Source organism: Halorussus rarus, assembly GCF_003369835.1.
Classification (GTDB): domain Archaea; phylum Halobacteriota; class Halobacteria; order Halobacteriales; family Haladaptataceae; genus Halorussus; species Halorussus rarus.
This window is the reverse complement of record NZ_QPMJ01000001.1, coordinates 548311-769606: the sequence shown is the minus strand read 5'-3', so window position 1 is coordinate 769606 and position 221296 is coordinate 548311. Positions and strand designations below refer to the sequence as shown.

Annotated in this window: 228 protein-coding genes, 3 tRNA genes, 1 other RNA gene and 2 pseudogenes (2 of these 234 running past the window's edge); 109 read left to right on the top strand and 125 right to left on the bottom strand. The window is 69.2% G+C overall.

The window, feature by feature from the left end; genetic code table 11:
* The 3 genes from DVR07_RS21965 to DVR07_RS03940 form a co-directional block, all read right to left on the bottom strand.
* Positions 1–764 carry the 5' portion of a DUF7319 domain-containing protein gene (locus tag DVR07_RS21965; protein ID WP_205254478.1) on the bottom strand. Its footprint begins 241 nt before the window's first position, so the window shows 764 of its 1005 coding nt (coding positions 1–764); it begins with the start codon at positions 762–764; its stop codon lies off the left edge, out of view.
* Between the two features lie 63 nt (positions 765–827).
* Positions 828–1493 (bottom strand): DUF7504 family protein, encoded by a 666-nt coding sequence (locus tag DVR07_RS03945; RefSeq protein WP_115795467.1) that lies wholly within the window; start codon positions 1491–1493, stop codon positions 828–830.
* The gene (locus tag DVR07_RS03940; RefSeq protein ID WP_115795466.1) at positions 1490–2434 is read right to left on the bottom strand and encodes a GAF domain-containing protein; all 945 of its coding nucleotides are present in this window, start codon (positions 2432–2434) and stop codon (positions 1490–1492) included. Before DVR07_RS03940 ends, DVR07_RS03945 begins: the two co-directional genes overlap by 4 nt.
* Before the next feature lie 135 nt (positions 2435–2569).
* On the opposite strand from DVR07_RS03940, the gene DVR07_RS03935 reads away from it, so the two are divergent.
* On the top strand, positions 2570–3055 hold the full coding sequence (locus DVR07_RS03935; protein WP_115795465.1) for a DUF7321 family protein: 486 nt from the start codon (positions 2570–2572) through the stop codon (positions 3053–3055).
* A 49-nt stretch (positions 3056–3104) separates the two neighbouring features.
* On the opposite strand, the gene nth is transcribed toward DVR07_RS03935, so the two are convergent.
* A complete protein-coding gene (gene nth, locus DVR07_RS03930) occupies positions 3105–3794 on the bottom strand; it encodes an endonuclease III (RefSeq protein WP_115795464.1) in 690 nt (229 codons plus the stop codon).
* Between the two features lie 167 nt (positions 3795–3961).
* Between nth and mvaD the strand changes: the two genes are divergently transcribed.
* Entirely contained in the window at positions 3962–4945 is a 984-nt protein-coding gene (gene mvaD, locus DVR07_RS03925) for a phosphomevalonate decarboxylase MvaD (protein ID WP_115795463.1), read from the top strand.
* Between the two features lie 86 nt (positions 4946–5031).
* Positions 5032–6237, top strand: a complete 1206-nt coding sequence (locus DVR07_RS03920) for an NAD(P)/FAD-dependent oxidoreductase (RefSeq protein ID WP_115795462.1) — start codon at positions 5032–5034, stop codon at positions 6235–6237.
* Between the two features lie 13 nt (positions 6238–6250).
* Here DVR07_RS03920 and DVR07_RS03915 read toward each other — a convergent pair whose 3' ends face one another.
* Positions 6251–6625, bottom strand: coding sequence for a hypothetical protein (locus DVR07_RS03915; RefSeq protein ID WP_193570010.1), 375 nt, complete (start codon positions 6623–6625; stop codon positions 6251–6253).
* 165 nt (positions 6626–6790) lie between these two features.
* Between DVR07_RS03915 and DVR07_RS03910 the strand changes: the two genes are divergently transcribed.
* The 3 genes from DVR07_RS03910 to DVR07_RS03900 all read left to right on the top strand — a co-directional run bounded on the left by DVR07_RS03910 (position 6791) and on the right by DVR07_RS03900 (position 8079).
* Positions 6791–7012, top strand: a complete 222-nt coding sequence (locus DVR07_RS03910; protein WP_115795461.1) for a hypothetical protein — start codon at positions 6791–6793, stop codon at positions 7010–7012.
* Between the two features lie 34 nt (positions 7013–7046).
* The gene (locus DVR07_RS03905; protein WP_115795460.1) at positions 7047–7397 is read left to right on the top strand and encodes a hypothetical protein; all 351 of its coding nucleotides are present in this window, start codon (positions 7047–7049) and stop codon (positions 7395–7397) included.
* 151 nt (positions 7398–7548) lie between these two features.
* Positions 7549–8079 carry a type II toxin-antitoxin system RatA family toxin gene (locus tag DVR07_RS03900; RefSeq protein ID WP_115795459.1) on the top strand — a complete coding sequence of 177 codons (531 nt, stop codon included), beginning with the start codon at positions 7549–7551 and terminating at the stop codon, positions 8077–8079.
* Between the two features lie 97 nt (positions 8080–8176).
* Here the strand turns inward: DVR07_RS03900 and DVR07_RS03895 are convergent, their stop codons facing one another.
* Both DVR07_RS03895 and DVR07_RS03890 read right to left on the bottom strand, forming a co-directional pair.
* Positions 8177–8743: a plastocyanin/azurin family copper-binding protein gene (locus DVR07_RS03895; protein ID WP_115795458.1), complete on the bottom strand. Its 567-nt coding sequence runs from the start codon at positions 8741–8743 to the stop codon at positions 8177–8179.
* Positions 8744–8986: 243 nt separating this feature from the next.
* Positions 8987–10051, bottom strand: coding sequence for a M42 family metallopeptidase (locus DVR07_RS03890; RefSeq protein ID WP_115795457.1), 1065 nt, complete (start codon positions 10049–10051; stop codon positions 8987–8989).
* A 289-nt stretch (positions 10052–10340) separates the two neighbouring features.
* Between DVR07_RS03890 and DVR07_RS03885 the strand changes: the two genes are divergently transcribed.
* Positions 10341–11336 carry a glycosyltransferase family 2 protein gene (locus DVR07_RS03885; protein ID WP_115795456.1) on the top strand — a complete coding sequence of 332 codons (996 nt, stop codon included), beginning with the start codon at positions 10341–10343 and terminating at the stop codon, positions 11334–11336.
* Between the two features lie 65 nt (positions 11337–11401).
* On the opposite strand, the gene DVR07_RS03880 is transcribed toward DVR07_RS03885, so the two are convergent.
* Positions 11402–12508: a DUF354 domain-containing protein gene (locus tag DVR07_RS03880; RefSeq protein ID WP_115795455.1), complete on the bottom strand. Its 1107-nt coding sequence runs from the start codon at positions 12506–12508 to the stop codon at positions 11402–11404.
* Between the two features lie 259 nt (positions 12509–12767).
* Positions 12768–14267: a hypothetical protein gene (locus DVR07_RS03875; protein WP_115795454.1), complete on the bottom strand. Its 1500-nt coding sequence runs from the start codon at positions 14265–14267 to the stop codon at positions 12768–12770.
* Positions 14268–14662: 395 nt separating this feature from the next.
* Here DVR07_RS03875 and DVR07_RS03870 point away from each other — a divergent pair, with 395 nt between their 5' ends.
* Positions 14663–14926: an MTH865 family protein gene (locus DVR07_RS03870; RefSeq protein WP_115795453.1), complete on the top strand. Its 264-nt coding sequence runs from the start codon at positions 14663–14665 to the stop codon at positions 14924–14926.
* Here DVR07_RS03870 and DVR07_RS03865 read toward each other — a convergent pair whose 3' ends face one another.
* Positions 14927–15190 (bottom strand): hypothetical protein, encoded by a 264-nt coding sequence (locus DVR07_RS03865; protein WP_115795452.1) that lies wholly within the window; start codon positions 15188–15190, stop codon positions 14927–14929.
* A 100-nt stretch (positions 15191–15290) separates the two neighbouring features.
* Here DVR07_RS03865 and DVR07_RS03860 point away from each other — a divergent pair, with 100 nt between their 5' ends.
* The 7 genes from DVR07_RS03860 to DVR07_RS03830 all read left to right on the top strand — a co-directional run bounded on the left by DVR07_RS03860 (position 15291) and on the right by DVR07_RS03830 (position 20824).
* Positions 15291–16673 carry a hypothetical protein gene (locus tag DVR07_RS03860; protein ID WP_115795451.1) on the top strand — a complete coding sequence of 461 codons (1383 nt, stop codon included), beginning with the start codon at positions 15291–15293 and terminating at the stop codon, positions 16671–16673.
* Between the two features lie 4 nt (positions 16674–16677).
* The gene (locus DVR07_RS03855) at positions 16678–17043 is read left to right on the top strand and encodes a DUF7410 domain-containing protein (protein ID WP_240147431.1); all 366 of its coding nucleotides are present in this window, start codon (positions 16678–16680) and stop codon (positions 17041–17043) included.
* A 24-nt stretch (positions 17044–17067) separates the two neighbouring features.
* On the top strand, positions 17068–17427 hold the full coding sequence (locus DVR07_RS03850) for a DUF7541 family protein (RefSeq protein WP_115795450.1): 360 nt from the start codon (positions 17068–17070) through the stop codon (positions 17425–17427).
* A 133-nt stretch (positions 17428–17560) separates the two neighbouring features.
* Positions 17561–17788, top strand: coding sequence for a DUF6684 family protein (locus DVR07_RS03845; RefSeq protein WP_115795449.1), 228 nt, complete (start codon positions 17561–17563; stop codon positions 17786–17788).
* Between the two features lie 188 nt (positions 17789–17976).
* Positions 17977–19758 carry a cytochrome c oxidase subunit I gene (locus DVR07_RS03840; RefSeq protein ID WP_368280868.1) on the top strand — a complete coding sequence of 594 codons (1782 nt, stop codon included), beginning with the start codon at positions 17977–17979 and terminating at the stop codon, positions 19756–19758.
* A 289-nt stretch (positions 19759–20047) separates the two neighbouring features.
* Positions 20048–20320 carry a DUF7520 family protein gene (locus tag DVR07_RS03835; RefSeq protein ID WP_240318845.1) on the top strand — a complete coding sequence of 91 codons (273 nt, stop codon included), beginning with the start codon at positions 20048–20050 and terminating at the stop codon, positions 20318–20320.
* A 105-nt stretch (positions 20321–20425) separates the two neighbouring features.
* Complete coding sequence (locus DVR07_RS03830; protein WP_115795447.1) at positions 20426–20824, top strand: universal stress protein; 399 nt, start codon at positions 20426–20428, stop codon at positions 20822–20824.
* 135 nt (positions 20825–20959) lie between these two features.
* On the opposite strand, the gene DVR07_RS03825 is transcribed toward DVR07_RS03830, so the two are convergent.
* The 9 genes from DVR07_RS03825 to DVR07_RS03785 all read right to left on the bottom strand — a co-directional run bounded on the left by DVR07_RS03825 (position 20960) and on the right by DVR07_RS03785 (position 31168).
* Positions 20960–21688: a thioredoxin domain-containing protein gene (locus DVR07_RS03825; protein WP_115795446.1), complete on the bottom strand. Its 729-nt coding sequence runs from the start codon at positions 21686–21688 to the stop codon at positions 20960–20962.
* Positions 21654–22400, bottom strand: coding sequence for an ABC transporter ATP-binding protein (locus DVR07_RS03820; RefSeq protein ID WP_115795445.1), 747 nt, complete (start codon positions 22398–22400; stop codon positions 21654–21656). The genes DVR07_RS03825 and DVR07_RS03820 overlap by 35 nt, the downstream gene beginning before the upstream one ends.
* A complete protein-coding gene (locus tag DVR07_RS03815; protein WP_115795444.1) occupies positions 22397–23155 on the bottom strand; it encodes an ABC transporter ATP-binding protein in 759 nt (252 codons plus the stop codon). The genes DVR07_RS03820 and DVR07_RS03815 overlap by 4 nt, the downstream gene beginning before the upstream one ends.
* Positions 23156–24340 carry a branched-chain amino acid ABC transporter permease gene (locus tag DVR07_RS03810; RefSeq protein ID WP_115795443.1) on the bottom strand — a complete coding sequence of 395 codons (1185 nt, stop codon included), beginning with the start codon at positions 24338–24340 and terminating at the stop codon, positions 23156–23158.
* Positions 24337–25272 (bottom strand): branched-chain amino acid ABC transporter permease, encoded by a 936-nt coding sequence (locus tag DVR07_RS03805; protein ID WP_115795442.1) that lies wholly within the window; start codon positions 25270–25272, stop codon positions 24337–24339. The genes DVR07_RS03810 and DVR07_RS03805 overlap by 4 nt, the downstream gene beginning before the upstream one ends.
* Positions 25273–25392: 120 nt before the next feature.
* On the bottom strand, positions 25393–26739 hold the full coding sequence (locus DVR07_RS03800) for a substrate-binding protein (protein WP_115795441.1): 1347 nt from the start codon (positions 26737–26739) through the stop codon (positions 25393–25395).
* A 137-nt stretch (positions 26740–26876) separates the two neighbouring features.
* Entirely contained in the window at positions 26877–28202 is a 1326-nt protein-coding gene (locus DVR07_RS03795) for a substrate-binding protein (RefSeq protein ID WP_115795440.1), read from the bottom strand.
* 209 nt (positions 28203–28411) lie between these two features.
* A complete protein-coding gene (locus tag DVR07_RS03790) occupies positions 28412–29089 on the bottom strand; it encodes a haloacid dehalogenase type II (RefSeq protein WP_115795439.1) in 678 nt (225 codons plus the stop codon).
* Positions 29090–29548: 459 nt separating this feature from the next.
* Positions 29549–31168 (bottom strand): long-chain-fatty-acid--CoA ligase, encoded by a 1620-nt coding sequence (locus tag DVR07_RS03785; protein ID WP_115795438.1) that lies wholly within the window; start codon positions 31166–31168, stop codon positions 29549–29551.
* Positions 31169–31339: 171 nt separating this feature from the next.
* Between DVR07_RS03785 and DVR07_RS03780 the strand changes: the two genes are divergently transcribed.
* Positions 31340–31639 (top strand): hypothetical protein, encoded by a 300-nt coding sequence (locus tag DVR07_RS03780; protein WP_115795437.1) that lies wholly within the window; start codon positions 31340–31342, stop codon positions 31637–31639.
* A gap of 39 nt (positions 31640–31678) precedes the next feature.
* On the opposite strand, the gene acs is transcribed toward DVR07_RS03780, so the two are convergent.
* The 18 genes from acs to DVR07_RS03690 form a co-directional block, all read right to left on the bottom strand.
* Entirely contained in the window at positions 31679–33670 is a 1992-nt protein-coding gene (acs, locus tag DVR07_RS03775) for an acetate--CoA ligase (RefSeq protein WP_115795436.1), read from the bottom strand.
* Between the two features lie 302 nt (positions 33671–33972).
* Complete coding sequence (locus DVR07_RS03770; RefSeq protein WP_115795435.1) at positions 33973–35673, bottom strand: acyl-CoA mutase large subunit family protein; 1701 nt, start codon at positions 35671–35673, stop codon at positions 33973–33975.
* Between the two features lie 167 nt (positions 35674–35840).
* Complete coding sequence (locus DVR07_RS03765) at positions 35841–36683, bottom strand: CBS pair associated ParBc domain-containing protein (RefSeq protein ID WP_115795434.1); 843 nt, start codon at positions 36681–36683, stop codon at positions 35841–35843.
* A gap of 133 nt (positions 36684–36816) precedes the next feature.
* Positions 36817–38304, bottom strand: coding sequence for a DHH family phosphoesterase (locus DVR07_RS03760; RefSeq protein ID WP_115795433.1), 1488 nt, complete (start codon positions 38302–38304; stop codon positions 36817–36819).
* Between the two features lie 158 nt (positions 38305–38462).
* Positions 38463–39956: an NADH-quinone oxidoreductase subunit N gene (locus DVR07_RS03755; protein WP_115795432.1), complete on the bottom strand. Its 1494-nt coding sequence runs from the start codon at positions 39954–39956 to the stop codon at positions 38463–38465.
* The gene (locus DVR07_RS03750; protein WP_115795431.1) at positions 39957–41486 is read right to left on the bottom strand and encodes a complex I subunit 4 family protein; all 1530 of its coding nucleotides are present in this window, start codon (positions 41484–41486) and stop codon (positions 39957–39959) included.
* Entirely contained in the window at positions 41487–43538 is a 2052-nt protein-coding gene (gene nuoL / locus DVR07_RS03745; RefSeq protein WP_115795430.1) for an NADH-quinone oxidoreductase subunit L, read from the bottom strand. It abuts the gene before it with no gap.
* Between the two features lie 4 nt (positions 43539–43542).
* Positions 43543–43845, bottom strand: a complete 303-nt coding sequence (gene nuoK / locus DVR07_RS03740) for an NADH-quinone oxidoreductase subunit NuoK (protein ID WP_115795429.1) — start codon at positions 43843–43845, stop codon at positions 43543–43545.
* Positions 43845–44309: an NADH-quinone oxidoreductase subunit J family protein gene (locus DVR07_RS03735; RefSeq protein WP_193570009.1), complete on the bottom strand. Its 465-nt coding sequence runs from the start codon at positions 44307–44309 to the stop codon at positions 43845–43847. The genes nuoK and DVR07_RS03735 overlap by 1 nt, the downstream gene beginning before the upstream one ends.
* Positions 44306–44572 (bottom strand): NADH-quinone oxidoreductase subunit J, encoded by a 267-nt coding sequence (locus DVR07_RS03730; protein ID WP_115795428.1) that lies wholly within the window; start codon positions 44570–44572, stop codon positions 44306–44308. The genes DVR07_RS03735 and DVR07_RS03730 overlap by 4 nt, the downstream gene beginning before the upstream one ends.
* Before the next feature lie 52 nt (positions 44573–44624).
* Positions 44625–45086 (bottom strand): NuoI/complex I 23 kDa subunit family protein, encoded by a 462-nt coding sequence (locus tag DVR07_RS03725; protein WP_115795427.1) that lies wholly within the window; start codon positions 45084–45086, stop codon positions 44625–44627.
* Positions 45086–46177 (bottom strand): complex I subunit 1/NuoH family protein, encoded by a 1092-nt coding sequence (locus DVR07_RS03720; protein WP_115795426.1) that lies wholly within the window; start codon positions 46175–46177, stop codon positions 45086–45088. Before DVR07_RS03720 ends, DVR07_RS03725 begins: the two co-directional genes overlap by 1 nt.
* Complete coding sequence (locus DVR07_RS03715; RefSeq protein WP_115795425.1) at positions 46177–47844, bottom strand: NADH-quinone oxidoreductase subunit D; 1668 nt, start codon at positions 47842–47844, stop codon at positions 46177–46179. The genes DVR07_RS03720 and DVR07_RS03715 overlap by 1 nt, the downstream gene beginning before the upstream one ends.
* Entirely contained in the window at positions 47841–48545 is a 705-nt protein-coding gene (locus DVR07_RS03710) for an NADH-quinone oxidoreductase subunit B (protein WP_115795424.1), read from the bottom strand. Before DVR07_RS03710 ends, DVR07_RS03715 begins: the two co-directional genes overlap by 4 nt.
* Positions 48542–48955 carry an NADH-quinone oxidoreductase subunit A gene (locus tag DVR07_RS03705; protein ID WP_115795423.1) on the bottom strand — a complete coding sequence of 138 codons (414 nt, stop codon included), beginning with the start codon at positions 48953–48955 and terminating at the stop codon, positions 48542–48544. The genes DVR07_RS03710 and DVR07_RS03705 overlap by 4 nt, the downstream gene beginning before the upstream one ends.
* 303 nt (positions 48956–49258) lie before the next feature.
* Positions 49259–49894 carry a 5-(carboxyamino)imidazole ribonucleotide mutase gene (gene purE, locus DVR07_RS03700; protein ID WP_115795422.1) on the bottom strand — a complete coding sequence of 212 codons (636 nt, stop codon included), beginning with the start codon at positions 49892–49894 and terminating at the stop codon, positions 49259–49261.
* Positions 49891–51060: a 5-(carboxyamino)imidazole ribonucleotide synthase gene (locus DVR07_RS03695; RefSeq protein ID WP_115795421.1), complete on the bottom strand. Its 1170-nt coding sequence runs from the start codon at positions 51058–51060 to the stop codon at positions 49891–49893. The genes purE and DVR07_RS03695 overlap by 4 nt, the downstream gene beginning before the upstream one ends.
* 149 nt (positions 51061–51209) lie before the next feature.
* Positions 51210–53075 carry a flippase activity-associated protein Agl23 gene (locus DVR07_RS03690; protein WP_115795420.1) on the bottom strand — a complete coding sequence of 622 codons (1866 nt, stop codon included), beginning with the start codon at positions 53073–53075 and terminating at the stop codon, positions 51210–51212.
* Between the two features lie 80 nt (positions 53076–53155).
* Between DVR07_RS03690 and ribH the strand changes: the two genes are divergently transcribed.
* The 3 genes from ribH (at position 53156) to DVR07_RS03675 (ending at position 55705) form a co-directional block, all read left to right on the top strand.
* Positions 53156–53557, top strand: coding sequence for a 6,7-dimethyl-8-ribityllumazine synthase (gene ribH, locus DVR07_RS03685; protein WP_115795419.1), 402 nt, complete (start codon positions 53156–53158; stop codon positions 53555–53557).
* A 2-nt stretch (positions 53558–53559) separates the two neighbouring features.
* The gene (locus tag DVR07_RS03680) at positions 53560–54702 is read left to right on the top strand and encodes a pyridoxal phosphate-dependent aminotransferase (protein ID WP_205254476.1); all 1143 of its coding nucleotides are present in this window, start codon (positions 53560–53562) and stop codon (positions 54700–54702) included.
* 106 nt (positions 54703–54808) lie between these two features.
* Positions 54809–55705 (top strand): universal stress protein, encoded by an 897-nt coding sequence (locus tag DVR07_RS03675; protein WP_115795417.1) that lies wholly within the window; start codon positions 54809–54811, stop codon positions 55703–55705.
* Positions 55706–56038: 333 nt separating this feature from the next.
* Here DVR07_RS03675 and DVR07_RS03670 read toward each other — a convergent pair whose 3' ends face one another.
* On the bottom strand, positions 56039–56860 hold the full coding sequence (locus tag DVR07_RS03670; RefSeq protein WP_115795416.1) for a nucleoside phosphorylase: 822 nt from the start codon (positions 56858–56860) through the stop codon (positions 56039–56041).
* 105 nt (positions 56861–56965) lie between these two features.
* Between DVR07_RS03670 and DVR07_RS03665 the strand changes: the two genes are divergently transcribed.
* Entirely contained in the window at positions 56966–57439 is a 474-nt protein-coding gene (locus DVR07_RS03665) for a hypothetical protein (RefSeq protein WP_115795415.1), read from the top strand.
* A 14-nt stretch (positions 57440–57453) separates the two neighbouring features.
* On the opposite strand, the gene cdd is transcribed toward DVR07_RS03665, so the two are convergent.
* From cdd to DVR07_RS03620, 9 genes are all read right to left on the bottom strand, one after another.
* The gene (cdd, locus tag DVR07_RS03660; RefSeq protein ID WP_115795414.1) at positions 57454–57840 is read right to left on the bottom strand and encodes a cytidine deaminase; all 387 of its coding nucleotides are present in this window, start codon (positions 57838–57840) and stop codon (positions 57454–57456) included.
* Between the two features lie 259 nt (positions 57841–58099).
* A complete protein-coding gene (locus tag DVR07_RS03655; RefSeq protein WP_115795413.1) occupies positions 58100–59134 on the bottom strand; it encodes an ABC transporter permease in 1035 nt (344 codons plus the stop codon).
* Entirely contained in the window at positions 59131–60513 is a 1383-nt protein-coding gene (locus tag DVR07_RS03650; protein WP_115795412.1) for an ABC transporter permease, read from the bottom strand. Before DVR07_RS03650 ends, DVR07_RS03655 begins: the two co-directional genes overlap by 4 nt.
* Positions 60510–62066 carry an ABC transporter ATP-binding protein gene (locus DVR07_RS03645; RefSeq protein WP_115795411.1) on the bottom strand — a complete coding sequence of 519 codons (1557 nt, stop codon included), beginning with the start codon at positions 62064–62066 and terminating at the stop codon, positions 60510–60512. The genes DVR07_RS03650 and DVR07_RS03645 overlap by 4 nt, the downstream gene beginning before the upstream one ends.
* Positions 62067–62227: 161 nt before the next feature.
* Positions 62228–63304, bottom strand: a complete 1077-nt coding sequence (locus tag DVR07_RS03640) for a BMP family lipoprotein (protein ID WP_115795410.1) — start codon at positions 63302–63304, stop codon at positions 62228–62230.
* Positions 63305–63398: 94 nt separating this feature from the next.
* On the bottom strand, positions 63399–64544 hold the full coding sequence (locus DVR07_RS03635) for a BMP family lipoprotein (RefSeq protein WP_115795409.1): 1146 nt from the start codon (positions 64542–64544) through the stop codon (positions 63399–63401).
* Positions 64545–64696: 152 nt separating this feature from the next.
* Complete coding sequence (locus tag DVR07_RS03630) at positions 64697–66058, bottom strand: phosphomannomutase (RefSeq protein WP_115795408.1); 1362 nt, start codon at positions 66056–66058, stop codon at positions 64697–64699.
* Between the two features lie 355 nt (positions 66059–66413).
* On the bottom strand, positions 66414–66887 hold the full coding sequence (locus DVR07_RS03625) for a DUF5793 family protein (protein WP_115795407.1): 474 nt from the start codon (positions 66885–66887) through the stop codon (positions 66414–66416).
* A gap of 135 nt (positions 66888–67022) precedes the next feature.
* A complete protein-coding gene (locus tag DVR07_RS03620) occupies positions 67023–67523 on the bottom strand; it encodes a DUF7549 family protein (RefSeq protein WP_115795406.1) in 501 nt (166 codons plus the stop codon).
* 375 nt (positions 67524–67898) lie between these two features.
* Between DVR07_RS03620 and DVR07_RS03615 the strand changes: the two genes are divergently transcribed.
* Both DVR07_RS03615 and DVR07_RS03610 read left to right on the top strand, forming a co-directional pair.
* Positions 67899–68897, top strand: a complete 999-nt coding sequence (locus DVR07_RS03615; RefSeq protein WP_115795405.1) for an ornithine cyclodeaminase family protein — start codon at positions 67899–67901, stop codon at positions 68895–68897.
* A 379-nt stretch (positions 68898–69276) separates the two neighbouring features.
* Complete coding sequence (locus tag DVR07_RS03610) at positions 69277–69600, top strand: hypothetical protein (protein ID WP_115795404.1); 324 nt, start codon at positions 69277–69279, stop codon at positions 69598–69600.
* 45 nt (positions 69601–69645) lie between these two features.
* Here DVR07_RS03610 and DVR07_RS03605 read toward each other — a convergent pair whose 3' ends face one another.
* Complete coding sequence (locus tag DVR07_RS03605) at positions 69646–70722, bottom strand: presenilin family intramembrane aspartyl protease PSH (RefSeq protein WP_115795403.1); 1077 nt, start codon at positions 70720–70722, stop codon at positions 69646–69648.
* Positions 70723–70840: 118 nt separating this feature from the next.
* Here DVR07_RS03605 and DVR07_RS03600 point away from each other — a divergent pair, with 118 nt between their 5' ends.
* Positions 70841–71158: a hypothetical protein gene (locus tag DVR07_RS03600; RefSeq protein WP_115795402.1), complete on the top strand. Its 318-nt coding sequence runs from the start codon at positions 70841–70843 to the stop codon at positions 71156–71158.
* Positions 71159–71213: 55 nt separating this feature from the next.
* On the opposite strand, the gene DVR07_RS03595 is transcribed toward DVR07_RS03600, so the two are convergent.
* The 3 genes from DVR07_RS03595 to DVR07_RS03585 all read right to left on the bottom strand — a co-directional run bounded on the left by DVR07_RS03595 (position 71214) and on the right by DVR07_RS03585 (position 72979).
* A complete protein-coding gene (locus DVR07_RS03595; RefSeq protein ID WP_115795401.1) occupies positions 71214–71441 on the bottom strand; it encodes an H/ACA ribonucleoprotein complex subunit GAR1 in 228 nt (75 codons plus the stop codon).
* Between the two features lie 5 nt (positions 71442–71446).
* Positions 71447–71728 (bottom strand): signal recognition particle subunit SRP19, encoded by a 282-nt coding sequence (gene srp19 / locus DVR07_RS03590; protein ID WP_115795400.1) that lies wholly within the window; start codon positions 71726–71728, stop codon positions 71447–71449.
* A gap of 66 nt (positions 71729–71794) precedes the next feature.
* The gene (locus DVR07_RS03585) at positions 71795–72979 is read right to left on the bottom strand and encodes a PGF-CTERM-anchored ABC transporter substrate-binding protein (protein ID WP_115795399.1); all 1185 of its coding nucleotides are present in this window, start codon (positions 72977–72979) and stop codon (positions 71795–71797) included.
* A gap of 61 nt (positions 72980–73040) precedes the next feature.
* On the opposite strand from DVR07_RS03585, the gene btuC reads away from it, so the two are divergent.
* The 3 genes from btuC to DVR07_RS03570 all read left to right on the top strand — a co-directional run bounded on the left by btuC (position 73041) and on the right by DVR07_RS03570 (position 76644).
* Entirely contained in the window at positions 73041–74141 is a 1101-nt protein-coding gene (gene btuC, locus DVR07_RS03580) for a vitamin B12 ABC transporter permease BtuC (RefSeq protein WP_115795398.1), read from the top strand.
* A gap of 340 nt (positions 74142–74481) precedes the next feature.
* Positions 74482–75822: an ATP-binding cassette domain-containing protein gene (locus DVR07_RS03575; RefSeq protein ID WP_115795397.1), complete on the top strand. Its 1341-nt coding sequence runs from the start codon at positions 74482–74484 to the stop codon at positions 75820–75822.
* A gap of 102 nt (positions 75823–75924) precedes the next feature.
* On the top strand, positions 75925–76644 hold the full coding sequence (locus DVR07_RS03570; RefSeq protein ID WP_115795396.1) for a class I SAM-dependent methyltransferase: 720 nt from the start codon (positions 75925–75927) through the stop codon (positions 76642–76644).
* A gap of 28 nt (positions 76645–76672) precedes the next feature.
* Here the strand turns inward: DVR07_RS03570 and DVR07_RS03565 are convergent, their stop codons facing one another.
* Positions 76673–76981, bottom strand: coding sequence for a hypothetical protein (locus DVR07_RS03565; RefSeq protein WP_115795395.1), 309 nt, complete (start codon positions 76979–76981; stop codon positions 76673–76675).
* 163 nt (positions 76982–77144) lie between these two features.
* Here DVR07_RS03565 and DVR07_RS03560 point away from each other — a divergent pair, with 163 nt between their 5' ends.
* Genes DVR07_RS03560 through cruF form a run of 3 tightly spaced genes read left to right on the top strand, consistent with a single transcriptional unit; the run spans position 77145 to position 80371 of the window.
* Positions 77145–78638, top strand: a complete 1494-nt coding sequence (locus tag DVR07_RS03560) for a phytoene desaturase family protein (RefSeq protein WP_115795394.1) — start codon at positions 77145–77147, stop codon at positions 78636–78638.
* Positions 78639–78642: 4 nt separating this feature from the next.
* Positions 78643–79515 carry a prenyltransferase gene (locus DVR07_RS03555; protein ID WP_115795393.1) on the top strand — a complete coding sequence of 291 codons (873 nt, stop codon included), beginning with the start codon at positions 78643–78645 and terminating at the stop codon, positions 79513–79515.
* 31 nt (positions 79516–79546) lie between these two features.
* Positions 79547–80371, top strand: coding sequence for a bisanhydrobacterioruberin hydratase (gene cruF, locus DVR07_RS03550; RefSeq protein ID WP_115795392.1), 825 nt, complete (start codon positions 79547–79549; stop codon positions 80369–80371).
* 53 nt (positions 80372–80424) lie between these two features.
* Here the strand turns inward: cruF and DVR07_RS03545 are convergent, their stop codons facing one another.
* Positions 80425–81381, bottom strand: a complete 957-nt coding sequence (locus DVR07_RS03545) for a phytoene/squalene synthase family protein (protein ID WP_115795391.1) — start codon at positions 81379–81381, stop codon at positions 80425–80427.
* Positions 81382–81571: 190 nt separating this feature from the next.
* Here DVR07_RS03545 and DVR07_RS03540 point away from each other — a divergent pair, with 190 nt between their 5' ends.
* From DVR07_RS03540 to DVR07_RS03530, 3 genes are all read left to right on the top strand, one after another.
* Entirely contained in the window at positions 81572–81901 is a 330-nt protein-coding gene (locus DVR07_RS03540) for a hypothetical protein (protein ID WP_115795390.1), read from the top strand.
* A 140-nt stretch (positions 81902–82041) separates the two neighbouring features.
* A complete protein-coding gene (locus tag DVR07_RS03535; protein WP_115795389.1) occupies positions 82042–82713 on the top strand; it encodes a hypothetical protein in 672 nt (223 codons plus the stop codon).
* Between the two features lie 131 nt (positions 82714–82844).
* On the top strand, positions 82845–83933 hold the full coding sequence (locus DVR07_RS03530) for a saccharopine dehydrogenase family protein (RefSeq protein ID WP_115795388.1): 1089 nt from the start codon (positions 82845–82847) through the stop codon (positions 83931–83933).
* 30 nt (positions 83934–83963) lie between these two features.
* On the opposite strand, the gene DVR07_RS03525 is transcribed toward DVR07_RS03530, so the two are convergent.
* Positions 83964–84038: transfer RNA gene (locus tag DVR07_RS03525), tRNA-Thr, on the bottom strand.
* A gap of 118 nt (positions 84039–84156) precedes the next feature.
* A complete protein-coding gene (locus DVR07_RS03520; RefSeq protein WP_115795387.1) occupies positions 84157–85137 on the bottom strand; it encodes a class I SAM-dependent methyltransferase in 981 nt (326 codons plus the stop codon).
* 143 nt (positions 85138–85280) lie between these two features.
* Here DVR07_RS03520 and dph5 point away from each other — a divergent pair, with 143 nt between their 5' ends.
* Complete coding sequence (dph5, locus tag DVR07_RS03515; RefSeq protein WP_115795386.1) at positions 85281–86054, top strand: diphthine synthase; 774 nt, start codon at positions 85281–85283, stop codon at positions 86052–86054.
* Between the two features lie 33 nt (positions 86055–86087).
* Here the strand turns inward: dph5 and artA are convergent, their stop codons facing one another.
* The 6 genes from artA to DVR07_RS03485 form a co-directional block, all read right to left on the bottom strand.
* Complete coding sequence (gene artA, locus DVR07_RS03510; RefSeq protein WP_115795385.1) at positions 86088–87014, bottom strand: archaeosortase A; 927 nt, start codon at positions 87012–87014, stop codon at positions 86088–86090.
* Positions 87015–87198: 184 nt separating this feature from the next.
* Positions 87199–89559: a BGTF surface domain-containing protein gene (locus DVR07_RS03505; RefSeq protein ID WP_162829415.1), complete on the bottom strand. Its 2361-nt coding sequence runs from the start codon at positions 89557–89559 to the stop codon at positions 87199–87201.
* Positions 89560–90205: 646 nt separating this feature from the next.
* Positions 90206–92386 (bottom strand): DUF7827 domain-containing protein, encoded by a 2181-nt coding sequence (locus DVR07_RS03500; protein WP_115795383.1) that lies wholly within the window; start codon positions 92384–92386, stop codon positions 90206–90208.
* Between the two features lie 629 nt (positions 92387–93015).
* Positions 93016–93777 (bottom strand): VOC family protein, encoded by a 762-nt coding sequence (locus DVR07_RS03495; RefSeq protein WP_115795382.1) that lies wholly within the window; start codon positions 93775–93777, stop codon positions 93016–93018.
* A gap of 227 nt (positions 93778–94004) precedes the next feature.
* Positions 94005–94430 (bottom strand): TIGR04206 family protein, encoded by a 426-nt coding sequence (locus tag DVR07_RS03490; RefSeq protein ID WP_115795381.1) that lies wholly within the window; start codon positions 94428–94430, stop codon positions 94005–94007.
* A gap of 4 nt (positions 94431–94434) precedes the next feature.
* Positions 94435–95544: an OBG GTPase family GTP-binding protein gene (locus DVR07_RS03485; RefSeq protein WP_115795380.1), complete on the bottom strand. Its 1110-nt coding sequence runs from the start codon at positions 95542–95544 to the stop codon at positions 94435–94437.
* Positions 95545–95771: 227 nt separating this feature from the next.
* Here DVR07_RS03485 and DVR07_RS03480 point away from each other — a divergent pair, with 227 nt between their 5' ends.
* Together DVR07_RS03480 and DVR07_RS03475 are read left to right on the top strand one after the other, a co-directional pair.
* A complete protein-coding gene (locus DVR07_RS03480) occupies positions 95772–96035 on the top strand; it encodes a VNG_1110C family protein (protein ID WP_115795379.1) in 264 nt (87 codons plus the stop codon).
* 116 nt (positions 96036–96151) lie between these two features.
* Positions 96152–96643: a 50S ribosomal protein L11 gene (locus DVR07_RS03475; RefSeq protein ID WP_115795378.1), complete on the top strand. Its 492-nt coding sequence runs from the start codon at positions 96152–96154 to the stop codon at positions 96641–96643.
* Between the two features lie 373 nt (positions 96644–97016).
* On the opposite strand, the gene DVR07_RS03470 is transcribed toward DVR07_RS03475, so the two are convergent.
* The gene (locus DVR07_RS03470) at positions 97017–97406 is read right to left on the bottom strand and encodes a DUF7344 domain-containing protein (RefSeq protein WP_115795377.1); all 390 of its coding nucleotides are present in this window, start codon (positions 97404–97406) and stop codon (positions 97017–97019) included.
* Between the two features lie 210 nt (positions 97407–97616).
* Here DVR07_RS03470 and coaBC point away from each other — a divergent pair, with 210 nt between their 5' ends.
* Positions 97617–98771 carry a bifunctional phosphopantothenoylcysteine decarboxylase/phosphopantothenate--cysteine ligase CoaBC gene (gene coaBC, locus DVR07_RS03465; protein WP_115795376.1) on the top strand — a complete coding sequence of 385 codons (1155 nt, stop codon included), beginning with the start codon at positions 97617–97619 and terminating at the stop codon, positions 98769–98771.
* A 1-nt stretch (position 98772) separates the two neighbouring features.
* Here the strand turns inward: coaBC and mnhG are convergent, their stop codons facing one another.
* From mnhG to mbhE, 7 genes are read right to left on the bottom strand one after another with little or no spacing between them, the layout of a single operon-like run.
* Positions 98773–99117, bottom strand: a complete 345-nt coding sequence (mnhG, locus tag DVR07_RS03460; RefSeq protein ID WP_115795375.1) for a monovalent cation/H(+) antiporter subunit G — start codon at positions 99115–99117, stop codon at positions 98773–98775.
* Positions 99118–99119: 2 nt separating this feature from the next.
* Positions 99120–99401, bottom strand: a complete 282-nt coding sequence (locus DVR07_RS03455; protein ID WP_115795374.1) for a monovalent cation/H+ antiporter complex subunit F — start codon at positions 99399–99401, stop codon at positions 99120–99122.
* Positions 99391–100056, bottom strand: a complete 666-nt coding sequence (locus DVR07_RS03450) for a Na+/H+ antiporter subunit E (RefSeq protein WP_115795373.1) — start codon at positions 100054–100056, stop codon at positions 99391–99393. Before DVR07_RS03450 ends, DVR07_RS03455 begins: the two co-directional genes overlap by 11 nt.
* Complete coding sequence (locus tag DVR07_RS03445) at positions 100056–101678, bottom strand: complex I subunit 5 family protein (RefSeq protein ID WP_115795372.1); 1623 nt, start codon at positions 101676–101678, stop codon at positions 100056–100058. Before DVR07_RS03445 ends, DVR07_RS03450 begins: the two co-directional genes overlap by 1 nt.
* On the bottom strand, positions 101675–102031 hold the full coding sequence (locus tag DVR07_RS03440) for a sodium:proton antiporter (RefSeq protein ID WP_115795371.1): 357 nt from the start codon (positions 102029–102031) through the stop codon (positions 101675–101677). Before DVR07_RS03440 ends, DVR07_RS03445 begins: the two co-directional genes overlap by 4 nt.
* Complete coding sequence (locus DVR07_RS03435) at positions 102028–102492, bottom strand: MnhB domain-containing protein (RefSeq protein WP_115795370.1); 465 nt, start codon at positions 102490–102492, stop codon at positions 102028–102030. The genes DVR07_RS03440 and DVR07_RS03435 overlap by 4 nt, the downstream gene beginning before the upstream one ends.
* Entirely contained in the window at positions 102489–104879 is a 2391-nt protein-coding gene (gene mbhE / locus DVR07_RS03430; RefSeq protein WP_115795369.1) for a hydrogen gas-evolving membrane-bound hydrogenase subunit E, read from the bottom strand. Before mbhE ends, DVR07_RS03435 begins: the two co-directional genes overlap by 4 nt.
* A 226-nt stretch (positions 104880–105105) precedes the next feature.
* Here mbhE and hpt point away from each other — a divergent pair, with 226 nt between their 5' ends.
* Positions 105106–105672: a hypoxanthine/guanine phosphoribosyltransferase gene (gene hpt, locus DVR07_RS03425; RefSeq protein ID WP_115795368.1), complete on the top strand. Its 567-nt coding sequence runs from the start codon at positions 105106–105108 to the stop codon at positions 105670–105672.
* Between the two features lie 91 nt (positions 105673–105763).
* Here hpt and DVR07_RS03420 read toward each other — a convergent pair whose 3' ends face one another.
* From DVR07_RS03420 to DVR07_RS03410, 3 genes are all read right to left on the bottom strand, one after another.
* A complete protein-coding gene (locus tag DVR07_RS03420; RefSeq protein ID WP_193570007.1) occupies positions 105764–106054 on the bottom strand; it encodes a hypothetical protein in 291 nt (96 codons plus the stop codon).
* Positions 106055–106514: 460 nt separating this feature from the next.
* A tRNA-Arg gene (locus DVR07_RS03415) sits at positions 106515–106587 on the bottom strand.
* Positions 106588–106600: 13 nt separating this feature from the next.
* Entirely contained in the window at positions 106601–106873 is a 273-nt protein-coding gene (locus DVR07_RS03410) for a Sec-independent protein translocase subunit TatA/TatB (protein ID WP_193570006.1), read from the bottom strand.
* A gap of 198 nt (positions 106874–107071) precedes the next feature.
* Between DVR07_RS03410 and DVR07_RS03405 the strand changes: the two genes are divergently transcribed.
* Both DVR07_RS03405 and DVR07_RS03400 read left to right on the top strand, forming a co-directional pair.
* Positions 107072–107560 (top strand): redoxin domain-containing protein, encoded by a 489-nt coding sequence (locus tag DVR07_RS03405; RefSeq protein WP_115795367.1) that lies wholly within the window; start codon positions 107072–107074, stop codon positions 107558–107560.
* Between the two features lie 122 nt (positions 107561–107682).
* Complete coding sequence (locus DVR07_RS03400; protein ID WP_115795366.1) at positions 107683–108513, top strand: HD domain-containing protein; 831 nt, start codon at positions 107683–107685, stop codon at positions 108511–108513.
* Here DVR07_RS03400 and DVR07_RS03395 read toward each other — a convergent pair.
* The 3 genes from DVR07_RS03395 to DVR07_RS03385 all read right to left on the bottom strand — a co-directional run bounded on the left by DVR07_RS03395 (position 108510) and on the right by DVR07_RS03385 (position 111763).
* Entirely contained in the window at positions 108510–109502 is a 993-nt protein-coding gene (locus DVR07_RS03395) for a PAS domain-containing sensor histidine kinase (RefSeq protein WP_115795365.1), read from the bottom strand. The two genes, DVR07_RS03400 and DVR07_RS03395, sit on opposite strands and share 4 nt — an antisense overlap.
* A 61-nt stretch (positions 109503–109563) precedes the next feature.
* The gene (locus tag DVR07_RS03390; RefSeq protein ID WP_115795364.1) at positions 109564–110667 is read right to left on the bottom strand and encodes a glycosyltransferase; all 1104 of its coding nucleotides are present in this window, start codon (positions 110665–110667) and stop codon (positions 109564–109566) included.
* A gap of 88 nt (positions 110668–110755) precedes the next feature.
* Positions 110756–111763: a glycosyltransferase family 4 protein gene (locus DVR07_RS03385; RefSeq protein WP_115795363.1), complete on the bottom strand. Its 1008-nt coding sequence runs from the start codon at positions 111761–111763 to the stop codon at positions 110756–110758.
* 291 nt (positions 111764–112054) lie between these two features.
* Between DVR07_RS03385 and DVR07_RS03380 the strand changes: the two genes are divergently transcribed.
* Positions 112055–112330, top strand: coding sequence for a ribonuclease P protein component 4 (locus DVR07_RS03380; RefSeq protein ID WP_115795362.1), 276 nt, complete (start codon positions 112055–112057; stop codon positions 112328–112330).
* Between the two features lie 53 nt (positions 112331–112383).
* Here the strand turns inward: DVR07_RS03380 and DVR07_RS03375 are convergent, their stop codons facing one another.
* Complete coding sequence (locus tag DVR07_RS03375) at positions 112384–113283, bottom strand: bile acid:sodium symporter family protein (RefSeq protein ID WP_115795361.1); 900 nt, start codon at positions 113281–113283, stop codon at positions 112384–112386.
* A 144-nt stretch (positions 113284–113427) separates the two neighbouring features.
* Here DVR07_RS03375 and DVR07_RS03370 point away from each other — a divergent pair, with 144 nt between their 5' ends.
* From DVR07_RS03370 to DVR07_RS03360, 3 genes are all read left to right on the top strand, one after another.
* The gene (locus DVR07_RS03370; protein ID WP_115795360.1) at positions 113428–113673 is read left to right on the top strand and encodes a YhbY family RNA-binding protein; all 246 of its coding nucleotides are present in this window, start codon (positions 113428–113430) and stop codon (positions 113671–113673) included.
* A 76-nt stretch (positions 113674–113749) separates the two neighbouring features.
* Positions 113750–114631 carry a mechanosensitive ion channel family protein gene (locus DVR07_RS03365; RefSeq protein ID WP_115795359.1) on the top strand — a complete coding sequence of 294 codons (882 nt, stop codon included), beginning with the start codon at positions 113750–113752 and terminating at the stop codon, positions 114629–114631.
* Between the two features lie 245 nt (positions 114632–114876).
* Entirely contained in the window at positions 114877–116178 is a 1302-nt protein-coding gene (locus DVR07_RS03360) for a hypothetical protein (protein WP_115795358.1), read from the top strand.
* Between the two features lie 80 nt (positions 116179–116258).
* Here DVR07_RS03360 and ffs read toward each other — a convergent pair.
* The 3 genes from ffs to DVR07_RS03345 form a co-directional block, all read right to left on the bottom strand.
* Positions 116259–116573, bottom strand: an RNA gene (gene ffs / locus DVR07_RS03355) — signal recognition particle sRNA.
* A gap of 92 nt (positions 116574–116665) precedes the next feature.
* Positions 116666–117163 (bottom strand): DUF5658 family protein, encoded by a 498-nt coding sequence (locus DVR07_RS22290; RefSeq protein ID WP_240318844.1) that lies wholly within the window; start codon positions 117161–117163, stop codon positions 116666–116668.
* A gap of 133 nt (positions 117164–117296) precedes the next feature.
* Positions 117297–117731, bottom strand: coding sequence for a DUF7548 family protein (locus DVR07_RS03345; RefSeq protein WP_115795357.1), 435 nt, complete (start codon positions 117729–117731; stop codon positions 117297–117299).
* Positions 117732–117812: 81 nt separating this feature from the next.
* Between DVR07_RS03345 and DVR07_RS03340 the strand changes: the two genes are divergently transcribed.
* From DVR07_RS03340 to DVR07_RS21960, 4 genes are all read left to right on the top strand, one after another.
* Positions 117813–118097: a DUF5798 family protein gene (locus tag DVR07_RS03340; RefSeq protein ID WP_115795356.1), complete on the top strand. Its 285-nt coding sequence runs from the start codon at positions 117813–117815 to the stop codon at positions 118095–118097.
* Positions 118098–118220: 123 nt separating this feature from the next.
* Positions 118221–119201 carry a PLP-dependent cysteine synthase family protein gene (locus DVR07_RS03335; RefSeq protein WP_115795355.1) on the top strand — a complete coding sequence of 327 codons (981 nt, stop codon included), beginning with the start codon at positions 118221–118223 and terminating at the stop codon, positions 119199–119201.
* 296 nt (positions 119202–119497) lie between these two features.
* Positions 119498–119749: a hypothetical protein gene (locus DVR07_RS03330; protein ID WP_115795354.1), complete on the top strand. Its 252-nt coding sequence runs from the start codon at positions 119498–119500 to the stop codon at positions 119747–119749.
* Positions 119742–119897: a hypothetical protein gene (locus DVR07_RS21960; protein ID WP_165881724.1), complete on the top strand. Its 156-nt coding sequence runs from the start codon at positions 119742–119744 to the stop codon at positions 119895–119897. Before DVR07_RS03330 ends, DVR07_RS21960 begins: the two co-directional genes overlap by 8 nt.
* 92 nt (positions 119898–119989) lie before the next feature.
* Here the strand turns inward: DVR07_RS21960 and DVR07_RS03325 are convergent, their stop codons facing one another.
* The 4 genes from DVR07_RS03325 to DVR07_RS03310 all read right to left on the bottom strand — a co-directional run bounded on the left by DVR07_RS03325 (position 119990) and on the right by DVR07_RS03310 (position 126395).
* On the bottom strand, positions 119990–123844 hold the full coding sequence (locus DVR07_RS03325) for a PKD domain-containing protein (RefSeq protein WP_162829414.1): 3855 nt from the start codon (positions 123842–123844) through the stop codon (positions 119990–119992).
* Between the two features lie 148 nt (positions 123845–123992).
* Positions 123993–125108, bottom strand: a complete 1116-nt coding sequence (locus DVR07_RS03320; RefSeq protein ID WP_240147429.1) for a DHH family phosphoesterase — start codon at positions 125106–125108, stop codon at positions 123993–123995.
* Positions 125109–125263: 155 nt separating this feature from the next.
* Positions 125264–125932 (bottom strand): HAD family hydrolase, encoded by a 669-nt coding sequence (locus DVR07_RS03315; protein ID WP_115795352.1) that lies wholly within the window; start codon positions 125930–125932, stop codon positions 125264–125266.
* Positions 125933–125984: 52 nt separating this feature from the next.
* A complete protein-coding gene (locus DVR07_RS03310; protein ID WP_115795351.1) occupies positions 125985–126395 on the bottom strand; it encodes a CoA-binding protein in 411 nt (136 codons plus the stop codon).
* A gap of 124 nt (positions 126396–126519) precedes the next feature.
* Between DVR07_RS03310 and DVR07_RS03305 the strand changes: the two are divergent.
* Positions 126520–127104 (top strand): annotated as a pseudogene (locus DVR07_RS03305) (SdpI family protein); the annotation flags it as partial.
* Positions 127105–127202: 98 nt separating this feature from the next.
* Here the strand turns inward: DVR07_RS03305 and DVR07_RS22580 are convergent.
* Both DVR07_RS22580 and DVR07_RS03295 read right to left on the bottom strand, forming a co-directional pair.
* Positions 127203–127619 (bottom strand): DUF3054 domain-containing protein, encoded by a 417-nt coding sequence (locus DVR07_RS22580; protein WP_115796289.1) that lies wholly within the window; start codon positions 127617–127619, stop codon positions 127203–127205.
* A 120-nt stretch (positions 127620–127739) separates the two neighbouring features.
* Entirely contained in the window at positions 127740–128387 is a 648-nt protein-coding gene (locus DVR07_RS03295; RefSeq protein ID WP_115795350.1) for a helix-turn-helix domain-containing protein, read from the bottom strand.
* A 118-nt stretch (positions 128388–128505) separates the two neighbouring features.
* Here DVR07_RS03295 and DVR07_RS03290 point away from each other — a divergent pair, with 118 nt between their 5' ends.
* Complete coding sequence (locus DVR07_RS03290; protein ID WP_205410969.1) at positions 128506–129792, top strand: hypothetical protein; 1287 nt, start codon at positions 128506–128508, stop codon at positions 129790–129792.
* A 42-nt stretch (positions 129793–129834) separates the two neighbouring features.
* Here DVR07_RS03290 and DVR07_RS03285 read toward each other — a convergent pair whose 3' ends face one another.
* The gene (locus tag DVR07_RS03285) at positions 129835–130416 is read right to left on the bottom strand and encodes a class I SAM-dependent methyltransferase (RefSeq protein ID WP_115795349.1); all 582 of its coding nucleotides are present in this window, start codon (positions 130414–130416) and stop codon (positions 129835–129837) included.
* A gap of 131 nt (positions 130417–130547) precedes the next feature.
* On the opposite strand from DVR07_RS03285, the gene DVR07_RS03280 reads away from it, so the two are divergent.
* Together DVR07_RS03280 and DVR07_RS03275 are read left to right on the top strand one after the other, a co-directional pair.
* The gene (locus DVR07_RS03280) at positions 130548–131210 is read left to right on the top strand and encodes a GNAT family N-acetyltransferase (RefSeq protein WP_115795348.1); all 663 of its coding nucleotides are present in this window, start codon (positions 130548–130550) and stop codon (positions 131208–131210) included.
* Between the two features lie 40 nt (positions 131211–131250).
* The gene (locus DVR07_RS03275; RefSeq protein ID WP_115795347.1) at positions 131251–132801 is read left to right on the top strand and encodes an FAD-dependent oxidoreductase; all 1551 of its coding nucleotides are present in this window, start codon (positions 131251–131253) and stop codon (positions 132799–132801) included.
* Between the two features lie 24 nt (positions 132802–132825).
* Here the strand turns inward: DVR07_RS03275 and DVR07_RS21305 are convergent, their stop codons facing one another.
* Entirely contained in the window at positions 132826–133365 is a 540-nt protein-coding gene (locus tag DVR07_RS21305; protein ID WP_162829413.1) for a hypothetical protein, read from the bottom strand.
* 138 nt (positions 133366–133503) lie between these two features.
* Between DVR07_RS21305 and fen the strand changes: the two genes are divergently transcribed.
* The 4 genes from fen (at position 133504) to rad50 (ending at position 139136) form a co-directional block, all read left to right on the top strand.
* Positions 133504–134487 (top strand): flap endonuclease-1, encoded by a 984-nt coding sequence (gene fen / locus DVR07_RS03270; protein ID WP_115795346.1) that lies wholly within the window; start codon positions 133504–133506, stop codon positions 134485–134487.
* An 89-nt stretch (positions 134488–134576) separates the two neighbouring features.
* On the top strand, positions 134577–134906 hold the full coding sequence (locus DVR07_RS03265; protein ID WP_115795345.1) for a hypothetical protein: 330 nt from the start codon (positions 134577–134579) through the stop codon (positions 134904–134906).
* Positions 134907–135084: 178 nt separating this feature from the next.
* On the top strand, positions 135085–136473 hold the full coding sequence (gene mre11, locus DVR07_RS03260; protein ID WP_115795344.1) for a DNA double-strand break repair protein Mre11: 1389 nt from the start codon (positions 135085–135087) through the stop codon (positions 136471–136473).
* Positions 136470–139136, top strand: coding sequence for a DNA double-strand break repair ATPase Rad50 (gene rad50, locus DVR07_RS03255; RefSeq protein ID WP_115795343.1), 2667 nt, complete (start codon positions 136470–136472; stop codon positions 139134–139136). The genes mre11 and rad50 overlap by 4 nt, the downstream gene beginning before the upstream one ends.
* Positions 139137–139167: 31 nt before the next feature.
* Here rad50 and DVR07_RS03250 read toward each other — a convergent pair whose 3' ends face one another.
* The 3 genes from DVR07_RS03250 to DVR07_RS03240 form a co-directional block, all read right to left on the bottom strand.
* Entirely contained in the window at positions 139168–139593 is a 426-nt protein-coding gene (locus DVR07_RS03250; RefSeq protein ID WP_115795342.1) for a DUF7346 family protein, read from the bottom strand.
* Positions 139594–139736: 143 nt separating this feature from the next.
* Entirely contained in the window at positions 139737–140147 is a 411-nt protein-coding gene (locus DVR07_RS03245; RefSeq protein WP_193570005.1) for a DUF7322 domain-containing protein, read from the bottom strand.
* Positions 140148–140188: 41 nt separating this feature from the next.
* The gene (locus DVR07_RS03240) at positions 140189–140374 is read right to left on the bottom strand and encodes a DUF7331 family protein (protein ID WP_115795341.1); all 186 of its coding nucleotides are present in this window, start codon (positions 140372–140374) and stop codon (positions 140189–140191) included.
* 138 nt (positions 140375–140512) lie between these two features.
* Between DVR07_RS03240 and DVR07_RS03235 the strand changes: the two genes are divergently transcribed.
* From DVR07_RS03235 to DVR07_RS03205, 7 genes are all read left to right on the top strand, one after another.
* A complete protein-coding gene (locus tag DVR07_RS03235) occupies positions 140513–143245 on the top strand; it encodes a DNA-directed DNA polymerase (RefSeq protein ID WP_115795340.1) in 2733 nt (910 codons plus the stop codon).
* A 203-nt stretch (positions 143246–143448) separates the two neighbouring features.
* A complete protein-coding gene (locus tag DVR07_RS03230; protein ID WP_115795339.1) occupies positions 143449–144360 on the top strand; it encodes an ABC transporter ATP-binding protein in 912 nt (303 codons plus the stop codon).
* Positions 144361–144369: 9 nt separating this feature from the next.
* Positions 144370–145800 (top strand): Fe-S cluster assembly protein SufB, encoded by a 1431-nt coding sequence (sufB, locus tag DVR07_RS03225; protein WP_115795338.1) that lies wholly within the window; start codon positions 144370–144372, stop codon positions 145798–145800.
* A complete protein-coding gene (gene sufD, locus DVR07_RS03220; protein ID WP_115795337.1) occupies positions 145797–147059 on the top strand; it encodes a Fe-S cluster assembly protein SufD in 1263 nt (420 codons plus the stop codon). The genes sufB and sufD overlap by 4 nt, the downstream gene beginning before the upstream one ends.
* Before the next feature lie 131 nt (positions 147060–147190).
* Complete coding sequence (locus tag DVR07_RS03215; protein WP_115795336.1) at positions 147191–147682, top strand: ferritin-like domain-containing protein; 492 nt, start codon at positions 147191–147193, stop codon at positions 147680–147682.
* Positions 147679–148110, top strand: a complete 432-nt coding sequence (locus DVR07_RS03210) for a metal-dependent transcriptional regulator (protein WP_115795335.1) — start codon at positions 147679–147681, stop codon at positions 148108–148110. The genes DVR07_RS03215 and DVR07_RS03210 overlap by 4 nt, the downstream gene beginning before the upstream one ends.
* 224 nt (positions 148111–148334) lie before the next feature.
* Positions 148335–148438, top strand: a tRNA-Gln gene (locus tag DVR07_RS03205).
* An 87-nt stretch (positions 148439–148525) separates the two neighbouring features.
* Here the strand turns inward: DVR07_RS03205 and DVR07_RS03200 are convergent.
* A complete protein-coding gene (locus DVR07_RS03200; RefSeq protein WP_115795334.1) occupies positions 148526–149260 on the bottom strand; it encodes a helix-turn-helix domain-containing protein in 735 nt (244 codons plus the stop codon).
* Between the two features lie 89 nt (positions 149261–149349).
* On the opposite strand from DVR07_RS03200, the gene DVR07_RS03195 reads away from it, so the two are divergent.
* The 3 genes from DVR07_RS03195 to DVR07_RS03185 all read left to right on the top strand — a co-directional run bounded on the left by DVR07_RS03195 (position 149350) and on the right by DVR07_RS03185 (position 153285).
* Positions 149350–150648 (top strand): MFS transporter, encoded by a 1299-nt coding sequence (locus DVR07_RS03195; protein WP_115795333.1) that lies wholly within the window; start codon positions 149350–149352, stop codon positions 150646–150648.
* Between the two features lie 77 nt (positions 150649–150725).
* Complete coding sequence (locus DVR07_RS03190; protein WP_115795332.1) at positions 150726–151985, top strand: FAD-dependent monooxygenase; 1260 nt, start codon at positions 150726–150728, stop codon at positions 151983–151985.
* Between the two features lie 94 nt (positions 151986–152079).
* Positions 152080–153285 (top strand): hypothetical protein, encoded by a 1206-nt coding sequence (locus DVR07_RS03185; RefSeq protein WP_205254473.1) that lies wholly within the window; start codon positions 152080–152082, stop codon positions 153283–153285.
* Between the two features lie 102 nt (positions 153286–153387).
* Here DVR07_RS03185 and DVR07_RS03180 read toward each other — a convergent pair whose 3' ends face one another.
* Complete coding sequence (locus tag DVR07_RS03180; RefSeq protein WP_115795331.1) at positions 153388–154641, bottom strand: outer membrane protein assembly factor BamB family protein; 1254 nt, start codon at positions 154639–154641, stop codon at positions 153388–153390.
* Positions 154642–154743: 102 nt separating this feature from the next.
* Between DVR07_RS03180 and DVR07_RS03175 the strand changes: the two genes are divergently transcribed.
* From DVR07_RS03175 to DVR07_RS03155, 5 genes are all read left to right on the top strand, one after another.
* Positions 154744–156153 (top strand): hypothetical protein, encoded by a 1410-nt coding sequence (locus DVR07_RS03175; protein ID WP_240147428.1) that lies wholly within the window; start codon positions 154744–154746, stop codon positions 156151–156153.
* Positions 156154–156269: 116 nt separating this feature from the next.
* Complete coding sequence (locus DVR07_RS03170; protein WP_115795330.1) at positions 156270–156479, top strand: hypothetical protein; 210 nt, start codon at positions 156270–156272, stop codon at positions 156477–156479.
* Between the two features lie 250 nt (positions 156480–156729).
* Positions 156730–157023 (top strand): hypothetical protein, encoded by a 294-nt coding sequence (locus DVR07_RS03165; protein ID WP_115795329.1) that lies wholly within the window; start codon positions 156730–156732, stop codon positions 157021–157023.
* A 32-nt stretch (positions 157024–157055) separates the two neighbouring features.
* Positions 157056–157781, top strand: a complete 726-nt coding sequence (locus DVR07_RS03160; RefSeq protein ID WP_115795328.1) for an alanyl-tRNA editing protein — start codon at positions 157056–157058, stop codon at positions 157779–157781.
* A gap of 255 nt (positions 157782–158036) precedes the next feature.
* Complete coding sequence (locus DVR07_RS03155; protein WP_115795327.1) at positions 158037–158747, top strand: HD domain-containing protein; 711 nt, start codon at positions 158037–158039, stop codon at positions 158745–158747.
* Between the two features lie 119 nt (positions 158748–158866).
* On the opposite strand, the gene DVR07_RS03150 is transcribed toward DVR07_RS03155, so the two are convergent.
* Together DVR07_RS03150 and DVR07_RS03145 are read right to left on the bottom strand one after the other, a co-directional pair.
* Entirely contained in the window at positions 158867–159559 is a 693-nt protein-coding gene (locus tag DVR07_RS03150; protein WP_115795326.1) for a LysE family translocator, read from the bottom strand.
* A 56-nt stretch (positions 159560–159615) separates the two neighbouring features.
* Positions 159616–160359, bottom strand: a complete 744-nt coding sequence (locus DVR07_RS03145; protein WP_115795325.1) for a metal-dependent transcriptional regulator — start codon at positions 160357–160359, stop codon at positions 159616–159618.
* A 208-nt stretch (positions 160360–160567) separates the two neighbouring features.
* Between DVR07_RS03145 and DVR07_RS21955 the strand changes: the two genes are divergently transcribed.
* Both DVR07_RS21955 and DVR07_RS22470 read left to right on the top strand, forming a co-directional pair.
* A complete protein-coding gene (locus DVR07_RS21955; protein ID WP_165881723.1) occupies positions 160568–160738 on the top strand; it encodes a hypothetical protein in 171 nt (56 codons plus the stop codon).
* A 131-nt stretch (positions 160739–160869) separates the two neighbouring features.
* A complete protein-coding gene (locus tag DVR07_RS22470; RefSeq protein WP_255457445.1) occupies positions 160870–160995 on the top strand; it encodes a hypothetical protein in 126 nt (41 codons plus the stop codon).
* 101 nt (positions 160996–161096) lie between these two features.
* Here DVR07_RS22470 and DVR07_RS03140 read toward each other — a convergent pair whose 3' ends face one another.
* Entirely contained in the window at positions 161097–162290 is a 1194-nt protein-coding gene (locus tag DVR07_RS03140; protein WP_115795324.1) for a threonine synthase, read from the bottom strand.
* A gap of 143 nt (positions 162291–162433) precedes the next feature.
* Between DVR07_RS03140 and DVR07_RS03135 the strand changes: the two genes are divergently transcribed.
* On the top strand, positions 162434–163327 hold the full coding sequence (locus DVR07_RS03135; RefSeq protein WP_115795323.1) for an ArsR/SmtB family transcription factor: 894 nt from the start codon (positions 162434–162436) through the stop codon (positions 163325–163327).
* A gap of 34 nt (positions 163328–163361) precedes the next feature.
* Here DVR07_RS03135 and DVR07_RS03130 read toward each other — a convergent pair whose 3' ends face one another.
* Both DVR07_RS03130 and DVR07_RS22465 read right to left on the bottom strand, forming a co-directional pair.
* Positions 163362–164003, bottom strand: a complete 642-nt coding sequence (locus tag DVR07_RS03130; protein WP_115795322.1) for a cupin domain-containing protein — start codon at positions 164001–164003, stop codon at positions 163362–163364.
* 126 nt (positions 164004–164129) lie between these two features.
* Positions 164130–164258 (bottom strand): hypothetical protein, encoded by a 129-nt coding sequence (locus DVR07_RS22465; protein ID WP_255457444.1) that lies wholly within the window; start codon positions 164256–164258, stop codon positions 164130–164132.
* 187 nt (positions 164259–164445) lie between these two features.
* Between DVR07_RS22465 and DVR07_RS03125 the strand changes: the two genes are divergently transcribed.
* Positions 164446–165729 carry an MFS transporter gene (locus tag DVR07_RS03125; RefSeq protein WP_115795321.1) on the top strand — a complete coding sequence of 428 codons (1284 nt, stop codon included), beginning with the start codon at positions 164446–164448 and terminating at the stop codon, positions 165727–165729.
* A 2-nt stretch (positions 165730–165731) separates the two neighbouring features.
* On the opposite strand, the gene DVR07_RS03120 is transcribed toward DVR07_RS03125, so the two are convergent.
* Positions 165732–166508, bottom strand: a complete 777-nt coding sequence (locus tag DVR07_RS03120) for an enoyl-CoA hydratase/isomerase family protein (protein ID WP_115795320.1) — start codon at positions 166506–166508, stop codon at positions 165732–165734.
* Between the two features lie 421 nt (positions 166509–166929).
* On the opposite strand from DVR07_RS03120, the gene DVR07_RS03115 reads away from it, so the two are divergent.
* Positions 166930–167430, top strand: a complete 501-nt coding sequence (locus DVR07_RS03115) for a DUF5797 family protein (protein WP_115795319.1) — start codon at positions 166930–166932, stop codon at positions 167428–167430.
* 37 nt (positions 167431–167467) lie between these two features.
* On the opposite strand, the gene DVR07_RS03110 is transcribed toward DVR07_RS03115, so the two are convergent.
* Both DVR07_RS03110 and DVR07_RS03105 read right to left on the bottom strand, forming a co-directional pair.
* Positions 167468–168565 carry a DUF5787 family protein gene (locus DVR07_RS03110; RefSeq protein ID WP_115795318.1) on the bottom strand — a complete coding sequence of 366 codons (1098 nt, stop codon included), beginning with the start codon at positions 168563–168565 and terminating at the stop codon, positions 167468–167470.
* A gap of 176 nt (positions 168566–168741) precedes the next feature.
* Positions 168742–169179 (bottom strand): bis(5'-nucleosyl)-tetraphosphatase, encoded by a 438-nt coding sequence (locus tag DVR07_RS03105; protein WP_115795317.1) that lies wholly within the window; start codon positions 169177–169179, stop codon positions 168742–168744.
* Positions 169180–169350: 171 nt separating this feature from the next.
* Here DVR07_RS03105 and DVR07_RS03100 point away from each other — a divergent pair, with 171 nt between their 5' ends.
* Complete coding sequence (locus DVR07_RS03100; protein ID WP_115795316.1) at positions 169351–169677, top strand: uS10/mL48 family ribosomal protein; 327 nt, start codon at positions 169351–169353, stop codon at positions 169675–169677.
* Between the two features lie 104 nt (positions 169678–169781).
* Here DVR07_RS03100 and DVR07_RS03095 read toward each other — a convergent pair whose 3' ends face one another.
* Together DVR07_RS03095 and DVR07_RS03090 are read right to left on the bottom strand one after the other, a co-directional pair.
* The gene (locus DVR07_RS03095) at positions 169782–170048 is read right to left on the bottom strand and encodes a DUF7513 family protein (RefSeq protein WP_115795315.1); all 267 of its coding nucleotides are present in this window, start codon (positions 170046–170048) and stop codon (positions 169782–169784) included.
* Entirely contained in the window at positions 170045–171628 is a 1584-nt protein-coding gene (locus DVR07_RS03090; protein WP_115796286.1) for a Na+/H+ antiporter NhaC family protein, read from the bottom strand. Before DVR07_RS03090 ends, DVR07_RS03095 begins: the two co-directional genes overlap by 4 nt.
* A gap of 104 nt (positions 171629–171732) precedes the next feature.
* Between DVR07_RS03090 and DVR07_RS03085 the strand changes: the two genes are divergently transcribed.
* From DVR07_RS03085 to DVR07_RS03060, 6 genes are all read left to right on the top strand, one after another.
* Positions 171733–173019 carry an amidohydrolase gene (locus DVR07_RS03085; RefSeq protein ID WP_115795314.1) on the top strand — a complete coding sequence of 429 codons (1287 nt, stop codon included), beginning with the start codon at positions 171733–171735 and terminating at the stop codon, positions 173017–173019.
* 39 nt (positions 173020–173058) lie between these two features.
* Entirely contained in the window at positions 173059–173646 is a 588-nt protein-coding gene (locus DVR07_RS03080; RefSeq protein ID WP_115795313.1) for a plastocyanin/azurin family copper-binding protein, read from the top strand.
* Positions 173647–173754: 108 nt separating this feature from the next.
* Positions 173755–174066: a HalOD1 output domain-containing protein gene (locus tag DVR07_RS03075; protein ID WP_162829412.1), complete on the top strand. Its 312-nt coding sequence runs from the start codon at positions 173755–173757 to the stop codon at positions 174064–174066.
* A gap of 136 nt (positions 174067–174202) precedes the next feature.
* The gene (locus tag DVR07_RS03070) at positions 174203–174496 is read left to right on the top strand and encodes a DUF5789 family protein (RefSeq protein ID WP_115795312.1); all 294 of its coding nucleotides are present in this window, start codon (positions 174203–174205) and stop codon (positions 174494–174496) included.
* A 94-nt stretch (positions 174497–174590) separates the two neighbouring features.
* A complete protein-coding gene (locus DVR07_RS03065) occupies positions 174591–175178 on the top strand; it encodes a CPBP family intramembrane glutamic endopeptidase (protein ID WP_115796284.1) in 588 nt (195 codons plus the stop codon).
* Between the two features lie 84 nt (positions 175179–175262).
* Entirely contained in the window at positions 175263–175715 is a 453-nt protein-coding gene (locus tag DVR07_RS03060) for a DUF302 domain-containing protein (protein ID WP_115795311.1), read from the top strand.
* 17 nt (positions 175716–175732) lie between these two features.
* Here the strand turns inward: DVR07_RS03060 and DVR07_RS03055 are convergent, their stop codons facing one another.
* From DVR07_RS03055 to DVR07_RS03030, 6 genes are all read right to left on the bottom strand, one after another.
* On the bottom strand, positions 175733–175954 hold the full coding sequence (locus DVR07_RS03055) for a preprotein translocase subunit TatA (RefSeq protein ID WP_115795310.1): 222 nt from the start codon (positions 175952–175954) through the stop codon (positions 175733–175735).
* Between the two features lie 56 nt (positions 175955–176010).
* Entirely contained in the window at positions 176011–177324 is a 1314-nt protein-coding gene (nreA, locus tag DVR07_RS03050) for a DNA repair protein NreA (protein ID WP_115795309.1), read from the bottom strand.
* 77 nt (positions 177325–177401) lie between these two features.
* Positions 177402–179135, bottom strand: a complete 1734-nt coding sequence (locus DVR07_RS03045) for a type II secretion system protein (RefSeq protein WP_240318842.1) — start codon at positions 179133–179135, stop codon at positions 177402–177404.
* Positions 179132–181099 carry an ATPase, T2SS/T4P/T4SS family gene (locus DVR07_RS03040; RefSeq protein ID WP_115795308.1) on the bottom strand — a complete coding sequence of 656 codons (1968 nt, stop codon included), beginning with the start codon at positions 181097–181099 and terminating at the stop codon, positions 179132–179134. Before DVR07_RS03040 ends, DVR07_RS03045 begins: the two co-directional genes overlap by 4 nt.
* Before the next feature lie 283 nt (positions 181100–181382).
* On the bottom strand, positions 181383–181877 hold the full coding sequence (locus DVR07_RS03035; RefSeq protein WP_115795307.1) for a DUF7311 family protein: 495 nt from the start codon (positions 181875–181877) through the stop codon (positions 181383–181385).
* Positions 181877–182479 carry a DUF7310 family coiled-coil domain-containing protein gene (locus DVR07_RS03030; protein WP_115795306.1) on the bottom strand — a complete coding sequence of 201 codons (603 nt, stop codon included), beginning with the start codon at positions 182477–182479 and terminating at the stop codon, positions 181877–181879. The genes DVR07_RS03035 and DVR07_RS03030 overlap by 1 nt, the downstream gene beginning before the upstream one ends.
* A 154-nt stretch (positions 182480–182633) precedes the next feature.
* Between DVR07_RS03030 and DVR07_RS03025 the strand changes: the two genes are divergently transcribed.
* Positions 182634–183713, top strand: coding sequence for a tubulin/FtsZ family protein (locus DVR07_RS03025; RefSeq protein WP_115795305.1), 1080 nt, complete (start codon positions 182634–182636; stop codon positions 183711–183713).
* 109 nt (positions 183714–183822) lie between these two features.
* On the opposite strand, the gene DVR07_RS03020 is transcribed toward DVR07_RS03025, so the two are convergent.
* Positions 183823–184788 carry a transcription initiation factor IIB gene (locus DVR07_RS03020; RefSeq protein WP_115795304.1) on the bottom strand — a complete coding sequence of 322 codons (966 nt, stop codon included), beginning with the start codon at positions 184786–184788 and terminating at the stop codon, positions 183823–183825.
* Between the two features lie 204 nt (positions 184789–184992).
* Here DVR07_RS03020 and rnhA point away from each other — a divergent pair, with 204 nt between their 5' ends.
* The gene (rnhA, locus tag DVR07_RS03015; protein WP_115795303.1) at positions 184993–185586 is read left to right on the top strand and encodes a ribonuclease HI; all 594 of its coding nucleotides are present in this window, start codon (positions 184993–184995) and stop codon (positions 185584–185586) included.
* Complete coding sequence (locus tag DVR07_RS03010) at positions 185579–186232, top strand: DUF7108 family protein (protein ID WP_115795302.1); 654 nt, start codon at positions 185579–185581, stop codon at positions 186230–186232. The genes rnhA and DVR07_RS03010 overlap by 8 nt, the downstream gene beginning before the upstream one ends.
* A gap of 17 nt (positions 186233–186249) precedes the next feature.
* On the opposite strand, the gene DVR07_RS03005 is transcribed toward DVR07_RS03010, so the two are convergent.
* Entirely contained in the window at positions 186250–186606 is a 357-nt protein-coding gene (locus DVR07_RS03005) for a PadR family transcriptional regulator (protein WP_115795301.1), read from the bottom strand.
* A 269-nt stretch (positions 186607–186875) separates the two neighbouring features.
* Here DVR07_RS03005 and DVR07_RS03000 point away from each other — a divergent pair, with 269 nt between their 5' ends.
* The 7 genes from DVR07_RS03000 to DVR07_RS02970 all read left to right on the top strand — a co-directional run bounded on the left by DVR07_RS03000 (position 186876) and on the right by DVR07_RS02970 (position 195072).
* Positions 186876–187409, top strand: a complete 534-nt coding sequence (locus DVR07_RS03000) for an inorganic diphosphatase (RefSeq protein ID WP_115795300.1) — start codon at positions 186876–186878, stop codon at positions 187407–187409.
* A gap of 173 nt (positions 187410–187582) precedes the next feature.
* Positions 187583–188701, top strand: a complete 1119-nt coding sequence (locus tag DVR07_RS02995; RefSeq protein WP_115795299.1) for a DHH family phosphoesterase — start codon at positions 187583–187585, stop codon at positions 188699–188701.
* 127 nt (positions 188702–188828) lie between these two features.
* Positions 188829–190172 carry an alkaline phosphatase family protein gene (locus tag DVR07_RS02990; RefSeq protein WP_115795298.1) on the top strand — a complete coding sequence of 448 codons (1344 nt, stop codon included), beginning with the start codon at positions 188829–188831 and terminating at the stop codon, positions 190170–190172.
* Positions 190173–190531: 359 nt separating this feature from the next.
* Positions 190532–190996: a DUF7283 family protein gene (locus tag DVR07_RS02985; protein WP_115795297.1), complete on the top strand. Its 465-nt coding sequence runs from the start codon at positions 190532–190534 to the stop codon at positions 190994–190996.
* Complete coding sequence (locus tag DVR07_RS02980; protein ID WP_115795296.1) at positions 190977–191390, top strand: DUF7285 family protein; 414 nt, start codon at positions 190977–190979, stop codon at positions 191388–191390. Before DVR07_RS02985 ends, DVR07_RS02980 begins: the two co-directional genes overlap by 20 nt.
* Positions 191387–191938 carry a DUF7284 family protein gene (locus DVR07_RS02975; protein ID WP_162829411.1) on the top strand — a complete coding sequence of 184 codons (552 nt, stop codon included), beginning with the start codon at positions 191387–191389 and terminating at the stop codon, positions 191936–191938. Before DVR07_RS02980 ends, DVR07_RS02975 begins: the two co-directional genes overlap by 4 nt.
* Entirely contained in the window at positions 191935–195072 is a 3138-nt protein-coding gene (locus DVR07_RS02970) for a DUF7286 family protein (RefSeq protein WP_162829410.1), read from the top strand. Before DVR07_RS02975 ends, DVR07_RS02970 begins: the two co-directional genes overlap by 4 nt.
* 329 nt (positions 195073–195401) lie before the next feature.
* Here the strand turns inward: DVR07_RS02970 and DVR07_RS02965 are convergent, their stop codons facing one another.
* The 4 genes from DVR07_RS02965 to DVR07_RS02950 form a co-directional block, all read right to left on the bottom strand.
* Positions 195402–195836: a DUF5791 family protein gene (locus DVR07_RS02965; protein WP_115795293.1), complete on the bottom strand. Its 435-nt coding sequence runs from the start codon at positions 195834–195836 to the stop codon at positions 195402–195404.
* Positions 195837–195917: 81 nt separating this feature from the next.
* On the bottom strand, positions 195918–197063 hold the full coding sequence (locus DVR07_RS02960) for an ArsA family ATPase (protein WP_115795292.1): 1146 nt from the start codon (positions 197061–197063) through the stop codon (positions 195918–195920).
* 87 nt (positions 197064–197150) lie between these two features.
* Positions 197151–198254: a glycosyl transferase family 2 gene (locus DVR07_RS02955; protein ID WP_115795291.1), complete on the bottom strand. Its 1104-nt coding sequence runs from the start codon at positions 198252–198254 to the stop codon at positions 197151–197153.
* A gap of 110 nt (positions 198255–198364) precedes the next feature.
* On the bottom strand, positions 198365–199561 hold the full coding sequence (locus DVR07_RS02950; protein WP_115795290.1) for an MFS transporter: 1197 nt from the start codon (positions 199559–199561) through the stop codon (positions 198365–198367).
* A 93-nt stretch (positions 199562–199654) separates the two neighbouring features.
* Between DVR07_RS02950 and DVR07_RS02945 the strand changes: the two genes are divergently transcribed.
* On the top strand, positions 199655–199972 hold the full coding sequence (locus tag DVR07_RS02945) for a hypothetical protein (RefSeq protein WP_115795289.1): 318 nt from the start codon (positions 199655–199657) through the stop codon (positions 199970–199972).
* Between the two features lie 71 nt (positions 199973–200043).
* Here the strand turns inward: DVR07_RS02945 and DVR07_RS02940 are convergent, their stop codons facing one another.
* From DVR07_RS02940 to DVR07_RS02910, 7 genes are all read right to left on the bottom strand, one after another.
* Positions 200044–201132 carry an aldo/keto reductase gene (locus DVR07_RS02940; RefSeq protein WP_115795288.1) on the bottom strand — a complete coding sequence of 363 codons (1089 nt, stop codon included), beginning with the start codon at positions 201130–201132 and terminating at the stop codon, positions 200044–200046.
* Between the two features lie 86 nt (positions 201133–201218).
* Positions 201219–202409 carry a DHH family phosphoesterase gene (locus DVR07_RS02935; RefSeq protein ID WP_115795287.1) on the bottom strand — a complete coding sequence of 397 codons (1191 nt, stop codon included), beginning with the start codon at positions 202407–202409 and terminating at the stop codon, positions 201219–201221.
* A gap of 61 nt (positions 202410–202470) precedes the next feature.
* Positions 202471–203367 carry an SDR family oxidoreductase gene (locus tag DVR07_RS02930; RefSeq protein ID WP_115795286.1) on the bottom strand — a complete coding sequence of 299 codons (897 nt, stop codon included), beginning with the start codon at positions 203365–203367 and terminating at the stop codon, positions 202471–202473.
* 341 nt (positions 203368–203708) lie between these two features.
* Positions 203709–204542, bottom strand: a complete 834-nt coding sequence (locus DVR07_RS02925) for an SDR family oxidoreductase (protein WP_115795285.1) — start codon at positions 204540–204542, stop codon at positions 203709–203711.
* Between the two features lie 337 nt (positions 204543–204879).
* The gene (locus tag DVR07_RS02920) at positions 204880–205713 is read right to left on the bottom strand and encodes an endonuclease V (RefSeq protein WP_115795284.1); all 834 of its coding nucleotides are present in this window, start codon (positions 205711–205713) and stop codon (positions 204880–204882) included.
* A 24-nt stretch (positions 205714–205737) separates the two neighbouring features.
* The gene (locus DVR07_RS02915) at positions 205738–206676 is read right to left on the bottom strand and encodes a rhomboid family intramembrane serine protease (RefSeq protein ID WP_115795283.1); all 939 of its coding nucleotides are present in this window, start codon (positions 206674–206676) and stop codon (positions 205738–205740) included.
* 213 nt (positions 206677–206889) lie between these two features.
* On the bottom strand, positions 206890–207582 hold the full coding sequence (locus tag DVR07_RS02910) for a class I SAM-dependent methyltransferase (protein ID WP_115795282.1): 693 nt from the start codon (positions 207580–207582) through the stop codon (positions 206890–206892).
* A 152-nt stretch (positions 207583–207734) separates the two neighbouring features.
* On the opposite strand from DVR07_RS02910, the gene DVR07_RS02905 reads away from it, so the two are divergent.
* From DVR07_RS02905 to DVR07_RS02885, 5 genes are all read left to right on the top strand, one after another.
* On the top strand, positions 207735–207938 hold the full coding sequence (locus DVR07_RS02905) for a hypothetical protein (protein WP_115795281.1): 204 nt from the start codon (positions 207735–207737) through the stop codon (positions 207936–207938).
* Between the two features lie 83 nt (positions 207939–208021).
* Positions 208022–208459: a DUF5788 family protein gene (locus tag DVR07_RS02900; protein WP_115795280.1), complete on the top strand. Its 438-nt coding sequence runs from the start codon at positions 208022–208024 to the stop codon at positions 208457–208459.
* 20 nt (positions 208460–208479) lie between these two features.
* Positions 208480–210267, top strand: coding sequence for a helix-hairpin-helix domain-containing protein (locus DVR07_RS02895; RefSeq protein WP_115795279.1), 1788 nt, complete (start codon positions 208480–208482; stop codon positions 210265–210267).
* Position 210268: 1 nt separating this feature from the next.
* On the top strand, positions 210269–210781 hold the full coding sequence (locus DVR07_RS02890) for a Mut7-C RNAse domain-containing protein (RefSeq protein ID WP_115795278.1): 513 nt from the start codon (positions 210269–210271) through the stop codon (positions 210779–210781).
* A 94-nt stretch (positions 210782–210875) separates the two neighbouring features.
* Entirely contained in the window at positions 210876–211658 is a 783-nt protein-coding gene (locus DVR07_RS02885; RefSeq protein WP_162829409.1) for an SAM-dependent methyltransferase, read from the top strand.
* Positions 211659–211691: 33 nt separating this feature from the next.
* On the opposite strand, the gene DVR07_RS02880 is transcribed toward DVR07_RS02885, so the two are convergent.
* Positions 211692–212615, bottom strand: a complete 924-nt coding sequence (locus DVR07_RS02880) for a DUF7139 domain-containing protein (protein ID WP_115795276.1) — start codon at positions 212613–212615, stop codon at positions 211692–211694.
* A gap of 214 nt (positions 212616–212829) precedes the next feature.
* Between DVR07_RS02880 and DVR07_RS02875 the strand changes: the two genes are divergently transcribed.
* A complete protein-coding gene (locus DVR07_RS02875; protein ID WP_115795275.1) occupies positions 212830–213258 on the top strand; it encodes a hypothetical protein in 429 nt (142 codons plus the stop codon).
* Positions 213259–213371: 113 nt separating this feature from the next.
* On the opposite strand, the gene DVR07_RS02870 is transcribed toward DVR07_RS02875, so the two are convergent.
* Entirely contained in the window at positions 213372–213662 is a 291-nt protein-coding gene (locus tag DVR07_RS02870; protein WP_115795274.1) for a GNAT family N-acetyltransferase, read from the bottom strand.
* A 203-nt stretch (positions 213663–213865) separates the two neighbouring features.
* Between DVR07_RS02870 and DVR07_RS02865 the strand changes: the two genes are divergently transcribed.
* Together DVR07_RS02865 and DVR07_RS02860 are read left to right on the top strand one after the other, a co-directional pair.
* Positions 213866–215161: an MFS transporter gene (locus DVR07_RS02865; protein ID WP_115795273.1), complete on the top strand. Its 1296-nt coding sequence runs from the start codon at positions 213866–213868 to the stop codon at positions 215159–215161.
* A gap of 104 nt (positions 215162–215265) precedes the next feature.
* Positions 215266–216023: pseudogene (locus DVR07_RS02860) on the top strand (NAD-dependent epimerase/dehydratase family protein).
* Positions 216024–216093: 70 nt separating this feature from the next.
* Here DVR07_RS02860 and DVR07_RS02855 read toward each other — a convergent pair.
* Positions 216094–216363 (bottom strand): HAH_0734 family protein, encoded by a 270-nt coding sequence (locus tag DVR07_RS02855; RefSeq protein ID WP_115795272.1) that lies wholly within the window; start codon positions 216361–216363, stop codon positions 216094–216096.
* Positions 216364–216601: 238 nt separating this feature from the next.
* Here DVR07_RS02855 and DVR07_RS02850 point away from each other — a divergent pair, with 238 nt between their 5' ends.
* The 5 genes from DVR07_RS02850 to DVR07_RS02830 are packed head-to-tail and all read left to right on the top strand — an operon-like array spanning position 216602 to position 218866.
* Positions 216602–216883, top strand: coding sequence for a 50S ribosomal protein L44e (locus DVR07_RS02850; RefSeq protein WP_115795271.1), 282 nt, complete (start codon positions 216602–216604; stop codon positions 216881–216883).
* Between the two features lie 4 nt (positions 216884–216887).
* Positions 216888–217106, top strand: coding sequence for a 30S ribosomal protein S27e (locus DVR07_RS02845; protein WP_115795270.1), 219 nt, complete (start codon positions 216888–216890; stop codon positions 217104–217106).
* Positions 217103–217906 carry a translation initiation factor IF-2 subunit alpha gene (locus DVR07_RS02840; protein ID WP_115795269.1) on the top strand — a complete coding sequence of 268 codons (804 nt, stop codon included), beginning with the start codon at positions 217103–217105 and terminating at the stop codon, positions 217904–217906. The genes DVR07_RS02845 and DVR07_RS02840 overlap by 4 nt, the downstream gene beginning before the upstream one ends.
* A gap of 13 nt (positions 217907–217919) precedes the next feature.
* A complete protein-coding gene (locus tag DVR07_RS02835; protein ID WP_115795268.1) occupies positions 217920–218102 on the top strand; it encodes an RNA-protein complex protein Nop10 in 183 nt (60 codons plus the stop codon).
* Positions 218103–218107: 5 nt separating this feature from the next.
* Positions 218108–218866, top strand: coding sequence for a proteasome assembly chaperone family protein (locus DVR07_RS02830; protein ID WP_115795267.1), 759 nt, complete (start codon positions 218108–218110; stop codon positions 218864–218866).
* Between the two features lie 15 nt (positions 218867–218881).
* Here the strand turns inward: DVR07_RS02830 and DVR07_RS02825 are convergent, their stop codons facing one another.
* Positions 218882–219418: a DUF7344 domain-containing protein gene (locus DVR07_RS02825; protein WP_115795266.1), complete on the bottom strand. Its 537-nt coding sequence runs from the start codon at positions 219416–219418 to the stop codon at positions 218882–218884.
* A gap of 136 nt (positions 219419–219554) precedes the next feature.
* On the opposite strand from DVR07_RS02825, the gene DVR07_RS02820 reads away from it, so the two are divergent.
* From DVR07_RS02820 to DVR07_RS02815, 3 genes are all read left to right on the top strand, one after another.
* Entirely contained in the window at positions 219555–220130 is a 576-nt protein-coding gene (locus DVR07_RS02820; protein ID WP_115795265.1) for a J domain-containing protein, read from the top strand.
* Positions 220131–220256: 126 nt separating this feature from the next.
* The gene (locus DVR07_RS22455; protein WP_255457440.1) at positions 220257–220385 is read left to right on the top strand and encodes a hypothetical protein; all 129 of its coding nucleotides are present in this window, start codon (positions 220257–220259) and stop codon (positions 220383–220385) included.
* Positions 220386–220890: 505 nt separating this feature from the next.
* Positions 220891–221296, top strand: the 5' end (the start) of a protein-coding gene (locus DVR07_RS02815; RefSeq protein ID WP_162829408.1) for a hypothetical protein. Its footprint extends 785 nt past the window's final position; the window shows 406 of its 1191 coding nt (coding positions 1–406); the start codon lies at positions 220891–220893; the stop codon falls past the right edge of the window.

The following is a 221296-nucleotide window of genomic DNA, read 5'->3' as shown; positions in this document are numbered from 1 at the left end:
GCGACCAGCAGGAAGACGAACACGCCGAAGACGAAGAAGCCGACCGCGGCCACCGCGGCCACGAGCGGGAGACCCATCGCGATCCACGCCGCGAACAGCGCGACCCCGGCGAGCACGTGGACCCCGGCGACGACCTGCATCAGCTGGTTGCCGAGTTGACCCGAGCCCTCGGGCACCTCGGCGGGGTCGGGGAGCACGTCGCCCTCGGGCACCTCGGGCACCTCGTAGCTCTCCATCGACGACAGCGCGACCGAGGGCTTCACGTCCCGGAGTACGGTGCCGCTGCCCTCGACGCTGCCGTCGGGGTAGACCACGGCGTACCCCTCGTCGGAGTACGCGAGCAGTTGTGGCTCGCCCTCCTGCTCGATGCGTTCGACCACCGCGAACACGTCCCGGTCGGCGACCCGGCTCTTGAGGTCGGCCTCGACCCTGTCGAGGAGGGCGTCGCCGGTGATCCACGAGTCGTGGTCGAACGCGACCTCCCACTCCTCGTAGCTCATCTCGGCCATGTCCCGCGGGCCGAAGTCCTCGAAGTCGTACTTCTCCTCGACTTCCTCCGGGGAGGGCCGGTCGCGCTCCGCGTCGGCGTCGGTCGGCGATCCGCCGCGGCCGCCGTCGTCGGGCGACTCCGGGGCCGGTCGCTCTGGCGCGTCCCCGTCTCGCGTCTCGGCGTCGTCACCCCGCGCTCCGGAGGCGTCCCCGTCCCCGGCCGGCGCGGCGTCACCGGGGCGGTCGCCCGGCGGGTCGTCCGAGGCGTCGGTCATAGCTCGAAAGTCAGAGGCGTAGCGGTATAAGCGCCCCGACGTCGACTCGGCGTCGCAGCGCGGTCAGTACGACGTCCAGCCCCCCGGCTGGTCGGAGAGACCGCGTACGCGGAGCCGGCGGTTCCCGTCGTCGCCTTCCCGGACGTCGACGCGGGCGTCGCAGAACTGGGTCATCGTGCTGACGACGCGGTCGTCCTGGGTCGCGGGGTCGATGAGGAACACGCCCAGCCCGTCGGTCGCCGAGATGCGCCCGCCGAGGGTGTGGACGAACCGCGAGACCGTCTGGAAGTCGGTGTACATCAGCAGCGTCGACAGCGAGTACAGGCCCGTCCGGACGCGCTCGGTGCCCGCCTCGCGGAGGCGCCGGCACCACCCCGAGAACTCGATTCCCACGCCGGTCAGGTCGCCCGGGCTCGACACCGTCTCGACCCGGTCCGAGGGAACGGGGTTGCCCTGCTGCTTGCTCACGCAGTCGACGACGCCGAACGGGGCGTTCGCGAGCCCGGTGCACAGGTCGTCGCACTCCCCGAGCAGCGTCTCGCTGCCCTTGTTGGTGGTGAGGAGTATCATCCCCTCCCCGCGGTCGTTCCCGTCGGTCACCAGTCGGAGCGCGAGCCGGCGCGCGCCCGACATCGTCGGTCCGGCGACCAGCAGGGTCGTCCCGGGGTCGACCCCCTCCAGCGGCAGGTCGGGAGCGAACTCGTACCGGGCGGCGCGGTGCTGGCTCACGAGCCATCACTTCCGACGGTCGACGCCGGGGCGTCGTCCGGACCGTCCCGCAACTGGGTCACCTCGAGGTGGAGGTCGAGGATGCTCATCGTCACGTCGGCGAGCCTGTCGAGGAACTCCCGGTCGTCGGCCGAGAAGGTGTGGGGCTCGCCGTCGTAGGCGCAGAGCGTCCCGATGGAGAGGCCGCCGCCGGTCGTCAGGTCGGCGCCGAGGTACGACCGGATGCCGAGGTCGTCGAGGCTCTCGTTCTCGGCGAACCGCGGGTCCTCCTTGACGTCCTCGACCGCCGTGACCGTCCCCTCGTCGGCGATCGCGTAGGTGCAGATCGACTGCTCGCGGGCGGTCGGCGTCCAGTCGGCCCCGTGGCACACCAGGAACTCCTGGCTGTGCTCCTTGATGAGGTTGACCGACGCCATCGGCACGTCGAGCCGCTTGGCCGCGAGGTCGGTGACGCGCTCGACGTCGGCCCGCAGGTCCTCGGAGTCGAACTCGTAGGAGTCGAGCGCGGCGAGGCGGTCGGTCTCGTCCTGGGGGAGCGGATACGCCGTCTGGACCCGGAACGTCGACGTGAACTCGACCAGGTTCCAGAGCCGGTCGGCCGCGTCGGCCGCGTCGGCCGCGTCCTTCGAGACGTACTCCGTGACGGCGTCGGCGTGGGTCTCGGTGTCGAACGCCGCCCGGTCGGTCCGGGTGAAGAGGACGCACCCGGCGCTCGGCCGCAGTTCGCGGACCCGGTCGGCGACGTCCAGCCCGGTTCCATCGGGGAGGTGGTACTCGGTCACCACGCAGTCGACCGCGCGCTCCCGGAGCGGTTCCTCGACGCCCGCCAGCGTTTCGGCCTCGAGCAGCGTCGGGTCCCGCGCTTCGCTTCTGAGGCGGTCGAGCGTCGCCGCTCGGTCGGACTCGTCGGGGTCGACGCAGATGATGGTCGGACCAGGCATGTCGTCGGTTCGTGCGTTGGCTCACACCTGGAATGGATTAACCTTGCTCTCGCGGGCCGAGAGCCTCCTCGCCCGACCCGTCGGGGTCGCGACGCTTCCGGACCCCTTAACCCACCGCGCTCCCAACCGCCGCGCATGGCGAGCGAGCCCCTGGTCGCGGCCGCGATAGCCCTCGTCGTCACCGCCAGCCTGCCGTTCTACCTCTACGGGGCCTGGTACATCCTCGACCAGGAGGTGGTGACCTGGGACGTGCTGATCCACCACCTCAAGTTCATCGCGGTCGGACTGCTGCTGACCACGGTCCCGATGGTGACGTGGATGCTGCCCCGCTTCTTCGACCAGATAGGCGGGTTCGCCGCCCTCCACGCCTTCCTGGGCCTGCAGGCGTACGCGATGCTCATCGTCGCGCTGACGGGCATCGTCCGCATCTTCCAGGTCAAGCGCAGCCACGACCTGTACGCTTCGGACACCGACCGCGACGTGGAGATAAACGACCTTCACGAGAACATGGGGGCGTGGCGGGGCCGGCTCCGGGTCGGGGTCGCGGGCTACGTCCTGTTCTGGCTGCTGGCGTGGCTCATCGGCATCGTCCGGTTCTTCCTGCGGTACGTGCTGTACTGACCGCCCGCGCACCGGCGACACGCTCGGCCGTCGCCGCGTCCGGCGACGGTCAGGCGTCCCACGGCTCGCCGCTGGCGAGGTCGACCTCGTGGTCGAGCCGCGAGGACGGGCAGACGTCCTCGAGCACGCAGTCGCCGCAGTCGGGGTTGCGCGCGGTGCAGGTCGCCCGGCCGTGGCTGATCAGCAGGTGGGTGTACTGCTGCCAGTCCTCCTCCGGAACGACGTCGAACAGGTCCTCCTCGATGGCCTCGGGACGCTCCTCCTCCGTGATGGCGAGCCGCCGGGAGAGCCGCTGGACGTGGGTGTCGACCACGATGCCCTCGACCACGTCGTGGCCGTGCTGGAGGACGACGTTGGCGGTCTTGCGCCCGACGCCCTTGAGGTCGGTCAGCCCCTCCATCGTGTCGGGCACCTCGCCGTCGTGCTCCTCGAGCATCGTCCGGGCAGAGGATTTGATGTAGTCGGCCTTGCTGTTGTGGTAGGTGATGGAGCCGATGTCCTCGGAGAGCTCGTCGACGTCGGCGTTCGCGTAGTCCTCGACGGTCCGGTACTTCTCGAAGAGGTGCTCGGTCTCCTTGTTCACGCGCTCGTCGGTGCACTGGGCCGACAGCATCACCGCGACGAGCAGTTCGAGCCTGTTCGAGAAGTCGAGCGAGATGGTGGAGTCGGGGTACTCCTCGTAGAGCCGCTCGATGACCTCCTCGGTCTGGGCCTCGCGCGTGTCTAGTGGTTCTCCCATGCGCGAAGCCTGGAGTGGAAGGGGTTTGAGCCATTCGGCTTCGGATCCGCCGCGAACCGGATCTGCCGACGCCGGCGACGACCGGCGTGCAGAGCGGGGGCGCGCCCGACCCGGACCGGTGGGGCGGTACCGGGAGTTTTATCGGCCCGAACCGCCGCGTTCCACGCATGAAGGCGACCGCGAAGGCCCACCCGATCCAGGGGCTGGTCAAGTACCACGGGATGCGAGACGAGGAGCTGCGGCTCCCGTACCACGACTCCATCAGCGTCTGCACCGCGCCGAGCCACACGAAGACCACCGTCGAGTTCGATCCCGACCTCGACGCGGACACCTTCGTCGTCGACGGCGAGGAGCTGGCGGACCACGAGGCCGACCGAGTGATGAACGTTGTTTCACGCGTGCGCGAACTCGCCGACGCCGACCACGTCGAGCACCCCGTCCGGCTGGAGAGCGAGAACTCCTTCCCGTCGAACGTCGGACTCGGCTCCTCGTCGTCCGGGTTCGCCGCGGCGGCGATGGCCCTCGCGGAGGCCGCCGACCTCGGGCTCTCCCGCCCGGAGATCTCGACCGTCGCGCGCCGCGGATCCTCGTCGGCGGCCCGCGCGGTCACGGGTGCGTTCTCGGACCTCCACACCGGCCTCAACGACGAGGACTGCCGCTCCGAGCGCCTCGACTCGCCCCTCGAAGACGACCTCCGCATCGTGGCCGGGCTGGTGCCCGCGTACAAGGAGACCGAGCACGCCCACCGCGAGGCCGCCGACAGCCACATGTTCGAAGCCCGGCTCGCCCACATCCACGAACAGCTCGCGGAGGTGCGCGACGCGCTGCGCGAGGGCGACTTCCGCCGGGTCTTCGAGACCGCCGAGCACGACTCGCTGTCGCTGGCGGCCACGACGATGACCGGGCCCGCCGGCTGGGTCTACTGGAAACCGGCCACCCTGGAGATCTTCGACGCCGTGCGCGAGCTCCGCGAGGAAGAGGACGTGCCGGTCTACTTCTCGACCGACACCGGTGCGAGCGTCTACGTCAACACGACCGCCGAGCACGCCGACCGCGTCGAGGAGGTCGTCGCGGATTGCGGCGTCGAGACGATGGTATGGGAGGTCGGTGGCCCGGCCGAGGTCCTGCCGGAGAGCGAAGCTCTGTTCTGATTGCGATTCGGTTTTCCCGCACCGCCCGACGCCGTCGACTCGCTCGTCCCTCACTCCTAAGCCCGCGGGCGCCGTACTCCAACGAAATGGAAGTCGCTGTCCTGGGTGCGGGCTACGCCGGCCTGACTCTCGCTCGAAAGCTGGAACGCAATCTCCCCGACGACGCGGCCATTACGGTGGTCGAGCGGACCGGCCGCCACCTCGTCCAACACGAGCTCCACCGGGTTATCCGCCGGCCGTCGCTGGCCGACGACATCGCGGTCGAACTCGACGAGGTGCTCGACCGCGCGGCGGTCCGGCGGGCGGAGGTCGCCGACGTCGACCCCGACGCGGGCGCCTTCACCCTGGCGTCGGGCGAGACCGTCGACTACGACTACTGCGCCGTCTGTCTCGGGGCCGAGACCGCGTTCTACGACCTGCCCGGCGTCGAGGAACGGGCCACGCCGCTCAAGACGCTCGACCACGCCGAGCGCATCCGCGCGGAGTTCCTCGACGCGCTGGCGGCCGGTCGCGCCGCCGAATCGGCCGGCCATGACGGTGAGCCGTCCGGTGACGCGGACGGGTCGACCGCTCGCGTCGTGGTCGGCGGCGCGGGCCTCTCCGGCGTGCAGGTCGCGGGCGAGCTCGCCGCCTTCGCCCGCGAGGAGGGCGCCCGCGACGCGGTGACGATAACCCTCCTCGAGCAGTTCGACAGCGTCGCGCCCGCGTTCCCCGAGAACTTCCAGTCGGCGGTCCGCGACCAGCTCGAGTCCCGCGACGTCGAGATACGGACCGGTACCGCGGTCGCCGCGGCCGACGACGAGGCGCTCGAACTCGACTCGAGCGAGCGGCTGAGCTACGACCAGTTCGTCTGGACCGGCGGCATCCGGGGCCCCGACGCGCTCGACGGCGAGCGGCCCGAAGTGAAGAACACCATGCAGGTCGGCGACGGGACGTTCGTCGTGGGCGACGCGGCCCGGGTGGTCGACGCCGACGGCGAGGCCGTGCCCGCCAGCGCCCAGGCCGCGGTCCGGGAGGCCCGCGCGGTCGCCGACAGCATCGCCCGCCTCGCCGAGCACGACCGCGATGGCGACGGCGTCTTCGAGCCGCGGCTCGACCCGTTCGCGTTCGACTCGCCGGGCTGGCTGGTGTCGGTCGGCGACGGCGCGGTCGCCCAGGTCGGCCCGACGGTGCTCACCGGCCGGGCCGCGAAGGCGCTCAAGACGACAGTCGGCGCGGGATACCTCTCGTCGGTGGGAGCGATCAGCAACGCCGCGGACCTCGTGAGCGAGGAGCTTGGATACGAGCGGTAGAAAGCGTGTGCGGTCAGAGCCCGGGGACGCCGAGCGCGCCGGCCGCGAGGATGTCCAGTACGCTCAGCACCACCAGCACGACCCAGACCGTGACGTACGCGACCAGCGCGATGCCGAAGGCGCTGCCCCAGCCGCCGGGGTAGCGCGCGTTGATGACGTACACCCACGCGAGCAGGCCGAACACCGAGCCGAGCAGGCCGCCCACCAGCGGGAGGATGCTGAGGATGCCGGCGACCAGCCACCAGACCACCGCCCCGACGAGCGCGGTGAGTATCGCGTACTCGTAGTCGTCCCGGTCGGCGATGACGCGCGCGCCGACGTAGATGCCGAACGCGCCGATGAGGAGGCTCACCACGAAACCGATGAGGTAGTTCAGGAACCCTACCATGTGTGCGTATCTGATTCGAGCGTGCATTTATAGGTGGCGTCTGTCGGTCGGCCCTGGGGCGTTCCCGCGGCGGTGACAGCGAGGTTGCACGTTCTCGGACGTCCGGGATTCTGTTGGTTTTCCGCCGTCAGTGGGTTTAAGTTTGTGCGCCGTCCTCGGGAGCGCATGGCACGCGAGACTGCGCGGATGGACAAGGCGCTCGCGGGGGCGGTCGGACTCGCCGCCGGAGCGGTGATCGGCGCGCACGCGCTGCGGCTCTACCGCGGCGACGAGAGCGCGAGCGTCGTCTGTACCGAGTGCGGCGAATCGATGCCGGTCGACGAGGTGCTCGACCCGACCGTGACCTGCAACTGCGTCGCGCCGCGGGACTCACACGACTTCTGGTAGGAGGGTTTACCCGCTTCGCGACCGACGACCCGGTATGGACGACGCGGAGCTCCGCGAGCGACTCGAGCAGCGCCTGATGAGCCACGGCGTCTACGTCACCGACCTCGCGACCGACGGCGGCACCTTGCACATCGGCTACGAGACGGCGGCGCCCGGCGACGGCGTTCCCCACCGCGAGGTCGGCAGGGTGCTGAACCGTCTGCTGGACCTCCAGGCGGAGGAAGAGTGGGAGCCGACCGACGTGCGGGGCAGCGTCACAGACCTCGACGGAAACCGCCGCGGGACGTGGCGGGCGGACGAGGAGTGGCTGATCGCCCACGACCGGGGCGACGTCTCTGACGTGGAGCTCTCACAGCGCGTCCTCGACACCATCGAGGAGGCGTGACGGCGTTCGGGGACGCGTGTCGGTGACCCCGGCGGTACGGGGCGGGAGCTGTCATCCTCCGCGGCGGTGGCACCCCTCTGCCCCGCGGCCGAATTCCGTACAGAGCCCGCCCGCCGGAAGTTTTACGCCGGGTTCGGCCCAACCTCGGCGCGTGGACAGCGTCGAACTCAGCACCGTCGTCTACGTGTCGCCCGAGGAGGCCTACGAGTTCCTCGCCGACTTCGAGGGGTACGCCGACTACTCCGAGCACTTAGACCGGGTGACCCGCCACGGCGACGGCGGTCCCGGCACCGAGTACGACATCCACCTCAAGTGGTGGAAGCTGAACTACGTCGTCCGGTCGGAGGTGACCGACTTCGAGCCGCCCGAGCGCATCGCGTGGCGCATCGTCAAGGACCTCGACGCCCACGGGAGGTGGGTGGTCGAGCCGGCCCCCGAGGAGGCACCGCCCGACCGAGAGTCCGCCTCGCAGGTCCGACTGGTCATCGAGTTCGACGCCGACTCGGCGAGCTCCGACATGATCGACCTGCCGCGGCTGGTCTCGCTCGACTGGGTCATCGACAAGGTGAAACCGCTCGTGCTGAAGGAAGCCCGGAAGGTCGTCGCGCGCATCGTCGAGGACCTCGAGGGCGAGCGCCGCGAGGTCGACCTGACGCTCCACGACTCGCCCGACACGATCTGAGAATCCGGGCCGCGAGGCGACGCGCGACCGGTCGGTCCCGAAACCGGTCGGTCCCGCGGCTGGTCGGTCGGCGGACCGAAAAGGGAACGGAGCCGCGCTACTCCTCTATCTGGCCGTAGTCGCCGCCGTACTTCATGAAGAAGTAGGCGAGACCGAGCGTGAACACCAGCGCGGCGGTCGTGGCGATGCCGAGGGTCTTGGCGCTGCTCGGGATGGCGGGACCGCCGCCGCCCGTCGAGGCGCCGCCCTCCTGGACGGTGATGGTGCCGGTCATGCCGGCGGTCTCGTGGGGTTGGCAGTAGTACTCGTAGGTGCCGGTGGTCTCGAAGGTGTGGGAGTACTCGTGGCCCGTGTTGTACGTCTTGGTCTCGCCGCCCGCGGTCCCCTCCCAGTTGGCGCCGTCGGGCTGGCTCGACGGGACGACGTTGTGGTTGTCCGACTCCCACACGAAGTTGACCGTGGTACCGGGCGCGATGGTGAGTTCGGCGGGCTCGAACACCAGGCTGCCGCCGGGGCCGACGACGACTTCCTGTGCCGCGCCGCCGCCTCCGCCGCCCTCCTCCTGGGCTACGGCGGTGCCGGCCGCCCCGGCGGCGGCCGCGGTCCCGGTTGCGGCTCGCATGAACCCGCGCCGCGTGACCGACTCGCTTCCTTCCGTGCTCATGGTCGGGAGTTACGGTGGCGGGTACTCTATACTTTCGATACAACCCCACCTTTTTTCGTCGTCGGGTGTCCTCGCTCACTTCGCTCGCTGCGGGAACCCTTCTCGAAAAAATGTGGATCAAAAAAGGGCCGCTCGCTCACTCGCCTCGCTCGTTCGCTCGCGGTACAGCTAGCTGGTGGTCGGACGGAAGGCGAGCCGGAATCGCGACTCCGGGCGTCGAGAGCGAGAACCGGTCGCCGGCGACTACAGGCTGTAGTCGTGGTCGCCGGTCTCGGTCTCGAGGAACGCGGTCAGCAGGTCGATTGTCGCCTCCACGTCGGCGTGGTGGACGCTCTCGGTGACGGTGTGGAGGTACCGGGTCGGGACCGAGATGGCGCCCACGGGCTTGGCGCCGTTGGTGTTCTGGAAGCCCGCGGTGTCGGTCGCGCCCGAGGGCAGCACCTCGAGCTGGTGGTCGATACCGCGGTCCTCGGCGACCGAACGCAGCCGGCGGTGGACCTTCGGGGTCGTGACCACGCTGGAGTCCTTGAGCTTGACCGCGGCACCCCCGCCGAGCTCCGTCACGTACTCGCTCTCCTTCCCGACCGCGGGGATGTCGTTGGCGACCGTCACGTCGAGCGCGACCGCGAGGTCCGGGTCGAGGTCGACGCCGAGCGCCGGCGCGCCCCGGACACCGAGCTCCTCCTGGACCGTGGCGCAGAAGTGGACCGTCACGTCGGGGTCGTCGAGCCGCTTGGCGGCCTCGAGCATCGCGAACAGGCACACCCGGTCGTCGAGCGCCTTGCCGGTCACATGCTCGCCGACCCGGGTCGTGGTCTGCTCCATGCTCACCAGGTCGCCGACCGAGACGCGCTCCGCGACCTCGTCGGCGGGGAGACCGAGGTCGATGGCCACGTCGTCGACCGAGAACTCCTCGTCGTCGTCCTTGACGTGGGTCGGGATCGACCCGATGACGCCAGTCATGTCCTCCCCCTCGGCGTGGACGGTCACGCGCTGGGCCCGGAGCACGTCGGGGTCCCACCCGCCCAGGGTGTCGACCTCGAGGAAGCCGTCGTCGGTGACGTGCTTGACCATGAAGCCGATCTCGTCCATGTGGGCGGCGACCGCCACGGAGTAGTCGCTCGCGCCCTCCACGGTCCCCACGACGTTTCCCATCGCGTCGGTGCGGACAGCGTCGACCGCACCGTCGAACTCCCGACGGACGAGTTCCCGCACCCGGTCCTCGTACCCGGGGACGCCGCTGGTCTCGGTGAACTCGCGGAGGAGGTCGAAGTCGAAGCCGAAGTCGGGGTCGGAGTCTGCGCTCATGCGAGCTACTGACCGCCCGGCGGCCATAAACCCGTCTCTTCGGGCATTCGGACCGACCTCTCGGGATTCCGGCCGGCAGTTTGCGGCGATTGACCGGTCGATTGGGCGCCTGTACCGCGTCGGCGGGTCTCGGTTGGGCGCCTGTACCTGCGACGACGGCCGACCCTAGGTCGACCCTCCGCGGGCAGGCGATTCGACAGCCGACCCATAACAAAAGGTCGCAGGGACGTACCTCGGCCGACGTGACCGCGCCCAGCGCGGGCAGCGACCCCCAGCGAGACACCGAACAATGTACAACGGAAACACAGTCGGCGTCGTCGTACCGGCGTACAACGAGGAGGGGCGCGTGGGCGACGTCGTCGACACGCTCCCCGAGTTCGTCGACCGGGCGTACGTCGTCGACGACCAGTCGACCGACGGGACGTGGCAGGAGATACAGGAACACGCGGAGAAGGCGAACCGGACCGCGCCGACCCCCGAGCCGGTCCCGGCCCTCGCGGACGGCGGCGTCGGCGTCGACGCTCCCCGGAAGGTGGTGCCGATCCGCCACGAGACCAACCGCGGCGTCGGCGGCGCGATAAAGACCGGCTACCGCCGGGCGTACGCCGACGGGATGGACGTGACGGCGGTGATGGCCGGCGACGGACAGATGGACCCCGACCGGCTCCCGCGTCTGCTCGACCCCATCGTGGCTGGCGACGCCGACTACGCGAAGGGGACCCGGCTCCTCGACCCCGAGTTCCGCGAGGGGATGCCGCCGTTCCGGCTGTTCGGCAACCGGCTCCTGTCGGTGCTGACCAAGTTCGCCAGCGGCTACTGGGGGACGACCGATCCCCAGAACGGCTACACCGCCATCTCGCGCGACGCCCTCGGCAGCCTCGACCTCGACCGGCTCTACGACGACTACGGCTTCGCCAACGAGCTGCTCGCCCGGCTGAACTCCCGCGGGATGACGGTCGCCGACGTGGCGATGCCCGCGGTGTACGGCGACGAGGAGAGCACCATCCGGTACCGGAGCTTCGTCCCGAAGCTGTCGTGGCTCCTGCTGTCGAACTTCGTCGAACGTCAATGGACTCGATTCGCCGACGCCGGCGACCGGGTGACCCCGATCTGCTACGCGCTCGGCGCGCTCGGGCTGGTCGCCGCGGTCGTCGCGGGGCTGGCCGGCAGCGCGGGCTCGCTCGCGGCGCTCGTCGTCGGTAGCTACCTGTCGGTCGGCGCGGCGGTCTACCTGGAGCGGCGGCGCAGCCAGGACATGGAACTGCGGGTCACGGACGGCGAGTAACCGGAAGCTCCGGTTCTCGCAACGACTTTTCCGCTAGGTGAGAAGAAGAGCGCCGCGTCCGGACCTCAGTCGGCCGCCCGGCCCGCGGCCTCGTTCGGCATCCGGTCGTAGGTCCGCCTGGTCGGCAGCGACCGGAGGCTCGTCGGGTCGGTCGCCACGTCCACGATCAGGTCGGTGAGGTTCACCTTGTCTGCGAGGAACGCCTCTCGCTTGGCCGCCCACTCGTCGGCGACGCCCGACGCCGCGAGCAGGTCGGTCGCCGTCTCGAGCACCGCGTCGAACTCCCGGAAGTTGTAGATGAGCCCCTCGCGCTCGAGTTCGGTGAAGTTGCCCATGTCGTCGTCGCCGACGAAGGAGTTCGAGCGGACGGCGGGCGTGCCGAGGAGCGCGGCCTCGGTGACCATGGTCTGGGTGTCGGCCACGAGGAGGGAGGCCTCGGCGAGCGCGTCGTGGAGCAGCGCCGGGTGGAGGTCGAACGGTCGAGCGGGGAGCTCCGAGAAGTCGGTGGCCCCGCCCTCGTCTGAGACGAAGACGGTGGCGCGCTCGGCGAGCCGGTCGACCAGTTCCCGTCGCTTCTCGGGGGTGAAGCCGGCCTGGCCGACGTCGTGGTGGGAGCCGAACGCGTTCAGCCGCACGACGGCGAACTCCTCGTCCGGCCCGACGTCCAGCTCCTCGCGGATGTCGGTCTGAGGCTCCCACTCCTCCGGGTGGAGGTACGCGCACTCCTTGAACCCGCGGAAGACGTGGTGCTTCTCGCCGAGGTCCTTGTCGAACGTGTGGGGCGTGAGGTAGGCGTCGGCGAAGGGCCGGGAGACGGCGTGGTCGAGGTGGGTGTTCTCGGAGTCGGTGACGAGCACCGTCGGCGCGTCGGCGGCCGCGCCCGCGTGGGCGGCGTACGCGCCGACCCCGAAGATCCGGTCGGGGTCGTACTCCCGGACGTGCCGGAGAATCGTCACGTAGTGTCGCGGGAGCTGACGCGCCAGCGAGTACTTGCTGGTCGCGAGTTCGCCGTAGACCTCGTGGGGTACCTCGTAGTACTCCAGCAGGTCGAGGGTGCAGCCGTAGTCGCGGGCCAGCACCAGCGCGTCGTGGCCGCGGTCCCGGAGCTCTCGGACGGCGTTACGGTAGAGGTGAACGTGCGCGGGCGTGTTCGCGAAGAACAGATAGTTCATGTCCCGACGGCGGTTCGACGCCCCCGGCCATTGTTCCACGCCGCGTTCGCTCGCGTCAGTCCCCGTCAACTGACGGCACGCCGGCGGGTACGGACGGTTTGACGCGCCGGTAACTGCGACCTGTCGGCGCCGCTCCGGGCGTGATTCTGTAGATTCACGCTGGTCGGTCGCGCCGACCCGGTCTCGCCGAGAAAAGACGCCAGCGTCGACCGGACACCGACCGCGGTCGAGAGCCGACGGGTCGTCCGACGGAGCCGAATCAGGAGCCGTCGCGGACCTCGACGGTCGCGGGGCCGTCGAGCCGGAACGCGGTGATCTCCCCGGAGAACCGGAAGCCGTCCTTCCCGCCGATGACCCGGCCGGATATCTGACCGTCCTTAATCGTGTCGTGGCGGTTGACCGACCCGAGCGCCGCGCTCTTGCGGGCCGCGCCGCTGACCTCGAACGTGTAGGTGCTGGCCCTGCGGGGCGCGTCGCTCCCGTCGATGACGAGTTCGTTCGGCAGGACGAGGTCGCCGACGCCGACCTCCTCGCCGCCGTACCGGAGCGTCCACTTGCTCTCGTCGAGGTCCATCGAGACGACGTCGCCGTCGACGAGGTAGGAGTCGCCGTAGCCGTTGCCCGAGACGCCCGAGACCGTGACCGTGCCGTCGCCGTTGTCGGTCACGCTATCGTTGCCCTCGGACTCGACACCGCCGGTCGCGGACGTGCGCTTCGTCACGCTGCCCTCGACGGTGAACTCGTAGGTGACGTTCGACGTGTTCTGCCCGGCGACGAGTTCGAGCACGGTCCCGGTCGCGTTCGAGTCGTCGGGCTCGCTCGTCTCGGGGGTGCCGGAGCCGGTACTACCGCCGCTGGCGGTGCCACTGGCGGCCTCCTCGGCCGTCATGGGAACGCCCGACGGGACCCGGTCGGTGTTGGCGTCCGAGCCCCAGCGGGTGTTCGTCGAGGAGATGGAGGGCTCGCCGGCCCGGCTGTCCGCAACCACGCGCGACCCTTCGATGTCCGAGTCCTTCACCTCGACCGGGCCCCACCAGGCCCACACGCCGCGGGAGTTGGTCGCGCCCGGGGAGGAGCAGCCGACGCCGCAGGGCCGGGTCGTCCCGGTCCGGACCACGCAGTTCTCGACGCGGCAGGTCCGGCCGTCGATGGAGCCGACCCGGATGTTCGAGATGTTGTTGCTGTCGAAGAAGCTGTCGGAGACGTTCACCACCCCGCCGTGGCGGCCGTGGTAGGAGTAGCCCGGGTCGGTGCCGTAGAGGCCGTTGTCGATGAAGTGGGCGATGTGGACGTTCCGGAAGTTGAGCGTGCCGTAGTGGTCGTGACCGTTGACCCAGATGCCGCCCTTGCCCGAGCGCGCGGTCTGGCCGTCGCCCATGTAGAGGTTCTCGACCGTGGCGGTCCCGCCCTCCGAGACCGCGGGCGTGAACAGGTAGTGGCCGCCGGGATGCTCGCCCTTGAAGGCGACGTTCCGGACGGTCCAGTCGTCCCCGTTCGCGTGTATCTTGGCCGAGGCGCCCTCGGCGGTCATGTCGATCAGGAGGTTCTCCAGCGTCTCGCCGCTCCCGACGCTGAACGTGCGGGTATCGCCCGCCGAGACCGTGACCGTCCGGTACTCCGCGGCGTCCGCCGCGCCGGTCGCCAGCGAACCGACGCCGACCGCGGCGGCGACGCCGGCCCCTGCGGCCCCGAGGAAGGAGCGCCGGTCCACCGTTACGTCTGACTGTTCGTCTTCGCGTGCCGTCGTGTCGCGTGCCATGCCACTTTCAAAGCTCAGTTACTATACTACAAGCCTTCCGGTTTCAGTTCAATGTGGAATTACTCATTTATTACTGATGTGGCGTTCGAGCCGTATACGCCGTTTCCCGACGCCCTCCGGTGAATCGCGTGACCCGAGCGTGCGACAAAACGCCGACTACTCAGCGAAGTCCCCTCGACTGCCAGTAGGACCAGCAAGCCGGCGTTACCGTCTTCTTACCGAAGAATAAGCTCGCATTTCCGGCGTCGTCACCCTCTGCCTACCGACGGCACCGCCTCCCAATCCGGAGTGGGTGGCGATGCGGACGAGAGCGGACCGCGACGTTCGGAGAAACGGACAACGAGTTTTCCGTTGTTCCGGAACGTTTTTGCCCCAATCGACACACATCAACGGACATGGCAGACGAAGAAACCGAAGCCGAACTCCGCGAGCAGTTCACCGAGGCGTTCGAGGGCGCCGACTACCCCGTCAGCAACCCGATGGACCTCGTGCCCGCACTCCCGGACGGCCCGGGAACGCGCTTCGAGGCCGGCGACGTCAGCTTCACCGCGATGGAACTGTCCACGAAGCTCGGAAGTGACCAGGACTTCCCCTACGACGACGTCGACACGCTGGTCGACGACCTCATCGAGGGGCTGAAGTCCAACGACATGCTGTAGCTACTCCTCGCCATCCTCGTCCTCCTCGTCCGGCAACGCGACGAGGAGGACCTCCCAGACGTCGTACTGCTCGTTGAAGTGGCTGTCGAGCACCCGGTCCTTCTCGCCGATGGGAATCGGCTGCTGGGGGTGGGACACCTCGAGCCACGTCACGGTCGGCTCGGTGATGTCCATCTCGGCGATGTCGTCGGGCTGCTTGGCGGTCTCGGCCTGTTCCCCGAAGTCGGGCTCTCCCGGACCTGTCGGTGTGCCTTGGCGTTCCACGGTAATCTCCCCGGCCCCGCTACCACACCGACCTACAAAGACCTGCTGGCGGTCGCCCGACTCCGGAAGCGACAAGTCCCGACCGGCCCAACCACCGACGATGAGACGGCCGAACGCCCGAACGCTCGCGCTCGCGGCGGCCAGCCACGCGGCGGTCGCCGGAACGCTGTTCGCCGGGACCGCGCTCGCCCACGGCGGCGGCCTGCGCGCGGCCGCCGGCAGCCTCGCGGTGCCGACGTGGCTGTTCCTGCTGACCGGCGGCGGCGTCGTCGGCGCGTCGTTCCTGCTGGCGAGCTTCGTCACCGACCGGGCGTTCGTCCGCGCGGTCCACGACTGGCGGCGGGTCGTGGGCAGCCGGCTCGACGGCGCGGCGACGCTGACCCGCGTCGCCTCGGTCGCGGCGCTGGTCGGCGTCGTCGCCGTCGGCCTCTTCGGCCCGCAGTCGCTGTTCCGGAACGCCGCCATCCTGTTCGTCTGGGTCGGCTGGTGGGCCGGCTACGTCGCCACGGTGTACCTCGTCGGCAACAGCTGGCCCGCGCTCAACCCCTGGCGGGCGGTCGCCGAGTGGCTCCCGTCGCTCGACCGCGACTACCCCGAGCGACTGGGCGCGTGGCCCAGCGTGGTCGGCATCCTCGCGGTCGTCTGGCTGGAGGTCGTGAGCCCGCTGGCCGACGACCCCCGGCTGCTCGCGTGGGTCGTGGTCGGCTACTCGGTCGTCACGCTGGCGGGCGCGCTGACCTTCGGCCCGGACCGGTGGTTCGGGAGCGTCGACCCGGTCGCCCGGCTGTTCCGGTACTACGGGCTGGTCGCGCCCGTCCAGCGCGACGAGGACGGACTGACGCTCCGGACGCTTGGCGCGGCGCTGACCGACCCGGGCGTCGCCGACGGCCGCGACGAGGTGGCGTTCGTGGTGGCCATCCTGTGGGTCACCACCTACGACGGCTTCGTCGGCACGCCGGTCTGGGTCGCCATCGCGGAGACCGCGGTGGGCGCCGGCCTGCCCGCGGCGGTGCTGTACCCGCTCGCGATGGTCGTCGGGTACGCGCTGTTCCTGGGCGTCTACTGGCTCGCGGCCCGGTACGCCCGCCGGACCGCCGACACTTACCTCACGGCCGACGCCATCGGGCAGCGGTTCGCGCCCACGCTGCTGCCCATCGCGGCCGGCTACCACCTCGCGCACTTCCTCGGGCTGTTCGTCTCGCTCTCGCCCGCGCTGCTCGCGGCGCTGTCCAATCCCCTGAACCCGCCGCTCAACCCCTCGGTCGCCGTCCTGCCGGGCTGGTTCGGAATGCTCGCGGTCGCGTTCGTCCTGCTCGGTCACCTGCTGGCGGTGTGGGTCTCGCACGCGAGCGCGTACGAGGTGTTCCCGGGGCGCCTCCAGGCGGTCCGGAGCCAGTACCCATTCGTGGTCGCGATGGTGCTGTACACCATGACCAGCCTCTGGATCGTCTCCGCGCCCAGCGCCGAACCCCCGTTCGTCTGAACCCATGACCGACGAGCTACCCACCTACCAGACCGACGTCCCGCCCGGCGAGTCCCCAGCCGAGTGCCCGTACTGCGGCCGACCGCTGGAGAGCGAGGAGCTGCTGGTGCTCCACGAGGGGCTCGACCACTGGCGGCGCCTCGACGACGACCGGCGCGAGCAGTTCCGCGAGGCGTACGCCGGCGAGAGCGACGACCTGCGGACGTTCCGGCTGAAGATGCTCGGGCTGCTGATCGTGGTGTACTTCGTCTTCCTGTTCGTCTACTCGTGGGAGACAACCGACCCGTACAGCGTGGTGGCCCTGCCGCTCCTCGGGATGCGGGCGGCCCGCCGAGAACTCGCGCGTCTGGTCGGGAACGGTGGCCTTTAGTCTCGGGCCTCCCGATTCGTACGTATGGATGAGCAACCCGGGTTGAGTGACGAATACCGCAAGGCGAGTCCGTGGCCGCTGTTCGTCGCCTTCGGCCTCGCCATCTTCGAGGTCGGCATCGTCTGGCCGCTGTTTCCGGTGGCCGTCGGCGGACTCCTGCTGTTCGTGGGGAGCGTCGTCGGCATCCTCCGGGAGTCGGGCTACGTCGCCGACCCCTGGAAGGGACTGGTCACCGCCTCGGTGGTCTGCCTGGCGGCCGGCGGCGCCATCGCCTACTTCACGACCGGGTCGGTCCACCTCCGCGGGGTCGCCATCCTCGTCGGCGGCGTCATCATCCTGTTCGGCGGCGTCTTCGGGTCGTTCTGGCAGCCCAGCGCGGTCTGAGCGGGTACGCCGCGTCGGACGCCGGTCCACCCCGCTCGCGGACCGACCGAACCGGACTGCAAGCGGCCCGAACGAGGCCCGCCGCCGTTGCGAATCGCCAACCTATTTGATACCCCGGTGGGTACCCTCGTACATGGCAACCCCCGTCTTCGACAAGGAGACCTGGCTCGACATCTCCGTCAACATCATTCCGCTGTGCATCATCGGCTTCTTCGTCGCGCTGTTCGCGGGCGCCTCGCCGTGGGCCATCGAGGGGCTGACGTCCACCGTCGGGTTCGCCCTGCTGGTCGTCCCGTTCCTGCTGCTCGCGTACCTGACCTACTTCGCGGCCAAGCTCATCGAGAGCGCCGAGTCGGAGTAAGCGAACCGATTCCCCGGTCCGTTCCGCTACTCGTTCCGCGGTCGCTCGTCTTGTCGGGAATCCGACCTCGAACAGTGACGGATGTCCAACACGAAGCGGTAATCTTTGCCACCCTATCGCACGCAAATCCCGGATGCGACGGGGGCGTATCCTAACCTTTCTTTACCTTGTAGTCCTGACCATCGCGCATGGCAGAAGCCGGGCAGATCGCACTCACCGTCGTCATGGGGGTGCTCCTCGTGGGAGTCGCCGCGTTCCTCACCAGGCTCGAGGACTGGCGCTCCTACGCGCCCCTCACGACCGGCGGTAGCGGTTACGTCGGCGAACAGACCGGGCAGGCACACACCGAGAAGCCTGCCGGAATCGTGCGCTGGTTGACAACGGTCGACCACAAGGACATCGGCATCCTCTACGGCGTCTACGCCCTCGTCGCGTTCGCGTGGGGTGGCATCGCCGTCCTGCTGATGCGGGCCGAGCTGGCCGCGCCCGCCGAGAACTTCATCGGGGCGAACTTCTACAACGCCCTGCTGACGACCCACGGCATCACGATGCTGTTCCTGTTCGGGACGCCCATCATCGCGGCGTTCGGGAACTACTTCGTCCCGCTGCTCATCGGCGCGGACGACATGGCGTTCCCCCGGATCAACGCCATCGCGTTCTGGCTCCTCCCGCCGGCGGCACTGCTCATCTGGGCCGGATTCCCGCTCGCGTCGCTGACGGGCAGCATCGACCCCGCCCAGACGTCGTGGACGATGTACACGCCGCTGTCGGTCGAGCAGACCAACCCCGGCGTCGACCTGATGCTGCTCGGGTTGCATCTCTCGGGGGTGTCGGCGACGATGGGGGCGATCAACTTCATCGCGACAATCTTCACCGAGCGCGGCGAGGACGTGGGCTGGGAGAACCTCGACATCTTCTCGTGGACGATGATCACCCAGTCGGGACTCATCCTGTTCTCGTTCCCGCTGCTGGGTAGCGCGCTCGTGATGCTGCTGATGGACCGGAACCTCGGCACCATGTTCTACGCTGTCGAGGGCGGCGGCCCCATCCTGTGGCAGCACCTGTTCTGGTTCTTCGGCCACCCCGAGGTGTACATTCTGGTGCTGCCGCCGATGGGGCTCGTGAGTCTCATCCTACCGAGATTCGCTGGCCGGAAGCTGTTCGGGTTCAAGTTCGTCGTCTATTCGACGCTGGCCATCGGCGTGCTCTCGTTCGGCGTCTGGGCCCACCACATGTTCGCCGTCGGGATGGACCCGCGCATCCGGGCGAGCTTCATGGCGGTGTCGCTGGCCATCGCGGTGCCGAGCGCGGTCAAGACCTTCAACTGGATCACCACCATGTGGAACGGCCGGCTGCGGCTCACGTCGCCGATGCTGTTCTGCATCGGATTCGTCCAGAACTTCATCATCGGCGGGGTGACCGGCGTCTTCCTCGCGTCGATTCCGGTCGACCTGGTGCTGCACGACACCTACTACGTGGTCGGGCACTTCCACTTCATCGTGATGGGCGCCATCGCGATGGCCGGCTTCGCGGGCATCTACTACTGGTTCCCGCTGTTCACCGGCCGGATGTACCAGCGCACCCTCGCGAAGTGGCACTTCTGGCTGTCGATGATCGGGAGCAACGTGACGTTCTTCGCGATGATCCTACTGGGCTACGGCGGCATGCCCCGGCGTTACGCCACCTACGTCTTCAACAACGCTGAACTGGTGTCGATGTTCACCAACCTCCACCTCATCGCGACGGTGGGGGCGTTCATCATGGGTTTCGGTCAGCTCATCTTCGTCTACAACCTGGTGACCTCGTGGCTCGAGGGGCCGCGGGTCCGGTCCGGCGACCCGTGGGATCTCGAGGACGACGGACTCAAGACCAAGGAGTGGGCGTGGTTCGAGCGCAAGCGCGAGAACTCGGTCGCGGTCGCCGACGGCGGTGAGTCTCTCGAAGAGGGACGAACGTCGAACGACGAGTAGCGAGTCGTTCGGAAGCGAGCCGACCGACGACGAGTAGGGACGAAACCTCTTCTCCGATTCGACTGCCTCGCTACCGGCGGGTATCGTTCGATGTCGTCCGCGAGGTCGCGGACAGCTCCTGTGGTTTCGGCGCGTCGGCCGTCACGTCACCGCCAGGACGATGCCCATCGCGAACATGAGAACGGCGATACCCCCGAGCAGGTAGGCCAGCATGTCTTTCTCGGTCATACCGGACGTAGGGAGCGAGCGGATGAAAAGGCTAATCCTTCCGCCGTGCCGATTCTCGAACGTGAGCGAGACGCTCGGCGGACGGACGTTCGTGGTCGGGTTCTACCTCGTCGTCGTGGCGATCACCGGCGCGGTCGGCGCGGCGCTCGGCGCGGCGGGGCCCGCCGACCTCACCGCGGTGAAGCTCCTGGGGTTGGTCGAAATCGCGCCCACGCCCCTCGGCCTGGCAGTCTACGGCATGGTCACGGTGGGGCTGGCGCTGGGCGTCCCGCTGGCGCTGGTCGTCCTCGTCTCCCGGCGGGCCGGCGCCGAGCGCGCCGGCGAGAACACCTGACCGCCGAGCGGGAGGCGGCCCCGACCGCGGCGGCTCGGGCCCGTTCCGGAGCGACCGAGTTGCCCGGGCCCAACACCTAAGGCACCGTTCCGCGTCGGTACGAACATGTACCACGTCGTCATCGCCGTGGACGAAGGTGCCGAGCGAGCGCGCAAGCAGACCCGGGCGGTCGTCGACCTGCCTGCCGCCGACAGCGAGATACGGGCGACCCTGCTCCACGTCTTCACCGAGAATCCCGGCGGCGCGTCGGCGACGCAGGTCGGGTCGGTCCGGCGCGCCGAGGAGCTGCTGGAGGAGGCGGGCGTCGACGTCGAGGTCGCCGAGCGCAGCGGCGAACCCGCCGCCAGCGTCCTCGACTTCGCCGACAGCGAGGACGCCGACTGCATCTGCGTGGGCGGCCGGAGTCGGTCGCCCGCCGGCAAGGCCATCTTCGGCAGCGTCGCCCAGTCGATCATCCTGCAGTCCGACCGGCCGGTGCTCGTGACCGGATCGACGGAGGAGTAGCCGGAGTCAGTCCCGTTTCTGAAGACCGAACGCCGAACGCGGAGCGCCGGCGGTCGTCCCCGGCGTGACCAGCGAGCCGGAGAGTTCCTCGCGTAGCGTCTCGGCGAAAAATCCCGAACGGGACCCGACGCCGAATCAGGCGCCGAAGAAGCCCCGGAGCGCCGCGGCAGCGCCGTCGGCGTCGGTCTCGTCGATGACCCTGGTGTCCGACCCGTCGATGGCGACGAACCGCGGGGCGGCCTCCACGCCGTGGGTCCGGCAGAACTCGCCGGCGATCTCGCCGTCGACGCCCGCGACGTCGACCCCGTCGGGCACGGCCGAGAGCACCGCGTCGAGGTCGGCCTTCAGCGCGTCGCAGGGGTCGCAGAACCGCTTCCAGACCGACACCACCGCCCGGTCGCGGCCCGCGAGGAACGCCTCGGGGTCGTCGGTCACGTCCTCGACTGCCGGCGGGACCGGCGAGTCGGGGACGGCCTCCCAGACCATCCCGGCCATCGTCGTCAGGTCGTCCGCCGCGACCCGGCGGTCGAGGTGGGACCTGACCGCGAGGTAGCAGACGAACTCCCCGCGGTCGATGCCCCGCTCGCCGACCAGGTCGGCCGCCGCGTCCGCGTCGGGCAGGCCGAACGTCGAGGCGACCGCCTCGTGGAACTCGGTCTCGCCGACGCCGAGGTACGAGTCGTGGTAGATGGCCTGCGTGTCCTCGAACGCGTCGGTGGGACCGACCTCGCCGTCGTCGCCGACCGCCAGCACGCCCTCCTCGACCAGGAGGTCGAACAGCGCCTCGGGGTCGCCGATGGGCGCCGGGTCGGCCGCCTCGTCCGGCGCGTCAGACGCCGAGGTATCGCTCTCTCGTCTCGTCATCCTGACGTAGTTCGTCCGCGCTTCCCTCGAAGACGATACTCCCCTGGTCGATGACGTAGCAGCGGTCGGCGATGTCCATCGCGGCGACGGCGTTCTGCTCGACCAGCAGGATGGTCGTGCCCGACTCGCTGATGCCTTCGATGGCGTTCTCGACGTCCTCGATGATCTGGGGCGCCAGCCCCTCGTAGGGCTCGTCGAGCAGCAGCAGGTCGGTGCTCTGCTTGAGCGCCCGGGCGATGGCGAGCATCTGCTGCTCGCCGCCCGACAGCGTCCCTGCCTGCTGGGACTGGCGCTCGTCGAGCCGCGGGAACTCCTCGTACACCTGGTCGGTCGTCATGCCCGCGTGCTCGACCTCCGGAATCGTCCGCCCGACCGTGTTGGACGCGTTGTTGGTCACCTCGGCGAGGTGGAGGTTCTCGCTCACGGTGAGGTTCGGGAACACCCGCCGCTCCTCGGGTACCAGCGAGATGCCCCGCGAGGAGATGTCCTCGGGCGAGAGGTCGGTGATGTTCTCGTCCTTGAACGTCACGCTGCCGTCGCGGACCTCCGGCGGCCGCGCGCCCGAGATCGACCGCAGCGTGGTGGTCTTGCCCGCGCCGTTCCGGCCGAGCAGCGCGCAGATCTCGCCCTCCTCGACGTTCATCGTCACGTCGCGGAGGATGTGGCTCTGGCCGTAGTAGGAGTCGACGTCCGACAGTTCGAGCAGGCTCAAACCTCGACACCTCCGAGATACGCCTCCTGGACCTCAGGATCGCCCTGGACCTCCTCGGGCGTGCCCTCGGCGATGACGCTGCCGCGGTTGAGCACGACGATCCGGTCCGAGACGTTGAACACGATCTCCATGTCGTGCTCGACCAGCATGACGGTCAGGTCGAGCTCCTCCTTGACCTCCTCGATGAGTTCGACCGTGTTGGCCGTCTCCTCGGGCGACATGCCCGCGGTCGGTTCGTCCATCAGCAGCAGGTCGGGCTCGCTGGCGAGCGCGATGCCGATCTCCAGCCGGCGCTTGTCGCCGTACGGCAGGTCGGCCGCGGTGACGTTGCGCTGGCTCCAGAGCCCGACCGCGTCGAGCATCCGGCGGGCCAGGTCGTCGACCTCGCCGTAGCTGTCGCGCCGCCGCAGGAAGTTGAACCGGAACGAGCCGTGCTCGGCGGCCAGCGCCGCGATCTGAGCGTTCTCCTCGACGCTGAGCTCGGGGAAGATGGAGGCGGTCTGGAACGACCGGCTCACCCCTCGCTGGACGACCTCGTGGGGCTCGGCCGCGACGATGGAGTCGCCCTTGAACCGGATGTCGCCCGAGGAGACGTCGAGCATCCGCGTGATGAGGTTGATGAGCGTCGACTTGCCCGCCCCGTTGGGGCCGATGACGCTGACGCTCTCGCCCTCCTCGATGTCGAGGTTCACCTGGTCGACCGCGGTCAGCCCGCCGAACGACTTGGTGAGGTCGGTGGTCTCGAGCAGCCCCATCTACCGGTCACCTCCCGTGCGACTGCGGACCGCCTCGCCGACGTCCTCGAACAGCCCCCAGAGGCCGCGGGGGAACAGCGCGATGACCAGCACGAACACCAGTCCGAGGATGAGGTGCCAGTACGCGCCGAACCCCTCCATCAGTACCACCGGCTCCTGGACCAGCGTGAGCCACTCGGCGGGGCCGGTGAACGGCAGGGTCAGTGCCTGGACGCCGCTGATGATGTTCTCGACGTAGAGGTAGATGCCCGCGCCCACGATGGGCCCGAACAGCGACCCCACGCCGCCCAGCACCGACATGATGACGATTTCGCCGCTGGTCGTCCAGTACAGCGACTGGAGGGGCACGTACGCGCCGTAGATGGTGAACAGGCTGCCGGCGATGCCCGCGAACGCCCCGGAGATGACGAACGACATCAGCTTGTACCGCCAGACGTTCAGTCCGACGAACTCCGCGCGCTGCTCGTTCTCGCGGACGGCCCGGAACACCATGCCGTACGGCGAGTTGAGGATGCGGTAGGCGACCGCGACCGCGGCGACCGCCACGACCCCGACGAGCACGTACTTCCACGTCCCGACCAGCCAGCCCACCACGGGCACCGGGTACCGGAGGTCGATGACGCCGAGCAGCGACCCGATCTCGACCGCGGTGTACCCGTTCTCGCCGTTGGTGATCCAGGCCATCGGCGACAGCGCCATGTAGTAGGCCATCTGACCGAACGCCAGCGTGAGGATCGAGAAGTAGATGCCGCCCCGCCGGAGCGAGATGAACCCGAGCACCCACGCCAGCAGCGCCGCGAAGACGGTCCCGGCGAGGATGATGAGAATCGGGCTCGACGACACCAGGTTGCTGAAGATGCCGGCCGCGTACGCCGCGCCGCCCCAGAAGGCGGCGTGGCCGAACGACAGCAGGCCGGTGTACCCCAGCAGCAGGTTGAACCCCATGGCGAAGATGCCCCAGATGAGCATCAGCGTCGCGAGGTCCCGGTAGCCGTTGAGGAAGCCGCTGATCACCGGCGCGTCGGAGAACACCCACGGGAACACCGCGACGAACGCGGCGAACAGGCCGACGACGAACAGTTCGCTCTCCATGAGCGCGTCGAGCGAGAACAGTTCGCCCTCCGCCGCCCCGACGACGGTTCCTTCGTCGGCGGCGTCGGCGTGCTCGGTCTGCTCGTCGGTCATGGCGTCACCTCCTCGACGCCGAGCAGGCCCTGGGGCCGCGCGAGCAGCACGACGGCCGCCAGCACGTAGATGCCGACCTGGGACCACTGGGGCGCGACCGCGACCAGGATGGCCAGCGTCTCGCCGATGAGGATGCCGCCGATCACCGCGCCGGTAATGGAGCCGACCCCGCCGATGACGACGACGAGGAACGCCGGCACCAGCACCTCGGTGCCGATGTTGGGGTTGACCGCGTACAGCGGCCCGCCGACCACGCCGGCGACGCCCGCCAGCGCCGCGCCGACGCCGAACACCATGAGGTACGGCCGGGTGATCTTGATACCGAGGAGCTGGACCATCTCGGCGTCCCGCGTGCCCGCCCGGACGACCAGTCCGAAGTCAGTGTACTCAATGAGCAGGTAGACCCCGGCGACCAGCACCGCGGTGATGCCCAGCACGTACAGCCGCCACTGCGGGAAGCTACCGATGACGGGAACCGAGACCGGACCGCTCGCCCACGCCGGGCGCGCGAAGTTGTAGCTCTGGCCGCCGAACAGGATCTTGAACAGCTCCTGGACGACGATAGCCAGCCCGAACGTCAGCAGTATCTGGTCGGTGTCCGGCCTGTCGTAGAACGGCCTGGCCACGAACCGCTCCATCACGATGCCGACGACGAACACCACCGCGGGAACGATGATGAGCGCCGGCAGGAAGCCCCAGCCGAGTCCGAGTTCGGTGTACCCCCACTCCATCAACTTCCCGCCGGTCAGCTGCACCTCCAGCGTGATGAACAGGCCGACGTACGTCCCGATGAGGTACAGCGCCCCGTGGGCGAAGTTGACGAACTTGAGCGTGCCGAGGATGATCGACAGCCCGATCGCGACCAACACGTAGATGGCTCCCTGCTGGAGCCCGTTTATCAGCACTGTAGCCACTTGGGAAACAAGACTCACGCTTCTCCCCCCGAACGCTGTCTCCGTCCTTCGTCACTGCGCGTGTCCATGTATAAGTCTACCATGTGTTTGGTATCCTCTATCTACAATAAACGTTGGTGAATAACTGCGGCGAGCGCGCTATTCGTACGAACCGAGTTCGCACTCTCCGGCCGGCCCTTCGTCGCAACCGTAGCCGAGTTCGCTCCGCGAGGTGAGGTTGACCAGGTCGAAGAACTGCCCCGAGCCCTGCTCGGACCCCGGGAGGCCCTTGACGACCGGGACCGCGCGCTGGGCCTGGTGGTCGCACTTGCGCATCGTCTCCTTGCCCATCCCGAGGTTGTTGTAGCTCCGACCCTCGAGCTGCTTGATGATCTCCGGCGGGTAGAACGTCCCCGCCCGCTCGGCCGCCGCGGCCCACTGGAGGGTCTGGGCGTACGCCAGCTGGGCCGGCCCCGACGGGACCCGACCGCTGTACTCGTCGCCGAACGCCTTGGTGAAGCTGTTCGACGGCTCGTTGTCGATCTGGGCGTCCCACGCGACCGTGCCGTAGATACCCTCGATGGCGCCGCCGGCGGCCTGGGCCATCGGCCGGTTGTACAGCGGCATCACGATCTCCATGTCCTCGTCGAGCCCCATGTCGATGGCCCCGCCCAGCGAGTTCGCGCCGTCGAGCCCGTAGTGGTTGAGGAAGATGGCGTCGGCACCCGAGTTCCGGGCCTCCGAGAGGTACGACTGGTAGTCCTTGGTACCCAGCGGCGTGGGCACGCTGTCGACCTCCGACCAGCCGGCCTCCTCGAAGAACTTCTTCATCGAGGCCTGCTGGGTCTTCCCCCAGCTGTAGTCGGCGTACAGCTGGTAGAACTCGAGGTCGTCGCCGTACTCCTCGGTGACGACCGGCGCGAGCGCCTGGCCGGTCATGTAGGCGTTGAACATCTCCCGGAAGCCGTACCGGACGCAGTTCTTGCCCGTGGTGTCGTTCGAGTGGGTCAGGCACGCCATGAACATGACCTTCTCCTGCTGGCACAGCTCCTGGACCGCGATGGCGACCGCGCTCGACGACCCGCCGGAGACCATCTGGACGTTGTCACGCTGGATCATCCGGCGGGCGGACTGCCGGGCGGTGTCGGCGTCGGTCGCGGTGTCGCCGGTCACGTAGTCGACCGTCTTGCCGAGCACGCCGTCGGCCGAGAGGTCGCTCCAGCCGTCGACCCAGCCGCCGCCGTTGTTCAGGTGCTTCACGGCGAGCTTGTACGCCCGGAGCTCGTCCTTCCCCTCCGAGGAGTAGGGACCAGACTGCGGGACGTTGAACCCCAGCATCACCGTGTCGCCCTCGACGGGGTAGTTCCCCAGCGCGGGGTAGTCTTCCGATCCGCCGCCTCCGCCACCGCCGAGGCATCCCGCGATCGAAGCGATACTCGCCGCGCCCGTCGCGCTCGCTGCCTTCACGACATCGCGTCGCGTAGGGCCACCGTTAGCTTGTGGCATGGTGTCTGCAAGCAACCCTTGCGTAATAATTGTTACTGTTATATAATTGGGAACAGCGGCGTGTTCCCGCGAATATTGCCAGAACTGTCCGGCCGATGTCGTGTTCGCCCCGAAAAATGTGGTTCGGACCGGTCGGACTACTCGTAGGGGCCCAGGTCGCACTCCGCGGCGGGCCCTTCGTCGCAGCCGTACCCGAGCTGGTCGGCCGGCGTGAGGTTGACGATCTCGAAGAACTGCCCCTGCTGCTGTTCGCTCTGGGGCAGCCCCTTGACGACCGGCACCGCGCGCTGAGCCTGGTGGTCGCACTTACGCATCGTCTCCTGCCCCATGCCGAAGTTGTTGTACTGGTACCCTTCCAGTTGCTTGATGACTTCCGGCGGGTAGAAGGTGCCCGCCCGCTCGACCGCCGCGGCGTACTGGAGCGTCTGGGCGTACGCGAGCTGGGCCGGTCCCGACGGGATGCGCTCGTACTTCTCCCGGAACGTCTGCGTGAAGTCGTTCGAGGGCTGGTTGTCGATCTGGGAGTCCCAGGCGACGGTCCCGAAGATGCCCCCGATGGCGCCGCCGGCGGCCTGGGCCATCGGCCGGTTGTACAGCGGCACGACGATCTCCATGTCCTCGTCGAGCCCCATGTCGATCGCCTGACTCAGCGAGTTCGCGCCGTCGAGCCCGTAGTGGTTGAGGAACAACACGTCGGTCCGCTGCCGGGGCACCTGCGAGAGGTACGACGAGAAGTCCTTCGTCCCGAGCGGCGTGGCCACGCTCTGTATCTCGTTCCAGCCCGCCTCGGAGAAGAACTGGCTCATCGAGGCCTGCTGGGTCTGGCCCCAGCTGTAGTCAGCGTACAGCTGGTAGAAGTTGTTGTTCTGGCCGTACTCGTTCGTCACCGGCGGCACCAGCGCCTGCGCCGTCATGTAGGCGTTGAACATCTCCCGGAAGGAGTACCGGACGCAGTTCGAGCCCGTGGTCTCGTTCGAGTGGGTCAGACAGCACTGGTACTGGACCCGCTCGCGCTGGCACAGCTCCTGGATGGCGATGGCGACCGCGCTCGAGGACCCGCCCGAGAGCATGATCGCCTGGTCGCGCTGGATCATCCGGCGCGCGGTCTGGCGGGCCGTGTCGGCGTCGGTCGCGGTGTCGCCGCTCACGAACTCGATCTGCTGGTCCAGCACGCCGTTCCCAGAGAGGCCGTCCCAGCTGTCGACCCAGCCGCCACCGTTGTTCAGGTGTTCGACGGCCAACTCGTACGCCCGGAGCTCGTCCTGTCCCTCCGAGGAGTACGGTCCCGACTGGGGCACCGTGAACCCGAACGTCGGGTTGCCCTGAATCGGGTAGTTCCCAATCGGCGGATACTCCTGTGCGCTCGCGCTTCCGGCGACCCCGGCGACCCCCGCGATACCGGTCGCTCCGGCCATCTTGACGACGTCTCTCCGCGTCACATCAGTGTCATTTCCCCGTGACATCGTATCACAGGACTACAACATCATTAATAATTATACGGGAAGATTCCGCCGCCGCAGATGTAAAATATCGCGGACGTCGGGGCTTGGACGAGCGGAAACGCCGGATTGGGGTCAGTTTTCCGCGAGCCGCCCATCGATAATTCTTCCAATACGTTCCGGCCGGTCGGTCGGGGTCGGGCTGGCGGCCGGAAGTGAGCGCCGGCCGACAGCTACAGCGACTCGGCGAGGTCGGCGAGCGACTCGACTGTCAGGTCGGCCTCGCCGCCGATGCGTTCGGCGGGTTCGCGGGCGCGGTTCACCCACGCGGTCGACATGCCGGCCTGCGATGCACCGGCGACGTCCCACGCGTTCGAGGAGACGAGTCGGCAGTCGCCCAGCGACCGGTCGAGCCGGTCGGCGGCGTTCTCGTACACCGCGGGGTCGGGCTTGAACGTCCCGACCTCGTGAGCGCTGACGACGTCGTCGAGGTGGGTCGTCAGTCCCGCGTTCTCCGCGAGCGTCTCCAGCATCTCGGGGTTACCGTTCGAGAGCACGACGACGGTCGCGCCGGCCTCGCCGAGTCGCTCCAGCGCACCGACGGCGTCGAGGTACGGGTCGAGGTGCTCGTAGGCGCCGATGATTCGCTCCTGGGCCGCCCGGTCGACCGGGAGACCGTGGAACTCCAGCGCGTACTCGAGCGCCCGTTCGGTCACCTCCCAGAACGTCCGGTAGTCGTCCATCAGCGCCGACTCGGTGGCGTACTGGAGCTGCTTCTGGCGCCACAGCTCGTCGACGTTCGCCACCACCTTGTCGGTCAGGTCGAGCTCCTCGCCGAGCGTCTCGGTGACACTGCTCGTGTCGCAGAGCGTCCCGTACATGTCGAAGCAGAGCGCCTCTTCTTCGGGCATTGGTATCAGGTAGCTCGATTCGAGGCGTCTTGGGTCTTGGGCTCTCGGAGGAAGGTGGACGTGGAGTTTAGAATTACTAATCGTTCTTGGGTAAAACAGGACTAGCTACGGCGCGCGCTGGCGCGAGTTCATCTCGCGCCCTCATTGCGCGAGGGATGAGCGAACGAAGTGAGCGAATCGGCTGGGGAGGGACGTGGTGCCGTGCGGTCTGCGGTGGGGTGGATGAAAGGGGCTGCCCGCTCGCGTGCAATTCAGTCGCCTCTGCGGGCCACTATTCGCGGCTGGCGGTGCAGAGAGCCGCGAATATCTCGCAGAGCGACCGCGAGCGGGCGGGGGCTTTCGAGGAGGTCTCCGTTCGGAGGTTGTTGTGTGTTCCTGCGAGTCAACAGTCGCATACCAGTCAATCGGGACTACCTGCGAAGAATCGAGAGAAACAGAGTCGGCCTAGAGCCTTCCGACCTACCCCTCGCCGACCATTCGGTCCTCGTCGTCCCACTCCCGCTCGCGGAGCTCGTACTTCTGAATCTTCCCGGTGGCGGTCGAGGGCAGTTCCGCGACGAACTCCACGCGCTTGACCGCCTTGTAGGAGGCCATGTGCTCCTTCGTGAACTCCCGGATCTCCTGTTCGGTCACGCCCGGGTCCTCGGGGTCGCCCGACGCCGGGACGACGAACGCCTTGGGCTCCTCGCCCCACCGCTCGCTCGGGGCCGGGATGACCGCGACGTCGCTCACGTCGTCGTGGTCGAACAGCGTGTCCTCGATCTCGATGCTAGAGATGTTCTCGCCGCCCGAGACGATGATGTCCTTCTTCCGGTCCTTGATGGCTACCATGCCGTGCTCGTCGACGCTCGCGAGGTCGCCGGTGTGGAACCAGCCCTCGCGCTTCTCGTTGAACGCCTCCTCGGTCGCCTCGGGCTTCTCCCAGTAGCCCTCCATCACCTGGTTGCCCCGGACCACGATCTCGCCGATGGTCGAGTCGTCGCGGGGGACGTCCGCGCCGTCGTCGTCGACGACCGCGACCTCGGTGCCGAGCACGCCCATCCCCTGGCGCTTCTTGAGCGCGAACCGGCCGTCGTCGTCGGCGTCGAGCAGCCGGCGGGCGTCCGACATGGTGATGAGCGGCCCGGTCTCGGTCAGGCCGTAGAGGTGCTTGAGGTACCAGCCGAACTCGTCCTCGACCGCGCGGATGGTCGCCTCGGGCGGCGCCGACCCCGCGGTGGTCACCCGGACGTCGCTGTCGCCGGTCATCTCGGGCTCGCCGTTCTCCTCGTAGTAGTCGATGAGCATGTTGAGCACGGTCGGCGCGCCGCAGAGGAACGAGACGTCCTCGGACCGCACCGTCTCGACGATGTCGGCCGCGTCGACGCCGCGCGTGCAGACGTGCGTGGCGCCCATCCCGGTGACGGCGTAGATGTGACCCCAGCCGTTGACGTGGAACATCGGCAGGGTCCAGAGGTAGACGTCGTCGTCGTAGATCTCCTGGTGGACCGAGAGCACGTAGGCGTGGAGCGTCTCGGTCCGGTGGGTCCGCATCACGCCCTTCGGGTCGCCCGTTGTGCCGGAGGTGTAGTTGATGGTGACGACCTCGTCCTCGGACATCTCGGGCCGGGTGAACCCGTCGGGGTCGGCGTCGGCGACCACCGCGTCGAACTCCTCCCAGTCGCCCTCGGTCGCCTCGGCGTCGTTGCTGACGAAGACCTCGGTGGGCACCTCGTCGCGGACGGCCTCGATCTTCTCGGCGTACTCGTAGTCGGCGACGACCGCGTCCACGCCGGCGTCGTTCAGGATGTACTCGTAGTCGTCGGGCGTGAGCCGGTAGTTCAGTGGGGTGTGGACCGCGCCGAGCTGGAAGGCGGCGTACGCGGCTTCGAGTTGGTAGTGGGTGTTGGGGTCGAGCACCGCGACCCGGTCGCCCTTCTCGATGCCCCGGTCGGCCAGCGCGGCCGCGAGCCGGTCGACCCGGTCGCCGAACTCGTCGTAGGTGTAGCGCTCGCCGGTCGTGGCGACGACCGCCTCCTGGTCGCCGTAGTGGGTCCGGGCTCTGTCGAGGAAGTCGGTCACGAGCAGCGGTTTGTGCATGGTAGAAAAATAACCAACTTTCAAGATATAAATTCCGGTGTCGGTAAGTAACTCGGCGGACGGAACCGCCGTGCGCCGGTCGCCGATAAGAGATAGATAGCTAACTGTTCCGGAACGGTCGGGTGGGCCGACGCCCACCAGCTATTCCCCGCCGAACGCCGACCATCCGCCATGAGCATCAAGCAGTCGATGCGCGACATCGACCGTGCGGTCGAGGACGTCATCGGGAGCCACGAGCGCTACGAGGCCGACAAGGAGGGTCGGTCCCAGCGCCGGGCCTACGAGAAGTCCATCGGGGAAGTTTCAGAACTGGCGGGCAAGACCGAGGCCGAGCGACTGGCGACGTGGATCGAGACCACGATTCGCGACGAGGAGGATTTGCCGTCGAGCAAGCGAGTTCGGAAGCAGGGCGCGAAGATCTGCCGGGACGCCGGACACTCGGTCTCCACGAACGACTGGCTCGGTTCCTGAGGACGAGCGTGGGAGTGGGAGAACTGGCGGTGTGGTCGCTCAGTCGCCTGCGACCTTCCGCTGGATGTCCTCGACCACGTCGGGGTTGCGCAGGGTGGAGGTGTTGCCGAGTTCGTCGCCGTTGGCGATGTCCTCGAGCAGTCGGCGCATGATCTTCCCGGAGCGGGTCTTCGGGAGCTCCGGCGTGAAGACGACTGCCTCGGGCCGCGCGATCGGCCCGATGGCGTCCTCGACGCCCTCGACGATGCGGTCGCGCATCTCGTCGTCGCCCTCGTAGCCGTCCTCCGTGATGACGTACGCGTAGACTGCTTCGCCTTTCACGTCGTGTTCACCGCCGACGACGGCGGCCTCGGCGACGCCCTCGACGCCGACGATAGCGCTCTCGATCTCCATCGTCCCGAGGCGATGGCCCGAAACGTTGAGGACGTCGTCGACCCGGCCCAGCACCGTGATGTAGCCGTCGTCGTCGATCTTGGCGCCGTCCTCGGGGAAGTACACCCAGTCGTCGGGATCGTCGCTGTCCGTATCCGAGTACTCCGCCCAGTACTCGTCGATGTAGCGCTCGTCGTTCTTGTAGAGGGTCCGGAGCATCCCCGGCCACGGCTTCTGGACCGTGAGGTAGCCCGCTTGCCCGGCCTCCACCTCGTCGCCGTTCGCGTCGATGACCTGCGCGTCGACGCCGGGCAGCGGCGGGCCCGCGGAGCCTGGCTTCATCGTCTTGACACCGGGCAGGGTGGTGACCATCATGCCGCCGGTCTCGGTCTGCCACCAGGTGTCCACGATGGGACACTCCTCGTTCCCGATGTTGGTGTAGTACCACTTCCAGGCGCGGGGGTTGATGGGCTCGCCGACCGTCCCGAGCAGCCGGAGGCTCGAGAGGTCGTGGCGGTCGGGGAAGTCGCTGCCCCACTTCATGAACGCCCGGATGGCCGTGGGCGCGGTGTAGAGCTGGTTCACCTCGTAGTCCTCGATGATCTCCCACAGCCGGTCGCGGTCGGGGTGGTCCGGCGTGCCCTCGTACATCACCGAGGTGGTGCCGAGCGCGAGGGGTCCGTAGACGATGTAGGAGTGGCCGGTGATCCAGCCGATGTCGGCCGAGCAGAAGTACGTGTCATCGGGCTTGACGTCCAGCACCGCCTGGGAGGTCCAGGCGGTCCAGGCGAGGTAGCCCCCGGTGGTGTGCTTGACGCCCTTGGGTTGGCCCGTCGTCCCCGAGGTGTACATCAGGAACAGCATGTCCTCGGCGTCCCGCGACACCGGCTCGACCTCCGCGCCCTCCTGCTCGGCCACGAGGTCGGCGTAGTAGTGCTCGCCGTCCTCGAGGTCGTAGCCGTGGCCGTGCTCGGCGAGGCGGTCGACGACCACCACGTCGCTCACCTCGTGGCTCACGCCGCCGAGCCCCTCGCGGGTCTTCTCGAAGTGGTCGAGGGGGTCGCCCCGCCGGAAGTAGCCGTTGGCGGTGACGAGGTACTCCGAGTCCGCGCTCTCCATCCGGGTTGCGAGGGCGTCGGCGGAGAAGCCCGCGAAGACCACCGAGTGGGGTGCCCCGATGCGAGCGCACGCCAGCATGGCGATTGGAAGCTCGGGGATCATCGGCATGTACATGGTGACGACGTCGTCCTCGCCGACGCCCATATCCCGGAGCGCGGCTGCGAATTCGTTTACCTCGCGGTGCAGTTCCTCGTAGGTGTAGGTCCGGTTCTCCTCGTCGGTGGGTTCGCCGATCCACTCGATGGCGGCCTCGTCGCCCCGCTCGTCCAGATGCCTGTCCAGGCAGTTCGCCGAAGCGTTGAGTTCGCCGCCGGTGAACCACTCGTAGAACGGCGGGTTCGAGTCGTCCAGCACCGTGTCGTACTCGGTCTCCCAGTCGAGGAGCTCGGCCGCCCGCTCCCAGCACCCGGGCCAGTTCTCCTCGAACTCCTCGTAGACGGAGTCGTCGGAGACGTTCGCCTGGGCGACGAACTCCTCGGGCGGCTCGAACTCGTCCTGCTCTTCGAGCCGCGCTTCGAGTTCGGCGGTATCTTCTGACATGGGTACGTCGTATTACTCATTAAGGAGAGCAATAAAGGTTGGCGCGCGTTAGCACGCCTGATTCGAGGGAAAGCCGCGTGTTCCCGACCGCAGGCGGCGGGAAACGCCGGATTAAGCCCGGCTTTCCGCGTCGAATCGCACCCGTCTCAGGTCAGCGCGTCGACCTCGTCGGTGAGATCGGCGGGTTCGTCCACGGGGCCGTTGACGAACAGGCCGTGGGCGATAAATAGGGCCGCGAAGGTGGTACGCGAGACGCTGGAATCCGGCCCGAGAATCGCAGGCGGCTTCGAGGGCTCGCGGCCTCAGGCGACGCTGACGGTCTCCTGGTAGCTCCCGTACTCGGCCTCGAACACCTGCATGATCTCGCCCATCGTGGCGTAGGCCTTCACGGCGTCGACGATGGCGGGCATCACGTTCTCGTCGCTCTGGATGGCGTCGTCCAGGTCGTCGAGCGCGGCCTCGACCGCGGCGTCGTCGCGCTCGGCCTTGACCTGGGCGAGGCGCTCGAGCTGGCGCTCCTGGACGTCCTCGTCGACCGTGAGGATGTCGGGGCGGGTGTCCTCCTCGATCTCGTACTTGTTGACGCCGACGACCGTCTCCTCGCCCTCCTCGACGCGCTCCTGGTACTCGTAGGAGGCGTCCTGGATCTCGCGGTGGAAGTACCCCTGCTCGATGCCCGCGAGCACGCCGTCGCGGACCGAGCCGTCGCCCATCTCCTTTATCTCCTCGATGTAGGCCATCGCCTTCTCCTCGGTCTCGTCGGTCAGGCTCTCGACCGCGAACGACCCGCCCAGCGGGTCGGCGATGTCGGCCGCGCCCGACTCGTCGGCGATGATCTGCTGGGTCCGGAGCGCGACCCGGACCGCCTCCTCGGAGGGCAGCGCCAGCGCCTCGTCGAAGCTGTTGGTGTGGAGGCTCTGGGTGCCGCCGAGCACGCCCGCGAGCGCCTGGATGGTCACCCGGACCACGTTGTTGAGCGGCTGCTGGGCCGTGAGGCTCTGGCCGGCGGTCTGGGTGTGGAACTTGAGCTGCTTGCTGGCCTCGGCCTCGGCGCCGTACCACTCGTCCATGACGTTCGCGTAGATACGGCGGGCCGCGCGGAACTTCGCGACCTCCTCGAAGATGGAGTTGTGCGAGTTGAAGAAGAACGAGAGCTGGGGGGCGAACTCGTCGACGTCGAGCCCGCGGTCCATCGCGTCCTCGACGTAGGCGAAGCCGTCCGCCAGGGTGAACGCCAATTCCTGGATCGCGGTCGACCCGGCCTCGCGGATGTGGTAGCCCGAGATGGAGACCGGCTTTATCTTCGGAGTCTCCTCGACCGCGAACTCGACGGTGTCGGTCACGATGTCGAGGCTGGGCTCCGGCGGGATCACCCACTCCTTCTGGGCGATGAACTCCTTGAGCATGTCGTTCTGGAGGGTACCCCGGATCTCGTCGCGGGGAACCCCCTGCTGGTCGGCCAGCGCGATGTACATCGCGTAGATGACCGGCGCGGAGGGGTTGATGGTGAACGAGGTCGAGACCTCTCCGAGGTCGATGCCGTCGAACAGGATCTCCATGTCCCGGAGCGTGTCGACCGCGACGCCCTCCTTGCCGACCTCGCCGTCAGAGAGGGGGTCGTCGCTGTCCTTGCCCATCAGGCTGGGCATGTCGAACGCGGTCGACAGGCCGGTCTGGCCCTCGTCGATGAGGTAGTGGAACCGCTCGTTGGTCTCCTCGGCGGTGCCGAACCCCGCGAACTGGCGCATCGTCCAGGTCCGTCCGCGGTACATCGTCGGGTAGACCCCGCGGGTGTAGGGGTCCTCACCGGGAAAGCCCAGGTCCTCCTCGTAGTCGAGGTCGGCGACGTCCTCGGGGGTGTAGAGCCGGTCGACTTCGAGGTTCGAGACCGTGGCGAACCTGTCCCGTCGCTCGCCGTAGGCGTCGAGGACCGGGTCGAGGGTCTCCTCCTCCCACTCCTCCTTGGCGTCGCGTATCTCCGCGAGGTCGTCGTCGTCGAACATACCCGTAATAATTGCCGGACAGTCCATTAAGATTCCGCACCACCGTCGGCCTCGTCGGGGTCGTCCGGTGTCCCCGGTCTGCGCCGCGGGTCGCTCCTCGAAAATGCCAGGCTGCGAGGGCGGCCGTCGATATCGCTCGCCGACGGCGACGAGGAGCGGCCCTTCGGTCACTGCAGACGCTTGGTAGTCTCGACCAGCGGGTGGCGGGCGTAGTCGACCACCTGGACGTCGTCGAGCGACTCCAGCCCCTCCTTCTCGGCGGTCTTGGCCATCCCGAGGTCGACGTCGTCGTCCACAAGGATGACGTAGGCGTCCATCTCGTCGACGTCGAGTCGGTCGGCCGCCATCACCCGGTGGTGGCCGTCGGCGAGCAGCAGTTCGCGCTCGCCGTCGCCCGAAACGCCGCCCTCGGGAGCGCTGTCGATGACCACCAGCGGTTCGGCCAGGCCCCGCTCGAGCTCGTAGGTCCGCCCCTCGAGCTCGTCGGCGTACACCTTCCCCTGGGTCGGGGTCAGGTCGGCGAGTGGGACCTCCCGGCGGGTCTGCTCGACCTTCGTGTCGTGGATGGACTCGAGGGTCCGCATCAGCTTGCCGACCTTCTCGGGGGTCGCGCGCTCGATCTGCGAGCGGATGAAGTCGGTGTTCGAGATGATGCCCACGAGGTTGCCCGCGTCGTCGACCACCGGGAGCTTCTGGATGCCCGACCGGAGGATGACCCGGGCGGCGTCGTTGACGTCCATGTCGGGGTGGGCCACGATGAGGTCCTTGCTCATCACCTTGAAGATGGGCTCCTGGTCGTCGGCGAGCAGGAGGTCCCTGGCGTTGACGAACCCCTCGACCCGCCGGCCGTCGCAGACCGGGTAGCCGTTGTGTTCGTCGCTCTCGACGATGCGACGCGCGACCTCCTCGACGGTGGCGTCGGGCGACACCGTCGCCACCTCGCGGGTCATGTAGTCCTTGACCGTCGGCTTCCCGTCGGCGGTCCCGCCGTCGGCTGCCGCCACGTCCATGCCTACTTCCAGGCGGCCGCGGGTCAAAAAGGCTTCCCGCCCGGCGGGAGTCGGCCGACCATCGCGGACCCCGTCGGCGAGCGGCCCGACTGGCCCGGCGGGACGCCGCCGCATCAGGCGGGACGCCGCCGGCTCAGTTCTCGGGCTCGACCACGGTGGCGTCGAAGCTCACGTCGCCGCCGTGGGCGTACTCGCCGCCGCTCTCGGGGGTCGACTGGATGGTCTCGAAGAAGCGGTCGGTGATGACGTCGCTGACGACGCTGGCCAGCGAGGCCTCCTCCTCCTGCTCGACCGTGCCGAGCAGTCCGAGCGAGATCTGTGCGCCCGCCATGTCGGCGTGGCCGCCCGCGCTGCCGATCTGGCCGAACGCGGCCCGCATCGTCTCGCCGAGGTCGATGTCGGTCCCGCGGGCGCGCGCGGAGACGTACACCGTCCCGTCCCGGAAGCCGTACACCAGCGTCGTGGTGATGTCCTCCATGTCGAGCAGTTGGTCGGCCGCCTGCGCGAGGGCGTCGCGGTCGGCCAGCTTCCCGACGCAGGTCGCCAGCACCGGGCCCTCGACCCGGCGGTTCCGGATGGCCCGGGCCATGGTCTCGTACGTGTCGGCGCTCACCGACGGGCTCTCGACGCGCTCCAGCAGCCCCACGTCGGCGTGGGGCAGCAGGTAGGCGGCGGCCTCGAAGTCGGCGGTCGAGACCTCCCGCGAGAAGTCCTTGGTGTCGACCCGGATGCCGTACAGCAGCCCCGTCGCCACCGCCTCGTCGAGTTCGATGCCGAGTCGCTGGACGTGCTCGGCCAGCAGCGTGGAGGTCGCGCCCACGTCGCTCCGGAGGTCGACGAACGCCGCCTCGGGGGCCTCCTTCGGCGGGTGGTGGTCGACGACGATGTCGACCGCGGTGTCGGGCGGAAGCTGGTCGTTGATGCCGGGCCGGGAGTGGTCGACCAGCGCGATGCCGCCGAACTCGTCGGGGTCGAACTCCTCCGGTTCCAGGTTCCGGAGGTCCAGTTCGAGCAGATTGACGAACGCCCGGTTCTCCTGGTGGGAGATGTCGCCGAAGTAGCAGGGTTCGGCCTCGACGCCGACCTGCTCGGCGATGCGACACAGCGCCACCGCGCTGGCGATGGCGTCGGGGTCGGGGTTGTCGTGCATGAAGACGCCGAGTTTACCGTCGATCCCCCGGAGCGTCCGCCGGAGTAGCGCCGTCCGGACGGCGTACTCGCCGAGCGCGACCGCCAGCACCTGGCTCGCGATGGCCGCGGTCGGGTCGACGACGTGGTCGGCCACTGACGCGATGGCCCCCCGCTGGTCGTCGTCACACCCCTCGCCGAGGAACCCGACGACGTAGGCGTCGGGGAACGACTCGACCGCGAGTTCGGCCGCGCGGCGATTGACCTCGGGGTCGGGATCGGCCACGACCACCATTTCGGCGGTGCTGGCGCTCCCTCGCACCGTCTCCGGGTCCGTCGGGTCGCCGAGGGTGGCCGAGACGCCCTCCTCGCGGAGCGCGTCGATGCGGTTCTCGGCGTCGTCGATGACTAACAGGCTCCCCGGTTCGTCGGCTATCGCCTCCACGAGGTTCTGTCCGACGGTTCCACACCCCAGAATCAACCGGGAAACCATCCTACACCGCGCTTCCCGTTGCGCGGCCTAAAGTCTACCGTCTACCGTCGCGCTCCGCGGCCATCGCCGTCGGTTTCCGGACTGGAGTCGCCGGAGGCGGTCCCGCGGCTCGCGGAAACGGGACTCCTGAGAACGCGGAAAAGCGGAAGCGAGTCGCGCTACGCCACGAGCGCCGCCGCGGCGTCGGTGGCGTACTGCCAGACCGGGCCGAACCCGGGCAGGACGAGCACGGTGACGACCGCGGCCGCGACGAGCGCGGCGTAGAGGCCGGCCGGCTTCGACTCGATGTCGAAGTCGCCCGACGGCTCCTCGATCCACATCGCCTTCACGACCCGCGAGTAGTAGTACAGCGACAGCGCGCTGTTGATGGCGCCCACGGCGGCGAGCCACCAGAAGCCCGCGCCGACGGCGGCGCCGAACAGGAAGTACTTGCTCATGAAGCCGCCGCCGACCGGGAGGCCCGCGAGGTTGAACAGCAGGACAGTCATGACCGCGCACGCGAACGGCGCCTGCGTGGCCAGACCGTTGAAGTCCTCGAAGTACCGACCGACAGACCAGTACTCGGTCAGGGCGATGAACAGGAACGCGCCCGTGTTCATGAACCCGTAGACGAGCAGGTGGGCCATGCCGCCGGCCAGCACCAGCTGGTCGTCGCCGCCGGTCAGCGCCGCGAGCCCGATGAGGACGTAGCCCGCGTGCCCGATCGACGAGTACGCGAGCATCCGCTTGACCTCGTCCTGGGTCGCGGCCGCGAAGTTACCGAGGGTCATCGTCACGACCGCCAGGACCTGGGCCGCGAGGACCCAGTCGACGCCGGCGGTCGCGCCGGTCACCAGCTGGTCGACCGGGAACGCGACGGTGAACACCCGGAACGCCGCGGCGAACCCGGCGGCCTTCGAGGCCGACGAGAGGAACGCCGAGACGGGCGCGGGCGCGCCCTCGTACGCCTCGGGCGCCCAGAAGTGGAACGGCACCGAGGCGGTCTTGTACGCGAACCCGCCCAGGATCATCAGCACGCCGATGCCGAGCACGCCGGTCAGGTCAGTCCCGCCGACGCTGCTCGCGATCTCGGGCAGCAGCAGCGAGCCGGTGACGCCGTAGACGAGGCTGACGCCGTACACGAAGATGGCCGACGACAGCGCGCCGATGAGGAAGTACTTGAGTCCTGCCTCGACGCTCCCGCGGTTGCGCTTCAGGATGGCGACCAGCGCGAACGACGGCAGGCTCGAGAGCTCGAGGCTCACGAACACCACCGCGAGGCTGTTGGCGGCCGCCATCAGCGTCATGCCCGTCGCCGCCAGCAGGACCAGCGCGTAGTACTCCGCCTGGTAGGAGTGGTCGCGCATGTAGTCGTAGCTGGCGACCACGACCAGCGTGGTCACGCTGGCGAACACGAAGGCGAAGAACAGCGCCATCGTGTCGACGACCAGCGAGTTCTGGTAGAGCCGGATGGGCTCCTCGCCCGTGCCGGCCAACAGGTACCACCCGGCGAGCCCGACCGCCACCAGCGACCCGAGGGCCGCGGTGCCGGCCAGCAGCCCCCGGTCGGTCCTGTCCGGGGTGATGCTGTCGAGCACCAGCAGCAGCAGGCCGGTCACCGCGAGCGCGAGCGTCGGACCGAGCGACATCCACGTCGGAAGCTGGTACGCCATCTATACACCACCTCCGGCCGCCGGAACCAGCGGGTTGACCGCGTCCTGAATCATCGTGTAGAAGATGTTCGGGTCGACGCCCAGCAGGATGACCAGCAGGATGAGCACCACGAGCGGCGCGACGTCGTGGAACGCGGCCGGGCCGACCTCGTAGTCGGTCTCGACCTCGAACGTCCCGAACAGCGTGCGCTGCATCGCGAACAGCAGGTAGCCCGCGACCACGACGATGCCGAACATCGCGGCGGCCGTGAACCACACCGAGCCCGCGAACGCGCCGAACGAGCCGAGGAAGATGAACAGCTCCGCGGCGAAGCCGGCCATCAGCGGCAGGCCCATGTAGCCGAACGCGCCCGCGACGAGCACCGCCACGGTGATCGGCATCTTGCTCGCCAGCCCGGACATGTCCGACACCATCCGGGTGTGGGTCGTGTTGTAGATGACGCCGACCGCCATGAACATCAGCCCCGAGATGAGGCCGTGGGCGACCATCTGGAACGTCGCCCCGCCCATGCCGTACAGCGTGTAGGCCACCAGGCCGAGGATGACGTACCCCATCGACGACACCGAGGAGTACGCCACGATGCGCTTCAAGTCCGACTGAGCCAGCGCCAGCATCGCGCCGTAGATGACGCTGACGACCGCGAACAGCGCGATGATCTGGGCGTTCTGCTGGGCGACGTCCGGCAGCATCGTGAAGTTGAACCGGAGCAGTGCGTAGGTGCCCATCTTCAGCAGCACGCCGGCCAGCATGATCGAGACCGGCGTCGGCGCCTCCACGTGGGCGTCGGGCAGCCACGTGTGGAACGGGACGACCGGGACCTTCACCGCGAAGCCCGCGAACATGGCGACGAACGCCGCCGTCCGCAGGGCGTCCGCGCCGACGGGGCCCAGACTACCGAGTTCGCCCGCGCGCAGCGCCTGCGCGATGGCGGGCATGTCGAGGGTCGTCACCGAGTCGCCGAGGCCGAACACCAGCGCGATGAACCCGATGAACATCACGAGGCTGGCGATGTTCGTGTAGACGAACATCTTGATTGCGGCGTACTTCCGGCGCGGGCCGCCCCAGACGCCGATGAGCACGTACATCGGGACCAGCACCATCTCCCAGAAGACGAACCACAGGAAGAAGTCCAGCGCCGAGAAGACGCCGAGCAGGCTCGCCTCCAGGAAGAGCATCAGGCCGTAGAACTGGCTCTGACGCTCGTCGATGGGGGTCCACGACGCCAGCAGCGCCAGCGACGTGAGCACCGTGGTCAGCGCGACCAGCGGCATGCTGATGCCGTCGAGCCCGACGTGCCAGTTCAGGCCGTACGGGCCCGCAGTGACCCAGCGGAACTGGGTCTCGAAGGCCAGTTCGCTACCCGCCAGCAGGGCGTTCCCGCTGGCCTCGTAGGTGCTGTACATCCAGAGGCTCCCGGCGAGCGGGAGCAGGCTGAGCGCGAACGAGAGCTTGGCCGCCACCTTGTTCGGGGCGACGAACACCACGAGCGCGCTCGCCATCGTCACGGCGATGAGTGCTTCGATCCACATTCAGAACCAACCTCCCAAGAGACCGATGGCGACGAGCAGGACGACGAAGCTCGCCGTCAGCAGGAAGGCGTAGTTCGACACCACGCCGGTCTGGACCCGCCGGACCCGGTTGCCGCCGAACAGGCTCACGCTCGAGACGCCGTTGACCACGCCGTCGATGACGCCCTGGTCGAACTTGTCCGCGGCGCGGGCCAGCGGCAGGGTGAGCCCCTCCGCGAGCCAGACCTGGTACTCGTCCTGGTAGTAGTTGTTGTACAGCACCGTCTTCGCGCCGCCCAGCTTGTCGGTGTACTCCTGGGGCTCCGAGGCGTACAGCCAGTAGCCGAGGCCGGCGCCCGCCAGCGCGAGCGCCAGCGAGACGAGGCCCGGCAGGATCGGCGACAGGTCGGCGTGGTGGACGCCGGCCGCCTCGAGAACCTCCACGTAGTGGTGGACCGATGTGGCCGTGATGGGCCCGTCGAGCCAGGCGTGCAGGTACTCGATGTGGAGGCCGGTCAGTTCCGCGACCGGCACCATGTTGACGAGTCCGGCGACGGCGGCCAGAATCCCCAGGACCGCGAGCGGTCCCTTCACGTTCCAGCGCACGCCGTGGGGGTCGCGGGCGGTGTCCGACCGGGGTTCGCCGTGGAAGGTCAGTGCGACCATCCGGAAGGTGTAGAACCCGGTGAAGAACACCGCGAGCAGTCCCATCGCGTAGGCCGCGAGCAGGAGTTCGTTCTCCATCCCGCGGGCCAGCGCCTCGTAGAGGATCTCGTCCTTCGACCAGAAGCCCGCGAACGGGACGATGCCCGCCAGCGCGAGCGACCCCGAGAGGAACGTCCAGTAGGTCACGGGCATCCGCTCCTTCAGGCCGCCCATGTCCCACATGTCCTCGTTGTGGTGCATCGCGATGATGACCGACCCGGCGCCGAGGAACAGCAGCGCCTTGAAGAACGCGTGGGTCATCAGGTGGAAGGTCGCGGCGACGTAGCCGCCGGCGCCCAGCCCGAGCATCATGTAGCCGTACTGGGAGATGGTCGAGTACGCCAGCACCTGCTTGATCTCCTTCTTGACGACGCCCATGGTCGCGGCAAACAGGGCCGTGAAGCCGCCGACGAACGCAATGAGCGCCAGCACGTTCGGCAGCAGGGCGTAGAACCCGTAGATGCGCGCGACCAGGTAGACGCCGGCCGCGACCATCGTGGCCGCGTGGATGAGCGCCGACACGGGGGTCGGACCCTCCATGGCGTCGGGCAGCCAGGTGTGGAGCGGGAACTGGGCGGACTTGCCGACGACGCCGCCCAGGATGAGCAGCCCCAGCACCGCGAACCACGCCTGCGGGTCGAGCCCCAGGTACGTGGTTATCCCGGCGGTCTCGCCCTCGACGAGGGCCAGCTCGGCCAGGTGGGGGAACGACTGGAGCGCGTGCTCGCCGCCCTCGCCGCCCGCGACGAACATCGACGTGCCGAAGGTGGCGAAGACGCCGACCAGGCCGACGAGGAAGAAGTAGTCGCCGAACCGGGTGACGAGGAACGCCTTCTTCGCCGCGCTCGGCGGCGCGTCGTCGCGGAACCAGAAGCCGATGAGCAGCCACGAGCACAGGCCCACCAGCTCGAAGAACATGAACGCCATCAGCAGGTTGTCCGCGAAGACGAACGAGAGCATGCTCGCGGTGAACAGGCCCAGGCCGGCGTAGTACCGGGGCAGGCCCGTCTCGCCCTCGTCGTTCATGTACCCGAGGCTGAAGATGTGGACCAGGAACGCGACCAGCGAGACGATGACGAGCATCATCGCCGATAGCGGGTCGACGAGGACGCCCAGGTGCAGGTCGAACGTCGCCTCGCCGGCGCCCGCGACCCACGTGATGTACTCGTGGTAGGTCTCGCCGCCCGACACCGCGAGGAACGCCCACAGCGACAGGAGCAGCGAGCCGCCGGTCGCGATGATGCCGGGGATCGCGCCGCCCTTGGGGAGCAGCCGCGGGGCGAACGCGCCGACGAACAGCGCGATCAGGAACGATACGAACGGCAGGGCCGCGATGGCCGGAGTCAGTTCGAAGGGGAGTGCTGCCATCGTTTCACCACCTCATCGTTGTCGCTTCGGTCACGTCCACGTTCGCGAAGTTGCGGTACAACACGAGGATGATGCCGATGCCGACCGCGACCTCGGCGGCCGCCAGCGCCAGCGTGAACAGGCTGAACGTCTGGCCCGTCAGGTTGCCGTGGAACCGGGAGAACGCGACCAGGTTGATGTTGGCCGCGTTCAGCAGCAGCTCCACGCTCATCAGGAACAGAAGCGCGTTCCGGCGGGTCAGGATGCCGAACACGCCGATGCAGAAGATCGCGGCCGACAGCAGGAGGTAGTACTGGATGGGTACCATCAGTCGTCCACCTCCTCGCTTCCGACGGACTCGCTCCGCTCGTCCGTCGACGTTCGCTCACCGCCGTCCGCCACGACCTCGCCGGGCGTCGACTCCTGCTCGACCGCGTCCGAGCGCAGCGCCGACGTGATCTCGCCGCCGTCGTCCCGGCGGGCCAGCATCACCGCGCCGACCAGCGCCGCGACCAGCACGAGGTCGATGACCTCGAAGGGGATCAGGAACCCCTCGCTGGGCACGGCGTTCTGGGCGGCGATGTTGAACATCGCGTAGCCGATGCTCGCGGTGACGCCCGCGTCGCCCGCGAAACTCGCGGCGGCCTCGCCGAACTCGGCGCCGACGAAGACCCACGCCATCACCGCGAACAGCGCGACCGCGGCCACGCCCGGCCACAGTCGACCTCGGTCGCCGACGTCGGGGTCGGCGCTGAGGCCCCGCTCCTCGCGGTCGTCGTCGTATCCGCTCATGCGTTCGATACCTCCTCCGTGTCAGCCTGGCGCGTCAGCATCACGGCGAACGTGATGAGGACGAGTACGCCGCCCACGTAGACCAGCACCTGCATCGCGGCGAGGAACTCGGCCTGTAACATCACGTAGTGGACCGCGACTGAGAGCAGCGCGACGCCCAGCAGTAACGCCGAGTGCCACACGTCCCGCGCCAGGACGACGCCCAGACTGCTCGCGATCGTGACGAGCGCGAACAGTCCGAACGTGAGTGTCTCGTATACCATTTCAGTCACCTTGAAATTCTCGTAATCCGCCTTTTAACGTTTCGAGACGGACTTACTGGTAGTCCACCTCGCCCTCGCCCTCGCCGATCCACGCGCCGCGGTCGGGTTCGCGGGATTCGAGGGGGTCGATGTCCTTGTACCAGGGGACGTTCTTGAGCTGCTCCTTGTTGTACACGAGGTCGTCCTTGGTGTCGCCCGTGAACTCGAAGTTCTCGGTCAGCAGGATGGCGTCGACCGGACAGACCTCCTCGCACAGCCGGCAGTAGATGCACTGGCCGATGTGGAGGTTGTACTCCTCGCCGTTGCGCTGGTCGTCCTGCACGATCTGGATCGTGTCGTTCGGACAGACGTTCTCGCACTGGCGACACCAGATGCAGCGCTCCTGGCTGAACTTGTGGACCCCGCGGAACCGGGGGCTTACTTCGGGCGCCACGTCCGGGTACTCGACCGTGAACGTGGACCCGTCCAGTGCGTGCTTCAGCGTCGTCGCCATTGACTTGAGGACTCCGATCATTAGAGCATCACCCCGACGATGACGGCCGTGAGCACCAGGTTGGCGAAGCTCAGCACGAGCATGCCCTTCCAGCCGATCTCGATGAGCTGGTCGATGCGGACGCGCGGCACGGCCGACCGCGCCCACTGGGTGAACAGGAAGACGGCCCAGATCTTGATGAGGAACCAGACGAACCCGGGCAGCACCGGACCCGCGGGGCCGCCGAGGAAGAAGGTCGTGATGATGGCGCCGCCGAGGAAGATGTGGATGAACTCGCCCATGTAGAACAGGACGAAGTAGATGCTCGAGTACTCGGTCATGTACCCGGCCACGATCTCGGTCGGCGCCTCCGGGATGTCGAACGGGTTGCGTCCGACCTCCGCGAGGTTCGCCACCACGAACAGCACGAACGCGAACGGGTTGACGAACGCGAACCACGACGGGATCGTGATTCCGGCGACCGTCACCAGCGGTTCGGCCTGCTGGGCGACGATCTCGCTCATCTGGAGCGTGCCCGTGAACAGGATGACCGACGCCGCGGTGACGACCAGCGGAATCTCGTAGGCGATGTTCTGCGCGATGGCGCGCAGGCCGCCCATCAGCGAGTACTTGTTGTTCGACGCGTAGCCGGCCATCGCCAGCCCGAGGGTCGCGATGGACGCGGCCGCGAAGATGTACACCGCACCGCTCTCGGGATCGGCCAGCTGGAGGTTGATGCCGAAGATCGACCCCATCGGGACGACCGCGAACCCGATGAGCGCCGACGACGCCAGCACGATGGGCGCCAGGTCGTACGCCGGACGGTCGACGCCGTCCGGGATGATGAGCTCCTTGGCCATCAGCTGGACCGCGGCGGCCGGGATGATGAGCAGCCCCGCGGGACCGTGGCGGTTGACCGCGATGCGGTCGGTGAACGCCGCGGTGATCTTCCGCTTGGCCCACGGTCCGGCGACGCCGGCGTTGGCCAGCATGATGTTGGCGATGATGAACGCGCCGATGAACGCCGCGATGGCCTCCTGCCAGATCGCCAGGTCCCCGCCGAACAGCCACCGGCCGATGGTCTCGGGCAGCAGCGGGCCGGCCTGGTTCTGGAGGGGGACGAGCGGAACCATTAGCGGTCCACCTCCCCGAGGATCACGTCGAGGCTACCCAGCGCGGCGACGAGGTCCGGGACGTACTCGCCCTCTGCCATCGCCTCCAGCGAGTGGAGGTTGTTGAAGCAGGGGCTCCGGATCTTGAACCGGCCGGGCTTGTCGGTGCCGTCCGACCGGATGTAGATGCCGAGCTCGCCCTTCGCGCCCTCGACGGCCCGGTAGACCTCGGTGTCGGGGTCGGGCTTGAGCGTCCGGGGGACGTTGGACTGGATGTTGCGCTCGTCCTCCGGCCAGTCCTCGAGCAGGTCGACGCACTGGCTGATGATCTTCGCCGACTCCTCGACTTCGCGCATGCGCACGAGCAGCCGGGCGAAGTTGTCGCAGCCGTCCTCGGTGACGACGTCCCAGTCGAGCTCGTCGTAGTAGCCGTAGGGGTCGTCGCGGCGCAGGTCGTAGTCGACGCCCGAGCCGCGGGCGACCGGCCCCGTGCAGCCGTACTGCTTTGCCACCTCGGGTTCGAGGACGCCGGTGTTGATGGTCCGGGTCTGGAAGATCTCGTTGCCCGTGATGAGGTCGTGGTACTCCTCGAGGGTCTCGGGCAGGTCGTCGATGAAGTCCCGGATCTTCGCGAAGAACTCCTCGCGGGGCTCGGGCAGGTCCCAGACGACGCCGCCGAGCCGGAAGTAGTTGAACATCATGCGCTGGCCGGTCAGGTCCTCCAGGATGTTCTGGACCTTCTCGCGGTCGCGCATGGCGTACATGAAGATGGCGGTGAAGTCGCCGTAGATGTCGAGACAGAACGTGCCGAGCGCGAGCATGTGGGCCGCGATGCGGCAGAGCTCGGCGCCCATCGTCCGGACGATCTGGGCGTACTCGGGCACCTCGATGTCGTTGAGGTCCTCGGCCACGCGGGCGTACGCCCACTCGTTGAGCAGCCCCGCCGACGAGTAGTCCCACCGGTCGGGGTACGGCATGATCTGGTGGCGGTACGTACCCTGCTGGGCCATCTGCTCCTCGCAGCGGTGGAGGTAGCCGATGTCGGGTTCGACGTCGGCGACCTGCTCGCCGTCGAGGACGGCCTTGACGTGGAGCACGCCGTGGGTCGCGGGGTGGTGGGGCCCGATGTTGAGGAACATCGTGTCCGACTCGCTGTCCTTCGAGGACTCCGCGAGCGGGTTGACGTGTTCGTCGAGCGTGACCAGCTGGGGCTTGTCCTGGTCGTAGTCCGAGCTCAGCGGGTGGCCCTGCCAGGTCTCGGGCAGCAGGATGCGCCGGAGGTCGGGGTGGTTCTCGTAGTCGACGCCCACGAGGTCGTACGCCTCGCGCTCGTGCCACTCGGCGGTCTTGTACACCGACGCGGCCGACTCGCTGGTCGGGTTCTCCGGGTCGGTCGGGACGACCACGCTGACCTCCTGGGTCCGGTCGTCGTACTTCGTGAGGTGGTAGATGCTCTCGTAGCGGTCCGGGTAGTCCTGAGCGGTCACCATCGAGAGGTGGTCGAAGCCCGCCTCCTCCCGGAGGAGCTCGAGCGTCCCCTCGACCTCGTCGGGCCGGACGACGAACCCCTCGGCGTTGAGGTGGGTCTCGCGGTCGATGACCCGCTCGCCGAGCAGCGCTTCGAGTTCGTCGTAGTCGACGCCGTCCTCGGTGACGCCGACGTCGGCGCTGTGCTTCTCCAGGCTCATGGCGAATCAGCCCAGTTGTACCGCATCACGAGGGTGTCCTCGTCGATGTCGTCGGCGAGCTTCTCGACGAGCTCGTCGCGCTCAAGGTCGCCGAACTGCTCGAGCTCGTAGGGCTTGACCGTGACCGGGCTCGACTCGCCGTTGGCGATGCGCTCCTGGAGCTTCACGACGCCGTAGACCAACGCCTCGGGGCGGGGCGGGCAGCCCGGGACGTGGATGTCGACCGGGATGACCTCCTCGGCGCCCTTGATGACGTTGTACCCCTCCTGGAACGGGCCGCCCGAGATGGCGCACGAGCCCATGTTCACGACGAACTTGGGCTCGGGCATCTGGTCGTACACCCGCTTCATGCGGGGGGCGAACTTCGAGACGATGGTCCCGGGCACGATCATCACGTCGGCCTGCCGCGGCGACGCCCGGGGGACGCCCGACCCGAAGCGGTCGAGGTCGTGCTTGACCGCGTAGGTGTGCATCATCTCGATGCTGCAGCACGCGATACCGAACTGCAGCATGAACATCGACGACCCCCGCACCCAGTTCATGAACTTGTCGAACTTCGTGAGGATGAACGGCGACGAGCCGAACGCCTCCCGGAGCTTCGAGTTGAAGCGGTTGTCGAGGCCCGGGCCCGTCCGCGCCTCCCGGGTCTTGGTCTGCGGGTCTGTGCTACCGTGAATGTTCTCCCGTGGTTCGTTACTCATTGTCGTTCCACGCTCCGTTGCGAACGCTCGGGGTTCTTCACCCACCGGACGGCGCCGTTGCGCCACGCCCAGCCGAGACCGACGACGAGAACGCCGATGAATATCAACATCGGCAGCAGGGCCCCCGTCAGGCCCACGCCCTCCATCGAGACCGCGCGCTCGTAGATGACCGTCCAGGGAAAGATGAGGACGGTCTCGATGTCGAACACGACGAACAGCAGCGCAACCATGTAGTACTGGATGTTAAAGCGGATGCGCGTGCCGCCCGTCGGCACCTCGCCGCTCTCGTAGGTGGTGGTTTTTCCTTTCTCGGGCACGGTGGGCCGGAGCAGGCTGGACAGGGTCATCATCCCCGCCGGAATCAACAGCCCCACCAGCGCCAGCGCGCCAATCGCTATCCATGGATTCATGCCGATATTCTCCTACCATCCCGAGATTATGAGCGCACCCCTATAAGCGTTGATTCTTGCGATTCCGACGAATCTGGCCGCCTCGGCTCCCTTTCGCCGGCTTGGCGGTTTCTGTCGGGAAACGAAATGTTTCCGTGCGGGCGTCCCGACCTCTCGGCGCTAACCGGCGCTACGTCGGGGTCGTCAGTTCCCCGGACTGACGTTAAGCCCGGCAAACCGGCGGAACCGGTGGGACGAACCGCGATACCGGTCGATATCGCCGTCGAGAACGAGTCGACGCCGACGGGCGACGTCTCGGGTCTCCTACTCTCCGTCGCGGAAGCCGGGCGTCCCTCGCTCGTGGAGCCGCCGCGAGACGTCGGCGACGCCCTCCCGGAGGTCGTCGTGGTACGCGACGAGTTCGTCGCGCAACTCCTCGTGCTGGCGGGCCAGCACCTGGACCGCCGACAGCGCCGCGTTGAACGACTTGCCGGCGTCCACCGCGACGATGGGTGCGCCCGTCGGCATCCCGACGACCGAGGGCAGCGACTTCTCCTGGACCGGGACGCCGACGACGGGAAGCGGGTACGCCAGCGACGCGGTCATGTTCGGCAGGTCGGCCGACTTGCCGCCGGCGCCCGCGACGATCACGTCCAGCCCGCGCTCCTCGGCCGTCTCGGCGTAGGCGTACATCAGTTCGGGCGTGCGGTGGGCCGACACCACGTACGTCTCGAAGGTGAACCGGGCCTCGGGCGGGTCGTCGTAGTCGGTGACCTCCTCGAAGCCCAGGTCGGTCAGCGCGTCGTAGGCGCCCGGGGAGTCGTCGGACCCGGCCATCACGTCGAGGTCCGAGTCGCTCCCCATGATAATCCCGATTTCGGGTGTGTCCTCGGGGTCTCTGTCGGTCTCCGCCTCGGCTCGCAGGTCGTCGATGAGTCGCTGGAGTTCGCTCTCGCTCATTCGAAGGTCACCTCGTCGCGCAGGTCGCGGGCCGCCTGCAGCAGCCGGTCAGGACCATCTTCGTCGCAGCCGCCCACCAGCGTGAGGTGGCCCATCTTCCGGAGCGGGTACACCTCGTGCTTGCCGTACCAGTGGTAGCTCGCGCCGGGCGCGGCCAGAATCGCCTCCTCGCCTGATGTCTCGGCGGGCCGGCGCTCGCCGTCGTCGCCGAGGATGTTCGCCGACACCACCGGGCTCCGGAGGTCGGTCGCGCCGAGCGGCCGACCGGTCACGGCGCGGGCGTGCTGCTCGAACTGGGAGGTCAGCGCGCCCTCGATGGTGTAGTGGCCGGAGTTGTGGGGCCGGGGAGCGATCTCGTTGACCAGGATTTCCCCATCAGGGGTTTCGAACAGTTCGATACCGTAGACGCCGCGTCCAGACAGCAGGTCGAGCACGTCCTCGGCTACCTCGCGGGCGCGGTCGGCGACTTCCTCGTCGGTCCGGGCCGGCACGACCGTCTCGCGGAGAATCTCCTCGCGGTGGACGTTCTCGCCCAGCGGGAAGGTCGCGGTCTCGTCGTCCCCTTTCACCCCGATGACCGAGACCTCCCGCTCGAAGTCGACGAACTCCTCGACCATCGCGCGCGCTCCGTCGCCGTCGGTCGTGGCCTCGATTTCGGCCAGCGCCTCGTCGATATCGCCCTCGTCTTCGACCGGGACGTTCCCCCGGCCGTCGTAGCCGCCCTCGCGGGCCTTCAGCATGACCGGGTAGCCGAACGCGTCGACCGCCGCCTCCAGGTCCTCGCGGTCGTCGACCCGCCGGAACTCGGGCACGGGAATCCCGGCCTCGCGCAGCGTCTCCTTCTGGACCAGTTTGTCCTGGATGGTCCGGAGCGTCTCGGGGTCGGGGTTCACGGGAACGCCGTACTCGCGCTCGACGGCCGCCAGCAGGTCGGGGTCGGCCAGTTCGATCTCGTAGGTCAGGTAGTCGGCGCGCTCGGCCAGCTCCCGGACCGCCGCCTCGTCGTCGAACTCGCCGACGACCTGGTCCCGGGAGACGAGGGAGGCCGGACAGTCGGGCGTCGGGTCGAGCACGACCAGTTCGACGCCGAGCGGGGCGGCCGCCTCCGCCAGCATCCGGCCGAGCTGTCCGCCGCCCACGACGCCGAGCGTCTCGTTGTCGCTCATCTGGGCGGTACTTGTGGACGCCACTGCATAAGATTTGCCAACTCGGCCAAGAGATATACACGTTCGTGGCCACTGGGCAGCAGGTCAGTCGCTCGTAGTCGGTGGCCTCACTGTAGTTCGTAGTCGGCACTGTAGTCGATGGCAACCGGTCACACGCTCGGTGGAGCCACGCTGCGCTGCTGCTGGCCCCCGGCGCCGCCCGCCGACCCGAGGTACTCCCGGTCGATGAAGAAGACCGTCCGGCTGCCCCAGAGGGTGAGCTCGTGCTCGAACGCCCGGTAGCCGTCGAGTCGCTGCGCCACGGCCTCCCGGTTCTCCGCGCGGGCGACGACGACCGGCGGCGGGTTCGAGGCGACCTCGTTCAGGTCCGTGGTGCTGTCGACTTCCGCGCCGTACTGCTCGGTGTACCACGGCAGCGGCAGCCGGTCGTACCAGCCGCCGCCCGCAGCCCAGCGGTCGTTCTCCGTCTCGTCGGCCACGTAGAAGTCCGACCCGTAGTACAGCACGTCGGTCCCGTCGTTCCGGTTCACCGCGTAGCGCACCCGTTCGAGGGTCGGGCGGATTCCCTCGGCGGGCTGACCGTACTGGAGCAGTTTGTTCTCGTTCTGCTCGGCGTCGTCGAGGTACCGGTCGGCCGGGTGGAGGTACGTGGTGTCGACCGCGGCGGCCGCGACCTGACCGGCGAGCGCGAGCACGAGGAGGGCGGTGAGCGTGGCGCTCACCGCGTCGCCGTCGGCGACGAACTCCGCGCCCCACCGGACGAAGATGGCGAGGCCGACCCCCGCCGGGATCGCCAGCGGGATCACGGCGTGGACGACCTCCCACGGGAAGGCGTTCTCCACGATGACGGGGTAGCCCAGCACGCTGACGAACCCCCAGTAGCCGGCGAACGCCACCAGGTCGCGCGGCCGGTCGCCGGCGAACCGGTCGACGACGAAGCCGACGACCGACAGCGCGAGCAGGACGGGCGCGCCCGCCCAGAGCACCGCGCCGAGCGACTCGAGCGTCCCGATGTACGCCGTCTGGTTACCCTCGCCCCACTTGCCGACGAACGACTCCCACGACCCGACGGTCGCCTCCTCTATCACCGCCGGGAACATGCCTGGGTTCGAGAACGCCTTCCAGAGGCCGGGTTCGGGGATGCCCCGCGACCGCGGCGCGTAGAAGAAGATTACGACCGCGAAGAAGAAGACGAGTCCGGCGACAACGTGGATGGTCCACCGGCTAAACAGGACCGCCCGTGCGACAGGAACGACCACTTCCCGGTAGAACGCCCCGAACCGTGTCTGGCCGTCGTCGCGGGCCGACCGATAACCCCGGACCGCGTCGGGGAGCGGCCCGGGCAGTGCCGCCGCCCGGTCGTCGGCGAGCCGGAGCCGGTGGTCCAGCAGCAGGACGGCGGCGCCCAGCCACGTCACGACGTAGACCAGGACGTTCTCCTTCGTGGTGAACGCCAGCGCGAGCATCAGCGTCCCGGCGTAGAGGTACCGCGGTTTGCGGGTGTCGAACAGCCGGACGTAGAACGCCAGCGCGTAGATCATGAACGCCGCCAGCAGGACGTCGTTGCGCATGAACCGCGAGTAGTACAGGGAGATGGGGTTGACCGCGAAGAACAGCCCCACCGCGACCATCTCGACCCGGCCGAGTCGCTCGCGGAACAGCCACGCGGTCGCGGGGAGCAGCCCCGAGACCACCGCGACGGGCACCCTCGCCACGAAGTCGCTCGCGCCGAACAGCCAGAACAGGTACTTGTTCACGTGGTAGAGGAAGGGACCGTGGATGACGGCGTGGTACTCCCAGATGCCGTTCTCGGCGTAACGCAGGATCCAGTAGCCGACCCGGCCCTCGTCCCAGTGGAACACGCGGGCGCCGAGCGCGAAGAAGCGAAGCGACAGCGCCAGCAGCGTCACCGCGACCACCGCGATGGCGGTGCGGGTGCCGACCGTCCGACCGAACGCGGTCACGGTGTCGGGGGTCCACCGCCGGGCGCTCGCGGACTGCTCGTCTGCGGTCATCGTTTCCGGGAACCATCCCGAGGGATACAAGTTTTCCGGAGAACGGTAGTTCTTTTACCGGTCCAGTCCTCGTCCCGAGCATGGTTGCTCTCGGGCTCGTCGTCTCGCGATTCAACCGCGAGGTGACCGAGCAGATGGAGGAACGCGCCCGCGAGGCGGCCGGCGACCGCGGCGCGGAGGTGGTCGACACGCTCCGCGTCCCCGGCGCGTACGACGCCCCGCTCGCGGCCGACCGGCTGGCCAGACGCGAAGACGTCGACGCCGTCGCGGTGGTCGGTACCATCGTGACCGGCGACACCGACCACGACCGCGTCATCGCCGACGCGACCGCGAAGGGGCTGACCGACGTGAGCCTCGACCGCGACACGCCGGTGACGTTCGGCGTGAGCGGTCCGGGCATGTCCGGAGCGGAGGCCCGCGAGCGCGTAGAGAAGGGTGCGGAGGCTGTAGACGCGGCGATCGATCTAACGGAGGAACTCTGAACATGGACTTTTCGGACCGAATACAACGAGTCGAACCGAGCGCGACGCTCGCCATCAGCAACCTCGCGAGCGAACTCGAGGCCGAGGGTGCGGACGTCGTGGACCTGAGCGTGGGCGAACCCGACTTCCCGACGCCCGACAACGTCGTCGACGCCGGCCAGGAAGCGATGGATGCGGGCCACACCGGCTACACCTCCTCGAACGGTATCCCCGAACTCCGCGAGGCCATCGCCGAGAAGCTCCGTGACGACGGCCTCGACCACGAGGCCGGCAACGTCATCGTGACGCCCGGCGCGAAGCAGGCGCTCTACGAGGCCGTCCAGACTCTCGTGGACGACGGCGACGAGGTCGTCCTGCTCGACCCCGCGTGGGTCTCCTACGAGGCGATGGTGAAGCTGGCGGGCGGCCGGCTCAATCGCGTCGATCTCTCGCCCCACGACTTCCAGCTCGAACCCGGGCTGGACGACCTCGGCGAGGCGGTCTCGGACGACACCGAACTGCTCGTGGTCAACTCCCCGAGCAACCCCACGGGCGCGGTCTACTCCGACGCCGCCCTCGAGGGCGTCCGCGACCTCGCGGTCGACCACGACGTGACCGTCATCAGCGACGAGATCTACCAGGAGATAACCTACGGCGCGGAGCCGACCAGCCTGGGCACCTTCGACGGGATGGCCGAGCGGACCGTCACCGTAAACGGGTTCTCGAAGGCCTACTCGATGACCGGCTGGCGACTCGGCTACTTCGCTGGGCCCGAGGAACTCGTCTCGCAGGCCGGGAAGCTCCACTCCCACTCGGTCTCCTGCGCGACCAACTTCGTCCAGCACGCCGGCGTCGAGGCGCTCCGGAACACCGACGAGGCCGTCGACGAGATGGTCGAGGCGTTCGCCGAGCGCCGGTCGTTCCTGCTCGACCGCCTGGGCGAGGAGGGCGTCGAGGCGCCCGAACCCGACGGCGCATTCTACCTGATGATGCCCGTGGCCGACGACGACCAGACGTGGTGCGAGCAGGCCTTGGAGGAGGCCCACGTCGCCACCGTGCCGGGCAGCGCGTTCGGCGCGCCCGGCTACGCCCGCATCTCCTACGCTAACAGCACCGAGCGCATCGGCGAGGCGGTCGACCGGCTCGTCGACGCCGACCTCCTGTAGAACCACGCCGGATCGGCCGTCTTCTTTCTGTCCCCGGTTCTCGCGATCCGAGCAGTGTCGCCCGTATTAAGGAAGTACGGGTCGTACCGCCGCGGTACGAGTCACCATGTACGACACGCTCCTCGTTCCGACCGACGGCAGCGAACACGCAGAGCGCGCGGCCGAGCACGCGCTGACCCTGGCACGGGCGTTCGACGCGACGGTCCACCTCATCAACGTGGTCGACGTCCAGGACGCGGGCGGACTGTTCAGCGCGGGCGGCGTCGACGAGGCGTTCGTCGGCCGTCTCGAAGACGAGGCCCGCGACATCATCGCGGACCTCGAAGCGCTGGCCGAACCGGGCGACGACGTTCAGACCGCGGTCGTCCGGAACAGACCCTCGAAGGGCATCCTCGCCTACGCCGACGAACACGATGTGGACCTCGTCTTCATGGGAACGCACGGTCGGACCGGCGTGAACCGGTACGTCATGGGGAGCGTGGCCGAGCGCATCGTCCGGCTCTCGGAGGTGCCGGTGTTCACGGTACGGGCGACCGAACGCAGCGTCCTCGACGACGGCTACGACGACGTCATGATTCCGACCGACGGCAGCGACTGCGCGGAGCTCGCGGTCGACCACGGCATCGCGGTCGCCGAGAAGTTCGACGCGACCGTCCACGCGGTGTACGTCGTCGACATCCGAGCCGCGGCCACCGCATCGGACGCCCCCGGCGAAACCGGCCTGCTGTCGCGGCTCGAAGAGCAGGGTCGCGAGGCGACCGACGCCATCGCCGAGCGGGCGCGCGAGGCGGGGCTCGACGCCACGACCGCGGTCGGAGAGGGCGTCCCGGCGAGCGGGCTGGTCGACTACGTCGACGAAGAGGGCGTGGACCTGGTCGCGATGGGGACCCACGGCCGGACCGGATTCGACCGGTACTTCATGGGCAGCACCGCCGCGAAGGTCGTCCGGACCTCGGAGGTGCCGGTCCTGTCGGTGCGGGCGGCGGACCGCGACGACGAGTGACGGGGTCGGGGGGAAGGGCTCAGCCCTCTCGGGGTAGTCGGACTGGCGGTCGCAGGTGCCGACTCTGGCCGACCGCGCGAGGCGTCCGGCCGAGATTCGTCCCGCCTTCGCATTTAAAATCTCGCAGACGACGCCGTGGGAGCTATTCCAAACTCAGCCCGGGGTGCCACCACTCGACGTCCGCCTCCGCCTTCGTCGCGTCCGATCCCACCTTTTTCCGTCTCGGGTATCCTCACCCCTCGCGGCGCTCGGAGTTGCGGGTACCGCTCGGCGCGAAAATCCGGACCAAAAAGCGCTGCTCGCTCACTTCGTTCGCTCGCAGTACAGTGGCGCTCAGTCGAGGCTGAGACCAGAATGCCACCGCTCGACGCCGGCCTCCGCCTTCGTCGCGTCCATCTGCGCGAGCAGCTTCACCGCGAGGCTCGCGGTCTCGGCCGCGCGGTTCTCGCCCTCGGTCAGGAACTCGCCGGTCTCACGGTTGGCGAACACCGAGCAGACCGCACCCGCCCGGAGGCCGTAGATGCTGGCCAGCGTCATGATGGCGGAGGCCTCCATCTCGATGTTCTTGACGTTCGCGTCCTTCAGCGTCTCGACGAGTTCGTCGCTGCCCGCGGCCTCGAACCCCTCGAACCCCGGCCGGCCCTGACCGGCGTAGAAGCTGTCGGCGCTCATCGTGACGCCGGTGTGGTAGTCGTAGCCCAGACGTTCGGCGGCCGCGACGAGTGCGGAGACGACCTCGTAGTCGGCGACGGCGGGGTAGTCCTCCCGGACGTACGCGTCGCTGGTGCCCTCCTGGCGGACGCCGCCGGTCGAGATGACGAGGTCGCCGACCGCCATGTCGGGCTGGATGGCGCCGCACGACCCCACGCGGATGAAGGTGTCCGCGCCGACCCGGGCGAGTTCCTCGACCGCGATTGCCGCCGAGGGGCTGCCGATGCCGGTCGAGGTGACGCTGACGGGCGTCCCCTCGTACTCGCCCGTGACGGTCCGGTACTCGCGGTGGCGGGCCACCTCCTCGGCCGAGTCCCAGAACTGGGTTATCTTCTCGATGCGCTCGGGATTGCCCGGCAGGAGGACCGCGTCGGCAACGTCGCCCTCGCCGACCTCGATGTGGTACTGCACGTCGTCGTTGGGGTCTTCGCTGTCGCCGGTCATGCCGTTGGCTGACTCGGTCGGCGAGTATAAAGGGTTCGTCGCGCCCCGGGGCGGCGTGGTGTCGACAGGAAAACACTCATGGAGGCCGTGTGAGAGTTCAGAGTGATGCCCTCCAGACGCAAGCTTCTCGCCGCTCTCGGTGGCGCGACCGCCGCCGGGCTCGCGGGCTGTAGCGCCGCCGAATCGGGCGGCTCGGACACGATCGACTGCCAGACCGGTGCGCTCGAACACGGAGACGGGGACGTTCTCGACAACGGGGCGCAGGCCTACGTCAAGGACGACGACGTCAGACTGTCGGTTCCGTTGTACCTGGACGACGTGCGCTCGAAGGGGGTCGATTCGCTCCGGGTCTACGGTGCGTCCGGTGAGCTGGCGTACGTGGTTCCGGTCTCGGCGGGCGACGCCGACCTGATGGCGAACAAGGACCGGGTCGGGGAGGGACAGCTGCTGTACGAGCAGTACCTCGGCGAGCGACCGCTCCACAACCAGTACAGGATCGTCGCGGTGAACGCCCGCGACGAACCCCTGGATTCGGTGACGGTCGAGTTCAACTGCTTCCCGGACGTCTCGGCGGAGTAGCCGATTCGAGGTCGTTACTCCAGCATCTCCTCGGTGATGGTGTTCGGCAGGAGCTCGCCGAGCGTGTACTCCGCGACGTCGTCGCCCTCGTCGCAGACCACCGGCATGTCGTCGTCGCAGAACTCCGAGAGCGTCTGGCGGCACATCCCGCAGGGGGTCACGCCGTCGCGCCGGCCCGAACTCACCGCCAGCGCGTCGAACTCGCGGTGGCCCTGCTTGACCGCCTCCGCGACCGCGACCTCCTCGGCGTGGAGGGAGTTACTGTAGTTGGCGTTCTCGATGTTGCAGCCGACGTAGACGCTGCCGTCGGCGGTCCGGAGCGCCGCGCCGACCGGGTAGTCCGAGTAGGGGACGTGGGCCTCGTCCTGCACCTCGCGGGCGGCCTCGATGAGTTCGTCCATGGTGGTGGAGGTTGGGAGGCGCGGGCCATATATCTCCCGCCCTCGCCCGACAGGTCCTTGCGAGCGAAAGCGAGTCCCGAAGGTTGAAATGCGAAGTCGGGACGAATCTCGGCCGGACGCCTCGCGCGGTCCCGAAGGAGGGCAGTCTGCGCGCACTGGGGACCGCCAGTCCGACTACCCCGAGAGGGCTGAGCCGACAGCATGGAGCGGTCGCAGTATGCGGGGCAGCAACAGAGTCCGGCGACGGAACACGCGGGCGCTACTCCTCGCCGGACTCGTAGTGCTCGCCCGCGGCGTCCGGAATCCGGGTGTGACCGACGAACGCCAGCACCACGACCACGGTCACGTACGGGATGATGCCGATGAGCTCGCTCGGGATGCTGTAGCCGAGCTGCTGGAGCCGGATCTGGAGCGCGTCCAGGCTCGCGAACAGGAACGACGCGCCGAACGCCCCGAGCGGGTTGTAGTTGCCGAACAGCAGCGCCGTGATGCCGATCCAGCCCCGGCCGTTGACCATCGTCGCCCCGCCGCCGATGAACTGGCCGACGCGACCGAGCGCCAGGCCGGCGCCGCCGAGCCCCGAGAAAAACCCGGACAGCAGCACGCCCGAGTACCGCACCTTCCGGACGTCGACGCCCACGGTATCGAGCGCCTTCGGGTTCTCCCCGCTGGCCTCGATCCACCGACCGAAGGCGGTCCGGTTCAGCGCGTACCACGCCGCGGGCACCGCGACCAGCATCATCACGACCGGCGGGTTCACCTCGGCCACCAGCAGGTCGAAGTTGTTCAGCGTGGCGACCGGCGGGCTGTTGACCTGGCCCCAGATGACCTTGCTCGCGAACGGCGCGAGGCCGAGCGCGATGAGCCAGACCGCCAGGCCGGCGATGATCTGGTCGGCCTTGAACTCGATACAGACGACCGCGAACAGCAGCGAGAACAGCACGCTCGCCAGTACCGCGGCCCAGAAACCGAGCCACAGCTCGAGTTGCGTGGGGCTCCCGCCGCCAATGGTCGCGGCCACCGCGACCGAGGTGAACGCCGAGATGATGAGCAGCCCCTCGAGTCCGATGTTGATGACGCCGCTCTTCTCGGCGAAGATGCCGCCGAGCGCCGCGAACGCGATGGGGACCGCGAGCCGCAGCACCGCTCGCACGTAGTTCGCGTCGACGATGCGGACGATCTCCGACACCGGGCTCTCCGGGAAGAACAGCTCGACCGCGACCAGCACGAGCGCGACCAGGGCCGCCGCGCCCCCGAGCCAGCGGCGCTTCCGCGAGGGGCCGGCGTAGCTCATCGGTCGTCACCCCCGCGGTCGTCGCCGGCGGCGTCGGTCGTCTCGCCGTCAAGGGCGTCCGTCTGCCCGCCGACCGGGCCGTCTGTGGTCCCTTCGACGCTGTCGCCCCCAGTTCCGCCGCCGCCGTCGGTCGCCACCGACGGCTGCTCCTCGCCGAACCGGAACCGCGCGCCGACCATCCGGAAGAACTCCGGCATGGCGACGAACAGGATGATGAGCCCGCGCAGGACCCCGACCAGCTGTTTGGGCACCGCGAGCTGGAACTCGATGGAGAGGCTCCCGGTCTTGAGCGCGCCGAACAGCAGCGCCGCCGGGATGACCCCCAGCGGGTTGTTGCCCGCGAGGATGGAGACGGTGATGCCGTCGAAGCCCAGCGACGGGATTCCGGTTCGCCACCGCGAGGCGACCATCAGGACGTACACCGCGCCGCCGAGCCCGCCGATGGCGCCCGACAGCGCCATGCTCGAAACCATCGTCCGCTCGGCGTCGACGCCGCCGTACTCGGCGGCCTCCGGCTGGACGCCGCTCGTCCGGAGGTCGTACCCGAACGAGGTCCCGTTGAGCATCCAGTAGATGGCACCCGCCAGCGCGAGCGCCCCGACCAGCGCGTAGGCCGAGAACGAGAACACCGACTCCCCGAAGAAGACCGGCTGGAACCGCGCGAACTCCGGGACCGCCCGGGTCTGGACGGTCTGGCTGTTGGGGTCCTTGAACACCTCCGAGACCAGCGTGAACGCGATGCCCGACGCCACGAAGTTGAGCATGATGGTCGTGATGACCTCGTTGGCGTCGGCGTAGGCCTTCAGCGCGCCCGGAATCGCCCCCCAGATGCCGCCGACGACGGCGCCGGCGAGCAGGCCGACGGTTATCAGGATCAGCCCGCCCACCGCGCCCGCGGGGACCACCGGCGCCACCCAGACGACCGCCAGCGCGGTCCCGAGCGCGCCCAGCACCAGCTGGCCCTGGGTCCCGATGTTGAACATCCCGGCGCGGAACGAGACCGCGACCGCCAGCCCCGTGAACAGCAGCAGCGTCGTCTCCTTGAGCGTGAGCGCGAAGTTGTACGACGGGAACAGCGCGCCGCCGAGCATGACCCGGTAGACCGCGACCGGGTCGTAGCAGAACGACCCGACGCCGGAGGCGGCGAAGAACGGCGAGTCGCAGGTCGCCACCCACCCCGACGCGAGCACGACCAGCGCGCCGACGACCACCGACAGCGCGAGCGCCGCGAGGCTGATGAGGATCCGTTCGACCGCGGAGGCGTCGACCAGCCGCCCGAGCGCGCGGTCGGCCCGGCCCTGCCACGAGTCCTCCGGATTCGGGTCGGTCTCGTCACCGTCGTCGCGGTCCGGCGCGTCGTCGGGACCGCTCGAACTCATCGCTCACCCCCGACGGGGTCGGCGATGCTGGGCGCGTCCTCGGGGTGTTCGCCCGCCATCAGCAGGCCCAGCTCCTCCTCTGTCACCGCGTCGGGGTCGACCACGTCCATGATCTCGCCCTCGTACATCACGGCGAGCCGGTCGGAGAGCTGCTGGACCTCGTCGAGCTTCGAGGAGACCAGCAGCACGGTCTTGCCCGCACGCCGGAGGTCGAGGATGCGCTCGTGGATGAACTCGATGCTCCCCACGTCGACCCCGCGGGTCGGATGCGAGGCGACCACCACCTCGGGGTCGCGGGCGAACTCCCGGCCGACGACGAACTTCTGCTGGTTGCCGCCCGACAGCGACTCGGCCTCGGCGTCGGCGTTCGGCGGCCGCACGTCGTACTCCTCGATGACGTCCTCGGCGTGGTCGCGGGTCTGGCCCCAGTCGATGCGGCCCCCGCCGGCGAACGGCGGGCCGTGCTGGCTGCCGAGCAGCCCGTTCTCCACCAGGTCGAACTCCATCACCAGCCCGCGCTCCTGGCGGTCCTCGGGGACGTAGGCCATCCCGGCGTCGATGCGCTCGCGGCGCGAGAGGTCGGTGACGTCCCGGCCGCCCATCGAGACCGACCCCTCCTCGGGCGCGGCGAGCCCGGTGATGGCCTCGACGAGCTCCGACTGACCGTTGCCGTCCACCCCGGCGATGCCGAACACCTCGCCCTCGCGGGCCGCGATGTCGACGCCGCCGACCTGCTCGACGCCCCGGTCGTCGGTGACCCGCAGGTCCGACACCGACAGGCCGACGTCGCCCGGTTCGGCGGGCTCCTTGTCGGCCTCGAGCAGCACCTCCCGGCCGACCATCAGCTCGGCGAGCTCCTCGCGGCTCGTGGCGTCGGCGTCCACCGTCCCGACGTTCCGGCCGTCCCGGAGCACCGTGATGTCGTCGGCGGCCTCCATCGCCTCGCCCAGCTTGTGGGTGATGAAGATGATGGTCTTGTCCTCGGCCGCCAGCTCGTCGAACACCTCGAAGAGGTCCTCGACCTCCTGGGGCGTGAGCACCGCAGTCGGCTCGTCGAGGATGAGCACGTCGGCGCCGCCGTACAGCGCCTTCAGAATCTCGACGCGCTGCTGGACCCCCACGCTGACGTCCTCGATGCGGGCGGTCGGGTCGACGTCGAAGCCGTAGCGCTCGCTCAGTTCCCGGACGTCCGCCTCGGCCTGCGCCCGGTCCATCGCGAGTCCGCCCCACTTCCGGGGCTCGTGGCCGAGCACGATGTTCTCGGCGGTGCTCAGCGTGTCGACGAGCATGAAGTGCTGGTGTATCATCCCGATGCCCGCGTCGATGGCGTCCCGCGGCGTGTCGAACTCGCGGGGCTCCCCGTGCACGTGGACGGTCCCGCCCTCGGGCTGGTAGAGACCGTACAGCACGTTCATCAGCGTCGTCTTCCCCGCCCCGTTCTCGCCGAGGAGGGCGTGGACGCTCCCCTCCTCCACCGCGAGGTCGACCTCGTCGTTGGCGACGACGCCGGGGAACCGCTTGGTTATCCCCTCCAGGTGGACGGCTACGGTCATCTTTGGTCGGTGTTCACGACGGGTCCGCTTAAGATGCGTGATTTGTAGAGGAGCGTTCGGAAAAGAGACACGTGTTCGCCTTATCGCCGGTCCCGCTGTCGATTCGACAGGCCTACCCCGTGGTCGGCGTGCGAATCACTGCCTGGCGGTCGGCGTCGGGGTCACTGCGTTGTGGTCGTCGACTGCCCGACCTGTGCCGGTGCGGTCGGCACCTCGATCTCGCCGTTCACGATCCGCCGCTCGGACTGCTGGAGCGCGGACTTGACCTCCTGGGGAATCTCGGACCCCAGCTGCTGGCCGTACACCGCCTCGACGCCGTTCTGCTCCAGCCCGAGCCGATTGACCGAGCCGCCCTCGAAGTTGCCCTCGACGACCCCGCGGATGGACCGGAAGACGGCGTTGTCGACGTGTTTGACCATGCTCGCCAGTATCACGTTGGCGTAGTCCGACAGGCTCTGTGACTGGTCGGCGTCGACGCCGATGCCGTACCGGCCCTGGTTCTGGGCCGCCCGGAACACGCCGTTGCCGGTGCCGCCCGCCGCGTGGTAGATGATGTCGGCGCCGTTGTTGTACATCGAGTTGGCGATCGACTGGCCCTGCGCGGGGTCGCTGAACGACCCGGCGTACGCCGAGAGCACGTCGACGTCGGGGTTCGCGTGCTTGACGCCCGCCATGTAGCCCGCCTCGAACTTCTTGATGAGCGGGACCTCCTGGCCGCCGACGAACCCGACGGTCGTCGCGTCGTTGGTCTGGCCCGCCCCGGCGCTGAAGTCCATCGTCGTCATCAGCCCCGCGAGGTGACCGACCTGGAACGAGCCTTGGTGCTCCTTGAACGTGTAGCTCGCCACGTTGGGCTGTTCGACTACCGTGTCGACCACCATGAACCGCTGGTCGCGGAACCGCTGGGCGTTGCGCTGGAGCCCCTCGGCCTGCACGAACCCGATGCAGCAGATCAGGTCGTAGTCCGGGTTCTGCGACCGGGCGAACCGGCGCTGGAGCGACGTCACGTCGCTCGGACTCCCCGGTTCGGCGTTCTGGAACTCCACGTCGAACTGCTCGGCGGCCCGCTGGACCCCGGTGTGGGCCATGTCGTTGAACGAGTTGTCGCCCAGCCCGCCGGTGGCGTACACCATCCCGACGTTGGTCGTGCTGTCCTGCAGGAACCCGGTCGTCCCGAGCGCGGCCGTCCCGCCCAGCGCTCGCAAGAATCGGCGTCGTCGCGTGTTTCTCCCCCACATACCACACGGACTTCAGCGCCGACGGTCATGAAAGCGACGCTTTGTTGAGAGACAGACGGCGCGAAAGAGAGAAGAGCGACCGCAGAGAGCCCGTTCAGGCGTTCTTCGGGTCGGTCGGGACCTCGATGTCGCCCGCGACGATCTTCTCGCGCGAGGACTCGAGCTTCGACTTGACGTCGTCGGGGATCTCCGAGCCGAGCTGCTGGCCGTACACCGCCTCGACGCCGCCCGCCTCGAGTCCGAGGCTGTGGGACGACCCGCCGTCGAAGTTCCCGTTCACGGTGTTCTCGACCGACCGGTAGACCGCCTCGTCGACCTGCTTGACCATGCTCGCCAGGATGACGTCCGCGTAGTCCGGCAGCGTCTTGGACTGGTCGGCGTCGACGCCGATGGCGTACCGGCCCTGGTTCTGGGCCGCCTTGAACACGCCGTTGCCGGTGCCGCCCGCGGCGTGGTAGACGATGTCGGCGCCGTTGTTGTACATCGAGTTGGCGATCGACTGGCCCTGGCCCGGGTCGCTCCACGTGCCGGCGTACGCAGACCGGAACTCGATGTCGGTGCTGACGTGCTTCGCGCCGGCCTTGAACCCGGCCTCGAACTTCTTGATGAGCGGGATCTCCTTGCCGCCGACGAACCCGACGGACGCGGTATCCGTGGTCTGGCCCGCCCCGGCGCTGAAGTCCTGCTGGGTCAGCAGCCCGGCGAGGTGGCCGACCTGGAACGAGCCCTGGTGCTCCTTGAACGTGTAGCTCGAGACGTTCGGCTGGTCGACCACCGTGTCGACGACCATGAACTTCTGGTCGGAGAACCGCTTGGCGTTCTTGGTGAGCGCGGTGTTCTGGCCGACGCCGATGCAGCTGATGAGGTCGTAGTCGCCCGACTGGGCGAACCGACGCTGGAGCGTCGCGATGTCGGAGGGACTGCTCGGCTCGGCGTTCTTGAAGGTGACGCCGTACTCGGACTCGGCCTGCTTGATGCCCTTGTGGGCCATGTCGTTGAACGAGTTGTCGCCGAGTCCGCCGGTCGAGTACACCATCCCGACGTTCAGGGAGTCGGACGCCTCGGTGGTCGTCCCCGAGTCGGTCGTCTCGCCGCCGGACTCGGTGGTCGTCTCGTCGGCCTCGGTCGTCGTCTCGCTCCCGCCGCTGCCGCCGCCGAGACAGCCGGCCAGGCCGGTACCGACGAGCCCCGCGCCGCCTACCTTGAGGAACTGTCGCTTGCCTTGGTCTATCTTCGTCATCTTGGCTCACAAACTTCGGCAACGCGCTATAAAACCGTCGTTTCGCGATAAAACCATGCTGAAATCTGGCATAAACCACGGTAGAACGTCACGGATACGACGCCGAACCGAGACCGGGCGACGGGTCGGCAGACGACGAGTCCCGGCGCCGGCTACGACTCGGCCGCGACCGCGTCCTCGACGACCTCTGTCGCGTCCGCGACGAGGTCGTCCACGTCGTCGCTCTCGGCGTAGATGCGGACGTACGGTTCGGTCCCGCTCGGCCGGACCAGCACCCACGACCCGTCGGGGAAGCTCGCGCGGACGCCGTACTCGGTCGCGACCTCCGCGTCGGGGAACCGCTCGGGAATCGCCGACTCGAGCCGCCCCATCGCGTCCGCCTTGACGTCGTCGGGACACGAGACGCTGACCTTCCGGTACGGGCGCTCGGTGACGGGCTCCCGGAGCGGGGCGAGGCCGCCGGCGTCGGCCACGAGCCGGGCGACCACCGCGGCGCTCGCCACCCCGTCGATCCACCCGCCGAACCGGGTGTGGACGTGCTTCCAGGGCTCGGCCGCGAAGGCGACCGCGGTGTCCTCGCCGCCCTCCTCGCGGGCGGTCGCGATGCCCTCGTGGAGCGCGCCCAGACGGACGCGCTCGACCCGACCCCCCGCGGCCTCGACTCGCTCGTCGATGCGGCCCGAGGCGTTGGGGGTCGTCACGACGACCGGGTCGCCGGCGTCGCTCCGCTCGGTGTAGTGGGCGGCCAGGATGGCGACCACCGTGTCCTCGTGGACGACCGCGCCGTCGCCGTCGACCACGACGATGCGGTCTGCGTCGCCGTCGTGACCGATGCCGAGGTCCGCCTCGGGGTCGCTCGCGAGGAACGCCCGGAGGTCCGCGAGCGACTCGGGCGTCGGCTTGCTCTCGCGGCCGGGGAAGTGGCCGTCGACGTTGGCGTTGAGCGCGACGACGTCCGCGCCGAGCCGCCGGAGGACCTGGGGCGTCGCCACCGACGCCATCCCGTTGCCGCAGTCGACGACGACCCGCAGGCCGTCGAGGGGCGCGCCCTGCTCGGCGGCGTAGGCCGCGACCGCCTCGCGGTACTCCTCGAGGACGTCGACCCGCTCGCCGTCGCCCCACTCGTCCCACGCCACCGGCGGGTCGTCGGCCGCGACCTGCGACTCGACGGTCTCCTCGGCGGCGCGGTCGTACTCCTCGCCGTCGACGAACAGCTTGATGCCGTTGTCGGTCGGCGGGTTGTGGCTCGCGGTCAGCATCGCGCCGCGCCGGCCCCGCGAGGCGAACGCGAGCGCCGGCGTCGGCAGCTGGCCCGCCCTGCGGACGTCGGCGCCCGCGCTCTCCAGCCCGGCCTCCATCGCGGCCGCCAGCGCCGGGCCGGTCTCGCGGCCGTCGCGGGCGACGACGAACTCCCGGCCGTCGGCGCCCGCGGCCCGACCGACCGCCAGCGCGAGCTCCGGCGTGACCGTCTCGACTGCGCTCCCGCGGATGCCCGCGGTCCCGAAGAGGTTCATGTCCCGAGTTCGGGGAGCCGGATACTTAGCTTTCCGCGGTTCGCGGCGAGTACGTCGCGGTCGGGGTCGACCGCTCCCGGTAAGGGATTCGGGGCGAACGCGGAGCGGCCCGGGCGCGTTTCGTGAAAATTAAACCGTGGGTGGGCGTAGCTCCGGATATGGGCATTCCGAGTCTCACCGACCCGCAAGGGCTGTTCGACATCGTCATCGTCGGCATCGTACTGCTGTCGGCCGTTATCCTGGCGTACCTGCTGCTGTTCGGAGCGTACTGACGCCGCGAGAAGCGTCCCAACGGTGGTTGGTCGTCCGGGGCTCCGTCGGTGGTCCGGCGGAGGGTCGCCGACGAGCCGCGAGTTCAGAGTTCGACGCCGCTGGGGATGAGACTGTGCTGGCGGAGCAGGTTCCCCTCGTCGTTGTAGACGAGGAACGTGCTCTTGTCGTACTCGACGAGGTCGTCGCCGTTGATGCTGATCTCGACGTGGTAGCGGCCGTCCCGGTCGCTGGTCGCCTTGCCGTACTCCCGGGCCGCGGTGATGAACTTGAGCACGTCGTCGGCGTCCTGGTTGAGTTCGAGCACGAAGTCTCCCGTGATGCGGTTGGTGACGCTGACGACGCCGGTCGTCTCGTCGTCGTCGACCGGCCCCTGCAACCGGAACGCCACGTCGGTCTCCCCGGCGTCGAGCAGTTCGTCCCCTGTCCCCGTGAGGCGCTCGCGGAGCGTCGAAGACGGACCCTCGAAGTCGATGATTACCGTCGGCTTCTCGGCTTCGGCGTCCTCCTCGACCCAGTCGACGTTACGCACCTCCAGCGTGAAGTAGTCGCGCCTCATTCCGTACGACCCACTACGGTCCGGCACGTCATGAACGTAACGCCACTGGCAGGGGAGAACACGACCGACGGGCGTCAGACGCACCCGTTCGCCGACCGGTCCCGCGAGCGGACGTTCGGAGGCCGAGACGGGTCCCTACTCCCGGCGGGCCACCAGCAGCGTCCCGCCGAACAGGTACAGGAGCACGACCCCGACCGGAATCGGCAGGCCGGGGAGCCCCCGGGTCCAGAGCAGCCACGTCGCGGCGGTGAGGACGACGCCCGCGAGCGCGAGCAGGCCGCCCATCAGTCGGACCGCGTCGACGGTCGCCTCGACGCGCTCCTCGTGGAGGTAGAGCAGGACGCTCAGCGCCACCGCCGTCCCGACCACGGCGGCGCCGACCGCCCACGCCGCGTACGCGACCGCGATGGACTGGCCCTGCTGGTAGGCCAACGCGCCGAGCGGCGTCGAGACCGCCAGGCCGTCGGCGGGGGAGATGCCCGCGACGTACCGGACCTGGAAGAACGGGAAGCGGACGAACAGGACGCTGCCGACGCCCGCGAGCGTCGAGTAGGTGACGTTCCACGGGAGGAGCGCCGAGAGCCACGCCGACACCACGGCCAGTTCGGCCGCGTACTCCGTCCGGACCCAGACCATGCGGGGGACACCGGAACCAGGGGAGTAAAAGCTACCGGGTCGCTAGGGAGAAAGTCGTTACATCAGGGTAGTTCCTGCAGAGGCGACTGCATGAAGAACGGCCACGAGAAGGGGAGGAGACGGTGAGCTAGCGACTGCCGTCACCAATGAATTTCCGCACAGCACCGCGACAGCCTCACACCTCCCCAGCCTCCTGCGGTGCTCACTGCGCTGCGCTCCTCGTCCCTCGCGCAGTGATGGCGCGACACGAGGTCGCGCCAGTGCGCGCCGGTCAGTCTGTCGGGGCGACGCGCATCCTCCACCTTCACGTTTGTCCCCGGCCGCTTTCACCGCGATGCCTCAACGACTTTGGGGCTGGACTGTGTTGTCCCGGCTATGACCGATGCGCTGTTTCTGACGAGCGAGGAGGTCGCCGGGCTCGCGACGCCCGGCGAGTACGTCGACGCCGTCCGCGAGGGCTATCGCCAGCGCGGCGAGGGCGCCCCGGCGCGGCCGCGCGCGAAACTCACCAACGAGGAGCCGCCGGGGATGCTCACCGACTACTCGGCCGTGCTGCCCGAGACCGGCGCGATGGGCGGGTACATGTACGCCGCCGGCTTCGGCGCGCAGGACGCGTGGTTCATGGCGCCGCTGTTCGACGCCGAGTCGGGCGAGCCGCTGGCGCTGCTCGACGGCGCGAGCATGAACCCGTTCAAGACCGGCGCGGCGGGGGCGGTCGGTGTCGACGCGCTGGCCCGCGAGGACGCCTCGACGCTCGCGCTCATCGGCAGCGGGTCGCAGGCCCGCGGGCAGTTACGGGCGACCGCGACCGTCCGGGACTTAGACAGCGTCTGGGTGTACTCCCCGACCAAGGAGAACCGCGAGTCGTTCGCCGCGGAGATGAACGAGCAGCTCGACCCCTCGGTCGCGGCTGTCGCCTCCAGCGCGGCCGCGGTCGAGGAGGCCGACATCGTCGTCACGGCCACCACCGCGAGCGAACCCGTGTTCGACGGCGGCCTGCTCGCCGACGGGACTCACGTCACCGCGATGGGTCAGTACCACCCCAACAAGCGCGAACTCGACGCGACGACCATCGAGCGTGCGACCTACGTCCCCGACCTGCGCGAGCGCGTCACGAACGACGCAGGGTCGTTCCTCGCCGCGCTCGAGGAGGGCGCGGTCTCGGAGGACGACATCCACGCCGAACTCGGCGAGGTCGTGGCCGGCGCGGCGCCGGGCCGCGAGTCCGACGAGGAGATCACCGTCTTCGACAGCGGCGGCACCGGCATCGAGACGGTCGCGTCGGCCCACATGCTCTACGAGAAGGCGAGCGAAGCGGGGCTCGGAAGCGAGATCTCGTTCGCGCCCGCGAGCGAGGCGCTGACGGGGCGGTGAGTCAGTTGGCCCTCAAGCAGTAATCGTCCGCTGGCACTATCTGGGGGATAGCTCGTAGTTACGGAGTTCGGAGAAGGAACCGGCAGTTGCCTGGTTGCACGGCTACGCTACGCCGCGATCATCACGGCCGCGATGAACGACGAGTTCGTTCCGGCCTTGGTCTCGTTCTTCTTGTGCTCTACGTCGGTCATGTTTCGGGGGTGCTGCCATCGCATATCTATACAAAATGTTTACTCACACTTGAGTATGTTGTTCCCGTTATGGGTTGTGACGGTCTCGCAAATCATTTGTGATGGCGTATCGCGGCCGGTCCGCGGCGACGGGGCACACCCCTTGGCTCACCGATAGGTTTTCGGCGGTGGCATCGAGAAGTCGACTCATGGTTCCCGCCCCCGACGAGGACCCGACGCGACGCGCCGACGGCGCAGACGCTCCGCGCGAGACCGACGACGGCGGCGCCGGCTTCGACGAGGCGGCGCTCTACGGCGTCGTCCGGAAGGCCGTCGAGGACGCCATCCTGGGCGTCATCGGGACGCTGCTGTTGCTGGGCGTCGCCGCCGTCGTCCTGTGGACCGGCGTCGCGGTCGCGATGCAGTCGACGGGGCCGACCGGCACGGCGCTCGGCGGCGCTGCCGTCCTGTTCGGCCTGTACCTCGCCGCCGCGACGTTAGAAATCATCCCGCCGGCCCGCGAGTGGTTCTGAGCGAACCGTCGGAGAACGAGTAGAAAGCGGTCCGTTCCGGCTCGACTACAGCCCCAGCGCCTGCACCAGCGTCATCCCGCTGGCGAGCGCCCCGACGAGGTACCCGCCGATGGCGCCGCCGTTGAGCAGCGGCAGGCCCGCGTGGGCCCGTCCCTTCATCACCATCCAGAGCAGCGCGAGCAGGCCCGCCGTCGTCCCGACCATCGCGGTCAGCGCGGGCAGGTTGAGCGCGATGCCCGAGACCAGCGGCTCGGCCGGCGCGAAGAACGCCGCGCTGGCGACCATCACCGTCGGCATCACGGCGTCGCCCAGGCCGATGAAGAAGGCGTCGCGCTCGCCCATCTCGGGGCGCTCGGCCTCGGCGTCGGACTCGGCTTCGGGTTCCGAACGTTCGCGTCCGCCGTCGGCCGCGCTCGCGTCGGTCTCGCCTTCGGTCGGTCGATTCTCGGTGTCGGTTCCGTCGGACGCCCGACCCTCGCCGGACTCGGCCTCCGCAGCCGTCCCCTCGTCGAGGAAGGAGTAGGAGAGCGACATCGGGATGACGAGGATGACGGGGATCTTGAGGTCCATCACGCCCGAGGCCAGCGTCAGCATGTGCTCGGTGCCGTAGACGCTGATGGCGTCATAGACCGCGAGCACGGCGAGCAGGAGGATGGCCGGCAGCAGGCCGAAGCTGATGCCGAACAGTCCGCCCGCGCCGGCGCCCATCAGGACGCCCGCCGCGTCGATGACGTACCACTCGGGGTGGACCGCCAGCGCCACCGCGACCGCCGCTGCCAGTCCCAGCGCGACCAGATTGAGGGGCGCGCCGCCGACATCGACGACGAGCCACCCCGGCACCACGACCGAGAAGACGTACCACGAGAGCAGCCCGCTGGTGAGGATGATCGCCCCGCGGAGCAGCCACTGCACGTCGAGCTTGATGATGGCGAGCATCACCCCGGTCATGACGAGGATGGCTCCGACGTACACCAGGCTGTTGGTCGGGTCCGAGGGGTTCTCGACCTGCTGGTAGCCCGCCCGCTGGAACGGCTCGACCAGCGCCAGCGCGCCGAGCTGGACCAGCAGAAAGATGAGGACGGTCAACCCGGTCGCGGCGAACACGCGCGTTCGATTCTCCATGTCGGGTGGGTCGCACCCCGCCGCCTTTGGGGTTGTGGTCTGCTCGCGGCCGCCGTCCGTCACCGTCGTTCGGGACGCAACCAGTACGCTTTTGCGAGCGCATCCCCAGTTCCGTGGTATGGCAAGCCACGGGATGCAGGGACAGTCGCCGGCGACCGCGCGCCTCCCGAGCGCCCTCCCGTTCGCGCTCCCCGCGGTGTCGCGGCTGAGCTGGGACCTCGGGTCGCGGGTCGTCGCGGACGCCCGACTGCTGGGTTCGTGGGAACACCGACGCTCGGGCCGGACGCTGTCGGCGTACGACGTGACCGACAACACCGTCGTGCTCGGCGTTCGGACGCCGGCCGGCCGCGAGCGCTTCTACGGCGCGGCCGAGGCCGACTTCGCCGAGAAGCGGCCCCGACTCGCGGAGGCGGCCGACTGGCGGTGCCGCGAGTAGCGGGGGAGGAAGAGGGACCGGTGGAGCGAGAACGGAGAGGGAACCGGAGCCGACCTTATCGGGCGTAGAGCTTCTTCCCGAGCAGCGTCGCCAGCGCGACCCCGTCGTCGGGGGTGATTGCGACGTAGGGCCGCGAGACCGGCCCGAACACGTCCACGACCCGGCCGGCGACGTTCAGCTGGTCGTCGACCGCCTCGGTGCCGACGTCCGGGGGTTCGTCGTCGGGACACCGGACGACGGCGAGTCCCTGGGCGGTCCGGACGACCTCGCCGAGACGCTGCATCGCCATCAGTCTCTGAGCGCCGCGACGTAGGCCGCGACCGCCTGTATCAGGTCGTTCTTCGAGGAGTCGTCGGCGTTCCGGACCAGCACTCGGCCCCGCTCGTTCCAGTTCTCGCGGGAGTAGGCCTTGTCGCGTTCGATCACCGCGTCGTAGCCCACCTGCTGGACCGCCTGGGCGATCTCGTCGACGGTCGGCTCCTCGACGGCCATCTCGGCGGCCACCCGGCGCCCCTCGTTGCGGCTCCTCGCCGCGTCGAAGTACGCGGGCCACAGAACTTTCTCGACCATACCCCAACGTCTCGCCCCGGCCGTTAAACACCTTAGGAAAGAGAACGCTCGGCGAGCCGCCGCGCGTCAGCGGCGGCGCGCGAGCAGCGCCGCACCGGCGAGCGCCGCGAGCGCCGCGGGAACGCCGAAGCCGGGGACGCCGCCGTCACTGGACTCGGTCGTCGTGGTCGACGCGTCCTGGTCCCGCATCGCGCCCTCTTCAGTCGTCGTTCCGGGCGCGTCGGTCGAGGTCCGCATCGGTTCGGTCGTGGTCTCGGGCGACTCGGTCGTCGCCATCGTAGTCGTCGCGTTCGCGTCGGCGTAGGCCTCGGGGTGGAACGCCTTCGCGAGCTTCACGATACCGTCGACCACTCGCGGCGCGGGCTGGCTGATGTGCTGGTCGCTGACCGTGACGACCCGGTCGTTCCGCACCGCGGCGGTGTTGTTGTACGCCTCGGTCCTCGGGTAGGCGCCGTACTGGCCGAGCTGGACGATCCACTCGGGGTCCTGCTGGACGATGACCTCCTCGCTGATCTGGCCGTAGCCCGAGACGTTGGCCGCGGCGGCGACGTTGTTCCCGCCGGCGAGCTCGATCATGTTGCTGACGAAGGTGCCGTTCCCGGCGGTCCAGCCGCCGCCGACCGAGATGAACACGCTCGGTCGCTCGGAGTTCTCGACGGCCTCCTGGACGGTCTCGACGCGCTTGCGCATCGAGGCGACCGTCTCGTCGGCGCCCTCGCAGTTGCCGGTGAGCTGCCCCGTGAGCTCGGTCTTCGCGTAGATGTCCTCGACCGACGTGGCGAAGCCGAACCGGAAGACGGTCAGGCCGGCCTCGCGCAGCCGCTGGACCGTCTGGTTCGTGATGACGTTCGGCGCCAGGACGAGGTCGGGCTCGGCCGCGACCACCTTCTCGACGTTGACCTGGGTCTGGCCTGCGCCCGAGACGTTGGTCCGCGACGCCGCACCCTTCAGGTAGGTGGCGTACTGGGAGACGCCGACGACCTGGGACTCGCCGCCGATCTCCCACATCGTCTGAGCCGCGCTCGGCGAGAGCGTGACGATCCGCTCGGGTCGCTGCTCGACCGTCACCTCGGTCCCCGTCGCGTCGGTCTCGGCGACGGGGAACGAACAATCCGACTGCGTCGTCGTGCTCTGGGCCGCGACGGCGGCCGACCCGCCGGCGGCGCCGACCGGGGCGGCGCCGACCGACACGCCGCCGGCCGCGACCAGCAGCAACAGTACCGCGAACAGACTCGTGACCTTCCGTCTCATGCGTCCCGAACTCCGGCCGTATCCAATAAGTATTTACCTAATGCAAGTCGGATTTCAGACGATGTGGCAACGCGCGCGGATCGTCGGCTGGTCGGGCGGACTCGCGGCCGTGCTGGCCGCCGTCGTGGTCGCCAGCGCCGCGGTCGGGCCGGTGGCGCTCGACTACGTCGCGGTCGCGAAGGTGCTGCTGAACGCGCTGGCGGTTCCGGTCGGCGTCGGCCTCGTCGACCGGACGCTCAGAATAGCTGGACTGGCGCTGACGGCGCCGACGCCGTCGGTCGCGTTCGCGCCGCTCTTCGACTTCGCGGCGCCCGACACCGCCAGGACCATCGTGATGACCATCCGCCTGCCCCGGATCGCGCTCGGGGCGGTGGTGGGTCTGGCGCTGGCGACGGCCGGCGTGGTGATGCAGGGGTTCTTCCGGAACCCGATGGCCGACCCCTCCATCATCGGGGTCTCCTCGGGCGCGGCGGTGGGCGCGGTGGCGACCATCGCGCTCCCGCTGTCGGTCCCGTTCTCGCTGCCGACCGCGGCGTTCCTCGGCGCCGTCGCGGCGGCGTTCGGGGTCTACCTGCTCGCGACCGAGGACGGCCGGACGCCGGTCGCCACCCTGCTGCTGGCGGGCGTGGCGGTCCAGACGTTCCTCGGGGCGGTGGTGTCGTTCCTGCTGCTCCAGACCGGCGAGAGCATGGAGCAGGCGGTGTTCTGGCTGATGGGCCACCTCCACCTCGCCTCGTGGGAGGACGTGACCCTCGTGCTTCCGGTCGCGCTCCTGGGCTTCGGCGTCCTCCTGGCGTACGCCAGGGACCTGAACGTGCTGCTGCTCGGCGAGGAGGACGCCCACGCGCTCGGCGTCGAGGTCGAGCGCACCAAGCGCCTCCTGCTGGCGGTCGCCAGCGTGATGACCGGCGCCGCGGTCGCGGTGTCGGGCGTCATCGGCTTCGTGGGCCTGGTGGTCCCGCACGTGATGCGCCTGCTGGTCGGCCCGGACCACCGCATCCTGCTCCCGACCTCCGCGCTCGCCGGCGCGTCGTTCCTGGTCGCGACCGACACCGTGGCGCGGTCGGGCCCGGCGGAGCTCCCGGTCGGCATCGTGACCGCGTTCCTCGGCGCCCCGTTCTTCCTCTACCTGCTCCGGACCCGGGAGGTGCACGCGCTGTGAAGTGGTCTCACCACCACCGCACCCGACCGGAGAACCGCCACGGGTGTGCTCGGGCCGACTATCCACCGTTTGGGTGGATGAAAGGGGCCGCCCGGTCGCGTTCACGTTGGTCGTCTGAGCGACCACTATCCGGAGCGAACGAGGTGAGCGGAGGATGTGTCGCTCAGCGGCCGTCTCGTGAGCGAAGCAAACGAGACCTCGGAAGTCGCAGGCCCGCGCAGCCGAAGGCGAGCAGGAACGTCTTCCGGTGGCGACCGGGCGGGGGCTTTCGAAGACGATACAACTCCAGCAGGAACAACGGTTGTATAACGAACAGAATGGGCTTCGAGACCAACGTTCCATGATAGAGATAGACGACGTCGCCGTCGAACTCGGCGGGAACCGCATCCTCGACGGCGTCACCACCGCCATTGGGGGCGGGCAGTTCGTCGGCCTGGTCGGTCCGAACGGCGCGGGCAAGACCACGCTGCTCCGGACCGTTCACGGCGCCCTCGGCCCCGACCGCGGAGAAGTCCGAATCGACGGCGACCCCATCTCCGGGCTCGCCTCGAAGGCCGCGAGCCGCCGGGTCGCGGTCGTCCCGCAGGACACCTCGCTGTCGTTCGACTTCCCGGTCGAGGAGGTCGTGGCGATGGGCCGCCATCCCTACCGGTCGCGGTTCGGCGGCGGCATCGGATTCGGCGACGGTGGTCGGTCCGGCAGCGCCGAGGCCGCCGGTGCCGACCCCTCCTCCCCGGCCGAGGCGAACGCCGCCATCGACGACAGCGAACGCGTGGCGGCCGCGATGCAGCGCACTGAGGTGGATCACCTCGCCGACCGCTCGATCACGGCGGTGTCGGGCGGCGAGCGCCAGCGCGTCCTGCTCGCCCGCGCGCTCGCCCAGGACACTCCCGTCCTCCTGCTCGACGAGCCCACCGCCAGCCTCGACATCAACCACCAGGTCCGGACGCTCGAACTCGTCCGGGAGCTGGTCGACGAGGACGGTAAGACCGTGGTGGCGGCCATCCACGACCTCAACCTCGCCTCCCACTACTGCGACGAACTCCGGCTGCTCGCTGGCGGCGGGATTCGTGCCAGCGGCGACCCCGAGACCGTCCTCTCGGAGGAGCACCTGGAGGCCGCCTTCGACACCCGAGCCGTCGTCTCCAGCCACCCCGTGACCGGGTCGACGTACGTCACCGCGCTCCCCGAGCGCCCCGCCGAGCGCGAGGGGCGGGTCCACGTCGTCGGCGGGGGCGGGACGGTCTCCCGGCTGCTGTACGTGCTGTCGGCGGCGAGCTACGAGGTGTCGGTCGGCGCGCTGAACGAGGGCGACTCCGACCTCGAAACCGCCCGGACGCTCGGCCTCGACGTCGTGACCGAGGAGCCCTTCGCGCCGGTCGGCGAGGCGGCCCGCCGCGAGGTCGAGGCCCGCGTCCGGGCGGCCGACGCGACCGTCCTGGCGGACGTGGAGGTCGGCGCGGGCAACCTCGCCAATCTCCGGGCCGCCCGCGCGGCCGACTCGGTGGTCGTTGTCGAGGAGCGGCCCTTCGCGGAGCGCAACTACGCCGGCAGCGAGGCGGCCGCGCTCTACCGAGAGCTCTGCGAGCGCGGCCGGGTCGTCGGCCCGGACGAACTGCTCTCGGCGGTCCGCGAGGCGGTGGCCGCGACGGCCGACTCCGCCGCCGCGGAGTCAGAGTGAGCGCCCGGGCTCCGGCCAAAGACCGGACCTGGGTCGACCCCAGACGCCGGTTGGTACCGACTCTCACGAACGCTTTTCCCACTGCTGGCTGACAGTTCTCCCATGTCCGATCCGTTCGGCCGCGCCATCCGCGACCACCACCGCGACGAGCGCGAGGAACCGCTGATTCAACGCGACGGCGAGTGGGCCCGCGACCACCCTATCGAGGAGTTCTACTTCGGGACGTACACCGGCGGCGACGAGGGCGACGAGTGGCTGACCGGCCGGCTCGACGGCCCCCTGCTCGACCTCGGGGCCGGCGCCGGCCGGCACTCGCTGTACTTCCAGGACCGGTTCGAGACGGTCGCGATAGAGGTGACCGAGCCCCTGGTCGAGACGCTGCGCGACCGGGGCGTCGAGGACGCCCGTCGGGGCGACATGTTCACGCTCCGCGAGCAGTTCGACCGCGACCGGTTCCGGTCGGCGCTCGCCATCGGGACCCAGCTCGGGCTGGCGGGCTCGATGGACGGGCTCCGGCGGTTCCTCGCCGACCTCGCGTACGTTACGACGCCCGACGCGACCGCGGTACTGGACTGCTACGACCCGACGCGCGAGGAGACCGCGGAGATGCTCGGATTCCGCGACGACCCCGCGCCGGGCCTGGCCTCCCGCGTGATGTGGTTCGAGTACGAGGGCGAGGCGAGCGACGTCCTGCTCTTCCGACTCTTCAGCCCCGACCGCGTCCGGGAGGCCGCCGTCGCCACCGACTGGACGGTCGAGGACGTGCGGTACGGTCCGGACGAGGACGCGGTCCACTACCGGGTCGCGCTCGAGAAGCGGTAGAATCGGCGAGACGTCGGCGACGGTGGCCCTAGCTCACCGCCCGCTCTCGCTGCTGGGAGAGTTCGAACAGCATCAGCGCGGCGAACACGCTGGCCGCGAGCATCACCATCCCCGCGACGCCGACCTCGACGTTGGGCGCGGCCAGGCTCGCGGTGCCGAGGACGACCCCCGACACCAGCGCGATGCCCACCCGGCCGGGCCGCGAGAGGTCGGCGCACCGCTGGGCCAGCGTGGGGTCGAGCCCGACGATGCGGGTCCAGACCACGTAGAGAGAGACCACGAAGAGAAAGGCGAGCAGACCGACCCCCAGCAGGAGGGCGAACTTCGCGGGGTTCATTTCGCGTTTGCAAGAGGGTAATCGTTCGGGTATAAATGTATCGGTGATAGGTATGGAAGCTGATGCTCTGGCGACGCTTCGGGCGTCTGGACGGGTCACCGGGCGTCCGCGCCGGCCCGAGCCGGTCCGTCGATTTATGTGTTTCCCGCCCCGACACCTCGGCATGACACTCGCCGACCGGTCGGTGGTCGTCGTCGGGAGCGGATTCGGCGGGCTCGCGACCGCCTGCTACCTCGCCGACGCCGGGGCCGACGTGACGGTCGTGGAGAAGAACGAGCAGCTCGGTGGCCGGGCGAGCGTGCTCGAGCGCGACGGGTTCCGGTTCGACATGGGGCCGTCGTGGTACCTGATGCCCGACGTGTTCGAGCGCTTCTTCGGCCACTTCGGTCGGCGCCCCGAGGAGTACTACGGCCTGGAGCACCTCGACCCCCACTACAAGATCTTCTTCAAGGACGGCGACGCGGTGACGGTCACCGCCGACCGGGAGGCGACCAAGGCCGCCTTCGAGGAGTACGAACCCGGTGCGGCCGCCGCGCTCGACGCCTACCTCGCGGAGGCCGAGGAGACCTACGAGATCGGGATGGAGCACTTCGTCTACACCGACCGACCCCGGTTCCGCGACTACGTCGACTGGGACGTCGCCCGCCACGCCCGCGGACTGACGTTCCTCGGATCGATGCAGGACCACGTCGAGGACTACTTCGACCACCCGAAGCTCCAGCAGATCATGCAGTACACCCTGGTGTTCCTCGGCGGGTCGCCCAAGAACACGCCGGCGCTCTACAACCTGATGAGCCACGTCGACTTCAACCTCGGCGTCCACTACCCCGAGGGCGGGATGGGCGGCGTCGTCGACGGCATCGCCGAACTGGGCGAGGAACTGGGCGTCGAGTACCGGACCGACAGCGCGGTCGAGGCCATCCTGGGGTCGGCGGGGAACTTCCGAGTAGAGATCGATACCGAGGACCGGGCCGACTATCTCCGCGCGGACCTCGTGGTCAGCGACGCCGACTACGCCCACACCGAGCAGGAGCTCCTTCCGCCCCAGAGTCGCCAGTACGACGCCGACTACTGGGAGTCGCGGACCTACGCGCCCTCCGCGTTCCTGCTCTACCTCGGCGTCGAGGGCGACGTCGACCCCCTCGAACATCACACCCTGGTCCTGCCGACCGACTGGAACGACCACTTCGACGGCATCTTCGAGGAACCGGGGTGGCCCGACGACCCGGCCTACTACCTCTGCGTACCCAGCGAGACCGACGAGACGGTCGCGCCCGAGGGCCACAGCAACCTGTTCGCGCTGGTCCCCGTCGCGCCCGGCCTCGACGACGACCCCGAGACCCGCGAGCGCTACCGCGACTTCGTGCTCGACGACGTCGCCGAGAACACCGGGGTCGACCTCCGGGACCGCATCGTCGTCGAGGAGCGGTTCTCCGTCTCGGAGTTCGCCGACCGGTACAACTCCGTCCGGGGCACCGCGCTCGGCCTCGCCCACACCCTGCGCCAGACCGGCCCGCTCCGGCCCAACCGGCGCTCGACCGAGGTGCCGGGCCTCTACTTCACGGGGTCGTACACGACGCCCGGCATCGGGGTCCCGATGTGTCTCATCAGCGGCCAGCACACCGCCGACGCCGTCCTGGAGGACTACGGCGGGTAGCGCCATGTTCGGACGCGCCTCGGACGCCGCGGCCGGCTACCTCCTGACGCTCTCGCGGCCCCGGTTCTGGCTCTACCTCGCCGGGCCGGTGCTGGTCGGGGTCGCCTACGGCGCGTCCGCCCCGGCCGAGCTCTTCGACTCCGCCGCGGTCGCGCTGTTCGCGTACTTCCTCGTGCCCGCGAACGTCTACCTCTACGGCGTCAACGACGCGTTCGACGCCGACGTCGACGCCGAGAACCCCAAGAAGACGGGCGAGGACGCCCGCGAGGCGCGGTTCCGCGGCGGCCGGACGGTCACCGCGGTCGTGGCGGCCTGCGGGCTCGCGGGCGTCGCGCTGGCGGCGTGGCTCGTCGCAATCGACAGTGCGGGCGCGGCCGGCTGGGTCGTCGCCTTCCTCGTCCTCGGCTACGCCTACAGCGCGCCCCCGTTCCGGCTCAAGACCGTCCCGCCGCTCGACTCCGTGTCGAACGGGCTCTACGTCCTGCCGGGCGCGGCGGCCTTCGTCGCGGTGGCGGGTCGCCAACCCCCGGCGCTCGCGCTGGTCGGCGGGTGGCTCTGGGCGATGGCGATGCACACCTTTTCGGCGGTGCCCGACGTCGAGCCCGACCGCCGGGCCGGCATCCGGACGACCGCGACCGTCCTCGGAACTGGCGGCGCACTGGCGTACTGCGCGGCCTGCTGGCTCGCGGCCGCGGGCGCCTTCGCCCTGCTCGACGTTCGAGCGGGGGCGCTCCTGCTGGTCTACCCCCTGCTCGCCGCGGTCGTGGCGGCGACCGACGTCGACGTCTCGCGGTCGTACTGGTGGTTCCCGGCCGTCAACGCGGCGGTCGGGATGGCCCTGACGCTGGGCGGCCTCTGGGGGGTCGTGCGTGGGTAGGTCGCCGAGCGGCGACCCGGCGTCCGCGTCGATGGACCGTCGGGCGGTCGAGGCGAGGCTGTCGGCACTGGTCCGCGACAACCGGTTCACCGTCGCGGTCGTCTTCCCGCTCGTGGGGGCCGCGCTCTTCGTGGCGAGCCGCGAGGGGCTGCTGCCGGGCTGGCTCGCGATGAACCCCGCGCTGGTCCTCTTCGGGACGGTCGTGATGCGCCTGCCGCTGGTCGCGGGGCTCGCCCCGGTCGTGGACCGCCGGGCGGGGCTCGCGCTGCTCGCGGTGACCGCCTACAGCTACGCCATCGAGTACGTGGGCGTCCACTACGGCGCGCCCTACGGCGAGTTCAGCTACCGGCTGGAGCTGGGGCCGATGGTCGGCGGGGTGCCGGTCGGCCTCCCGGTGTTCTTCCTCCCGCTGGTGGTCAACGCCTTCCTGCTCGTGGTGCTCCTCCTGCCGCGGGCCGGCCGGGCCGGCCGGATGCTCGCCGCTCTCGGAGTCGTCCTCCTCGTCGATCTGGTGCTCGACCCCGCGGCGGTCGGCCTGGGCTTCTGGGCGTACGACGGCGGCGGGATCTACTACGACGTCCCCCTGTCGAACTTCCGGGGCTGGCTGCTGAGCGGACTGGTCGCGGTGTCGCTGGTCGAGTGGGGGTTCGACCGCGAGGCGGTGGCCGCGCGGCTCGCCGACTGCGAGTTCGCGCTGGACGACCTGGTGAGCTTCGTTCTCCTCTGGGGCGCGATGAACGTCTACTTCGGCAACTGGATCGCCGTGGCGCTGGCGACCGGGCTCGCGGCGGGCCTCGTCCGGACCGACAGGTTCGACGTCGCCGGCCTCGGTCGAGAGCGACCCGAGCAGAGCTGATCGGAGGCAGTCGTGCGGCTTCCGCCAGAATCCGGGGCGCGGTTGCCGGACGTTCAGTCGGCCTGCGGGGCCCCCTCGGTGCGGTTCGGGCGAGCGCGGACCCCCTCGGCGTCGGGGACGGCGCTGACGGTCCGAAACACGGTCACCGGGTCCCGGGACTGCTGCCAGTACCACCGGGTCTTCGCCCAGAGCCACGCCGCGCGGACCGGGCCCACCTCGGGCGGCGACGAGAACACGTCGTAGTCGCGCGCCCGGATGAGCCGGTGGTGCTCGGCGTAGAGCACCGCTGCGTACAGCACCGCGAACTGGCAGTCCGCGGGCAGGTGCTCGATGCCGGCGACCCCCTCGCGGTACTTGCGCTCGGCCCGCCGGAGCTCCTCGGCCATCGCGGTCCGGAAGCCGTCCGTGGGGTCGCACCGCCTGACGTCGGTCTCCGTCACGCCGTGGCGCTCGCGGACGTCGCCCGGCAGGTAGATGCGGTCGCGCTCCACGACGTCCTCGCGCACGTCGCGCAGGAAGTTCGTCAGCTGGAACGCCTCGCCGAGCGCGACGGCGTGGGGCTCGGCGCGCTCGGGGTCCTCGACGCCCATCACGTGCTGCATCATCACGCCGACCGCGGCGGCCGACCCGCGCATGTACGCCGCCAGTTCGTCGCGGGTCTCCCAGCGGCGCTTCTCGACGTCGGTCTGCATCGCGGCGAGGAACGTCTCTACCTCCTCGTCGGGGATGCCCCGGTCCTCGCGCACCTCGCTGAAGGCCGCCAGGACCTCGTCGTCTGTCTCCCGGCGACCGAGCGCCTCGGCCCGGAGCCGCTCGAGTCGCTCGCGCTGCTCCGCCGGCGACGCGTCGCCCGGGTCGTCCACGACCTCGTCGGCCACGCGGAAGAACGCGTAGACCACGTAGGTCGGATGGCGGACGCGCCGCGGAAGCAGCCGCGTCGCGAAGTGGAACGTTCTGCCGGTCCGCTGCTGTATCGCCTTGCTTCGCCGGAGTTGGTGGTCAGTTACCATGCTTTCTCCCGTGCCTGTGCAGAGTCCGGCCGAACGGCACCCCCGCGCAGCAAACGGGCTAAGGGTTCCGCGGGGTTAATTGTTGGCGTCCCAGAAGGTCACCTCCCCGCTCCGGACGTAGATTTTTCCGCCAGGAGGTTGTCACTCGGTGCCACATGTCTAGAACCGGAGCGAATCCGGGGGATGCGCCGTGACCGACGACGACAACGCCGATTCCGAGGGCACCCCCACTGATTCCGAGGACGCCGTCGCGACCGATTCCGGTGACGCTACCGACGACGACGACCGGTCGACCGACGGGGAGGGCCGACCCGAATCGTTCGATGACGCGGTGGTCGAGCTGACCGAGCGCGTCGACCAGTTGGAGCGGACCGTCGCGTGGATGGCGCGCCAGCAGGCCGCCGAGACCGGCAACAGCGCCTGTCCGGAGTGCAACACCGGCGGGTCGCTGCGTGTCTCGCGGACGCCCGCCGGAAAGAAGCGGGTCGAGTGCGTCAGCTGCGGGGAGACGCTCAACTGAGTGGAGGCGTCTCGATTCCGGTCCGGAGCGCCGACTTCGGGGCCATCGCCCACGGTCGGTTGGCGACCCAGACGGGTTCCAGTGCCCACGTCGGTCGTCGCCACCACGCCTATCTGCATCGACACCCTCCGTTCGTACACATGAGTTCTTCCGACCCCGTTTCCGAGACGCTCGACCAGAGGAGCAACGGAGTCGCCCAGCGAGTCGGATCGCTGGCCGGGACGGTCGCACCGAAACTGGCCCGCCACGCCGAGTCGGGTAACCTCGCGGCCGCGTCCGGGGTCGTCTCACTGGTCCGGGCGGGCCGGACCTTCCTCCGGGGCGACCGCAAGCGCGGCGCCCTCCAGGCGCTGGCCGGCCTGTTCTGGGTCGGGGTCGCGCTCGCCCAGCGCCGGTCGGGCGGCGACGGCGGGGGTCCGGGCCGCTCCCGGACCGACGTCTCCGAGGTGGCCGACACGTCGCCCGATGTCGAGGACGCGGTCGAACCCGGCGGCCGCGACGCCGACCACGCCACCGGCGGGGACGTCGTCGACACCACCGACGCCGACATCGACGAGGCCGACACCGCGCCCGAGATCGACGAGTCCGCGGAGGTGGCCAGCGACGTCGACGAGGGGGACGTCGACCAGCGCGACGTGACCGGCGGTACCGACGTCGGGGACGCCGCCGAGTCCGGCGACGCGGACGAGACAGAGTCGGGGGCGGACGAGGACGAAACCGAATCGGAGGCGGGCGAGGACGAGACCGACTCGGCGGCCGCCGCGGACGCGGGCGAGTCCGACGAGCGCGTCGAGACCACGTCGGGCGAGTAATCTCGGTTTCAGAGGGGGTACGGAGTCGTTCCGCAGTCGATAGCGGAACGACGAACGGTCGCGCGGACCGTCCGACCGGCCGTCCCGCGTCGGCCCCGCGAGTTTTACGCGTCACCGTGTAATCGGGGGTCGTGACCGACGAACTGCTCATCTACGGGTCGTACGGATACACGGGCGCGCTGGTCGCCCGGACCGCGGTCGAAGAGGGACTCGACCCCGTTCTGGCCGGCCGGACGGCCGAGAAGGTCGAGCGTCAGGCGACCGACCTCGGCCTCGACCACCGGGTGTTCAGCCTCGAATACCCCGAGGTCGTCGAGCGGCAGGTCGGGGAGTTCTCGGCGGTGCTGAACTGCGCCGGACCGTTCTCGCGGACCGCCCGCCCGCTCTACTCGGCGTGCCTGGACGCCGGGACCGACTACCTCGACATCACCGGGGAGATAGACGTGCTGGAGGCGGAGGCGGGCCGCGACGCCGAGGCCGAGGCCAACGACGTGACGCTGCTCCCGGCGGTCGGGTTCGACGTCGTGCCGACCGACTGCCTCGCCGGCTACCTCGCCACGGAGCAGGAGTCGCCGACCCGGCTCTCGCTGGCGATCGACGGGCTCGGGACGTTCTCGCCCGGCACGGCCAAGTCCATCGTGGAGGGGCTGACCCGACCCGGCGCGGTCCGGCGCGCCGGCGAGATCCGCACGGTGCCGCCTGCGTGGCGGACCCGCCACCTCGACTTCGGGCAGGGGCCGAAGACCGCGGTGACCATCCCGTGGGGCGACGTCTCGTCGGCCTTCTACACGACCGGGATTCCCGACATTGAGACGTACGCCACGGTCCCGGAGTACGCCGCCACCGTGATGGCCAAGACCGGCCCGCTCGCGTCGGTGTTCGGACTGGGACCGGTCCAGCAGGTCCTGAAGTCCGTCATCGACGCGACGGTGTCGGGCCCGACCGCCGAGGAGCGCGCCCAGAGCGCGAGCCGCATCTGGGGCGAGGTCGAGAACGCGGACGGCGAGCGGTTCGCCGCCCGGATGCGGACGCCCGACACCTACGACCTGACCGCCGAGACCGCGGTGGAGTCGGCCCGGCGCGTGGTGGAGGGTGAAGTCGAACCGGGGTTCCACACGCCGGCGTCCGCGTTCGGGCCGGACTACGTGCTGGAGTTCGACGGCGTCGAGCGCGAGGACGTCGACCGAAGGTCGACGGTCGGGGTCAGCGTGAAGGAGTGACGGCTCGGAGTCGACTTCGGTTTGAAAAAGAGCCGGTGGAGGGATTTGAACCCTCGGCCTATTCCTTACGAAGGAATCGCTCTAGCCAGTCTGAGCTACACCGGCGCACTTCGCTTCGCTCGTGCGCCGAGCCTCGCCTCACTGCGTTCGGCGAGACACCGGCACTCGACTACACCTAATTTACCCCCTGCGCACGAAATAAGCGTTCCGGAATCGCACGACGCTAGCGAGTCAATCGCACGTCGAGACAGACGTTGAGTTCGTGGGGCGCGTACGACCGGACGACGTGGCGGGTCTCGACCGAGACGTCGTACTCCGGTTCGGCGGCGTCCCGGATCGCGGTCTCGCCCGGCCCGAAGGGGTCGTCCTCGTGCTGGATGTCGTAGTAGTGGAGGACGCAGTCGTCGCCGGCCAGCGTGACCGCCGCGTCGAGGAACTCGTCGGCGCTGTGGGGGAGGTTCATCACCGCGCGGTCGGCCCAGTCGGCGTAGTCGGGCGCGATGTCCCTCACGTCCCCCTGAATCGCCGTCACCCGGTCGGCCACGCCGTTCCGACGGGCGTTCTCCCGGAGGTACTCGACCGCGCGCCCGTTGAGGTCGACGCCGACCACCTCCGCGCCGCGCTCGGCGAACGGGACGACGAAGGGGCCGACCCCGGCGAACATGTCGAACGCCTGCTCGCCCGCCTCGACTTGCTCGGCGACCCGGTGGCGCTCGGTGGCGAGTCGCGGCGAGAAGTACACCTCGGCCACGTCGACCAGGAACTCGTTGCCGTACTCGCGGTGGACCGTTTCGGTTCCCTCGCCGACCAGCACCTCCCAGTCGCGGACCCGGAGTTCGCCCTTGACCTTCGAGGCGCGGTTTACGACGCCCTCGACGGGGAGGTCCGAGGCCATCACCGCGTCGGCGATTTCGCGAGCCCGTTCGGGGTCGTCCTCGTCCAGGATCACGATGTCGCCGAGTCGCTCGTAGGTCGGCTCGTAGCCCAGGATGTCGGCCGGCGTGTCGGGCGTGTCGCGCTCGCCGACCGCTCGGGCGACCACCGAGAGGTCCGCGGGCACCGCGTCGGCGTCTGTCACAGGAAGGTAGAGATACCCCTCCGCGACTTCGATTTCGAACTCGTCGGCGAGGAGGCCCGCGTCGGCCAGTCGCTGCCGGGTCTCCTCGCCCCGCTCGCGATCGACGCGCACGCACGGCACTTCCATACCTATCGGTTCGCGGGGCGGCCGGTAAGGGTGACGCTTCGTAGTTACCGGTCTTCGGCTCGTATCTCCACATGTATCTCCACGTACTCTCTCGCGCGAACTGCACTCGAAAGCCTATAGCACCCGCCGGCGCTACCACCGCTATGCTCACATTCGTCGGACTCGGTCTCTACGACGAGCGCTCGATCACCGTCGAGGGCCGCGACGCCGTCCGCGACGCCAACCGCGTCTTCGCCGAGTTCTACACCAGCAAACTGCTCGGCGCGACCGTCGAGGATCTCGAAGCCTACCACGACGTCGACATCGAGGTCCGCGACCGCGCGGGCGTCGAGCAGGACCCCGAGGCAATCCTCCGTGCCGGCGAGGACGGCGACGCGGTCTTCCTCACCGCGGGCGACACGATGATCTCGACCACGCACGTGGACCTCCGGCTCCGGGCCGAGGAACGCGGCATCGACACGCGCGTCGTCCACGCGCCGACCGCAGAATCGGCGGCCAGCGGACTGACCGGACTCCAGAACTACCGGTTCGGCAAGGCCACGACGCTCCCGTTCGACTACGCCCACGGCGCCGACGGCGTCCCGGCCAGCGTCACCGACGCCGTCGACGAGAACCGCGAGCGCGGACTCCACACCCTCGTCTATCTGGACATCAAGGTCGAGAACGACGAGTACATGACCGCCGACCACGCCGCCGCCCTGCTCGCCGACGAGTACGGCGACCTGTTGGGCGTCGTGGTTGCGCGCGCCGGGAGCCCCGACCCACTGGTGGTCGCCGACCGCATCGCCGCGCTCGCCGACCGCGAGTTCGGCGACCCGCTCCACCTGCTCGTGGTACCGGGCGACCTCCACCACATCGAGGCCGACGCGCTCCGCGAGCTGGCGGGCGCGCCGGACGAACTGCTCGACGTCGAGTAGCGAAGTCGCCGTCGAACAAAATAGCCCGGGCGGCTACTCGCCCTTGCCGTCCGCCGCGACCGGGCGCTCGGTCCCGACCGCCTCGTGGAGGTCGTACTCGTCGCCGGTCACGACGTAGAGCACGTCCTCGCCGACGGTCAGCAGCTCCGGCACCTCGCGGGCGACCGCCCACGAGATGCCGACCAGCGCGACCACCGAGAGGCTCTGGGCCAGCACGCGGTCGGAGATGAAGTACGACACCATGTTGGGGTTCTCGTAGCCGACGAGCGCCATCGTCGGCTCGACGAACACCTGGAGCCACTGCTGGCTGAACGCGAGCGTGATGAACACGACCCGCAGCAGGTTCAGCGCCCAGATGACGGAGACGGCGACGGCCAGCGCCCGGAGCTTCCGGCGCAGCGGCGCGCGGACCGCCGCGATGAGCCCGCCGAAGATGGCGATGCTACCGAGGCCGGTGCAGGCCAGCAGCACGTTGACGGTGAACTCGCCGTGGTTCTCGGTGGCGAAGAAGTACGCACCCCGGATCGTCTCCTCGCGCTGGATGACCTGGAACTCGTAGCCCAGATTTCGCATGACGACCTCACCCTGCCACGCCACGGTCTCGATGAGCCACTCCTTGGCGGGCGCGATCATCGTGAACGGCATGTAGATGAGTCCCATGAACGCGACGGCTCGCGAGAGCAGGAACAGGGTTTCCCGACCCTGCACGAGCAGGTAGGCCACGTACAGGCAGGCCGGGAGCGCGGCCAGACTCAGCGCGCCCTCGATGAAGCTCTTCTGCTCGAAGGCGAAGTGGGGGAACAGCGCGGCCCAGAACACGCCGAAGAGGACCCACGCCCCCGCCGCGAGGTAGCGCGCCCGGCCGCGGCCGCGGTCGTCGTCGTACCAGTCGAGCGCGGTGGCCGCGGCGAACACGCCGATGGTGAGCCACGCGAGTCCGTCGGTCAGCGGCGATGTCACTGTTAGCGTTGTGAATGCGGTCCTCGGATAAAGAGTTGACGGCTCGGGGGCGGGTTAGGTAACGTCGGCCTACCGATGCGGAAACGGATCGTTTCGCTGCACGGGTGCAGTCGCTACGGGGTTGAGCGCACGAAAAATGTGGAACCGCGAAAGACCGGGGAATTCCCGGCGGTTAGTCAGCTATTCAGTTGCTGCGGCGGAGTGCCAGCAGCGCAGCCGCGACGAGGGCGACCAGCGAGACGGCCACGCCGAAGCCGGGGATGCCACCGTCACTCGACGTGGTGGTGGTCTCCTCGGTCGTAGTCTCCTCGGTCGTGGTCTCCTCGGTCGTGGTCTCCTCAGTCGTGGTCTCCTCAGTCGTGGTCGTCGTGGTCGTGGACGTGTCCTCGCCACCGTCGCTGGTGGTGGTCTCGTCCGTGCCATCGTCGACCTGCTCGACCACAACGGCGTCAGCCGTCGCCTCGGTGTCGGAGTCGGCCGACAGCAGCGCCGAGAGCTCGGTGCCGACGTCCTGACCGCTCAGGTCGAACATGGCGCTGATCGTGCCATTGTCACCGACCTCGACGGTCTTGGTGAACAGCTGGCCCGACGACTCGAGTTCGACGTCGACCGTCGTACCGGGCGCGAGGTTGGTCGTGCCCTCGACGGACGCATTCTCACTCGCTTCGACCTCGAGGATGTCGCTCGAGTTCAGGTTGCTGAACTCGATCGAACGCTCGGCGACCTCGAACTCCGCAGACGCGTTCTGGTCGTTCTTGTACGCCGCGTTCTCCTCGGGGACGTGGAAGTCAGCCTTGTACTCCTGACCGTCGGAGAAGTCACCGCTCTCGTCGGGGAAGACCGCGTAGACGGTGTTGTTCCCCGCGTCGAAGTACATCTTCTCAGCGTCGCCGCCGTACAGCACGTTACCGTTCGTGTTCGGGCCGGCGTTCTGCTGGGTCAGGTTCAGGTAGACCGCACTGTCACCCGCGTCGGTACTCAGCTTAGTGTCAGCGTCGGCGAAGTCGTCTGCCGAGCTGACGTAGCCGTAGATGCCCGAGACCTGGGTTTCGACAACGACGTAGTCGCCGTTGGCGATGGTGTCGGTCTCCGCGACACCGTTGAGCAGTTCGTCGAGCTCGTCGTCGTCAGGCAGGTTGGTTGCACCGACGCCCTCGTGGACCCACGTGTTGACCTCGTCGACCGACGGGTCACTCACGCTCAGGATGGTCTTCGAGTCGCGGTCGTCGTTGGACTGCGAGACAACCAGATCGTAGTTGCCCGCCGCCATCGGGTTGTTCAGCGCGTCGTCGCTGTTTTCGACGAGCGAGAGCGGGTCACCGACGTAGACGCCGTGGTCGTCGCTCATGGCGTTCGCGCCGGAGGTCGCGATGAAGTCGTCATCACTGGTGACGCTGACGAAGCCGTTGTCACCGGTGATGGCGGTCGCACCCATCGAGTCGTAGGTGTTGATCGAGAGGTTGACGTAGCCGTTACCGTCCTCGTCAACCACCGTGAAGTTCGCCTTGAAGTTGCTGGAGTCGCCGCCCAGCTGGACGTAGGCGTCGTCACGGTTCTCGAGTTCGATCGAGACGTTCGCCACGTCACCGCGCTCCTCGTAGATGGTGTCCTGGGGGACACTCACCGATGCGTCACCAGCTGCGGTGACGTTGAGCGTGTCGGTGGTCGTCTCAACGCTCGTAGCGTTGTGGACGACACGGACGACGTACTCGCCAGCGCCCTGGTCCTCGATCTCGGAAACGTTACCGAGGTTGACAGTCGCCTCGCCAGTCCCGTCGAACGACTCAGGGACCTGCGCGAGCGGGGCGTTGTCCTCGAAGTCCGTGCCTTCCTCGTAAATCTCGGCGTAGAAGTTACCGCCGAAGTCCGCGGAGGAAGCATCGACCACGACGTCGTCCTCGGTCGTGAGGTTGACGTCCTGCGCGGACGCCTCGAGGTTCAGCGCGTTGACCTCAAGCTGAGTCTCCTCGGAGTCGGTGTCCGGCTCCTGATCGTCGTAGGTGACAGTGTACTCACCTTCGAGGTCGGACGTGTCGTAGTTTACCAGAGTACCGGGAGCAGTCGAGAACCGGTCGACCTCCTCCCAGTTGGTGGTGTCGCTACCAGTGTCCTCGTAGATGGTGACGACGTCACCCGAATGGCCGGAGGTGTCGAAGGTGATCGTCTCACCAGCGTAGATGGTCGCCGAGTCGTCGCCGCTGAACGTGCGGTCGTCGGCAGCCGGGTCGATGACCTTGAACGCAGCCGTCTCACTACCGCTCAGCGAATCGTCGCCGGAGCTGATGCCGTAGCGAATCCGGCTGTCGGACTCAACGTTGTCGCCCGTCGCGTCGAGCTCCAGCGTAGCCGACACCGTTTCGTCGTTGACGCCGTCAGCAAGGTCGAGCGTCAGCGTGTCGCCCGACACCACTTCGCCGGTGGACGTGGTCGCGTCAGCGCCTGTATCGACATTCGAGCTGTACCCAGTGACGGTGACGTCAAGACCAGCATCCTGGGCCTCGCTAATGTCGATTGTGACGGTCTGGTCGTTACCAGCGTTAGTCACGCCGTTGATGTCAATTGTTTGGGATTCAGTGCTATCGATAAGGATGTCGCCATTGTTCGTGTTTGCAGAGGCATCGTCCGCCAGGTCTGCACTTGCAGACATGGGAACGACCGCAAACACGGACATGACGAGGAGTGCAGCGAGTAAGACGCTGCGAACCTTGTCTGTTGTCGTTGTCATGGTTTGGTTGGTTATTCGGTCGGCGACAGCACCTTTCCCGTGGCCCTCGGGGGAACCCGGCACCGCGCCGGAATCGGACCACCTGTACTCGCTACTGCCACCATGGGTAGGGGTACAGAAGAATGGTTATGTCCTGATTATAAGTGCTTTGTGGTCTGCGATTCGGCTCGTTACTCCATTTCACGGAATATTATCGTCGCGTTTCCTGGCTTTCTCAGGCTCTAAAACCCAAGAATTACCAGATTTGTCGGCAGAGTATCCTGTGGACATCTCACACGGGCGCGTTCGCCAACTCGAGCCGTCGATACGGCCGGAAACGAGCAATTTCGGTCAGCTGCGATGCCGGAGCCACAGCGTGCGCAGACCTAACTTCCCACTTATAAAAGAAACATGGTAGCCGGTCTTCGGTCAAACACTGCTCCGGAACTTCGGCAAAAGAAAATCGGTCGCTTGAAATCCTACTGCGTCATCGACTCCGCCGGAGCGCCAGCAGCGCGGCCGCCGCGAGCGCGACCAGCGTGACGCCGACTCCGAAGCCGGGGATACCGCCGTCACCGCCCTCCGTCGTGGTTGTCTCCTCGGTCGTGGTCGTCGTCTCTTCAGTCGTAGTCGTCTCCTCGGTCGTCGTTGTCTCTTCAGTCGTGGTCGTCGTGGTGGTCGTCGTAGTTGTCGTCTCCTGGGCCGCGGTCGTCTGCTGGGCAGCCTGGACCAACACGGCGTCGACCCGCTCGGTGACGGTTCCCGTCGTGATGCGGGCGTCGATCTCCGAGCCGGGGTCGAGGTCGCTCAGGTCGAAGGTCGCCGTGAAGTTGCCGTCCTGTCCCACCTCGACCGTCTGGGTGAACAGCTGGCCGGCCGACTCGACCTCGACGTCGACGTTCGTGCCGGGCGCGAGGTTCGACGTCCCGGTCACGGTCGCGTTCTCACTCGCCTGGAGTTCGAGGGTATCGTTGGCGCCCAGTCCAGTGAACTGGATGGACCGCTCGACGACCTCAAACGTGGTCGAGGCGTTCTGGGACTCGGTGAACACCGGGTTCGCCGCCGAGGCGTGGAACGTGGCGTTGAAGTTCTCGCCGGCGTCGAGCTGACCCTGCCCGGTCTGGAACGCGGTCAGCACCGTGTTGTTCTCCGCGTCGACGTACACAGCGCTCGCGTTCGTACCGTACCACGTCTCGGGGTTGGCGTTCGGACCGACGTTCTGCTGGGTCAGGTTGAGGTAGACGTTGTACGCCTGGCTCGTGTTCGACCCGAAGTCGTTAACGCCGTCGAGGTAGGCGTGAACGCCGGACACCTGCGTTTCGACGACGACGTAATCGCCGGCCGGAATCGTGTCGGACTGCGAGAGGCCTTGCTGAAGCTCTCCCAGTTCGCCGCTGTCCGGCAGGTCCTCACCGCCGTACACCCACGTGTTGACGCCGTCGACCGACGGTTCGCTGAGACTCAGAATCGTCTTGGCGTCGCGGTCGTTGTTCTCGAGCCCCGCGATGATGTTGTAGCTCCCCGCGGCCATGGGGTCCTGGAGACTACCGGGCTGGAGCGGATTGCCGACGTAGAGGCCCTGTTCACCGTATTGGGTCGTGCCGTCGTCGCCGTTCGCGACGCTGATTGAGTCGGTGTCGCTCACGGAGACGAAGTCGGTGACCGAGTCCGCCGACGAGTTGAACGTGTCGACGGAGACGGTCACGTTCGTGTCGTCGTCGCTCCCGTCCTCGACCGTGAAGTTCGCGAGGAAGTTGCTCCCCTGACCGCCGACCTGCACGTACGCGGTGTCGGTGCTTTCGAGGTCGACGGTGAACTCCGCGACGTCGCCGCGCTGCTCGGAGATGGTCCGGGTCGGGAGGCTGACTGACCGTTCGCCGGCATCGGTGACGTTGACCGTGTTGGTCGTCACGCTGATTCCCGTATCGAGGTGCGTGACGCGGACGACGTAGTCGCCGGCACCGACGTCATCCATACTCGCCAGCGTGTCGAACGTCACCCTGGCGTTGCCCGTTCCGTCGAACGTCTCGTTCACCGACGTGATGGGTTCGGTGTCGTCGAAGTCCGCGCCCTCCTCGTAGAGCGCGGCGGTGAACTGGCTTCCGAAGTCGGCCGAGGAGACGTCGACCGTGATGTTCTCCTGGGTCGTCAGGTTCGCCTCGACTGCCGAGGTCTGCAGGTTCAGCGGGTTCACTCTCAAGGCGACTTGCTGATTATCGTCGGAGTCGCCGGGCTCCTGATCGTCGAAGGTGACGGTGTACTCGCCTTCGAGGTTCGCCGTGTCGTAGTTCACCGCGTTACCCGGACTCGTCGAGAACCGCTCGACGGAGACCCAGTTGTTGTCCTGCTGCTCGTAGATGGTGACGACGTCACCGACCTGGTCGGTCTGGAACGTAACCACTTCGCCCGAGTAGACCGTCGCGCTCGAACCGCTCCCGTCGAGCGAGGTCGACTGCACGTTGAGTGTCTTGAACGCCGCGGTCAGGGACTGACCGTCGGCGGTGATGTGGTACCGGATGCGGTTGTTCTGCTCGACGGCCGACTCGTTCGACAGCGTCACCGGAATCTGGACCTGCGAGTTGGCACTCGAGGGGGTGACGGTGAACTCGCCGTCGCTAACCTGAGTCCGGTCCGCGATGTTCGACCCGCCACTGCCGTCCACGCTCACACTGAAGCCCGCTTGTTGGACCTCATTGACGTCGACAGTGATGGGGTCGGTATTAGATATCGCCGAAGCCTCGACAGTAATTGTCTGTCCCTGTTGTCCGTCCTCGATCTGGTCGAACGTGAGTGTGTGTCCGTTACTGACGTACGTCGAACCTTGCGCCTGTCCGAAGGTCATCGTCGGAACGACTGCGAAGACTGACGTCACTAGTAACGCCGCCAGGAGTCCGCCACGTAGCTTGTCTGTTGTCGTCGTTGTCATGGTTTGTATCGGTAATCTGTCGGCGACGGCTGCTTTCCCGGCCCCCTAGGAAGCGACTACCATCCGAGCGAGGGCGCCCGTACTCGCCGCTGTCACCGTGGGTAGGGGTACGACTCAAGTAAACCGGAGGAATTTATAAGTGCCTTGTGGCGGCGGCATCGCGGAATCAGCCAATACGAGGCTCGTAAGCCGCTATTACTGGCGTTCTTCGATGACAGATTATACCGATGTGTGAACGTTATTCTAAGTGGTCCGTAACTCTCCAGCAGGGATCGTGTGCGGACATCTAAACCACCGAGTCGGAACATCCCATCCCGGACGAACAGCTGGCAGTCGGAAACGGAACCGTCGAAGAAAATCCGCGAGGGTACCTACTCGTCGCGCTCGATAACCTCGATTTCGTGACCGTCCACGTCCTTCGTGAAGGCGTACCGGTTGTCGCACGACTCGGGGTCGCGGTAGTCCTCGGCGTCGCGCTCCATCAGCGCCTCCCAGTCGTCCTGGAGGTCGTCGGCGCGCACGGCGATGTGCCCCCACGCGTCGCCCATCTCGTACGACCGGCCGTCGTAGTTGTACGTGAGTTCGACGGCCATCGCTTCGTCGGCCGCGCCCTCGGGCTTCATGAAGTAGTTCGCGAAGGTGTCGGACTCCCAGCGACCGGTGTGCTCGTACTCCAGCTTTCGGGTGTACCAGCCCAGCGCCGCGTCGGCGTCCTCCACGCGGATCATGGTGTGGTCGAGGCTCCAGCGCGCGCCGTGGTCGCGCTCGACGACCTCGATCTCGTGGCCGTCGGGGTCCGTGACGAACGCGTACGAGCCACCGCAGGAGTCGGGGTCGCGGTAGTCCTCGACGCCCTCGTCCATCAGTTGCTCGTAGGCGTCGTACACGTCGTCGACGCGCACGGCGATGTGCCCCCACGCGTCGCCCATCTCGTACGACCGGCCGTCGTGGTTGTAGGTGAGTTCGAGGACCGCGCCCTCCTCGTGGACGTCCTCGGGCCCGAGGTAGACGTTGGTGAACGTGTCGGCCTCCCACCGGCCCTTCTCCTCGTAATCGAGGTGGGTGCCGTACCAGTCGAGCGTCTCCTCCAGGTCCTCTACGCGCATCATCACGTGGTCGAGCGTCGCGTTCATGACGGTTCGAAGTTGGAGGTTCCGGCGCGAAAAGGCTACGGTTCGCGGAAACGAGGAGGGTGTTTCGGGGCCGACGGTCGGCCAGTTTCGACGAGGACTACATCTTCCATCGTGACCGGGTCGAAACGCCGACGCAACCACGTCCGTCGGAGATGTCGCGCAACGGCCGCGACCGGGCGGGTCGTTCGGGGCAATCTCGATTACGGTTTCCGATCGTGTTCCACCACCTATCGCCACAGCGCCGTCCGCAGGTCCGGCCAGTGGAACCACCACGCAGCGGTCCACAACAGCACCGATCCGACAGGCACAGCTACCAGTCCCGGCCGAGTCAGTCCGAGCGCGAACCAGAGGTCGGACGCGCCCGCCAGCGTCAGGAGTCCGCCCGTCACTCGCCGGTCTTCCAGCCGGGGGGCAAGTCGGCCGAGGAGCGCGTTGGCGACCGCGAGCAGGTACAGCAGGACCGCGACGGGCCACGCGAGCAGACGGTTCGGTAGCCCGCGCGTGTGGACAAACAAGTAATCGGGCAGCGTCGTGACGTGGAGCGGGTCGAGCGTCGCCAGCCCCCACGCGAACACCAGGTCGCCGGACGAGAGCACCGTCCACGGGAGCGCAGAGATGGCGGCGAGTGCGAGAAGGCGACGGGAGACTGCCATCCCACTACTTCCGGACGACCATCCGGAGCACGTCCTCGTCGGCGAGTTCGTGGTCCTTGCCGACCTGCTGCTCGTCGTGCTTGGCGCTGGGGCCGGAGACGCGGGCGAACCGGAACCGGTCCTCGAGTTCGCCCCCGAGCTTCCGGGCGGCGTCGCCGACCGTCGACCCCTTCTCGAGCACCAGCGGCTCCTCGTAGTCGACGCCGCGGCCGGGCTTGTCCATGTAGATGCGCATCAGGCCCAGTTCCTCCCAGACGGTCTCCTTCAGCGAGTCGAGCCCGCGTTCGGCCTCCGCCGAGATGAAGATGGCCTCGTCGGGGTCGATGCCGTACTCCCGAAGCTCTTCGTTGACGGTGTCGACGTAGTCGGGTTCGATGAGGTCGACCTTGTTCACGGTGACGATGGAGGGGATGTACTCGCGGTTGTCCATCACGCCGTCGACCAGCCGGTCGATGTCGACCTGCTCGCGGATGGTCACGTCGGCGTTGACGTAGCCGTGCTCCCGGAGGACCTCCTCGACCACCCGCTCCGAGAGGTCGAGGTCGACGCTCGACGTGACCCGGATGCCGCCCTTGCCCTTCTTGGATATCTTGACGCTCGGCGGCGTCTGGTCGAGTCGGATCTTGTTCTCGTAGAGCTCCTTCCGGAGCCGCTCGTACTGGTCGATCTCGAACACCGAGAGCACGAACACGACGAGGTCGGCCGCCCGGACGACCGAGAGGACCTCCTGGCCGCCGCCCCGGCCGTGGGCCGCGCCTTCGATGAGGCCGGGCACGTCGAGCAGCTGGATGTTCGCGCCGTTGTACTGGAGCATGCCGGGGTTGACGTTGAGCGTCGTGAACTCGTAGTCGCCGACCTCGCTCTCCGCGGCGGTCAGCGCGTTCAGCAGGGTGGACTTGCCCACGCTCGGGAAGCCGACGAACGCGACGGTGGCGTCGCCGTGCTTCTCGACGTGGTAGCCCTCGCCGCCGCCGGCCGAGGACTGGTTCTCGAGTTTCTCCTTCTTCTCCGCGAGCTTGGCCTTCAGCCGCCCGATGTGCTCCTCCGTGGACTTGTTGTACGGAGTCTCGGATATCTCCTCGCGGAGGTCCTCGATTTCTTCCTCCAGTCCCATTAGGAGTGAGTCGGCCGTGCGCGCCGAAAAAGGCTTTCTTTCTGCGGAGTTGCCCGTCCGCGCCCGCGACGATACGCCCTCGACCGCAATTCGTCGAGGAGTCGTACACGGAGGCGATGCGTCGACAAGTACCACGGCGGGAATCGCGTCGCAGCGGTCGCGTACGTCCGGCCGACAGTATAACTTCGATACGTTAATACGTCGGTAGCGGAACCACCCGGACGACGATGCCGGACCCCGCCACGCTCCGCGACAGCACCCAGATCGTCATCGCCGCGGCGGTGCTGGAGGGGTTCCGGGACGACCTCGACGAGCAGTTCACGCTGACCTTCTTCGAGATGAACGTCGACGCCGAGAACCGGACCGACGACGCGAATCCGACCGCCGACGGCGACCACGCCACCGGCGACTACGTCCGCATCATCGGCAGTCCGGTCGAGATCAAGGGCGCCAGCGAGTTCCTGAGCCGGCAGGGCGTGAGCGTCCGCTGAGGCGCCGACCCGGCGGTGCGCCCCGTGCGACGACGCGGCGCGCCGACCGCAGACCCCCGACTCGCCGAGCGTCCGAAAAGCAAGCCTTAAAACTGCTCCGAGGTGTTCGTTTAGGTATGGCTGAGACGATAGAAGTACTCGTCCCCGGCGGACAGGCCGATCCCGGTCCGCCGCTGGGCCCGGAGCTCGGACCGACCGCGGTCAACGTACAGGAGGTCGTCAACGAGATCAACGACCAGACAGAGGCCTTCGACGGCACCGAGGTGCCCGTGACCATCACCGTCGAGGACGACGGCGGCTTCGAGATCGAGGTGGGCGTCCCGCCGACCGCGGCGCTCATCAAGGACGAGGCCGGCTTCGAGACCGGGAGCGGCGAGCCCCAGGAGGACTTCGTCGCCGACCTCTCGATCGAGCAGGTCAAGACGATCGCCGAGCAGAAGAAGCCCGACCTCCTCGCGTACGACACGAGGAACGCCGCGAAGGAGATCGTCGGCACCTGCGCCTCGCTGGGGGTCACCATCGAGGGCGAGGACGCCCGCGAGTTCAAGGAGAAGGTCGACGCCGGCGAGTACGACGACGTACTCGGTGTCGAGGAAGCGGCGGCGTAGCGAGCGCACGTCGACCGAATCCACGGCGTACCGCCCGACCAACTGCTCTCCTGCTTTCCTCACGCGACGTCGCCGACTGACCGGCCACCGTGTCCGAGTGACCGTTCCGAAGAGAGGTGCCCAAACGGCGGTACCGAAGGACGGGGCCGAAGAAATGGTGTCGAAGTGGCGGTACTGTAGGGACGGTATGCGCGGGGACGGGAGCAACCCCGGCCGGACGGCTCGGGAGTCCGCGGTGCGAAGAATACGAAACCGTCGTCGGTCGTCGCGGGGCCTGGTCTCCGGCGGGCGAGGTCGCGGATTCGCGGGGGTCAGCGGAGTCGCGTGCGTATCGGGGTCCGCGGTGCGAGGGCCACCGGATCCGATCCGCGGCTCACTGACTCACTTCGAGGCCGCGCAGGTTCGAGGTGCGGCCCGCCCGGAACAGCTCGGGTTCGCGCTCGCTCGTGCACCGGAGCAGCGGGTCGAGGTCGTCGCCGTCGTCCGCGAGCTCCACCGCGCCTCGCTCGCGGTCGTACTCCACGGCGCCGGCGTCTGCGAGCTTCGGCAGGTGCGAGTGGACGAGCGACACCTCGACCGACTGGGGGTCGATCTCGTCGCCCTCGCCCGACTGCCACGCGGCGATGCGCTCGGCGAGCTCCTCGACGGAGGTTCGGCCGTTGCGCTTCAGCGTGTAGAGGACGCCCCGTCGACGCGCGTCGCGGAGGAGGTCGAAAGCCGCACTTACGTCGTCGATCGGCTCGTTTCCGTGGTGGTCCGACATACAGGACACTCCTGGTGCCGGGGGTACATTAACCGGCCCCTCACTCCCGACGGTTGCAAACGGTCCGTTTCGACCGTTCCGACTGTTTCAATGTAAGCTTACCAATTTTTAAGGGATGCCGGGAGTCGTCGCCGCCGAATTCGAACCGTCGGCGACGCGCGGCGTTGCAACCCGCACCTCTTTAACCTATCAGGACCCGAACGTCGGGTAATGCTCGCGGGAACCAACGTCGCGCTCGGGGTGACCGGCAGCATCGCGGCGGTCAAGGTAGTCGAGTTGGCCCACGAACTCCGGCGGCGGGGCGCGTCGGTCCGCGCGGTCACGACCGGGGCCGCGCGCGGTATCGTCCACCCGTGGGCGGTCGAGTTCGCCACCGAGAACCCGGTCGTCACCGAGATCACCGGCGCGGTCGAGCACGTCGAGCTGTGCGGCCGCGACGGCTGGGCGGACGTGTTCCTGATCGCGCCCGCGACCGCGAACACGGTGGGCAAGATCGCGGCCGCGGTCGACGACACGCCGGTCACGACCTGCGCGACCACCGCGCTCGGCGCAGGGGTCCCGGTGGTCGTCGCGCCCGCGATGCACGAGCCCATGTACGACCACCCGGGCGTCCTCGACGCCATCGACCGCGTCGAGTCGTGGGGCGTCGAGTTCGTCGACCCCCGCATCGAGGAGGGAAAGGCAAAGATCGCCACCGAGGACGCCATCGCGCTCGACCTCGCCCGCGCGACCGCGCCCGACCGCTTCGACGGCGCGAACGTCGTCGTCACCAGCGGCGCGACCAGCGAACCCGTCGACCCGGTGCGCGTGCTGACGAACCGGTCGTCGGGCAAGACCGGTCGGGCCGTGGCGCGCGCCTGCTACGCTCTCGGCGCGGACGTGACGCTGGTCCACGACGGCGACGACGTACCCTACGCCGAGGTCGCCAGCGTCGAGACCGCGGCCGAGATGACCGAGGCGGTGCTCGACCGCGTAGAGGGTGGAGCGGCCGACGCCGTCGTCTCGGCCGCGGCGGTATCGGACTACACCGTCGAGGCGGCCGACGAGAAGATCCGGTCCGGCCAGGAGCTCGCGCTCGACCTGACGCCCACGCCGAAGCTCATCGACGAGGTCCGCGAGACCGGCGACCTGCCCGTCGTCGGCTTCAAGGCCGAGACGTCGGGCGACGACGAGGCGATGGTCGCGGCGGCCCGCGAGACGCTCCGGCGGGCCGACCTCGCGTTCGTGGTCGCCAACGACGCCGGGGTCATGGGCGACGACCTGACCCGGACGCTGTTCGTCCGCGAGCACAGCGTCCGGGAGTACGAGGGGTCGAAGGAGCGACTGGGCTGGCGGGTGGCCGAACAGCTGGCCGACGAACTGTGAGTCAGTCCGACCCCGGTTCGTCGACTTCCTCGGGCCACTCGGCCTCCTGGCCGTAGAACGGGACGCCCATCTTGTGGGCCGACCGGGAGATGAGATGGGCGCCGGTCGGCGCGGTCAGGAACAGGAAGACGATGCCGACCAGCGAGGTCAGGCCCGCGCCCTGCGGCCCGTAGTAGGCGAATCCCGCGAGGAGTATCGAGGACGCGCCCAGCGTGGTCGCCTTGCTGCTGGCGTGCATCCGATTGTACACGTCGGGGAACCTGAGCAGGCCGACCGTGCCGATGAGCAGGAAGAAGCTCCCGACGGCGACGAGCGCCGCGACGACGAACTGTTGGATGGCGTTCATGGTCACTCGATGATGTCTCCTTCGATGACGTACTGGCTGACCGCGATGGTGCTGATGAACCCGATGATCGCCAGGACGAGGCTCACCGTGACGAACAGCCCCTCGCCGGTCGTCAGGGCGTACAGCCCCGCGATGGCGACGACGTTGGTCGCGATGGTGTCGAGCGCGACCACCCGGTCGGGCACCGTCGGGCCCCGGACGACCCGGTAGCCCGCGAACAGGGTGAGCGCCGCGGTGAGTACGATCGCCCCGTTCAGGACCGCCCCGAGCAGGTCACTCGCCATCGGACTCACCTCCCTCGGAGGCGTCGGCGGCCGGGTCACGGTCGTCGCCCGCTCCGTCGCCCTCGCTCCGCTCGCGGGCGCCACCGTCGGCGCGGCCCTCCCGGGTCGCGACCGGGACCTCCGGGACCGGGTCGCCGGGCTTGCGCTCCTCGTCGAAGATGACAAGCGCGTAGTCCTCCCACGCCCGGATGGGCTCGACCACGGCCTCGCGGTTCCGGCCGGTGATGCCGTGGACGTACAGCGTGTTGGTCTCCTCGTCGTGGTCCATGGTGAGCGTGCCGGGGGTCAGCGTGATGGAGTTGGCGATGGTGGTGACGGCCGCGTCGGTCTCGACCCGGAGCGGGACGACCACCACGTCGGGCTCGATGGGCATCCCCGGCGCGAGCACGCGGTAGGCCACGTCGAAGTTCGCGGTGAGCAGTTCCTTGAGGAACAGCCCGACGTAGACGGCCGCGTAGGGCAGCGCCCGGAGGTTCCGGGTGAGGTCGGTCCGCTCGGTGTAGAACCGCCGGAACGCGAACGCGACCGGCAGGCCGAAGCCCAGTCCGATGAGGAACTCGCCCAGGATGGCGGCCGGGTCGAGCGCGACGCCGCGGACGAACAGCCACAGCACCGCGAGCAGGACGCCGACCACGGGCCACTTGCGGGGCTTCATCAGTGACCACCTCCCCCGCCGGTGGCGGCGCTCTCGGCCCCCGAGAGGACCGCGTCGATGTACCCCTGGCGGTCGAGCGCGGCGTGCGCACCGGCCTCGGCCGCCCGCATCACGACGTCGAAGCCGACGCCCAGCACGGCGATGGCCAGCGCGAGCGCGACCACGACAGCGACCAGCGAGAACCGGGCCTCGCCGTGCTGGACGAGCAGCGAGGGCTCGCCCCAGAACCCGCGGTTCCAGGCCCGCGAGAAGTACGCGATGGTGAGTATCGCGCCGAACAGCGCGACGGCGATCCCGACCGTCGAGCCCGTCCGGCCGGCCGCGTCGAAGACGAGTAGCTTGCCGAAGAAGCCCGACAGCGGCGGGATGCCGATGAGCGCGAGCGCGCCGACGAAGAAGCCGGCCGAGAGCCACGGCGCGGTCTCCGAGAGCCCGCCGAGGTCGGGGAACTCCTCGGTGCCGACCGCGTCGTACACCGCGCCGCTGGCCATGAACAGCAGGCTCTTGGCGAAGCCGTGGTTCAGCGCGTACACCAGCGCGGCCGCGACGCCGAGCACCCGGATCTCCTGGCTGGTCGCGGTCGCCGCGATGGCCAGCGGCAGGACGATGAACCCGACCTGACCGATGGAGGAGTACGCGAGCAGCCCGTCGATGTCGTCGCGGCCGACCGCGCCCAGACCGCCCACGACGATGCTGGCGGCGGCCATCAGGAACAGCACCGGGCCGTAGAACGACAGCAGGGCGCTCCCGCCGTCGGGGACCGACAGGCCGGGCAGCGAGAGGCCGGAGATGGCGGCCCCGGCGAACACCGTGAAGTACACCCTGATGATGGCGTAGACGCCGACCTTCTTGACCACGCCGGCCAGCATCGCCGACACCGGCGCGGGCGCCGCGCGGTACGCCGCGGGCACCCAGAACTGGAACGGCGCGAGGCCGGCCTTGAGCGCGAACACCGCGAACAGCAGCGCCGAGAGACCGAGCACGGGCGCGACCGAGAAGCCGCCGTACGCCGCGGGGTCGGCCACCCGCCGCGAGAGGTCGGCCATGTTGAGCGTCCCTGTGGTCGAGTAGATGCCGCCGATGGCCAGCAGCATCACCGCGCTCCCCACCAGGTTCAGCACCACGTAGTGGAGCGCGGCCCGGGTGTGCTCGGGCCCGCTGTAGAACACCACGAGCACGTAGCTCGACATCAGCATCACCTCGAACCAGACGAAGAGGTTGAAGATGTCGCCGGTGAGGAACGACCCCGTGACCCCGACCAGCATGAAGTGGAACAGCGGGTGGTACGAGACCCGCTGGCCGAAGCTGTCGACGTACGACGCCGAGAAGACCAGCGCGGCGAGCGCGACGACCGCCGAGAACGCGAGCATGAACGCCGACAGCGGGTCGGCGACCAGCGTGATGCCGAACGGCGCCTGCCAGCCCGAGAGCTGGTAGCTGACGACGTTGCCGGCGCCCAGCGGGTCGACCGACGAGACCAGCCACGCGACCGCCGCGACGTAGCCGAGGCCGCCGAGCAGGCTGAGGGTGACCTGCGCCCTGCCGAACCGCCGGGTCAGCAGGGTCGCGATGGCGGTGACCAGTCCGACGAGCAGCGGCGCGATGACGAACTGCTGGCTCACGCGCGATCACCCAGTTCGAGCAGGTCGATGGTGCCGTGCTCCTCGTACACCCGATAGGTCAGCACGAGCGCGAACGCGGTCGTGCCGAAGCCGATGACGATGGCGGTCAGCACGAGCGCCTGGACCAGCGGGTCGGTCGCGGCGTGACCGCCGCCGTGACCGCCGTGACCCAGGATGGGGACCCCGCCGGCGAACCCGCCCATCGTCACGAGGTAGACGTTCGCCGACTGGCTGATGATGGTGACGCCCCAGACCACGCGCACGACGTCCCGGCGCAGCACGAGGAAGGTCCCCAGGGCGAACAGGGTCCCGAGGACGACCGCGAGCACGAACTGCGGTTCGGTCGCGGTCATTCGGTTCCCACCACCGCGAGGATCGTGAGCAGCGCGCCGACCACCACGAAGTAGACGCCGAGGTCGAAGGCGAGGGCGCTCGCGACGTGGAGTTCTCCGTAGATCGGCAGGGCCGGGAGATACCAGTGGGACTGATAGAGGAAGTTGTACCCGAACAGCAGCGGCACGAGGCCGGCGACCGCGGCGACCGCCAGCCCGACCGCGAAGGCGATCTGGTAGTTGGCCACGATGCCGTGCTGGAACGACTCCAGCAGCGGGTCGCGGAACTGGTGAAGCAGCTCCTCCTGCAGGTAGTCCAGTCCGTAGATGACGTATATCACCGCGAACGCCGTCACCGTGAGCACCCCGCCGATGAAGCCGCCGCCGGGGAGGTTGTGGCCCTGCAGCAGCAGGGCGACGGCGGTCACGAGGATGAGCGGTACCACTGTCCGCGTGACTGTCCGCGCGATTACCGTGCTCATTGGGTCTCACCTCGCTCTCGCATCGCGACCAGCGTCAACACCGAGAGGGCCGCCATCGCGACGACCGATATCTCGCCCATCGTGTCGAACGCCCGGAAGTCCACCAGGATGACGTTGACGACGTTGCCGCCGCCGCCCTCGGGGACCGACAGCTCCAGGAACTCGCCGGCGATGCTCTCGGCGGGCGCGGCCGCGGTCGAGACCAGCACGGTCACGAACACGGTCGCGCCGACGACGACCGAGAGCGCGCCGTCCCGAACCATCTTGCCCCGACCCGCGTTGCCGTAGAACGCCGGCAGCTTGTCGAGGACGAGCAGGAAGATGACCAGCAGGAGCGTCTCGACGACCAGCTGGGTCAGCGCGAGGTCGGGCGCGTCCGCGAGGACGTAGAACACCGCGACCATGAACCCCAGGATCGAGAGGGTCAGCACGCCCGAGATGTGCGAGGGCGCGATGGACACCGCGAGCGCGCCGACGATCGCGACCCCCAGCACGAGCGCCATGGCCAGGGTCACCGAGAAGCCCGAGAAGCCCGGGACGCCCACGCCCGCGGCGGCGTAGCCGGCGAGCGCGAGCGCGGCGACCCCGGCCATCGCCCACGTGGCGTACGTCCGGAGCAGGCCGTTCTGGATGCGGCCGGCCGCGGCGTCGCTCCAGCCGTTGACGCCGAACACCGCCGAATCGTAGTACCAGTTGGCCCGCAGGAGGTCGACGTCGGTCAGCCGGTTCACGCCGCGGTGGAGCCGGTCGTAGAACGGATAGGCCGCCGCGCCCAGCGCGATGGTGACCGCGCTCATCGCGGCCGCCGGGGTCAGGTGGGTCGGCACGTAGTAGTGGAACGCGTGGCCCTCGGCCGCCGGCGGGAGGGTGCTGGCCCACACCTCGCCGACGAAGTGGTCGAACGGCGCGAAGTGGACGCCGAACGTCCCGAGGACGCCGCCGATGCTGATGGCGCCCGCGAGGACGCCGAGCAGAAGCGGCGGCGCGAGCATCACCTTCGGCGGCGAGTGGACGCTGTGGAGGCCCGTCGGCTTCTCGCCGAAGAACAGCATCAGGAACTTGATGGAGTAGAGGAAGGTGAAGACGCTGCCGAAGACGGCGACCGCGGGGTAGAGCCACGCGAGGCCGCCCGCGTGCGCGGCGGCCTCCCACGCGGCCTCGAAGAGGAGCTCCTTGGAGTAGAAGCCGTTGAACGGCGGGACCCCCGCCATCCCGAGCGCCGCGACGGCGGTGATGGCCCCCGTGACGGGGAGGTCCTCCCAGAGCCCGCCGAGGTTCTCAATCTTCCGGGTGCCGGCCTCGTGGGCGATGATACCGGCCACGAGGAACAGCGCGGCCTTGAACGCCGCGTGGTTGACGATGTGGAACGCGCCGGTCTCGCCGCCGAGCTCCGAGACGAAGCCGAACCCGGCCACGATGAGCCCGAGGTGGCTGGCGGTCGAGTACGCCAACAGCTCCTTGATGTCGGTCGCGCCCACCGCCAGGATGGCGGCGACGGTCATCGTCGTCAGGCCGAGGACAGCGAACAGCAGCTGCCACTCCTCGCCGACCAGAATCGGCCGGAGCCGCCCGAGGAGGTAGACGCCCGCCTTGACCATCGTCGCCGAGTGCAGGAACGCCGAGACCGGCGTGGGCGCCTCCATTGCGTTGGGCAGCCAGATGTGGAGCGGGACCTGCGCGGACTTGGCGGCCGCGCCGATACCCACGAGCGCGAGGACCGGCAGGAACATCCCGGCGGCCCGCAGCTCCTCCTGGACCAGTTCGGCGTTCTCCAGCATCCAGACGATGTTGAACGCGTTCGACGCCGTCGTCACGTCGAGCAGTACGTCGTGGAGCAGCAGGAAGCCCACGAGCATGAAGAGGCCGCCCGACACAGTGATGAGCATCGATTTCCGGGCCGCGTACTGCGAACTCCCCTGTCGCTGGTAGTGGCCGATGAGGATGAACGACGAGAGGCTCGTCAGCTCCCAGAAGACGAACAGTGCGACGAGGTCGGCGGCGAACGCCACGCCGAGCATCGACCCCATGAACGCGAGCAGCGCGGCGTAGTACTTGGGCTGGGCCGGTTCCCCGTGCATGTAGCCGCCCGAGTAGGTGAGGATGAGGACGCCCACCCCGCTGGCCAGGAAGCCGATGAGGAGCGAGAGCCCGTCGACGTAGAAGCTCACCGAGACACCGAGCGAGGGAATCCACGGGACCGTGACCGCGCCGTGCGCGCCGTACTGGCTGGCCACGAGTCCGAAGCAGGCCAGCGCGACCGCGGCCGCGTAGTAGGCGGTGCGCTCGCCGAGTGCGCGGTAGACGAGCGGCACCAGCGCGGCCGCGGCGAACGGCAGGAACACGACGGCGAGTACCGCCGACGCTGCCGGGTCCGGTGTCTGTAGCACGTGCGAGACTCACCGGGGACCGGACTTAACAGTTCTCAAATCGGGTGTCGATTCGCGGGGGTACGACCGGACGGGCCGGCCGACGACTGGCGGTCGAGTCCGTCGCTCGGGGTTCCGGGCGGGTCCGAGTGCCCGGGTGATGAACCGTGGGGACGCCTCGCGTGCGAATCGGGCCCGCGGGCGCCCGATTCCGTCACCTTTTATTGACCCGTCGAGTACCCCCAACATGGATAAGCTCAAGCGGTCCCTGTTGGACGCCCCCATCATCGAGAAAGACGGCTACCACTACTTCGTCCACCCCATCAGCGACGGAATTCCGGTCCTCGAACCGAGTCTGCTGCGCGAGATCGTCATCCGGATCATCCGGAAGGCCGAACTCGAGGACGTCGACAAGATCGTCACCCCCGCCGCGATGGGAATCCACATCTCGACCGCGGTCTCGCTGATGACCGACATCCCGCTGGTGGTCATCCGCAAGCGCGAGTACGGCCTCGAGGGCGAGGTCGCGCTCTCCCAGCAGACCGGCTACTCCGAGAACGAGATGTACGTCAACAACGTCCACGAGGGCGACCGCGTCCTCCTGCTCGACGACGTGCTCAGCACGGGCGGCACGATGAAGGCCATCACGGAGGCCCTCGAACACATCGGCGCGGACGTGGCCGACGTGCTGGCGGTCATCAAGAAGGAGGGGCCGAACGAGCTCGACAACACCGACTACGACGTCAAGACGCTGATCAACGTCGACGTTCGGGACGGCGAGGTCGTCATCACCGACGAACACGGCGACGGATAGGACGAACGTGGCGTCAGATAGGTAGTCGCGCACGCGCTGTCAGCTGTCTATTTTTCAGTCGAAGAACAGAACGGGCGAGAACAGCGGCCGGTCAGTTCGACAGCCGCGACCGAACCGCGGAAAGTTCCTCCGAGAGGCTCCCCGACAGCGACGGCGAGCGGAGCGCCGCGATGCCCGCCCAGAGGACGCCGGTGAGCAACGACCCGGTGGCCGAGAACGACATTCCCATGGTGTAGAAGCTCGCGCCGTAGACGACGCCGATGAGCGCCGACGGGAGGCTGGTCCCGAGCGGAACCCGGGCCGTGTGGTCGCGCAGCGTCGGGGCGAGGAAGACGATGGAGAGCACGCTTCCGACGAGGAAGACGAGATCCTGCCAGATCACCGTACCACCGTTCCCGGGGCGAGAGATTTCGTAGTCATCACTCCTTCGTAGGGACGACGACCGTGTAACCCTACCCCGTATACGTATTCGAGGGGCGGCCGGCGGGGTGTTCGATAGCTAGCGTTGCGAACTGCTGGCGCGGAACGCGTGCGAGTGAAGACCGTGCGGGACGGTCGGGCGTGCGATCCTTCTGGCCGTCCCGAATCTGCAATGTGAGAGCTCGAATCCGTACACTTTGCTTCCGGTCTCGCGTCGCTCGACACGAGAGCGGGCGTGACGGGACCGAGCGAACGCGGTTTGTTCGCGAGGGTCGTCACGCCCGCGAGGCTGAACGCAGTGAAGCCGAGCGGGCGTGACGGGATTCGAACCACGGTCGGACGTGCTCGCTCCGCTGCGCGCGACCTCCCTGATTCGAATCCCGCAGGCTTCGTTCTCGGTCTCGCGTTGCTCGACACGAGAACGGGCGTGACGGGATTCGAACCCGCGATCAGAGGGTTAGGAACCTTCTGCCCTATCCACTAGGCCACACGCCCCACAAAAAAGCGGTCAGTTGGTGTTGGTTTCCGTGTCGGTCTCGGTGGCCGTGTCGGGCGACGCGTCGTTGACGGTGTCGGTGCTGGTCGCGTCGGGGTTCTGCATCTCCTGCAGTTCCTCCTCGACTTCCTGACGGCCCTTCTTGAACTCGCCCATGGCCTCGCCGGTCGAGCGGGCCAGCTTCGGGATCTTGTTCGCGCCGAACAGCAGGACGGCGATGAGGAGGATCACCATCATCTCCATCCCGCCGGGCACGGGTCCGAACAGTGGAATCATCTGTACCATCTCTACCTGAGGATAGCTGATTCTCGACTATAGGCTTTTTGCTAGTTCTCCGAGGTCGAGGGGGTGCCGAACCTGTTCGGTAGCGACATTTCCGGCGGCGCGAACGCGGTGTGCGAGCGAGTTGCCGGCGACGGGACGCCGCAGCCGCCCGTCCGGATTCGGAACTGACTTTTCCCCGACGCGTTTACCGGTGACCGTATGGTCGAAGTAGGCGACGACGCACCGGACTTCACCGCACCGCTCGCGAACGGCGACGTCGAGGAGTTCACCCTCTCGGAGCAACTCGACGACGGACCCATCGTCCTCGCGTTCTTCCCCGGCGCGTTCACCGGGGTCTGCACCACCGAGATGGCCACCTTCGAGGAGGAACTCGACGAGTTCGACGAGGCGGGCGCGACCGTCTATGGGATCTCCGTGGACGCGCCGTTCTCGCTCAACGAGTTCCGCGACCAGGAGGACCTGAGCTTCGGGCTCATCAGCGACTCCAACAAGGAGATCATCGACGACTACGGCGTCGAGATGGACTTCGCCGACATGGGCTACTACGGCGTCGCCAAGCGGTCGGTCTTCGTCGTCGACGACGACGGCACGATCGCCGACAAGTGGGTCACCGACGACCCCGGCGTCGAACCCGACTACGACGCGGTCCGCGAGGCGGCCGCCGACGCGGCCGAGGCCGCCGACTGATCGCCGCCGCCGCGGACCGGCCCTGAACCTGCCACGTGTCGGTACCGAACCGTCGACCGGCGCGCGGCGACCTCCCGACTCCGGGCCGAGCCCTTTTTCCGCTGGGGGTCGAGGTATTACGTATGAGCGAGACCGACGAACCCGAGCACTCCGACGACGAGGGTCGGGAGTACGACCCGACGGCAGACCACGCCTTCCCCGACGAGCGCCTCAACGAGGTGCTGGAGTTCGTCCACGACGACCCCGAGATCCAGACCTACCTCCGCGCCCAGAACGTCAACCCCGTGGTCCGGAAGGGGTACAACGACCACGGGCGCAAGCACATCTCCATCGTCCGGAACCGGGCGCTGGCGCTGTACGACCTGCTCAAGCAGGGCGGCGTCGACTTCAACGGCGCGTCCGAGCAGGGACTCGAGGAGGCCGACGAGAGCGTCATCGTCGCGCTGGCCGCGACCATCCACGACATCGGCCACGTCGTCCACCGCGACGAACACGCCTACTGGTCGATCCCGCTCGCGGCCGACCTGCTCGACCGAATACTCCCGCAGTTCGACTTCTACGACACCGAGGAGGTCGTCCGGGTCAAGGGCGAGGTGCTCCACGCCATCCTCTGTCACCACACCGAGGAGGACCCGCTCACGACCGAGGCGGGCGTCGTCCGGGTCGCCGACGCCCTCGACATGGAGAAGGGCCGCTCGCGGATGCCCTACGAGAAGGGCGGCCGGGGCATCGACACCGTCTCGAGCCAGGCCATCCAGCGCGTCTCGCTGATGCAGGGCGACGCGGTGCCGGTGCTCGTCGAGATCGAGATGCTCAACGCCGCGGGCGTCTACCAGGTCGACAACCTGCTGAAGGCGAAGCTCCGGGACTCCGGGCTCGAGGACGACATCCGCATCATCGCGGTCAACATTCGCGAGGACGGCAACCAGCTGGTCGAGCGCGTCGAACTCTAGAAGCGGACCTCGAAGCGCGCACCGGTCAGTTCCCCGGTATCGACTTCCTCCCCGGCGACGCGTATCGACCACCCGTGGGCATCGACGACCCGCTCGACGATGGTGAGGCCGAGCCCTGTCCCGCCTTCGCCCGTCGAGTACCTCGCGTCGAAGACCGACTCGCGTTCGGCCGGCGGGACGCCGGGCCCGTCGTCCTCGACGTAGAAACCGTTCTCGAGCGCGCCCACCCTGACGGTCGTCGCGCCGTGCTCCACCGAGTTCCGGAACAGGTTCTCGAAGACGTGGCCCAGCAGGTCCGGGTCGGCCTCGAATCGGACCGACTCGCCGAACGTCAGGTCGATTGCCCCGGTGTCGACCTGCCGCCACGCCCGTTCGGCGCTCGCGGTCAGATCGACAGCTTTCGTCTCCTCGACCCTGTCCCGACGGGCCAGCAGCAGCGCGTCCCCGACGATGGCGTCTATCCGCTCGAGCGACTCCACCAGCGGGTCGGCGTGCTCGGACTCCATCATCTCGACGCGACCCATCGCCACGGTGAGCGGATTCCGGATGTCGTGGCTGAGAACGTTCGCCACGGTCTCGAGCCGGTCGTTCTTCTCGCGGACCTCCAGTTCCGCCAGCTTCCGGTCGGTGATGTCGAAGTGGACGACCAGCAGGTACTGTTCGCCGTCGTGGTCGAACACCTCCGCGCGCATGACGAACCAGCGGTCCCGGTCCGGCGCGTGACAGGGGTACTCGACCGAGACCTCCTCCCGCTCCCCGTCGACGAGTCGCCGGAGCGCCGCGGCGGTCCGAGCGGCCTTCTCGTCGTCGCTCGCGTCACAAACCGCCAGGTAGTTCTCGCCGACGTGGTCGGGTTCACCGCCGTTCGTGGTCCCGAACTCGCGCCACGCCCGGTTCGTGGCGAGAATGCGGCCGGTCGGGTCCAGAATCGCGGCCTGACCCGGAAGCGAGTCGAATGCCGAGCGCACAACCGCGTCTGAGATAGTCACGGTTTCGAATTCCGCCAGAGGGCCTTGTACGGTTCGGTGCGTGTCACACTTGCAACATCGGTCACCGGATGCGGTCGTAGACGTCACGCAACCGGTCGACCGCCCGCTCGACGCCCACCTCGTCGCGACGGGCCAGGCAGGTCTCGCGGAGCGCCTCGCGCTCGGTCAGCGTCCGGCGGACGGCGGCTCGGAAGTCCGCGACGTCGCCGCTCTCGTAGTGGTAGCCCGTCTCGCCGTCGTCGATGGTGTTGGCCAGTGCACCCGCGTTCGCGCCCACGACGGGCGTCCCGCAGGCGTTGGCCTCCAGCGCGACCAGCCCCTGGGTCTCGACCGGGCTCGGGAACGCGAAGGCGTCGAGCGCCGAGTAGAAGGCGGCCATCTCCTCGCGGTCGAGGAAGCCCAGGAAGCGGGCGTCGGCTCCGAGGTCGGCGGCCTGCGCTTCGAGGTCGTCGCGGGCCGGGCCGTCGCCGCCGAAGACGACGGTCACGTCCATCTCCGCGGCGGCCTCGACCAGCTCCGAGAGGCGCTTCTCGTAGCCGTGCCGGCCGGTGTAGCCGACCAGCGGTCGGTCGCCGTCCAGGTCGTGGCGGGCGAGGAACTCGTCGGGGTCGACCGGCCGGAACCGCTCGGTGTCGACGCCGTTGGGCACCACCTCGACGGTCGTGTCGACGCCGACCTCCTCGATCAGGTGGTCGCGGGTCGCCGCGGAGGGCGCCAGCACCGCGTCGGCCCGGCCGAAGAACCACCGCTCGTAGCTCTCCGAGATGCGACCGACCACCGAGGCCACCGTGTCCGTGGGCGAGACGTACGAGGCGTACTCGCTGGTGGGCGTGTGATACGACGCCACGAGGGGGACGTCCTGGTCGCGCGCGAGGCGCAGTCCGCCGAGCCCGAGGCCGAACGGCGTGTGGGCGTGGACCACCTCGGCGTCCCGGACCGCCCGGGGGATCTTCGGCGTGCCGAGGCGGAACCCGTCGTAGAACGGGAACGGCAGGCTCCCGACCGGGTGCTCGCCGTCGGTCGGTCGGTGACCGTCCGCCTTGGGGTAGACCACGTCCATCCGCCCGCCCGCCCGCTCCCACCGCTTGCGCCACGACGCGATGGTGTAGGTCACGCCGTTGACGGTCGGCAGGTAGGTGTCGGTGAACGCGGCGACCTGTTCCATTGTTGGCCCCTTTGGGAACCGGTACTTAAGACCTTTTGAAGTTCGCTCGCAGTTGAAATCAGCTCTCGATCCGAGGAGAGACGGGCTGCTACGCCAGATCGCGGTACAGCGAGACGAGGTCGTCGCCGACAGCGTTCAGTTCGAACTCCGAACTCTTCGCGGCGGCGGCCGCGCCGAGGCGCTCGCGCAGGTCCGGGTCCCGGAGCCGGTCGAGCTCGTCGGCGAAGTCCCCGACCGCGTCGCCGGCCTTCAGGCAGTGGGTCCCGTGGTCGAGCCAGTCGTAGGTCGGGATGTCCCGGATGACCAGGGGCTTGCCGCAGGACATGGCCTCCAGCAGCGCGATGCCCTCGTTCTCGTTCTTCGAGGGCCAGAAGAACGCGTCGCCGGCCGCGAACGCACCCTCGATGTCCTCGACGTAGCCCGTGAACTGGCAGTTGTCGGGCGCGCTCTCGACGAGTCGCTTCGTGTCGCGGCTCTTGAGGAACCGGTCTAGCTCCCCGCCCGCGGGGTTGAGGTAGCCGAACCAGACGAAGTCGAGGTCGGGCATCGCGCGGGCGGTCTCGACGAACGCTTCGAGCCCCTTGCGCTTGATGACGTGGCCGACGTTGAACACGACCGGCGGGTCGAGGTCGTAGCGGTCGAGGTACTCCTCGCGGAGGCCCTCGTCGTCGAACCCCGCCACCTTGTCGGGGTCGAACCCGTTGCTGATGACGGTCTTGGGCGCGTCGGCGTAGTCCTCGACGACCCGACGGTTGTGCTCGGAGGGGCAGACCAGGTGGTCGGCGAGCGAGTAGGCGTACTTCAAGTAGGGCTTCATCGGGCGCGCGAGCGCGTTCGAAAGCGCGAAGCTCTCCCGGAAGTCCTCCGCGGTCTGGTGGGCGTGGACCAGCACCGGCACGTCGGTCCTGCGGGCCCGCCGGGCGTAGTAGACCGACTTCGGGCCCATGTTGTTGAGGTGGAGCAGGTCGGCGTCGAGGGTCGGCTCGGTGGTGTACTCGATGCCCCGACGGTCCAGTATCTTGCGCTGATTGTCGACCGACTGGGCGTGCCCGCCGGTGATGTACTCCTCCCACTCGAAGTAGTGGCTCACCTTCATCGGTGGAATCCGCCCCCGAAACTGCCGATTCCGGGGTCGCTACGTGCGCTCACTGTCGGACGGAAAACGGGCGCGGGACAAAACGCTACCGGAACGCGGTCCAGCGGTCACGGACCGCGGTTCGCGCCGGCGGTGGCAGATCGTCACGTCCCGTTCCGGAGTCGGTTCCGCCGGGGAGAAACCAAAAACTATTTTACCCACTCGGAGAATGCTCCCCTTGGGGCAACACAGGAACCTTCTATCCTTGTCCTGTCTCGCCCCGGAAACCCCCACCCCCCATTCCCATATTGCATGACGATAGCCGAAGAGCGCATCGAGCGCCTCGCTACGCTCGCCCGCGACGCCGCCGCGGAGTGCCACGACGACCGCGCCCGCGAGTACGTCCGGCTCGCCCGTCGCCTCGCCGAGCGCAACCGCGTCGCGCTCCCGAAGCGGCTCAAGCGCTTTTCCTGCGACGCCTGCGACAGCTACCTCCGTCCCGGAAAGAACGCCCGCGTCAGGACGCAGGACGGCCACGTGGTCCTCACCTGCGACTGCGGCGCGCAGTCGCGGTATCCGTACGAGTAACCCGCGTTCGCACGGACTGAGTTCTGTTCTCGCGGGAGTGTCGGCACTTCGGGCTATGCTGCGAACCGCCTGGCGAGGAGCGCGCTCGACGCCATCTCGACGACGCCGAACACCACCGCCGGCAGCGACGCGCTCGCCGGGAAGCCGGCCGCGGTCACCAGCGCGGCAGCGACCGCGAAGTCCCGCATCCCGACCGAGAGCGCGCCGGCGACCCGCGCCGGACCGTCCGCCGACCGCGTGCCGACCCAGCCGAGCGCGTAGCCCGCGAGGTTGAGTCCGAGCGCGCCCGCGCCGACGACGACCAGCAGGTCGGTCTCGCTCCGGATCAGCGACGCGTTGGCCGCGGTGACGCCGCCGATGATGAGGATCACCATGAGCGCGGAGACGGTCGGGTAGTAGTCGTCGTACCGGCCGACGCGCGCTTCCCATCGGGTCCGCGCGCCGACCGCGACCGCCATCGGCGCGACCACCGCGACCGCGAGGCTCTGGGCGATCTGCCAGCCGTCGACGCGGACCCCGGAGCCGAGCAGTAGTCCGACCGCGAGCGGCGTGAAGACGGTGCTCCCGACCCCGATGACGACGAGGGCTGTCGAGGCGAGCGCGGCGTCGCCGTCGGCGAGCGCGGTCATCGTCGGCGTCACGAGTTCGGGCGTGACCGCGCCGAGGAGGACGAATCCGGCGGCCAGCGGGGGCGACAGGCCGAGGACGCGCGCGATGCCGAACGCGACCGCCGGCATGGCGGCGTGGCCGAGGAGCACGCGGCCGAGCGCCGACCGGTCGACCGACGCGAACGCCGAGGCCGAGAGGGTCAGCGAGACGCTGCCGACCATAATCGCGAGGATGGGCGTCGAGAATCCCGCGATCGCGGCCAGGCTCGGAAACGCGACCCCGAGCGCGACCGACAGCAGGACCCATCCGAACAGGTAGTCGTTGACGATGCTCGTGACGTCCATCGCGCGACGGTTGGGCCATCGGCGGGATAAAGCCCACCGACCGCGCGCCCGACGACCGCACCTCCAGCAGCCCGACCGTGCGCGAGCGTCCGTCCGCCGACTGGGTGCAAGCGTTTTAAGCCCGTCCGCTCCCCAGTCGGACGTATGACCGACGAAGACCTTCGGAAGCGGGCCCACGACCTCGACGTGACCGTCTGGGTCGGGAAGTCCGGCATCGACTCCGTGACCGACGAACTCGCCGACCAGTTGGCCGACCGCGACCTCGTGAAGGTGAAGTTCCTCCGGGCGGCCCGCGGGGGCACCACCACCGACGAGCTCGCCGACGAACTCGCCGACCGGGTCGACGCCGACCTGGTCGAGACGCGCGGGAACACCGCGGTGCTGCACTGACCTTCCGGGAGACGCCTGAGTCCCGCTGTTCTGCCCGAGACAGTAGTTTTTCCTTCCGCCAGGACTCTTTGGCAGTATGGTCGAACCACTTCCGATAATCGACAGCTTCCTGCCGACGGCGTACGCGCTGGCCGTCACCCAGGCGCTGTACTTCGTGGTGGCTTTCCTCGCGGTCTATCTGATCGGGCGGGCGACGGTGATTCCGCTGGCCGGCCGGTTCCTCGACCGGCGGAACGTCGACACCCACGCCAAGAAGCCGCTGGTCCGGATCGTGAGGTTCGGGGTCGTGTTCGTCGCCGTCTCGGTTGCGTTCGGGTTCGCCGACTACGGCAACTTCCTGACCTCGCTGGCCACCATCGCGGCCGCGGCCACGCTCGCCATCGGGCTGGCGACCCAGGACGTCATCAAGAACTTCGTCGCGGGCGTGTTCATCTACACCGACAAGCCGTTCAAGATCGGCGACTGGATCGAGTGGGACAACGACACCTACGCCGGCATCGTCGAGGACATCGGACTGCGGGTGACCCGCGTCCGGACCTTCGACAACGAACTGCTGACCGTGCCCAACTCCTCGCTGACCGACGGCGTCATCAAGAACCCCGTCGAGGCCGACCGGCTCCGGCTGAAGTTCCTGTTCGGCATCGGCTACGACGACGACATCGACCGCGCGACCGAGATCATCGTCGAGGAGGCCGAGACCCACCCCGACATCCTGGACGACCCGGCGCCCTCGGTGCGGCTCACCGAACTGGGCGACTCGTCGGTCGGCCTCCAGTCGCGCATCTGGATCGCCGACCCCTCCCGGAGCGACTACGTGAAGACCAAGGGCGAGTACGTGACCAGCGTCAAGGAGCGGTTCGACGAGGAGGGCATCGACATCCCCTACCCGAACCGGACCCTGGGCGGCGGCCTCGAACTCGCGAACGTCGAGGCGGTCTCCGCGACAGCCGACGACTGAGCCCGCTTTCGTTCTCGTCCAGGCGCGACGGCCGGATCGCCCGCGTCGCCGCGCAGTCACGAATCTTCACCGCCGACGCCGCCCTTCGGTCAACGACGAAAGCCAACTTATAAAAGGCGGATTCGAGATGCTGCTACCTGCATGGCACGCGAGCGGTCGGAGATTCCCCCTCCACGAGCAACGGTTAGTAGCGACGCCCCCGGCAGCGAAGCGCCCGCCCCGCCGACCCGCGGTGGTCCGCCGCGATGAGGTCGGCTGCGGCGGCGGTCGTCGCGCTGCTGGTAGTGGCGACGCTGAGCACCGGCGCGCTGGCGGGTCTCGACGACGGCGACGGCGTCTCGACGGTCGACGAACTGCTGGGCCCGACCGACCCGCTCAGGTCCGACACCGACGGCGACGGTCTGGCCGACGGCGCGGAGCTCGACCGCGGGACCGATCCGACAGTCGCCGACACGGACGGCGACGGCCTCGACGACGGGAGCGAGATCGATGCGGGGTCGGACCCGACTAGCGTCGACACCGACGGCGACGGTCTCGACGACGGACCCGAAGTCCACGACTACGGCACAGATCCCGCGAACCCCGATACCGACGCCGACGGGCTGGCCGACCGCGCGGAGGTCGTCGAGTACGGGACCGACCCGACCGAGAGCGACACGGACGGGGACGGCCTGTCTGATAGCGCCGAAGTGAACGACCAGCCGACGGACCCGACGGATCCGGACACCGACGGGGACGGGCTCGCGGACGGCGCGGAACTCGACCGCGGAGCCGACCCGACGGTCGCCGACACCGATGCCGACGGCCTCGACGACGGCCCCGAGGTCCACGACCACGGCACCGACCCGACCGACCGCGACACCGACGGTGACGGGCTGGGCGACGGCGTCGAGGTCCGGGCCGGGGCGCCGCTGGCGGCCGCCGACCCTCTGCGCAAGGACGTGTTCCTGGAACTCGACTACATGCGGGGCACCACCGCGCCGACGGAGAAGCTGAAGAAGGTCGAGCGCGCGTTCGCGAACGCGCCCGTCGAGAACCCGGACGGGTCTCGCGGTATCGACCTCCACGTCGGCGTCGCCGACGAGCCGGTCGCGCCCGCGGCGAACACGTCGCTCGCGGAGTACTCGAACGGGTACTACCGGTCTGCGTTCGACACCCGGGGCCGCGGCTACTTCCACGCGCTCATCGTCAAGGAGGTGCCCGACCGCGGCGGCGGCAACCGGGTCGGCATCACTTCGACAGGCGTCGACGGGATGATCGTCGAGGACCGGCCGAGCCGAGTCCGGGTCGTCAAGACGCTGATGCACGAACTCGGCCACAACCTCGGGCTCCACCCCGGCCGACACCGCGGCATCGACTCCTACGCGGTCCAGCCCCGGCGGTATCCGAGCGTGATGAACTACCACCGACTCGGCGGCTGCGACTGCAACTACGACTACTCCGACGGGACCAACTCCCCCGACGACTTCGACGACTGGGGGTACATCGCGTCGGCGCTGGCCGAGGAGACGCCGAACGCGACCGCAGTGCGGGCACAGGTCGAGTAGCCCGCGCTCCGCCGCGTTCCATCGCAGCGTGGTGGGGTCGACGGCGCGATCGCTGTCGAAAGCGTGAATGACGAAGTATGAGTGCGGACGACCCGGAATTGCCCGGCGTTCCGTGCCGGGGAATCCCGGTCGCGTCCTCCACCCCGCAACCCTGCGAGCGATAGCTGTCCAGTGGTCCGCTGCTCGCTTCCGCGCCTGACGGATTACCACCGGCTAACTCCGACCGCAGCACTCCTGCGAGTGCCCGCCGGAGACCGCTATCCCCGTAGGACGAGGCTTCGAAGTCGGCTTCCGGGGCCCGGCACGGTCTGACCGGACGCCTCCGGGGTTCGGTCCCCGCTGAAGACCGTAGTGCGGGTAGTGAGCAGGGCCTAACTGCCCGACCTAGTCCATCTTCTACTAAGCGGCCGGGGGCTTAAGGGCCTTTCGCTAATCGCGCGACGGCAGGGCCCGGACGGCGGCGATCAGCCGTCGGAAACCGGCGCGGTCACGCGGCGGCCATGATGGCCCACGCGTTGGCGACCACGACCACCAGACCGACCAGGAGGTAGGCCGCGCTCCCCGCGCGGAACGTCCGCCGGGCGTCGCCGGTCACGCCCGGCAGCAGCAGGAGCACCACGGCCGCCATCGCCTTCAGCAGGACGAGACCGCCGAGCCCCGCCTCGGCGATGACCGCGCTCGCGACCGGGTTGGCCTCCTCGAGGCCCATCGCCATGCCGACGCCCGTGGTTATCACGTCGCCGACCATGAGCGCGAGTACCCCGCCGAAGAGGACCGGCGAAACGTAGCCCCACCACGACCGGCCGTCGTCGCGGAGGACGTACTCGCGGTCCTCCTCCAGTAAGAACTCGTCGTCCCGGAGCATCCAGCGCTCGCGGGCCGCCTCCGACTCCGCGAGGTCGCCCAGCCCGCCCTCCCCGGTCGCGTCGTCGCCGGCCGGGCCGTTGCCCAGCCCGCCGGTCTCGACGGCGTCGTTCTCGGACACGGACCGAGTTACACGAGGACTGGGCTTTGTTATGCATCGGCTGACAGGACGTCACGCGGGGGCTGGGACCGAGTAATCGGTCGCTACTCCCGGCGTACCGAACCGCTCGGACAGCGAGCCTCCACCGCGACGACTACAGCACGTCGCTGGCGTACCAGCCCGCGCTCGCGGCGACCGCGACCGCGGTCGCGAGCAGCACCCAGCGGTGGTAGTCGAACGCCGCGTTGTCGGTGAGGCTGCCGACCAGGCTGCCGGCGGCGACCGCCCACCACAGCACCACCAGCGCCATGAACCCGCCGAGGACGACCGCCGCGCCCGCCGCTGTCGGCGGGTCGGTCCGGCCGTTCCGGCCGGCGGCGAACACCACGACCGCGACCATGGCGAGCAGGCCGACCACGAGGTGGACCGGGAGGGGCGTCGGGGCGCTGTAGTAGACCGCGGCCTCGGTCGCGTCGATGAGGAAATACGGCGCGACGACGGCCGCGATGACCGCGAGCGCGGCGACGACGCCGACCGCCGGCGCGGGGGTGTCGGGCAACTGCTCCTGCGAGAGGCGCTCCTGGGACATACGCGGGCGTTCTCCGGAGGCCTCATTAAGCCCGGCGGTCGAGTCGGAAAAGTCACGTATCGGGCGACCCAACTCGTTGGCATGGGACTCGGAAGCACGGCCAAGAAGGTCCAGAAGCTCGCCGACACCGCCGAGAAGCTGTACAGCAAGCTCAACGAACTCCGCGACCAGGTCACCGAGATGCGCGAGAAGCTCGACGCGACCAGCGAACGCGTCGAGCGACTGGAGCGGGAGAACGCCGAACAGCGCGCGCTCCTCGAGGCCATCGCCGAGGACCGGGACATCGACGTCGACGACGTCGAGGCCGACCCCCTCGACGCCGGCGGTGACTCCGCGGAGACCGAGGACGCCGAGGCCGAGGCGTAGGGTCGTCGTTTCTTCAGAACGCCGGAGCCGCGTCCGAGCGAGACCGCGACGAGGAGGAGTTTCGCCGCGGTCCCGAAAACCACACAAAAAAGGTTAACCGCCCTCCCAACTTTTGCCTACCCGATGACCGACCACCGGACGCCGCTCGATTCCGTGCTCGACGCGGTGGGCGAGACGCCGCTCGTCCGCGTGCACGCGGCACCCGACGAGGTGCCGGTGTACGCCAAGCTGGAGTCGTTCAACCCCGGCGCGAGCGTCAAGGACCGCATCGGCGAGTACATGATCCAGGAGATGCTCGACCGGGGCGACCTCGAACCCGGCGGGACCGTCATCGAGCCGACCGCCGGCAACACCGGCATCGGGTTCGCCGTCGCCGCCGGCCAGCTCGACGTCGACGCCGTCTTCGTCGTCCCCGAGCGGTTCAGCGTCGAGAAGCAGCAGCTGATGGACGCGCTGGGCGCGGAGGTCATCAACACCCCGACCGACGAGGGGATGGGCGGGGCCATCGAGCGGGCCCACGAGCTCGCCGAGGAGATCGAGGGCGCCGTGGTACCCCAGCAGTTCTCGAACCCCCTCAACGTCGAAGCCCACTACGAGACCACCGGCCCCGAAATCTTCGAGGCGCTCGACCGCGAGGTCGGCGCGGTGGTCGCGGGCTGCGGTACGGCAGGGACGCTGATGGGAATCGCGAAGTACGCGCTCGAACGCGATTCCGACACCCACATCGTCGCGGTCGAGCCCGAAGGGTCGGTGTACGCCGAGACCAAGGGCGAGGACGTCGAGGAGGGCGCCTACAAGATAGAGGGCATCGGCACCCACGACCTCACGACGAACGAACTGTTCGACCCGGAGCTGGTCGACGAGGTGCTCCAGGTCCCCGACCGCCGGGCCCACGACGAACTGAAGCGACTCGCGCGCGAGGAGGGCCACCTGGTCGCGTCGAGCGCGGGCGCGGCCAGCGCGGCGGCCAGCCACGTCGCTGAGCGGATCCGCGACGGCGAGATCGACGCGCCACACGACGCGGTCGCGACGATCTTCCCCGACTCCAGCGAGCGCTACCTGTCGAAGGGCATCTACCGGTCGTTCGAGGAGTGGGAGGGCTGACGGCTCGCTCCGGGTGGGCGAAAGAAGCTGAAGCTGTCCCGGTCTGGCGGTCGTGCGGTCACAAGTCGCGGATTACCGTCTCTTATCTGTCGACGAAGGCCCTCGTTCGGCTCGACGGACCGGTGATTACGGTTCCAAAAAGTAGCCGTCGGATGACCCAGTATTCCGGAACGAATGCGCGCCAGAATAGCTGTATCTGGAAAACATGTCAATTTTCGCCGATAAGGTTTTACTCCTAATACTATAGAGGACTCGACAGTGCGCGATACGGGCATCCGATGTCGCCACAGTGAACCATGGCACGCGAGAACGCAACCGAGGAATCGAACGACAGCACCGACCCGGGGGACGCGAGTGGGTTCCGCGTCCGGTGTCCGAACTGCGAGGCACGGCTGACCGCCGGCCGACCGGAGGCGCCGTGCCCGGAGTGTGACACCGCCTTCTTCGTCCGGGTGTACGACGAGTTCGCGCTGGTCGAACGAGACGGCTGGACCGTCTCGGTGTCGCTGGGAGCTCCGACCCGTCCGGGAGTCCTCGTCGATGGATGACCTTCGAGGGCGCCTGACGGCCTCGCTCGACGGTCCTGCCGCGACGAGCGTCTACGAGTGCGCCCACTGCGGCGTCGAGAGCGAGCGGTGGGACGAGGACTGCCCGCGATGCGGCGGCGTGCTGATGCGGGTCGTGACCGGCGCCTGAGCCCGCTTCAGTCGCTTTCGGTCTGAAACGGGTCGTCGCCCGCCTCGACGCGGGTTTCGTCCCGCGCCGAGGGAGCCGACGACCGGCGATACTCAGTCGCGCTTCTGGAGGAGATACCCCCACAGCACCGCGCAGACGACCGTGACGAGCAGCGCGACGACGTACACCGTGCTGAGTCCGACGCCGGACGCGTCGGCGGACGCCGGCTGTCGGGCGGCGTCGGCCTGCTCGCTCCGGGAGTCCGCCGAGTCGGGTCGTGCGGCAGCCCGCTCGGTCGTCGCGTCCGTCCCGTCGGCGTCGGCCGCGGTCGAGCCGTCACCTGCGGACGAGTTCCGGTTCCCTTCCGGGTGCGGGACGCCGATGGCGAACGTCGAGAACCCCGGGGACACCGCGCGGAACACGACGGCGTCCGAGGCGTTCCGAACGACCGACGTCGACAGCGCCGACCACTCGCCGCCGTGGTTCCGGTACAGCGTCACCGCGCTCGGGTCGACGCCGCGGTCGTCGAGGACCGCGGTCCCGACGCGGAAGGTGAACGTCGCCGTCTCGATGGCCGCGTTGTCGATGCCGTCCTTGTGGACGGTGAGATACGAGAACGCGGTTTCCACGGGCGGCGCCGCGACGTTCGACGGGCGCGACTCCCGCTGTCGCGTCCGGAGCTCGAACGCCTCGCCGACGTCCGCGCCCGAAGACTCCGGCGGCGTGGCCAGGTCTATCGCCTCGAACGCGGCGGCCGACTGCGGTCCGGATTCGTCGGGGAGCGAAATCGACATCTCGCTCCCACCGGTCACGTTCCGGACGGTCACCGTCGCGGCTCCCGCCTCGCCGGGTCGGACCCGCACCTCCGGACGCGGTGGCCCCGACTCCGAGGCGTCTCGCTGCCCGTTACCGGCCGACGGGTCCGAGCCTCCGCTACTGCCGCCACTGCCGGCGCTGCCACTCGCACTTCCACCGCTGCTACTACTTCCACGGCTTCCGCCACCGCTACTTCCGCCATCCCCGCTGCTGGCACTACTGCTGCTACTACTGCTACTTCCACCGCTGCTGCCGCCACCGCCGGTGCCGGCCCCGCCGGTGCTGCTTGCGCCGCCGGGGCTGGCCCCACTGCTCCCGCCGCTACCGCTCGAACTGACTCCGGTGCTACCACTGGTACCGGCACCACTGCTGCCGCCGGCACCGCCGGTACTGCCGCCGTCATCGGTCCCGTTCGCCTCCCCGGAGCCGTCTCCGGTGGAGTCTGACGCGACCGCGAGCGTCGCGTTCGCCGCGTCGCTGCTCGCCTTGATGTCCACCACCTCGACGGTCACGTTTAGCTTGAGCGGTTCGGTGACGTTCGACGGCGCGGCGAACGTCAGCGACGGCGACTCCGTGACCCTGGTCCGGGTGACGTTCCGGAGCGCGGAGTCGTCGGTCTCCGTCGCCGGCTCGACGTGCCAGGTGTACGTCTCGCCGACGATGCCCTCGGGGACGGACGCGTTCAGCGTCACCGTGGCGTTCGCGGCCACGGGCTCGGGTGTCGGGAGCGAGATCTCGGGGCGCGGTATCACGGACACCGGTGCGGACACCGGGGAGGGCTCGCCTCGCGTCGTGTTGAGCCGGAGCGTCACCGGATACGTGCCGGTCTCTGGATAGCTGTGGTTCGGCGAGCGGTTCGCGCTCGTTCCCCCGTCGCCGAACCGCCACCGGTACTCGGTGACGGCGTCGCGTCCGTCGGCGACGTTCGACAGCGCGAACGGGACCGTCTCGTTCGGGTAGGCGTACGGCTTGTACTCGAAGTCCGGGGCGGGTCGGACGGGGACCGAGACGTTCCGCTCGGCGGTCCGGCCGTGCTCGTCGGTGACAGCGACGCTGCCGTTCACCGTCGTCGGGAACAGCACCTCCGGCGCGGTGAACGACGCGGTCGCGCCGTCGGCGTTCGCGAGCGAGACGTTGGTCCCGTTCGTCCGGGTCCAGTTGTACGTCAACGGCCCGTCGGCGTCCCTGTCGGTCGTCCCGCTCGCGTCCAGGGTGACCGTCGACCCGGCCGTCGCAATCTCCGGGACGTCGACGCTGACGTTCGGCGGGTAGTTGACGACCCGGACGGTCTCGTTCGAGGTGGCGGTGAGCCCGCCGCTGGTCGCCCGCAGGATCACCTCGTACGTCGTGTTGTGGCTGACGTCCGCGACCGTCCTCGTCGTGAAGTTCGCCTCGGTCGCGCCGGGGCTACGCGTGTCGTTGTACCGCCACTCGTAGGTGACGTTCGGCGCCCGGCGCGCGACGTCGAACCGGACCCGCTCGCCGACGCCGACCGTCGTGGCGCTCGCGCGGATGGTCGCGTTGGGATGGACCGTCACGTTCCGGGTCGCGGTCGCGGTGTTGTTCGCCCCGTCGACGACCTCCACCGCGACCCGCCGGTCGCCGATTGACTCGTACGCGGTCCGGAAGGTCGGCGACGCGGTCACCGCCTCGTACGCCTCGTCGCCGTCGGTGTCCCAGCGGTACTCCGCGATCCGGCCGTTGTCCGACGCGCCGCTCGCGTTCAGCGCGACCGTCTCGCCGACCATGGGGCTCCCGTCGGTGAGATTGATCGCCGCCTCGGGCGGAATCTCGTCGACCACGGGAATCCGGACTTCCGTCGTATCGTTCCGGCCCGCGCCGTCCACGACGGTGACGCTCACGTTGTAGACGCCGGTCGTCGTCAGGTACGGCGTCGTGAAGGTCGGACTGGGCGTCGTGAAGTGGTTGTACGGGGTGTCCCAGCGGTAGAGCCTGATGGCGGTGTCGTCGGTGCTGTTCGCCGCCGTGATCGTGGTGTTCTGCCCGACGTTGACGGGCGATTCGAGAACCGCCGTCCGCACGGTCGGCGGTTCGTCGTCGACGAGGAGTTCGAGCGTCGCGTTTCCGGTGACGGTCCGCCGCTCGACGGTCGTCCGAGGTCGGTCGCCCGACGCTTCGACTACGGTCGAGTCCGCGACTTCGAGAGCGGTCCCGTACGCTTCGAACGCGGCGAGTCCGTCGGCGGTCGTCGTCCCGTCGACGGTGATAGCGGCCGCCGAGCCCTCCTCGTCGCCGGAGAGCCGAAGGCTGACGCTCCCGTTCGAAACCGGCGAACTCCCGTTCCGGACGCTGACCTCGACGGCGTGCGCGTCCGGGAGCGATTCGTTCCCCAGGTCGACGCCGGTCGAACTGTTCAGGTCGGGCGCGACGACGTGAACGTCGGGGACGCCGTCCGGACCCGCGGCGGTGACGTTCCCGCCGGTCCCCGACGAGTGGTTCGGAGCGCGCTGCCGGTAGACGAGCGTATAGGTCCGGTTCGGCGACGCGCGGAGCGCGAACGCGCCGCTCTCGTTCGTCAGCGCGCGCGTCCGGTTCCCGTCGGCGTCCTCGACGTACACAGTGTCGTCGGCGAGCGGCCGGCCCGTCGTTGACCGGAGCGTCCCGCGGATCCACGCCGTCTCATTAGACGCGTTGGTCGTCTCCTCGGTCACGTCGACCGTCCCGTCGTCCGCCGTAGCGTTCCCGGTCGACGTTCCCTCGACGGTGGTCGTGTTTTCGGCCTCGGGCTCTCGGACGGTGGTCGTGGTCTCCGGCGTCGTGGTAGCGGGTGCGTCACCGCTCCCGCCGGTCGTGGCGGTGGTTCGTTGGGTAGTCGTCGTTGGCGACGTCGCAGTAGTCGTGGGTTCGGTGGTTGCAGTAGTCGTGGTTTCTGACGTCCCAGTTGGCGTAGATGTCGCAGACGTGGTTCCGGACGACCCGTTCGTACGGGTCGTCTCGTTCGCCGGTGAGAACGAAGCGGAGGAGAGGTCCGCGTCCGCGGGCGGCGGCGCCCCGCGTTCCGGACCGTGGGCCGTAGGGCCGAGAGCGACCGCCCCCACCACCGGAGCGGTGAGGCAGACGAGGCTGGCGAAGAAGACGGCCAGCGTCCGCGTCCGGCCCGAAATCGGTCGAGACAAGGTGGTTCGTCCCATCGTCGGTTGCTGTTCGTCCCGTCAGAACACCGCATATTTAATGTTCCGGTGTTTATTCCTGTTTTATCGATAGAGTACTCAGTATAGTTTGAAATAGTGGTGTAATTTCCTAGCTTTGAGAATGAATATCCCGAGAGAATGTTATTGTCTATGCGCTCTCGAACGCGTCGAAGAGGGCCTTCCGCCCGCTGAGGTCGATGAGTTCGTCGAGCGTCTCGTTCTCAGAGATGCCGGTCGCGGAGAATATCCCGAGCGGGACGCGTATCAGGGAGGCGTCGGCGTTCCCGGCCACGTCGTAGGTGTCGTCGAAGGCCTCCTCGAGGACGTCGACCGCGTTCATCCGGACGTCGTCGGTCTGACACGAGATGACGATGGTCTCGTCGTGGACGCCGAACACCGCCGCCGTCGTGACGCCCTCGACGCGGAGCAGCGTGCTCGCGGCCTCCTCGAGCGCGCTGACCGTCGGGACCAGCCCGACGTTCGTGACCGCGAAGCTCGACCGGCGCTCCCGGTTGATGATGGCGTCGCCGATGACGTCGAACGACTCGTCGCTGATGCTCGGCGCGTGGAGCTCCTCGACCCGGCCGAGGTCGGCGAACGAGTGGAGGTAGCCCGCGGCCCGGTGGTCGTTCCCTCCCGTGGGGCGGCGGAACTCCCCGGTCCCGGCCCGGATGCCGTACAGCAGCGCGGTCGCGACGTGCTGGTTCGGGGTGAACGCCGCGCGCCGGACGAGCTCGGTGACCGTCGTCGACGTCGCCCCGTCCTCGGGTCGCGTGATTGTCAGTGCGCTCTCGTCGGTCAGCTGTCGGTGACGGATGACGGCGACGACGGGGATCGACGCGACGCCCGGAATCGCGCCGGCCCCGCCGATGACGACCGCGGCGTCGCAGTCGGAGATGCTCGGGTCCGCGCCGCCGACCGGCGCCGGGTCGAGGTCGAAGAGGTTGCAGAAGGTCTTGCTGTCCTCGCTCGTCAGCTCGCCCTCGGCGAACAACTTGGCGGTGACGCCGAACTCCCGGCAGACCGCCTGGAAGCCGAGGCCCGCCGCCAGCGCGTCTATCGACGCGCCAGCGGGGAGGACCACCGCGAGGTGGTCCTGGGCGGACACGATGCGCCGGAGCTCCTCGAACGACTCGAAGTCGTCCCCGTCGTCGCGGTGGAGCAGCGATTGGATCACGTAGAATGCGAGGCCGCCGACGAAGAGCATGGCGGCGCTGACAACGACCAGTAGTTCCGTGGTGTTGCTCGCGATGGAGGAGGCCATTAATCGAAGACTCCGAACCGTATTTCAAGTATCTTCTGGATTTTAAATAGATAACTCGCGGACGTGTCGCACTTACGATGGAACGGAATCGGCCGACCCGTCGGTCGGGCATCCGATATTCGGAAGAAACGGTACGAGGATCTGTCGGAGACGGCTCAGACCCAGGGCGGGTCGCGCAGGTCGTGCATCGACGCGATGGTGTAGTGCGGGGAGAACTCCGCGGTCGCGTCGGCCTGCTCGAGCCACACCGAGGTCAGGCCGGCGGCGTGGGCGCCGGCCACGTCCGAGCGAAGCGAGTTGCCGACGTGGACCGCCCGGTCGGCCGCGAGGTCCATCGCCGAGAGGGTGCGGCGGAAGTGGTCCGGGTCGGGCTTGACCGGCCCGCCGGGCTCGGTGAACGTCGCGGCGTCGAACCGGTCGGCGATGTCGAGCGCCGCCAGCTTCGCGGTCTGGGTCTCGCGGTCGCCGTTGGTCACCAGCGCGAGGTCGTGGCTCGCGCCCAGCGCGTCGAGCGCAGACTCCGCGCCGGGCAGGAACTCGACGTCGGTCGGGTCGGGGTCCTCGTAGGCCCGGGCCACCGCGAGCGCGTCGTCACAGCTCCGACCCCGTTCGTCGGCGATGCCGGTGAAGCACCGCTCGCGCAGTTCGACCGCGGAGTCGGCGGTCACCTCCGGGAGCCACCGCCGGAAGTCGGCGACGTCGAAGAACGGGTCGACGCCCGCGGCTTCGAAGGCGTCGGCGAGCCGGTCGGCGGTCGACCCGGGATGCGTGCAGATGGTGTCGTCGAGGTCGAGAAAGACGGCAGCGACGTCCGCGTCGGTCATCGAGCGGGAGTAGGAGCCGACCCGTTAAAAGTGGTCGGTCCGAAGTGGCGCGTCAGGCGACCAGCCGCTGGTGCTCGACCTTGATGCACTTGTCCTGGACGACCCGGAGGCCGGCGTCCTCGGCGCGTGCGGCCGCCTCGTCGTCGGCGATGCCGAGCTGCGTCCAGACGACCTTCACGTCGTCGCGGGCGAGCGCCTCGTCGACGATGCCCGAGACCTCGTCGCTCGGCCGGAACACGTCCACGACGTCGACCGTCTCCTCGACGTCGGCCAGCGAGTCGTAGGCGGTCCGGCCGAAGATCTCGTCGGCGGTGGGGTTGACGGGGATCACCTCGTACCCGCGCTCCAGCAGGTACTTGGGTATCTCGTGGGCGTCCTTGCCGGGCGTGGACGAGCAGCCGACGACCGCGACGCGCTCCATCCCGAGCAGTTCGCGCAGTTCGGCGTCGCTCTCTACGGGCATACGTCAAAGCCTGGTCGCCGGCGTGCAAAAGGGTTGAGGTAGCCGGCGGAACTGTCGCGGTTTCCGGACTGCCGCTCCCGGCCCGGACCCCACATTTATATCCCGAAGCCGACAACTCCCGGATATGAACGTCCGACGCGGCTACGCGGTCGGCGGCGCGCTCGTGGCGGCTTCGGCCGTCTTCGGCGCGCTCGCGTACCCCGAGATGCCCGCCGAGATGGCGACCCACTGGAACGGCGCCGGTGAAGTGGACGGCCGGATGCCCAGGCTGCTCGCCCTCGGACTCTTTCCCGCGCTGATGGCGGCCCTGCTCGGACTGTTCGCCGCGCTCCCGCGGGTCGACCCGCTCGGCGAGAACGTCGCGGAGTTCCGCGCGCAGTACGACACCTTCGTCGTGCTGGTGCTCGCGTTCCTGGCGTACCTCCAGGCGCTCGTCGTCGGCGTCAACGCCGGATACGAGTTCGAGATGATTCAAGGGCTCGCGCCCGCCGTCGGCGCGCTGTACTACTACGTCGGCGTCCTCTCGGCCCACGCCGAGCGCAACTGGTTCGTCGGCATCCGGACGCCGTGGACCATCTCCAGCGACGAGGTCTGGGACCGGACCCACCGGCGCGCCGCGCCGCTGTTCAAGCTCGCGGGCGTGGTGGCCGCGCTGGGCGCGCTCGTTCCCGCGTACGCCGAACTCCTCGTCGTCGCTCCCGTCGTCGCGGTGTCGCTGTACGCCACGGTCTTCTCCTACGTGGAGTATCGGCGGGTCGGCGCGGAGTGTCGGCCCGAATTCTCAACCGCCAGTTCCACCTCGGTCGCTCAGCGCAGGAGCGCCACCGCCGCGCGCCAGAGCGAGAAGGAGACGACGCCCACACCGGTCACGACCAGCGCGAACGACAGTGGCGACTGGCCGTGGAAGAGCTCGGTCGACCGGAGCAGCAGTCCGATGGCGGCCGCGGGCACCCAGGCGGCCACCGCGCGGACGACCGCCGACTTGACGGTGCGAGTGGCGCCGGGAGCGTACGCGCCGGCTGCAAAGGACGCGACGATCCAGCCGACGAGGAACGGCGCCACGGTGTCGGCGACAACGAGGGGTTGCCGAATCGGGTCCACGCCGTGGCGGAGCTCGCCCACGATCAGGAAGCCGACCAGCACCAGCAGGTCCCCGAGCGCGAGCAGCGCGGCGCCCGACGAGCGCTCCACCCGCGACCGGAACAGCCCTTCGGCGTTGCTCATGGCTGCGAGTTGGACCCCCGCGGTTATGATTCCCGCGATGCGGCTCGCGGACCCGGCCCGTGGAACCGGGCGGTCGCGGCCGGGATTCGGCGAGTCAGGCCCGGCCGACGACTGCCCGCGTCACCGCACGTCCGGCGCGGCCTCGTCGAGGAACCAGTCGACCAGCTTCCCCTCGGCCCGGTGGAGGACGTCGCTGGCGGTCGCCGTCGTGACGCCGAGCGACTCGGCGACCTCGGTGAGCGTCGCGGTCCGGGGCGTCTCGTAGTACCCCAGTTCGACCGCGGCCCGGAGCACCTCGAGCTGGCGGTCGGTCAGGAGGCGGTCGGCCGGGGTCGCGTCGACTCGCCGGACGTGCTCGACGTCGAACTCGACGCCCGCCTCGACGAGCGCCTCGCCGAACGCCGACAGCCGCTCGTCGGTGGTCGTGGTCTCCCACGTCGTCCGCCCGTCCCGGATCTCGAACGGCAGCCGGAGGGGCACGCCCGCCCGCCAGACCGGGGCGAGCGGCAGCGGGTCCGCGGTCTCGACCTGGAGCAGCGCCTCGTCGTCGCGCTTCCAGAGGAGCGCGAGGTCGGTCACGTCCGGCTGGCGTTCGATGTCGGTCACGACCGGGACCGGGTCGTCGGTCACCAGTTCGACGAGCGCGACCCCGGTCTCCTCGCCGCCGAGGGTGGCGACGACCCGGAAGACGGCGTCGGGGTAGGCTTTCGACAGCGAGGCGATCCACGTGTCCGCCGGGAGCGTGACGGTTAGTCTGGCCCGTGGCATCGGGAGTCTCCGTCCGGAAGGAGCGGCCGCGGTCCGGTAAAAGTGCAGTCTAACATGCTAGGACGGGGCTGGCTGCTTCGTGCGAAGCGCTACCCAGCGCCCGTCCCGAGTCTCCGGTATGACATCGAGGATGCGACTCCGAACCAACCCGTTCCTGCTGATGGCCGGCCTGTACCTGACGGTCGGGCTGGCGGCGGTGGCGGGGAAGCTCGCGGTCGAGGCGGGACTGATCGACGCGCTCCCCCGGCTCCGGTGGCTGACGATACACTTCGTGACCATCGGCGCGATGACCCAGGCGCTGTTCGGCGCGCTCCCGAACCTAGCGGCCGCGGTCGGCGGCGGTGAGACGGTGCCCTCGCGGGGCCGCTGGCTTCAATGGGTGACGCTGAACGCCAGCTATCCCGTCGTGCTGCTGGGGATGGCGACCGGGTCGACCGCCGCGGCCGTCGCCGGGGCGACCGGCGTGCTGGCCGCGCTCAGCCTGCTCGTCGTCTCGGTGTACCGGACGAATCTTGGGGCGGTCGCGGGGCGCGACGAGGGGCTGGTCCGCTACTACGCGGTCGCGCCGTGGTTCCTGGTCGTCGGCGTCTTCGCGGCGTTCGGCATGCTGCTGGGCGTCCACGGACCGGGCGGCTACTTCGGGAGCATCGAGGCCCACGTCCACGCGAACGTCTGGGGGTTCCTCGCGCTCGTCGCCGCCGGGACGCTGCTCGCCCTGGTGCCGAGGCTGGCCGGGGAGCCGCTGCGCTACCCGCGGCTGAAGCCGGTCACGTTCTGGGGCGTGACGCTCGGCGCGACCGGCCTGGTCGCCGGTCCGTGGCTGGCGGCAAAGGCCCTGACGATGGCCGGACTCGCGGTGTACGTGGTCGGGACGCTCGCGCTGCTCGTGAACCTCGTCGGGACGTGGCGACTCGGCGGGTGCGCCAGGGACGCCCGATTCGGCCACGTCGTCGGCGCGTACCTCTGGCTGGTGTTCCCCGTGCCGTGGGCGCCGCTGGTGCTGCTGTTCCCCGAGACGGTGCCGGCGGCCGGCATCGAGGCGGCGGCCATCGAGGGGCTGGTCCTCGGCTGGATGCTCCAGCTCGCGATGGGGCTGCTCCCGACCGTGGCGGTCGCGCTGCGGGAGGCGCCGACCGACCTCCTCGCGTCCCTCGATGCGAGCGCCCACCGACCGCGGTGGGCGGGCGTCGCCGCCGTCAACGCCGGGATGACCGCGCTCTGGCTAACCGCCTTCCCCGCGTTCGAGGGGGTCGAAGCGACGCTGACGCTCGCCGGCTACGCGCTCGTCGGACTGGCGTGGCTCGTGTTCCTCCCCGACCTGTGGCGCGCCCTGCTGGACCGGCCGGCTGACGACCCCCGCATGGGCGCCGGCGTCACCGATGACGCGGAGAGCCCGGTCGACTGACCGTGGCGGTCCGCCGGTCGGGCAACCGTGCGGTCTGCGGTGTCACTCGGTTCCGGGCAACCGCCCTACGACGGTGTACTCGAACCCCGACGACCGGAACTTGGCGTCGAGGCCCGCGACCGCGACCAGGCGGCCGAGGTCCGCGGGCGGGAAGAACGTCGAGTCGAAGCCGTAGGCGTGTTCGCCCCACTCGACGACCCGGCCGACCGGCGACGCCGGGTCGATCTCGCGGACGACGAGCACGCCGCCGGGACGCAGGACTCGCGCGGCCTCCGCGACCGCGGCCTCGGGGTCGCCGAAGTGGTGGAGCGCGTCCACGACGAGCACGGCGTCGACGCTCTCGTCGGCGAACGGAAGCCGGGCGGCGTCGGCCCGGACCGCCTCGAAACCGTTCCGTCTGGCCTGCCGGGTCATCCCCGGCGCGGCGTCGGCGACGATTCGCTCGCGAGCGTCGAGCGCGCTCGCGCCCCGGCCGGTACCCCCGCCCACGTCGAGGACGCGCTCGACGTCCCGCTCCGCGAACGAGAGGGCTTCCCGGAACTCCGCGGGGTCCGGGGACGGCGAGAACCAGTCGTAGAACCGGGAAGCGCGGTCGAAGGTCGCGACGTCGCCCGCGTGACTCATGGTCGAGTCGACGGGGCGACGGAGCAAAAAACTGGCCTCCAGTTCGAGCGTGTCGCCGGGGGTCGACGTCCGGCAGTCGCGATACCGCCCCGAACGAAGCACAGTTACCGCGCCGGACCCAAGCCGTCGGCATGGAGTACGCGCTGGTCGGGTGGCCGGACGACGGGCCCCGACTCCGGCTCGACCACCGCGAGTTCAGCTACGCCGGGAAGTTCGTGATGTCGAACACCGGGAAGGCGGTGGTCCGCGACCCCGAGGCCGAGGCGTCGGACCACGGCGACGACGCGCCGGTCGCGGACGACGGCACCCAGGTCGCGGACGCCGACTGGATAGCGGACGACCGAATCGTCGGCGCCATCGCGTTCAACGGGGACAGGACCGACCCGGCGACGGCGTGGCTCCGGTACGTGACCGTCCGGCGGGACCGCCGCGGCGATGGATTGGGGGCGCGGCTCGCGCGGTTCGCGACCGAGCGCCTCCGCGAGCGGGGCTACGACCGGGTACAGATCGCGGTGAACAACCCCTTCGCCTTCCACGCGCTCTCGAAGGCCGGGTTCGGCTCCGCCGGCGAGGAGACGGGGCTAGCGGAGCTGGTCATGGTCGCGCCCGCCGAGCGCACGCGGGAGCGGTACCAGTCCGGCCTCGACGTCTACCGCGAGCGCGAAGGGCTCTCGACCGTCGAACGGGAGTTCCTGACGGCAAAGGCCGGAGTGGACCCGCCCGACGCGGTCCCCGACCCCGAGCAGCGGTTCTGCGGCGGGAAACCGGACGGACAAGTGGGCCACCGGGGTTAAGCGCGCCGAGGCCGAATCGGGACGCGGTTCGGGGGTTCACATGGGTGAGAGAGACGCGCTTCCCGGGGAGGGCGCATCGCTGTGGCTGGAGACGACCGAGCGCACCGACTACCCGCCGCTCGACGGCGACCGGCGGGTCGACACGGCTGTCGTGGGCGGCGGCATCGCGGGCGTGACCGCGGCGCTGGAGTGCGCCGAGGCCGGCCAGTCGGTCGCGCTGCTCGAGTCCGACCGCATCGTCGAGGGCGTCACCGGCAAGACGACCGCGAAGGTGACCGCCCAGCACGGGCTGCTGTACGACGACCTCCTCGACAGGCACGGCCGGACCGCGGCCCGGCAGTACGGCGCGGCCAACGCCGCGGCCGTCGAGGAGATCGCCGACCGGGTCGAGACCCACGCCATCGACTGCGACTTCGAGCGACTCCCGGCGTACACCTACGCCGCGAGCGCCGACCAGCGCGCCGCGGTCGAGCGCGAGGCCACGGTCGCCGAGGGGCTCGGGCTCCCCGCCGCGTACGTCGACGACCCGCCGTTCCCCGGCGAGGCGCACGGGGCCGTGAAGTTCGCCGACCAGGCCCAGTTCCACCCCCGGAAGTACCTGCTCGCGCTGGCCGAGGACCTGCCGGACGCGGGCGACGCCTCCGTCTTCGAGCAGACGAAGGTGACCGACATCGAGGACCGGTCGGGGGTCGGCGGGGGCGACGAGACGCCCTGCCGGGTCGAGACCGAGCGCGGGACCGTGACCGCCGACAGCGTGCTGGTGACCACCCACTTCCCCGTCGAGGACCCCGCGGCGTACTTCGCGCGCCAGTACCCCAAGCGGTCGTACGTGCTGGCGGTCGAACTCGCCGAGGAGCCCCCGGCGGGCATGTTCTACCAGGACGAGTCGCCGTACTTCTCGGTCCGGCCGGTGCCGAGCGCCGACGGCCCCGTGGCGCTGGTCGGCGGCCAGAACCACAAGACGGGACAGGGCGGGTCGACCGCCGAGCGGTACCGCAATCTGGAGCGCCAGACGCACGACCACTTCGACGTGGAGGAGGTGAAGTACCGCTGGTCGACCCAGGACTACGTCTCGGTCGACAAGATCCCGTACGTGGGCGACCTCGGCCCGACCACCGACGGGGTCTACGTCGCCACCGGGTTCGGCGGGTGGGGCATGACCAACGGCACCGCCGCGGGCCGGATGCTCGCGTCGTACGCGCGCGGGACGACGCCGAAGTGGGCCGACGCCTTCAACCCTCAGCGCATCGACCTCGACGCCGCTGGCGAGGACCTGCTCTCGGAGAACCTCGACGTCGGCAAGGAGTTCACCCGCGACTGGGCGAAGGCGCCGTTCCGCGGCGAGGACCCCCAGGTGGCGCCCGGCGAGGGCGAGGTTGTCCGCCGCGGCGGCAAACAGTGGGCGGTGGCCCGCGACGAGGACGGGGAGCTCCACGTCACCTCGGCGGTCTGCACGCACCTGGACTGCATCGTCCACTGGAACGACGCCGAGCAGTCGTGGGACTGCCCCTGCCACGGCTCGCGGTTCTCCGTCGACGGCGAGGTGCTCGACGGCCCGGCGGTGGCGGACCTGCCCAAGCGCGGGGAGTAAAATAGATCCGTATTTCCGAGGCTATTATAATTCCAAGTGCTCAAGCGGACCCCGAAGCTCCGATTCAATCACTTTGCGTGCTTCGGAATATGCTTCTTGAAACGCGTCTTCCTGGAATTTATCAGCATATTCTGAATCCGAGCCGTTTGATTCGTTTTGAATATGAATACTGGATTTTCGCACTTCATCGATGAAATTATAGAGTTCTTCAGATTTTGAAGGTGGGAGAAAGACGTTTGCTTTTCTTATTGCCTCAAGGGAGTCAACGTACATTTCTGGGATTTCTTGAGGATGCTCATATTCCTCCCCCTCCTGTATGGTGATAAGATATCGTGTCACCTCACGATGTGTTGCTTCCATCTCTGCATAGCAATCTAGTAAAATGTCTACCTTCCGCCCAAGGATATGCTCAGCGACTTGGCGTTTATTTTCCAGTATCTGTCTCGTAGCTAAACGTTTATCAGTGGCCTCCTGTTGGCGCTTGTTCCGAAAATGTGCTCCTACTTCACTAATTCCTGCTCCGACAATCACGCCCAGTATACCAATAACCGTAGAGTCTATCATTATTGCTCGGGAATTAATATCCCCGGTATATAATTTGTTTGTCTGATACAATGTGCTTAGAATGCTGTATCCAAGTGACTTCCCAAGTCTAATACAGAGGAGTAGGTTTCAAACCCCCGCGATTCCTACCCCGTAGTAATGGGAAACACGGACCTGCGCCAACTGGCGGTCTTAGAGGAGGTCCCCTTCGACGAACTCGACGGCGACACCGTGGCGGTCGACGCCCACAACTGGCTCTACAAGTACCTCACGACGACCGTCAAGTGGACCACGGACGCGGCGTACACCACCGACGACGGCACCGAGGTCGCCAACCTCATCGGCGTCGTCCAGGGGCTCCCCAAGTTCTTCGAGAACGACCTGACGCCCGTCTTTGTCTTCGACGGCGCGGTCACCGACCACAAGACCGCCGAGATCGAGCAGCGCCGCGAGGAGCGCGAGAAGCGCGAGGAGCAACTTGAGCGGGCCCGCGAGGAGGGCGACGCCGTCGAGATCGCCCGGCTCGAGGCCCACACCCAGCGACTGACCGCCACCATCCAGGAGACCACCCGGGAGCTGTTCGACCGCCTCGACGTGCCCTACATCGAGGCCCCCGCCGAGGGCGAGGCCCAGGCCGCGTACATGAACCGCACCGGCGCGGTCGACTACTGCGGGACCGAGGACTACGACGCCCTCCCGCTGGGCGCACCGCTGACGCTGCGCCAGCTCACGAGCAAGGGCGACCCCGAGCTGATGGACTTCGAGGCCACCCTCGAGAAGCACGACGTGACCTGGGAGCAGCTGGTCGACATCGCCATCCTCTGCGGCACCGACTTCAACGTGGGCGTCTCCGGGGTCGGCCCGAAGACCGCGCTGAAGGAGGTCAAGGAGTACGGCGACATCTGGGGCGTGCTGGAGAATCGGGGCGAGAGCATCGAGAAGGACGTCGACGTCATCCGGGAGCTGTTCCTGAACCCCACCGTCTCGGACGACTACGCGTTCGACGCCGAGATGGACCCGGACCTCGACGCTGCGAGGGAGTACGTCGTCGACGAGTGGGGCGTCCACGCCGACGAGGTCGAGCGGGGCTTCGAGCGCATCGAAGAGTCGGTCGTGCAGACGGGGCTGGACAACTGGACGTGAGGAGGGCACGGGGTGAGGCGCCTCAAAGTTAGATTCGACCGCCAGAACGCCTATCTGCGGTTCCGACGTGGGTTCGACTGTCGAACGACATGTTCGAGTTCCGGCATCCACTGAGGATAGGATTGCTCGCCATCGGGCGTCTCCTCACCATCGGGCGTCTCCTCACCCTCGGCCTCCTCGCGACCCTGCCCGTCGCGCTCCACACCGTCTGGGTTCGGCACGACGAGTGGACGAGGAAGCGGAAACTGTACAAGACGTTCGCGCTGCTAGCGTGCGGGAGCGTTCTCGTCGTGTTCAGTGGTACCGTGGGGATTCACGTGCCGCGACTGTTCGAACTCGCGGTCCTCGGAATCGGATTCGTCTCGCTCGCGCTGTGGGCGTGGTTCGGCGCGGAAGTGCGTCGCGACCGCGCGGCCTGAATCGACTCGTACTCCCGAGAGGTAGCCCCGCGAATGAACCAAAGTTTATAGCCGAGAGCGCGCGATTCCGAGGCATGACCACCGCCGAGTCGACCGAGTCCGAACCCACCTCGGAGAGCCCTCCCCCGATTGGCACGTCGCGGAACGTCTTTAGGTCCCGGACGCAAACGACGAATCGATGACACGGGTGATACACACGGGGGACACCCACCTCGGGTACCGCCAGTACCACTCCCCCGAGCGCCGGGCGGACTTCCGGAGGGCTTTCGAGCAGGTCGTCGACGACGCCATCGCCGAGGACGTCGACGCAGTCGTCCACGCCGGCGACCTGTTCCACGACCGTCGCCCCGACCTCGACGCCCTCCACGGCACCATCTCGATTCTGCGAAAGCTCCGGGACGCCGACATCCCCTTCCTCGCCGTCGTCGGCAACCACGAGGGCACGCGCGGGCGCCAGTGGCTCGACCTCTTCGAGATGCTGGGGCTGGCCACGCGCCTGCGCGACGACCCCGAGGTCGTCGGCGAGACCGCCTTCTACGGGCTCGACCACGTCCCGAAGTCCAAGCGCGACGACCTCGACTACGCGTTCGAGTCGCACGACCAGCCTCACGCCGCGCTGGTGAGCCACGGACTGTTCAAGCCCTTCGACCTCGGCGACTGGGACGCCGAGGGGGTGCTGACCGAGGCCGACGTCGACTTCGACGCGATGCTGCTGGGCGACAACCACGACCCCGGGACCAAGGAGGTCGCCGAGACGTGGGTCACCTACTGCGGGTCGACCGAGCGGTGCAGCGCCGACGAGCGCGAGGACCGCGGGTACAACATCGTGGAGTTCGACGGCGACGCGACCATCACCCGGCGTGGCCTCGACGTCACCCGCGACTTCGAGTACGTCGACGCCGACCTCGCCGAGGGCGAGGGCATCGACCGGGTCCGCGAGAAGCTCCGGGAACGCGACTTAGAGGACGCAGTCGCGATCATCGACATCGACGGCGAGGGCGAGGACGTCACGCCCGGCCGGGTCGAGGAGTCCGCGCTGGAGCGGGGCGCTCTCGTCGCTCGCGTGCGCGACCGCCGGGAGGTCGAGGAAGAGGATGGCGAGGTCGACGTCTCGTTCGCCGACCCCGACGACGCCGTCCGGGAGCGCGTCCGGGACCTCGGCCTGAGCGAGGCCGCCCGCGGCATCGACGAGACGGTCCGCGCGAGCAAGATCGCCGACTCGAACGTCCGGGAGTCGGTCCAGAACCGCGTGAGCGAACTGGCCGAGGACGGCGACCTCGCGGCCTTCGAGTCCGGGGACGAAGTGGCGGACGACGACTCAGTGACGGACGCGAACGAGGGCGAAGTGTCCCCACGGGACGGCGAGGAAGGCGGCGACGCCGCGGCGTCCGACGAGCGCGAGGACGGGGAGCGAGCGCCCGACCCCGACGACCCCGAAGCGGTCGAGGCGGTCGCGAAGGCCGCCGCGGACCCCGAGACCGGTGACGCCGCGGCCGAACCCGAAACGGACGACGCCTCGTCGGGCGAGACGGACGCCCCGGACGGGACCCTGGAGGAGTACCTGTGAAGTTCGACCGCGTCCGCCTCCGGAACTTCAAGTGCTACGCCGACGCCGACCTCGACCTCGACCCGGGCGTCACGGTCATCCACGGGCTGAACGGGAGCGGCAAGTCCTCGCTGCTGGAGGCGTGCTTCTTCGCGCTCTACGGCGCGAAGGCGCTGGACCGCACGCTCGACGACGTGGTGACCATCGGCGAGGAGGAGGCCATCATCGAGCTGTGGTTCACCCACGACGGCGGGGACTACCACGTCCGGCGGCGCATCCGGGCGACCGGCGAGCGCGCGACCACCGCCGAGTGCGTCCTCGAGACGCCCGACGACGCCGTCGAGGGCGCCCGAGACGTGCGCGAGGAGATCACCCGGCTCTTCCGGATGGACTCGGAGGCGTTTGTCAACTGCGCGTACGTCCGGCAGGGCGAGGTCAACAAGCTCATCAACGCCACGCCGAGCCAGCGCCAGGACATGATCGACGACCTGCTCCAGCTCGGCAAGCTCGAGGAGTACCGCGAGCGCGCCAGCGACGCCCGGCTCGGAGTCAAGTCGGTGCTCGACGACAAGGAGGGCCGGCTCGCGGGGCTCGACGACCAGATCGCCGAGAAGGAGGAGAAGAACCTCCACGAGCGGCTGAACAACCTCAAGTCGAAGCTCGCGGACACCCAGGGCGAGATCGAGCGGTTCGAGGGCAACAAGGAGACCGCCGAGGAGACCCGCGAGCAGGCCGTCGAGGTGCTGGAGAGCTACGAGGAGAAGCGCGAGGAGCTCGAAACCCTGTCGTCGGACATCGAGGAGCTGGAGTCCGAGATCAGCGAGACCGAGCGCGAGCGGGCCGACCACGGCGAGCAGGTCCGGGAGCTCCGCGAGCGGATTGAAAGTCTGGAGGAGACCGTCGCGGACCTGCTGGCCGAGACCGACCTCGACTCGGCAGACGAGGACGCCATCGGCGACAGGCTCGACGAACTCGACGCCGAAGACGAGGTGCTCGCCGAGGAGCTCAACGAGGCCCGGACCCAAGCCCAGATGTTCGGCAACCAGGCCGGCAACCTCGCCGAGCGCGCCGAGGAGCTCGAGGCCCGCGCGGCCGAGAAACGCGAGCGCGCCGACCGGCTGACCGACGAGGCAGACGCGGCCGAGGCCGACCTCGAGGAGTACCGCGAGAAGCTGGCGACGCTCGGCGAACAGATCGACGCCGAGAAGGCGGCGTTCGAGGACGCGCCCGTGGCGTTCGGCGAGGCCGACGCCCGCCTCGACGAACTCCGGGAGGAGCTCGAGGACCTCCGGGAGCGCGAGCAGGAGCTGACCGCCGAGCTCACCAGCCTCCGGGACGGCATCGAGGATGCCGAGGAACTGCTCGAGGAGGGCAAGTGTCCCGAGTGCGGCCAGCCGGTCGAGGACTCGCCGCACGTCGACTCGGTCGACGAGGACCGCGAGCGCGCCGCCGAACTCGAAGCCGAACTCGAGTCGGTCCGCGAGGACCGCGAGGCTGTCGAGGACGACGTCGAGTCGGCCCAGCGGCTGCGGGAGGCCGAGCAGACCGTCGAGAGCAAGCGGGAGAACCGCCGGAACGTCGAGCAGCTGGTCGAGAACAAGGAGGCCGCGGTCGCCGAGAAGCGCGAGGAGGCCGCCGAACTGCTCGAGGAGGCCGACGAGCTCGCGGCGGACGCAGAGGACAAGCGCGGCGACGCCGACGACCTCCGGGAGAAGGCCGACGAGCGCGAGGCCCGCGTCGAGGAGCTCGAAGCCGAGCGCGAAGCGGTCGCCGAGAAGCAGGAACGCCTAGAGGAGATCGAATCGGTGCGCGAGGACGTCGCCGACGCCGAGGACGAGGCCGAGCGCCACCGCGAGAAGCGCGCCCACCTCGAGGAGGTCAACGACCAGCGCCGCGACCGGCTCGAGGAGAAGCGCGAGCGGCGGGCCGACCTCCGGGAGAGCTACGACGAGCAGAAGGTCCGGTCGGCCCGCGAGGACAAGCGGGAGGCCGAGGACTACCTGGAGAAGGTCGAGGCGAAGCTCGAGGAGCTGGAGGAGCGACGCGACAACCTCCAGAGCGCCATCGGCGGCGTCGAGAGCGAACTCGAGGAGCTCGAGACCCTCCGAGAGAAGCGCGACGATCTGGCCGCCCGCGTCGAGGCTCTGGCCTCGCTCCGGGAGGAGACCGCCCAGCTCCAGGAGATGTACGGCGACCTCCGGGCCGAGCTCCGGCAGCGCAACGTCGACCAGCTCGAGTCGATGCTCAACGAGGTGTTCGACCTGGTCTACCAGAACGACTCGTACGCCCGCATCGAGCTCGACGGCGAGTACGAGCTGACCGTCTACCAGAAGGACGGCGAGCCGCTCGACCCCGAGCAGCTCTCGGGCGGCGAGCGCGCGCTGTTCAACCTCAGCCTGCGGTGCGCCATCTACCGGCTGCTCTCGGAGGGTATCGAGGGGGCCGCGCCGATGCCGCCGCTCATCCTGGACGAGCCGACCGTCTTCCTCGACTCGGGCCACGTCTCCCAGCTCGCCGAGCTCATCGCGTCGATGCGCGACCTGGGCGTCGAGCAGATCGTGGTCGTGAGCCACGACGACGAGCTCGTCGCGGCGGCCGACGACGTGGTGTACGTCGAGAAGGACGCGGTGTCGAACCGCTCGACGGTCGAGCGCCGGGACGCGCTGCTCGAGGCCGCCGACTGAGCGCTACCGCCTTCGAGTCGTTTTTCCTTGCTCACTCGCCGGTGAGCACCGCGAGCCCCTCGTCCGCCTCCTCCGTCGTGGCGTAGCCCCGCTCGCCCAGCACCTCCGCCTCCTCGACCAGCCCGGCCGCGCGGAACTCCGTCAGGGCGCCGAGCAGGTCGCTCTCGCAGAGGTCGGTCGCGTCGAGCAGGTGGCGGACCGAGTGGGGGCCGCGCTCGCGCAGTTCCACGAGCAGCCCCAGCGTGCGCTCGTCGGGCGTCGCTGTCAGGACTCGCCGGGTCGGCTCCGGGACGGCGCGGGCCGCCGTCGCCAGCGGAGATTCCCCCTCGACCGGTTCGAGGGCGTCGCCGTCGCGGTAGGTCTCCTCGCCGGTCTCGGGGTCCCGGACCTTGCAGGCGTCGCTGGACTCCTTGACGAGCAGGTAGACGGCCCCCGACTCGTCCCGGACGGTTCGCATGGACCGGCGTAGGCGCGGCGCGCGGTTAGTCGTTGCGGAGTAGCGAGTCTGGAAGAGTTCGGGCGGACGGCTCGTCGGCGTCGGATTCGCCGCCAGCGTGCTGCAGGCGTTCCCACGCGTTCTCGCCGCTATCCGTCTCGCCGTCAGCTCTCCGCGTCGGCCTCGTCGACGGCGTCCTCCGTCGGGTCAGTCTCGTCGTCGCCGGCCTCGTCGGTCGCCCTCCGGTAGCCGTACCATCCGCGAGCGAACGCGAACGCGCCGACGGTGACGAGCCCGCCGCCGACTTTCCACCGCCCCTCGAAGCCGATCAGCATGACGCCGAGGCTCAACCCGAACAGCGCGACGTTGAACAGCAGGACGAGCGACCAGAAGTCGCGCCGAAGCTCCGGGTCGGCGTCGTCCGCGGAGAACTCCGGGACGGCCGGCGGGTCGGGCGCGAGCCCCTCCGAGGGTTCGTCGGGGAGCAGGTCGGCCTCGGGGCCGGGGCGGTCCTCGGGCAGTAGCTCGCCGGCCGAGCGCTCGGACTCCTCGGGGGTCGGGTCGTCTGACGGCACCGTTCGACAGTGGAGAGGGAACGAGGAAAAGCGCTTCGTCCTCAGAGCTGCTCGCTGAGTGTGAGCGGTCGGCCCGCCTTCAACCACGCCAACGGGTTGTCCGCGTCGTAGAATACGACGCCGTCCTCCGTCTCGTAGGACTCGACTGTCGCCTCCCCGTCGTCGGGTTCGGGAAGCGCCGCTTGCGCACGGTCCAGCTCGTCACCGGTGTCGACGTGGTCGGACATTGGCGTCACCTCCTTCTTTGGTATGTGTTAGCATGATATATGTCTTTCCTTCGCGGTAACCGCCCCGCGGACCGCCGCGAGCCCCCGCGGTCCGCCGAAAGCGAGGGTTTTTAGCCGAATGCCCCAAACCCCGAATACATGAGCGATTCGGGGTCTTCGACGACACTCACCGACTTCTCCGACGGCGGCGACGGACGCGACGCCGAGGCCGAGGCCCGCGCCGTCGCCGGCAGCGACCACCAGGCGGCCGACGCGGTGGTCGGCGACGACGACTGGCTCCCCGACCCCGACGGCGAGGTCGAACTGTCGGTCGTGCAGGTCGACTACACCGTCGAAGGCTCGGGCGACGACGAGCGCCCCGTCGTCCACGTCTTCGGGCGCACGCGAGAGAACGAACTCGAACACGTCCACGTCGTCGGGTTCCGGCCCTACTTCTACGCGCCGACCGCGTCGCTTTCCGGCCCGCCCGAGGAGGAGTACGACGTGCTCACGGGCAGCGAGACCACCGACGAGGACGGCGAGCCCTACGAGAGCATCCGGGGCGAGCGCCTCACCAAGATCTTCGGTCGGACGCCCCGCGACGTCGGGAACGTTCGCGACGAGTTCGACCACTACGAGGCCGACATCCTCTTTCCCAACCGCTTCCTCATAGACAAGGACATCAAGGGCGGTATCCGCATCCCCGAGCGCCGCGACGACGAGGGCGACCTCTACTTCCACGACGGCCTCGACGACCTCGAGCCCGTCGACGTCCAGGCCGACCCCCGCGTCCACTACTTCGACATCGAGGTCGACGACCGGTCGGGCTTCCCCGAGGAGGGCGAGGAGCCCGTCGTCTGCCTGACGACCTTCGACTCCTACGACGACCAGTACGTCGCGTGGCTCTACGACGCCCCCGTCGGCGACGCCGCGGTTCCCGAGGACCTCTCGGGGTACGACCCCATCGAGGAGGCCGACATCGAGGTGCGGTCGTTCGACGACGAGCGAGCGATGCTGGCAGCCTACATCGACTACATCGAGGACACCGACCCCGACATCCTGACCGGCTGGAACGCCGACGACTTCGACGCGCCGTACCTACTCGACCGGCTCGGGGAGCTCGACGGCCCCCACGAGTACGACCTCGACGTCGAGCGGCTCTCGCGGGTGAACGAGGTGTGGCGCAGCGACTGGGGCGGCCCGTCGGTCAAGGGCCGGGTCGTCTTCGACCTGCTGTACGGCTACAAGCGGACCCAGTTCTCCGAGCTCGAGTCCTACCGGCTCGACGCGGTCGGCGAGGTCGAGCTCGGGGTCGGCAAGGAGCGGTACCCGGGCGACATCGGCGACCTCTGGGAGGACGACCCCGAGCGCCTGCTGGAGTACAACGTCCGGGACGTCGAACTCTGCGTCGAGCTCGACCGCAAGCAGGACATCATCTCGTTCTGGGAGGAGGTCGCGTCGTTCGTCGGCTGCAAGCTCGAGGACGCGACCACCCCCGGCGACGCGGTCGACGTCTACGTCCTCCACAAGGCCCACGGGGAGTTCGCGCTCCCGTCGAAGGGCCAGCAGGAGAGCGAGGACTACGAGGGCGGCGCGGTGTTCGAGCCCATCACCGGCGTCAAGGAGAACGTGACGGTGCTGGACCTCAAGTCGCTGTACCCGATGTCGATGACCACCATCAACGCCTCGCCGGAGACCAAGGTCGACCCCGACCGCTACGACGGCGAGACGTACGTGGCGCCCAACGGCACCCACTTCCGGAAGGAGCCCGACGGCATCATCCGGGAGATCATCGACGAGACGCTGGCCGAGCGCGAGGAGAAGAAGGAACTGCGGAACGAACAGGCGCCCGACACCCCCGAGTACGAGCGGTTCGACCGCCAGCAGGCCGCGGTGAAGGTCATCATGAACTCGCTGTACGGCGTGCTGGGCTGGGAGCGGTTCCGGCTCTACGACAAGGCGATGGGCGCCGCCATCACGGCGACCGGCCGCGAGGTCATCGAGTACACCGACGAGACCGCGACCGAACTGGGGTACGAAGTGGCCTACGGGGACACCGACTCGGTCATGCTGGAACTGGGCGCCGGCGTTTCCAAGGAGGACGCCATCGAGCAGTCGTTCGAGATCGAGGAGCGCATCAACGCCGCCTACGACGAGTTCGCCCTGGAGGAGCTCAACGCCGAGACCCACCGCTTCCAGATCGAGTTCGAGAAGCTCTACCGACGGTTCTTCCAGGCGGGCACGAAGAAGCGCTACGCCGGCCACATCGTCTGGAAGGAGGGCAAGGACGTCGACGACATCGACATCACCGGCTTCGAGTACAAGCGCTCGGACATCGCGCCCATCACCAAGAAGGTCCAGAAGGAGGTCATCGACATGATCGTCCACGGCGAGGACTTAGACGAGGTGAAAGACTACGTCCACGACATCATCGAGGACTACCAGGCCGGGAACGTGAACCTCGACGACGTGGGCATCCCCGGCGGCATCGGCAAGCGACTCGACGCCTACGACACCGACACCGCCCAGGTCCGGGGCGCGAAGTACGCCAACCTCCTGCTCGGCACCAACTTCCAGCGCGGGAGCAAGCCCAAGCGGCTCTACCTCGAGGGGGTCCACCCCGACTTCTGGCGCCGGATGGAGGACGAAGAGGGGTTCGATCCCGCCGGCACGTCGAAGGCCGACCGGCTCTACTGCGAGTTCAAGCAGGAACCCGACGTCATCTGCTTCGAGTTCGCCGACCAGGTGCCGCCGGAGTTCCAGGTCGACTGGGACAAGATGCTCGACAAGACCCTCCAGGGACCCATCGAGCGCGTCCTCGAGGCGCTCGGCATCTCGTGGCAGGAGGTCAAGACCGGCCAGGAGCAGACCGGACTCGGCAGTTTCGTCTGAGTCGGCGTCCGTCACCGACGGCCGAAATACACGCCTGAGGCCGTTTTACCGGCGAATTCGAGGCCCCGGACGGCCGTCGGCTAACGTGACAGCTTTTCTCATTCCGAAAAGTAATTTTCCAGACCGAGAAACCATTTACGTGGGAATGCGAAAGCATTATGGGTCGGACAACCCATTCTTCGAACGACTTAGGTGAACCTACAATGGCAACGCTAGAACTCAAAGATCTACACGCAGAGGTCGTAGAGGCCGACGAGAAGATCCTCAACGGCGTCGACCTCGAGGTCAACTCCGGCGAGATTCACGCCCTGATGGGCCCCAACGGCAGCGGGAAGTCCACCACGGCGAAGGTCATCGCGGGCCACCCGGCCTACGAGGTGACCGACGGCGAGGTGCTGCTCCACCTCGAGGAAGGGGAGTTCGGCGACGAGGTCGACATCCCCGAGGACATGCGGACCTGGGACCTGCTCGACCTCGAACCGAACGAGCGGGCGGCGCTCGGCATCTTCCTCGGCTTCCAGTACCCGGCCGAGATCGAGGGCGTCACGATGGTCAACTTCCTCCGGCAGGCGCTCAACGCCAAGCTCGAGGAGCGCGAGGAGCTCTTCGAGGACGAGGCGGAAGCGGCCGAGGAGGACGACGAGGACGCCGGCTACGAGACCAGCCCGATGGAGGGCCCCGCCGACGAGGGCGAGGTCGACGTCGCGGAGTTCCAACAGATCCTCTCGGAGAAGATGGAGCAGCTCGACATGGACGAGACGTTCGCCCAGCGCTACCTCAACGCCGGCTTCTCCGGCGGCGAGAAGAAGCAGAACGAGGTGCTCCAGGCCGCCATCCTCGAGCCGTCCATCGCGGTGCTCGACGAGATCGACTCCGGGCTCGACATCGATCGGCTGCAGGACGTCTCGAACGGCATCAACGCCCTGCGCGACGAGCAGGGCACCGGCATCCTCCAGATCACCCACTACCAGCGCATCCTCGACTACGTCGAGCCCGACCGCGTCCACGTCATGCTCGACGGCGAAGTCGCGATGAGCGGCGGCGCGGAGCTGGCCGAGAAGCTCGAGGACAAGGGGTACGACTGGGTCCGCGAAGAAGTGTACGAGGCCGCGTAAGGTGATAGCATGAGTTCCGAACAAGATCAACTGAAAGAGACAAACACGGAGGAACGCTTCGCGTTCAAGAAGGAGGAGAGCGCGGCGGTCAAGTCCGACAAGGGGCTGACCGAGGAGGTCGTCCGGCTCATCAGCGAGGACAAGGACGAGCCCGACTGGATGCTCGAGCGCCGGCTCCGCGCGCTCGAGCACTACCAGAACATGCCGATGCCGACCGACTGGCCCGGCCAGCCCGACCTCTCCGAACTCGACGTCGAGGAGATCATCCCGTACATCCGGCCCGACGTCGACAAGCGCGAAGGCGCCGATAGCTGGGACGACCTGCCCGAGGACATCCAGGACACCTTCGAGAAACTGGGGATTCCGGAGGCCGAGCGCAAGGCCCTCTCCGGTGTCGGTGCCCAGTACGAGTCGGAGGTCGTCTACCAGAACATGCAGGAGCAGTGGGAGGAGAAGGGCGTCGTGTTCTGCAACATGGACGAGGCCGTCCAGGAACACGAGGACCTCGTCAAAGAGCACTTCATGACCTCCTGCGTGCCCCCGAGCGACAACAAGTTCGCCGCGCTCCACGGCGCCGTCTGGTCCGGCGGGAGCTTCGTCTACGTCCCCGAGGACGTCACGGTCGAGATGCCCGTCCAGGCGTACTTCCGCATGAACTCCGAGGGCATGGGCCAGTTCGAGCACACCCTCATCATCGCCGAGGAGGGCTCGGAAGTCCACTACATCGAGGGCTGTTCGGCGCCCAAGTACGGCACCCACAACCTCCACAGCGGGGGCGTGGAAGTCTTCGTCGGCGAGGACGCCCACGTCCAGTACTCGACGGTGCAGAACTGGTCGAAGAACACCTTCAACCTCAACACCAAGCGCGCCCTCGTCGAGAAGGGCGGCCGCATGGAGTGGGTCTCCGGGAGCATGGGCTCGAAGGCCACCATGCTCTACCCCTGCTCCATCCTCAAGGGTCGCGGTGCCTCGGCGAACCACATCTCGATTGCGTTCGCTGGCGAGGGCCAGGACATCGACACCGGCGCGAAGGTCTACCACAACGCGCCCCGCACCAACTCCACCATCGAGTCCAAGTCCATCAGCAAGGACGGCGGCCGCACCAACTACCGCGGCCTCGTCCACATCTCCGAGGGCGCTACCAACTCCTCGACGTCGGTCGAATGTGACGCGCTGATGTTCGACAACGAATCGACGTCCGACACCATGCCGTACATGGAGATCGACGAGAGCACCGTCGACGTCGCTCACGAGGCCACCGTCGGCAAGATCGGCGACGAGGACGTCTTCTACCTCCAATCGCGGGGGCTGGACGACGACGACGCCAAGCAGATGATCGTCTCCGGGTTCATCGAACCGATTACCGAGGAACTGCCAATCGAGTACGCCGTCGAACTCAACCGCCTCATCGAACTCGAAATGGAGGGGAGCCTCGGATGACCGCGGCGCAGGTACACGAGACCATCTCGGAGGAGACGGTCCGCCAGATATCCGACGAGCTCGGCGAGCCCGACTGGCTGCTCGAGACGCGGCTGGACGCGCTCGACGCGCTGAGCGACCTCGAGATGCCCGACGTCATCCGGACGCCGGGCCGCGACTGGACCAACCTCGACGCGCTCGACTACGAGGACTTCGTCGACCCGCTGAACGCCGCCGAGGACAAGGACCAGGTCGGCCCCGATGAGGCCGAGGTCCTGCCGTTCGCCGAGGCCGTCGACGAGCGCGAGGAGCTCCTGAAGGAGCACTTCGGGTCGGTCATCGACCCCCAGGAGAACTACCTCACCGCGCTCTCGACCGCGCTGTTCAGCACCGGCACGCTGGTCTACGTCCCGAAGAACGTCGACGCCGAGGACGTGACCATCCGGACCACCCAGAACTCCCAGTCGCTGTTCAACTACACGCTGGTCGTCACCGAGCAGTCGAGTTCGGTGACTATCCTGGAGCGCCAGGACACGGGTGAAGACGGCGTTGCGCCGGACGCGCAACGAGGCGAAGGCGGCGAAGCCGCCGGAGCAGACGGCGACCGCTACTACAGCGGCATCGTGGAGGTCGCCGCGGGCGAGAACAGCCACGTCCAGTACGGCTCGCTCCAGGACTTGGACGAGGAGACGTACCACTACTCGCTCAAGCGCGGCGAGGCCGCCGACTACGCCACGGTCAACTGGGTCGAGGGCAACCTCGGTTCCCGGCTGACCAAGTCCTCGGTCGAGACGAACCTCGACGGCGAGGGCTCGGAGACCAAGACGGTCGGCGCGTTCTTCGGCCACAACGACCAGCACTTCGACATCGCGGCCCGGGTCTGGCACAACACGGCCCACACGACCGCCGACCTCGTCACCCGCGGCGTGCTCGACGACGAGGCGCGGTCGGTGTACGAGGGCGTCCAGGACGTCGGCCGCGAGGCGTGGGACACCAACTCCTACCAGCGCGAGAACACCCTGATGCTGAGCGACGAGAGCGAGGCCGACGCCTCGCCCAAGCTCATCATCAACAACCACGACACCGAGGCGAGCCACTCGGCGACCGTCGGCCAGATCGACGAGGAGGACATGTTCTACATGACCTCACGGGGCGTCGACGACAGGTCGGCCCGCAACATGCTTGTCGAGGGCTTCTTCGTGCCCGTCCTCGAGGAGGTCGAGGTCGAGGAGCTCCGCGACGACCTCGACACCCGCGTCAGCGAACGGCTCCGGGAATAGACGCGCCCGCCCCTTTTCTGCGGGAACGAGCGCAGCGCGATACGTGCCAGCGGACCAAACCTGTTAAGTCGCCGTGCTCCTCACTATCCCTTGATGACTGTCGTATCGACGGACGAACGCGGGTGGTCGGGATGACCGTCAACGACCGCGTCTCTACGGACACCCAGCTCGCCCGCCTGCTCCAGATCGGGGTCGTCTTGGAGGAGGTCGTCGAGATCCGGGCGGCGCGCCACTACGACACGCTCTCGCCCGAGGAGCGCGACGACGCCATCGAGGAGCTGCTCGAGGACGCCCGCGAGGAGTCGGCCGACCACCGCGAGCGCCTCGAGGCGCTCATCGACCGGCTCGACGCCGAGCCGGTCCCCGTCGAGGAGGTCCAGGCGCTGGTCGAGGGGACCTACGCCCAGACCGGCCCCGAGGACTTCGACGGCGTGCTCTACGACCAGCTCCACGGCGAGGAGACCGCCTACAAGTTCTACGACGACCTGATCGACGCCATCGAGGCCAGCGACGCGGAGTACGGCCTCGACCGAGAGGAACTACTCACCATCTTGAAGGCGATCCGAGAGGAAGAGGCCGAGGGCGTGGAGGAAGTGACCGCGGTCATGGAGGCCAGAGAATGAACACCGCAGACCAGTACCTGAAGGCGATCTATCTCGTGCAGCAGATGGAGAACGGTCCGGCCTCGACCGGGGCGCTCGCCGACCGACTCGACGTGAGTCCCGCCAGCGTCAACGAGATGATCGGCAAGCTCCAGGACCGGGGGCTGGCCGACCACGAGAAGTACAAGGGCGTCACCCTCACCGACGAGGGCATCGAGCAGGCCCGCGACGCGCTCCAGACCTACTGCATCATCGAGCGGTTCCTCCACAACGTCCTCGAGGTCGAGGAGTTCCCGAGCGAGGCGAAGGCCTTAGAGAGCGTCATCGACGAGACCGTCGCCGAGCGCCTCGACACCATCATCGACCGCGAACCCCAGTGCCCGGACTGCTTCGACGCCGAGGCCGACATGTGCGCCGAACTGGTCCGGCAAGAGGGCGAGGCGGACTGAGTCTGCGGAGCGGTCTCCGGATTTCTCGGCGGTTTTCGATTGCGATACGTTCAAGTGGTTCATCGCGCTAGAATCGGGTGCGAACACGCCGAAGTCCCGTGGTGGTGAGCAGTTCCGAAGGAACTGCGAGGCACGCGGGACGACGCGTGAAACGAGGAGTCCCGTGGTGGTGAGAGAATCCGAGGATTCTCGATGCTCACGGGACCAGCGAACGAAGTGAGCGAAGTCCCGTGGTGTAGTGGCCAATCATATGGGCCTTTGGACGTGTCGAGTTACGAGTCGATGCGGAAGAGAGCCCATGACGGCGGTTCGAATCCGCCCGGGACTATGGCGAACCGGGATTCTCTACCGGACGTTCGTATCTCGCCGTACTCTCAAAACCCTGTAGTCCCGCTTCAGGGCATCCTCCCGTAGGTCAGTCTGCACTCTGTCCGCGTTGGCTCGCCCGATCAACGGCCAGCGGATTCGCGTCGCTGCTCGCCGCCACCAGTCGAAGGAACGCCCCGGCGTTCCCCACGAGCTTGTTCTCCGCCTTCCGGAGGTGCTCCTCGTACGTCGACCGGGCGACGGACGTCTGCGCGGCCAGGTCGCGGAGGGAGGTCTCTCGGGGCTGCTCGTAGTAGCCGTTCTCGAGCGCCAACTGGAGTGCTGCCAGTTGCCGGTCGGTTACGTCGTCGAACAGTCGATCGACCGGCGCAAGCATACTGTGGGGGAGTTGCTGCTCCGCGATCGCCGTCTTCGACAGGACCTCGATGTCACGGTCCTCCTCGAGGTTCCGGTGTAACGCTCGAACGTCGGCTTCGTCGAACGCGATCACCGTGTAGTGTTCCCAGCCGTGCCGGTGGATCGTCGGCGGCTGGTACAGGCAGTTGAACTCCTCGAATCGCTCGAGAATCGATTCCTCGAGCGAGCAGAGGCAGGACTGCGTGACGACGTGGAGCCCCGAATCGTCGACCGATTCGTGGAGCGTCGTTCCCAGGCGGTCGATCTCGTCGAGCAGGTCGTCCGTCGGGGCCCGGTCGGCCGTGATCTCGAGAACCTGGCAGTCGCTGAGGTACCACTCGCGTATCGTGAGGTCCGGGTGACGTTTCGAGAGCTCCCGGTAGGGACACTCGTGTTTCACCCGGAAGGAGGCCTCGTACAGGCTCATGCAGGAGTATCGGAGCTCGTCCGGGTTAACGGTGCCGGTCATGTCCGGCAGGACCTATATGCAGGTATTCCCCCTACGGGGGAACATCGATGGTAAACACGAGCGCCGCCGAACTCGAACAGGGAATCCGCGAACACCTCGGACAGTTCTCGCTGCACGTCCTGCTGGTGTTCGCGACGGGACTGACCATCGGCTCCGAGCGCGCCGTCGTGCCCGTGCTGGGCCGGGACGTGCTCGGCGTCGAGTCGCTGTTCGTCATCGGCTCGTTCGTCGTCTCGTTCGGCTTCGTCAAGGCGCTGCTCAACCTCTACGCCGGCAAGTGGGGCGGCGAATACGGTCGCAAGCCGGTGCTCGTCCTCGGATGGGCGACTGCACTGCCGCTCCCGGTCATCCTCATCTTCGCGCCGAGCTGGGGCTGGATCACCGTCGGGAACGTCCTGCTGGGCATCAACCAGGCGTTGACCTGGAGTATGGCGATCAACGCCAAGATCGACATCGCAGGTCCCGAGCAGCGAGGGCTCGCGGTCGGCATCGACGAGGCGTTCGGGTACACCGGCGTCGCCGCAGGCGCCTGGATTACGGGCGTCATCGCTGCCCGCGCGAGCCTCCGGCCCGAGCCGTTCTACTTCCTCGCCGCCGTGGTCGTACTGGCGTTCCTCATCTCGGTCTTCCTGATCGAGGAGACGGTCCAGCTCGCGGGGGTAGAGGTCGATGACGACGATCACCGCGACGCGGACCTCCCGTTCGTCGAGGTGCTGAAGCGGGCGACCTACGGTGACAGGACGCTGTTCGCCGCGGCACAGGCGGGCCACATCGAGAAGTTCGTTGATACGCTGTTCTGGCTCGCCGTCCCGCTGTATCTCACGAGTCGGGGACTCGGGATCGCAGCGGTCGGGTTCGTCGTCGGCGTCCACAGCGCGATGTACTTCCTCCAGATCGCAACCGGCGGGCTCGCGGACCGCATCGGTCGCCGTCCACCCGTCGTCGCCGGGATGGTCCTCGCCGGCTCGGGTATCCTCGGGATGGTCCTCGTGGAGGGGTATCTCCCGTGGGTGATTCTCTCTGGTGTCTCCGGGCTCGGGATGGCGTTGCTCTACCCGAATCTGATGACTGTTCCGGGCGACGCCGCCCATCCGACCTGGCGTGCGACCGGGATGGGCGTCTACCGGATGTGGCGCGACGCCGGCTACGGTATCGGCGCAATTCTGGTCGGTCTCTCGATGGAGTTCGTCAATCTCGAATCCGCGTTCGTCATGACCGGGGTATTGATGTTCGTCTCCGGCGCGGTCGTCTATCTGTGGATGGAAGAGACACACCCGGAGTTCGGCACACACGAACCGCCGGCACCGGCGGTCGATACGCCCGATCGGACCGTCTCCGACGATTGAGAGCTATCGACCGACATCCCGTGCCACTGCTCGCCTGCCGAGACGAACTATAACTACCCGGAGAACGAGATGCAGGCGTGTCCGAGCGAACCGTGACCGCCGACGTCGTCGTGGTCGGCTGCGGGCCCGGCGGCGCCGTGCTCGCGTACCTCCTCGCCAGAAGCGGCGTCGACGTGGCGCTCGTCGAGCGGGCCGCCTCCTTCGAGCGCGAGTACCGGGGGTTCGGCTGGAACCCCGGCGTCATCCGGCTGTTCGACGAGATGGACGTGCTCGACGACGTGCTCGATCTCGCCCACGAGACCGTCGCCGAGGGGGCGTTCTCGCTCTACGGCGAGCGGATCACGGTGCTCGACTTCGACCTGCTCGACACGGAGTATCCGTACGCGCTCATGATGGAACAGCCCGCGCTCCTGGAGTACCTCGTCGAGCGCGCGAGCGAGTACGACGGCTTCGCGTTCCACCCCGCCACCACCGTCACCGACCTCCGCGCGGACGAGTCCGGTGCGGTCCGGGGGGTGACCGCCCGCGACCGCGAGGCCGACGAAGACGTGGCGTTCGAGGCGCGCGTCGCGGTCGGCGCCGACGGGCGGTACTCTGCCGTCCGGACGAGCGCCGGCATCGACCCCGGCCTGTTCGACTCGCCCATCGACCTGGCCTGGTTCAAGCTCCCGGCCGGCGCCGTCGACGCCGGCACGCAGGGCCGCATCGACCGCGACGGCATCCTCGTGTACTTCGGCCTGGGCGCCGGCGAGCTCCAGGTCGGCTACCCGGTCCGGGCCGGCGAGTGGACAGCCATCAGGGAAGCGGGGTTCGGAGCGTTCCGGAATCGGGTGGCCGCGGTCGACCCGAGCCTCGGGCCCGCTATCGACGCCCACCTGGACGGCTTCGGCGACACCACGCTGCTCGACGTCGCGCCGGGCGTCGCGCCCGGATGGACCGACGACGGCCTCCTGCTACTGGGCGACGCCGCCCACACCGCAAGTCCCATCGGCGCCCAGGGCAATCCGCTCGCCGTCGAAGACGCCGTCGTCGCCCACGGACTCCTCGTCAGTGCGCTCGCGGACGACGGGGAGACGCTGCCGGACGAGGCGCTCCGGGGCTTCGAGGCGCGGCGCCGCCCGACCGTCGAGTCGGTCGTCTCGCTCCAGCGACGCGCCGCGCACGGCCTGGCATTCTGGCTCGACCACGGTCGACGCGTCCCCCCGTGGCTCGTCCGCGGGTCGGCGACCGTCCTCGACCGGCTGGTCCCGCGCTCGCGACGCGTCCGGGAGTCGGTCGAGACCTTCGCGCTCGGCGATCGGTCCGTCTCGGTCGCCCGCTCGCAGTTCGAGGACTGAGGCGCTCGACCGACGCGACTGCCGGAGTGCCCGGAACCGACTCGGCCGCTCGGCAGTCCGTAAAGTAATTCTATCGGAGAACAGAAGTTCGTGTGTGCGACTGCCATCGACGCCGCGACCGGAGACGGCCGAGATCTCCCGGACCGAGCCGCGGTTCCGTCGTTCGGCACGGCAGCTCTCGGTCGCGCTGGTGCTGCTACTGGTCCTCACGCGGGTGCCGCGCGCCTCGGCGCACGGCGGGACCCACTCGTCGGGGCTCACCCAGTGGCACGCGGTGCTCGTCGTTCTGGGCGGCGTCGCCGCGGTGGTCGGCAGCGTCCTGCTGAAGCGGCGGGGCCGGCTCGCGCCGACGACCGCGCTCTACGGCGTGCTGTTCGGGCTCATCGCGGCCGGCCTCGGGACCGTCCTCTGGGAGGGACTGGCGTCCGACCCCACGTACACCGCGCAGACGATGCCGTTCCCGCGGTCGTGGTACCGGCCGCTGTCGCTGGTGGTCGGCCTCGCCGTCGCGGTCGCGAGTCTCGTGCTCGGGCTGCTCCGGTGGCCGACCCGGCCCCGCTACACGTTCCTGGGAATCCTGATGGGGCTGTGGGTCTCGTACCCCGAGCTCGTCCCCGGTCCCGGGAGCTACACCCACCCGCTGGGCTACGCCGTCGTGCTGGCCACGCCGGTCCTCGTGGGGTACGTCGTCTGGACCGACGCCGGGGACGTGCTCGCGTCGGTCCTGCGCGACCCGGTCGCCCGCCGGTTCGGACTCGGCGTCGGCCTGGTCGTCGCGCTGTTCTTCATGGCGACCAGCGGGTTCGTGACCTTCTTCTGGGAGGAGGGCGCGCCCCACGAGACGACCGTCGAGGTCCTGCCGGCGGCCTACCAGCTGGTCCAGTGGCCGACGCTCGAGGTTGCGCTGCCGGAGATCCCGCTGTTCTTCGCGTTCTCGGCCGGTATCGCCGTCGTGGTCGGGACGCTCGGCGGGCTCGTCGGGCTGAACGCCGCGCTGATCGCCCGCCAGTGGCGGCTCGGCGAGCGGGCCGGGATGGCCGAGGGCACCGCCGGCACCGGCGTGGTCGTCGGGTCGTGCACCTGCGGGTGCTGCGGCCCGCTCGTCGCGAAGGTCGCCGTGCTGGCGGCCGGCCCGTCGGTCGCGGCCCCCATCTACTGGGTGTTCGTCGACACGGCGTCGCCGCTGAGTTCGCTGTTCATCATCGCGAGCGTCGTCCTGTTCACCGGTAGCCTGGTCTACTCGGTCGAATCGGCGCGCCGGCTGGGCGGCCAGTCGTCGGCGAGCGTCGCGGCCGACTGAATCCGGGCGCTCGTCGGAGTTGGTTCGGTTCCCCCGGACGGTGGTACATTGCGAGCGGCGGCCTGCCGGTCGCGGAACGTCGACCGTGCGCCGGAATCGAGCCTATCCGCCTTCGGGAACCGAGAGCGCCACGACCCGCCCGTCGCCGTAGATGACGAACGCCTCCGAGCGACCGTCGGCGTCGACGTCCGCGAGCGTCGGCGGCGCGAAGACGGGGACGTCGCGCTCGTAGCGGGCCACCACGTCGCCCCCGACCGGGTCGACGACGGCGACGGTCCCGTCGTTCGTCGCCGCGACCAGCTCCGGCGAGTCGTCGCCGTCGACGTCGCCGAGCGACGGCGGGGGCATCATCTGGACGTCCGCGGTCGTCAGCGTCGTCGTCCACTCGACGTCCCCCGTGGCGACGGCGATGCTCCGGAGCTTCCCGTCGCGGGCGACCGCGTACACCTCGGGTGCGCCGTCACCGTCGCCGTCGCCGAGGGCGCGGACGGCGGCGAGTCGGCCGAAGTCGCGTTCCCACTCGACGCGACCGTCCGTCCCGTCGAACATCGCGACGCCGCCCGCGGCGGTCGCGGTGACGATCTCCCGCGCCGGGTCCCCGTCGGCCTGTCCCGTCGTCAACCACGTTATCGACCCGCCGAGCGAGTCGGTTCGCCGCCACGCGACCGTGCCGTTCCGCTCGAACAGGTAGAGGTGGCCCTCCCCGCCGACGCCGACCGTCAGCTCCGGGTCGCCGTCGTCGTCGAAGTCGGCGACCGCCGGCTGGCCCCAGGTGTACCGGTCGAGCTTTTTCGACCAGACTTCCGACCCGTTCGGCCGGAGAACGTAGACCGTCCCGTGAGCGTCGACGACGATGATCTCCTTCGCGTCGTCGCCGACGAAGTCGGTCACCACCGGTTTCGAGTAGCCGTACGAGCCCAGGTCGCGCCGGAACTCGACCGCGCCGGTCGCCGGGTCGACGGCGACCACCGCCCGCTCGGTCGTGCCGGCCAGCACCTCGACGGTGCCGTCGTCGTCGTAGTCGGCCAGCGTCGGGTCGGCCACCGAGTGTATCGTGCAGTCGGCCGGCGGCACCGCGTACGTCCAGTCGGTCGACCCGTTTGCGGCCGAGAGCCCGTAGAGGGCGCACTGGGTGGTGTTCGCCCGACCGCTCACCGGCGCGTACACCATCCCCCGGCCGCCCGGTCGGCCCGCCGCGACCGCGTGGTGGTTCGAGGTCACCTCGCGGCCCGTCCCGCTCACCCACTCGGCGGTTAGGGTCGTGCTCTCCCCGCCGAAGACGCCGAGGCCGACCGCGGCCGCGCCGAGCAGGCCGGCGAGCACCGCGAGAACGACCGCGACCGTCCGAATGCGCATGTGCCGAGTTGCGGGTACCCGGGATAAAGGCTGCCGATGTGGCGGGCGGGATTCGACGCGCGTACCAGCAGTTACTTCCGCGCGACTCGCCCGCACTACGGTATGAGTTGGACGCGACGGGCGGGGCGTTCGGTCGGGGTCCTCGCCGGGCTCGCAGTCCCCGTCGCGTTCGCGTGCATCGCCGCGTTCGCCGGCGTCGCCGCCGCCCACGACGTCGGCGGGACGCGGTTCGACTCGCCCATCCCGCTCGCCGTCCTGTTCGTCGGCGCCGGCGCGACGGTCGGCCTCACGGCCGCGTGGCTCGGCCGAAACGGGGAACTCGCCCCGAGCGCGACCCGGACGGTCGGTCGGGCCTCCCCCGGGGCGATGCGGTGGCTCCGGGCGGCCGGACGCGTCGGGTTCGCCGCGGCGGTCGTCTTCGCGGTCGTCCGGGGACTCGCGGGCCGACAGGTCGCCGCCGAGAACGTCGCCACCGTGTTCGCGTGGCCGCTCTGGCTCAAGGGCGTCGGACTCGTCGCGATGCTTGTCGGGAGTCCGTGGCGGGCGCTCTCGCCGTGGCGCGGCGTCCACGCGCTCCTCGAGGCGCTCGAAGGCGGCCGCGTCGCACTCCGCGCGTATCCGGCGGCCTGGGGCGTCTGGCCCGCCGTCCTCGGCTTCGTCGCCCTCGTCGGGGTGGTCGAGAACCTCACCGTGATTCCGCGCTCGCCCCGGCTCACGGCGGGACTGGTCGCGCTCTACGCGGTCGTCATGGTGCTCGGCGGGGTCGCCTTCGGCCGGGAGTGGTTCCGGCGCGCCGACGTCTTCGAGGTGCTGTACCGGCAGTTCGGACGCGTCGCGCCGCTTCGCGTCCGCGCCCGGGACGACGGCTACGCGGCGGAGACCCGATTCCCGTGGGCGGGCTGTACGACGCCGGCCGTCGAGCCGGGCGTCCTCACCTTCGTCGTCGCGATGGTCTACACCGTGAGCTTCGACGGGTTCACTGGTACCCCGGAGTACCAGCGGCTCCTGTTCGTGGTCGCGGACGCGCTCGGTACGGGCGTGTCAACCGGCGTCCTGCTGTACGTCGCCGGACTCGTCGCGTTCGTGCTCGGCTTCGTCGGTGCGGCGGCGGCCGTCGAACGCCTGGGCGGGACGGGCGCGTCGGCCGTCTCGACCGCGCGGGCGTTCGCACCCACGGTCGTCCCCATCGCGGTCGCCTACGAGCTCGCGCACAACTACCCCTACGTAGTCCGCAACCTCGCGCAGGCAGCCGAGCTCGGACTCCGCGCGGTCGGCTCCGAGGCGACCGTCAGCCTGCTCGGCTGGCTGTCGGTCCCGGTCTTCTGGGGGTCGCAGGTGCTGCTCATCGTGGTCGGCCACGTCGCGGCCGTGGTCGCCGCCCACGAGGTCGCCGTCCGCCGGTACGGGACGCCGGCGCGGGCCCGCCGGGCCCACCTCCCGCTGGTCGCGGTCATGGTCGGCTACACCGTGCTGTCGCTGTGGATCATCTCGCGGCCCGTGGTCGCCGGGTGAGCGGGCGGCGGGCGCGTTCCGAGCGAGTCGGCGTCGGCGCGAGTCCGCTCCGACCGCCGACTTGTCGGCTCGTTCCCGGTAAGTATTTCGTACTCAGTGCCGACTAGGTACACTCCATGTCCGTCCCCCTGAGGCTCGCGCTCGGCGTCGTCCTGGTCGCGTGGGGACTGGTCGACTACTGCTTCCCGCGGGCGGTGCTGGCGGTCCAGTCGGACCTGCTGAACGCGCCGCCCGAACCCGAGGCCGCGCTGGCCCGACACAAGCGCCGGGTCGGTCTCGTCTGCATCCTCGCCGGACTGGTGGCGGTCTCGATCGCGATGGGCTGACGACCCCACTTCCGAGTGGTCGGGCGGTCCCGGACCGGCCGGCCGAGGAACCGAAACCCCGACCGATTGCCACAGCTTACATCGCGACAAACGCTCTTTACCGTCTTTGTCGGGAACCGCGACCGGAACCGCAGCGCGACGGACCGCGTCCTCAGGCAACGCATAACAAAGCCGCTACGGGTCGCGCTTGCGCACGCATGGCCCCCATCCGGACGCACCGACTCGACCACTTCCACCCGACCGGAGAGCGATGGACCCCACGTGGGTGATAGCCGCAGCGGTTCCGCTCGTCGGCGCCGGATACGTGTTCGCCCGACGAGCCCGGCGGAGCCGCGTCGTCTGCTGGACCCTGCTCGGCGCGTCGCTGTTCGCCCTCGCGACCCGCGACCTGTTCCGGTCGCGCGAACAGGCCCGCCCCGTCGCGTCCCCCGTCGACGAACAGCCGGACCGCTCGACCGACCGACCGCGGACCGACAGCGATGACCCCCGCCGGACGCCGCTGTTCGCGCGGCTCCGACGGCGGGTCGCCGGCTGGCTCAACTAAGCATTAAGCCGCTCGGCCACTTTCTCCCGCCCGTGACCGAGCAACGCTACCTCCCCGACGAGGACGACGTGACCGAGTTCGAGGCGACCGTGACCGAGGCGACCGACGACTACGTCGTCCTCGACGGGACGTACTTCTACCCCGAGGGCGGCGGCCAGCCCGCCGACCGCGGCGAGCTGTCGTGGGACGGCGGCCGGGCCGACGTCACGAAGGTCCGGAAGAACCACGGCGACGTGCGCCACTACGTCGACGAGGTCGAGGGCGACCTGCCCGAACCGGGCGACACTGCGCGAGGGAGCGTCGACGAGGAGCGCCGCGAGGCCCACCGCCGGATGCACACCGCCCAGCACGTCGTCTCGCGCGTGGTGCTCGACGAGTACGGCGCGACGACCGCGGGCAACCAGATCTACGCCGACCGGTCGCGCATCGACTTCGAGCCCGTCGACCTCGACGACGCGGACGTCGAGCGCATCGAGCGGCTCGCGAACGAGGCCATCGGGCGCGACCTCGCGGTGACGAAGGCCGAACGCCCCCGCGAGGAGGTCGAGGAGCGCACCGACGAGGGTCGGGCGCTGCTCGACCGCATCCCCGAACACGTCGACCCGCTCCGGGTGGTCGAGATCGAGGACTTCGACTACTGCCCCTGCGGCGGTACCCACGTCGACAGCCTCGATGACCTCGGCCGCGTCGAGATAACCGGCCGGGAGTCGAAGGGCGAGGCGACCGAGCGCATCGAGTTCGAACTGCGCGCGCCGTAGGACTGCTCGACTCGCGCGGGCCGTCGCGGGTCTCGAGCTGCGCGGCACGGTTCGACCGCGCGACCGCCGGCGACGTATCGCGGAGAGGAGACGACGCCGGGCCGACGACCGGTCGCCGAAGGCCGGAGAACGTCGGACCGAGGCCCGAGAAATTGCCGTTTTCGACCGAGGTTCTATCGTCGTAAGCCTAAAGAGTCAATCATTCGTTTATACGAGTAACAATGAAGACGGACAGCTTCGAACCGAGGTGGTTCCGTGGGCGTCGAAATTAAGGAGTCGCCCGTCTCCGAGGCCGAATTCGACGAGATGAAGGACTTCGTGTACGAGTATCTCGCGGCGAGCGTGGAGAACGAGGACGGCGGCGGCCGGATGCGGTGGTACCCCTGGCACTCCGCGGAGTACCGGTTCAACCACATCCTCAACGTGGTCGACCTCGCGTGCACCATCGCCGAGAAGGAGGGCGCGAACGTCGACGTGGCGCGGGTCGCGGCGCTGTTCCACGACATCGCCAAGCTCGACGCCGACCAGGACGTCCACGCCGAGGAGGGCGCGCGCATCGCCCGGAAGTACCTCGAGACCCACGGCGACTTCCCGGAGTCGTTCATCGAGGAGGTGTGCAAGGCGGTCGAGAACCACTCCTACCAGGGCGACCTGACCGACCTGCCGAAGGAGACCCAGTGTCTCATCGAGGCCGACCTGCTCGACAAGGTCGGCGCGAACGGCACCGCGCTGATGCTGCTCCGGATGGGGTACGAGGCCCGGACCCACATGGACGCCGCCGAGATGGTCGACCGAGTGATGGAACGGGGCAAGGACGCCGCAAAGCGCGTCCAGACCGACGCCGCCGAGGGCATCGCCCACGAGCGCCTCAAGCGGGTCAAGTGGTTCCGCGAGTGGCTCGAGGGCGAGGTCCCCGAGATGGACTGCGAGACGTCGCCGGACCGTCGGACCCAGCGACGGCCCTGAGCGCGGGGCAGTCGCCGACGCCGGGCCCGCGCGGACGCGAGCCGGTCACCTGCGGGTGAACATCGTTTTAGGTGCCGTCCGTCGGAATCGGAGTCTCGCGAGCCGCTCGTCCCGCCGACCTACACCACCATCCCGACCGCCTTCGAGAGGAACGACAGGCCCGCGAGCGCGAGCACGAGGGCGCTCAGGTAGGCGACGGCCGGCGCGAACGCGTCGACGCGCCGGCCGACCGACACCAGCGCGGCCGGGAACCCGGTGATCCAGAGCGCGATGCCGCCGAAGAACCCCACGACGATGACCGGGCTGCCGGTCGAGACGGTCAGGCCGCCCAGCGCGTCGACGGCGAACGTCCCGGGGTCGAGCAGGCCGACCCCGGCCGTGAGCCACCACAGGATCTGGTAGGGGTTGGTCAGCGCCAGCGCGAACGCCTTCCGGAAGCCCCTGCTGTCCCCGCGGCTCCCGGCGCCGTCCGCGGCGGTCGGGCCGGTCTCGCCGGCCGCGGCGTCGGCGCCGAACGCCTCGCTGGCGTCGCTGGCCGCGCCGTAGGCGAAGTACAGCATCAGCAGGCCGCCCGCGGCGAACAGCGCGCCCTGGACGGCCTGCGCGTCCCTGACCACCGCGACCACGCCGAGCAGCGCGAGCGCGAAGAAGCAGGCGTCGGCCGACATCGCGCCGAGGCCCGCCCGGAACCCCGAGCCCCAGCCACGCAACACGCTCTCCTCGGCGATGACCGCGTTCATCGGCCCCGGCGGGGCCGCCAGCGACAGGCCCAAGGCGACGCCGGCCAGCCCCGAGACGACTGCGTCGAGCATCGACCGAACGTACGGGAGGCCGCCGAGAAAAAGCTGTCTCTCCGACAGGACCGCCGTCAGGGTCTGACGCCCCGGGCGTCCCCGCCGGGCCCGTTCTCGAGGCTGTCGCGGTCACTCCCGTCGCCGTCCTCATCCCCCGCGGGCCGGACCCGGATGGAGCGGGCGACGTTCTCGGGCAGGCTCTGCTCGGAGCCGCCCTCGCCGCCGAGCCGGGCGGTCACCATCCCGAACGGCGCCACGTCGGCGACGTAGAGTTCGGTGCCCGGCGCGACCCCCGCGTCCGCGAGGTAGCGGAGTTCCTCCTCGTCGCGGTCGCTGACGCGCGCGACCACGAGGCGGTCGCCGGCGTCGTGCTCGGAGAGCGGCGTGGTGTCGTCGGCCTCCGGCGGGGTGAGGTCGGCGCCCGGGATGGGGTCGCCGTGGGGGTCGACCTCGGGGTCGCCCAGCGCCTCGGCGACCCGCTGCTCGAACTCCTCGCTGATGTGGTGCTCGAGCGTGTCGGCCTCCTCGTGGACCTCGCTCCACGCGTAGTCCAGGTGCTCGGTCAGGTACGACTCGAGCAGCCGATGGTGGCGCACCACCTCCAGCGCCACCGTCTCGCCCTCCTCGGTGAGCTCGACCCCCTTGTACTTCTCGCGCTCGACCAGTCCCCGGTCCTCGAGCTTCTCGACCATGCTCGTGACCGTCGGCGACGTCACGTCGAGGTAGTCGGCGATGGCCGAGGTCGAGACCGGCCCGCCGTCCTCCTTCTGGAGGGCGTATATCGACTTCAGGTAGTCTTCCATCACGTCGCTCAGCATTCGTTGTTCCGATTTAGTGGCGTCTAAAACTTATATTTGTCCCGTTCCAGTTCGGCGGCCGCCTCGCCGTCGGGAACCGCGGCCTGCGCACCGACCGACCACCCCGCCGGTACCGGGTGGCTACGACGAGACGGACGGCTCCCACGCCCCGCCTGTTTCGAGTTTAGACGGCGTATAACTAACCGCCGGCACGGGGTATCTCCGGAGCATGTCGCGCATCGAGACGAGCATCGGGTGTCCGAACTGCGACGGTCGGGTCGCCGCGGTCGCCACCGACGGCGGCGAGCCCGACCCGCGGTTCAGCGACCCCGACCGACTCACCGGAACGACTGTCGACTGCGGCAACTGCGGCAGCGAGTTCGAAGTGTACTACTACTGACCGTCGTCCGTTTTTCGCGGTCCGGTCCCGCTTACGCCCGAGTAGACTCCGCGTATCGACCGGTAGACCGCCTGTGTCCCGCGAGTAGACGGCGTATAGTAATGGCCGGGTCCGGCGTAGCGCCGGACAGGATGTCAGAGACCGAGTCGAGCGAACGTGTCACCGCTCACTTCCACAACGGCCGCCTCGAACTCCGGTCGAAGGAATCGCCCGACGCCTGGATCATCTCGGAGGACCCGGTCAGCGTCGAACAGTAGAAGGGGACGTATCAGGGCGCTCGGGCTTCGCGTCTCCCTCCGCTCGAATCGAGCGACGCGCCCGCCGTTATCGGGCCCGCCGCGGCTCTACGATTCTCCCCTCAGATGCCCTTGCCCATCAGGTGGCTGCGGAGCACGTCGTCGTCCTTGTTGCCCGCGCCGGTGTTGAGCAGCACCACGGTGTCGTCCTCGTCGAACTCGCCCCGCCGGGCGAGCTCCCACGCCCCGCTGGCCGCCGCCGCGCAGGTCGCGCCCATCTCCAGGCCCTCGTGCTGGGCGACCGCGATGGCGCTGTCGAGGATGTCCTCGTCGCTGGTGGCGACCGCGCCGCCGTCGCTCTCGCGCAGCGCGTCGAGGATGAGCGGACTCGCGCCCGGGTCGGGGATCTCGATGCCGCCGCAGATAGTGTCGGGGGTCTCCCAGACTTCGTGGACGTCCTTGCCCTCCTCGAACGCCTCCACGACGGGCGCGCAGCCCGCCGACTGGGCCGCGTACATCGCCGGGAGCTCGTCGGTGAGGCCCAGGTCGCGCAGCTCCTTGGCGGCCTTGTGCATCCCGACCAGGCCGACGCCGCCGCCGGTCGGGTAGACGACGGCGTCGGGCACCTCCCAGTCGTTCTGCTCGACGACCTCGTACAGCATCGTCTTCTTGCCCTCGTGGCGGTACGGGGTGACGAACGTCTTGACCGAGTACCAGTCGTCGTGTTCCGCCATCGCGTCCTCGTAGGCCGCGCCGGCGTCGCCGATGCGGCCCTCGACGACGGTCAGGTCGCCGCCGTGGACGTTGACCATCGCCTTGTTGGTGAACCCGGCCCGCGAGGGCAGGAAGACGTGGGAGTCGAGCCCCGCCCGGGCGGCGTAAGCCGCGGCCGCCTGGCCGGCGTTGCCCGCCGAGTTGAGCGCCACGTCGGTCGCGCCGTGCTGGACCGCCGCCGTCATCGCCGCGGTCTGGCCCCGGTCCTTGAACGTCCCGGTCGGGTTGCGGCCCTCGTCCTTGAACAGCACCCGGCCGACCCCGAGTTCGTCGGCGAGGTTCGGGCACTCCACCAGCTGGGTCGCGCCCTCGTCCATCGTGACCGCGGCGCTCCGCGGGAACGGCAGCAGCTCCTCGTAGCGCCACATCGACTCGAACGACCGGGACGCGAGGTCCTCGCGAGTCAGTTCGATGTCGTCGTAGTCGTAATCCGGGTCCAGGATGCCCCCGCAGTCGGGACAGCGGTGGGTCGCTTCCCCGGCGTCGAACGTCTCGCCGCAGTCGACACACGTCAGGCCGACGAACGCGTCGGTGGTCTCCATGCGCTGGCGTTCGGAGTCGAGCGACTAATCCCTGCCCCTTCGCGACCGGAGCCGACCGCGGTCGCCGCGGGACGCTCGGCCCCACTGGAGATGGCTTCCGCAGCGGGAGTGGCTATTTAGGGGCCGCGAGCGGAGTGGGCCGTATGAGCGAGGCCGACGGACTCGACCCCGCCGAGGCGTTCGGGCTGGTCGCCGACGGGACCCGGATGACGATCCTCCGGGCGCTGGCCGAGGCCCCCTACGAGGAGTACGAGGGCGTCCTCAGCTTCTCGGAGCTCCGCGACCGGGCGGGGATCCGCGACAGCGGAAAGTTCAACTACCACCTCCAGAAGCTGGTCGGCCGGTTCGTCCGGGAGCGCGACGACGGCTACTCGCTGACGTACCCCGGCGACCTGCTGTACCGGACGGTCGTGGCCGGCTTCTTCACGGACGAGACCGACGTCGGCGACGTCGAGCCGGACAGCGGCTGTCCCGAATGCGGGTCGGGGCTCGAAGTCCGGTACGAGGACGCCCGACTCCGGATCGCGTGCCCAGACTGCGACCGGGAGTTCCAGGACGTCCCGTTCCCGCCGACCGCGGTCGAGCACTGGGACGGCGAGGAGCTACTGGGAGCGTTCGACCAGTGGAGCCGCCACAACATCATGCTGTTCAACCGGGGCGTCTGCAAGTGGTGCGCGGGACCGATGCCCGGCGAGTTCCAGCGCGTCGAGAGCGACACGCTGACCGGCGGAGAGGAGTCGGCGGTGTTCGTCGCCCGCAGTTGCGAGAACTGTCAGGGGTTCATGTTCACCACGCCCGGCGAGAACGTCCTCTACCACCCCGCCGTCGTGTCGTTCTTCCACGCTCGGGGCGTCGACGTGACCAGCCGACCGCTCTGGGAGCTGGAGTTCGTCTCCGCCACCGACCCGGTCGCCGTGCGCTCGGAGGACCCGTGGCGGGTCGAGGTGACGGTCTCGTGCGACGGCGACGAACTCCGCATCGTGCTGGACGAGAACGTCGACGTGACCGCCGTCGAGGGCGACGCGGTCGGAAACTGACGCACGTCGACCGGCGCGACGGACCCGGACCGGGTCACGACCGGAACGGGGTCGCCGCCTCCGCGCCGCAGTCCGGGCAGACCGCGACCGTCTCGGAGCGCACCGCGGACGGACCGTCCGCCGACCCGCCGAGCGCGGCCCGCATCTCGCTCCCGCAGTCCGGACAGCCGTCGGGCGCGTGCTCGGCGCCGCAGGCCGGACAGACGAGTCGGACCTCCCCGTCCTCGCCCGCTTCCGGCCCGAGGTAGTCGTGGCCGCACTCGGGGCAGGCCAGCGGGATCCGCACGTCCTCGCTGTCCCGGGGTGCGCCGAGCGCGAGCGCCACCAGGTCCTCGTCGCCGGCGTTCCGGCCCGACTGGTACTCGCCGGGCGCGAACCGGACTGCCTCGCCCGCGGCTGCGGTGACTGCCGCGGCCGTCCACTCCGAGACCTGCTGGTCGCCGCCGCCCTCGTCTCGGGGGGCGAGCGTCTCGAAGGTCGCCTCGCCGTCGAGGACGACGAACACCTCCTCCTGGTCGCCGTGGGCGTGGAGGCCGCTCGGGAACTCCTCTCCGGGCGGGACGCGGTAGTGGTTCAGGGCGAGGTCCGTCGCGCCGAGCGCCTCGGCCAGCGACCGGCGGTCGACGCCCTCGTCGAACGCCGCCGAGTCCGCGTCGTCGATGGCGGTCTTCTCCATGCGCGGCGGTTCGGGCGGCGAGGAGAAATCAGTTCGGTGACGGGGGTCGCGGTCGAGAGGTCGTCGATTCCCAGTGGCTACTCGCGCGGTCCGCGTCCGGCACTCGGTCGTCCCCGGGCGGCCTGCTCACCACTCCTCGCGCGGCGGGAGCTCCTCGCCGCAGCGCCGACAGTACCGCATCGGGGCGTCGGACGCCCGCTGGTCGCTGTCGACCGTCGCCTTCCGTCCGCAGTTCTGGCACTCTATCTTGGTCATCGGTGGGACTCCGGGTCGGCGGCGCGGCGCCGGCGACCGGATGGAGAGCGTGAACCTACCACGCGAGGTGTGTTAAAATTACGCATAGTCCGGGCGGGAGGGTGGTTCCGACGCCACTCACGTAGACTGTTATCGGACGCAGCCGGTGCCGCAACCGTCTTCCCCGCACGCGCCCTCGTTCCGACGAATGGCGCTGCTCGGGACCGACCGGCGGGTGCTGACCCTCGCGTTCGCCCGGATGATAGACTCGGTCGGCAACTCCTTCCTCATCGTCGTCCTGCCGCAATTCCTCGACGAGGTGATCCTGGACGTGCCCGGCGGCGGGGGCGAGTTGCTCGGGGTCGCGGTCGCCCAGTCGGTGCTCATCGGGGTCGCGCTCTCGCTGTTCGGCTTCCTCAACAGCTTCGGCCAGCCGTTCGCCGGGCGGCTCTCCGACCGGACCGGCAAGCGACGGGCGTTCATCCTGGTCGGCCTCGCGCTGCTCGGGGTCGCCAGCGGGGCGTACGTCTTCGCCGACAGCTACGCCGCGATACTCGCGCTCCGGATGCTCCAGGGCGTCGGCGCGGCGCTGGCAATCCCCGCGACGGTCGCGCTGGTCAACGAACTCGCGACCGACGCGACCCGGGGCAACAACTTCGGGGTGTTCAACACCTTCCGGCTCATCGGCTTCGGCTTCGGCCCGCTGATCGCGGGGTTCCTGCTGGAATACGGCCCCTACGGGACGCCCGTCGGCACCGTCTCGGGGTTCGTCGCGGCCTTCGGCGTCGCCGCGCTCGGCGCCGCGGTCAGCTTCGCGCTCGTGGCCGCCTTCGTCGAGGACCCCGAGCGGACCGCAGCGAGCGCGGGCGACGACCTCGCGGTGTCGGTGACCGACCCCGACAACGCCGGGCTCGACCCGGTGTTCACCCTCGGGGTCGCGACGCTGTTCATGGCCATCGGCATCGGGCTGTTCGCCACGCTAGAACCCCAGCTCTCGACCCGGCTCTCGCAGGGGTCGGTGCTGTTCAGCGTCGAGTTCGCGGCGGTGGTCATCGCGAACGTCGTCTTCCAGGTGCCCATCGGCCGTGCCAGCGACCGGTACGGCCGCCGACCATTCCTCGTCGCCGGGTTCGTCGTGCTCGTCCCGTCGCTGCTCGCCCAGGGGTACGTCGCCACCCCGGCCGCGATGGTCGCCGCCCGGTTCGTCCAGGGCGTCGCGGTGGCGCTGGTGTTCGCCCCGGCGCTGGCGCTGGCCGGCGATTTGGCCAAGGAGGGCCAGTCGGGAACCACGCTCTCGGTGCTCACAATGGCGTTCGGGCTCGGGACCGCCATCGGCCCGCTGGCCTCGGGCTTCCTCGTCACGTTCGGGTTCGTCTGGCCGTTCGCGTTCGGCGCGGCGCTGGCAGCGCTGGGACTGGTGCTGGTGTACACGCAGGTCGAGGAGACCGTCTCGGAGGCGGACGAGCTGATTTCGGCCGCGCCGCAGGATTAGGCCTACTCCCAGTCCGGTTCGCGGTCCTCCAGGAACGCCTCCATCCCCTCGCGCTGGTCGCGGGTGCCGAACAGGCCGCTCCAGAGCCGGCGCTCGTAGCGCAGGCCGGCCTCCTGGCTCATCTCGTGGGACTGGTTGAGCGCCTCCTTGGCGGCCGCCAGCGCGTAGGTCGGCTTGGCCGCGAGGTCGGCCGCGAGCTCGTGGACGTGGTCGTCGAGCTGGTCGGTCGCGACGATCTCGCCGACGAGGCCGTGCTCGTTGGCGTCCTGGGCGTCGATGCGCTCGCCGAAGAAGATGAGGCGGCGCGCCATCTCGTCGCCGACCAGCCGGGGGAGGCGCTGGCTGCCGCCCCAGCCGGGGATGATGCCCAGATCGATCTCGGTCTGACCCATGACCGCGTTCTCGCTGGCGACCCGGAGGTCGGCCGCCAGCGCGAGCTCGCACCCGCCGCCGAAGGCGTAGCCGTTGACCGCGGCGATGACCGGTGCGGGGAACTGCTCGATCCGGTTCGTGACCCGGTGGCCGAGTTCGGCGTACGCCTGGGCCTCGGGCGTCGAGAGGTCCTGCATGTAGCTGATGTCCGCGCCGGCGACGAAGGCGTCGTCGCCCGCGCCGGTGACGACGACCGCGCCCGGCCGCTCGTCCTCGACCTCGCCGAGCGCCTCGTCCAGGGCTTCGAGGGTGTCGACGTTGAGCGCGTTGAGTCGGTCGGGGCGGTCGACGGTCAGGGTCGCCACGTCGTCCTCGTAGTCGAGCGCGATGGTCTCCCAGTCGGACATACCACTCCCCACGGCGCCGCGCGGAATAATCCTTCCGAGATTCGGACAAGCACCTGATGATTTCTGTGAATATCGAGCACCGGAACACATGATTCGGCGCGCGCTGGCGGACCCACAGGGGGTCCGCCGAGGTGCGCGAGGGACGAGGAGCACAGCGAAGCGAGCACCGCAGGAGGCTGGGGAGGCACGAGGCTGTCGCGGTCGCTGTGCGGTTGCGGTAATTCAGTTGTGACGGCTGTAGCTAGCTATCCTCGCCCTCCCGCAACTCCGATCACTACCCTCGCCCTCCCGCAACTCCGGACGACCGCAACGCGCTTCGCGAACTCACTGGAAACCCGAGACCGAAACCCCCGCGACCCGACCACCGCGAGCGTCCGACCTTCCGGAAAGCGGAAATATCCCCCCGTCCTAACGCCGCCCGATGACTCTCTCGGAGGAGGCACAGGAGCGACTCGCCGACCTCGTCGAGCTCCAGCCGACCAAGAACGCCGAACTGCAGGAGCGATGGGGTCTCGAGAGCGGGAGCGAGGTCCACCAGTACCTCGAGAGCGAACTCAAGGACTACTACTACCGCGACGACAACAGCCTCATCCGGGCGACCAACGAGGCCAACGAGCTCGTCGACGTCGAACCGGGCGTCGTCGGCGACGAGGAGGAGGGCGCGCCGTCGGCCATCCGGGTGCCCGAGCTCCAGCAGCAGGTGTTCGAGGTCGTCGCCGGCCCCGACGAGGACTCGGAGAGCGTGGTGTCGGTCCTCCAGAAGCTCCGCGCGGAGTACGACGTCGACCCCGAGGCCGAGGACGTGCGGTCGGCGCTCCAGTCGCTCCGCCGGAAGGGCGTCGTGGAGGTCGTCTACCGGACCGTGCCGACGTTCAAACTGGCCGTCGAGCGCGACGAGGTCGAGGTATCGGTCTCGGAGTGAGTCGGCGGTAATCCGACCGACGGCCATCACGGGGGAATCAGTCGGGGCGATTCCGCTCCCGTCGGTCCTCCAGGAGCTTCCGGATCCCCTTGCCGGGCCCGCCCTCGATGGGCCACCCCTTGGTCCGCCACTGGGGCGGCTCCGGCGAGAACTCCGGGCACGACCCCGAGCACTCGGAACTGGTCTGGTGGCAGTCCTTGGCGGCGCAGTACGGCAGCAGCGTCCGGCCGTCGCGTCGGAGCTCGAAGTGCCGGCAGTCCGGGCGCATCGTCTCGGCGAAGGCCCGCCACCCCTTCTCGTAGGCGCGCTCGGCGATCTCCAGCCGCTTGTGGGCCTTCCACTCCGGGTCGGCGTACTCGAACCGCGAGGCCGAACTGCCGTACTTCGTCTCCTCGCCGCGTTCGAGGATGCGCGTGCCCGGCGCCTCGACGTCGAGTCCGCGAGGGAACCACTCGACGCTGTCCTCCCCGGTCTCGAAATCGAGCGTCAGGATGCCGGCCTCCACCGGGACGCTCTCCAGCAGCGCGGGTTCGACGCGCTCGCCGGTCGCGCGGGTGGCGACCCACACCTCGTCGGCCAGCGCGAGCGCCACGTCGTACTCCAGTTGCGCGGCGAGGTCCCGGGCCGCGCTGGCGTCGAGGTCGGGCTTGTTCTCGACCGCGACGATGCGCCGGACCCAGTCGGGGTAGGCCCACCTCCGGCGGATCTGGATGCGGTTGTTCCGCCGGCGGACGTCCAGGATGCCGCGGTCGTCGGCGCGGTGGATGGACTCGCGGACGTACCGCCAGGGGTAGCCGGGGTCCGGGAGCGCGTCCCGGTACCACTCCCAGTCGGCCGGCGCGTGGGGAATCACGTCCAGCAGGTCCGAGTCGAGCCGGCGGGCGCCGAAGCTCGCCCGCCGCCGGAGGGCGTCGGGGTCGACCTCCACGACCAGGGTGTCCCACCGCCGGCGCTTCGTGCCGAGCTGGCGGGCGACGATGGCCGGGCAGCCGGGGCCCTCCGCGTCGGCGCCGGCCTCGCCGGCCGCGCTCTCGCCGGGCGGCCACGCGCGCTCGACCCACCGGCAGGTCCGCAGCTCGAAGACGAACTCCGGGTCGGCGCCCGCTGCCGGCGCGCCGTCGTCGGCGTCGCTCACGCTCGGGGCCAGGTGCGGGGTCGGCCTAAGTGGTTCGGTCGACGCCGGAGCTCGGACGAGAACAGTCGCAGCGTCGGCGGCCGGAGGGCGGCGCCGCTCGGCGGGGTCGGCAGCCGGTCGACCGTCGACCGGGTCCTGCGCGGCCCGACCGGCGCGGAAGCGCCGCGGCGACGCCCTCAGACGTCGCCGTTCTCCTCCTTCTCGTTGAGGAACTCGTGGGCGTCCTCGAGGATCTCGCGGGGTCCGTCCTGCGTGATGGTGTTGATGGCCTGCTCGTAGTCGCGCCACTGGTGGTCGCGGTGCTCGTGGGAGAGCTCCGCGCTCGCCTCGTAGGACTTGGCGACGAACAGGTGGACCGTCTTGTGGATGGTGTTGCCGTTGGCCTCGAAGACGTAGTCGTAATCGTCGCGGAAACCGTCGAGCAGCCGGAAGTCCTTGATTCCGGCCTCTTCTTTCACTTCGCGTATGGCCGTCTGCTGTAGCTCTTCGTCCCCCTCCACCCCGCCCTTGGGGAACTCCCAGTCGCCCGGACGGGACTTGAGGAGGAGGTATTCGCGGCGGTCGCGGGTATCCCTGTAGAGGATCGCACCCGCGGACGTGGCTTCAACCGTCATTTACTGGAGTATATACGGCGGTGCGTTAAGAGAATGTCGGAGAGCGGTGCTTCGCAAACGGGTCAGCGCGGGACGGAGATTCGTCGTGCGGGACCGGCCGGCGGACCCGCGCGAAGAGCAGACGATTTACGTAGTTCGACGCAGAACAACTTCGACACCGAACCCCCAGCCATGACCTTCGTAACAAGAATCCGGCTCCAGAGCGGCAACCGCCCCGCGCTGGAGAACGTGGTGGACGAGATCCGCTCGACCGCCGAGCGGAAGGGCGCGGAGCTCCGCGGCCCGCACTCCGCCCCGCCAGAACAGTTCACGGTACCGCAGTACAAGTCGACGTCGGGCGACGAGAACCGACAGTTCCGATCCTGGGACTACACGGTGTACACCCGACAGATGGAGATCGTCGGCCACAACGCGCTGGCCCGGCAGGTCGCCGAGTTCGACTTCCCCGACGGCGTCCACGTCGAGGTCGAACTCGAACAGATCGAGCAGATGGCCTGACCGCCGCCCCGATATCCTCCTCGCGAACGCTATCCTCGGATCGGCCAGTCTCGAATCGAGTACCCCCGACGGGAGCACTCCCGGAGACGAGCGACCGCGTCCGCTCAGAACGACGACTCGCCGACCGTCTCCAGGTAGCTCGCCCGGCCGCGATGAGCCGACTCGTCGAACTCCTCGACGCGGAGCCTGACCCGGGTGTCGAGCGCGTCCGCCGGCGCGTCGTCGACGCGCAGGACGGTGTCGCCGACCCGGACGACCGGAACGTCGCCGTCGTACCCCGTCACGAACGCCGAGATCTCCTGGCCCGGCGCGAACGAGGGCGTGTTCGTCCGGAAGCCCAGGCCGGCGAGGTACTTCTCGCGGACGGTCATACCCGGGCCACCTCCTCGGACTCGCGGTCGGTGGTGTACTCCAGTCCGAAGCCGGTCAGCGCCGAGACGACGAACACCCCGAACAGGAGCCAGCCGTGGAAGACGAAGGGGAACACCTCGACGGGGTTGACCAGCAGTTCGCGGGTGAACCACCCGAACTCCTCGGCGCCGACCAGCCCCCGCATCTCGGTGTAGCCCACGAGCACGCCGCCCGCCCACGGGAAGATGTAGCCCAGCGCCGACGTGTTGGCGTCGAGGATGTTGGCCCGGCGGTAGCCGTTGACGTTGAACCGCTCGCCGATGCGGGCGACGTACGGCGCGATGGCGATCTCCGCGGCGGTGTTGATGGTGATCATCGCGTTGACCGACGCCGTGCCCAGCACCATCGTGGTCTCGGCCCGGCGGACGCTGGTGGCCACCCGCGAGAGCAGCCAGTCCTGGATGGCCTCGAAGCCGCCGCCCCGGATCATGATGCGGGCGCCGGCCACGATGAGCAGCGTCAGGACGATGAGCGGGAAGAAGCCGGCCGCGCCGTCGTAGAAGGCGCCCGAGACCGCGACCCGGTCGGACGTCGGCGGGACGGTCGTCACGACCGGGAGCGCCGAGAGGCTCCGGGCGAGTGTCACGTCCGCGGGCGCCCGGAACAGCAGCAGTTCGGCGGGCGACGCGAGGCCGAACAGGAGGTTCGCGGCCACCGCGACCACCAGCCCCCACGAGATGGCCTCCACGATGTGGCGCCCGCTGACGGCGGTGGCGATGACGACGCCGATGGACGCGAGGTGGACCAGCCCGAGCGGCTCGGCCTGGCCGGCCAGCACGTCGGCGCTCCCCGCGACGTCGGCACCGGCCATCACCGACCCGGCGACCAGGTAGCCCGCGAACGCCGGAACGGCCGCGAGCAGGGCGTACTTGAACCGCGAGGCGACCACGCCGCCGATGTCGGCGTCCTGGGTCACCGCGCTCACGATGGTCGTGTCCGAGACCGGCGCGAGGTTGTCGCCGAACACCGCGCCCGAGAGGATGGCCCCGAACAGCAGCGTCGGATTCGCTCCCAGCAGCACGCCCGCCGGGAAGAACAGGCCCGTGAACGCGATGACGGTCCCGTAGCCCGTCCCGATGCCGGTCGCCAGCAGCGCCGCCAGCACGAACGTGACCGCCGGGAACAGCGCCGGGCCGACCGACAGCGCCTCGGCGGCCCAGACGAGGCCGCCGACGAAGCCCCCGACCTGTATCGTCTCGGCGAACATGCCCGCCCAGAGCCACGCCACGATGGCGGTCGCGGCCACGCGCTGGGTCATCCCCTCGAAGATAGTGTTTGCGTAGGTCTTCCAGTCGCCCCTCGCGAAGAACATCCCGACGATTAGCGACACCAGCATCCCGACCACCAGGCCGGTCGTGTCGCTCACCCGCAGGACGCCGCTCTGGAAGATGGCCCACAGGATGAACAGTCCGATGGGGATCGCGCTGGCCGCGGGCCCGCCGCGGAACTCGATGCGGTCCCCCGTCCGCGCCCGCCTGGCGTCGGCCAGTTCCTCGGCGACCGATTCCTCCGGTGGCTCGTCGGCTCCCGTGTCCGCCATGTCTCGGTCCATGCTATCCAGCGGAGCCACATGAACGCACGCAATTCGGCGTCCGGCTTGCCGGGCCTCAAGCACTTAAGCCCCGTGCGCTCCTGGGACCCCACATGAGCCGACAGGCCGAACGCGACCGACTGGTCGAGATCCGACGCGACCTCCACCGCCACCCCGAGCCCGCGTGGCGGGAGTTCTACACCACCGCGCGCATCGTCGCGGAACTCGAGCGCATCGGCGTGGACGCCCTCCACGTCGGGCCGGACGCCATCGCCGAGGACGAGCGCATGGCGGTCCCGGACGACGAGGAACTCGAGGAGTGGTACGAGCGGGCCCGTGAGGCCGGCGCCGACGAGGACGTCCTCGACCGACTGGAGGGCGGGTACACCGGCGCGGTCGCGGTCCTCGAACGCGGCGAGGGCCCGACCGTCGGCCTCCGCGTGGACATCGACGGCCTCCTCCGAGCGGAGTCGACCGACGAGGGCCACGCGCCGGTCGCCCAGGGGTTCCGGTCGGAGCACGAGGGCGCGATGCACGCCTGCGGCCACGACGCCCACGCGACCATCGGGCTCGGGGTCATCGAGGCGGTGAAGGACAGCGACTTCGAGGGCACGCTGAAGGTGTTCTTCCAGCCCGGCGAGGAGATGATCGCGGGCGGGAAGTCGATGGCCGAGAGCGACCACCTCGCCGACGTCGACTACCTGCTGGCGGCCCACGTCGGCCTCGACCACCCGACCGGCGAGATCGTCGCGGGGATGGACGGCTTCCTCGCGGTGAGCCACTTCCGGGCGGAGTTCGCGGGCGAACCCGCCCACGCGGGCGGCGAGCCCAACGAGGGCGAGAACGCGGTCCAGGCGATGGCGACCGCGGTCCAGAACCTCTACGCCATCCCGCGCCACGAGGACGGCGCGACCCGGGTCAACGCCGGCCAGGTCGGCGGCGGCACCGCGACGAACATCATCCCGGAGGAGGCGTACATCGAGGGCGAGGTCCGGGGCGAGACCACCGAGCTCAAGGACTACATGGTCGAGCGCGCCGAGCGGACCATCGAGTCGGCCGCCGAGATGCACGGCTGCGACGTCGAGATCGCGACCAACGGCGAGGCCCCCAGCGCCGAGAGCGACGCCGAGCTCGTCTCGGTCGTCGGCGACGTGGCGGGCGAGACCGACGGCGTCGACAGCGTGGTCGAGCGCGACGAACTCGGCGGCAGCGAGGACGCGACCTACCTGATGCGAGCGGTCCAGCGAAACGGCGGCAAGGCCGCCTACGTCGGCGTCGGCACCGACCACCCCGGCGGCCACCACACCGCGACGTTCGACGTCGACGAGGAGACGATCCCGATCGGCGTGGACGTGCTCGCCGGGGCGATCCGGCGAATCGCCGCCGATTCGCCCGAATAAAAGTTAACGGTTTTACACTCCGGGTCGTAGAGGCGCGCGATGGGGAAAGACAGTTCGACCGCCGTTACTCGACGCGGGTTCCTCGGTGCGTCCGCGGGCGCCGCCGTCTCGTCGTACGCCGAGGGCAGGGCCGCGGCGCGCACGCAGGGCGCACAGCGGACGATCGACATGACCGACAACCTCGTGTTCGACCCGGACGAGGCGACGGTCGCGCCCGGAACGACCGTCGTCTGGGACAACGTCGGCACCGTCGGCCACTCCGTGACCGCCTACGAGGACGAGATCCCCGAGGACGCGGCGTACTTCGCCTCGGGCGGGTTCGACGGCGAGCAGGCCGCCCGGAACGCCTACCCGGAGGGCGATGTCGCGGGCGGCGAGACGTACCAGCACACCTTCGAGGTCGAGGGGACGTACGGCTACTTCTGCATCCCGCACGAGACGGCCGGGATGGTCGCGGAGCTCACGGTCTCGGCCGACGCGGGCGAGGGCGGCGACGGCGGCGGAGCGCTCCCGGACCTCCCGGAGAGCGCCCGCGTCGTCGGCATCGTCACCGTGGCGGCGATGGTCTCGGTCGTCGCCCTCGCGTACTTCTTCCTGAAGTACGGCGGAGACTACGGACTGGAGTGAGCAACTCGATTCTGATAAACGAATAACCAATTCAAATTGATGCGGAGATTTTTTGTAGATTGCTGCGGCAACGTCCCGTATCTTCGATCGAACGGAGGAAGACGACAAATGAGCGAAAACGCCGCCGAGAACCTCGACGAGACGCCCGATTTCACCGACCGCGCGACAGCCGAGCGCGCGCCGACCGACCGCGACCGGCCGCTCAGCGCGGCGGTCATCGACGCCGTCGCCGACGCCGCCGACGTCGACCCGGCCGAACTCGGGACGCCGCTCTACGACAAGATCGACCCCGACGCCCTCGACAGCCTCTTCAGCGACCGATACGACGGCGCGCCGCGGGGGAGCGGCCGCGTCGTATTCGACCTGCGCGGCTACGAAGTGACCGTCTACAGCGACGGCTACGTCGTCGTCCGCGACTGACTGACGCCGATCCGCCGGCGCCGCGTCCGCCAGCCGCCGGCGCCGCGTCCGCCAGCCGCCGGCGCCGATTTGCGGGCCTCGGCGCGCGAACGGTCGTTCCGAAAGCTCTAATCCCGAGGGATTCGAATCCGGCCGTATGGCCGACGACAACGAGGAAGAGGAAGAACCAGCCGTCGAACTCGGCGAGGGCGAACCCGTCGAGGGCGCGCCGCTCGTTCGCGTCGCCTCTCGACTCCACTGGCCGGTCCAGAAGAGCGAGATACTCCGGAAGGAGAGCGAGGAGACGTCGGTCCGGACGCCCGACGGCCCGCGCGAACTGGGCGACCTGCTGGCCGCGGTCGACGAGACGTACTTCGAGAGCCGCCAGGAGTTCCTCGAAGAGGTCCGCGCGGAGGCCGGCACCGGACCGATCCCGACGGCCGACGAGTAGCGTGTCAGTCGCTCGGGCGGTCCGCCGGGGCGTCGCCCGGCTGAGCTGGGTCCAGCGCGCGCTCCTCGCCGGCGCAGTCCTGACCGTCGCGTGGATGGCCTGGGACGTGCGGGGCCTGAACGAGCGACTCGTCCGAGACACCGTCGTCTACATCCTCGCGCCGCTCGGGCTGGCGGTCCGGCACGGCCGCACCATCGGCTACCGGGTCGACCGGACCGCGATCCGCAACACCGTCCTGCTGTCGCTGTTCGTGCTCCCGTTCTACGTGGTCGGGTCGTCGCTCCCGACGATACGCGGCTACTACCCGATGTGGCGGACGAGCGCCGCGCTCGGGGAGTTCCTCCCGCACGTCGTCGCGCAGTTCGTCATCGCGCTGGCGGCGGAGACGTACTACCGGGGGCTGCTCTGCGTCGGGGTCCGGGAGATCGGCTTCAAGAGCGTGTTCATCAGCCCCGTGGTGTACGCGTTCCACCACATGTACAAGCCGCCCATCGAACTCATGCTGTCGGGCCCAACCGACGTGCTGTTCGGCGCGGTCGACTACAAGAGCAACTCCATCCTCCCGTCGGTGGTCGCCCACGGCCTCGGCCTCGGGCTGCTGGACTGGCTGGTGCTCCACCCGCCGATATTCCCGCCGGAGCAGGTCGTCCGGTGGCTGCGGTGGCTGCCGGTGCCGCTGTGAGGGCGGACGCTGCTTCCACACGACTCCGGCTGGGACGGCCCGGATGGGCGGACTTTTCCGGCTCCGCCGCGTAATGAGTCTTGTATGAGTCTTCCAATAGACCCCACGCAGCTCGACGCCGCAGACATCGGCGAGAAGCGGGCAACTCTGGAGATGGAACACGAGGAAGCCGTCGAACACGTCCGCGAGGCGTTCACCGACGCCGGCTTCGGCGTGCCGGAGGAGTTCTCCCCGTCGGAACTGCTCAACGAGAAGGTCGAGGGCGCCGACCACGACCCCTACTACGTGCTGGGGGCGTGCAATCCCGGCGTGGCCGACCGGGCGCTGGAGGCGAGCGAGAACCGCATCGGCGGGCTGTTCCCGTGTAACGTGGTGATCTGGGAGGAGGAGCCCGGCACGCAGGTGGTCTACCACGTCAGTATCATGCGCATCGCGCGACTGGTCGGGATGGCGCCCGACGACGAGGTGTGGGACGACATCGTGGCCGAGACGGGCGGCCTGGTCGAGGAGGCCTGGGCGAATCTGGACACGGCGTAGGTGATACCGACGCGCAGCTACTTCTCGTCGTCCAGCCGGTTTATCTCCTCGCGGAGGCGCTCGACCTCCCGGCGGAGCGACTCGATTTCCTCGCCGGCGGGCCGGTCGGACTTCGACTGCCGGTAGAGGTAGAGCCCGACGCCGGCCAGGACGACCGGGACCCCGAACACGATCAGGGCGACGAGGAGGATGACGAGCAGTTCCACGCCGCCGGGGACGGCGACCTGCAGGGGAACCATGGTCGAAGATGGACCGAGAAGCGGAATAAGTCTTGGCACGCCCCGACGACCAGGAGTCAGGAGAAGTCCGCGAGGTTCGCCTGCAGGCCCGACAGCAGGTGGGACTTCCGGCGGAGGGCGGCCAGCGAGACCGGGAGCTGGGGCGCGATCTCGCGGACCGCGCCGTGGAACGTCTCGGCCTCGCCGTACTCGCCGGCGAGATCGTCGTTCTCGCCGAGCCCCCTGTCGGTGGCGCTCCCGGGGGCGCCCTCGAATGCGTTGCGGACGCTCTCGCGGATCTGCCAGACGCCGACCGGCGCCCAGTAGTCGTCCGAGACCTCCCGGAGCACCAGGCACTTGGCCTGCCGGCCGACGGATTCGAGGTGCTCGAGCACTCCGAGCCGGGAGGCGTAGTAGGCCCCGGCGGTCTCGTCGACGTAGCCGGTCCGGCCCTCGAACCCCTCGTGGGCGGCTCCCATCCACGTCTCGCCGGTCGGGTCCTGGTTCCAGATGCTGCCGGGCGCCTTCATCTCGACCAGTTCGAACTCCCACTGGCCGGGCGTGAGAATCACCCAGTAGCGGTTGCCGACGTACTCGTTGACCCAGACCTGGGTCTCGTCGACGCTCGGGTTGGTCTGGATCTGCCCCCGGAGGAACTGACCGATCGTGTCGTCGACCGCGGTGATGGACCACCGGGTCGGGACGAGGCGGCGGTTCCGCCCCCGGCCGAGCGCGCCCGCCGAGAGGATGTCGTTGATCTCGTACACGTCGAACCCCCGGCGGTAGAGGTAGGTCATCGCGCCCTGGGCCTGCCAGTCGTCGTCCTCGAGGGTCTTCTTCACCGGCCGGGGAACGTGGGGGTTCTCGGTCAGGTCCGCGGAGGTCGCCCGGGCCGAGGGTCCTGTCGGCGTGGTGACGTCGTCGACGTCGAGGTCGAGGTCCAGCGAGTCCGAGAGGCCGATCTCGACGTCGACCGGCCGGTCGGCGATGGCGACTTCGCGCTGGGTGCCGACGAACCCGTCCCAGGCGTCGGCGACGTTGTCGACGTTCGCCGCGTGGTTTGAGTTGAGCAGGCCGGTCCGGTACTGGAGCACGTTGTCGATGTCGAGACCCCTGTCGTACCACTCGCCGCTGGTGGCGAACTCGGCGGCCCGCTCCTCCTCGCCGACCGGCGAGAGGATGCCGGTCGAGACGTTCGGGTAGTTCGACCGCCCGACGAACACCGAGGGCGAGGTCGACCCCACCAGCGAGTCGCCCTGGGTGACCTCGGCGAAGCGGTCCTCGACCTCCTCGACGTAGTCGAGAATCTCGTAGGACTTCTCCTCGGCGAGCCGGCGCTTGCGGTCGTCCTCGTCCGGGCCGAGGCCCTCGATGTACTCGTCGAGACGCATTCGTCGACCCTTTGCACCCGAGCGATTTGAACCTTACTCGCCCGGTCTCCACGACGCTTCCGCGGACGAAGCCGCCTTTACAGCGCGAACCCCGCCCCGACGTATCCGGCGAAGAACGACCCCACCGCGGCGAGCAGCGCCAGCCCGACCCGGTAGCCGACCAGGGCGCGGTCGAATCCCCGCTCCAGGCCGGTCGCCAGCGTCGTCAGGACGGCGGCCAACAGCAGGACGTAGGTTCCCACGGCGAGGCCGAGCGCCGCGGTCGGGAGGGGTTCGCCCAGCGTCCCGGCGGCCATCCCGTCGGCGAGCGCGACCGTGGCGCCGCCGACCAGCGGGCCGAAGACGGCCGCGGTGTTCCGGAGCGTCCCGGTCACGCTCGCGAGTTCCCGCCGGGCCTCGCGCTCGACGCGCTGGAGGTCGTCGACGTGGTCGGCCATCGCGACCACCGCGCGCCCGGCGGGCCGGCCCTCGCGAGCGGCCACGGCCAGCAGCGCGGCCACGCTCCGGCCCTGCGGGCTCGGCACGTCGGCGAGCGCGCCGTGCTCGCCCAGGAACGCCTCGCGGACGCCGACCCGGAGGCGGCGCTGGACGCCCGCGGCCTCGGTCAGGATCTCGCCGGTTCGACCCGCGACCTCGGGCGCGGCGTCCGCGACGGCGGCCTCGACCGCGGCGCCGTCGCTGACCCGCCGGCCGACCAGGTAGAGCGCGTCGGTCAGGTTGACCTCCACCGCGCGGGCGTCGTCACGGACGCGTTTCACCGGCCGGTACCGGATCACGAGGGCCGCACCGACCGCAGCGCCGACGGACGCCGGCCACCGGGTCCAGTTCGGGAGCGACGCGGTCGCGGTCGCGATTCCGGCGAGCAGGCCAGCGCCGACCCCGACCGCCGGGGCGAGCAGCCGTCGGTCGGGGACGTCGGGGTGGTCCCGGGACACCGCGGGCGGCGGGAACGCGGCGGGCCGGCGGACCAGCAGCCAGGAGCCGGCTCCGACGAGCAGTGCCGGTAACAGCAGATCGTAGAGGACCACCAGCGCGGGAACCGAGAGCGGGACGCCAGCCACCCAGGCCGCGGGGAGGACCGCGACCAGCGCGAGCGGGAGCAGGACCCCGAAGGCGTAGAGGGCGTTCGTCGGGCCGCGGACCGACTCGGCGAACGCGGCCATCCGGTCGCGGGTGCCGTCGAGTATCGCGTCCATCGCCCGGTCGAGCGTCGCCCCGCGCTCGCCCGCGGGCGCGTCGGCCGCCGCCTCCACGAGCAGCGCGGCCCGGCGAAGCGGCGGGTTCCAGTCGGCCCACGCCGCGCCGAACGCGGCGAGTCCCGACTCGGGGGTCCCGTCGGCCTGTCGAACGTGCTCGCCGAGGCTGTCGGCGAGTCGGCCCTCCCCCCGGGCCGCGAACGCCGCCGCGCGCTCGGTCGCGGGTTCGATCCGCATCCGTAGCACCGCTCGCGCGACGAGTGCCGGAGCGGCCCCGAGCGCGGCGGTCCGCCGGGCGGTCGCCAGCGCGACGGGACCCCGCTTCGCGGCGTAGGCCACGCCGCACGAGAGGGCGACTACTCCGGCCGCGACGGCCGCGCGGAGTCGGCCCGGCGCGAGCGCAACTGCGGGGAGCCCGAGGAGTCCGACGAGCGTTGCGGCGCCGTAGCCGGCCCGGACCGTCGTCTCGGCGTCGACGCCGGCGTCGAGGTACGAGAGCGCCCGCGGAAGGTCCTCGCCGGGCTCGACCGGCCACGGGTGGAGGCTGGCGAGACGGCGAATCAGACGGACGTCGACGCGGTCGGGCGGACTCCGGGCCTCGGACGCCCGGCTCACGTCTCCCTCCGGTCGGCGTAGGCCGAAACCACGGCGCTCGGGTCGGTCCGCCCTTCGCGGGCCAGTCGCGAGAGCAGCTCCCGACGGTCTGCGAGCGCCGCGCGCACGTCGGCGTAGGACTCGCCGGCCGCCGCGAGCGACGCCACGAGCCGACTGTTCCCGCGGTCGATCCGCCCCGTCGCCCCGGGTTCGCCGTCCGGGTTCGTCTGGGCGTCGGCCGCTCCGACCTCGAAGAGGGCGGCGAACCGCTCGCCGTCGACGACCTCCTCGATGGCCTTCACTCGCCGGCGCTTCCCCTCGGGGGTGGGAATCGCTTCGAGCGTCACCACGAGGTCGGTCACCGCGAACGAGGAGGCCGGGACGCCGAGGTCCGAGACGACGCGCTCTCGGACCCCCGTGCCGCCGTCGCCGTGGATGGTGCCCAGCACCGCGTCGCCGCTCGCGCCGACCCGCATCGCCTCGTAGAGCACCGCGGCCTCCTCGCCCCGGACCTCGCCGACCACCAGCGCGCCCTCCCCGAGGCGGAGCGCTGTCCGGAGCGCCGCAGGGGGTTCGAGGCCAGGCCCGTCGCCCGACTCGGTCCGGAGGGGTTGGACGTCCCGGCCGCGGCGCTGGAGCGCCGAGACGGGGAGTTCGGGCGTGTCCTCGATGACGACGGTTCTGGTCGCGGCCGGGAGCTCCCAGCAGAGCGCGCCCAGCAAGGTGGTCTTGCCCGCGCCGCGGGGCCCGGCGACGAGACCGGCCGCGGCGCGCTCGGCCGCGAGCGAGAGCAGGGCGGCCGCCCGTGCAGAGACGGTGTCGTTGGCCACGAGGGCGGGCAGCGTCCAGGGCGTGGCGTCGTGAGCCCGGAACGCGAATCCGGGGCCGTCGCTCACGGGGTCGGTGACGCCCGCGACCCGGACCGTGCCGTCGGCGGTAGCGGTGCGCGGACCGGAACCGTTCTCTCCCTCGTCGTCCGCGGCGGGGACGTAGGCCCCAGCGTCGAGGTCGGCGGTCGCGTCGAGCGTGGGGGCGGCCCGCGAGAACGCCCGGCCGCTCGACCGGCGGAACCGCGAGGCCAGCGCCCGCGCGCCGGCGTCGGTGAGCCGGACGTTGGTCCGCATGCGCTCGCCGTCGACCGTCACGCGGATCGGGTTCCCGTCGACCGGAGCGGTGGCGAACACGTCCGAGACGTCGGGGTCGGCGAAGAAGTCCGCGAGGACGCCGTACCCGCGGGTGTGCTTGTGGAGCGCGGCCGCGAGCGCCTCGACCGGCGCGTCGGGACCGGCGACCTCCCGGACCGCCCGGCCCGGCGCCCGCTCGCCGGCGGGGACCCCGCCCTCGGCGAGAAGTTCGTAGGCCTCGGCGAGGACCCCGAGCGCGGCGTCGTCGAAGCCGTGTTCGACCGGCTCGAGGTGGTAGGTCCGGAGCGCGCGGTCGTCGGCGTAGACCCGGACGGTCGCACCGGTGGCGAGCCGGCGGGTCGACGCGAAGGCGGCGTCCGGCGGCGGGTCGGGCGCGACGCGAGCCCTCGCTATCGGCGGGCCGACGAACGGCCGGAGCGCGTCGGCGTACCCCTCCGCGCGCTGGGCGAACTCGGCGAGACTCGTCTCGGCGACGATGGCTCCCACCGGCCCGGCGCGCCCGACCGCCGCCCTGGCGGCACCGAGCGGGTCGCGCATCGCCCGGTCGGCGAGCGACCGGTCGTAGAACGCTCCGCGCTCGACGAACCGGCCGGCGGCGACGAGGAGCGCGGCCGACTCGCCCTCGTAGGCGCGTTCGAGCCGGTCGGTCCGGGTCACGACCGACTCGGCCTCGCGGTCGGCTAACGCGCCGACGACCGACTCGCGGCACGCCGGTTCGGCCGTGAGGTCGCCCGCGCCGGGGCAGTCCGCCGCGTCGACCACCAGGCGGTCGCCCTCGAAAGCGGGCTCGCAGGCGCATTCGGGCTCTGCGTCGCGGAATCGCGCGAGCGGGTTTCGCATGGCCGGGATTCGTCCCGTCCTCGGGTTTAAAGTCTCGTACGGGGTCCGGTCTGCGGTGCCAACCTACCGATTCCGGCGCGCGCTGGCGGACCCTGGGGTCCGCCAGGCGTGCGAGGGAGGCGGCCGCGTTCAGGCGGCCGCCGAGGCTGGGGAGGGGTGAGGCCCGCGGTCGCAGTGCGGGCGGTGCTGTGCGGAAATTCATCGGTGACGGCAGTAGCTAGCTTCTCACCGATTCTTCACCCTCTGCTCGGTCGTGATACTTCCAGACTATACCAAGAGCACGCTACAGTTCCCCAGACGACCCTACCGAAACCACCACGATCCGACGCCCGTCCGAGCGAACGAGACGGAGCGTCACCGCGTAGGACCCGCCGCTGCGGAGGACGATGGTCCGGTCGTCCTCCGAAATTCGCCCGTCCCGGACGACCCGCAGGTCGACCGCGACCCGACGGACGTGTCGTCGTCCACCCGCGACCCGGAAGGCCAACACGTCGCGACCGGCGGCGTCGCTCGCTGTCGATTCGCCGTCCGGTAACCCACCGAGTGCGACGAACGTCAGCGGGGCCGCGGTCGGCGAGCCAGTGGGCAGCGACAGGTCGAGCGTCCGGCGTGCACCGGGCGATTCCTCGCGAGCGAGGCTCGCCGCGGCCGCCCCGACCCGGTCGAGTTCGCGCCCGGCGAGGCGTTCGGTCCGGGTCGCTCGCGCGTCGTCGAGCGCGGGCGTGACGGCCGCGACCAGCGCCACCGCGAGCGCGGCCGCGAGGACCAGGCGGAGCACTACATCAGACCTCGAAGTGACGCCGACAGGCGGTCGAGCAGGCTCGAGTCGTCGCGGCCGGCTTCGCGGGCGTCCGCATCGGCGTCAGGTCCCGGTCGGCCCCGCGAAGTCGCCCGGCGCGATTCGCAGTCGCACGGTCGGCCGGAGCGAGGTCGGCGGTCGCGCACGGCCGGTTCGGCCTTGGAATCCGAACCGCTTCCCAGTCCGCCACCGCCCGGCGACTGCGTCGCGGGCATCGCACCGTCCGCTCGCGTTTCGCCCGCCCGAACCTGCTTTTCGTCCGTCACCTTCGACTCGACGTCCGCCAGGCGATCCTCGACCGCCTCGGCCTTCGCCAGTGCGGCGTCGGCCCGGCGCTCGACCGACTCGTCGACCGCGCGGACGCTGCCGACGTAGCCCCGGAGCGCCTGGGTGGCGGCGTCGAGGTCGTCGAGGCGCTCGGTCGCGTCGTCGACTCTGTCGGCGAGCCGGTCGAGGTCGCGGGTCAGTTCCGCCGCGTCCCGCAGCTCCGTGAGCGCGCGGTCGTCGTCGGTCAGCGCGCGCTCGACCGCGCGGAGCCGGCGGTCGAGTTCGTCGGTGTCGGCGTCGGTCGCGTCGGACATGGCTCCGGTTCGCCTCGGTCTCGGATTTAAACCTTCGCCGGGCCCGTATCCGGGTCGTCGACCAGCGGCCACGCGGTCCCGACGGTCGATTTCCGCGCGCCAGCGCTCGGTCGACGCCGGAAAGTTGATTAGCCGTCAATTCAACTCAACGCCCATGAAAGTCGTCCTGATTGGTGTCGGACAGGCCGGGGGGAAGCTCACCCAGCGCCTGGCCGAGTACGACCAGCGGATGGGTTTCGGCGCGGTCCAGGGGGCCCTCGCGGTCAACTCGGCCGAGGCGGACCTCCGAGAGCTCGACCTCGATACCGTCCTCGTCGGCCAGGAGCGCGTGAAGGGCCACGGCGTCGGCGGCGACAACGAACTCGGCGCCGAAGTGATGCAGAGCGACGCGACCGAAGTGATGGACGCCCTCGACGGGCGCATCACCGCGCAGGCCGAGGCCATCTTCGTCGTCGCCGGCCTCGGCGGCGGGACCGGGTCGGGCGGCGCGCCGGTGCTCGCCCACGAACTCAACCAGGTCTACGAGATGCCCGTCTACGGCCTCGGCGTCCTCCCCGGCCGGGGCGAGGGCGCGATGTACCAGGCCAACGCCGGCCGGTCGCTCAAGACCCTGGTACGCGAGGCCGACGCGACCCTCCTCATCGACAACGACGCCTGGCACACCTCCGGCGAGAGCGTCGGCGAAGCATTCGAGAAGATCAACCAGAACATCGCCCAGCGCGTCGGCCTGCTGTTCGCCTCGGGCGAGGCCGTCGAAGGGGTCGGCGAGAGCGTGGTCGACTCCAGCGAGGTCATCAACACGCTCCGTTCGGGCGGCATCGCCACGCTCGGGTTCGCCAGCGCCGAGGCGGCCGAGGACGCCGAGGCGAACATCAACACCGTCACCTCCATCACCCGTCGCGCCCTCCTCAGCAACCTCAGCCTCCCGAACGCCGTCGAGGCGGACTCGGGCCTGCTGGTCGTCGCCGGACAACCGGAGACCATCCCGCGGAAGGGCGTCGAGCGCGCGCGAAAGTGGGTCGAGGAGGAGACCGGCAGCCTCCAAGTCCGGGGCGGGGACTTCCCGCTCGACAGCGGCCGGCTGGCGGCGCTCATCCTGCTCGGAGGCGTCGAACGCTCCGAGCGCATCGAGGAGTTCCTCGAGCGAGCCAAGCAGGCGAGCAAGGAGGCCGACGAGCCCGACCGGGACCCGGCCGAGCAGTTCCACAACGACCAACTCGACGACCTGATCTAGCGGCGCTCTCGCCGCGCTCCCTCGATTTTCCGCGACGAAGAGGCTGACAGTCCTCCGTCGGCGACAGTCGGGACTGGAAACCGCGAGAAGTCGGTCGGCGGCCGAGACCCTAGCTGTGGATGCCCATCGCCTCGATCTGTTCCTGGTAGCGGTTCCGGATGGTGACCTCGGTGACCTGGGCGACGTCGGCGACCTCGCGCTGGGTCTTCTTCTCGTTGCAGAGCAGCGACGCCGCGTAGATCGCCGCCGCCGCGTAGCCGGTCGGCGACTTGCCCGAGAGGAGCCCTTCCTCGGCGGTGGTCTCGATGATCTCGTTGGCCTTGGTCTGGACCTCCTCGCTGAGTTCGAGTTCCGAACAGAACCGCGGGACGTACTTCTTCGGGTCGACGGGTTTCATCTCCAGGCCGAGCTCCTGGGAGATGTACCGGTAGGTTCGACCGATCTCCTTGCGTTCGACGCGCGATACCTCCGAGATCTCTTCGAGGCTTCGCGGGATGCCCTCCTTTCGACAGGCCGCGTAGAGCGCGCTGGTGGCGACGCCCTCGATGGAGCGCCCCCGGATGAGGTCCTCCTTGAGCGCCCGCCGGTAGATGACGCTGGCGACCTCACGGACCGACCGCGGGACGCCGAGTGCCGAGGCCATGCGGTCGATTTCGCTGAGCGCGAACTGGAGGTTGCGCTCGCCCGCGTCCTTGGTCCGGATGCGCTCCTGCCACTTGCGCAGGCGGTGCATCTGGCTGCGCTTCTTCGAGGAGATCGAGCGACCGTACGCGTCCTTGTCCTTCCAGTCAATGGTGGTCGTCAGCCCCTTGTCGTGCATCGTCTGGGTGGTCGGGGCCCCGACGCGGGACTTCTCCTGGCGCTCCTGGTGGTTGAACGCGCGCCACTCGGGACCGGGGTCGATCTGCTCCTCCTCGACGACCAGTCCGCAGTCTTCACACACGAGTTCCGCCCTGTCGGAACTTTTCACGAGGTTGTCAGAGTTGCACTCGGGGCACTCCCGTACACCCTCTGACTCGTCCTCCGTTTGCTCCGCCTCGGCTTGGCGCTCCCGCTGGCGAGTGGACCGTGTCATCGCACTTTTATAGTAGTAGTGTGGACGCACTTAAACCCTCGGCCGGTAACGGGTCCTTAATCGGGGGTCGTCCCGCCAAATTCGCGGCGTCCGTCCGATATCGGCGGGCTGGCGGCACTCGTCCCCGCTCGGCCGAGCGGAGACGTCCGTCACTACGGACCGCCATCCGGAAAGGGTTTATGCGGCTGCCGTGGAGGAGACCGCATGCCCGTCATCGAGTGCGACGTGGAGGCTGCGCGCGAGAAACTGGCCGACGCCGGTGCCGACGTGTCGGCGGGCAACTCCGACCACGAGCGGTGGCGCGCGACGCACGGCGACGCGAACGCGGTCGCCTACGACGGAAAGGTCGTCGTGCAGGGCTCGAACCCCCAGGATATCGAGGCGCTGCTCCGAGACGCGGGCGGCCACGCCTACGTCTACTTCGACGGCGCGAGCCGCGGGAACCCGGGGCCGGCCGCCGCGGGCTGGGTCATCGTCACCAGCGACGGTATCGCGGCCGAGGGCGGCGAGACTATCGGGCGCGCGACCAACAACCAGGCCGAGTACGAGGCGCTGATCCGCGGGGTCCGGGCGGCCCGCGACTACGGCTTCGACTCGGTCGAGGTGAAGGGCGACTCGGAGCTCATCGTCAAGCAGGTCACGGGCGCGTGGGACACCAACGACCCCGACCTCCGCGAGCACCGGGTCACGGTCCGCGAACTGCTCGCGGCGTTCGACGACTGGGAGCTCAGCCACGTCCCGAGAGAGATAAACGAGCGCGCCGACAAACTGGCCAACGAGGCCCTCGACGATGCCTGATCCCGACAGTGCTACCGATTCAGACAGCTCCGACGACGGTGAGACGACTCCTAGTTCCGAAGACGACACGCTTCCCGAGGAGGTCGTCGAGCGCGCCGAGCGACTGACCCATCGCGCGCGCGACGCGGTCGACGACGCCGAGGCCGACGCATACCGCGAGGAACGGGGCGACCTGCTCGCCGAACACGACTATCTGGCGCGCGTCCGGGAGGACGACACCGGCGCGACCCTGGTCCTCCACCCCGACGAGTGGGTCGAGCGCGTCGCTCCGGAGGAGCAACGAGGCGAAGGCGGTGAAACCGCCGAAGTACGCATCCGGACCGACCGCATCGAGGACACCGGCCGGGCGGTCGAGGTGTCGCTGTCCGGGCCGGGCGACCCCGACGAGTGGGAGACGGTCGAGGAGCACAACCGCGAGATCGCGGCCCGAGTACGCGAGGCCCACGGCGACGTCCACGGCGACAACGCGGCCGCGTTCGCCGACTTCATGGGCAACCACTACGCCCGGCCGGTCGAGTCGGCGACCAGCGGCGAGATAGAGGAGTTCCTCGCGGAGTACTTCCCGCGGAACGCGTGGCCGACCGAAGAACAGCGTGCGGCCGTCGAGGAGTCTATCGACCTCGTGTTCGAGGCCGTCGACGAGTAACGGGCTGTGGGAGGTCGTTACTCGTTGTCGGCGACGAGTTCCCGGACCTGCTCGGCGCGCTCCTCGTCGTTGACGAACTTCCCGAGGGTCCACTGGAGGGCGTCGACGACCACTGCGAGCCCCTCGTCGGTGAGTTCGTACTGGTTGGTTCGCTTGTCAAGTTCGCTCTTCTCGACGTAGCCCTTCTCGACGAGGGTGTCGAGGTTGGGGTACAGCCGCCCGTGGTTGACCTCCTCGCCGTAGTAGTCCTCGAGCTCGCGCTTGATGGCGAGCCCGTACATCGGTTCCTCCGAGAGGATGGTCAGGATGTTCCGCTGGAAGGCGGTGAGATTACGCGCGGTACTCGTCTCTGTGAGTGTCTGTGCCTCTGACATAGACTCTGACATCCTCCGGTTTGTCATGCCAGTATTTAATCCTTCCTCACTCGCCCGGTCGTTTCGTAGGCTATCCGGCGGTTGTACCACCACTTATTATGAAAGTTAAGCTATCGGCCGAGAATCGACGAGAGGTGTCACGCAGTTTGGGTCTTCCGGCCAGCGACCGTCGTCTCGTCCGGTGATGGCCAGCGTTCGGCGACGATCACCCTCCGAGCGCGATGCCGAAAGGACTTTCCCGACTTCGGACGGATTCCCGGACTGCAACAATGGCGAACCTCTGGGAAGATCTGGAGACCGGACCGAACCCGCCCGAGGAGATCTACGCGGTCGTGGAGTGCCTCAAAGGCGAGCGCAATAAGTACGAGTACGACAAGGACATCCCCGGCGTCGTGCTCGACCGCGTCCTCCACAGCAACGTCCACTACCCGAGCGACTACGGCTTCATCCCGCAGTCCTACTACGACGACGAGGACCCCTTCGACGTGCTGGTGCTCGTCGAGGACCAGACGTTCCCCGGCTGCGTCATCGAGGCCCGGCCGGTCGCGCTGATGAAGATGGACGACGACGGCGAGCAGGACGACAAGGTCATCGCGGTCCCCAGCGAGGACCCCCGGTACGACGGCGTCCAGGACGTCGACGACCTCACCGAGCAGCAGAAGGACGAAATCTCCGAGTTCTTCGAGACCTACAAGAACCTGGAGGCGGGCAAGGAGACCGAGACGCTGGGCTGGGAGGACCGGCAGGCCGCGATGGACGCCGTCGAGCACGCGATGGACCTCTACGAGGAGAAGTTCGCCTGACGCCGGCGCGAGCGGCGTCCGCTCGGTTCCCAACCGGTGTCGAACGCTTCCCGACCACCTCGCGGAGCGGCCCGCGGTGGGCCTGTTGACTGATTCGAGACGTATCTCGATGCGGAGAGGTCCGGGGCTAACCCCCGAAACTATTTGACGCTGGCCTGAACAACGCCGAATCGATGGCATTAGGGTCCCCGTTCGGCGACGCAGAGACGGTCGCCGTGTCCGCGGCGCTGTTGCTCTCGGGCGGACTGGTCCTCTACGCCGCCCAGTCGCTGACCGACTGGCGCCGAGGGGACGACGACGAACCGATAGACGCCCTTCGCGAGACGGTCGCCGGACAGAACCGGGTCGCGCTCGTCGTCCCCGAGGGACCGAGCATCGACGCGCTGGCGGCCGCGATGGGGCTCCAGTCGCTCTGCTCCGAGTGGGGCGTCACCGCCCAGCTGTTCGCCGAGGGTCCCGTGACGGGCGAGGACAGCAAGACGTTCTGCAACATCTTCGACCTCGAACTCGCGGTCGTCGGCGACGAGGGGGCCGAGGAGCTGACCGACGCCGACGCCGCTATCGCGGTCGGCGGCGGCGGCGCGGTCCCGCGGCTCTCGAACAACCCGCCGGTGGTCGCGGTGGTCCGCCACCGGCCGACCGCCGAGGAGAACATCCTGACGGTCACGCCGACCGGCGACGGCGCGACCTCGACGACCGTGACGCGGCTGCTGGAGTCGGAGGGCGCCGTGCCCGACCAGCGGATCGCCACCGCGCTGCTCCACGGCGTCCGGGCCGGCACCCGGGAGTTCCGCCGGGCCAACGGCGAGCACGACTACGAGGCGGCGGGCTTCCTCCACGCGTACGCCGACCTCGGCCGCATCGAGGACCTCCGGTCGCCGGGCATGAGCGGCGACACCTTCGACGTCATCAGCGATGCCATCGCCAACCGCGAGCGCCGGGCGAGCTTCGCGGTGACCAACGTCGGGGCGGTGCCCTCGGTGTCGGCGCTCGACGAGGCCGCCGACACGATGCTCCGGCTCGAAGGGGTCTCGACCGCGGCGGTGTTCGGGCTCCACGAGCAGACCATCGTCGTCTCCTGTCGGGCCGAGGACGTCCGGACCAACGCGGTCGACATCCTCGACTCGGCGTTCGGCACGAGCGAGACGACCGGCGGGAACACCGACGCCGCGACCGCCAGGGTCCCGCTGGGGCTGTTCGCGAAGGTCGACGGCGACCACGAGGAGACGCTGGACATGCTCATCGACGCCAGCACCCGGAAGGCGCTGTTCGAGGCGTTCGAGAGCTCGTAGTCACCGAGCGTTCGCGGGCCGTTCTCCGAGGACCGTCATCGCCCCGGAGAATCCTTCATCGTCGTTCACGTCGAAAGCCGCCCGTACGAAAAGAAACTTCTTGTATGCCGTTCTTCTATTCGGGTACATGGGTCTCTTCGACAAACTCCGTGGCGACGACAAGCCCCGCGTCGCCTTCTTCGGAATCGACGGCGTGCCGTACAGCTTCCTCGAGGATCACTTCAACGAGTTCGAGCACCTCGCGGCGCTCGCCGACGAGGGCGCGTCCGGCCCGATCGACAGCATCGTGCCGCCCGAGTCGTCGGCCTGCTGGCCCGCGCTCACGACCGGCGTGAACCCCGGGCAGACCGGCGTGTACGGCTTCCAGGACCGCGAGATCGGCTCGTACGAGACCTACGTCCCGATGGGCCGGGACGTCCAGGCGACCCGGCTCTGGGACCGCGTGCAGGAGGCCGGTCGGGACGCGACCGTGCTGAACGTCCCGGTCACGTTCCCGCCCCAGCGCAACGTCCAGCGGATGGTCTCGGGCTTCCTCTCGCCCGGCGTCGACAAGGCGTCGTACCCCGACGAGCTCCGGGACTACCTCCAGTCTATCGACTACAAGATCGACGCCAACCCCAAGCTGGGCCACGACGAGGACAAGTCCGAGTTCATCGAGAACGCCCACGAGACCCTGGACGCCCGGTACGAGGCGTTCAAGCACTACATCCAGCAGGACGACTGGGACCTGTTCTTCGGCGTGTTCATGACCACCGACCGTGTCAACCACTTCCTCTACAAGCACTACGAGGAGGACGGCGAGTACAAGGAGGAGTTCGTCGACTTCTACCGGAAGGTCGACCGCTACCTCGGCGAGATCCGCCAGAACCTCCCCGACGACGTGACGATGCTGGTCGCCTCGGACCACGGGTTCACCTCGCTCGACTACGAGTTCTACGCCAACACCTGGCTCGAGCAGGAGGGGTGGCTCTCCTACGAGGACGACGACCACGAGGAACTGGGCGACATCAGCGACGACACCGAGGCCTATTCGCTCATCCCGGGCCGGTTCTACATCAACCTCGAGGGCCGCGAGCCCCGCGGGAGCGTCCCCGAGAGCGAGTACGAGGACAAGCGCGCCCAGCTCAAGGAGGCCCTCGAGAACCTCGAGGGCCCCGACGGCCGGAAGGTCTGCGACCGCGTGGTCGAGAAGGAGGAGGCGTTCCACGGCGACCACGAGGACATCGCGCCCGACCTCGTCGCCATCCCGAACTACGGCTTCGACCTCAAGGCCGGCTTCAAGGGCCACGACGACGTGTTCGGCCAGGGCCCCCGCAACGGGATGCACAGCTTCGACAACGCCTCGCTGTTCGTCGACGACCCCGAGGCGACCGTCCGCGACGTCGACCTCTACGACATCGCGCCGACGATCCTGGACCTGATGGAGATGGAGTACGACGCCGGCGAGTTCGACGGGAAGAGCCTGGTCTGAGGAACTGATTCTTCGTCCTTTTCGTGAGCTGTTTCTATCGAACCGTAGTTCCCTCGCGCAGAGTAAGACGCCGAGTGAAGCTAGCTACTGCCGTCACAACTGAATTTCCGCAACCGCACCGCGACCGCGAGCCTCACACCTCCCCAGCCTCCTCGCTCACACCGGAAGACTCGCTTTGCTCGTCTTCCGAGCCTTGCTTCGCTTCGCTCAGCAAGACTGCGTTCGCTCGTCCCTCGCACGCACTGGCGCGGCACGGCGGCCGCGCCAGCGCGCGCCGGACCCTGACTGGTCCACCTAGCCGGGGAGTGATTGACTGACCGCGCGAGGGTTTAAACCGGAAGACGGGACGAACCCGGCCCATGTTCGACGCACCAGTCGAGACGTGGTACCTCTGGGTCGGCCTCGCGGTGGCCGGCACCGCCGCGGTCGGCCTGGCCGCGACCCTGCCCCGAGCGCCCCCGCCGGACGCCGCCGGCGCGGCCGACACCGTCGACGCCGTGGCGGCGGGCGACCACGCCGCGACCGGCGTCCACCCGCTGTCGGTCGACGCCGCGAAGGTCGGCCCGTACCGGCTCTGGCTCCGGGACGACGGCGCGACCGGCCACGCCACCTTCGGCTTCGGTCCCGTGACCCCGGTCCGACCCGACACCGCGCTCTGGGACGTGCTCCGCGGGACGCCCCCGGAGCGGGCCTTCGGCGCGCCGACCGACCTCCGGCGGGCCGCAGCCGCTGCGCGACATCGGACGCCTACGTGGCGCCCGCGCGAGCGACTGACCGTCCGGCGAGTCGTCTGGGAGGGCGTCGATGTCACGCTCGTCGGGTAGCTCGGACGAGTCTCTGCGACTGACCCGGGGCCAGGTCGAACCCCTGGCGGCGCTGGTCGCGGTCTTCGCGGTCGGGGCCGCGCTCGCCGCCTACGCGGGCGTCCTCGACGCGACCGTGCCGACGCCCGACCGGAACCTCGCCGAGCCGACCGTCGAGCGCGCCGAGCGCGCGGTCGGTCCGGCAAGCGTCGCGGACCCCGATGCGCTCGCCGCCGGCCTGCGCGCCGCCCCCGACGGGTACTCGGTCAACCTGACCCTCTCGACGGCCGGCCGGACGTGGCGAGCGGGACCGACTCCGCCGGCGCGCGCCGACGCGGCCACCCTCGCAGTGAGCGTCCGGGTCGGTCCCGGTCGGCTCGGACCCGGCCGGCTCCGCGCGGAGGTGTGGACGTGAGGGCCGTCAGCACCGTCCTCGACGCCGCGCTCTGTCTCCTGCTGGTCTCGGCGAGCGCGCTGACTCTCGCCGGCACGCCGACCGGCCCGTCGACCGCCGCCGACCCCGACACCGCCGACGAGGCCGCGGAACTACTGGCGACGAGCACCGCCCGGGTGACCTACGAGGCAGACGGCGCGGACACCGAGGCAGCGATGGGCGCCGAAAGCGGGTCGACCGCACGTAACCGAACCGTCCACGACACCCTCGCGGGACTGCTCGCGAGCGCGGCCACCGCGGACGCCACTGGCTCCCGCGCGCCACCGGCCGCGCGGTCGACCGCCGACGCGATTAGCTTCGTCCGGGCGGTCACGGCGAGAGTCGACCGCGCGCTCCGGCGACTCGACGGCGGCGTGCAGGTGATCGCACAGCGGAACGCGTCAGCCCTCTCCGGTACTCCCCACGGTCGCGTCGTCGCGGGCGACGCGCCGCCCCCTGAGGCAGACGTCCACGCGGCTCGCTTCGCGGTTCGAGGCGTCCGGCTGACCGTCAGGACGTGGTCGGCGTGAACCTCGCCGAGGACCGGCGGGCGCGGGTCCCGTTCGCGCTGGTCGGCGTCGTTCTGCTCGTCGGGAGCGCCGGACTCAGCGCGACGCTGGCCGGCGGGCCGGCGCCCGCGACCGACGACTCGGTCGGCGTCGCCGTGGACCGGGCCACCGCGGCCGCGAGCACCGCCATCCGCGCCGCCGCGACCCGCGCCGCCCGCCGGGCAGCCCACCAGCCGGTGACGGCGGTCGCCGACGCCCCGGCGGGTCGGGCGCTGAACGCCTCGTCGCCGTTCCGCGACTACCTCCGCGTTCGAACCTACCTCGCGGCCCGCGAGGCGCTGCGGTCGGTGGACGTGAGCGTCGGCGGGAAGCGCACCGGCGCACGCGGGCCCGGTAGCGGTCAGTCGGGGCGCGTCACCGCCGCGGTCTCGCTGCCGCCGGTCCGGAACGCCTCGTCGCTCCGACGGGCCAAGCGCCGGGTCGCAATCGAACCGGCCGGCGGCGCCGGGAGCGGAGGGAACGCCGGGTTGCGAGTCCGAATCCGGAACGTCACGGTCACCGCGACGCGAGGCGGCCGGTTGATCGAACGCGAGCGAGTCTCGCCCGAACTGGTCGTCGCGACCCCCGCGCTGGCGCTCCACGAACGAACGGAGCGGTTCGAGGCGCGACTCGGCCGCGGTCCGCTCGCCCCGGGGCTCGGCCGGCGGCTCACGGCCAGACTCTACGCGCTGGCCTGGGCCCGGGGGTACGCCCAGTACGGCGGCGCACCGATCCAGAACGTAGTGGCCAACCGCCACGTCGAACTCGCGACCAACGGCGCCGTCCTGCGCGAGCAGCGGGCCGCGTTCGGCGCCAGCGACCCCCGCGGTCGGCGGGCGCTCGGCTGGGCCAGCGCCAGGGTCGGCGCCACTGACCTGCTCGCGGGTGCGAACGAGCACTACGGAACCGCGTGGTCCGACCGGCTGCTCGCGGCCGCCCGGCGCTACCAGCGCGAGAATCCCATTCCCGGCGGCGTCGCAGGCGAGCGCGACGCCTCGCCCCCGCTGCTCCGGGCCGGGATCGATCGGACGGCGGACCGGGCCTTCGCGAACCTCGTCGCCGGCGCCAACGGGTCCGGTCTCGTCGACGTCCTGCGGTCGGCGTACGCGACCGACGTCCGCCTCGTGGCCGCGGTTCGGAAGGTGCGGACCGAGGGCGACCCGGACCCCGAGCCCGACGCTCCCGGCCCGAACTGGACCCTCCGGTCGAGCGACGTCAGAACGACGACTGACGTCGAATCCGGAACCGGACCGCGGCCCGACGCGCCCGGGGACCGGCACCTGCTCGGCGCGGGGTCCAGGCGAGTCGTCCGAACGCACTCGCTCGTCGCCGAGTGGACGCGCGGCAACGAGAGCACCCGGACCGTCCGGCGCTGGACCGAGACGTACGCGGTCGGCGTCGGCGTCGCGGGCGACCACGGCGCCGGGGCCGCCACAGTCGAATCGGCACCCGCTCCACCGGACCGGCCGGTCGCGGACGTCCACGAGCGCGGCGGCGCGCTCGACGGGCCCAACCTCCGGGACCTGCCGGCGCGGGCGACCGAGCGGCTGGTCGCCGAGCGCGGGGGCTTCGACGCGCTGGCCCGGCGCGCGGTGGTCGGCACTCTCGACACCCGACCCGAGCGGGTCGCCGGCCGCCGACCGTCGGACCTGCGGCGGTGGGTCTACCGCGACCTCGCGGCGCTCCGCGAACGGGTCCGGAACGTCTCGGTCGAGGTCCCGCGGACTCGTGCAGTCGCCGGCGAACCGCCCGCGGTCGCGCTCGCCCGCGAGCTTCGGAGTCGGCGTGCGGAACTCCTCGACGCGCCTCCGCGGTACGACGGCGTCGCCGACCGGGCTCGCGTCGCGGCCCGGGCGGCGTACCTCGACAGGGTGGCCGAGCGGCTCGTATCGCGGGCCGAGCGGGCGAACGCGACCCGAACCGGCGTCTCGCGGGCGCTCCGGGACGTCGGGAGCTCGCTGGGCCGGGCGCGGCGGATCCTGCGCGCGTGGATGACGGAGGCGACGTCGTCGCCTCGAACGGAACCCCGACCGCTGCCCGCCGACGGGCCCGGCCGGCCGCTGAACCTGAGCGTCGCGGGGTCGCCGCCGTACCTCACGCTGGCGGCGGTCGACGGCGAGCAGGTGACCGCGATTCCCGCGGGCGAACAGACCCATTCACTGGGGGCCAGGAACCGGAACGTCTTCGCGGTACCGTACGGCGACGCGGCCGAGACGGTGGCGTCGGAACTCCTCGACGGGAGCGAATCGGGGCGCACAGACCTCCGGAGCGCCGCGCTGGCGCTCCGGGCGGCCAACCGGACGCTGACCGAGACCGAGAACCGGAGCCTCGCGCGACGCCGCGACGCGTTGCAGACCTCGCTCGCGGCGTCGATGGCGGAGGTCCGGGAGGGACTGGTCGCGGAGCTGGCGCTGTCGCGGGTCGAACTGTCGGAGACGGAGCGGCGCGCGTCGGTCGAAGCCGGGCTTGCGCGGTGGCCCACGACCGCCGGGCGCGCGCTGGCGGTCGCCAACGGGTCGGCGGCCAACACCATCGCTGCGGCGTTGGCGCGCCGGCACGCCGCGCTCCGGCGGTCCGACCGCCGGGACTGGGTGCGACTCGGGGCGGACCTGGCGCTGGAGTCGGTCCGCCGGAACGTGACGGGGCCCCGACGGTCGCAGGTGAACCGGACGGGGAGCGCGGTCCGGCGCGCGGTGAAGAGCGAACTCCAGCGCGCGGTGGGATCCGGGCTCGCCAACGCGACCGAGGCGGCGAGCGGGCGGTGGTTCAACGAGACCCTCGGGACGATGCCGGCCGGACTGCCGGTCGCGCCCGTACCTGGCTACTGGTACGCGACGGTCAACGTCTGGACGGTGTCGGTCGAGGGAGAGTACGCCCGGTTCGCGGTCAGCGCGCCGCAGGGGCCGCCCGGTGAGTCGGTGACGTACGTCCGAGAGCGGGCGACCGTCCGCCTCGACTGGGACGGCGACGGGGCGTCGGAGGTGGTCGGGCGCACGACCCCGGTCGAGTTCGAGACCGAAACAGTCGTGGTGGTGGTCGTCCCGCCGGGTGCGCCCGGCGTCGGGGACCGGGACGGGAACCGCGACGAGACCTCTCCGGGGTGGTCGTCGGGCTGAGTGATGAAGCGAGGACGGGACCGTCTCGACCACATCGCGCTCGTCAGAACTCCCGACTCGGCGCGCGCTGGCGTCTGCGTGAGCGGAGCGACCGCAGGCTCGTGGGAGCTTCGCTCCCACGGCGGGCCCTCGTGGCCCGCCAAGTGTGTGAGGGACGAGGAGCGCAGGCCTTTGGCCGAGCACCGCAGGAGGCTGGGGAGGGGTGAGGTTTGCGGTCGCGGTTGCGGAAACTCATCGGTGACGGCAGTAGCTAGCTGTCGTGTCACTCACAACACGGCGCGAGCAGGCGAGGAATTCTCCGAGAAGAGACCCCCAAGCAAACTCCGAGACTACCGCTGTCGACTCGCGATGAAGTGGTGGAGCGTCGCGTACTCGGCCAGCGTCATGGGCGCGCGCCCCTCGACCTTCTGGTGGACCTGCTTGGCGTCCATGTCGTCCATCTCGGCGGCGATGGTGTCGACGTCGAGGACCGCGGTCGTCATCCCCAGCAGGAGGTTGTCCCGGACCTCCGCGACGATGGCGTCGGCGTCCGGGGACTCGTCGCTCAGCGCCACGACGGCCGCGGCGTCCTCCAGCGTGATGTCGTCGGCCGCGTCGGCGTCTTCCGCGGCGATCGCCTCGAGCGTCTCGCCGGCGACACCGGTCTCGTCGGCGACCGCGTCGACCCCGCGCGCCTCGATCACGCCGGCCAGTTCGGACGCGTAGTCGGCCCGGAGGTCCGCCGCCGAGGTCGCTTCGGGGTCCGCGATGTCGTCGTAGAGCATACTGCATCGGAGGGGCGCGCGAGTAAAAGGGGTTTCACTTCGGCGGGAGCCGAGAGCCGAACTCTCGCTCGCGAATCGGGGTCACTCCAGGCACGACGCCACGAGCGCCAGCATGCGCTCGCCCCGGACCTCGTCGGCCAGCAGCGGGACGCGCTTGACGTCGTGGCCGCGGAAGACGTCCTGGGCCCGGGACAGGGCGTCCTGCTGGACCTGCCACCGGCGCTGGCAGAACTCGCAGGTGTCGAGGTTCGGCGCCACGAACGCCTCGGGGTCGACGTCGGCGTCGGTCACGTCCGCGAGGTCCTCCATCACCTTGTTGACCACCACGGTGCCGACCGGCACCTCGAACTCCGAGAGTTGCTGCAGGAGCCGCTCGGACTCGAAGACGCTCATCTCCTCGGGCACCAGCACGACGCGGAAGTCGGTCTGGCTCGGGTCCCGCAGCGTCGCGCGGAGGCGCTCGATGCGGTCGCTGAGTTCGTCGAGGTCGTCGAGCCCTTGCTGGGGGTCGGCGTTCTCGGCGCCGAACATCCCCTTCATCCCCTCCATCATCCCCTCGAACTTCTGCTTGAGCTTCATGATGCGGCCGATCATGGTGTCCATCAGCTCCGGGAGCTCGAGCAGCCGGAGGGTGTGGCCGGTCGGCGCGGTGTCGACGACCACGCGGTCGAACCGCGGGTCGTCCATGAACTCCAGCAGCTTCTGCATCGCCGCGGCCTCGTCGGCGCCGGGCATCGGCCCGCCCAGCAGCGCGTCCATCGGGTTCCCGTCGCCGAGCATCCCGCCGAGGCCGCCGAGTGGTCCGGACTGGTCGTCACCACCGGGGCCCGGGGTGGCGTCCGCGGAGTCGCCCGGGGCGGCATCGCCTGCGCCTCCGGGGGCGCCGGCGCCCCCACCGCCGGCCGCGCCGCCGAACATCGCCTGGCCCTCCTCCATCGCGGCCTCGGGGTCGATCTCGGCCGCGAACAACGGGACGTCATCACGGATGCGCTCGGGGGCCGCCGGGATGTCGGTCTCGAAGGTGTCGGACAGCGAGTGGGCCGGGTCGGTCGAGACCACCAGCGTCGCGGTGCCGTCCCGGGCGCTGGCCAGCCCGGTCGCGGCCGCCATCGTGGTCTTGCCGACGCCGCCCTTCCCGCCGTAGAGGACGTACTCGGGCGCGTCGACGCCCACCGGCACGTCGCTCTCGTCGATGTGGTCGACCGCCTCGACGTCGAGTTCGCTCATCGGGCGGGGGTTGGCAGCCCGGACTTGTGTACTCGTCGGTCGGTCGCGTCGCGGGGGTGTCGAATCGTCGCCGGATCGGCCCCGGCCTCACGAACTCCGGGCGTCGGCGACGTCGGCCCGGGACGCCGCGAGCACCTCGTCGGCGGTCAGGTCGGCCTCGCGCCACGCCGGCAGCCGCCGGTCCTCGCCCGGCGGGGCGACCGCCTCGGCGTAGGCGTCGACCTGGGCGCGCTCCTCGCCCCGGTCGTAGTCGAGGCCGTTGAACCCGGCGTCGGCGGCGTACTGCTCGACCAGCCCCTCGGCGACCGCGCGGTAGCGCTCGGGCAAGGTGTCGTAGTCGGGGTCGACCCCGTGGGACTCGACCGCCCGGAGCAGCGCTCGGCCGACGTGGCGGCTCATGTCCGAGAGCCCGGTCGGACCAGAGACCGCGCGGTGGTCGTGCTCGTACCGGCCGAGGTCGACCTGCGCGGTGCCGGCGAACCCGGCGTGGGCGAACGCCTCGCCGAGGGTACCGACCTCCAGCCCCCAGTGGCGCTCGGCCCGGAGTTCGCGGGCGAACGCGGCGGTCGCGCCGAACTCCCCGGCCAGCGCGTACCGGAACGCCCCGAGGTAGTCCAGCACCGCCGCCTCGGGGTGGGCGTCGGCGAGCGCCCGGACTAGCGGCGCGTAGAACAGCCGGCAGAGCCGGCCGTAGAGCCGGTCGTTCTCGACACGGGCGTAGTAGCCCTTCGAGAAGTCGTAGCCCCGGCTCAGCGGGAACAGCAGCCGCGAGACGTCGCCGGCCTCGTAGGTCTTGGCGTCGGCGTCGTGGACGACCACGTACTCGCGGTCGGCCGCGGCGACCCCGAGCGCCAGCCAGACGTCCCGACCCTTGCCGGCCCGGCCGTTGAGGCCGCGCTCGCCCAGCAGGTCGGTGACGCCGGGGCCGTTGGCCCACACAACCGACAGCGGCAGGTCGAAGCCGGCCAGCCAGTCGCAGAACGCCGGGACCTTCCCGGGCGGCGCGCGCAGCGCGACGACCACCTCGCCGGGCGCGACCGCCTCCAGTTCCGAGAGCACGCGCTCGGCCGCGAGGTCGGCGTACTCGCGCTCGGTCATGGGGACGACCACCGCCGCGCGGTCGGTCGGGGCGTCGGGGACCCGGCCGGTCAGGTCGTGCAGGGTGGCGACGCGCTCCTGTCCGTACTCCATCGGGTTGGCGTTGGGACGGAGGGGTTGAAAAGCAGGGGGACTCGGCGGTCGTTGCCGGCGGAGATGCGTCCCCGACGGGGACTTGGGGCGGACGCGGTCGGACTGGCTCGTCAATCGCCCCGGGCCGCGCTCGCGCCCCGGCCGCCTGTCGGGAGCACGTCCGCCGACCAGAGCACGACCAGCACGACCAGGATCACGACGAGCACGCCGCCCATGCCCCGGAACACCGCGTCGAAGCCGAACCCGGCGTCGACCAGCGACCCGACCGCCACGCTCCCCATCGCCTGGACGACCATCATCGACCCGCTGTACAGGGCGTAGGCGCTCGCGCGGTTCTCGTCGGGCAGCGAGTCGAGCAGGTAGGTGTCGAGCGCGGGGAAGAGGCTGTGGACGACGTAGCCCAGCACCGCGGTGACGACCGCGAGCGCGACCAGGCCCTCGACCGCGGTCAGCGCGAACAGGCAGGCGATGAACCCGCCGAGAATCGAGAGCATGAGCGGGACGTACGGCAGCCGATCGGCCAGCCGGCCGGTGACCCAGAAGGCGGGGACGCCCGCCGCGAACACGACGGTCAGCAGGGTGTTGGCGGTCCCGACGCCCACGCCCTTGGTCGCGGTGACGTACGTGACGTAGAAGTTGAACAGGCCGTTCCAGACCAGGCCGGTCGCGCCCAGGATGGCCACCCCGCTCACGATGATGGGCCACTGCCGCCGGGCGGCCGACAGCAGGTCGCGGTCGGCGGCTCCGGCGTCGGGCATGTCGGTCCGGCTGGCGGCCCGGTAGAAGAGGACGGTCGCGACCGCCGCCACGACCGCGATCGCGGCGAACACCTCGCGCCAGGTGGCCGCGACCACGACCGCGCCGGCGAACGCGGGCGCGACGACCGCCGCGACCTGGCTCGCGGTGCCGTGGATGCCGAGCGTCCGGCCGACCCGCTCGGGGTAGAGCTCGGTGATGAGCGGGTTGGCGGCGATGAAGTACGCGCCGCTCGACGCCCCCATCAGGAACGCGCCGGCGCCGAGCGCCGGCACCGAGCCGGCGACGGTCATGAACGCCGACGCCCCGGTCAGCAGCGCTCCCGACCCGAGCACGACCAGGTGGCGGTCGACCCGGGTCAGCAGGTAGCCGGTCGGAATCCGGGGGAGCGCGCTCCCCAGCCACGCCAGCGTGGCGACCAGCCCCGCCGTCGACTCGGTGAGCGCGAACGCCGCCGACAGCGGTTCGAGCAGGGGCGCGAACACCACCCGGGCGAGGTTGACCAGGAAGACGACCGAACACATCGACGCGAAGACCCGACCACGAGACACGCCCGGAGCTACTCCGAGGGTACAGTCAAACCTTCCGAATCCGGACAGGACACCCCCAAGCTTTTCGTTCGTCTCCGTCGTACTCGTGTAATCATGAAATCACTTCGGCGCGGGCTCTGGGACGGGGAGGTCGGGAAGGACGCCCGCGGGCGGTTCTCGTGTCGCATCTGTCACCGCTTGCTGGAGGTGCGGGCCGACGACGGGGAGCGCGCGGTGCAATCGGACGACGCCGGCGAAATAGCGCGCACCGACGAAGGTGTCTCGCGGTCCGACTCCGCGGCGGTCGGGCGGTCGAACGGCGGCGAGCGCGTGGCGCGCGCCGACGGTGAGTCCGTCGAACGGTCCTGTCCCGAGTGCGGCCGCGCGTGGGAGTCGCGGGCCGACGCACGGTGGCGGACGACCGGCGGATAGGCTGACTGGCAGGGGGCGAGTGGTCGGGGCGATCAGGTGCGGCGTCGCCGGCGAGACCGCGGACCGGCCGGCTACTCGAACACCCGGTCGAACGCGTCGGCGCCCATCGGGTCGAACCGCCCCGCGCCGAGGTTCTCCGCGACGTGTTCGGGGTCGCTCATCCCGACCAGCGAACTGGTCACGCCGGGCGCGCTCCGGGCGAAGTTGATGGCGCGCTGGACGGTGGAGTCGCCCTCCAGTCGCTCGGCGACCTCCGCCGGGAGCTCGCGCGCGAGGTCGCCCTGCGCGATGCTGGCGCTGGTGAAGACGTTCAGGCCCGCCTCGTGGGCGAACCAGAGCGGGCTCTGTGGCCCCTCCGGACCCTGCTGGGACTCGACGGTGAAGGCGTCGGCCATCACGACGTTGAACGGTAGCTGGATCGCTCGGAGGTGAGTCGCGGTGTTCTCCGCGGCCTTGGCTGCGGCGCGGGCGCGGGAGATGATCTCCGAGAGCGAGAGGTACCGGTCGTCGCCCTCGGGGACGCGGAACGCGTTCCACGTCGCCACGCCGTACTTCGAGATGTCGCCCGCCGCGGCGCGCTCCTCGAGCCGGGTGAACGTCGCCTCGAGCTGGTCGTAGACGTCCTCGCGCGACCGGGCGTGCAGCTGGGTCTCGGGGTTGTGGACGTAGTAGAGGTCGATCTCGTCGACCCCGAGGTTCTCCAGCGACCGGTCGAGCATGGCGTCGACGAAGTCGGGCGCGATGGCGTGGCTCCCGCGCGCGAGGTCCTCGCGGTCGACCAGCCCCGTATCTACGAACTCGCGTTTGACGTACTCGCCGGGGTCGTCGGGGCGCTCGCCGTCGAAGGGGACGAACCCGCCCTTGGTCGAGACGAACACCGCGTCGCGGTCGACGTCGGCGTCCTCGATGGCCCGCCCGACCGCCCGCTCGCTGCGCTGGCACCGGTAGTTTATCGCGGTGTCGACGACGTTGATGCCGCCCTCGAGGGCGGTCGCGATGGCGTCGCGGTACTGGCTGTCGACCGCGTCCGTCGGCTCGCCGAGGTACGTGCCGACGCCGATGCTCGAGACGGCGAGCCCGTCGAACAGCCGGAAGTAGGTCCGGCCGAAGTCGTCGCCGTGCTCCTGCTTGTACCGGTAGGTGCCGTCGTCGGTGGCCATGCTCGGGAGTAACGCTCCGAGGGGGATAAGCCCGGAGGGTTCCGGAAGGGAGGCGAGAGGAGGAAGGAGAGAAGAGCAGAATAGGGTCAGACGTCGCCGTTGAGCGCGGCGAAGACGTCGTCGCCGAGTTCGGCCTGCGACCACATCGCGGCCTCCGCCCCGCTGGCGTAGGCCGCGCCGTCGACCGGCACCTGGCCGCCGCCCATCCGGGCGTGACCGCCGGCGCTCGCGCCGGGGATGTCCTCGGCGACGGTCTCGAGGGCCTTGCCCATGTGGACCCGGTCGTCGCGCGACCGGCCCGAGAGGTGGACCGTCTCGTCGCGCCGGCCGTAGACGACCACCGCGGTCACGCCCTCGAGCTGGAGGAGCTCGTCGGCGGCCTGCGGGATGGCGTCGGCGTTGTTGATGCGGCCGACGTCGCTGACCGCGAACGACCCGCGGACGTCCCGGCCCGAGATGGCCTTCGACTTGACCTCGAGCACCTCGGCGCTGACCTGGGGATTGGCGATGCGGTCGAGCAGGTCCTCGTCGACGCCCTCGTAGAGGTAGGCCGCGGCCTGGAACTCCGCGCCGGTGCAACCGCTGGTGAGGTGCTTGGTGTCCGACTGGACGCCGTAGAGCAGGCCGGTCGACACCTCGGCGGGCACGACGAGACCGTCGACGTCCTCCTCGGACTCGTCCGGGCCGACCGGCGTGCCGCCCACGTCCTCGAGGTACTCGGCGACCATGGTGGCGCAGGCGCCGTAGTCGGTGCGCTGGTCGGTGAACCGCTCGCCGGTCCCGTTGCCGGGGTGGTGGTCGACGACCGCGTAGGGTTCGAGCCGCTCGGCCCCCTCGAACCCTCTCGGGGTGTTGTGGTCGACCAGGACGACGTCCTCGGCCGCGAGGTCCCGGACGTGGTCGATCTGCTCGAGTTCGAGGTCCAGCACCGTCCGGAACGCGCGGTTCTCCTGGTGGCGGATCTGGCCGGGGAACTGGAGAGCGGCGTCGGTCCCGACCTCGTTGGCGAGATGGGCGACCCCGATGGCGCACGCCATCGCGTCGGGGTCCGGATTGGGGTGCATCAGGATCGCGACCTCGTCGCGCTTTCCCAGCGCGCGCTTGAGCCGCGCGCCCATCGGTCGCCGGAGCCACCGGACGACGAGCCACAGCGACGCCACCAGCGCGACCGCCCCGAGCGCGACGGCCCCCGCGAGTTCGGGCGAGCTCAGGCCGTAGTACTCGGCGGCCTGGAGCACGTCCCGGACCCGCAGTTCCGGAATGACCGGCAGTTGCATGCTACGACCTGACTACCCGGACGAACAAGAAATTTTCCCGATACGAGGATAAGTGAGGCTTTCACGCCGAGCGGTCGCGGTATGCCGCGATTTCCGCGTGGTATCCGTCCCGATAGGTCGGATAGGAGAACTGATAGCCGAGACCGCGTAATCGCTCGTTAGAGCACCGCTTGCTCGTCAGTATTCGTCGTTTCGCCCGCTCGGAGAGGTCTCCCTCGTCGATGCGCTCCTCGGTGGTCTGCTTGGGCGGGCGCTCCTCGCCGCACTCGCCGGCCAGCCAGTCGGCGAACTCCCACTTCGAGACGGGTTCGTCGTCGACCACCAGCACGACCTCGCCGCGCGCGAGGTCCTCCGTGAGCAGGTGTCGGACCGCGCCGGCGGCGTCGTCGCGGTGGATCATGTTGAGGTAGCCCTCGGTGACCGGTCCCTCCAGGTAGCGCTCCAGTCGGGTCCGATCCGGCCCGTAGATGCCCGCGAGGCGCGCGACGGTGCCGTCGATGCCACGGTCGGGCGCGTCCTCAAGGGCGACGCGCTCGGCCTCGGCCAGCACCTCGGTCTTCTCGGTCGTGGGTTCCAGGGCCGTCTCCTCGTTGACCCAGTCGCCGCCGTGGTCGCCGTAGACGCCGGTGCTGGAGGTGTAGACCAGCCTGTCCGGCGGGTCCTCGCGACCACCGAAGTGATCGATGACGGTCCGGAGCCCCTCGACGTACACCTCGCGCGCAGCCGCCGCGTCCCGCCCGCCGGAGCTCGCAGCGAACACCGCGGCGTCGACGTCGGGCACCGCGTCCAGCGAGTCGGCGTCGGTCACGTCGGCTCGGACCGCCTCGAAGCCGGCGTCCTCGATTGCTTCGATGCCGTCGTCCGAGCGCCGGACCCCGACCGCGTCGTGGCCGCGCTCGGTCAACTGGCGTCCGAGTTCGAGGCCGACGTAGCCACAGCCCAGTATCGCGACGTTCATGCGCCGGTGTAGGTGCGAGGACGGGATAACTCCGGCGACGAGCGCCGGGAAGCAGGGAAGCGGCTATCGCTTCATCGACTTTGTGACTGGCGCGCGCTGGCGCGACCTCGTGTCGCGCCATCTCTGCGCGAGGGACGAGGAGCGCAGGCCTTCGGCCGAGCACCGCAGGAGGCTGGGGAGGCGTGAGGCTGTCGCGGGGCGGTTGCGGTGCGGTGGTGTGCGGTACACGGGTGACGGCTGTAGCTAGCTCGTCTCCACGAGTTGCCGTTCTCCCGGTAGAGGGTAGATTCCGAAGAACAGTCTGGCAGTTCTCTCTCGGTCGGTATTTGAACAGTTTTTCTTCAGCTCACCCGCGACATCAGCGAGAGCGCCAACCGATAGAACTTGTCCCGCAGTTTATCGGGCACGAACCGCCCCAGCATCGCCACCTTCGCCACCTGTCCCACGGGGTAGCGCGCAGCGGGGTCGGTGAGGTTCGCGGCGTCGAGGATGGTCTCGGCCACCTCGCGGGGCTGGACCGCGCCCGGCCCGCCCCCGCCGATGGCCTCGGTGTCGTCCAGGACGGCGTAGAGGTCGTCGTAGGCGTCCGAGCGCTCGATGCCCTCGATCTCCTCGGAGGCGCGCTCGGCGAACGCGGTGTCGACCGGGCCGGGCTCGACCAGCACCACGTCGATGCCGTACTCCGAGACCTCGGGCCGGAGCGCGTCGCTGATGCCCTCTATCGCGAACTTCGAGCCGTTGTAGATGCCCATGCCCGGCGTGGCGAGCCGACCGGACACGCTGGAGACGTTGACGACGGTGCCGGTCCGGCGCTCGCGCATGTGGGGCAGGACTTCGCGGATCAGCCGGTGGGGTCCGAAGACGTTCACCGCGAACTGGTCCGCGACGCTCTCGGCGGTGACGTCCCCGACCGGCCCGAGCTGGGCGTAGCCAGCGTTGTTGACGAGGCAGTCGATGCGGCCCTCCTCGTCGACGATGCGGTCGACCACGCGCTCCACGTCGTCTTCGTCGGTCACGTCGAGCGAGGCGATTTCGGCTCCGGCCTCGCCTAACGTCTCCACGTCGGCGGGGTTCCGGGCGGTGGCGTACACGTCCCACCCGTCTTCGAGGAAGGCGTGGGCGGTCTCGCGTCCGATACCCGACGAGCAACCGGTGATGAGAACGGTTTCGGTCACGGGTGCACTGTCGGGGTGCGGACAGATAAATTTCGTCGCTCCGGAGCGCAGGAGTGGGTTGAGGTGAGATTGTAACGCTCGCTTTCTCAAACCGAGTACGGGAATCGATAACCTCGACGGAGGATACGGTTCAGAAAGCCCCCGGCCGGTCGCGGTCGCTGCGCGACATATCCTCCGCTCGCTACGCTCGCTCCGGATAGGGGTCGCGCAGACGACCAGGTAAACGCGACCGGCCGGCCCCTTTCAGTCCACCCTGACGAGCGCGAGTAGGCCGGGTGCTTTCGGGGAGAGTATCCAGTCGAGCGTCTGCCGGTGGGGTGGTCCCCGACCGCGAATCCTACCTGGCGACCTCGGCCTTCACCTCGTCGGCGTAGCTGTCGGCGAGCCGGGTGGGTTCGGGGAGCTTGTAGCCCGCGCAGAGCCGCTCGACGAGGTCGGTCGTCGTCTCGGCGCCGACGCGGTGGCCCGGGCTCACGAAGAGGGGGTTGACGTGGCGCTTCTGGGGGTTGTCGTACTGGCGGGACTGGTAGGCGTAGCCGATGACCGTCCCCTCGGGCGCGTCGACGCTGTCGTCGGCCTCGACGGCGACGCGGGCGCCCCGGGGCAGGTGGTCGTCGAGCGACTCGCGGGGTCGGCCGCAGAGCAGGCTCTTGGCGACGCCGACCGCGGGCAGGTCGAGGGCGACCCCGATGTGGGTGGCGATGCCCGCCTGACGGAAGTGGATGCGACCGCTGCCGTCGACGACCGCGAGGTCCGGCTCTACCGACAGCTCCTCGAACGCCGCGAGGATGGCCCCGCCCTCGCGGAACGAGAGCAGCCCGGGGATGTAGGGTATCTCGGTGGGTTCGACCGCGTGGACGCGCTCGACCACCTCGCCGCCCCGCGTCGCGACGATGGCGCTGACCGCGAGCGTGTCCTCGGAGAAGGCGTCGACGAACGCCTGGTCGACGCCGACGACGACGGGCGGTTCGTCGGAAGAGGTGCCACCCTGCTCGCCCAGCGCGGTCTGCGTCGCGTCGGTGTTATCGCTCGAACCGGCCCGAACCGTAGCGGGGTCGAACTCGAAGTCGTCCGCGAAGAGCGCCTCCGCGGCCAGGTCGCGCTGGAGCTGCTCCATCTCCTCGCGGGAGAGCGTCGGGTCGGGAACGAACTCGGGATGAACCGGCGTCATGGAAGAACCGAAGGGCTCGACGCGTTAGAATCGTCCGCCCGGACCGCCGGGGCCGCCGGGACCGCCCGGGCCGCGGCCGCCGCCGAGCTGGAGCTCCTGGGGGGCGCGCTCGCCGTCGCGCTTGAGCTTGATGCCGTAGAGCACCCCGATGGCCACGCCGGCGAGGTGTGCCAGCTGGGCGACCCCGCCCGCGCCGATGCCGCCGGAGGCGCTGACGAACGCCGAGTAGCCGACGAACAGCGTGGTCGCCAGCCAGAGCGGCATGGGGATGATGAAGTAGAGGTAGATGGTGAGGTTGGGGTTCAGGATGGTCAGCACGCCCAGGACGGCGGCGATGGCGCCGCTGGCGCCGAGCACCGGGGCGAACACGCCGGGCGAGAGGTACATCGTCGCGCCCACCTGGGCGAGCCCGGCGATCGCGCCGCTGACCAGGAACAGCGCGGCGAACTTGTTGCTCCCGATGCGGCGCTCGACCACCGGACCGAAGAAGTACAGCACGATGGAGTTGAGCGCGATGTGGGCGAATCCGCCGTGGGAGAACACCGAGGTGACCCAGGGCCAGACGTAGAAGATGTTCTCGGAGTTCAGGGTGAAGATGTTGTACCACGTAAACGAGCCCGGGCCGATGCCGAGCAGGAACGGCGCGACGCCCCACTGGAAGGCGAACCAGATCCACATCGCCCCGAGGAACACGTAGGCCATGTTCCCGCGGAAGTAGCCCAGCGGACCGCCGGGACCGGTGTCGAGGTTGATTCTATCCGTGAGACCACCAGACGACCGCCCGTCGTCGTTCACGCTCTCGTCGAAGCCACTGTCGAACACGCCGTCGGGGTCGTTCCACTCGTTCAGCCCCGGACAGTCGTGGCTCTCCGGGAGCCTGTGGGCCGAGCAGAACGTGCCGCCGCACCGGCGGCAATTGTACGGCATGTTCTCGTGTTCGCTACACACGTCACACTTCGCCATTGTCGGACTCTTGGGGGGCGGACCTGAAAGGGATTTGGGTCGTCCCGTTTCGCGCCGGAACGATGTGGACTGGCGGGGCGCCTCTCGGAACGCCGTCAGGTCAGCGCCCGCCGGGCTGGAAGCCATCCGGCGCGTCTCCGCCGGGGGTCTCCCGGCGGGGCGACCGCCACTAGCGTCGACAGACGATCGGCTCGTTCACTCTGCTGGAACCGGTCACCCCTCCGGGTTCCCGCCGGCGTACACCGCGAAGTTGTAGTACTGCCAGACCGACGTGACCGCCTCGAACCCGGCCTCCCGGAGCCAGACCAGCTGGTCGGTCAGCGTCGAGGGGTCGTCGTAGTCGTCGCTGGCCTCCCACTCGTCCATGAACGCCTCCTCGTGCCACCCCTTCGACCGGACCCAGTTCTCGATCATCTCGCCCGCCAGCGTCTCCAGGTGCGGGGCGTCGAACTCGACCACGTCGCCGTTGATGAACCAGCCGCCGGGCGCGAGCGACGCGAACACGGCGTCGAACAGCTCCCGCTTGGCGTCCTCGTCGAGGTGGTGGACCGCCAGCGACGAGACGACGAGGTCGTACTCCCCCTCGACAGTGGGGTAGTCGTCGGGGAAGGCGCCGCGTTCGAGCGTCGCGCGGTCGCCGAACGTCTCGAGCTTGCGCTCGGCCTCGTCGAGCATCTGGTCGCTGTGGTCGACCGCGAGGACGCTGCTCTGGGGGAATCGGGTCAGGAGCTTGGTGGTGAGCTCGCCGGTCCCCGCGCCGAGTTCGAGCACGCGGATCTCCTCGCTCCGGTCGTGGGGCGGGGCGTTCAGGACGGCGTCGTGGAGCTCGTCGTACCGCGGGACGATGGCCTCGATGCCGGGGTCGTAGAGGCTCGCGTCCGCGAACACTTCGCCGGGCTTCTTCATGGCCCACCGTAGTCACTCCACGCACGTAGGCTTTCGACCGAGTCATACGCCGCCGGGCGATTATTTCCGGGGCGCATGTGTCGGCAGGCCTCGCCCGCGTCTCGGACGCACCGAAACGAGTAGGCGTTCCGAGGACGTATCGAGAAACCGAGATGGGACTGCTCCCGGGGCGAGCCGACGCGATTCGCGGGATGGCCGCACTTCTCGGTGGAACGGTGCTGTACGCCGTCGTCGTCACCCTTCCGTTCGGGACCGGCCCGACCGAGCTCCTGTGGGACCTGCTGGGGACCCTCGCTCTCTTCGGCACACCGATCGTCGTCCTCTACTACTGGGTCAGTCAGCCCCGCTCGGAGTGAGACGGTCGGCACGTCCGACGTGGCCGCTCGCGGAAGTTGGCGTTCCCGGCGAATTTTTGACGCTGGCGCCCCGAGTGGGAGGCGTGAAGGAGTACGAGCGAAAACAACTGCTGGAGCGCGTCGAGCGCGAGGGCGCGACCGTCGGCGCGGACATCCCCGAGACCATCGACGTGCAGGGCGAGTCGATCGACCTCCGGGAGTTCGTCTTCGAGATCAAGCGCCGGGACACCGTGCCCGCGGGCGAGCGCGACCGGGTCGACCGGGCGAAGAAGAACCTCCGGCGCGAGCGCCTCCAGCGCAAGCAGCTGCTCGAGGAGGGCGACATCACCCGCGCGGAGGGCGAGGAGCTGGTCAACGCCGTCGTCGGCATCGACCGCGCGCTCAACGCCCTCGAGAGCCTGGGCCCGACCGACCTCGAGCGCGAGGCCGAGGTCCAGGAGGCCGCCGACCGCAAGCGGTGGATGTCGTTCCTCAAGCAGGCGCTCGGCCGCGAGGACGCCAGCAGCCGCGGACGGCTCTGAGATACTCCGCTCCCCCAACCATGAGACGAAACGACGAGATCGCGAGCCTGCTCGAAGAGTACGCCGACATCCTGGAGGCCCAGGGCGTCGACTACAAGCACCGGACCTACCGCCGGGCGGCCGAGAGCATCCGGGACTCCCCCGCGGACGTCGAGGAGGTGGCCGCCGACGGCCCGGAGGCGGTCCAGTCCATCCAGGACGTCGGCGAGTCCATCTCGAAGAAGGTGGTGGAGGCAGTCGAGACAGGCACCTTCGAGCAGCTCGAGGAGAAGCGAGAGGAGCTGCCGGTCGAGATGGCCGAGCTGACCTCGGTCGAGGGCATCGGCCCCAGAACTGTCGGAGACCTCTACGAGGCACTCGGGGTGCAGGACCTGGACGACCTGGAGAACGCCGCCCGCGAGGGCGAGATCCGGGAGGTCTCGGGGTTCGGCCGGAAGACCGAGCAGAACATCCTGGAGGGCATCGAGTTCGCCCGCCAGTCCCAGGGCCGGGAGCTGCTGGGCGACGCCCGGCCGGTGGGGGAGGCCGCCCTGGAGTTCTTCGAGTCGATTCCCGAGGCGGGCCGGTGCGAGCTCGCGGGGTCGCTCCGTCGGTGGAAGCCCACCATCGGCGACATCGACGTGCTGGTCGGCAGCGACGACCGGCAGGCGGTCATCGACGCGTTCACCGACTGGGGCGAGGCCGACGAGGTCATCGAGGCCGGCACCGACAAGGCCAGCGTGCGCTCGGACGGCCAGCGGGTCGACCTCCGGGTCGTGGTGCCCGCGGAGTTCGGGTCGGCGCTCCAGTACTTCACCGGCAGCAAGCAGCACAACATCCGGCTCCGGAACTACGCCATCGAGCGCGACCTCAAGATCAACGAGTACGGCGTCTTCGACGTGAGTGAGGTCGAGGACCCCGATTCGGGTGAGGGAACCGACGGTTCACGAACGTCGTCGGACGAGTCCGACGGAAGTCAGCGCGTCGGCGAGCGCATCGCCGGCGAGACCGAGGCGGGGATGTACGAGGCGCTGGGGCTGCCCTCCATCGAACCGGAGATGCGCGAGGACCGCGGGGAGATCGACGCCGCCGCGAACGACGACCTGCCCGACCTCGTCGACGAGGGCGACGTCCGGGGCGACCTCCACCTCCACACCACGTGGTCCGACGGCGAGTACACCGTCGAGCGGATGGCCGAGGCCGCGGCCGAGTTCGGCCACGACTACGTCTGCGTCTCGGACCACGCGACCGGGCCGGGGATGGTCGGCGGCGTCGGCCTCGACGACGAGGAACTGCGCGAGCAGTTGGCCGAGATTCGTGACGCCGCGGACGACCTCCCCGTCACCGTCTTCGCGGGCGTCGAGGCCAACATCGCCGAGGACGGGACCATCAGCGTCGGCGACGACCTGCTGGCGGACCTCGACTGCGTGGTCGCCTCGCCCCACAGCGCGCTGGAGGGCGACGGGACCGACCGCCTCGTCGCGGCCATCGAGCACCCGAGCGTCGACATCGTCGGCCACCCGAGCGGCCGGATGATACACCAGCGGCCCGGCCTGGAGTTCGACGTCGACGAGGTGGCCCGGGCGGCCGCCGACCACGACACCGCCCTGGAAATCAACAGCAGCCCCTACCGGCTCGACCTCTGGGGGAGCGCGGTCAAGCAGGCCGTCGAGGAGGGCGCGACCATCGCCATCGACACCGACGCCCACTCGCCGCCGGAGTACGCGAACGTCCGGTACGGCGTCCACACCGCTCGCCGCGGGTGGGCGCAGGCCGACGACGTGCTCAACGCCCGCGACGCCGACGGCGTCCGGGAGTTCCTCCACTGAGATGGCGGGCGAGGAGTCGGGCGCCGAATCGACACCCGTCGCCGGGGAAACCGGCGGTCCGCGCTCGCCGGTCGACACCCGCCTCCTGCTCGACGTGATGCTGGGGAAGCTGGCGACGTACCTCCGGATGGCGGGCTACGACGCGGCGTACGCCCTCGACAGGGGAATCGAGGCCGACGACCGACTGCTCGACCTCGCGGACGCGGAGGATCGCCTGCTGGTCACCAGGGACGCCCGACTGGCCGGGCAGGCCGACGGCGTTCTGCTCGAATCCCGAGACGTGACCGAACAGCTCCGGGAGTTGGCCGGCGCGGAGTTCGCGCTCGGCCTGTCGGAGCCGGCCCGCTGTTCGGAGTGCAACGCCGAACTCGTGACGGTCGAGTCGGGCGCCGAGACGCCCGGCTACGCGCCCGACGTCGGCGAGACGGACGTCTGGCAGTGCCCGGCGTGCGGCCGGCACTTCTGGAAGGGGAGCCACTGGGACGACGTGGAAGTGACGTTGTCGGAGCTCTGAAGGACTCGCGTCTCCCGTCTCGATGTCGTCCCCTGACCGGCAGAAGCACCTGCACGACCGGGGAAGACACGTCGGGGGACGGCCTGCGTCCGGTATGGGCGAGCAACCACCCTGGCACGAGGACCCGGCGTTCTGGGAGACGTTCCGAGAGTACCTGTTCTCGCCCGAGAAGGTCGCGGAGGCGACCGAACAGGTCGACCAGGTGCTCGCGCTGCTCGACGTCGAACCGGGCGCGCGAGTGCTGGACGTCCCTTGCGGGGTCGGCCGTCACGCCGCGGAGTTCGCGCGTCGAGGGTATCGCGTGACTGGCGTCGACGTCACCCAAGCGTACCTCGACGCCGCGCGCGACCGCGCTCGGGAGGTCGGCGAGGATGAAGCAGACGGAGACGACACAGTCGGTCAGAACGTCGAGTTCCGGCAGGCCGACATGCGGGAGTTCCGCCGCCCCGGGGCGTTCGACGCGGTCGTCAACGTCTACACCTCCTTCGGCTACTTCGAGGACCGCGCCGACGACGAGCGCACCGCCCGGAACTTCTACGAATCGTTGAAGCCCGGCGGGCGCCTCCTGCTGAACCTGACGAGCAAGGAGGTGCTCGCGGGGAAGTTCGAGAAGCGGACGTGGAACGAGCGCGACGGAGCGTACGTCCTCGAGGAGCACGAGGTCACCGACGACTGGAACTGGATGGAGAACCGGTGGATAGTGGTCGAAGATGGGGAGACGAAGGAGTTCACGGTCTCACACAGGCTGTATTCGGCCTACGAGCTCTCGCAACTCCTGAAAGGCGTCGGCTTCGAGACTGTTGAAGTGTACGGCAATCTCGACGGGTCAACGTACGACGAGAACGCGGAGGGGCTGGTCGCGGTCGCGGAGAAGTGAAGTGACGGCGGTGAGCGGTCGCGGAGAAGTAGTTTAGCTGTTGGGCTCCCACTCTTCGCAGGCGTCCATGTCGTCCATCCGGCGGCCGTAGAAGCCGCAGTGGGGCTGCATCCCCTCGTTGGTCCGGACGTACTGGAAGTGCCTGCAGTTGCCGCAGTAGGCGTCGGTCGTCCGGTCGGCGTGGGCCGGCGCGTCGGCGCCGTCGAGCGGTGATTGGATGTCGTTCGTCACGGTTCCCCCGTCGCTGGTGGCCGCGCCGCGGCCCGGCTTGTTGGTCTGGGTCGGGGTCTCGCCGTCGGGCGTGTCGCCGACGAACGCGACGCCGCCGAGGCCGGTCTCGACCGGCTCGGGGTCGTTGTCGGGGTCGCCCGCCGCCGAGGCGGCGAGTTCGGTCTGGAACGCGTTGAGGCCGTCGAGGTCCTCGAAGTCGTCGAGTTCGCCCTTCTCGACCTCGACGGTCCGGACCTCGCCCTCGTGGGCGACCTCCAGCGTGACCGTCCCGCCTGGGTCGTTGCGCGTCTTGAAGTTGACCACGGCGACGAACAGGCACCCGAAGGTGACCAGCGTGCCGACGAAGTAGACGGCGACGACCGGGAGCGTGAGCTGCTGGCCGTAGCCGGCCCAGTGTCTCGGGTAGGCGTGGGTGAACAGCGCGACCCCGAGCACCGAGACGCCGGCACCGATGGCGGCCGCGGCCCGGACGCGCTGGCTGGCCGGCAGGACGCTGAAGATGCCGACGAACACCGACGGAACGCCGAGTCCGGCGAGGACGCCCGCGACCTCTCGGCCCCCTAGCACGTCGAGTCCGAGGACCGAGTGGACGCCCGTCGTGGCGAAGACGATGCCCAGTACGACGAGCAGCACCCCGGCGGCGAACAGGCCGACCCCGAGGTAGAGGAGTCGGACGTTGCCGACCTCGCCGACGTTCTCCTCGTAGGCCTCCGCGAGGCTTGTCATGCACGGGTCATCGCACGCGAACAAGTAAACGTTGCGTCAGACGCGCGTCGGCTGTTTCGACGTGTATCGGCGTTCTGAGACGTTGCGCTGGTCGTCTCCTCCCGGCGCCGTCCCGCCGTCGCGCGCGGGAGACGCCCGACCGACACGTCGCTGTGCCGAGACACCACTGTGCCGAGACACCACGTTTTTCCACGCGGACCCCGAACCCCGAGGCATGGCAGACGACGATTCCACCGAGAACGCACCCGACGAGAGCGAGACCGAGGGCGCCGACGGCGGCGAGGGCGAGGAGAAGTCCTTCCGCGAGCGCGTCGAGGAGATCCGCGAGAAGCGCGCCGAGGAGGGCGAGGGCGACGAGGGCGACCGCCGCGAGAAGATGGAGGAGATGATGGGCGGCGGAGGCGGCCCCGGCGGCATGGGCGGCGGCGGCAACCCCTTCGCCCAGATGATGGGCGGCATGATGGGCGGCGGCGGCGGTCCCGGCGGCATGGGCGGCGGCCCCGGCGGCATGGGCGGCCGCGGCGAGAGCGAGTCGGCCGGCAACGAGGAGCTCGTCCGCGAGGTCCGACAGCTCCGCGACGAGGTCCGGGACGCGACCCGACAGCTCCAGCGCATCGCCGACGCCGTCGAGGACCTCGACTGAGGCCCCGACGCGCGGCGCCGACTCGATTTTCCCGGTCGGATCGACCGTCAGTGCCGAGTGCGGACAGGTCCGCGTCGGCCGGCCGGCCGGGGACCGTCGACGGCCGAACGCGCCTATCGAACTCGTTTCTCCATGACGACCTCGTCGTACTCCCGGTACTCCAGCGGGTACTCCCCGGTCTTCTCGTAGCCTCGCCGCCGGTACAGGTCGGGGAGGTACGGGTGGTCCTCCGGCGTCGTCAGCCGGACGACGTCGTACCCCCAATTCCGGGCCGCGTCCTCCGCGCGGTCGAGCAGGCTCCCCCCGACGCCCTCCCCTTTCCGGTCCTCGCGGACGCCGAGTCGGCCGAGTTTGACGCGGTCGGCGTCGTCCTCGGTCGCGCGCCGGACCTCCAGGTCGGGCATCGGGCGTTCGTACCGTCGGCGGTCGCATAGAGGTTACTCCGGGGCCGGACCCCGGGCGCTCGCCAGCGGCAGTTTCAGCGGTTCGAGACCGTATTTCTCCTCGTGATGGCCGTACGCGCCGTTCTGCGTGTGTCATCGTCTCGCAGCTGCTTCCGCGAGCCGTGGATTTATTAGAGGCAGAACTGCTATTTCGATTCGTAACAGTGTCCGAGTCGAGCGGCGGGTCGCTCCGCCTCTTCGGGAACCGCGAGTTCGTCGCGCTGGCGAGCACCGCGTTCGCCCGGAGTCAGGCCTACTCGACCATCCTCATCGCGCTGGGGGTGTACGCCGACATGTTCCACACCTCCGGGACCGTCGAGGGGCTGTTCGGCACCGCGTTCGCGGCGATCCAGCTGGTCATCGTCCTGCCGCTCGGCCGGTACATCGACCTGAAGGACTCCAAGAAGTTCCTGCTGGTCGGACTCGCGCTCAACGTCGTCGTGTTCGTCGGTTTCGCGTTCGTCTCGGCGGTCGAGCACGTCATCCTGCTCCGGGTGGTCCAGGGGCTCGGCGCGAGCATCCTCTGGCTGACCGGCACCACCGTCGTCGGCGAGATCAGCCCCGACGAGTCGCGGGGGCTGTGGATCGGCTCGTACAACCAGGTCGGGGCGTTCTCCAGCCTGTTCGGCGACCTCGTCGGCGGTCTCCTGCTGTTCGTCTACGGGTTCGGGCTCACCTACGCGGTGCTCAGCCTCTTCACCATCGGGGCGTTCGCCTCGGTGTACCTCTTCCTCCGTGACAACCCCGGCGGCCGGTCCGACCCCGAGGAGGCCACGGGGTACGAGACGCTCCGGGACCTGATGGAGCGCCGCGCCATCAGGGCGCTCGTGTTCTTCCGTGGCGCGTTCAGCGTGGGCAAGATGGCGGTCATCATCTTCCTGCCCATCTACGCCCAGACCGGGTTCGGCATCAACGAGTTCCTGACCGGCGGCATCATGGCCGGCGGCAAGCTGACCAAGTCGCTCACGCAGGGGAAGGTCGGCGACCTGACCGACCGGTTCGGCGGGAAGCACCGGTTCATCCTGGCCGGCGCGCTCGCCTACGCGCTCGGTACCGCGCTCATCCCCCTGGCGGAGTACGCGGAGGGGTACGTCGCGGCCACGACCGTCGCCGCCTTCGGAAGCGAGATCGTCCTGCCCGGCGCGTTCTTCGTCCTGTTCGCGGCCTACGCGGTGCTCGGAGTGGCCGACAGCCTCCGGCTGCCCGCGAGCATGGCGCTGTTCGTCGAGGAGGGCGAGCACTTCGACGCGGTGGGGTCGAGCCTCTCGCTGCGCTCCATCGCCTGGAAGGTGGGCCAGGTCGGCGGCCCGGTGATGGTGGGCGCCATCTGGGACGCCACCTCCGTCTTCGTCGCGTTCTGGACCGCCGCCGGGTTCATCGTGGTCTCGACGGCGGTGTTCGCGTGGCTGTTCGCGACGGAGCCCGCGCCCGAGCACGTCGCGTCGCCGGCCGACGACTGAGCCGCGGCGACCGCGCCCGGCGACGACCGCCCGCTGCGCCCGCGGCGAGTGGGTCGGCTCGCCGCGGCGACCACGTATTTCCGCGCGGTCGGCGTACCCCCGTCGTGAACGTCGCGATCACCGGGGCGGCGGGGAAGGTGGGTCGCCAGGCGCTGCTGGCGCTCTGCGGCCACGACGTGACGCCCGTCACCCACCGCGAGCACGAGGAACTGGAGGGGCCGACCCTCGACGTGACCGACGGCGAGGCGTTCGCCGACGCGCTCGAGGGCCAGGACGCGCTGGTCCACCTCGCGGGCAACCCCTCGCCCGACGCCGACTGGGAGGGCGTCTTCGGAACCAACATCGGCGGCACGTACAACGCCTACGAGGCCGCCAGGCGCAACGACCTCGACCGGGTGGTCTTCGCCTCGTCGAACCACGCCGTCCAGATGCACAACGTCGACGACCCGGCCGAACCCGAGTCGCTGCGCGAGGACGCCCGGACGGTCCGGCCCGACGACCCGACCCGGCCGGACTCCTACTACGGCGTGAGCAAGGTGGCCGCCGAGGCGCTCGGGGAGTTCTACGCCGACCGGCACGGCGTCGAGGCGGTCAACCTCCGCATCGGGTGGCTGATGGACGAAGAACAGCTTCGGGAGACCCAGGCGAGGACGAGCCGAAAGCGCGGTTCGCCCGCGCGATGTGGCTGAGTCCGCGGGACTGCCGGGAGGCGATCAAGTGCGCCGTCGACGCGGACCTGCCGGAGCCGTCGGTGACCGCCCACGCCGTCTCCCGGAACGACGACCGCTACATGTCGCTGACCGAGACCGCGCGCAAGCTGGACTACCGGCCGCGGGACAACTCGGCCGAGACCCTGGCGTAGCTCGTCCGGGTCGAGTAGCCAGTACGCAACTACAGAAAGCGACAGCGGAGGCGGGTCCGACCCCGCGGACTTACGACACCGCGAGCTCGTCGGCGCGCTTCACGATGTCGACGTCCTCGGCGTCGATGGACTCGGTGTCGAGCCAGTGGGGCACGTAGTTGCGGCGCTCGAAGTCCTCGCGCTCGTCCTCGGTGCCGATGACGCACCACAGCTGTGGCTCGTCCGGGCCGTGCCAGTCGCCCTGGCGGCTGATGGCGAAGCAGTGGCGCTCGCCGCCGTCGTAGTTGATGATGGCGTTCTTGCGGATACCGGGGTCCCCGTGGATGATGAGTCGCTTCATGCGCGGCGATTCGGAAGGCGCGGGGTTAAACGCTTCGGGACCGCTCCGCGGCGGTCTGGGGTCAGTACGGCCCCGAACGAGGGCAACGTAGTTTCCCACGGCGCGCGAACGAGTTCCGAGTCCGCCGTCGGTTCTCCGGCCGACCGCCCGCCACCGGCGCGCTCGCCTCGCCGGCGGCGGTTGTGAACCAAACGGGTTTTAAGCCCCGTGGCCCTACACCACGGCAAGGTAGATATCTATGCAGATGCCACGCCGATTCAACACGTACTGCCCGCACTGCCAGTCCCACGAGGAAGTCGAGGTCCAGAAGGTCCGGACCGGCCGCTCGTCCGGCATGAAGTGGGACCAGCGCAAGCAGCGCGAGGGCTCGAAGGGTATCGGCAACCGCGGTCGGTTCTCCAAGGTGCCCGGCGGCGACAAGCCCACCAAGAAGACCGACCTCAAGTACCTGTGCAGCGAATGCGGCAAGGCCCACCTCCGCGAGGGATGGCGCGCCGGCCGACTCGAACTCGAGGACTGATACCATGGCAGGGAACTTCTACGCGGTCCAGTGCCCCGACTGCGACAACGAACAGATCGTCTTCAGCAAGGCCGCGACCGAGGTCGCCTGCGCCGTCTGCGGCGCGACCCTCGCCCGGCCGACCGGCGGCGACGCCGAGATCGAAGGCGAAGTGACCGACACCGTGGAGCGCCGCTCCGCGAGCAGTCGGACCGAGTCCGACAACGCCGCACAAGCGCAATGAAGTACAGCGGCTGGCCCGAGACCGGCGAACTGGTCGTCGGCAAGATCGACGAGATCGAGGACTTCGGCGTCTTCGTGGACCTCTCGGAGTACGAGGGCAAGCGCGGTCTCATCCACGTCAGCGAGGTCGCCAGCGGGTGGATCAAGAACATCCGCGACCACGTCAACGAGGGCCAGACGGTCGTCTGCAAGGTGCTCGACGTCGACGAGGGCGCCCAGCAGATCGACCTCTCGCTGAAGGACGTCAACGACCACCAGCACTCCGAGAAGATCCAGGAGTGGAAGAACGAGCAGAAGGCCGACAACTGGATGGAGCTGGCCTTCGGCGAGGACGTCGACGACGAGAAGTACTCGCACGTCGCCAACGAGATGCTCGCGGAGTTCGGCGGCCTCTACGGCGGGTTCGAGCAGGCGGCCATCCACGGCCCCGAGGCGCTCGAGTCGACCGGCCTCACCGACGAGGAGGTCGAGGCCATCGTCGACACCGCCCGCGAGAACGTCTCGGTGCCCTACGTCACGGTCACGGGGTACGTCGACCTCGAGAGCGCCGCGAGCGGCGGCGTCGACGACATCAAGGAGGCGCTCCAGGCCGCGGAGGGCAACGGCGACATCCCCGACGAGGTCGAACTCGAGGTGACCTACGTGGGCGCGCCCGAGTACCGCATCCGGGTCCGGGCGCCCAACTACAAGACCGCCGAGTCCCAACTCGAGGAGAGCGCGGCCCGCGCCCGGTCGGCCATCGAGTCGGTCGGCGGCGCGGGGGCGTTCCACCGCGAGCGCCAGACCGAGGAAGAGCAGTAGGTCGACCGACCCGATGAAGTCCGATATTCTCGTCTGTTCGGCCTGGAGGTCCGAGCACGACCGACCGGTGTACACCCTTTCCGCGACCTGTCCCGACTGCGGCGCCGACGCGGTCAACAGCGCGCCCGCGCCGTTCAACCCCGAGGACCCCCACGGCGAGTACCGACGGGCACTTAAGGAGCGCGCCCGCGAGTAAGCCACATGGACGAACTCGACATCGAGGCGGTCGCCGACCCCGACCTGCGGGACCCGGTCCTGGTCGAGGGACTGCCCGGCGTCGGTCACGTCGGAAAGCTCGCGGTCGAACATCTCCTCGAGGAGAAGGACAGCGAACTCGTTCGGCGGATCTACTCCGAGCACTTCCCGCCGCAGGTCACCGTCGACGAAGACGGCACGACCGAACTCGCCTGCGCGGAGGTCCACGCGGTCGAACTCGACGACCGGGACCTGCTGGTGCTGACCGGCGACAACCAGGCCGGCGACAACGCCGGCCACTACCGGCTGACCGACGCCTTCCTCGACGTCGCCGAGGACTTCGGCGTCGAGACCGTCTACGCGCTCGGCGGCGTCCCGACCGGCGAGCTCATGGACGAGTACGCGGTCGTCGGCGCGGCCACCGACACCGACTTCGTCGACGAACTCGAGGAGGCCGGCGTCGAGTTCCGCGAGGACGAGCCCGCCGGCGGCATCGTCGGCACCAGCGGTCTGCTGCTCGGCCTGGGCGAGCGCCGGGGGCTCCGGGCGACCTGTCTGATGGGCGAGACCAGCGGCTACCTCGTCGACCCCAAGAGCGCCCGGGCCGTCCTCGAAGTGCTGGAGGATATCCTCGGGTTCGAGGTCGGCTACGAGTCGCTGGAGGAGCGCGCCGACGAGATGGAGGACGTCGCCAACAAGATACAGGAGATGGAGAACCAGCAGTCGGGGATGCCCAGCGACGAGAACCTGCGGTACATCGGCTGAGCGCCTCTCTTCTCGCTACTCGAACACGCGGTGCTTCCGCTCGGCGTAGAAGTGGTACGACGCCGAGAGGCCGAAGAAGACCAGGAAGTACCACGACCAGAACTCCGCGCCGAACTGCGAGACGAACAGCAGGTCGAACTGGACGGCCAGCAGCGTGAGGATGCCCAGACAGCTCACCCCGAGGTAGAACGTCGCCCACGAGATGTCGTCCTCGGAGACGACCTCCATGTACACCTCGACCTCCTCGGCCCGGTCCCGGAGTTCGAGCAGCTGCTCGCGCTGGTCGTAGTCGACGATGCCGAGCTCGTCGAGCTTCGGGAGGTGGGTCTGGTGGAGCGAGACGTAGACGCTCTTGCGGACGTCGCGAGGCGGCGGCGACTCGTCCGTCTCGACCGTGGCGATGTGCTCGGCCAGCGCGTCGACCGAGATGGGGTCGTCGGCGTCGCGGAGGTGCCGGATGACGTGGCGCCGCCGGTCGTTCCGCAGGACGTTGTGGATCTCGCTCGGGTCGAGCTCGTCGTCGGGGTCCGACGCTTGTTCTTTGACCGTCATGTTAGGCCCGATACCGCTGCGACATGCTGTTCTGTCAGTCTCAGCCGACGAACATTAATGTTATCCCCGGGGCAACCCGTCCCGTCGGGCGACGACCGGCGAGGGATTCTTTATCGCATGGCCCGTAGGGGCTCGCGTGCTTCCCGAGTGGCTGGTGGTCGGCATCTGGCTGTCGGTCGGGGTGGGAGTCCTCATCGGGGTCATCTTCGTCGCCGGCTCGCGGCTCTACCCGAGCCCGCCCGCCGAGGCGACCCGCGCCGCGGGCGAGGGCCGGCGCCGTGCCGAGATCCGGCGGTACCTCTCGGCCATCGGCGAGACGTTCGCCGAGGACCACTTCGTCGAGGGCCAGCACGTCGCGTTCTACCTGCCCGAGCGCGACGTCGCCATCACCTTCGACGCCGGCGCCTACTTCCGCATCGAGCGGTCGCCCACCTACGCGGTGCTCGTCGAACACGAGATGCCCGGCATGCACCTGGGCGACCGACTGCCGTTCGAGACCCCCGACGTCGCCGCCGACGAGGAGGAGGACCGCGTCGACCCGACCGAGGCGGCGTTCGCGATTCTGGGCGTGCCCCGCGGCGCGACCCTGCCGGAGGTCAAGCGGGCCTACCGCGAGAAGGTCAAGGAGGTCCACCCCGATCACGGCGGCGACCGCGAGGAGTTCCAGCAGGTCCGGGAGGCGTACACAGCGGCGAAGAACAGGGTCGGATAGATCGGGTGGGCCACCCAGGACTGACGGAATCGGTGGTCCGAACCGGGTCGGTGATGCTCGATTCGGCGAGTTCGTGGTGCGAATTTATCGTTTTTCGATGCTGAGGAGTTGGAGTGCTTCCCGGATATGGAACTGTTTCTCGGCGGTGTCGGAGGCGGCCAGCGCCGCCTGCACGTGATGGCATACCCGTTCGCGGTGGTCATCCATCAGTCCGGGGAGTGGCGCGATCTCGTCGAAGTTCGGCCCACGCCGTAGCGACTGTGTCGCCGAATTCCAGTCGATACAGTCCTTCTCAGCCAGGTTGGGCGGGTGAACGCGGCGTGATTCCGTTCTCGACCGGTCGATGTCGGCAGCCTCTTCCCCGTCTGGCGCGAGGCTGTCGGACGTAACTCGTCTTCGTTGCGCGAGGTATGGTCTGAGAACGCCAGTAAGATGCGACGCCGTTTTGAGTCACTCAACACGTCGAGCGTGGCGTCGAGTGGCGACGAATCAATAGGTGAGGTCATGGTCGCCTACCGTGTGGAACGAACTGCTCAGCCAGCCTAATTCTGTCCAACGCCGCTTCGAGAGATACGTTCTGTACTGCCCAACCCGTAGTGCACATTTATTACCCGGTTCGGACACTGTCGGGAGCCTCCGGCTCTGGCTGGGTCGCTGTGTTGTCCTCGCTTTCGGTCGAATGTGGCTTCCACAGGCGTTGTGAGGGGCCACAACTGATACTTGAATCAGGCACCGACAACGCCAGAGGGGGTTGGAAAGCATGACTGACGGCGGGAGCGATTCGATGCGCGACCACATGGAGAACGCGACGTCCGAGGGGGTGACGGCACTGCAAGACCGCACCGAAGAGTTCGAATCGTTGCTCGACCAATCGCACGAGAACCGGGTCAAACAGTGGGTCCTGCTGACGGGGCGCCGGTCAGTCGTCGCGAGCGGGCTTCTCGTCGCGGTCTTCCTCGTGCTGATTGGCCTCGGCATACTCAATCAGGTGAACATGCGACAACTGCTCATCAATACGACCACCGTGCAGACGCTGTTCAGCGCCCTCCTGAGCGGAGCGATTCTCCTCGTATCGATCGTCGTCTCGATCAACTCGGTCGTTCTCTCCCAAGAGATCACCTCACTCGAGGAGCAGGAAGAACGGATTGATGCGTCGATGGCGTACC

What these genes read in the sequence shown, in the direction of transcription:
- DVR07_RS03765 (WP_115795434.1), bottom strand. Translation starts at nt 36,683, where the DNA reads ATGGACGTGGCGGCAGCCGACGGCGGGACCGCCGACGGGAAGCCGACG.
- DVR07_RS03330 (WP_115795354.1), top strand. Translation starts at nt 119,498, where the DNA reads ATGGCACGCGAGAACGCAACCGAGGAATCGAACGACAGCACCGACCCG.
- srp19 (WP_115795400.1), bottom strand. Translation starts at nt 71,728, where the DNA reads ATGGTCGAGAAAGTTCTGTGGCCCGCGTACTTCGACGCGGCGAGGAGC.
- DVR07_RS02890 (WP_115795278.1), top strand. Translation starts at nt 210,269, where the DNA reads ATGGCGGGCGAGGAGTCGGGCGCCGAATCGACACCCGTCGCCGGGGAA.
- DVR07_RS03645 (WP_115795411.1), bottom strand. Translation starts at nt 62,066, where the DNA reads ATGACCGTAGCCGTCCACCTGGAGGGGATAACCAAGCGGTTCCCCGGC.
- mvaD (WP_115795463.1), top strand. Translation starts at nt 3,962, where the DNA reads ATGAAGGCGACCGCGAAGGCCCACCCGATCCAGGGGCTGGTCAAGTAC.
- DVR07_RS03055 (WP_115795310.1), bottom strand. Translation starts at nt 175,954, where the DNA reads ATGGTTCCCCTGCAGGTCGCCGTCCCCGGCGGCGTGGAACTGCTCGTC.
- DVR07_RS22580 (WP_115796289.1), bottom strand. Translation starts at nt 127,619, where the DNA reads ATGAGCAACGCCGAAGGGCTGTTCCGGTCGCGGGTGGAGCGCTCGTCG.
- DVR07_RS03310 (WP_115795351.1), bottom strand. Translation starts at nt 126,395, where the DNA reads ATGCCCGTAGAGAGCGACGCCGAACTGCGCGAACTGCTCGGGATGGAG.
- DVR07_RS03695 (WP_115795421.1), bottom strand. Translation starts at nt 51,060, where the DNA reads ATGAGCGACAACGAGACGCTCGGCGTCGTGGGCGGCGGACAGCTCGGC.
- coaBC (WP_115795376.1), top strand. Translation starts at nt 97,617, where the DNA reads ATGCTCGCGGGAACCAACGTCGCGCTCGGGGTGACCGGCAGCATCGCG.
- DVR07_RS03200 (WP_115795334.1), bottom strand. Translation starts at nt 149,260, where the DNA reads ATGAGCCTGTACGAGGCCTCCTTCCGGGTGAAACACGAGTGTCCCTAC.
- DVR07_RS03145 (WP_115795325.1), bottom strand. Translation starts at nt 160,359, where the DNA reads ATGCTGAGCGACGTGATGGAAGACTACCTGAAGTCGATATACGCCCTC.
- DVR07_RS02905 (WP_115795281.1), top strand. Translation starts at nt 207,735, where the DNA reads ATGGGACTGCTCCCGGGGCGAGCCGACGCGATTCGCGGGATGGCCGCA.
- DVR07_RS03870 (WP_115795453.1), top strand. Translation starts at nt 14,663, where the DNA reads ATGGCAGACGAAGAAACCGAAGCCGAACTCCGCGAGCAGTTCACCGAG.
- DVR07_RS03845 (WP_115795449.1), top strand. Translation starts at nt 17,561, where the DNA reads ATGGCAACCCCCGTCTTCGACAAGGAGACCTGGCTCGACATCTCCGTC.
- DVR07_RS03410 (WP_193570006.1), bottom strand. Translation starts at nt 106,873, where the DNA reads ATGGTACAGATGATTCCACTGTTCGGACCCGTGCCCGGCGGGATGGAG.
- DVR07_RS03520 (WP_115795387.1), bottom strand. Translation starts at nt 85,137, where the DNA reads ATGGAAGTGCCGTGCGTGCGCGTCGATCGCGAGCGGGGCGAGGAGACC.
- DVR07_RS03670 (WP_115795416.1), bottom strand. Translation starts at nt 56,860, where the DNA reads ATGACCGGCGACAGCGAAGACCCCAACGACGACGTGCAGTACCACATC.
- DVR07_RS02935 (WP_115795287.1), bottom strand. Translation starts at nt 202,409, where the DNA reads ATGCAACTGCCGGTCATTCCGGAACTGCGGGTCCGGGACGTGCTCCAG.
- DVR07_RS03940 (WP_115795466.1), bottom strand. Translation starts at nt 2,434, where the DNA reads ATGCCTGGTCCGACCATCATCTGCGTCGACCCCGACGAGTCCGACCGA.
- DVR07_RS03275 (WP_115795347.1), top strand. Translation starts at nt 131,251, where the DNA reads ATGGGTGAGAGAGACGCGCTTCCCGGGGAGGGCGCATCGCTGTGGCTG.
- DVR07_RS03815 (WP_115795444.1), bottom strand. Translation starts at nt 23,155, where the DNA reads ATGGGGCTGCTCGAGACCACCGACCTCACCAAGTCGTTCGGCGGGCTG.
- sufD (WP_115795337.1), top strand. Translation starts at nt 145,797, where the DNA reads ATGACCGCGGCGCAGGTACACGAGACCATCTCGGAGGAGACGGTCCGC.
- DVR07_RS03065 (WP_115796284.1), top strand. Translation starts at nt 174,591, where the DNA reads ATGGCCTGGGACGTGCGGGGCCTGAACGAGCGACTCGTCCGAGACACC.
- DVR07_RS03605 (WP_115795403.1), bottom strand. Translation starts at nt 70,722, where the DNA reads ATGGAGAATCGAACGCGCGTGTTCGCCGCGACCGGGTTGACCGTCCTC.
- DVR07_RS03785 (WP_115795438.1), bottom strand. Translation starts at nt 31,168, where the DNA reads ATGCACAAACCGCTGCTCGTGACCGACTTCCTCGACAGAGCCCGGACC.
- DVR07_RS03285 (WP_115795349.1), bottom strand. Translation starts at nt 130,416, where the DNA reads ATGAGTCACGCGGGCGACGTCGCGACCTTCGACCGCGCTTCCCGGTTC.
- DVR07_RS03780 (WP_115795437.1), top strand. Translation starts at nt 31,340, where the DNA reads ATGAGCATCAAGCAGTCGATGCGCGACATCGACCGTGCGGTCGAGGAC.
- DVR07_RS02880 (WP_115795276.1), bottom strand. Translation starts at nt 212,615, where the DNA reads ATGACAAGCCTCGCGGAGGCCTACGAGGAGAACGTCGGCGAGGTCGGC.
- DVR07_RS03075 (WP_162829412.1), top strand. Translation starts at nt 173,755, where the DNA reads ATGAGCGAAAACGCCGCCGAGAACCTCGACGAGACGCCCGATTTCACC.
- DVR07_RS03800 (WP_115795441.1), bottom strand. Translation starts at nt 26,739, where the DNA reads ATGCCACAAGCTAACGGTGGCCCTACGCGACGCGATGTCGTGAAGGCA.
- DVR07_RS03385 (WP_115795363.1), bottom strand. Translation starts at nt 111,763, where the DNA reads ATGAAGGTGAGCCACTACTTCGAGTGGGAGGAGTACATCACCGGCGGG.
- DVR07_RS21955 (WP_165881723.1), top strand. Translation starts at nt 160,568, where the DNA reads ATGTCGCGCATCGAGACGAGCATCGGGTGTCCGAACTGCGACGGTCGG.
- DVR07_RS03830 (WP_115795447.1), top strand. Translation starts at nt 20,426, where the DNA reads ATGTACCACGTCGTCATCGCCGTGGACGAAGGTGCCGAGCGAGCGCGC.
- DVR07_RS03795 (WP_115795440.1), bottom strand. Translation starts at nt 28,202, where the DNA reads ATGTCACGGGGAAATGACACTGATGTGACGCGGAGAGACGTCGTCAAG.
- DVR07_RS02955 (WP_115795291.1), bottom strand. Translation starts at nt 198,254, where the DNA reads ATGGAGTACGGACAGGAGCGCGTCGCCACCCTGCACGACCTGACCGGC.
- DVR07_RS03860 (WP_115795451.1), top strand. Translation starts at nt 15,291, where the DNA reads ATGAGACGGCCGAACGCCCGAACGCTCGCGCTCGCGGCGGCCAGCCAC.
- mre11 (WP_115795344.1), top strand. Translation starts at nt 135,085, where the DNA reads ATGACACGGGTGATACACACGGGGGACACCCACCTCGGGTACCGCCAG.
- DVR07_RS03105 (WP_115795317.1), bottom strand. Translation starts at nt 169,179, where the DNA reads ATGACGGTTGAAGCCACGTCCGCGGGTGCGATCCTCTACAGGGATACC.
- nreA (WP_115795309.1), bottom strand. Translation starts at nt 177,324, where the DNA reads ATGCGTCTCGACGAGTACATCGAGGGCCTCGGCCCGGACGAGGACGAC.
- DVR07_RS03380 (WP_115795362.1), top strand. Translation starts at nt 112,055, where the DNA reads ATGACGATAGCCGAAGAGCGCATCGAGCGCCTCGCTACGCTCGCCCGC.
- DVR07_RS02855 (WP_115795272.1), bottom strand. Translation starts at nt 216,363, where the DNA reads ATGAAGCGACTCATCATCCACGGGGACCCCGGTATCCGCAAGAACGCC.
- DVR07_RS02930 (WP_115795286.1), bottom strand. Translation starts at nt 203,367, where the DNA reads ATGAACGTCGCGATACTGGGCTGTGGCTACGTCGGCCTCGAACTCGGA.
- DVR07_RS03630 (WP_115795408.1), bottom strand. Translation starts at nt 66,058, where the DNA reads ATGAACCTCTTCGGGACCGCGGGCATCCGCGGGAGCGCAGTCGAGACG.
- DVR07_RS03370 (WP_115795360.1), top strand. Translation starts at nt 113,428, where the DNA reads ATGACCGACGAAGACCTTCGGAAGCGGGCCCACGACCTCGACGTGACC.
- DVR07_RS03215 (WP_115795336.1), top strand. Translation starts at nt 147,191, where the DNA reads ATGACCGTCAACGACCGCGTCTCTACGGACACCCAGCTCGCCCGCCTG.
- DVR07_RS03755 (WP_115795432.1), bottom strand. Translation starts at nt 39,956, where the DNA reads ATGGCGTACCAGCTTCCGACGTGGATGTCGCTCGGTCCGACGCTCGCG.
- DVR07_RS03655 (WP_115795413.1), bottom strand. Translation starts at nt 59,134, where the DNA reads ATGAGCTACGCCGGCCCCTCGCGGAAGCGCCGCTGGCTCGGGGGCGCG.
- nuoL (WP_115795430.1), bottom strand. Translation starts at nt 43,538, where the DNA reads ATGGCAGCACTCCCCTTCGAACTGACTCCGGCCATCGCGGCCCTGCCG.
- DVR07_RS03560 (WP_115795394.1), top strand. Translation starts at nt 77,145, where the DNA reads ATGACACTCGCCGACCGGTCGGTGGTCGTCGTCGGGAGCGGATTCGGC.
- DVR07_RS03125 (WP_115795321.1), top strand. Translation starts at nt 164,446, where the DNA reads ATGGCGCTGCTCGGGACCGACCGGCGGGTGCTGACCCTCGCGTTCGCC.
- DVR07_RS21960 (WP_165881724.1), top strand. Translation starts at nt 119,742, where the DNA reads ATGGATGACCTTCGAGGGCGCCTGACGGCCTCGCTCGACGGTCCTGCC.
- DVR07_RS03650 (WP_115795412.1), bottom strand. Translation starts at nt 60,513, where the DNA reads ATGAGTTCGAGCGGTCCCGACGACGCGCCGGACCGCGACGACGGTGAC.
- fen (WP_115795346.1), top strand. Translation starts at nt 133,504, where the DNA reads ATGGGAAACACGGACCTGCGCCAACTGGCGGTCTTAGAGGAGGTCCCC.
- DVR07_RS03000 (WP_115795300.1), top strand. Translation starts at nt 186,876, where the DNA reads ATGGCGAACCTCTGGGAAGATCTGGAGACCGGACCGAACCCGCCCGAG.
- DVR07_RS02850 (WP_115795271.1), top strand. Translation starts at nt 216,602, where the DNA reads ATGCAGATGCCACGCCGATTCAACACGTACTGCCCGCACTGCCAGTCC.
- DVR07_RS03440 (WP_115795371.1), bottom strand. Translation starts at nt 102,031, where the DNA reads ATGACCGCGACCGAACCGCAGTTCGTGCTCGCGGTCGTCCTCGGGACC.
- DVR07_RS02825 (WP_115795266.1), bottom strand. Translation starts at nt 219,418, where the DNA reads ATGACGGTCAAAGAACAAGCGTCGGACCCCGACGACGAGCTCGACCCG.
- DVR07_RS03905 (WP_115795460.1), top strand. Translation starts at nt 7,047, where the DNA reads ATGGACGACGCGGAGCTCCGCGAGCGACTCGAGCAGCGCCTGATGAGC.
- DVR07_RS02840 (WP_115795269.1), top strand. Translation starts at nt 217,103, where the DNA reads ATGAAGTACAGCGGCTGGCCCGAGACCGGCGAACTGGTCGTCGGCAAG.
- DVR07_RS03470 (WP_115795377.1), bottom strand. Translation starts at nt 97,406, where the DNA reads ATGTCGGACCACCACGGAAACGAGCCGATCGACGACGTAAGTGCGGCT.
- DVR07_RS03760 (WP_115795433.1), bottom strand. Translation starts at nt 38,304, where the DNA reads ATGGTTTCCCGGTTGATTCTGGGGTGTGGAACCGTCGGACAGAACCTC.
- DVR07_RS03585 (WP_115795399.1), bottom strand. Translation starts at nt 72,979, where the DNA reads ATGAGACGGAAGGTCACGAGTCTGTTCGCGGTACTGTTGCTGCTGGTC.
- DVR07_RS03480 (WP_115795379.1), top strand. Translation starts at nt 95,772, where the DNA reads ATGCCGGACCCCGCCACGCTCCGCGACAGCACCCAGATCGTCATCGCC.
- DVR07_RS03405 (WP_115795367.1), top strand. Translation starts at nt 107,072, where the DNA reads ATGGTCGAAGTAGGCGACGACGCACCGGACTTCACCGCACCGCTCGCG.
- DVR07_RS03175 (WP_240147428.1), top strand. Translation starts at nt 154,744, where the DNA reads ATGAGTTGGACGCGACGGGCGGGGCGTTCGGTCGGGGTCCTCGCCGGG.
- nuoK (WP_115795429.1), bottom strand. Translation starts at nt 43,845, where the DNA reads ATGGTACCCATCCAGTACTACCTCCTGCTGTCGGCCGCGATCTTCTGC.
- DVR07_RS03150 (WP_115795326.1), bottom strand. Translation starts at nt 159,559, where the DNA reads ATGCTCGACGCAGTCGTCTCGGGGCTGGCCGGCGTCGCCTTGGGCCTG.
- DVR07_RS03535 (WP_115795389.1), top strand. Translation starts at nt 82,042, where the DNA reads ATGAGTTCTTCCGACCCCGTTTCCGAGACGCTCGACCAGAGGAGCAAC.
- DVR07_RS03455 (WP_115795374.1), bottom strand. Translation starts at nt 99,401, where the DNA reads ATGGCGAGTGACCTGCTCGGGGCGGTCCTGAACGGGGCGATCGTACTC.
- rnhA (WP_115795303.1), top strand. Translation starts at nt 184,993, where the DNA reads ATGCCCGTCATCGAGTGCGACGTGGAGGCTGCGCGCGAGAAACTGGCC.
- DVR07_RS03790 (WP_115795439.1), bottom strand. Translation starts at nt 29,089, where the DNA reads ATGCCCGAAGAAGAGGCGCTCTGCTTCGACATGTACGGGACGCTCTGC.
- DVR07_RS03555 (WP_115795393.1), top strand. Translation starts at nt 78,643, where the DNA reads ATGTTCGGACGCGCCTCGGACGCCGCGGCCGGCTACCTCCTGACGCTC.
- DVR07_RS03885 (WP_115795456.1), top strand. Translation starts at nt 10,341, where the DNA reads ATGTACAACGGAAACACAGTCGGCGTCGTCGTACCGGCGTACAACGAG.
- DVR07_RS03400 (WP_115795366.1), top strand. Translation starts at nt 107,683, where the DNA reads ATGAGCGAGACCGACGAACCCGAGCACTCCGACGACGAGGGTCGGGAG.
- DVR07_RS03335 (WP_115795355.1), top strand. Translation starts at nt 118,221, where the DNA reads ATGACCGACCACCGGACGCCGCTCGATTCCGTGCTCGACGCGGTGGGC.
- DVR07_RS02915 (WP_115795283.1), bottom strand. Translation starts at nt 206,676, where the DNA reads ATGGCGAAGTGTGACGTGTGTAGCGAACACGAGAACATGCCGTACAAT.
- DVR07_RS02845 (WP_115795270.1), top strand. Translation starts at nt 216,888, where the DNA reads ATGGCAGGGAACTTCTACGCGGTCCAGTGCCCCGACTGCGACAACGAA.
- DVR07_RS03095 (WP_115795315.1), bottom strand. Translation starts at nt 170,048, where the DNA reads ATGACCGTCCGCGAGAAGTACCTCGCCGGCCTGGGCTTCCGGACGAAC.
- DVR07_RS03920 (WP_115795462.1), top strand. Translation starts at nt 5,032, where the DNA reads ATGGAAGTCGCTGTCCTGGGTGCGGGCTACGCCGGCCTGACTCTCGCT.
- DVR07_RS03230 (WP_115795339.1), top strand. Translation starts at nt 143,449, where the DNA reads ATGGCAACGCTAGAACTCAAAGATCTACACGCAGAGGTCGTAGAGGCC.
- DVR07_RS03130 (WP_115795322.1), bottom strand. Translation starts at nt 164,003, where the DNA reads ATGGAGAAGACCGCCATCGACGACGCGGACTCGGCGGCGTTCGACGAG.
- acs (WP_115795436.1), bottom strand. Translation starts at nt 33,670, where the DNA reads ATGTCAGAAGATACCGCCGAACTCGAAGCGCGGCTCGAAGAGCAGGAC.
- DVR07_RS03170 (WP_115795330.1), top strand. Translation starts at nt 156,270, where the DNA reads ATGTCCGTCCCCCTGAGGCTCGCGCTCGGCGTCGTCCTGGTCGCGTGG.
- DVR07_RS03180 (WP_115795331.1), bottom strand. Translation starts at nt 154,641, where the DNA reads ATGCGCATTCGGACGGTCGCGGTCGTTCTCGCGGTGCTCGCCGGCCTG.
- DVR07_RS03725 (WP_115795427.1), bottom strand. Translation starts at nt 45,086, where the DNA reads ATGATCGGAGTCCTCAAGTCAATGGCGACGACGCTGAAGCACGCACTG.
- DVR07_RS22455 (WP_255457440.1), top strand. Translation starts at nt 220,257, where the DNA reads ATGGAACTGTTTCTCGGCGGTGTCGGAGGCGGCCAGCGCCGCCTGCAC.
- ribH (WP_115795419.1), top strand. Translation starts at nt 53,156, where the DNA reads ATGGTTGCTCTCGGGCTCGTCGTCTCGCGATTCAACCGCGAGGTGACC.
- DVR07_RS03895 (WP_115795458.1), bottom strand. Translation starts at nt 8,743, where the DNA reads ATGAGCACGGAAGGAAGCGAGTCGGTCACGCGGCGCGGGTTCATGCGA.
- DVR07_RS02990 (WP_115795298.1), top strand. Translation starts at nt 188,829, where the DNA reads ATGGGTCTCTTCGACAAACTCCGTGGCGACGACAAGCCCCGCGTCGCC.
- DVR07_RS03375 (WP_115795361.1), bottom strand. Translation starts at nt 113,283, where the DNA reads ATGGACGTCACGAGCATCGTCAACGACTACCTGTTCGGATGGGTCCTG.
- DVR07_RS03710 (WP_115795424.1), bottom strand. Translation starts at nt 48,545, where the DNA reads ATGAGTAACGAACCACGGGAGAACATTCACGGTAGCACAGACCCGCAG.
- DVR07_RS03600 (WP_115795402.1), top strand. Translation starts at nt 70,841, where the DNA reads ATGGCAAGCCACGGGATGCAGGGACAGTCGCCGGCGACCGCGCGCCTC.
- DVR07_RS03570 (WP_115795396.1), top strand. Translation starts at nt 75,925, where the DNA reads ATGTCCGATCCGTTCGGCCGCGCCATCCGCGACCACCACCGCGACGAG.
- purE (WP_115795422.1), bottom strand. Translation starts at nt 49,894, where the DNA reads ATGAGCGAGAGCGAACTCCAGCGACTCATCGACGACCTGCGAGCCGAG.
- DVR07_RS03595 (WP_115795401.1), bottom strand. Translation starts at nt 71,441, where the DNA reads ATGCAGCGTCTCGGCGAGGTCGTCCGGACCGCCCAGGGACTCGCCGTC.
- DVR07_RS03855 (WP_240147431.1), top strand. Translation starts at nt 16,678, where the DNA reads ATGACCGACGAGCTACCCACCTACCAGACCGACGTCCCGCCCGGCGAG.
- DVR07_RS03390 (WP_115795364.1), bottom strand. Translation starts at nt 110,667, where the DNA reads ATGGAACAGGTCGCCGCGTTCACCGACACCTACCTGCCGACCGTCAAC.
- DVR07_RS03120 (WP_115795320.1), bottom strand. Translation starts at nt 166,508, where the DNA reads ATGTCCGACTGGGAGACCATCGCGCTCGACTACGAGGACGACGTGGCG.
- DVR07_RS03850 (WP_115795450.1), top strand. Translation starts at nt 17,068, where the DNA reads ATGGATGAGCAACCCGGGTTGAGTGACGAATACCGCAAGGCGAGTCCG.
- DVR07_RS02960 (WP_115795292.1), bottom strand. Translation starts at nt 197,063, where the DNA reads ATGAGCGAACTCGACGTCGAGGCGGTCGACCACATCGACGAGAGCGAC.
- DVR07_RS02920 (WP_115795284.1), bottom strand. Translation starts at nt 205,713, where the DNA reads ATGACGCCGGTTCATCCCGAGTTCGTTCCCGACCCGACGCTCTCCCGC.
- DVR07_RS02985 (WP_115795297.1), top strand. Translation starts at nt 190,532, where the DNA reads ATGTTCGACGCACCAGTCGAGACGTGGTACCTCTGGGTCGGCCTCGCG.
- DVR07_RS03565 (WP_115795395.1), bottom strand. Translation starts at nt 76,981, where the DNA reads ATGAACCCCGCGAAGTTCGCCCTCCTGCTGGGGGTCGGTCTGCTCGCC.
- DVR07_RS03085 (WP_115795314.1), top strand. Translation starts at nt 171,733, where the DNA reads ATGAGCCGACAGGCCGAACGCGACCGACTGGTCGAGATCCGACGCGAC.
- DVR07_RS03240 (WP_115795341.1), bottom strand. Translation starts at nt 140,374, where the DNA reads ATGTCCGACCACGTCGACACCGGTGACGAGCTGGACCGTGCGCAAGCG.
- DVR07_RS02945 (WP_115795289.1), top strand. Translation starts at nt 199,655, where the DNA reads ATGAAATCACTTCGGCGCGGGCTCTGGGACGGGGAGGTCGGGAAGGAC.
- DVR07_RS03450 (WP_115795373.1), bottom strand. Translation starts at nt 100,056, where the DNA reads ATGAAGCCCCGCAAGTGGCCCGTGGTCGGCGTCCTGCTCGCGGTGCTG.
- DVR07_RS21305 (WP_162829413.1), bottom strand. Translation starts at nt 133,365, where the DNA reads ATGATAGACTCTACGGTTATTGGTATACTGGGCGTGATTGTCGGAGCA.
- DVR07_RS03635 (WP_115795409.1), bottom strand. Translation starts at nt 64,544, where the DNA reads ATGACGAAGATAGACCAAGGCAAGCGACAGTTCCTCAAGGTAGGCGGC.
- DVR07_RS02980 (WP_115795296.1), top strand. Translation starts at nt 190,977, where the DNA reads ATGTCACGCTCGTCGGGTAGCTCGGACGAGTCTCTGCGACTGACCCGG.
- DVR07_RS03030 (WP_115795306.1), bottom strand. Translation starts at nt 182,479, where the DNA reads ATGTCCGACGCGACCGACGCCGACACCGACGAACTCGACCGCCGGCTC.
- DVR07_RS03490 (WP_115795381.1), bottom strand. Translation starts at nt 94,430, where the DNA reads ATGGCAGTCTCCCGTCGCCTTCTCGCACTCGCCGCCATCTCTGCGCTC.
- DVR07_RS03210 (WP_115795335.1), top strand. Translation starts at nt 147,679, where the DNA reads ATGAACACCGCAGACCAGTACCTGAAGGCGATCTATCTCGTGCAGCAG.
- DVR07_RS03340 (WP_115795356.1), top strand. Translation starts at nt 117,813, where the DNA reads ATGGGACTCGGAAGCACGGCCAAGAAGGTCCAGAAGCTCGCCGACACC.
- DVR07_RS03290 (WP_205410969.1), top strand. Translation starts at nt 128,506, where the DNA reads ATGACATCGAGGATGCGACTCCGAACCAACCCGTTCCTGCTGATGGCC.
- DVR07_RS03165 (WP_115795329.1), top strand. Translation starts at nt 156,730, where the DNA reads ATGGACCCCACGTGGGTGATAGCCGCAGCGGTTCCGCTCGTCGGCGCC.
- DVR07_RS03320 (WP_240147429.1), bottom strand. Translation starts at nt 125,108, where the DNA reads ATGGCCTCCTCCATCGCGAGCAACACCACGGAACTACTGGTCGTTGTC.
- DVR07_RS02870 (WP_115795274.1), bottom strand. Translation starts at nt 213,662, where the DNA reads ATGCCCGACCTGGAGGTCCGGCGCGCGACCGAGGACGACGCCGACCGC.
- DVR07_RS03080 (WP_115795313.1), top strand. Translation starts at nt 173,059, where the DNA reads ATGGGGAAAGACAGTTCGACCGCCGTTACTCGACGCGGGTTCCTCGGT.
- DVR07_RS03715 (WP_115795425.1), bottom strand. Translation starts at nt 47,844, where the DNA reads ATGAGCCTGGAGAAGCACAGCGCCGACGTCGGCGTCACCGAGGACGGC.
- DVR07_RS03235 (WP_115795340.1), top strand. Translation starts at nt 140,513, where the DNA reads ATGAGCGATTCGGGGTCTTCGACGACACTCACCGACTTCTCCGACGGC.
- DVR07_RS22465 (WP_255457444.1), bottom strand. Translation starts at nt 164,258, where the DNA reads ATGACCAAGATAGAGTGCCAGAACTGCGGACGGAAGGCGACGGTCGAC.
- DVR07_RS03485 (WP_115795380.1), bottom strand. Translation starts at nt 95,544, where the DNA reads ATGGGACTGGAGGAAGAAATCGAGGACCTCCGCGAGGAGATATCCGAG.
- DVR07_RS03680 (WP_205254476.1), top strand. Translation starts at nt 53,560, where the DNA reads ATGGACTTTTCGGACCGAATACAACGAGTCGAACCGAGCGCGACGCTC.
- DVR07_RS02835 (WP_115795268.1), top strand. Translation starts at nt 217,920, where the DNA reads ATGAAGTCCGATATTCTCGTCTGTTCGGCCTGGAGGTCCGAGCACGAC.
- DVR07_RS03060 (WP_115795311.1), top strand. Translation starts at nt 175,263, where the DNA reads ATGAGTCTTCCAATAGACCCCACGCAGCTCGACGCCGCAGACATCGGC.
- DVR07_RS03575 (WP_115795397.1), top strand. Translation starts at nt 74,482, where the DNA reads ATGATAGAGATAGACGACGTCGCCGTCGAACTCGGCGGGAACCGCATC.
- DVR07_RS03265 (WP_115795345.1), top strand. Translation starts at nt 134,577, where the DNA reads ATGTTCGAGTTCCGGCATCCACTGAGGATAGGATTGCTCGCCATCGGG.
- DVR07_RS03135 (WP_115795323.1), top strand. Translation starts at nt 162,434, where the DNA reads ATGAGCGAGGCCGACGGACTCGACCCCGCCGAGGCGTTCGGGCTGGTC.
- DVR07_RS03640 (WP_115795410.1), bottom strand. Translation starts at nt 63,304, where the DNA reads ATGTGGGGGAGAAACACGCGACGACGCCGATTCTTGCGAGCGCTGGGC.
- DVR07_RS03625 (WP_115795407.1), bottom strand. Translation starts at nt 66,887, where the DNA reads ATGAGGCGCGACTACTTCACGCTGGAGGTGCGTAACGTCGACTGGGTC.
- DVR07_RS03315 (WP_115795352.1), bottom strand. Translation starts at nt 125,932, where the DNA reads ATGACCGACGCGGACGTCGCTGCCGTCTTTCTCGACCTCGACGACACC.
- DVR07_RS03195 (WP_115795333.1), top strand. Translation starts at nt 149,350, where the DNA reads ATGGTAAACACGAGCGCCGCCGAACTCGAACAGGGAATCCGCGAACAC.
- DVR07_RS03475 (WP_115795378.1), top strand. Translation starts at nt 96,152, where the DNA reads ATGGCTGAGACGATAGAAGTACTCGTCCCCGGCGGACAGGCCGATCCC.
- DVR07_RS02940 (WP_115795288.1), bottom strand. Translation starts at nt 201,132, where the DNA reads ATGGCCACCGACGACGGCACCTACCGGTACAAGCAGGAGCACGGCGAC.
- DVR07_RS03495 (WP_115795382.1), bottom strand. Translation starts at nt 93,777, where the DNA reads ATGAACGCGACGCTCGACCACGTGATGATGCGCGTAGAGGACCTGGAG.
- DVR07_RS03545 (WP_115795391.1), bottom strand. Translation starts at nt 81,381, where the DNA reads ATGGTAACTGACCACCAACTCCGGCGAAGCAAGGCGATACAGCAGCGG.
- DVR07_RS03620 (WP_115795406.1), bottom strand. Translation starts at nt 67,523, where the DNA reads ATGGTCTGGGTCCGGACGGAGTACGCGGCCGAACTGGCCGTGGTGTCG.
- DVR07_RS03090 (WP_115796286.1), bottom strand. Translation starts at nt 171,628, where the DNA reads ATGGCGGACACGGGAGCCGACGAGCCACCGGAGGAATCGGTCGCCGAG.
- DVR07_RS03610 (WP_115795404.1), top strand. Translation starts at nt 69,277, where the DNA reads ATGGTTCCCGCCCCCGACGAGGACCCGACGCGACGCGCCGACGGCGCA.
- DVR07_RS02830 (WP_115795267.1), top strand. Translation starts at nt 218,108, where the DNA reads ATGGACGAACTCGACATCGAGGCGGTCGCCGACCCCGACCTGCGGGAC.
- DVR07_RS03675 (WP_115795417.1), top strand. Translation starts at nt 54,809, where the DNA reads ATGTACGACACGCTCCTCGTTCCGACCGACGGCAGCGAACACGCAGAG.
- DVR07_RS03665 (WP_115795415.1), top strand. Translation starts at nt 56,966, where the DNA reads ATGCCCTCCAGACGCAAGCTTCTCGCCGCTCTCGGTGGCGCGACCGCC.
- DVR07_RS03025 (WP_115795305.1), top strand. Translation starts at nt 182,634, where the DNA reads ATGAAAGTCGTCCTGATTGGTGTCGGACAGGCCGGGGGGAAGCTCACC.
- hpt (WP_115795368.1), top strand. Translation starts at nt 105,106, where the DNA reads ATGGATAAGCTCAAGCGGTCCCTGTTGGACGCCCCCATCATCGAGAAA.
- DVR07_RS03915 (WP_193570010.1), bottom strand. Translation starts at nt 6,625, where the DNA reads ATGGTAGGGTTCCTGAACTACCTCATCGGTTTCGTGGTGAGCCTCCTC.
- DVR07_RS03345 (WP_115795357.1), bottom strand. Translation starts at nt 117,731, where the DNA reads ATGTCCCAGGAGCGCCTCTCGCAGGAGCAGTTGCCCGACACCCCCGCG.
- cruF (WP_115795392.1), top strand. Translation starts at nt 79,547, where the DNA reads ATGGACCGTCGGGCGGTCGAGGCGAGGCTGTCGGCACTGGTCCGCGAC.
- DVR07_RS03875 (WP_115795454.1), bottom strand. Translation starts at nt 14,267, where the DNA reads ATGGCACGCGACACGACGGCACGCGAAGACGAACAGTCAGACGTAACG.
- DVR07_RS03825 (WP_115795446.1), bottom strand. Translation starts at nt 21,688, where the DNA reads ATGACGAGACGAGAGAGCGATACCTCGGCGTCTGACGCGCCGGACGAG.
- DVR07_RS02885 (WP_162829409.1), top strand. Translation starts at nt 210,876, where the DNA reads ATGGGCGAGCAACCACCCTGGCACGAGGACCCGGCGTTCTGGGAGACG.
- DVR07_RS03280 (WP_115795348.1), top strand. Translation starts at nt 130,548, where the DNA reads ATGGAGTACGCGCTGGTCGGGTGGCCGGACGACGGGCCCCGACTCCGG.
- DVR07_RS03020 (WP_115795304.1), bottom strand. Translation starts at nt 184,788, where the DNA reads ATGACACGGTCCACTCGCCAGCGGGAGCGCCAAGCCGAGGCGGAGCAA.
- DVR07_RS03010 (WP_115795302.1), top strand. Translation starts at nt 185,579, where the DNA reads ATGCCTGATCCCGACAGTGCTACCGATTCAGACAGCTCCGACGACGGT.
- DVR07_RS03730 (WP_115795428.1), bottom strand. Translation starts at nt 44,572, where the DNA reads ATGGTATACGAGACACTCACGTTCGGACTGTTCGCGCTCGTCACGATC.
- DVR07_RS03720 (WP_115795426.1), bottom strand. Translation starts at nt 46,177, where the DNA reads ATGGTTCCGCTCGTCCCCCTCCAGAACCAGGCCGGCCCGCTGCTGCCC.
- DVR07_RS03435 (WP_115795370.1), bottom strand. Translation starts at nt 102,492, where the DNA reads ATGAGCACGGTAATCGCGCGGACAGTCACGCGGACAGTGGTACCGCTC.
- DVR07_RS03935 (WP_115795465.1), top strand. Translation starts at nt 2,570, where the DNA reads ATGGCGAGCGAGCCCCTGGTCGCGGCCGCGATAGCCCTCGTCGTCACC.
- DVR07_RS03615 (WP_115795405.1), top strand. Translation starts at nt 67,899, where the DNA reads ATGACCGATGCGCTGTTTCTGACGAGCGAGGAGGTCGCCGGGCTCGCG.
- DVR07_RS03840 (WP_368280868.1), top strand. Translation starts at nt 17,977, where the DNA reads ATGGCAGAAGCCGGGCAGATCGCACTCACCGTCGTCATGGGGGTGCTC.
- DVR07_RS03040 (WP_115795308.1), bottom strand. Translation starts at nt 181,099, where the DNA reads ATGCGAAACCCGCTCGCGCGATTCCGCGACGCAGAGCCCGAATGCGCC.
- cdd (WP_115795414.1), bottom strand. Translation starts at nt 57,840, where the DNA reads ATGGACGAACTCATCGAGGCCGCCCGCGAGGTGCAGGACGAGGCCCAC.
- dph5 (WP_115795386.1), top strand. Translation starts at nt 85,281, where the DNA reads ATGCTCACATTCGTCGGACTCGGTCTCTACGACGAGCGCTCGATCACC.
- DVR07_RS22470 (WP_255457445.1), top strand. Translation starts at nt 160,870, where the DNA reads ATGTCAGAGACCGAGTCGAGCGAACGTGTCACCGCTCACTTCCACAAC.
- sufB (WP_115795338.1), top strand. Translation starts at nt 144,370, where the DNA reads ATGAGTTCCGAACAAGATCAACTGAAAGAGACAAACACGGAGGAACGC.
- DVR07_RS03100 (WP_115795316.1), top strand. Translation starts at nt 169,351, where the DNA reads ATGACCTTCGTAACAAGAATCCGGCTCCAGAGCGGCAACCGCCCCGCG.
- DVR07_RS03250 (WP_115795342.1), bottom strand. Translation starts at nt 139,593, where the DNA reads ATGCGAACCGTCCGGGACGAGTCGGGGGCCGTCTACCTGCTCGTCAAG.
- DVR07_RS03750 (WP_115795431.1), bottom strand. Translation starts at nt 41,486, where the DNA reads ATGTGGATCGAAGCACTCATCGCCGTGACGATGGCGAGCGCGCTCGTG.
- nth (WP_115795464.1), bottom strand. Translation starts at nt 3,794, where the DNA reads ATGGGAGAACCACTAGACACGCGCGAGGCCCAGACCGAGGAGGTCATC.
- DVR07_RS03325 (WP_162829414.1), bottom strand. Translation starts at nt 123,844, where the DNA reads ATGGGACGAACCACCTTGTCTCGACCGATTTCGGGCCGGACGCGGACG.
- mnhG (WP_115795375.1), bottom strand. Translation starts at nt 99,117, where the DNA reads ATGAACGCCATCCAACAGTTCGTCGTCGCGGCGCTCGTCGCCGTCGGG.
- btuC (WP_115795398.1), top strand. Translation starts at nt 73,041, where the DNA reads ATGTGGCAACGCGCGCGGATCGTCGGCTGGTCGGGCGGACTCGCGGCC.
- DVR07_RS03880 (WP_115795455.1), bottom strand. Translation starts at nt 12,508, where the DNA reads ATGAACTATCTGTTCTTCGCGAACACGCCCGCGCACGTTCACCTCTAC.
- DVR07_RS03770 (WP_115795435.1), bottom strand. Translation starts at nt 35,673, where the DNA reads ATGTTCGACGACGACGACCTCGCGGAGATACGCGACGCCAAGGAGGAG.
- DVR07_RS03735 (WP_193570009.1), bottom strand. Translation starts at nt 44,309, where the DNA reads ATGAGCGGATACGACGACGACCGCGAGGAGCGGGGCCTCAGCGCCGAC.
- DVR07_RS03705 (WP_115795423.1), bottom strand. Translation starts at nt 48,955, where the DNA reads ATGAATCCATGGATAGCGATTGGCGCGCTGGCGCTGGTGGGGCTGTTG.
- DVR07_RS03365 (WP_115795359.1), top strand. Translation starts at nt 113,750, where the DNA reads ATGGTCGAACCACTTCCGATAATCGACAGCTTCCTGCCGACGGCGTAC.
- DVR07_RS03360 (WP_115795358.1), top strand. Translation starts at nt 114,877, where the DNA reads ATGAGGTCGGCTGCGGCGGCGGTCGTCGCGCTGCTGGTAGTGGCGACG.
- DVR07_RS03115 (WP_115795319.1), top strand. Translation starts at nt 166,930, where the DNA reads ATGACTCTCTCGGAGGAGGCACAGGAGCGACTCGCCGACCTCGTCGAG.
- DVR07_RS03910 (WP_115795461.1), top strand. Translation starts at nt 6,791, where the DNA reads ATGGCACGCGAGACTGCGCGGATGGACAAGGCGCTCGCGGGGGCGGTC.
- DVR07_RS03810 (WP_115795443.1), bottom strand. Translation starts at nt 24,340, where the DNA reads ATGACCGACGAGCAGACCGAGCACGCCGACGCCGCCGACGAAGGAACC.
- DVR07_RS03005 (WP_115795301.1), bottom strand. Translation starts at nt 186,606, where the DNA reads ATGTCAGAGGCACAGACACTCACAGAGACGAGTACCGCGCGTAATCTC.
- DVR07_RS02965 (WP_115795293.1), bottom strand. Translation starts at nt 195,836, where the DNA reads ATGCTCTACGACGACATCGCGGACCCCGAAGCGACCTCGGCGGCGGAC.
- DVR07_RS03295 (WP_115795350.1), bottom strand. Translation starts at nt 128,387, where the DNA reads ATGCCACGGGCCAGACTAACCGTCACGCTCCCGGCGGACACGTGGATC.
- DVR07_RS03890 (WP_115795457.1), bottom strand. Translation starts at nt 10,051, where the DNA reads ATGAGCGCAGACTCCGACCCCGACTTCGGCTTCGACTTCGACCTCCTC.
- DVR07_RS02895 (WP_115795279.1), top strand. Translation starts at nt 208,480, where the DNA reads ATGAGACGAAACGACGAGATCGCGAGCCTGCTCGAAGAGTACGCCGAC.
- DVR07_RS02910 (WP_115795282.1), bottom strand. Translation starts at nt 207,582, where the DNA reads ATGAAGAAGCCCGGCGAAGTGTTCGCGGACGCGAGCCTCTACGACCCC.
- DVR07_RS03140 (WP_115795324.1), bottom strand. Translation starts at nt 162,290, where the DNA reads ATGGAGACCACCGACGCGTTCGTCGGCCTGACGTGTGTCGACTGCGGC.
- DVR07_RS02995 (WP_115795299.1), top strand. Translation starts at nt 187,583, where the DNA reads ATGGCATTAGGGTCCCCGTTCGGCGACGCAGAGACGGTCGCCGTGTCC.
- DVR07_RS03070 (WP_115795312.1), top strand. Translation starts at nt 174,203, where the DNA reads ATGGCCGACGACAACGAGGAAGAGGAAGAACCAGCCGTCGAACTCGGC.
- DVR07_RS02875 (WP_115795275.1), top strand. Translation starts at nt 212,830, where the DNA reads ATGGCAGACGACGATTCCACCGAGAACGCACCCGACGAGAGCGAGACC.
- DVR07_RS03690 (WP_115795420.1), bottom strand. Translation starts at nt 53,075, where the DNA reads ATGACCGCAGACGAGCAGTCCGCGAGCGCCCGGCGGTGGACCCCCGAC.